Raw genomic sequence first — 226,174 nt, 5'->3', positions numbered from 1 at the left:
CGTGTTCCTCGGCGACGAACGTGAACTGGTGGTGCACGGGTTCAACGACACCGCACAGCCGGTGGCGGAGGAGACGTTCTACGAGGCGTTCGCGCGCCACGTCGCCGCGACCCCCGACGCTGTGGCCGTCGTCGACGCCGCGGGCGAGGTGACGTATGCGGAGCTGAGTGCCCGCGCCGACCGGATCGCCGCGCTGCTGCATCGCCGCGGTGTCTCGGCCGAAGACGTTGTGGGTCTCGCGGTCCCGAGGTCTTCGCAGATGGTGGCGGTCGTGCTCGGGGTGCTGAAGCTCGGGGCGGCGTACCTGCCGCTCGACCTGAACCACCCGTCCGACCGCATCTCCTACATGCTCGCCGACTCCGCGGCGCGGGTGCTGGCGACCACGGTGGGGGAGAGCCCGCGCATCGCGGAGGCCGACGGCCTCGTTCGCGTTCTGCTCGACGACGAGTCCGTCGTCACGGAGCTCGAGGCCGGGTTCGACGGACCGGTGCCGCAGCCCCCGCGGGGCCTGAACCATGCCGCGTACGTCATCTACACGTCGGGCTCCACCGGTAAACCCAAGGGCGCGATCCTCACTCACGACGGGATCTCCAGCCTCGTCGCCACCGCCGAACAGCGGATGAAACTCGTCCCGGGCTCGGTGGTGATGCAGTTCGCGTCGATCGGATTCGACGTGGCGGTCTTCGAGTTGTCGATGGCGCTCTGCACGGGCTCCCGTGTGGTGATCGTGCCCGACGAGTCCCGCGTCGCCGGACCGGAACTCACCGATTTCATGGCCGCGCATTCCGTGACGCACGCGATCATTCCGCCGTCCCTGCTGGCGGCGCTGCCGTCCGGATGCGACGTCCCCGAGGGATGTACCGTGCTGGTGGGCACGGAGACCGTGCCGCCGGAACTGATCGGACGGTGGGCGGAGCGGCTCAACCTGCTGGCCGCCTACGGTCTCACCGAGGCCACCGTCAACAACACGTTGTGGCAGGCGGAGCCCGGGTGGAACTCCGCTGTGCCGATCGGCATCCCGGACCCCAACGAACAGGCGTACGTCCTCGACGACCGCCTGCAGCCGGTGCCGCCGGGGGTGGCGGGCGAGTTGTACATCGCCGGCCGCGGACTGGCGCGCGGATATCTCGGCAGGCCCGACCTCACGTCGGTCCGGTTCGTGCCCAGCCCCTTCGGCGACGCGGGCACCCGCATGTACCGGACCGGTGACCGGGCGCGCTGGCGGGCCGACGGCAACATCGACTTCCTCGGACGCGTCGACGACCAGGTGAAGATCCGTGGGTTCCGCATCGAACTCGGCGAGATCATCGCGGCCCTCGGAAGCCATCCGGCCGTGAAGCAGTCGGCGGTCGTCGCCGATCGGTCCGGCGACATCGTCCGCCTCGTCGGCTACGTCACCCCGGCCGACGGGCACGGGGCCGGGCAGATCGATCCGCAAGCAGTGCGGGAACACGCCGCCGCGCGCTTGCCCGACTACATGGTGCCGACTCTCGTGGTCGTGCTGGACGGCGAACTTCCGTTGACCCCCAACGGGAAACTCGACCGCAAGGCGCTGCCGCTGCCGGACTGGTCGGCCCTGACCGGGGACGGCACTCCGCAGACGCCGGAGCAGAAGGAGATCGCCGCAGCGTTCGCCGAGATCCTGCACCTGCCGTCGGTCGGCATCCACGACAACTTCTTCGACCTCGGTGGTAACTCCATGGCGTCGATGCGGCTGGTGGGCCGGATCCGTGGGCGGTTCGCCGTCGACATCGGCATCCGGGACGTGTTCGACAGTTCCACGGTGGCCGAACTCTCCGCGATCGTCGCGGCGGCCGCGTCCACCGGCAGGCCGGTGCTGACGGCGTCGGACCCCCGGCCCGAGACGCTTCCGCTGTCCGGGCCGCAACGCAGGTTCTGGAAGCAGTTCCGGGCGGCGGGCGCCGACGCCCGCGCCAGTCACGCACTGTCGCTGCAGCTTCGCGACACCGTCGACCCCGAGATCCTGGCGCAGGCTCTCGACGACGTCACGACGCGGCACGAACCGCTGCGCACCGTGTACGTCGAGGTCGGGGACACCGTGTTCGCCCAGGAGGCGGTGCGGCCCGCCCTCGAACTCGTCGACGTCGAGGACGGGGACGTGCACCGCACGGTCTTCGAGTTGGCGCAGGCACCCCTCGACCTCACCGAGCACGCACCGCTGCGGGTGCATCTGGTGACCGGTGCGGACGGCACCCAGGCGCTGCTCCTCGCGATGCACTACATCGCCGTCGATGAATGGTCCGTGGTGCCGTTGCTCGGTGACCTGATGGGCGCATACGCCGCCCGCTCACACGGCGGCGAACCCGAATGGGACCCGCTGCCCGTCGGATACGCCGACTACGTGGTGTGGTCGCAGGCACTCGCCGGCGATCCCGGGGACCCGGACAGCCGCCGGTCCCGTCAGCTCGCGTACTGGCGCGAGACGCTGGACGGGATGCCGTCCCGGCTCGAACTTCCCGCCCCGGGCATTCGCGGACCGCGGACGGCGGAGATCGTGCCCGTCGAGATCGACGCGGAACTGCACAGCGCGGTCGCGAAGTTCGCGAGCGACACGGGCACCAGCCTGTTCATGGTGTTGCAGGCGGCGCTCGCGACCGTGCTGACCCGGCACGGCGCCGGCACGGACATCCCGCTGGGGTCGCTCGTCGCGGGACGCACCGAGGAGACGCTGGACGCGCTCGTCGGCTGCTTCTTCAATATCGTTCTGCTGCGAACGGATACGAGTGGTGATCCCGATCCCGTGGAGTTGCTGCAGCGTATCCGCGCTGGAAATCTCGACGCGCTGGACAACCAGGACGTGGCATTCGCCGACGTGGTGGAGGCGCTCGGCGACACGCCGGTGCTTCGTCCGCAGGTCATGATCGTTCATCACGAGCAGGCCAGGCTCGGTCACCTCGACGCGCTGGGCGGCTTCATGCCGGTGCCGGTGGGTGTGCCGGATTCGGATCTGACGCTGAGCTTCTACGAGCCGATCGGCGGCGGACCCGTCCACGCATATTTCTCTTTCTCCTCGGATGTGCTGGATGCCGAGGAGGTCCGTGGCTGGGCGTCGGAGTTGTCGGCGCTGGTCACCGCATGGGTGGAAGGCGTCCGATGATCAAGAGTGATCTAGGTCGCAGTTCTGGGGCGGACTTCGCCGCCTCGGGGGCCGGAAGTACTTGGTACTGTGCTCGAAATAAGGATAGGCTTCACTATCTTGCCGGAAGACAGACGGCGGCTGGGTCGGGTGCGGCGCGGCGTCGAGGACGGACAACGAGCTATGAGTGAATCGCCGGAAACGGTCGGTACAGATCTCCCGGTGCGAGATGTCGTGGGTGTCGGATTCGGTCCCGCCAACCTCGCACTGGCCATTGCCATCGAGGAACACAACGCGGAGTGCCCCCCGCGCGAGCGGATCAGCGCGCAATTCTTCGAGAAGCAGGATCGATTCGGGTGGCATCCCGGAATGCTGCTCGACGGCGCCACCATGCAGATCGCGTTTCCCAAGGATCTGGTGACGTTCCGGAATCCGCGCAGCGCATTCACCTTCTTCAATTACCTCTTCGATCAGGGTCGCCTCGTCGACTTCGTCAATCACCAGACGTTCTTCCCGACTCGTCACGAGTTCCACGACTACCTGCAGTGGGCGGCACGCCGAGTGGACGCCGACGTGCGGTACGGCACCGCGGTGGAGACGGTACGCGGAATCCGCGGCGACGACGGGGTGATCGACCGTTTCGAGGTCCGTGCCGCCGACGGCTCCACGGTGATCGCACGCAACGTCGTGGTCGGTGCGGGTCTGCGGGAACGAATCCCCGAGTGGGCCAACCCCTCTGCGCGGTGCTTCCACAACCATCAATTCCTGTTCCGGCTCGGCGAGATGCCGGCCCCGGTTCACCAGCGGTTCGTCGTCCTCGGAGCGGGTCAGAGCGCCGCCGAGATCGTCCAGTACCTGCACGGAAACTACCCCGAAGCCGAAGTCCACAGCGTCTTCTCGCGTTACGGCTACAGCCCGGCCGACGACAGTCCGTACGCCAACCGCATCTTCGATCCGGAGGCCGTGGACGACCTGCACGGCGCCCCGGAGGGGGAGCGTCTGCGATTGCTGGATGTCCATAGGAGTACTAACTATTCGGTGGTCGACATCGAGCTCATCAACGAGCTGTACGCGACCGAGTACCAGGAACGCGTGCGCGGGCGCCGCCGGCTGTTCATGCGCCGCGCGTCGGAGATCATTGCCGTCGACGAGACTTCGGACGGAATCGAGGTGGCGGTGCGCAGCGGTGTGGACGGCCTCACCGACACTCTTGCTTGCGACGCACTGATTCTGGCCACCGGTTTCACCCCGGCTCCGCTCGAGCCGCTGCTCGGCGAACTGGCGCCGAAAACCCACCCGCCGCGGGAAGTCGGCCGAGATTACCGATTGGCGGTTTCGCCGGACGTCACAGCGGGAATCTATCTGCAGGGCGGCACGGAGAAAACGCACGGAATCACGTCGTCGCTCCTGTCGAACGTTGCCGTGCGGGCGGGAGAGATCGTTACATCTGTCGTAACAAGGCGTGGCCGCAACGGCACGCTTGCTAGTGTGAACGCACAGGACACGTATGCGACAAGCGAGGCGAGATGAGCACCAATCCATTCGATGACGAAGAAGGCCGCTTCTACGTGCTGGTGAACGACGAGGACCAGCACTCACTGTGGCCCACGTTCTCTGAGGTGCCGGCAGGCTGGCGCGTGGTTTTCGGCGAGGAAAGCCGGGCAGCCTGCCTCGAGTACGTGGAGAAGAACTGGACCGACATGCGGCCGAAGAGCCTGCGTGAGGCCATGGAGGCCGACGAGAAGTCGGGCGGACGGCACAGCGTCGACAAGAGCTGACCTCCTCGTCGCCCGCGTTTCGGCGACGTTGTGGGCCGGGACGACCGTCCGGTGAGATTCCGGCGGTCGCGCCCGGCCGACGGCCGAGAGGCCGTCACCTGAAACTGCCTCAGGCCGCCTTCTGTGTGTGTGTTTCGACCGGCTTCCGCCGCCTCGTCTTGAAGACGGGGCGGCGGATGTCGTCTGTGCGGCGCAGGATGCGCGGCCTCCGCAGGGTCCGGGCGATCCATTCGCCGAGTGTGACGCCGGCCGCGAGCGCGCAACCGATACCGAACGCCGCCAGCAGCGAGCCCAGTCCGATCACCACCTCGTTGTTGAGCAGGGCGTACAGACCCCGGTACAGGGACAGACCCGGCAGCAGCGGCGTGATACCCGCCACCACGACGACCAATGGCGGCGTGAGCGCGCGGCGGGCCATCAGACCACCGGCGAAGCCGACCACGGTGGCGGCGAGTGCCGAACCGATGATCGGGCCGATGCCGAACTGGTGCGCCACCATGTACACGAGCGCGCCTGCCGCGCCGCCGAACCACGCGGCCGTCAGGGCCCGCTGCTCGGCGTAACAGGCCAGTGCATAGAACATCGACGCGAAAGCGCCCGACATCACCAGCACGGGGAGTTGCACGAGTTCGGTGATCTCGACGTTGACCGGGGGCAGGGTCGAACCCAGCACGCCGGTCAGACGCAACGAGATGGCCACACCGGCGATGATGCCGCCGGTCATCATGACCACTTCGAAGAATCGCGCCGCCGCCGTGATCGGTGCTCCCGTGATGGCGTCCTGCACGGAACCGACCAGTGACAGCCCGGACAACAGCACCACCACACCGGCCGAAATGATCTGCGACGGTCTGATCTCGACACCCAGCTGATCCTGGAACGTGTAGAGCGTCGCCGCCGGGGTCGCGGCCACCAGGCCGCCCGCCACCTGCTGGAAGAAGAACGGCAGACCGATGCGGTTGAGGACGCGGTTGACCCGGTAGATCACCATCGTCGTCAGGAAGGCGACGGACGCGACCAGCACACCACCACCCATCAACACGGACACCGACGCGGCCATCGACGCCCAGGCGAGCGTCGCGATCCAGCGGTTGTACGGGTGCGGCGCCGTGGTGACCGCGGTCAGGGCCTCGTGCGCCTCGCCGGGGGTGACCGCTTCCCGGCGGATGCGCCGGGTGAGCCGGTCGACCGCCGCGAGCCGGGTGAAGTCCATCGAGCGGTAGTGCACGATCCGCATGGTGCTCGCCGGCGGGAGGGTGGGCCCGCGGTACGCCGACAGCACGATGGAGTTGTACGTGACATCCACATCGCACTGGGCGAGGCCGTACGTGGCGGCGATGAACTGCACCTGTTCGGCGGTGTCCATCGCACCGGTGCCGGACGCGAGGAGGACTTCACCGACTCGCACGGCGAGGTCGAGTACTTCGGCGACGACCGCATCGTCGGTGAGGTCGATCGGCTGCAGCGGGGTGGGTGCAGCGGTGACCGCATCGACCGTTGCGCGACGGTCGCCTGTGAGACGTTGGAGGGATTCTGTGAGCTTGGACATACTACGTGTCGGAGACAAGGTCTTTCTCGGTCAAATCGGTAGCGGAGAGTGCAGACTCGAGTGTCTCGTGGCGGAACGTGGAGATGACCTGATCGTGGACGACACGGAATGCAGAGGCCAGGATACGCGTCTCTTCCGGGTCCGTGGCCCACGTGGCCTGCTGTTCGACCACCAGCACTCCGTCGTAGTAATACATTCGCTGCGGATTCAGCGTGATGCCCGCGGTGGACGCCCATTCCCGCAGCGCCGCCAGGCCCTGAGTGGCGCCTTTCGGTCCACCCATCTCGATGTCGTCGCTCGACAGCGACAGCAGAGTGTCGATGTCGCCGGAGTTGAGGGCGTCGTGCCAAGCGAGGACGGTGGCGATCTCCGAGGTACTCATGGCTCCAACGCTATCCAATGTGGGCGGAAGTAGCCGACGTTCCTGCAATGGATATGATGGGCGCGCGTGTCCGCCTCCTTAGCTCAGTGGTAGAGCACTCGCCTTGTAAGCGAGCGGTCGTCAGTTCAATCCTGACAGGAGGCTCCACCGCGGAATTGCCTCCGCACACAGAGGGCCACCTTCCCCCGGGAAGGTGGCCCTCTGTCTTTTCCGCACGCTCACCCCTGGGTGGGCAGTTCGTCACCCTGGGGTCCCTGTCTCCGACCCCGCCGGTCATTGACGATGGGTACATGCAAGTGAATTCGTGCAGGTCGGCGGTATTGGACGCGGTCGACGCGCTGCCCGCCCTCGAAAGGCAGACACTGGCCCTCGTGTACTACCGGGGAATGTCCTGCGACGAGGTGGCGGCGACGATGAAGACCACCGTCGACGTCGTCCGGTCCCGGCTCCACGAGGGCTCGCGCACCCTGCTCGCCGGTGTCGGCGGGCTGTGAACCGTCACGTCCCGATCGGCTGACCGAGCAGGCTCGCGAGTGTGTCGCCGACGATCGACGACCACACCGGCCACGTCTTCTCGTCGAGGGCCATCGACCCCACGTCGTGGGTGGCGCACCCGGCGCCGGCCGGGACCCCGTCGAAACGGTCCCGCAACCACATCAGGGCGCTCGCGGCCGCGACCGGCTCGAGGGACAGGTGCTCGCTGGCGTGGTCGCGGATGTACGTCACCCGGGCGTCCGGGTCCTGGCAGTACGTGTCGACGAGCCGGTCGACGGGCCCGACCGGCACCAACCAGTCCGGGTTCGCCTGATACATGAACATGGGGACGTCCGGCACCCGATGGCCCATCCTCGTCCGGTCGAGTACCGATTCGACCACCGGATCGCGCAGCGGGTCGCCGCTGGGGCTGTCGAACAGGCCCCGCAGGTTCGCGAACGGCAGCAGCGCGGACTGATAACTGACGCACAGGTTGCCCTTGGCGGCGAGGAGCTGCTTGCCGAGGGGGTTCAGGTGGGTGTCGAGATACTCCGCGAGTTCGGGGTAGTCCCGGCTCACCCCGAACACCCCGCCCAGCACGATCCCCGCGCCCAGGTTGTTGCCCGCGAGATCGACCAGGGCGCCGAGATCGGCCGGGATACCGCCCTCGGCCGCGCCGACGATGTTCAGGTCCGGCGCGTAGCTCTCGTGGAGTTCGGCGGCATGCCCCGTCGCGATCGCGCCACCCGAGTACCCCATCAGTCCGACCGGGGTCTGCCTGCCGGACAGCTCCAGGGGGTCGAAGTTCTCCGCCGCCCGGATTCCGTCCAGGGTGATGCGGCCCGCGAGGGGCCCGGCCGCATACGCCGCGTTCGGGCCCTGATGGTCCGGCATCACGACGGCCCATCCCTGGGCGAGGGCGGCCTGCGCCTCGAGGAACTGCAACGGCGCGACGACCTGACCGGTCAGCGGCGCGGGAACGGACCACTGCTGCAGCGCGTACGAGGCGGCGCAGTACTGGCCGAGCGAGTCTTCCGCAGGCTGGAGCGACAGCAGATTGCGGACGCCGTCGATCGTGCCCCGAGGTTTGATCACCGTCGCGACCGCCGGGATCGCCTCGTCCCGCGAATTGTTGGAGCGGTAGGACAGCTGCCAGGCGTCGACGTTCACCGGAAGCACGGACAGGTTCGCCAGGCGCACTTCGCGGGCGGCGATGATCTCGCCGGGCTCGGCGGCCGCGACCACGTCGGCGGGCGGCTCGTAGAACCCGCGGTCGGCCTCGGGCCAGGCGGGAACGGCCGGGGCCGGTTGCACGTCCACCGCCGTCCCGCCGTCGGTGGGCGCCCCGACCGACGGTGCGGCGACGGCGAGCTGTGCACCCACCACCATTGCGCCCACCAGCAGTATTCGGTGTCGCAGCGCTCTCGATCTGATCATGTGGTCCTCCCCGGGCCGAAGTGAGACGTCCATGTCTCACTTTGAGTGCAGACCTTAGATCAGGTGTGACGGGTATCGCAATACTCGCGAGTAAGTTCCGGTCAGGCCTGATCGGTGACCAGCGCGATGAGCATCGTGCTCAGGACGTCCACCAGGACCGACGCGGACGGCCGGGGGGAGGCGGTGCTCCAGTGGTGGGCGAGGTCGTTGACCGCCCCGATGAAGGCGATCGACACCATCGCGAACCGTTCGGGTGGGTCGACGACGCCACCGTCGATCGTGCGGGTGACCGCCTCGAAGAGTTGCGCCCACTGTGCGCGGCGCTCGAGGCGGTACTGCTCGACCCGGGGGCCCGCCCCGACCACCTCCGCGAAGATGATCCTGGCGCGCCGCTCGTCGGTGCCGACCGATTCGATGTAGGCCGTCATCACGGTGCCGGCTACGGTCCGCGGATCGCGGGAGGGGGCCGCCTCGTTCGCGGCGAGCACGGCGTCCCGGGCGTCGTCCTGAATCGTGTCGTAGACGGCCAGGAGGATGTCCTCGCGGCTGCCGAACTCCTCGTAGAACTGGCGCCGCGACAGTCCCGCGTCGGCGCAGATGTCGCTGATCGAACTGTGGGCGTACGTCTTCTCCGCGAAGACCGACAGGGCCGAGTCGAGGAACCGTGCCCGGCGGGCTACGCGACGTTCGGCGACCGGTTGGCCGCTGTACGTCCGACTCGATTCGGCTCGGGACACATGATCAGCCTACGGTGGCGGACACCGCGAGGCCGTCGCCCGCGCGGCGGACGTGTCGGGCCCGGCCTCGGCTCACATCAGTTCCCGCATCCGCTCGTGCAGGATGATGCGCCCCGCGGCCTCGATCAGCGCGAGGTGGGAGAACGCCTGCGGAAAATTGCCGAGGTGACGGCCCGTGCTCGTGTCGAATTCTTCCGCGTACAGGCCCAGGGGAGACGACACGCTGACCAGTCGCTCCATCAAATCGGTGGCCTCCTGCACCTGATCGACCACGGTCAGGGCCGACACCAGCCAGAACGAGCAGATCAGGAAACTGCCTTCCCTGCCCGACAATCCGTCGTCGGTTTCGCCGGTGCGGTAGCGCAGGACGAATCCGTCCTCGGTGAGATCGCTCGCGATGGCGTCGACGGTGGCGCGCAGCCGGACGTCCCCGCGGGGTAGGAACCCGAAGACCGCGGCGAGCAGCGTCGACGCGTCCAGCGCCTCGGTGTCGTAGTGCTGTCGCAGCACCCCCTTCTTCACGCCGTGCGCGAGGATGTCGGCGCGGATCTCCTCGGCTGTGGCACGCCAGGTGTCCTCGGCCGCCCGATCGCCGCGGATGCCCGCGATCTTCGACGCCCGGTCGAGCGCCACCCAGCACATCAGCTTCGACGACACATAGTGCTGCGGTGCGCCGCGCGCCTCCCAGATCCCCTGATCGGGGTCGCGCCACACCGCCGAGGCGCACGCCGCCTGCTGCTGCACGAGCGGCCACAACCGGCGGGGAAGTCGCTTGCTGCGCACCGTGTGCAGCAGGATCGAGTCGAGGACGGCGCCGAACACGTCGTTCTGCCGCTGGTCGAACGCGCCGTTACCGATCCGCACCGGGCGCGCGCCCGCATAGCCGGACAGGTCGTCGCGGGTCGACTCGGTGAGGTCGCGGGTGCCGTCGATTCCGTACATGATCTGCAGTGCGCCGTCACCGTTCGACTCGAGGTCGGCGATGAACTGCATGAACTCGTCGGCCTCCCAGTCCAGGTTCAGGTAGTGCAGGGCCTGCAGCGTGAACGTGGAATCCCGCATCCACGTGTAGCGATAGTCCCAATTGCGTTCGCCACCCGGGGTTTCCGGCAGGGAAGTCGTGAGGGCTGCGACGGTGGCTCCGGTCGGCATGTACGTGAGGCCCTTGATGGTCAGGGCGGACCTCTGGATCGCCTCACGCCACCGATGGTCTGGGAAGCGGGCGTGACTGAACCAGCGCCGCCAGAACGTCGCGGTCGCATCGAGTTGCGCGACAGCCTCTTCCACCGTTCCCGGCGCGGCGAGTTCCGCGGCCCAGGTCAGCGCGCAGTACAGGGTTTCGCCCTTCTCGAGCATGTGGCGCGCGCGAACCCGTCCGCCCTCGATGCCGAGCGCCATGTCCGTCTGCAGGCGCAGCGTGAGCCCCGCACCGCTCGCGTCGGCGGTGTGCCGATCACCGTTCACGAGAACCCACTCCGCCGGTGCGCGTCCGTAGTCGAACACGGGCTCGCACACCAACTCCACCTCCACGCTGCCGTCGAGGCACGTGACCGTGCGGACCAGCATGTGGTCGGCATCCTCGTCCGCCGGCGGCCTCGTGTGGGGAGTGACGGTGTCCTCACCGCGGGTCGTGCTCATCGTCAGCGCACTGCGCACGTTCACCCACCCGGTCGGGGTGTTCCACACCGCCGAGATGATGTTGGTGCCCGGCTCGTACTGGCGGGACGCCGGAACGTTGAGCCCGAACGGGCCGATCCGGAACATCCCGGCCTCACGGTCGAGGAGGGAACCGAACACGCTGGGCGAATCGAACCGGGGCACGCACAGCCAGTCGACGGAACCGTCCGGCGCGATCAGCGCCCCGGTGTGGCAGTTCGAGAGGAAGGCGTAGTCCGCGATCGGCGGGAACGGCGACGGCGCGGCCGCGCTCCGGGGTGGGGCATCGTCGTCCGAGGCAGTAGTCACGTTCGCGCCCCTCTCCCCGGGTGTCGGCTCCCTCCATGCTGCGGGTCGCGGGGCCGACGGTCATCACCCGGTTCGGGTGACCGGTCAGTCCCCGAGGACGGCGAGATCGAGCCGGCGGACGCGATCCGGCTCCGCGATGACGTCGATCTCGGTGATCTTCCCGTCCACGATCGTGAACGCCAGCACCAGATACAGCCGCCCTCGGGGAGCCATCACGAGCCCGGCCGCCCCGTTCACCAGGGCCACCTGGGTGACCCGGGCCCGTTCCGCGGATGCGAGAGCGCCCTTGGCCACGACGCGGGCGCCCCGGATCACGAGAGGTCCCGGGGTGGGTCCGACAGCGGGATCGGCCCGAAGCACCACATCCGGATCGAGCAGCGCGACCAGAGCGTCGAAGTCGCCGCCGCGGGTGGCGGCCAGATAGGCGTCGACGACAGCTCGCCTGCGGTCCAGATCCGCGGGGTCCGGTGCCGACGACGCACCCTTCACCCGCCGGCGGGCACGGCTCGCGAGTTGCCGCACCGCCTGGGAGGAGCGGCCCACGATAGGGGCGACGTCGTCGAACGGCACGTCGAACATGTCGTGCAGCACGAACGCGAGCCGCTCGGCCGGGGTCAGCGTGTCGAGCACGACCAGCAGCGCCAGCCCGACCGAGTCGGCCAGCATCGCTTCGTGTTCGGGGTCGCCGCCGTCGTCGTGGCCGACAGCCGGATCGTGTGCCTGCACGTCGAGAGGTTCCTCGCGCCGCTGCTCGCGTGAGCGCAACACGTTCAGGCACACCCGCGACACCACCGTGATCAGCCACGCCTCGAGGTTCTCCACCTCGCCGGTGTCCGCGCGAATCGTGCGCAACCACGCTTCCTGGACGGCGTCGTCGGCCTCGCTCACCGAGCCCAGCATCCGGTACGCGACGGCCCGCAGCCGCGGCCGGTGTTCCTCGAAACGCTCGGTCAGCCGATCGCGGTCGTCCACCGTGTCACATTCCTTCCTCGCGGCGTGTCTCACAGGTAGACCCACCGAAATCAGCTGTCCGAAGAATCTGGAGAGATCATGACATCACCCATTCTCATCACCGGCGGTACCGGCACGCTCGGACGTCAGGTCGTCCCACTGCTGCGGGCGGCGGGGCGGGACGTGCGAGTCCTCAGCCGGCACGGCCGTGACCCCGGCGACGGCGTCGAGTACATGGTCGGCGACCTGTTCGAGGGCAAGGGAATTGAAGCCGCACTGGACGGGGTCGAGACCGTTCTGCACCTGGCGGGTGGCCCCAAGGGCGACGAGGTGGCGACCCGGAACCTGGTCGAGGCCGCCTCGCGTGCCGGGGTGCGGCATCTCGTCTACATCTCGGTGATCGGGGCCGACCGGGTTCCGCTCGGCTGGTTCACGTCCAAGCTGGCCGCGGAGCGAGCGGTGGCCGACTCGGGCCTGCCGTGGACGACGTTGCGCGCAGCCCAGTTTCACGAACTGGTGCTGAGCATGCTGCAGAAGATGGCGAAACTGCCGGTGATCCCGGTCCCGGGCGGACTGCGCTTCCAGCCGGTCGACTCGGGGGAGGTGGCGGCGCGTCTGGTGGAACTGACGCTCGGCGCCCCGGCAGGCCTGGTTCCCGACCTGCCCGGGCCGACGGTGTACGGGATGGGCGATCTGGCGCGCAGTTACCTGCAGGCGACCGGCAGGCACCGGCTGACGATGCCGGTCCGGATGCCGGGCAAGGCCGGCCGCGCGTACCGGGACGGCGTCAACCTGTCGCGCGAGGCGGCGACGGGCAAGCGGACGTGGGAGGACTTCCTGGCCGCCTACCCGGGCATCTGACCGCTGGCGTCGGCGAGTTTCCCGCGCAGGTCCGCCAGGGTTTTGTTCAGCAGCCGGGACACCTGCATCTGCGAGACGCCCACCCGAGCGGCGATCTGCGACTGGGTCATGTTGCCGAAGAACCGCAGAACGAGGACGGTGCGTTCGAGGTCGGGAAGGGATCCCAGCAGCGGCTCGAGAACCACGTGGTCCTCGACGTGTGCGAGGGACGGGTCGACGTCGCCGATCGTCTCCGACAGCGGGCGCTCGTCCTCGCCGAGCGGGAAATCGACGGACAGGGTGCTGTAGGCGTCGGCAACCCGGAGGCCCCGGACCACCTCCTCCTTGTCGATCCCGAGGGCCTCGGCCAATTCGCTCGCCGTCGGGGCGCGTCCGAGTGTGGTGGTCAGTTCGGTCGTCGCGGTCGTGAGGGAAAGGTGCAGTTCCTGCATGCTGCGCGGGACGCGCATCGCCCATCCCGTGTCGCGGAAGTGCCTGCGGACTTCGCCGGTGATCGTCGGGACGGCGTACGACACGAAGTTCGCCCCGCAGCGGGCGTCGAAATGGTCGACTGCCTTGACCAGACCGATGCGGGCGACCTGGATCAGGTCGTCGAGGGGTTCTCCGCGACCGAGGAAACGCCGGGCGATGTGTTCGGCGAGCGGCAGGCACCGCTCGATCAGTCGCTGTCGCAGCAGTTCGCGGCGGGGGTCGGAGGCGGCGAGCCGGCCGATGGCCTCGCACTGCGCGGGCACGTCACGATACTGGTCACGCTCGCGGCGCGCGGTCTCGTTTCGGGCCTGCCGTAGCTCTACTCGTGCGGCGTCGGCGTCGGCTGCGGACTTCGTGCGATGCACCGGCTTCGACCGCGTGGGGATGCGTCGGATTTCGAGCGATGGTTCGACGAGCGGGGTGGACACTTTCATGGCTCTGCCCTTCTCTGACCTGCCGGCATCGGCGATGGCGTCGCTATTCGACGAGTGCGGGGGACGTGTCTGCGGCCTCGTCGGCGAACATCGCCTCGATCCGGGCCTTGATTTCCTCGGTGCTCATCGTGGCTCCGCCGCGCGTGGTGCTGGTGGCGGAAGCGTGGAATGCGGAGCTGGCGGGCATGAGGGCTGCGTCCTGTCGTGTGCGAAGAGTCTGTGTCTGGGTCTGTGTCGGTGTCGAACGGGTGCGGGTGTCGGGGTGTCCGGTCACGTCGGCAGGGACGAGAGGAGAGTGAGCGCGCTGAGCGCCAGCGTGGCGATCAGGCCGCCGGCGATCGCTCCGCCGCTGCCTGCACCGAGAACGAGGACCTCCCCGTCGTGGGGAGTGCTCTGAGGGTCGTGGGTGGTCATCTGCGGTTCTCCTTCGTGCGGCCTCGTCGTGAGAACTAATCTGCGTTGAAGAATATAGATTTGTTCTACAGCGGTCGGACGGGAAGTTCAAGCCGAATCGGCAAGATTGCTGGTCCAGCCCCGCGGGGGTGTGGGCATTCCGGAGCGAACCTGCGCGCCCCGCGGCATATTGTGTCCACCGGCGCTTGCTAAGGTTGATGTGCCCTGAGAAGAAGGGAGACCCGGTGACGTCCTCTCATATGCCGCTTCGTTCGCAGCGGGGTGTATACGGGATCTCGGTAACGTCGGAACTGACGGGTATCGGACCACAGACGCTGCGCCTGTACGAGCGGCGCGGGTTGATCACACCGACTCGCACGGGCGGTGGCACACGCCGGTACAGCGAGGACGATGTCGCGCGCCTCCAGAAGATCACCGAACTCGTCGCCGCAGGAGTCAATCTCATCGGCATCGGCCAGATCCTTCGGCTCGAGGCCGAGAACGCGGTCCTCGCGGCGCGGAACGCCGAACTCGAGCAACTCGTCCGATCCGAGGTCCCGGACCGCGCCTGAGCGGCGCCGGATCAGCTCGCAGACTGGTCGTTCGTGGGGTTGAACTCGTCGAACGACGCGTCGGCCGACTGCCATTTACCTTCGGCCCGGATGTCGGCGAACGCGAGGTCGAATGCGTCGACCAGCCACGCGTGCCCGGCGGTGGCCAGCAATTCGTCGGACGTGCCGTCGGCGGCGCCCTGGAACAGGCTGACCCTCCACTCGGACGCGTCCTCGACGGCGTCGGTCAGTCCGTCGGTGGCATTCGACGCGAGAAGGTACCGGTTGAACTCGAAGTCGACCCGGATCGCGTAGCCCGCACCGGTGTTGACCACGTTGGCCGGTCGCTGCGTGGCCGCGGCGAGCGCCGTGAGGGCGTCGCGGTAGCGATCTGCGTGTTCCTGAGTACGGGGCACCGTCTTCTCGTCTCTCGCACAGAGGCCGCGGCGCTCACGGCCACGACACCTCGACGAATCCGTCCGGGGTCGGTGGCGGTTCGTGTTCGGTTCGGGTCCGAGATTACGTGACCCGATGGTCGTCTTGGCGGCCGCCGGCCAGGCATGACGGGTCCGAGATGCAAAATCTGTATTTACGAATGCAGATTCATTTCATTTGCGTGTTAATATCAGGTGTTCCTTAAGCAGAAGGGAGCCTGTTATGACCATCGACGTCCTGCCCCGCTCACGTCGCGGGGTCTACGGAATTGCGGTGACGTCGGAGTTGACGGGCATCGGCCCGCAGACTCTCCGCCTGTACGAGCGGCGGGGGTTGCTCACCCCCGCCCGGACCAGCGGCGGCACCCGCAGATACAGCGACGACGACCTGATCAGGCTGGCACGCATCGCTCAGCTCATGGACGACGGTGTGAACGTCGCCGGCATTCGGCGCATCCTCGCGCTCGAATCCGAGAACGCCGAACTGGCGTCCCGGCTGGACGGGCCGGGCCGCACGCCCGGATAGTGATCCACCACTGCGCCGGGGAGGTGAACTCTGTACCCGCCAGGGCTCCGACTCTGGCCCCGCATTCGACTCCAGACGGGACAAAGAATCATGACCCTCACGGCCCACAATGCATTCCGCACGCACAGTGCCCGGCACGCGAAGGACCGGCAGGCAGAGCCCGACCGCCGCTTCTCGCTCGGAACCGCGCTCGTCGCCGCCCTCGTCGCGGCGGCGCCGGCAATGGCCGTGACCGGTTCGGTGGTCCTCGCGGCCGCCACCGCCGGATCCGTTCTCGTCGGCGTGCTGCTTGCCGCCTTCCTCATCTCGAGCCTGATCTGACCGCTCCGGATCCGCTCAGCGAAGTCCGGCGAAGAAGTCCCGGATGTCCGCAGTCAGGGTCGCGGGCTCCTCGAGTGCGGCGAAGTGGCCGCCGCGATCCTCGACGTCGGTCCACCGCGTGATCGCATGCTCCCGCTCCGCGTAGCGGCGGATGCCGACGTCGTGGGCGAAGACGATGACGGCGGTCGGGATGCCGGACACGGAATTGGCGGTGCCCCAAGAAGATTCCTGCATGTAGCCGACGTACGCGGCCGAGGACGCGGTGTCGGTCAGCCAGTACAACATGACGTTGGTGAGCAGGCGGTCGATGCCGACGACGTCGTGGGGGAGCGCCTCCCGCGGATGCGTCCACTCGCGGAACTTGTCGACGATCCAAGCGAGCTGACCGACCGGTGAATCGGCGAGCGCGGCACCGAGCGTCGCAGGTCGCGTCGACTGGATGGAGATGTAGCCGAACTCGTCGGTCAGGAACCGCAACACCCGGTCCAGGCGGTCCCGCTCCAGCGGTGTCAGGCTCGCCCGCTCCGCCTCGTCCACGTCGTGGACGGGAACCCCGATGTTGCCGTTGAGGTGCACCCCGGCCACCGCGTCCCGGGCGATGCGGGCGACCTCGGGCGAGACGCCCGCGCCGATGTCGCCGCCCTGGACCCCGTAACGGTCGTATCCGAGCCGGCTCATCAGCTCCGCCCACGCCCCGGCGATCCGGTGGATGTTCCAGCCCGATTCGCGGACCGGTCCCGAGAATCCGAATCCGGGCAGCGACGGCACCACCACGTGGAATGCGTCCGCGGGGTTGCCACCGTGCGCCACGGGGTCGGTGAGGGGCCCGATCACGTCGAGGAACTCGACGAACGAACCCGGCCAGCCGTGGGTGAGGACCAGGGGCAGTGCGTCCGGTTCGGGTGAGCGGACGTGCAGAAAGTGGATGTTCTGCCCGTCGATCTCGGTCACGAACTGCGGGAAGGTGTTGAGCGATTTCTCCTGTGCCCGCCAGTCGAACTCGTCGCGCCAGTACGCGACGAGTTCGACCAGGTAGGACGTGGGCACCCCGGTTTTCCAGTCGTCACCCGGGAGCGGGGTGCCGAACCGGGTCCGCGCGAGTCGTGCGGCGAGATCGTCGAGTTGCGCCTGCGCGATGTCGATGCGAAACGGTCGGATGGACTTCGTCGTGTCGGTCATGCAGACCACGCTACGAAGGATTGAGGACAGTTCCGGTCCTTGATCGAGGGACGGGTCAGCAGGCCCCGGTCTTGGCGGCGTCGTAGGCCTGGATCATCTGATCCTTGCGCTCCTGCGGAGCGTCCTTCCACTCCGCCGTCTCGGCCGACTGGGTGAAGAGGTCGTCGAGGGCCTTCGTGCGGTCGAACGTCTCGCCGCTCTGCTGCGCGCGGGCCTCGGCGCCCTTCGCGTACTGGAGGAGGCCTTTGCACAGGTCCGCGACGGCGGGCAGGCCTGCGGAGGACGCCTCGGTGGCCTCGGTCGTTGCGCTCGCCGTGGACTCGGCGTCGGTGGTGGTCGATTCGGAACTGCACGCCCCGAGCAGCAGGGCGGCCGGGATCAACAGCGCAACGATGGTTCGTGTCATGCGAAATACATACCAGAGGCAGGTGTCGGTCAGTGTCGGCCGGTCGCTCCCAGGCCGTCCCGAGCGGACAGCGTCAGGCGGGGCCGAGGGTGTAGTCGACGCCCGGACGGTCGCCCTTGCCCTTGTTGAGCCAGCGCCCCGGCAACTTGCCCGCCAGTTCACCGAGCGGCCCGACGGCGGCGCTGAGAACCCCCACCGTCTCCTGCAGCAGGTCGACGCTCGCGCTCATCCGCTCGAGGTTGGGCGCCAGCGCCGTCAACGTCTCGGACAGTGCCACGATCTGATCGAGCGGGCCGCCCTCGGCGATGAGGCGTTCGAACGCGCCGCCCTCTGACAGCAGTGTGTCGAGGATGCCGTTCTCGGCGAGCGCCCGATCCACCAGTCCGCCCGGCGCCGTGAGCCGTTCGACCGCGCCGTCCTGCGCAGTCAGCCGTTCGAGGGGTCCCTGCTCGGCGGTGAGACGGTCGAGCAGGCCGTCTTTCGCGAGCAGTCGCTCCAGGGTGCCGTCCTCGGCGAGGACCCGGTCGAGCGGGCCGTCCTTGGCGAGGACCCGCTCGAGCGGCCCACCCGGCTCGAGCAGTCGTTCGAGGGTGCCGCCCTCCGACGTGAGACGGTCGACGGGGCCGCCCGGGGCGAGGAGACGATCGAGCGGACCGCCCGGCTGGAGGGCCTGCCCGAGCGGCCGGTCGTTGGCCGCCAGCGACGACAGTTGGCTGATCACCTGCAGCGGGCTCCCCTGGGTGCTCATTCCCGTGACCACGCCGGTCCCGGCGACCGCGGTCCGCACCGACACGAGGGCGGCCTCGGCGATACCGAGACCGACATCGGCCGCCGCGAGACCGGCACGCACCGGGAGGGTCATCAACGACACCAGGTTCATGGAGTTACTGTAACCCGCGACACACAATCATCGAGCGTGTCGATCAGGTCAGTGCAGAGCCTTCAGTCCGACGACGCATCCCACGATGCCCAGGATCAGCAGAATCTTCACCGGCGTGGCACTCTCGGCGCCCGTCAGCATCGCGAACCCGACCGTCAGCGCCGCGCCGATGCCGACCCACACCGCGTACGACGTTCCGGTGGGGAGACTGCGCATCGCGTAGGCCAGACCCGCCATGCTGAAGACCAGGGCGACGCCGAAGACGATGCTGGGCCCGAGCTTGCTGAATCCCTCCGACCGGCCGAGGGCGGTGGCCCAGACAGCCTCCAGAACCCCCGACAGCACGAGCACGATCCACGCCATGACAAACCTCCGGGCACCGTCTTGTCGCTGGCCGGGTACGGTGCGCTCGTCCGGATGTCGTGTCGACGAATTCCACGGTACCCAAAGACGCGCTCCGCGCCCGTGAGTGGTGAGCGACTCCACAGGCTCGCTCCGCGCGCACGGCGCGGGAATGCACCGAATATCTCGCAGATCGAGACCTGCTGACTTATTGTCGAGCGCGACAGTGAATTCTGTGCGTATACCACGGAAGATAACGAGGAACATCATGATGCTCGGACTGCTCGCCGCAATCAACAGCGCTTTCACCCTCGGACTCGCCAACACGATCGGCACGTTCGGCGGAGTGGTGCTCAACCTGAACGTCGTCGCCTGAACTTCCTGCCTGTCAAGACAACTCCGGTCGCAACCCCGCCGTCGGCTCGACGGCGGGGTTGTCGCGTTGTGCGGCGACCGTGAGCGCCGGGGCGCGGGAGAGCAACTGTCCCATCCTCGCTCATGCGCCCGGAATTTCATCCTTTTTCGCTCGAGAAGAATGGGTGATTTTATTCAGGGAAATTGCGTGCGCGTGTCGCCACGAATTTGTCGAACGTGACTTAGTGTCATCCGCAACGCGTACGGACAGCGCGCAAACACCCCTTCACCGGGGCGACGATGGAGGTCATGATGCTGGGACTGCTCGGGGCGCTCAACAGTGGTGTCACACTCGGATTGGCCAACACGATCCTGACGTTCGGCGGGGTAGTGTTCAACCTCAATATCGTCGTCAACTGACGATCGGAATCCGTCCGGCCAGGGCCGGCCGCACCGGCTCACAGGAACCTCCCAGGAAACCTACAGCGACGATCCAGCGTCACGAGTGATGATGGGTTGCGTGAATGATAAGCCTGTCGAAGCCCGCGTCCTCGTCGTCGACGACGAACCGAACATCCTCGAGTTGCTCTCCGTGAGTCTCCGATTCCAGGGATTCGAGGTGGCGACGGCGTCGACCGGGGCCGAGGGACTCGACACGGCGCGCACCTTCCGCCCGGACGCCGTCATTCTCGACGTCATGATGCCGGGAATGGACGGGTTCGGCCTGCTCAAGCGGTTGCGCGCCGACGGTGTGGACGCGCCGGTGCTGTTCCTCACCGCGAAGGATGCGGTGGAGGACAAGATCAGCGGCCTGACCCTCGGCGCGGACGACTACGTCACCAAGCCGTTCAGCCTCGAAGAAGTGGTGACCCGGCTTCGCGTCATCCTCCGGCGGGCGGGCAAGGTGTCGGTGGAGGAGCAGTCGGCCCGCATCAAGTTCGCCGACATCGAACTCGACGACGACACGCGGGAGGTCTGGAAGGCGGGCGACCTGGTGTCGCTCTCTCCGACGGAGTTCACGCTGCTGCGGTACTTCATGGTCAACGCCGGCACGGTGCTGAGCAAGCCGCGGATCCTCGACCACGTCTGGAACTACGACTTCGGCGGTGAGGTCGGCGTGGTCGAGTCGTACGTGTCGTACCTGCGCCGGAAGGTCGACACCGGCGAGACCCCGCTGATCCACACCCTCCGCGGCGTCGGCTACGTGATGCGCGAACCGCGGCGATGACCGCGCCCGCGGCTCCCCGGGAGTCGGCCGAGGTGGTCGCCACCGTCCCGAACAGGCCTGCGCGACGGTGGATCCGGGCGATGCCACTGCGCATCACGCTCGTCGGCGCCGTGCTCCTGCTCGCTGCGCTCGGGCTTCTCGCGTCCGGTGTCGCGGTGACGTCGGCGCTCGAGAATTCGCTGACCAACCGCGTCGATCACCAACTCCACGAGGCCGCTCAGGGGTGGGCGAAGCCCGGCAAGTCGCGTCCGCTGCCGCCGCCCGACGAACCGAATCCCGGACGTCCGCCGAGCCCGTTCTACGTCCGCACGACATTGGCCAACGGCACCGTGCTGCGTGAGATCAACGACGAATCCGTCTCGCCCGCACTGCCGGAAGACCCCGCCTCCGTGCCCGTGACGGTCGGCTCGACCGACGGTTCCGACGTGCGGTGGCGGGTGCTGACCACCACCGCGCCGGACGGCATCGAGACGACGGTCGCGATGACGCTCACCGAGAACGACGAAACCGTGAACCGGCTGGCCGTGCTGCAACTCATCATCGGTGTGGTGGTGCTGATCGTGCTCGGAGTGGTCGCGTATTTCGTGGTCCGGCGCAGTCTGCGTCCCCTCGTCGAAGTGGAGGAGACCGCCGCGGCGATCGCGGCGGGAGACCTGCACCGACGCGTCCCGGAACGGGACGACCGTACCGAGATCGGGCGACTGTCTGTGGCGCTCAACGGAATGCTCGCGCAGATCCAGCACGCGTTCGCCGCCACCGAGGCGTCGGAGGAGTCGGCGCGGCGGTCCGAGGAGAAGATGCGGCGATTCGTCGCCGACGCGAGCCACGAACTGCGCACCCCGCTCACCACGATCCGCGGCTTCGCCGAACTGTATCGACAGGGCGCGATGACCGACACCGAAACCCTGATGAGCCGCATCGAAGGGGAAGCGTCGCGGATGGGTCTCCTGGTGGAAGACCTGCTGATGCTCGCCCGGCTCGATGCCCAGCGACCCCTCGAGACCCGGCCCGTCGACCTGCTGTCGGTGGCATCCGACGCCGTGCACGGGGCGCGCGCCGTCGCCCCCGAGCGGTCCATCGCCCTCGACGTCCGCCCCGGACCCGGGACACCGGAGGTGATCGGCGACGAGGCCCGGCTGCGGCAGGTCCTCGGCAACCTGCTCGCCAACGCCGTCAAACACACCCCCGCCACCGCGGACGTGACGGTCCGGCTCGGCACCACCGAGCACAGCGTCGTGCTCGAGGTGGCCGACACCGGACCCGGACTGACCGAGGAAGACGCGGCCCGGGTGTTCGAGAGGTTCTACCGCACCGACGCGTCCCGCACCCGGGAGAGCGGCGGCAGCGGGCTCGGCCTGTCGATCGTCGCGGCCCTGGTCGCCGCCCACCGAGGGTCGGTAACCGTCGACAGCCGGCCCGGCGAAGGTGCCACGTTCCGGGTGGAACTGCCGCGGTCGAGCTGACCGTCAGTCGGGGACGTTGGCCCCGTGGCCGAGTTCGCGCAGCGCCGCCTTGATCTTCGCCTGCGCCTCCTCGAGCGATTCCTGGGACGGATTCTGCTCGGCGTTGCTGATGTTGAAATCGCCGAGATCGTAGGCGGGGAAGACGTGCAGGTGCAGGTGGGGCACCTCGAGGCCGGCGATCAGCAGTCCCGCCCGCGGTGCGTCGAACGCCGGGCGGACGGCCTGCCCGATCGTGCGGGCCACGTCCATGACCTTGTTCCAGACCTCACCGTCGACGTCCTGCCACTGGTCCACCTCCTCGCGCGGCACGACGAGGGTGTGGCCCTGGGTCACGGGGGCGATCGTGAGGAACGCGACGACGTCCTCGTCCTCCCACACGAACCGTCCCGGCAGATCTCCGTTGATGATGGCGCTGAATACAGATCCCATGGCCGCCATTATGCGGCTTCGCCACCCGTGAGTACTTATTAACCTTCCGCGGTTAATAAGTACTCACGGGCGCGAAGCGCACAGGAAACTCCCAGCCTCCGTCCAGAGTGATCGCAGCGTCCGGGCCGAACCTTGGACGCATGACGACGAATTCCCTCTCCCGAGCACCGGGCGCCATGGGACGACTCGAGACCTCCGGAACCTCCGAGACCGCGCCCGTGCTCGACGTTGTCGTGCCGGTCTACAACGAGGAAGCCGGACTCGAACGTTGCGTGCGCCGGCTGCGGCGGCACCTCGACGAGAACGTTCCCTACACCGCCCGCATCACCATCGCCGACAACGCCAGCGTCGACGCCACCCTCGCCGTGGCCCACCGACTGGCCGCCGAGATCGACGGCGTCCGCGTCGTGCACCTCGACGAGAAGGGACGCGGCCGCGCCCTGCGCGCGGTGTGGAGTGCCTCCGACGCCGAGGTGGTGGCGTACATGGACGTCGATCTGTCGACGGACCTCAACGCCCTGATGCCGCTGATCGCACCGCTGCTGTCGGGGCATTCGGACCTCGCGATCGGCTCCCGGCTCGCCCGCTCCTCGCGGGTGGTCCGGGGCCCGAAGCGTGAGTTCATCTCCCGCAGCTACAACCTCATCCTCCGCAGCGCGCTGCACGCGCGGTTCTCCGACGCGCAGTGCGGGTTCAAGGCGATGCGGGCGGACGTCGCGCAGCGTCTGCTGCCGCTGGTCGAGGACACCGGATGGTTCTTCGACACCGAGCTGCTGGTGCTCGCGGAACGCGCAGGCCTGCGCATCCACGAGGTCCCCGTGGACTGGGTCGACGACCCGGATAGTCGCGTCGACATCGTCGCGACCGCTGTCGCCGACCTCAAGGGCGTGTGGCGGGTGGGCCGGGCGCTGTCCACCGGATCGCTGCCGATCGGCAGCTTGCGGGACAGCTTCGGACGCGAGCCGCTGGTGCCCGGGGTTCCCCGCGGCATGGTCGGGCAGTTGGCCCGGTTCGCGGTGATCGGTGTCGCGTCCACCGTCGCGTACGCGCTGCTCTACCTGGTTCTGCATCCGGTCCTGGGCGCGCAGTGGGCCAACGCCGTCTCACTGCTGGTCACGGCCGTGCTCAACACGACCGCGAACCGCGCGTTCACGTTCGGGGTGCGCGGATCCGAAGGCGCCGCCCGGCATCAGATGCAGGGTCTGCTCGTGTTCGCCTTCGGACTGCTGCTCACCAGCGGTTCCCTGTTCGTCCTGCACTCGGCGGCCCCGGACGCGTCCAAGCACGTCGAACTCGCCGTCCTCGTACTCGCCAATCTCGTTGCCACCATCAGTCGTTTCATAGCCCTTCGCTGGGTGTTCCGGAACGCTCGCCCCGAAGGAGTTCACGCATGACGACGACCCTCGAACAACCGAAGGTCGAAACGCCCGAACCTCCTCCGGCCCGGCGGAGGTGGGAGCCCTGGGCGCTCGCCGCACTGCTCGTCGGGACGGCGGTCGCGTACATCTGGGGGCTCGGCGCCTCCGGCTGGGCCAACTCGTTCTATGCCGCCGCGGTGCAGGCCGGTTCGGAGTCGTGGAAGGCGTTCTTCTTCGGGTCCTCCGACGCCGCCAACTCCATCACCGTCGACAAGCCGCCGATGTCGCTGTGGCTGATGTCGCTGTCGGTCCGGATCTTCGGCCTCAGCTCGTGGGCGATGCTGGTGCCGCAGGCCCTGCTCGGCGTCGGTTCCGTCGCGCTGCTGTACGCGACGGTGAAGCGGTGGTTCGGGGCCCCGGCCGGTCTGCTCGCCGGTCTGGTGCTCGCACTGACGCCGATCGCGGTGCTCATGTTCCGGTTCAACAACCCCGACGCGCTGCTGGTGCTGCTGATGATCGCGTCCGTGTGGGCGATGCTGCGTGCCGTGGAGGACGGACGCACCCGGTGGATGGTGCTGACCGGCGTGTTCGTCGGGCTGGGGTTCCTGACCAAGCAGCTTCAGGTGATGCTCGTCGTCCCGCCGCTCGCCCTGACCTACCTCTTCGCGGGACCACCGAAGTTCGGCAAACGCCTCGCCCAGTGCTTCGCCGCGCTCGGCGCGATGATCGTCTCCGCGGGCTGGTGGTTGCTGACCGTCGAGCTGTGGCCGGCGTCGTCGCGGCCCTGGATCGGCGGTTCGCAGAACAACTCGATCCTCGAACTCACCCTGGGCTACAACGGTCTCGGCCGGTTGAACGGTGAGGAGACGGGCAGCGTCACGCCCGGTGGCGGCGCGCGTGGCGAAGCCGGAGCAGCAATGGGTGACGCCATGGCAGGCGGGGGCTTCCCCGGAGGCGGCCCCGGCGGTGGCGGCGGAATGTGGGGCAGCACCGGCATCACGCGCATGTTCGAGTCGGCTCAGGGCGGTCAGATCGCCTGGCTGATCCCGGCCGCTCTGATTCTGCTCGTCGCCGGTCTCGTAGTGCGTGGCAGGGCGCCACGCACCGACACGCAACGTGCGTCGTTCGTCGTGTGGGGCCTGTGGCTGCTCGTCACCGGGCTGACGTTCAGCTTCATGGCCGGAATCTTCCACGCGTACTACACCGTCGCGCTCGCACCGGCCGTGGCCGCGCTGGTGGCGATCGGTTCTGTGACGCTGTGGCGTCGACGCGACACCCTGTGGGTGCGTGCTGTTCTTGCGGTGACACTGCTGGCCACAGCGGCCATGTCCTGGGTTCTGCTCGGGCGCAGTGCGTCGTTCGTGCCGTGGCTGAAGTGGGCCGTGGTCGTCGCCGGTGTTCTCGCCGCGGTGGCCGTGCTGATCCCGGCGCTGACCCGGGGACGGATCGCGGCCGTCGTCACGCTGGCCGCGCTGTTCACTGGGCTCGCCGGACCGACGGCGTACGCCGTCGACACGATCGCGACGCCGCACACCGGTTCGATCGTCTCGGCCGGACCCACCGTCGAAGGCGGTCGCGGTGGCTTCGGCGGAATGGGTGGCCCCGGTGGCATGGACGGTGCCGGACGCATGGGCGGGCGCACCGACGGCGGCGCCGCGCCCACGATGCCGGGCGGTGCGGCTCCCGGTGCCACCGACGGCGCAACGGCAGGCGCCACCGACGGCATGGGCGGCATGGGAGCCATGGGCGGCGCTGCCGGGGGACTCCTCTCCGGCAGCAACCCCGGCGAGGAACTGGTGTCGCTGCTGGAGCAGGATGCCGGCAACTACACCTGGGTGGCCGCGGCGATCGGTTCCAACAGTGCGTCCGGCTACCAACTCGCCACCGAGGACCCGGTCATGCCGATCGGCGGGTTCAACGGCAGCGATCCGTCACCCACGCTCGAGCAGTTCCAGCAGTACGTGGCGGACGGGAAGATCCACTACTTCATCGCCGGCGGCCGGGGCGGCGGAATGGGTGGCGACGGCACCGCGTCGGAGATCTCCACCTGGGTGCAGGCGAACTTCACCGCAGTCACCGTGGACGGCGTGACCCTGTACGACCTCACGTCCTGACCGAAACCCCCTGTGAGTACTTGTTAACCGCCCGCGGTTAACAAGTACTCACAGGTGTGTCAGAGGGGGAACGAGATCTCGGGCGTGCGGCAGATGAGCAACCTCCGCACGAGCCCGGACTCGTCGAGCTGTGCCGAGGTGTTGAACGACGCCTCGAATTCGCCGTTCCGGGTGGTGCGTCCCAGTGCCAGTTCGACGTCACCCACCCGCGAGCCCGCGAGGATCTCGTGTACCAGCACGCTCTTCTCGCGTTGCTGCAGGTACCCGACGAGACCTGCGCGATCGCCGACGAATTCGGCTGCCTTCCCGCCGCCGGTGGAGAACTGGATCGACATCCGGAAGTCGTCGGTGATCATCGTCAGGACGCGGTCGGGATCGTCCGAATCCATGAACGCGAACCATGCGACCAGCACGGGCGTCGGTGACGTCGTCGGATTCAGGTCAGTCGCGCTTGTCATGTGCCAACTCCCTTGTGAGAATGCTGAATTCCGTGTCGAAGGACACCTTGTACGCGTCGATGGCGCCGTCGGCGCCTAAGTGCATGGCGGCGAGGAAGTAGCCGGTCGTCTTCGTCTCGTTCTCGACGACGGAGCCGTAGGCGAACTGGACGTCGCCGGCGCTGCTCGTCCGGAGCAGCACGTGCCGCCGGTCGACCGGGGGTCGTCCCCGGAGGTAGTCGAGCATGTCGGCGCGGGTGTGGCCGCGACGGACGGTACCGGGAAGAACTATGGCGAACTCGATCGATTCGTCGAGCAGGGCAACCGCGTCTTCGATCCGGCCGCTGTCGAGGATCGCGTAGTACTGCTCGATCACGAGTGCATCGGTCATGAAATGAACTTAGTTCAACATGGGTGGGTCTGTCGAGAGTCCTTGCCGTCTCGTCTTCTGCGAAACTAAACTGAACTCACGTCAATTTATAGGAGAGTTCAATGCAGTCCTCCCATTCCAGCCCTTGGCCCGAGACCGAACCCGCGGCGATGACCCCCGTCGCCGAGCACGAAGACATCCGCGACGTCATACGCCGCCTGCTCGACCGCCACTCGACCCTCGAGGACGGCCGGCTCGTCGCCCGGTCCCCGGTCGGCTATTCCCCCGAGTTGTGGTCGCTGCTCGTCGAGGAGATGAACGTCGCGGCCCTGACGGTGCCGGAGGATCGCGGCGGCCTCGGATACAGCGTGGTCGAACTCGGCATCGTTCTCGAAGAATGCGGGCGCGCGCTGGTCTGCGAACCGGTGCTCACGTCCGCCACGCTGGGAGTGCACGCCCTACTCGCGGCCGAAAGGTCGCAAACAGTAGACGAACTGCTCGACCAGGTCGTCCGGGGCGAACTCGTCGCGACGGTGACGGCCCTGAGTGGGCAGACCGATTTCGTCGACGCCGCGCGCGCCGGCGACCGATGGTCGCTGTCCGGTCGCGCGACGAATGTCGTGCAGGGCGGCGCCGCCGATGTCGTCGTGCTGCTCGCGCACGCCGACGACGGACCCGGCCTCTATGCGGTCGATCTGCGGACCGCGACGGTGCGGCGAACAGAACTTCCGGTGGTCGACCCCAGTCGACGGCAGGCGAATCTGCTCTTCGACGACGCGGAGGCGGTGCGGCTCGCCGGACCCGGTGACGCACCGCGCGCGGTCGAATCGTTGCAGAGTCTCGGAGTGATCGGACTGGCCTGCGAGCACGTCGGCGTGATCGACCGATTACTGGACAGTACACGGGAATACACCATGCAGCGCCGCCAGTTCGGGCGGGCGATCGGCTCCTTCCAGGCTGTCAAGCATCGACTGGCGAACACTCTCGTCGAGCTCGAGAAGGCGCGATCGGCGGCGCGGTACGCGGCCGCGGTGTTCGCGGAAGACCCGGGCGCCGCGGCGCTTCCGGCCGCTGTCGCGGGTGCGGTCTGCACCGAGGCCGTGATCGCCACCGCGATGGAGGCCGTGCAACTTCACGGGGGAGTCGGCTTCACCTGGGAACATGCGACGCACTCCTATGTTCGCCGCGCGCTCGGAGACGAACCGCTGCTGGGGGATTCGCGGGCGCACCGCGGGCGGATCGCGGATCTCGTCGGACTCTGACATCGGGCCGGCTGCTGCCGGCCGAATCCGACGCTCTTCGACCCCGCTATTGACGGAACACCTCCCACCCAGTAGAACTGAAGTGAATCCAGTTCAGTTTCATCCCTCGAAAGGACCCCGACATGGTGGACACCGATCACATCGTTCTCGAGAAGGACGGCGACGTCGCCCGCGTGTGGCTCAACCGCCCGCACAAGAAGAACGCGGTCACCGTCGAGTTGCTGCACCGCCTCGACGAGATCATCGTCGAGGTCGACAACGACCCCGAACTCAAAGTGCTGGTCCTGCGTGGACGCGACGGCACGTTCTGCTCGGGATTCGATCTCGACGAACTGCGGGAGAAGTACGTCGGCTCCACCACCGCGATGGATGTCGCGGTGCTGTCGGCCCGGGTGTGCGACCGCCTGTACTCGATGAACACGCCGTCCGTCGCGGTCCTCGAAGGCTTCGTCACCGCGGGCGGTTTCGAGCTGATGATCTCCTGCGACTTCGCCATCGCGGCCGAGGACGCCCGTATCGGCGACTTCCACATTCGCCGCGCGCTGTTCGGTGGTGCGGGCCCGATCTACCGGCTCCCGCGGATGATCGGCATTCGGAAGACCAAGGAGCTCATGCTCACCGGCAAGCTCCTCACCGGCAAGGAGGCGGAGGCCTTCGACCTGATCAACGCTTCGGTGCCGGCCGAAGACCTCGACAAGCTCGTCGCCGAGTTCATCGCGCCGATCGTGGACAAGAGTCCGTTCATGATGAAGCTCACCAAGATGTGCATCGACCGCGGTCTCGACGCGGACATCCAGTCGCTCATGGTGATGGAGCACCTCGCCGTCGGCAACGCGCTGCAGTCCGAGGACGCACGCGAAGGCGTGAACGCGTTCCTCGAAAAGCGTGACCCGGTCTGGGTCGGTCGCTGACCCGAACGCCGCCGACGAATCCCGAGGAGAGATTGACGATGGGCGAGACACATACCGCGCCGGCACTCGGCGCGAGCCGGTGCTCCCACTGCTCGACGGTGGCGTTCCCGGCCACCAGCCTGTGCTCGCAGTGTTCACGACCGGCGATGTCGCCGGTTGCGCTGAGCACACGCGGAACGGTCTGGGCGTACACGGTTCAGCGGTTCGCCCCGAAATCGCCGCCGTATGTTCCGCCGCCGGACGGGTTCTCGCCGTTCGCGGTCGGCTACGTCGAACTCCCCGAGGGAATCAGGGTCGAAGCCGTGCTCGACTGCCACGACTTCGACGAGTTGGACGACGGGGCGCCGGTGACCTTGGTCGCCACGGCACCGGTGCCCCGGTTCGCCACCGACGCATATCTGAAGGAGACCCGCTGATGTCCACCGTGTCGATCATCGGGGCCGGACTGTCGAAATTCGGGCGCCAACCGGACAAGACCGGCCGCGGGCTCGCCCTGGACGCGATCGCGTCCGCCCTGGCCGACGCCGGCATCGCGTGGACCGACGTTCAGGTCGCGTTCGGTGGCAGTGACGGCTCCGGGCTCGCCGACACCCTGGTGTCCGAACTCGGACTCACCGGAATCCCGTTCACCAACGTCAAGAACGGTTGCGCGACAGGGGGTAGCGCACTGGTGTCGGCCGTCAACGCCATTCGTGCCGGCGCCGCCGACATCGCGCTCGCGGTCGGCTTCGACAAGCACCCGCGCGGTGCGTTCGACCCGGCGCCACAGGACTGGGGTCTGCCCGTCGGCTACGGCGAGGCGGGTCTCATGGTCACCACCCAGTTCTTCGGCATCAAGATCGCGCGGTACATGCGCGAACACGGAATCAGCGCCCCCACACTGGCCGCCGTCGCGGAGAAGGCGTATCGCAACGGCTCCCTGAACCCGAATGCCTGGCGGCGTGAACCCATGTCCGCCGAGACGATCGCCGCCGCGGACATGGTCAACGACCCCCTGACCAGGTACATGTTCTGCTCACCCGGCGAGGGCGGTGCGGCCGTCGTCGTGGCGAGCGAGACCGCCGTCCGGCGACTCGGCGGACGACCGGTGCACCTGCGGGGCATTTCGGCGGGCACCCGCCGGTTCGGCTCGTTCGAGGTGTTCGGCCCGTCGATACAGGGCGCGGGTACCCCGTCGAGCGTGAGCACGTCCACCGCGGCGGCCGCATTCGAGCAGGCCGGACTCGGACCTTCCGACGTGGACGTCGCGCAACTCCAGGACACGGAGAGCGGCGCCGAGATCATGCACATGGCCGAATGCGGATTCTGCGAGCACGGCGAGCAGGAAAAGCTGATCGCCGCAGGGGAGACGGAAATCGGCGGGCGGATCCCGGTCAACACCGACGGCGGTTGCATCGCGAACGGGGAACCGATCGGCGCGTCCGGCCTCCGGCAGATACACGAGATCGTCACGCAATTGCGCGGTGAGGCCGGTGCCCGGCAGGTCCCCGGAAACCCGCGCATCGGATTCACCCACGTCTACGGTGCGCCCGGGATCAGCGCCTGCACCGTCCTGTCAGTCTGAGGAAGAGCCATGAATCAAGCAACGATGCCCGGCCTGGACCAGTTCGTGGACGGCGCCCGCGCGTGGCTGCGAACGGTCGCCGAACCGCGCACCCAGATCAAATGGGGGGTGGGACCCGACTCGGTCGCCGTCTTCGAGAACTGGACCGCCGCGCAGGAACGCGAAGAGACCGACCACATCCGGGCGTACGAGCAGACGAAGTTCGACGCCGGCTGGGGTTCGATGAACTGGCCGGTCGAATTCGGCGGACGCGGACTGCCGATGTCCTATGTGCTCGCCTTCCGGCGGGAGGAGAACTGTTTCGACGTGCCCCGCCGAACCGAAATGTTCTCGGTCACTCAGCAACTGGTCGCACCGGCCATCGCCCAGTGGGGAACGCCCGAGCAGTGTGAGCGGTACGTGCGGGCGATGCTTCGCACCGACATCATCGCCTGTCAGCTGTTCTCGGAAACCGAAGCCGGATCCGACCTGGCGGCGGTCCGGACGAAAGCGGTCGAGCGGGACGGCCGGTGGACGATCACCGGGCACAAGGTCTGGACGTCCGGCGCCCGGGTCGCCGACGTCGGGGTCGCGGTGTGCCGCACCGACCCCGACGCGCCCAAACACAAGGGCCTCACCGTCTTCCTGGTCCCGATGGACGCTCCCGGCGTCACCGTCCGGCCGATCCGCCAGATGACCGGGGGCAGTTCCTTCAACGAGGTGTATCTCGACGGCGTCGAACTGTCGGACGACTACCGGCTGGGGCCGGTGGGGCAGGGCTGGCCGGTCGCATTGACCGTGCTGGCCGCCGAGCGCCTCGACGCCGGGAATCTCGGCCTGGCCAACGCGGACCAGGCCGTCGAACTCGCCCGCCACCTGGGCCGGGAGCTGTCCGAGATCGAGCGTGACAAGGTCGCGGATCTGGTGACGCGCAGCTATGTCCAGCGGGTGACGGGAATGCGGGTGGCCGCCGCCGTCGTCGCCGACAAGGACCCCGGCCCGGAGGCGTCGGTGGGCAAGTTGCTCGCCACCGACACCATGGCGCGCACTTCGGAGGTCGTCCGGATGCTGCTGGGGCGCGACCTGATCGCCGACTCGGGCGAGTGGGGAACGTTCGCGTGGACCGAGCACGTGCTCGGCGCACCCGGCTACCGCATCGCAGGCGGCACCGACGAGATCCAGCGCAACATCCTCGCCGAGCGCGTGCTCGGCCTGCCGAGGGAGCCCCGCCCGTGAGTGCAACGATCACCCTCGACGACCGTGTGGCGCGTCGCCTGCGCGAGCAGAACCCGGGCCTGGACGTCGGCCCGCTCGAGCCGCTGCCCGGCGGGCACTCCGGACTGACCTACAAGGTCCGGACCGGTGGGGGCGACCTCGTCGTCAAGGCTGTGCCCGAGGGGCAGCGTCCCATCGGGCGGCACGACATGGTGCGCCAGGCGAGGATCATGGAAACGCTCGGCGCCACAGCGGTTCCCGTGCCCCGCATCGTCACCGTCGACGAGGACGGTCCGGCGTGGTTCGCGATGGAGTGCGTCGCCGGGGAATCCCTCGAGCCGGTGCTCGATACACCGGCGGTCGAACCGGCCGTCGCTGCCGCGCGGATGCGCCGGGCCGCCGAGGTGCTCCCGCTTCTGCACGCGGTGCCCCTCGACACGATCCCGGCCGCCGGTGATCCGTTGTCGCCGGCCGCCGAGCTGGCGCGGTGGCAACGCACCCTGGGCGCCGTTCCCCCCGAACTCGTGAGCGGGGGCGAGGAGTTGCTGCGTCTGCTCGCCGCCGATGTCCCGGACGGGATGGCGCCCACGTTGGTGCACGGCGACTACCGGCTCGGCAACATCATCGCGCGGGGCACGGAGCCGGCGGCATTGATCGACTGGGAGATCTGGAGCCTGGGCGATCCGCGGGTCGAGCTCGGCTGGTTCCTCGTCTTCGCCGACGGTGTGAACTTCCCCGGTGTGGGGCGCGCGGTGCCGAACCTGCCGAGCGAGGACGAGCTGATCGACCTCTACACCGGGGACGCCCCGGCACTGCCGGACATGAACTGGTTCAACGCACTCGGCCGTCTGAAGATGGCGGCGATCATGGGCCACAACCTGCGCAGGCACCGAGAGGGCCGCCACCACGATCCCGATCAGGAACGGCTGCCCGACACCATCTCGCAGCTCATTCGCAGCGGCACCGCACTACTTGCCTGACCACTCTTTCGCGCACCGCTCGAGGCGCTGACAGGAACAGAAAGGACGACACGTGGACTTCGGATACTCCGCACGCACCGAGCGACTGCTCGAGCAACTGCGGACCTTCATGGAAGAGCACGTCTATCCGGCCGAGGCCGTGTACGACGAGCAGATCAGGTCGAACGACAACCCGCACGAACAGCCGAAGGTCATGCTGGACCTGCAGGCGAAGGCACGGGAACTCGGACTGTGGAACCTCTTCATGACGCACGGCGAATGGGGCGCCGGGCTCACCAACCTCGAGTACGCCCCTCTTGCCGAGATGGTCGGACGATCGGTGATCGGCAATGAAGCGATCAACTGCTCGGCACCCGACACCGGCAACATGGAAATACTCGCCATGTACGGCACCCCGCAGCAGCAGTCACGCTGGCTCGCGCCGCTCCTGGACTGCACGATCAGGTCGGCGTTCGCGATGACGGAACCGGAGGTGGCGAGTTCGGACGCCACCAACATCACCTCGACCATCCGCCGCGACGGCGACGAGTACGTCCTGAACGGCCGGAAGTGGTACACCTCGGGCATTCTCGATCCCGACTGCAAGCTCGTCATCTTCATGGGCAAGTCCGATTCCGACGCCCCGACGTACCGGCAGCAGAGCATGATCCTGGTGCCGGCGGATGCTCCCGGCATCGAGGTGCTCCGCGATCTGCCGATGTTCGGCTACCGGGACCGGCTCGGTCACGGCGAGGTCCAGTTCACGGACGTGCGGGTGCCCGCCGACCACATGCTCGGCGCCGAGGGCGACGGGTTCGCGATCGCGCAGGGCCGACTCGGGCCGGGGCGCATGCACTACGCGATGCGGGCGATCGGCATGGCCGAACGCGCCCTCGAGCTGATGTGCCGACGGGTCCTGCAGCGCACCGCGTTCGGGGGACCCCTCGCCGATCGCGGTGTGGTGCGTGAGTGGATTGCGCGGAGCCGGATGGAGATCGACCAGATCCGGCTGCTGGTTCTGCAGTCGTCGTGGCTGATGGACACCCGCGGCAATGCCGCGGCCCGCTCGGAGGTCGCCGCGATCAAGGTGGCGGCGATGGAGGTTGCGCATCGAGTGGTCGACCACGCCGTCCAGGCGCACGGCGCTGCGGGCGTGAGTGACGACACGATCCTGGCCCGGCTGTACGCGATCACCCGGGCACTGCAGATCGCCGACGGCCCGAACGAAGTCCATCTGCGCACGATCGCGCGCCTCGAACTGAAGAAGTACGCATGAACACGACACAGGAGTTGACGGGCAAGGTCGCACTGGTCACGGGCGCGACCCGCGGGCTCGGATACGCCATCGCCGGCGGCCTTGCCGCCGCGGGAGCCACCGTGATCGTGTCGAGCCGCAAGGAGGAGGCGTGCGTCTCCGCGGCCCGTGCGATCGTCCGGGACACCGGTGGAATCGCCGAACCGCTCGCACTGCACGTCGGGAAGTGGGACGCGATCGAAACCGCGGTCGACCACATCGTCACCCGATTCGGGAAGCTCGACGTCGTCGTGAACAACGCCGGCATCGCACCCCTGTCACCGACACTGGAGTCGGTGTCCGAGTCGCTCTTCGACAAGACGATCGAAGTCAACCTCAAGGGACCGTTCCGGCTGATGGCGGTGGCCGGCGCCAGGATGAGCGCGGCCGGAGGCGGTTCGATCATCAACATCTCGAGCATCGGCGCGGTGCGGCCCAGCCCGCCCGAGGCGATGTATGCGGCGTCGAAGAACGGCCTCAACGCGCTGACGATGGCGTTCGCGCAGGAATACGCGCCCCGGGTGCGGGTGAACTGCATCATGCCGGGCGGATTCGCGACCGACATGGCGGCCGACTGGGACGACGAGTTCGTCGGCAAGATCGTCGACCGGCTGCCCGCCGGACGGCTGGGGCATCCGGATGAAATCGCCGGCCTCGTCGTGCATCTGGCCGGGGACCGTGCCGGCTACACAACAGGGGCCGTGATCCCGGTAGACGGCGGACGCACCGCCGTCTACTGACGCGCGTGCCACGAACAGGAGTAGGAGCCAACCACATGCAGGTACCCGAGCTGTTCCAGCTGAGCGGTCGCGTCGCCGTCGTCACGGGTGCGTCGTCCGGACTGGGGATGGGATTCGCGCGGACGCTGGCCGCGGCAGGCGCCACCGTCTACGCGGCCGCCCGCCGCATCGATCGGCTCGAGGCACTGGCAGCGGAGGTCGACACCGTGGTCCCGGTCGAATGCGACATCACCGTCGACGCCGACCGCCGCCGCCTCGTCGACCGCGCCCGCGAGCGAACCGGCCACGTCGACATCCTGGTCAACAATGCCGGCAAGCCCGGACCTCCGAACGCGGAGGACGAAACCGCCGACGGGTTCTCGTCGATCCTCGACGTCAACCTCGCGGCGGGTTTCCATCTGGCCACGTATGCCACGTCGACCGTTCCGGAGGGCGCGGGGATCTCGATCATCAACATCTCCTCGGTGATCGGTCTGGTGTCCACCGCTCCCATCGGCGGTGCGAGCTACGCGGCGTCGAAGGCGGGCATTCTCGGGCTGACCCGCGAGTTGGCGGGTCAGTGGGGCAGGCGGGGCGCCCGTGTCAACGCCGTCGTGCCCGGGTGGTTCGATACCGAAATGACGGACGGACTGTTCGGCAACCAGCGCTCGGCCGACTGGGTGCGCCGCAATACGATGCTCGGCCGCGGTGGCCGGGCGGGCGAGGTGGACGGCGCCGTGCTGTTCCTCGCATCGGATGCTTCTTCGTATGTCACCGGACAGACGCTCGTCGTCGACGGCGGCTGGGCAGCCAGGTAGGCGACAGGACCATGGACATCGAGATGATGCGTGCAGTGCGCCTGACCACCTGGGGCCAACCGGTGGAGGTCCAGCGCGTCCCAGTCCCCGAACCGCGGGGCGCCGAACTGCTGATCGAGGTCCGGGCCGCCGGGCTCTGCCGATCCGACCTGCACGTCATGGACGCACCCGCAGGTGCGTTCGACTACCCGCTCCCGCTCACACTCGGGCACGAGGTGGCCGGAACCGTGGTCGGCGCGGGACCGGACGCCGACAGGTCGTGGATCGGCGAGTCCGTGGTGGTCCACGGTGTGTGGTCCTGCGGGGAGTGCCGCAACTGCAGGCGGGGCCGGGAGAACTACTGTCACGACCTGCGTCCGCGGGCGGACGGCAGGCTCGCGGCGATCGGCAACGGTCTCGGGCACGACGGCGGCCTCGCCGAGGCCATGATCGTTCCCTCGGAACGGTTCGTGGTGCGCACCCGGGGGCTCGCTCCCGAGAGTGCCGCCCCGCTCGCCGATGCCGCCCTGACCGCCTACCACGCGATCCGAACGAACCGGGACCTCGTCGACGGCCACTCGGTCACCGTCGTGGTCGGTGTCGGGGGGCTGGGCCATCTCGCTGTCCAGATCCTTCGCGCTCTCGGCGCCGGCACGATCATCGCGGTCGATCCACGCGAGGACTCGCGCGACCTCGCCCTCCGGTTGGGGGCGGACCGGGCGGTGTGCGAGGTGGCCGATTCCGGCACAGAGCCTCGCTTCGCCGACGTGGTGTTCGATTTCGTGGGATCACCGGCCACGATGGAATCGGCCGCGCAGTTGCTCGGCCCCGGTGGCCGCCTGGTGACCGTGGGCAGCGGGGGCGGCCGGCTCACGGTCGGCAAGGACCTCGGACTGCCGGGCGGCTGGCAGGTCAGCGCCCCGTTCTGGGGAACCCGCGCCGACCTCGAGGCGGTGGTCGATCTCGCGCAACGAGGTCTGCTGAGCGTCGAATCGACGGCGTACCGATTGGACGACGCCGTCGACGTGTACGACCGGCTGCGCCGCGGAGCGATTCGCGGGCGCGCCGTCCTCGTGCCGTGACCGACGACGTCTGCGCAATACCGCGCATGATGACCGAGAATGACAGTGGTTCGCTGAACAGGAGGATTGCGGGATGTGGGAGTTGGCTCGCGAATTCGTTGCTCGCGCAAAGAATTCGCCCGATGAGATCGTGGTCGTCGACGCCTCGGGTGAGTACACCGCCGCGCGCATCGCCGCGGCGGCGACAGAACTTGCCGCACTTCTGGACACCGCTCGCGGGGGTTCGCCCACCGTGCTCGTCCAAGCGGACAACAGCTGGCGGACGCTGACTGCCGCACTCGCCGTCGGTCTGCGAGGCGGCGTCGTCGCAGTGTTCAGCAGGCACGCCACCCCGTCGGAGTTCGCCGTGGCCCTGCACGACATCGCACCCGACGTGGTGATCGCCGACCCCGGGTCCCTTGCGCACTGGGGCGCGTCGGACGACCACTTCAGCGAAGAGGCGACCGCGCTGGACGGCTGGTCGATGCGCTGGTCGCGGACACCGGTCAGCGACGTCGCACGGTGGAACGGCGGAATCGCGATCGCGATGACGTCCGGGTCCACTGGACACCCCAAGTGCGTCGTGCAGTCGGAATCCGCGATCCGTTACGCCTGCCGCTGCACGATCGACGCCGTCGGCCTCGAACCCGGAGACCCGGTCGCCGCGTTCGTTCCGCTGTCGTCGGTGGCCGCATTCTGCTTCGGTCTCTACCTCCCCACGATGCTCGCCGCGCCGATGGTCTGCATGGATGGCTGGAAGCCTGCAACCGCCCTCGAGGTGGTCAGGAAACACCAGGTTGCCTGGACGATGCTCGTCCCGACCATGGCGCTTCAGCTGGCTGTCGCACCCGACGCGGCGGGCGCGCTGACCTCGCTGCGGGCGATGACCGTGGGCGGCGGCCCGATGGACGCCGGTGCGCTCGGTCGCGCCGAGCAGATTCTCGGGACGACGTTCCTGCGGGTGTTCGGGATGTCCGAGTGCCTCGGGCACACCACCCCGCTGCCGTCGGACGCGCCGGACATACGCCTCGGACGGGACGGCAGGCCGTTCCCCGGCACCGTTGTCCGAGCCGTCGACGAGCACGGCGCTCCGCTGCCACCGGGGCGGGTGGGCGACGCTCAGGTCAACGGGCCCTCCCTCTTCGTCGGTTATGCCCGAGCCGGGGTTCCCGCGCCGCCCGGACTCACCGCGGACGGGTTCCTGCCCACCGGCGACCTCGTCGAGATCGCGGACGACGGGAGCATCCGGGTGATGGGGCGGCAGAAGCAGATCATCATCCGCGGGGGCCGCAACATCGACATCAACGAGGTCGAAGCCGCCATCGCTCGCATCCCGACCGTGTCCCAGGTGTGCGTGGTACCGGTGCCGGACGAACTGCTCGGTGAACGCGCCGCAGCCCTCGTCGTGAGCACGGGTGCAGCAATTACCCTCGGTGAGGTGGTTGCGCACCTCGGTGACATCGACTTCCCCAAGTTCAAGTGGCCGGAGTTCGTATTCACGATCGACGATCTGCCGCAGAACCGGGTCGGCAAACTGTCTCGACCGGATGCGGTGGACCTCGCAACACGCCTGCTCGCCGGTAGCGAGACCACCTGATCTCCACCCGACCTGACCTCAGTTCAGGTAGTCTTACCGATACCGACCCGACGACAAATGGATGGGGATCCCGTGTCCGTAGAAGCCATGACGCTCCGCGATGGTCCGCGTTCCAAGCGCGGGCTCATCCTCACGGCCGCAATCGAGCGCTTCGGGGAAGTGGGCTTCGAGCACACGAAGTGGGCGTCGATCGCCGACGAGGTCGGTATCGGCCAGACCGCGCTGTACCACTACTTCGAATCCAAGGCGCACTGCCTGCTGACGATCATGCGTCTCGAACTGGCGCAATCGCTCGAGCGATTCACGACCGCGATCGAGGGCATCGACGACCCGGTCGAGGCGTTGAGCGCCGCCATCACCAGCGCCCTGGAAGCGACCCCCCGCGACGCCCTGCAGCGTCGGATCCTCCAGAGCCACATGGATCTGCTGGCCACGCCCCGTCAGTCCGAGAAAGAAGAAGCCGAGCGCCAGACGTCACGGGCGCTGGTGAATTCGATCGAAGAGGCATGGTCTCTCCTCATCGCGAAGGGGATGGGCGCCGGGGCCTTCGCCGATGCCGATGCGCGTTTGATGGCCCGGCTCGTCCTCGGACTCGTCGTCAGCGTGTGGCGCTGGTACCGGCCCGACGGCGACATGACACTCGACCAGCTCAACCGGCACGTTCGCGACGCCACTCTGCGTATCGTCCGCGCGTGACCCGCGGAGATCGGAGAGTGGCTTTTGCACACCCTCGATAATTGAACCTAATTCATGTCAGTAATGGAGAGATGATGTACAACTTGATCGTCCTGGCCGCCCGTCCGCACGACTGGAGCCACGAGCAGTTCATCCAGTGGTGGCGCGGTGAGCACGCCGACGTGACCTATCCGCTTCCCGGCCTGCGACGCTGGCAGCACACCGAAGTGCTGGACGCGATGGACGACAGGTCCCGGGAGTGGGACGGTGTGTCGATCCTGAGCTTCGACTCCCGCGAGGACCTCGATGCCGCGCTCGCCAGCCCGGAATGGCAAGCCGCAGTGGAGAACGTCGGCAAGATGCGCGGAAAGCGCATCCTCGTCATGGGCGAGGAGAAGACGATGGTCGAAGTGGACAGCGCAACATCATGAGGGCGGGGTGGATGGAGCCGGGCTGCTACGAGGTGGCGCCCGGTGTGCATCGAATACCCCTCCAGATGCCCGGTGACGGTCTCGGGGCCGTGAACGTCTACGCCCTCGAGACCCCGGACGGTCTGGCCCTCGTCGACGGTGGCTGGCGAGTCGGCACGACGTTCGAGGAGATGGAGCGGGCACTGCTCCGGATCGGCCACGGCACCGAGCAGATTCACGACATCTACGTCACCCACGTGCACCGCGACCACTACACGTTCGCCGTCGAACTCCGCCGCCGTCACGGTTCACGCGTCCACCTCGGAGTCGCGGAGGCGGACGGTCTGGCAGCGGTCGGCGCCCTGGGCAGCAACGTTCCGACGGATTCGCTGAACGAACTCCGCCGCGCGGGAGCCCCCGTCCTGGCAGACACCGTCGAGGCCCTGACCGCCGCGGAACCGTTCTACCCCGCGGACTGGGAAGAACCCGACCACTGGCTCGCCGCGGGTCCACTTCCGATCGGCCGGCACACCCTCGACGTCGTGCACACCCCGGGCCACACCAAGGGACACATGGTGTTTCACGACGTGGATCAGGGGCTGCTGTTCAGCGGCGACCATGTCCTGCCCTCGATCACGCCGTCGATCGGCTTCGAGTTGGGCGAGTGGGACCTGCCGCTGGGGCGCTACCTCGACTCGCTGTCCCGGTTGCTCGACCGCCCCGATTCGCAACTTCTGCCGGCACACGGAGATCCGACACCGAGCGTGCACCGTCGAGTAGAAGAGCTTCTCGCGCACCACGACCAGCGATTCGATGCCATGCGCAACGCGCTGATCTCTCTCGGGCAGGGGACCGCGACCGCCGTGGCACACGTGGTCACGTGGACTCGTCGCGAAAGGCCGTTCACCACGCTCGACCCGTTCAATCAGATGATCGCCACCTGTGAGACCCTCGCGCACCTCGACACTCTGGTCGACCGCGGCCGGCTCACCGTCCGAAAACGAGACGGCCACGACGTCTTCTCCGTCGTTTGAGTCGACGTCGTCTCCGTGGTCTGAGTCGACGTCGTCTCCGTGGTCTGAGTCGACGTCGTCTCCGTGGTCTGAGTCGACGTCGTCTCCGTGGTCTGAGTCGACGTCGTCTCCGTGGTCTGAGTCGACGTCGTCTCCGTGGTCTGAGTCGACGTCGTCTCCGTGGTCTGAGTCGACGTCGTCTCCGTGGTCTGAGTGGAAAGGATTCCCGTGCAGAGTCGTGAGCTCACACTGGCACACCATCCCCAGGGGAGGGTTCGACCGTCGGACTTCCGCCTCGACGTGGTGACGGTTCCCGAAGAACTCGGGCCCGGTGACATTCTCGTGCGCAACTCGTGGTCGTCGATCGACCCGTCCGTCAGGATGCGACTCGGCCCCACCGGCCCCGCCGGCTACCTGCCGCCGTTCCGCATCGGGGAGACGCTGACCGGGTTGGCCGTCGGGGAGGTGCTCCGGTCCCGTGCCCCCGGCTTCGCGCCGGGCGACACGGTGCTGCACATCAACGGTTTTCGTGAGTTCGCCGTGCTCCGGCAGGACGGTGACACCCTCGCCGGGGCCGGTGGTGTGACGCGACTCGACATCGGCGAGCACCCGCCGCAGGCATATCTCGGAGCGCTGGGCAGCGCCGGGCTCACCGCGTACGTGGGATTGCACTGCATCGGTGAACTCGCAGGCGGAGACGTCGTGTGGATCTCGTCGGCGGCCGGAGCGGTCGGCAGCCTCGCCGCCCAGATTGCCAAGCTCCGAGGTCACTACGTGGTCGGCAGCACGGGATCCACCGAAAAGGTCCGGTTCCTGCTGGAAGAACTGAATCTCGATGCCGCGTTCGACTACCACACGCCGGACCTGACGCGGGCCCTCGACAGTGCGGCACCCGACGGCATCGATCTGTATTTCGATAACGTGGGCGGAACGCATCTCGGGGCCGCCCTGCATCGCCTTCGGCCGGGAGGCCGAGTGGCCATGGCCGGCGCCGTCGCGTCCTACGACGCCGAGACGGCGGCAGCAGGTCCGGACAACCTCTTTCAGATCGTGTCGAAGAGCCTCACGGTGAAGGGTTTCCGGGCCGGTGCCTACGACCACCTGCTCGGCGACATGCGAGCCGAGGTCGGGGCCTATCTCCGCGACGGGCGGCTCGTGGCCGAGGAGACCGTGTTCGACGGTCTCGAGTCGGCGCCGGACGCGATCGTTGCGATGCTGCGCGGCCGCACCGTGGGAAAGACGCTGTGCCGTCTGCGGTGACGACCCAGCCACACAGCAAACCTGGCCACACAGCAAACATGGCCTCCGCATCGCGCGGAGGCCATGTTCGTGTGCCGGGGTTCAGGCAGCCGTCCACCCGCCGTCGGCGTAGATCTCCGATCCCGTGATGAAGGTGGAGTCGTCGCCGGCGAGGAAGGCGACCGCGGCCGCGATCTCCTCACCGCGCCCGAGTCGGCCCATCGGCGTGCCGGCGAGCATCTCGCGGTGACGCTCGGTGCCCTCCCACCGTTCGAGCAGCGGTGGCGTCGCGATGAATCCCGGGTGCAGCGAGTTGACCCGCACGCCCGCTTTCGCCCAGTGCAGGGCAGCGTTCTTCGTCATCGTGCGGACGGCGCCCTTGGCGGCCGCATAGGCGACACTGTTGCCCAGGCCACCCACGGTTCCCAGGATCGAGCACATGTTCACGATGGAACCGCCGCCGCTGCGTTGGATCAGGGGGCCGGCATGTTTCATGCCCAGCCACGTGCCGGTCTGGCCGATCCCGATCACACGATCCCAGTGCGCTCGGGTTTCGTCCTCGGCTGTTGCGACACTGCCGATGGCAGCGTTGTTGACCAGGGCGTGCACAGCGCCGAACTTTCCCTCGACTGCCGCGACGACCGCCTCCCACTGCTCCTCGGAGGAGACGTCCAGGGCGTGCGCGGCATGTCGCTCGGGCTGGGCGAGAGTGCGGAGCAGGTCGTGGCAGGCCGATTCGTCGAGATCGGTGACGACGACGTGGGCGCCTTCGTCGGCAAGCCTGCGGACTATCTCGACGCCGATTCCACCGGTCGCACCCGTCAGCAGGACGACCTTGTCGCGAAGCCGGTCAGGTCCCACACTCATCTGTACTCCTCGTCATTCGTTCGGATCGGGCAGGACATACCGATATCACAGGTTGCTCAACACGTTCCGGCCACCGACGAGCATCGCGAACACGACGCCGATGCTGGTCACGGCCGTCATGAGCAGCGCCATCGCCGCCACCAGCGGGTACGAACCGTTCTCCCACAGGTCGAACAGCAGCGTGCCCATCACCTGTGTCGTGGCGGCACGGACGAGCAGCGAGGCGGCGAACTCGTGGGTCAGCAGGATGAACATCAAGGCGACGGCACTGAGCACGGTCGGTCTCATCAGCGGCAGGATCACCCGGAGATTGGTGACGAACGGGCTCGCGCCACTGGTCGCCGAGGCCTCGGCGTAGGTCTCCCCGAGCGACAGCATCGCCGTCATCTGCATCCGGGTGGAGAACGGCACCATGAGCACGACGTACACGAGGATGATGACCGCTTTGGTGCCGTAGAGGATCAGCGGAGGCTGCGTGTAGGTCAGCAGGAACCCGACACCGAAGATCACCGCCGGAATGCCCAGGGGAAGAGCCGTGATCACGTCACCGATGGTCCCCAGGACCCGGTGCTTGCGGCCTCGCACGAGCAGAGTGGCGGTGAGATAGCCGATCGGCACGCAGATCGCCACTGCGACGACGGAGGTGAGAAGACTGGTGAACACCGAGTCGACGATGCTCGCCGTCTGGAAGAGTGCCCGGAAGTTGTCGAGCGTGAACAGATTCCAGGACAGCGATTCCGACCAGTACGGAGACACCGCCACGATGGCGAGCCCGATCAGCGGAACGACGAGTGCGAGAATCGCGTACACGGAGATCGCGGCGGCGGCCCAGACCGAGCGACCGGTGTTCGGTGCGAACGCTTTTCCGCCGTGGGTGACGAAGCGCTTCTGATTGCCGAGAAGCATCTTCTGCGCGAGCACGACAACGATTCCGAAGATGACGAGCGGTGACCCCGCGGCCGCCGCGGCCGCGAAATCCGCAGGCGACTCCGACACACGGCGGTACATTTCGGTGGTGAGCACCTTCACACCCGCGTTCTGCCCCAGCAGGAGCGGCCCCGTGAACTGGCCCAGTCCGAGAAGCAGCGCGATTCCGCCGCCGTACACCAGGGACGGGCGGAGCAGCGGAAGCACGACGCGAAAGAACACCCCGAGCGTCGACGAACCGCTGATTTGTGCGGCCTCGAGGTGCTCCGAACTGATGTTCTGCATTCCCGCGCTCACGAACAGGTACACGAACGACGTGAGTCCGAAACCGGTGAGAATGATGATCCACGGCGTGCTGTAGACGTCGATCGGTCCGGAATCCACGGTGTTCCACCAGGGAAGCTTGCGCAGGAGTGCGTTCAGGTACCCCGGCCCCGGAGAGAGGAGGAATGCCCACCCGACCACGTTGGCAACCGCGGGCATCACGATGGGCAGGATGGGGACGATCCGGAGAAAGCTCAGCCGGCGTGGCAGCCTGGTGGCCGCGAACGCGAGCACCGTTCCCAGCACCATCGCGATGGCGAGCGACGTGACGGCGAGGGCGATGGTCGTCCGGATGGTCTGACCGATGTCGTACCGCCCGTACTGGGCCTGATATCCGCGAGCGCCGTCTTGGAACGCCAGCGACTGCAGCCGGAACAGCGGGAGCACGACGAGGTACGCGAGAAACGCCAGCAGCGCGCCGTACCCGAGCCGGGTCCGCCACACCGCGCTGACGACGAGCGGCCGCGCGCTACGGCTCACGGCGACGGTAGCCATCATGCCTCCGATCGGGCTGCGGCCCGAGCGAGCTCGGGAGCGTGCAGATCGACGTGCCCGTCGGGGTGCGGGAACGCCCGTAGTGCGCTGGGGGAGAAGCTGACCACCAGAGGAGATCCCGTGGCGGCGCCGCGCAGCCAGGACCCGTGCCGTCCCGCATCCGCGCGCAGGTACAACCGCTCACCGCCGGCGTCGACCGTCACGTCGAAGTAGCGGCCGCCGTACTCGGAGGTGACGAGTTCACCGGTCAGGCCGACATCGCCCGGGGCGGCCTCGTCGAGCGAACGGTGCAGTGCGAGGTCGTCGGGGCGCATTCTTCCCAGGGCCGCGTCGCCGCCGATGTGTCCGCCCTGGATGCCGGCCGCATCGAGATCTACCGGGGTGCCCGCGCGCGTCGTCCAGCCCTCGTGCCGCCGGACGAGCTCGAGTCGGTTGGCCATGCCGATGAAGGCGGCGACATAGTCGGAGGACGGCGTCTCGTAGACCCGCTCCGGGGTGTCGTACTGCTCGATCTTGCCCGCCTTCATGATGGCGAGCCGGTCTCCGAGCGCGAACGCCTCGGCCTGATCGTGGGTGACGAAGACGGCTGTGAAGCCGAGACGTTGGTGGAGCTGATGGATCTGGGACCGCACCTGATCGCGCAGTCGCGCATCGAGATTGCTCAGGGGTTCGTCGAACAGCACCAGGTCGGGTTGTGCGACCAATCCGCGCGCCACCGCCACCCGCTGTTGCTGCCCACCGCTGAGCTGGGAGGGATACCGGTCGAGCAGGGCCCCGCAGTCCACCATTCCCGCAGCGGTTTCGACCTGGCCGGACGCCATGGCGCTCTTCATCCGGCGGACCTTCAACGGGTACCGGATGTTCTCCCGCACCGTCATGTTCGGCCACAGCGCGTAGGACTGGAAGACCATGCCGATGTTGCGTTTGTACGCCGGAACATTGATCCGGGCCGATGCGTCGAAGACGGTGTGGTCCTTGAACGTGATCGACCCGCCCTCGGGTGTCTCGAGGCCGGCGATGCAGCGGAGCGTGGTCGTCTTCCCACAACCGCTCGGGCCGAGCAGGACGAGGAATTCACCGTCCTCGATGTCGAGGTCGAGCTGGTCGACGATGGTGTTGGACCCGAAGGTCTTGGTCAGGTTGGAAACCCTGAATTGCGATGTCACCTGGCACCTGCTTGGTTGCGAGTGGTTTGTCTTGGAGGGCGTCCGTCCGGCTCCCGGGTTCGGAGCGCCGGTCGGAGATAAAGTGAATTCAGTTCATTTCAGCGTAGCGGTGGGAAGCCCGGCGGGCAAGGAGTTGCCCGGCCGGGCCGTCACGACGACGAGAGCTTGGGAGTCCTGGCGCCCGCCGACGTTCCACCGTCGATCATGAGGTCGGTGCCGGTGACGTAGCTGCTCTCGTCGCCCGCGAGGAACAGGATGGCCTTCGCCACCTCGAGCGGCAGACCCCGGCGCTGCATCGGAATGCTTTTCACATACGCATCCACGTCGTCGTCGGCGAAACCTGCGCCCGCGGTGATGGCCGTGTCGATACTGCCCGGGCACACCGCGTTGACCCGGATGTTCTTCTCCGCGAACTCCAGCGCCGCAACGCGGGTCAGGGCGCGAACGCCGAACTTCGACGCGCCGTACGCACCGAGTTCGGCGGTCGCGAGGACACCGCGCAGCGAGGACAGGTTGACCACCGACCCGCCTGCGGTCATCGCGGCGCCCGCGGCCTGCAGTCCGAGGAACGTGCCCACCAGGTTGAGATCGATCATGCGTCGCAACTCGGCGAGCGAGGTGTCCATGATCGACGCCTTGGACGCGGCGCCGGCCGAGTTGACGAGAATACGCAGCGGGTGGCCGCGGTCCGCCATCTCGGCGGTCACCCGTGACCAGTCAGCTTCGTCGGTCACGTCCAGATGCCGATAATGGGCTCTCGCACCGAGTTTCGCCGCGACGCTGTTGCCCAGGTCGTCGTCGACGTCGCACAGGTACACCGTCGCGCCGTGCGCATGGAAGAGTTCCGCGGTCGCGGCGCCGATTCCTCGTGCCGCACCGGTGACGAGAGCGCAGGTGTCACGCAGTCGCGCATCGTCTGAAGTCACTGGATGAATCGCTTTTCCCAGTCGGCCTGGTATTCGGTGAGCGATTCGGGCGTCAGATCGGACGGGTTGGGCAGTGCGATGTCCTGGGCCCGCGCGACGCTGCCTTCGATGCCGGGAAGGGCGCTCGCATAGCCGAGCGACAGCGCCTTCTGGCCGGCCGGGGTGACCATGAAGTTCGCCAGGACCTGAGCCGCATTCGGGTGCGGCGCCGCGGACAGGGCATGCGTGAACCAGGGTGTTCCCCACGGCGGCGTGGGCAGAGCCCAGTCGACGGGCGCACCCGATTCCTTCTCCCGCACCAGGGGTTGCACCACCGGGGTGGCGACGATCTCGCCGGACGTCAAGGCCTGGGCGACTCCCAGCGCGCTCGGGTAGATGCGCGGTTTCAGTTCGGCGAGTTTCTGGAGATAGTCGGGGCCGAAGTTCTTTTCGAAGAAGCGGTAGAAGTCGACGTAGGAGGCGATACCGGACGGGTTGACGATGCCGATCTTGCCCTTCAACGCCGGGTCGAGGAGGTCTTCCGGCTTCTGCAGGCCGCCGGGAAGTGCTGTCGTGTTCCATCCGAGGGAGAACACCGCCGCGCTGGTCAGGAAGAACTTGTCGGAGATGATGCTCTTCTGTGGTTCGTACTCCGGCGTGTCGAACGCCGGGCCGACGAGGTCGGCCGAGTACGTGCCCGACTCCGCGGCCGTCTCGATCCAGGCGGAGTCGGTGAGCATGTGGACGTCGGCCGTGCCGCGTTTCGTCTGATTCTCGACCTCGACCTTCGGGTTGATGTCGGCGTCCGTTCCCCGGACGTATTCGAGGGAGATCTCGGGATACTCCTGCTCGAACGCCACTTTGAGCGCCTCGAGATTGGCGGGATTCTGGCTCGAGTACAGCAGTACGCTGCCTTCGCTCTTGGCTGCCGCGACGACGTCGTCCCACGTCCCCGACACTGGTTGACTGACACCGGACCCGCCGGATCCGCAGGCGGCGGAAGCGAACGCGGCGACCACCGCGACCGCCATCAGCTTTATCGGCACACTTCTCATGGCATGAACGTCCTTCCGGAATCGGTTCGCCGGATGCGAAACCGTGTATTTGTTTTGCGGAGCGAGGGATCGAATGCGCGGCGACGGCCTACGACGAGAGCCTGTGAAGCAGCGCGGCGACCTGATCGGGAATCGTCACCATGGCCATGTGGCCGGATTCGAGAAAGACGGTATCGCCGCCGACGACGGCGGCCGATCGCTCCTGCAGTTCGGGCGGATAGCAGGCGTCCTTCGTCAACCGTACGTATGTGCGGGGTATGTCGGCCCGAAGGCCGGACAGATCGACGGACTCGGTGAGTAACGCGGCGGAGTCGTCGACCAGCTGGTCGATCATCCAGCCGGTCTGCTCGGCGTCCATGTCGTTGCAGAGCATCGCTGTGGCGCCCCCGGGATCCTGGCGATAGACACCGCCTTGTACCGACTCTTCCACTGTGGCGCGGACGTCCGGGTCGATCTGGTCGAGCACTCGCGTGCCGTCGGCCGGGACGACGGCGGAGAGGAAGACGACGTGCCGCAGTCGGCCCGCGAGCGCCGGCATGGCCGGCGTGGCCGTCACTCCGGCGAATGAATGTGCGACCAGAACGATGTCCTCGAGGTTCGCCGCCTCCACATCCTCGACGACGGCCGCGGTGCAGTCGGCGAGGGTGACGGACCGCGGGTCGGCGGACCGGCGTCTACCCCGTCCGGGGAGATCGACTGCGAGAGTGTCGCCTTCGAGCAACGGCAGGAGTGGGTCCCAGCAGGAGGCGCCCATTCCTGCGCCATGGATGAGAACGAACGACATGATTCCCCTCAAATTGAACTGATATCAGTTTGAATCTAAAGAAGTTACCGTGTGATGTCAATCACCTGCTAGCGTGAAGTGAATCCAGTTCAGTTAGGAGCATTCATGACGTCTCCACGTGCTGCTCGGCCGCTGCAGCTCGGCCCGCTTCGGTTGGCGAACCGACTCGTCGGGACGGCGCACGCCTCGGGAGCCGTCGCCGGCGGTGTCCCGTCGCCCGGCGACGCAGACTACTGGCGCCGCCGGGCAGCGGGCGGGGCCGCGATGCTGATCGTCGGCGGCACCGTGGTGTCACCGAACTCGGTCAACCGCAACGGCAACATCACCGAGGCCTGGCGTCCGGAAATCGTCGCAGGCCTCGAGGCCCGGGCACGGGCGATCACGGAGGAGGGGGCCGTGGCGGCGTGCCAACTGGTCCACCTCGGTCGTGAAACGCTCGGCGCCGAACTGTGGAGCCATCCCGTGGGACCGACCGTCGTCCGCTCGCCTCGCGAACCGACGCGTCCCCGCGCACTCGGGCCCGCCGAAGTCGACGGGATCGTCGACGCCTTCCGCACATCCGCTGTTCACGCGTGGTCCGCCGGATTCCCCGTCGTCGAACTGCACGCAGCCCACGGATACCTGCTGGCGCAGTTCCTCTCGCCGGTCACCAACTTCGGCCCCGACGCCACGACGGTCTCGCAGCGGGTGCGGATCCTCGACCGCATCGCGGCCGCGGTCCGCGACGCGTGTCCCGGTCTCGTCCTCGGTGTGCGCGTCTCCGCAGAAGGGGGCGAAGAAGCCGGCCTCGGCATGGACGGGCTGTGTGAGCTCCTTCCGTACCTCTCCGGCTTCGACTACGTCAACGTCACTGTCGGCGTCCGCACCACCTACGTCCGGGACATGGCCGTCACCGACCCGCCGCTGCTCGATGCGGTCGGACGGCTGCGCGCGGCCACCGCGACACCGCTGCTCGTGTCACAGTCCTTCCGCACCGGTGCGTCCATCGACACCGCCCTGCGGTCGGGTGCCGACCTCGTCGGCGTGGCACGACCGCTGATCGCGGACCCGCACTTCCCGCGGAAGATGCTGACCGGCCGGGAATCCTCGATCCGCCCGTGCGTGTCCTGCAACGAGGACTGCCGGGCGTTCGACCCGGTCCTGCTCTGCTCGGTCAATCCGGAACTCGCTCCGCCGGGCGAGTCCGCACGCCCGGCGTACCCGCTGACCCTCGGCCCGACGCGCCGGTCCACGGACCGGCGCCGGATCGCCGTCGTCGGTGCGGGCCCGGCCGGGCTCGAGTGCGCGACGCGGCTCGGACCCGACCACGACGTCACCCTCTTCGAGGGTCGCGACCGGATCGGGGGCCAGCTCGCGATTGCCGCGGGCGCACCACACCGCAGCGGCTGGCGTCGCCTCCTCGACTACTACTCCGACAACCTGTCGGGGGTGACGATCCGGCTGGGCCACCGGGTGAGTGCCGCCGAGCTGGAGGGCTTCGACGACGTGGTCCTGGCGGTCGGGGCCGAGGAGACGCTGCCCCGTGAAGCGGCAGGAACGACGTCGCTGCTCACGTCGCAGGCACTGGCCGGGGGAGGGGAGCCCCTGCGCGGCGCCGGCCACGTCGTCGTGGTCGACGACGGATTCGGGCTCTGGCCCGCGGCGAGTTCGGTCGAAGCCGCACTCGCCGCCGGCGCCGACCTCGTGACGGTCCTGACGCCGGCCGCGGCCTTCGCGTCGGGCCTTCCCGCAGAGGGACGCGTGCAGTATCTGCGCCGGCTGTCGGGCCAACCGGTCGACGTGCGCGTGCTGTCGTCGATCGTCTCGGTCTCCGACGGCTCGGTCGAGTTCGAGAGCACGCTGTCGGGGGCGAGGACCCGCCTCCACGCCGACCGGGTCGTCGTCGCCGGCGAGCGGCGCCCGGCCGACTGGTCGCTCCTCGCGCCCGACAACCCACGCGTACACGTCATCGGCGATGCGCTCGTCCCACGCAAGGTCGCACACGCCGTCGCCGAAGGCCATGCTGTCGCCCGTGAGTACTTGTTAACCGCCGGCGGTTAACAAGTACTCACGGGGGCAGCGGTGTGGTTGCGCTCACACTCGCGGTCCCTTAGGTTACTGAACTGAAGTCAACTCAATTCGAATCGGCCGCCCTCGGAGGCATCGTGGATCAGTTGTTCATCACCTTGACCACCGGCATCGCCAACGGTGCCGTGTACGGTCTCATCGGACTCGGATTGGTCATCATCTTCCGATCGACCGACGTCATGAATTTCGCAATGGCATCGCTGTCCACTCTCGCCATCTATGTCGCTCTCAGTGCATACGGGGCCGGCGTGGGCATCGTCGTCGCACTGGTCGTCGCGGTCGTTTTCGGAGCCCTCAGCGGAGTCGTGGTGCGGGAAGCGCTGATCCGTCCACTGGGGCAGGGAAAGCTCTTCGCCGCGCTCGTCGTCACGATGGGCTTGTCGATCATTGTCGAGCATCTGATCGGCCAGTACTGGGGAGAGCAGCCGCGACGCTTCCCGCAGCTCATCGACGGCACGATCTCGATCGGCAACTCGAATCTGATGCTGCAGGACATCGCCACGATCGTCCTCGCCGCGCTGGCCGTGTCGGCCATTGCGTACCTCTTCACGCGTACGCCGCTCGGATCTGCGATGCGCGCGGTCGCCGAATCTGCCGAGACCGCCGAGATCATGGGCATCAACGCGCACAAGGTCGCGCGGACCGCCTGGGCTCTCGGCATGGCGCTGGCGGTGCTGGGAGTCTTCCTGTACGCCCCGAAAACCGGGGTGTCGCCGGTGATCCTCGCCCCCGTGTTGTTCCGTGCTTTCGCAGGCATCCTGCTCGGTGGTCTCACAAGCATGTACGGCGCCGTCATCGGTGGGCTCATCATCGGTGTCCTGGACAACCTCGCTGCAGCCTATATCTCCGCCAGCTTCCGCGACACGTTCGTCTTCTGCGTGGCTGTGCTCGTGCTGCTCATTCGTCCCCAGGGCATCTTCGGCCGCCAAACCTTCGAGAGGGTCTGATATCCATGGTCACAAAAGACATCTCGGCCCAGCCCACCGGACGCACCGCCCAGCGGCTGTACAGCGCCGGTCAGCTCCTCGGAGGCCCGGCTGCCGCGCTCCTCACGCTGGTGGTGCTGTCTTCCGGACTCGTACCGGGCTACCAGATGTACACGGTCGGACTCGCTGCCGTGTACGGACTGATCGTCCTGTCCATCTCGCTGCTCGCCGGGTGGACGGGTATCTGGTCGATCGGGCACCCCGCAATGGTTGCGATCGGCGCGTATGCAACCGCCTACGGCAGCAGTAACGGTTGGGGACTTGCCTTCACCTCCGTTGTCGCCGTTGTCTTGTGCGCACTGCTGGGAGGCTTCCTCGGTTTCGCCGGCTCCCGCTTCTCCGTGCTGTACGTCGCCCTTCTGACGTTGGCGTTCACCTTGGTGATCCTCGAGATCATCGGTGCGTGGAAGAGCGTCACCGGCGGCGACCAGGGAGTGCCGGTCGAGACGTTCGAGACCGCGCTCGGCGACCTCGTTCCGTCGTCCGACGAAGTCACCTACCTGGCCGTCGGAATTCTCGGTCTCGCGATCGCGGTGTCGGTGTTCCTGCGCCGCACGACCATCCGTATGCGTATGGTCGCCGCCAAGACGCACCCCCTGGCGGGCAGGTCGATCGGTATCGCTCCCGAATTGCAGTCGAGCCTCGGCTTCGCGATCAGTGCGGGTGTCGCGGGCCTGTCCGGTGTGCTACTCGCCTTGCTGTCGGGCTTCATCAGCCCGGAGGGCTTCTCGATGGTGTTCGCGGTCAACCTGATTGCCGCGACCGTCCTCGGCGGGACCGGCAGTGTGATCGGCGCCGTTCTCGGCGGCGCGTTCCTGGCGTCCGCACCGACCTTGGCGTCGTCCCTGTCGATCGACCAGCCCTACCTGATCGGGGGTGTCCTGATTCTCACCCTGCTGTTTCTCGCCGATGGAATCGTCCCGACGGCCGGGAAGCTGTTGCGCCGATTCGTCCCGGTCACCCGGGCACTCGGCCGCCCGGCGCCGTCCCTCTCGGGACCCGACCTCGTCGACACTGCGGGATCGGGCGCGAACCTGCGGGCCGATGCCGCCGATGCCGCCGATGCCGCCGATGCCGCCGATGCCGCCGAGGCGGCCGTGCTGAGGACGGAGGCACTCGGTGTCCGATTCGGTGGTCTTCAGGCCGTGCACGATATCGATCTCCGCGTCGGTGCGGGTGAGGTGCTCGCGATCATCGGGCCGAACGGGGCCGGCAAGACCACGTTCGTCAACGCCCTGTGTGGCCTGATCGGTGGCGGTGAACTCGAGGGGACGATGGAACTCGGTGGCCGACCGCTGAACGGCGTGCGGGCGACTCGTCGACGTTCGCTCGGCCTCGGCCGGACATTTCAGCATGCCGAACTTTTCGCGGAACTGACCGTTCTCGAGAATGTCAGTGTCGTCAACCGTTGGGAGCGCCGTGCCGATCGCGACTCTGCGTTGCAGGTACTCGCAAGTGTCGGGTTGGCCGACCACGTGCACCGACTCCCCGGAGAACTGCCGTTCGGGCTTCAGAAGCGGGTCGATCTGGCCCGTGCGGTCGCGGCGCTGGCCGACAACCCGCGATTGATGGTTCTTGACGAGCCGTTCGGTGGCCTCGACGCGGACGAACGTCGGACCCTCGCAGAACACATCCGCCGACTCTCGGATTCCGGTACCTCGGTGGTCATCATCGACCACGTCCTCGACGATCTGTTCGCCGTCGCGGATCGGGTGGTGGCGTTCGACTTCGGTGAGCTGATCGCCGATGGAACCCCGGACACCGTTCTCCAGAACCAAACGGTCCGCGACTCGTATCTCGGAAACATCGACACCACACTGATCGCACCCGACATCGATCGAGCGGCGACGCCGTTGATCTCCGTGCGGGGGGTCGAGCACCACTACGCGGGTGTACGTGCGTTGTCCGGCATCGATCTCGACGTCCACGCGGGCGGCATCCTCGGCATCGTGGGCGCGAACGGCGCCGGCAAGAGCACCCTGGGCCGGATCCTGCACGGCGACCTGCACTCGACCGGCGGCACCCGGACGGTCACTGGCACAGATGCGCTGCGGCTCAGCCTGGTTCCCGAGGGACGTGCCTTGTTCCGCACCCTGTCGGTGCGCGAGAACCTCGAGGTCGCGGCGTACGCCGCAGGAATCTCCGGCCGCCGGTTGCGCACTCGGCTCGAAGAGTTGCAGCACGGACTCCCCGAACGTGTCCGCACCCGCATGAACATCCCGGCAGGCTCGCTGTCCGGCGGCGAACAACAACTGGTCGCCATCGCCCGTGCGCTGATGGCCGACCCCGAGGTTCTGATCCTCGACGAACCTGCGCTGGGTCTGTCCCCGGCCATGGTCGACGAGGTCTACTCGCAGGTCAATGCTCTGGCGCGTCGCGGCATCACGACCATCCTGCTCGACCAGTCCCTCGCCCGCGCGCTCGAATCCTGCAGTGAGATCGTTGTTCTCCGTCAAGGTGAGGTCGTCGCGCGCGGCAACAGCGGCACGCCGGGATTCGGTCAGATCGCGGAGGCGGCGTACTTCGGTACCGAGATCCCCGCGCACATCGGGGAAGTGTTCGTACCAAAGCCGTGACGGCCGTGGGTGTTCCGCGAAGCTGAATCGCCGTCCGGATCGATCGGGCTCGGAGAAAAGGAGAACGGAGAAGATGAACAAGTCTCGGACGGCAGGACACGGCAGATTCGACGGCGCAGTAGCCCTGGTAACCGGAGGCGGATCAGGAATCGGAGCAGCCGTTGTCGCGCAGCTCGTCGACGAGGGTGCTGCCCGCGTCTACGTGGTCGACATCGTGGTCGACGAGCTGCGCCGTCGGTACGGCGACGATCCGAAGACGATCGTCCGAGTGGTCGATGTCTCGGACCCGGCGGCCGTCGACGCCGCCATGGCGGAGGTCGTCGCCGCCGAGGGCCGGCTCGACGTCGTCGTACACGCCGCCGGTGTGGACGACCCTGAGTCCAAGAAGATCATCACGGAGGCGACTGCCGCCGGCACCCCGATCGACCTGACGGCGAACCTCACCGATGCACGGTGGCGCCGCGTGATGTCGGTCAACCTGGACGGAACATTTCACGTGGTGCGCTCCGCAGTGCGGGAAATGAAGCCGAAAGGTGGCGCGATCGTCGTGATCGGCTCGTCCTCGGCATTCGACACCTTGACGGGGTACCCGCACTACGCGGCGTCCAAAGCGGCCGTCCATGCTTTCTGCCAGGCCGTCGCCAAGGAGGTCGTGGCCTTCGGCATCCGGCTCAACCTCGTCGCTCCCGGACCGACGGAGACCGGCATGTCCGCTCGCACACCGGAAGAACTGAAAATGCAGTGGGTCAACAACACACCGGTGCCGTACGCGACACCGGACGAGATCGCGGACAACGTGCTGTTCCTCGCCTCGGAACAGGCCAGGAACGTCGTCGGTGCGGTGTTGCTCAGCAACCGTGGGCGATTCACCGTCTGAGCTCCACCCCCACCGACAACTGTGTCCCGCCCCTGAATTCAGGGGCGGGACACAGTGCTACTGCGGTGCTACTGCGGCGACACGAAGTCGCCGATGGGGACGAACTTGCCGTCCTCGACCTGGACCCGGACCACGCTGCGGGTGCCGACATGCTCGTCGGCGCTGAACGTGAGCGGAGGCATGACGCCTGTGTCGAGGGTGCCGCTCGCGACTATCGCGTCGGTGATGGACTCGGACGTGATCTCGCCGTCGATGGTCGCGAGAACCTGGGCGAACGCTTTGGCCGAACCGTAGGTTGCCAGCGAGTAGAAATCGGGCTTCTCTCCGGGCTTGTACTTCGCCAGTGCCTGACGGTATTCCTCGACCTCCGGGGTGTCGGCGGTGGGAGGCAGCGTGAGTGACACGGCGCGGAATCCGTCCGCATTCTTACCTGCCAGGTCGAGCAGGCTGTTGCCGACCGTAGGGGAGTAGCCGTAGCTGGGAATCTTCACACCCTGCAGCGCCATCTCGTTGAGGTAGGCGGCGGCCTCCTGGATCGGCAGAATCGTGAGGACCGCGTCGGGTGCGGCCGCACGGATCTGGGACACGAACGGGCTGTAGTCCGTGGTACCGAGCTTGACCTCCACGGTCGAAACCTCCGCACCGGCCTTCTCGAGCTCGGTCGTGGCGACTGCGCCCACATTCACGAACGCGGCCGGATCGTTGCGGATGATCGTGACCTTCTTGGCACCCTCGTCAAGTGCCCACTGCGCGGCAGCGCGCGCCTGGTTCTCGTAGAGCGTCTGGCTGCCGAACAACCCGTCCCGCGGCGGGTCGTACCAGGCGGCGGAGCCGCCGTAGGTCCCGAACACGGGGATCTTGTTCTGTTCGAGGACGAACGGAAACGTTGCTTCCGTGGTGGCCGTGCCGTTGGCGCCGACGATCGCGACAACCCGGTCGCGAGAGACCAACTGTCGCGCCACCTGAATCGTCTGCTGCGGATCGAAGGCATTGTCGACCGGCGTCCACTCGACGGGGCGTCCGTGGATCCCCCCTGCCGCATTGAGCTGATCGAAGAACGCTTGGGTGCCCGCCTCCTGCGGAAGACCGCCCGACGCCTGTGGCCCCGAGAGGGGAAGCCACGCACCGAGTTTGATCGGGCCACCCGCATCGCCGTCGCCGGCATGCGTTCCGCAGGCGGTCAAGGTTGTGGCGAGAACCACGCCGACCGTGAGAAGAATTTTCCGCACATCCACTCCTTGAATCGAGTTCAGTTCAATGGATGCTATAGGGGAACTCGTGTGTCGGCAATCACATTCGTGCACGACGCGGAGCCGCGCGGCTCGGCAATCTCCCGAACTATTGAACTGACTTCAGTTGAAGAGTTAGTGTGTCGGTGGTAACACAACGGCTCGGTCACATGCGATGAGGAGAATTGGATGGCAGAAATCGAAACCGACGTACTCGTGATCGGCGCCGGGATGGCCGGGTTGACTGCGGCCGCGCGGGCGGCGACCAGCGGAAAATCGGTTGTCGTCGTCGAGAAGTCCGCGGCGATCGGCGGGTCCGCGCAGTTCGCCGGATACGCATGGACCGCGCCTTCGCACGAGGTCATGGACGAGGTCAACCCGGACGGTGATCCGGAATTGCGGCGAGCGCTGGTCGACGGGTTCTCCGACGGAATCGACTGGATCCGGTCCCTCGGCGTCGACTGCGCGGACGCGGTCACCGTACTCCGCTACGGCACCGGGCATCAGTTCGACACCAACCGGTACATCGACGAGTGTCGTCGCCGAATCCGAAGTCACGGCGGTGAGGTGCACACAAGTGCAGAGACTCTCGCGTTGCTCCCGCTGGACGGTGGAGTCGCCGGTGCGCGTGTCCGGCTCGCGGACGGCACCGAATGTGAAATACATTCCCCGGCGACGATTCTTGCGACGGGCGGATTCCAGGCGAATCCCGACCTGGCCTCCGCGCACATCCACCCCGCGGCGAGCGAAATGCAACTGCGCTCCAATCCCACCAGTGCGGGAGACGGACTTCGCCTGGCCGAGGCCGTCGGCGCGGCGACCGGGACGGATCGGTCCGGCTTCTACGGCCACCTCGTACCGACGGGCGTGCGCTTCCGCGACCCGTCCGATTTCGTCGCACTCTCGCTCTACTACAGCGAGCACGCGCTGTTGTTCAACCTCGACAACCGCCGTTTCACGGATGAGACCGTCGGGGACCATCTGACCACGATGGACCTGCTGGAGCAGCCCGAGTCGCGAGGGTTGCTCGTTGCCGATGCTCGGGTCTACCGCGACTGGATCACCGGCAGCTACGTGGAAGGCGCCGCGTCTCTCGACAAGTTCGACCTCGCGCAGCGCCGGGGTGGGCGGTGTGGAATCGCCGAGAACCTGGACGAGTTCGCCTACCTTCCCGAGGAGTGGGGCTACGACGGCGCTGCGATCGCACATCAGATCCGCTCTCTCAACGCGGCGGGTGCGGACGGGCAGCCTCCGCGGAGGTTCGACTCGTCCCCGCTCGACGAGGGTCCGTACTACCTCGTCGAGGCATGCCCGGCTCTGACGTTCCCGTTCCACGGCATCCGCATCGACGAGCACGGCCGTGTCCTCGATTCGGCGGGCGGCACGATCAGTGGACTGTTTGCCGCCGGATCGGACACCGGCGGACTCTACAACCGCGCATACACCGGAGGTATCGCACCTGCTCTGGTGTTCGGCTTGGCCGCCGCGGATCGAGCAGCTTGCTGACGCCCGTGAGTAATTGTCAACCGCCGGCGGTTAACAAGTACTCACGGGTGGCGGAGCCGCAGCCTGGCGCGGCCCGTAGGCTGACACCCGTGCGCGTACTCGTTATCGGCTCCGGAGCCCGTGAACATGCCCTCCTTCTCGCCCTTGCTCGCGATCCGGGTGTCAGTGCCCTGATGTGCGCGCCCGGCAATGCCGGGATCGGCAAGATCGCCGAGCAGCACTCGGTCGACATCGCGTCCGGGGAGGCGGTGGCGGCCCTCGCGAAGAAGCTGGACGCCGACCTCGTCGTGGTGGGCCCCGAGGTCCCGCTGGTGCTCGGTGTCGCGGACGCCGTCCGCGCGGCAGGCATCGCCTGCTTCGGCCCGTCGGCCGACGCCGCGCGTATCGAGGGTTCCAAGGCGTTCGCGAAGGACGTCATGGCCGCCGCCGGCGTGAAGACCGCGCACAGCGAGATCGTCGACTCGCCCGCCAAGCTGGACGAGGCACTGGACCGCTTCGGGCCCAACTGGGTGGTCAAGGACGACGGCCTCGCGGCGGGCAAGGGTGTCGTGGTCACCACCGATCGGGACGCCGCCCGCGACCACGCGGCCGAACTGCTCGAGAACGGCCACCCCGTCCTCCTCGAATCCTTCCTCGACGGTCCCGAGGTGTCGCTGTTCTGCGTCGTCGACGGTGAGACCGTCGTGCCGCTGCTGCCGGCCCAGGACCACAAGCGGGTCGGCGACGGCGACACCGGACCCAACACCGGCGGCATGGGCGCCTACACGCCGCTCCCGTGGCTGCCGGAGCAGACCGTGACCCAGATCGTCGACGACGTCGTGAAGCCGGTGGCCGCCGAGCTCGTCGCCCGCGGCAGCGCCTTCAGCGGTCTGCTGTACGCCGGGCTGGCGATCGGCAAGGACGGCCCGGCCGTCGTCGAGTTCAACTGCCGTTTCGGTGACCCCGAGACCCAGGCGGTTCTCGCGCTGCTGAAGAGCCCGCTCGGGGAGCTGCTGAACGCGGCGGCCACCGGAACGCTCGACCGGGTCGCGCCGCTCGAATGGCAGGACGGCTCGGCGGTGACTGTCGTGGTCGCGGCCGAGCACTACCCGGCGACCCCGCGTACCGGCGACGTGATCACCGGCGCCGACGGTGACGGCGTCCTGCACGCAGGCACGAAGCTCGTCGACGACCAGGTGGTCTCCGCAGGCGGACGCGTGCTCAGCGTGGTCGGCGTCGGAGCCGACCTCGACGCGGCGCGCGCCGACGCGTACTCCAAGATCTCCGCGATCAAGCTGCCGGGAAGCCACTTCCGGAAGGACATCGGGCTGGCCGCGGTCGAGGGCCGCATCGCCATTCCCTGAGGTCGAAGCACTGTCGAAGCAGGCGTGCACCCCCGGAGTATCCGGGGGTGCACGCCTGCTTCGTCACCAGGTCATCGGGCGGTCCAGCCTCCGTCGATCGTGTAGGAGGCGCCGGTGACCATGCCTGCGTCGGCGGACGCGAGCCACGCGACGAGGGAAGCGACCTCCGACGGTTCCACCAGTCGCTTGATCGCACTCTCGGTGAGCATCACCTTCTCGATCACCTCGGACTCGCTGATGCCGTGCACCTGCGCCTGATCCGCGATCTGCTTCTGCACCAACGGCGTCAGGACGTATCCGGGGTTGACGCAGTTGCTGGTGACGCCGTGCGGACCGCCCTCGAGGGCCGTCACCTTCGACAGTCCCTCGAGCCCGTGCTTGGCGGTGACGTACGCGGCCTTGAACGCCGACGCGCGGAGTCCGTGCACCGACGAGACGTTGACGATGCGCCCGAAACCCGTCGCATACATGTGCGGCAGGGCGGCACGGATCAGCAGGAACGGCGCCTCGACCATCAGAGTCTGGATGCGCCGGAAGTCCTCGGGGCGGAATTCCTCGATGGGACTGATGGTTTGGATCCCGGCGTTGTTGACGAGGATGTCCGTCTCGAGCCGCAACTCGGTGAGCGGATCGGTGTCGAGGAGGTCGACGTGCCACGCCGTTCCGTCGATGTCGTCGGCGAGGCTCTTGGCGGCCACGTCGTCGACATCGGCGACGGTGACGTGGGCTCCGCGCGCGGCGAGCGCCCGGGCGCAGGCCGCGCCGATGCCGCTGGCGCCGCCGGTGACGAGCGCGGTGCGCCCGCTCAGGTTCTGCTCGGTCATGCCGGGACCTCGTTCTTCGCGCCTGCGGCCTTCTCGTCGGCGAGGATCTGCGCGTCCGCCGCGTCGATCGACTCGAGCGAGATGCCCTTGGTCTCCCGGGCGACGACGACGGCGACGGCGGTGATCAGGCAGGCGATCGCCAGGTAGATCGCGATCGGAACGGCCGAGTCGTACTTGCTGAGCAGGCTGGCCGCGATGATCGGCGCCAGCGAACCCGCCACGATCGACGTCACCTGGTAGCCGAGGGAGACACCCGAGTACCGCATGCGGGTCGGGAACATCTCGGCCATGATCGCCGGCTGACCGGCGTACATGAACGCGTGGAACACCAGTCCGATGATGATCGCCGCAAGGATGACGGCGTTGTGCCCGCTGTTCATCATCGGGAAGGCGAAGAAGCCCCACGTGCCCGCGGTCAGCGCACCGATCATGTAGACGGGACGGCGGCCGATGGTGTCGGAGAGCCGCCCGACGAGCGGGATCGCCGCGAAGTGCACGGCATGGGCGATCAGCATCCACCAGAGGATCTGCGCGGTGTCCGTGTGGACGACCACCTTGAGGTACGTGATCGAGAACGTGACCACCAGGTAGTACATGACGTTCTCACCGAAGCGCAGGCCCATCGCCGTCAGCACGCCGCGGGGGTAACGCTTGAGCACCTCGAAGACGCTGAACGACGTCTCCTTGATGTGCTCCGCTTCCTTCTGCGCCTGGATGAAGATCGGCGCGTCCGTCACCTTCGTGCGGATGTAGTAGCCGACGAGGACGATGACGGCGGACAACCAGAACGCCACACGCCAGCCCCAGCTGAGGAAGGACTCGTCGGACAGCGTCGTCGTGAGGATCAGCAGGACCACGGTCGCGACGAGGTTGCCCGCGGGCACACCGGCCTGCGGCCACGACGCCCAGAAGCCGCGGGATTTGCTGGGGCTGTGCTCGGCCACCAGCAGCACCGCGCCGCCCCACTCGCCGCCGACGGCGAATCCCTGGATGAAGCGGAGCGTGACGAGCAGGGCGGGGGCCCAGTACCCGATCTGGCCGTAGGTGGGCAGGCAGCCCATCAGGAACGTGGCCGTTCCGACGAGCAGGAGGCTGAACTGCAGCAGTTGCTTGCGGCCGAACTTGTCGCCGAAGTGACCGAAGACGATGCCGCCGAGCGGCCGGGCGACGAAGCCCACGGCGTAGGTCACGAACGCCGCGATGATCGCGTCGAGTTCGTTGCCCCCGGCCGCGAAGAAGACCTTGCTGAACACGAGCGTCGCCGCGGTTCCGTAGAGGAAGAACTCGTACCACTCGACGACGGTGCCGGCCATGGATGCGCCGACCACCTTCTTCAGCCCGGACGGCGGGGCTTCCTTCACGTGCGCTGTATCGTCGACGCTCATCTGTCGCTCCTCTTCACACTCCGCACCCTGTTGTGACTGGGGGCACAGTTCATTGGTCCTGCCGAGTATTGATGCATATTTGTGCGCACACAATGACGCAACCTGCAACCCGCATGTGCAAATATGCAGAAGTGACGTCCGGAACAGCCATGCCCAGCCCCGACGACCTCCTCGTTCTGCTGGCAGTGGGGCGGACCGGCCGCTTCAATACCGCCGCCGACGACCTGGGTGTCAACCACACGACCATCTCGCGTCGGATCGCGAGTCTGGAGAAAAGCCTCGGCGGCCGGGTGCTCGTGAAGGCCGCGGGCGGATGGGAACTCACCGACCTCGGGCGGCAGGCGCTGACCGCGGCCGAACGCGTGGAGGCCGCCGTCCACGGACTCGTCGCCGAACCCGGCGGCGCCGACCACCTGAAGGGAGTGGTCCGGGTGTCGGCGACCGACGGGTTCAGCGCCTACATCGCGGCGCCCGCAGGCGCGCTGATCCGCAGCAGGCACCCCGACGTGTCCGTGGAGATCGTCGCGATCACCCGCCGGGCCTCGCAGCATCGCTCGGGACTCGACATCGAGATCGTCGTGGGCAAACCGCAGGTGCACCGGGCGGAGGCGCTGTGGCTGGCCGACTACACCCTCGGCCTGTACGGCGCGCGGTCGTATCTGTCCGAACACGGCACCCCGACGCGAGTGAATGATCTGGCCGATCATTCACTCGTCTACTTCATCGACTCGATGCTGCAGGTCGACGAACTCGACCTGGCGCGCCGCCTCACCGTCTCGATGCGCGAATCGGTGACGTCCACCAATGTGTTCGTGCACGTCGAGGCCACCCGGGCGTCGGCTGGGATCGGGCTGCTGCCGTGCTTCATGGCCGACCGCCACGACGACCTCGTGCGGGTGCTGCCCGGGCAGGTCGAGGCCACGCTGGCGTACTGGCTCGTGGCGCGGCCCGAGTCGCTGCGACGACCGGAGGTCGCGGCGGTGGTGGGGGCGATCCGGGAGACGGTGGAATCGCAGCGGGACGCGTTGGCGGGGGAGTGAGCGCGTCACGCTAGCGTCATGGGGTGCGTCCCGAATCCCAGCGGTCCAACATCCAGACCTTCCACGTGATGGACGTGTGGAAGGCCGCCACCGAACGTCAGCGCACCCACGGCGACGTGCTGACCCTCGCGGCCGGGCAGCCGTCCACGCCCGCGCCGCAGCCGGTGCTCCGCGCGACGCGGGAAGTGCTCGACGGGCACCTGCTCGGCTACACCGAGACGTTCGGGATCCTGCCGCTGCGGGAGGCGATCGCCGGATATCACGCCGGCAAGTCCGGGATCGACGTCGACGCCGAGGACGTCGTCGTGACCACCGGTTCCTCCGGCGCATTCACGCTGCTGTTCCTCGCCGCCTTCGACGTCGGCGACACCGTCGTGGTGGCCCGCCCCGGCTACCCGGCCTACCGGAACACGCTCGCCGCCCTCGGCTGCAACGTCATCGAGATCGACTGCGGAGCCGACACCCGGTTCCAGCCGACGGTCGCGATGCTCGACGCCCTGCCCGAGCCGCCCGCCGGACTGATCGTCGCGAGCCCCGCCAACCCCACCGGCACCGTCATCGACCCCGGCGAACTGGCCGCCCTCGCCCGCTGGTGCGACGCCCACGGGACGCTGCTGATCTCCGACGAGATCTACCACGGCATCGGATACGGCGATCAGGCGATGACCAGCTCGTGGGAGACGTCCCGCGAATCCGTCGTCGTCGGCTCGGTGTCCAAGTACTTCTCGATGACGGGCTGGCGGCTGGGCTGGATGCTGGTCCCCGAGGGGCTGCGCCGGCCGTTGCAGCGGCTGGCGTCGAACATGACGGTGTGCCCGCCCGCCATCTCCCAGTACGCGGCGATCGCGGCGTTCACCGAGGAATCGAGGGCCGAACTCGACGGCCACGTCCAGCGCTACGCCGTCAACCGGGAGTTGCTGCTCACCGGACTTCCCGAGCTGGGCATCACCGACCTGGCACCCGCCGACGGGGCGTTCTACGTCTACGCCGACATCGGGCACCTGCTCGGCGGATCCCACGGCGCGACGTCGACGGAATGGTGCTCGCGGCTGCTGCAGGACACCGGTCTGGCGCTGGCCCCCGGCATCGATTTCGACACCGTCCACGGAGACAAGACCGTCCGGCTGTCGTTCGCCGGGTCCACGGCCGAGGTCCGGGAATCCCTGGTGCGACTGGGCCGCTGGCTGTAGCCGCGGTTCGCTCTTGCGGCGATGCCGCAGCAGTTGTTCGATGGACTTGGGCGCACCGCGTGTTCGGGCGCGCCAGGCAAGGAGAACGACGATGCTGTACGTCGCGTTGCTCGCATTCGTGTTGTGGGTCCTGTGCTTCGCCGACGCCGTCACCACCGACGACGACCAGTTCCGGAACCTCTCGAAGGAGGGGTGGCTGGTGATCGTGCTGCTGCTTCCGCTCGTCGGCTCGGTGCTGTGGCTCGTGGCCGGGCGGCCGCAGAAGATTCCGCGCGATCGGCTGCCCGCCGATCCGGAGGAAGCCGAGTTCGTGCGGCGGTGCCGGGAACGCGCGGAGGAACAGCGCCGGCAAGGTTTCCACGGGCGCGACCAGGAATAGAAGGCCTACACTGTGGCTAGGATTACAGTGTTACAAACCAGGCGCGAGGCGACGACATGAGCGACATCAGTCATCCACAGCCACCCCTTCCTGGCGGAGTCCGCATCGGGACCGTGGAGCGGGAGCAAGCAGCGGCGGCACTCGCCGAACATTTCGCAGCCGGACGGCTCGAGACCGACGAGTTCGACGCCCGGGTGCGGGCGGCGTACCTCGCCAAGACCGCCGGCGACCTCGTGCCGCTGTTCGCGGATCTTCCGGACAAGCAGCGCTTCACGCCCGAACCCGAACGGGTGCGCGTGCGACGCGACCCCGGGCGGGAGGCGGCGGCGCTGCGGGTACTCGTGTTCGTGGTGGCCATCCTCGCCGCGATCCTGTGGGTCGCGTTGGTCCGCGTCCCCCCGCTCGTCTTCCTGCCCATCGTGTGGCTCGTGCTCGCCCGTCGCAGCTTCGGGCGGGGGTCTTGTCGGGCGTGGTGAGGGTCTGACTCGGGCCGAGAACTGGCGAAAACTACCGCGAGGTCGGTTGTGGCTCCCGTATTCTGACAGGCAGGTTTGACGCCGTCGAGCGATCGAGGAGCCACGATGACCAGCAGAATTGTGCGCTGTGCGAGCCTGATCCCGGTAGTCGCGGCCTCCGCGCTGCTGCTGGGCGGATGCGGTTCCGACAGCGGTGACACCCCGTCGACCTCCGCCAGTGCCACGGCGTCGGCCTCCGCTGCGATGACGTCGCCGACCGCCACGAGCGCGGCAGGGGCCGCGGCGGTCACCAAGGAACAGGCGGAGCAGACCGCTGTCGCGACGGTCCCGGGCGGCACGGTCGTGAACTCGGAGCAGCAGCAGCGGGACGGTAAGCCGGTGTGGCACGTCCACATCCGCGACACACGGGGCTACGACTACGACGTGAACGTCGACGCGGCGACCGGCACCGTGGTGTCCGACAGCCAGGACGGGCAGACCACCACGGCGGCCGCACCCGCACCGCCCGCCGGCGCGGTGACCCAGCAGCAGGCGGAGCAGATCGCCCTGGCAACGGTCCCGGGCGGCACGGTCGCGAATTCGGAGCAGCAGCAGCGGGACGGTAAGCCGGTGTGGCACATTCACATCCGCGACGCCAAGGGCTGGGACTACGACGTCAACGTCGACGAGGCGACCGGGGCCGTCCTCCCCGACAACTGACCGTAGTGGGTAGAACGACTCAGATGATCGTCTCGGGAAGATGGGTAAGTTACCCGATGCCCGGACGGTGACGTCGCCCTAGCGTCGTGGTCATGGTCACCACGTCAGTTCGCGTGTCACGCCCCGACTTCCAGCGGTGGGCGGCCCGCGCGGGCGTCGCGGGCCCGGTGTTGTTCACCGCGGGATTTTTCGTCCAGGAGGCATTTCGCCAAGGCGACTACAGCCGGATCGCCGACCCGATCAGTGCTCTCGAGGCGGACCCACGCGGATGGATCCAACAGCTGAATTTCGTGGCCTTCGCCGTGCTGCTGACGATCTTCGCGATCGGACTCCATCGCGGCATCGCGAAAACGCGGTACGGCTGGGCAGGGCCCGCTCTGCTCGGCGTGGCGGCGGTGGGGCTGATACTCGCCGCAGTGTTTCCGTTGCGCGAAGATCCGGCAGGGGAGCCCTACGACCCGGGCCACCACGTGATCGCGGGGGTCACGTTCTTCTCGTGCAGCGCCCTCGCCCTGGTGGTGCTGTCGCACCGGTTCGCCGCCGATCCGCGGTGGCGCGGCCTGGCGCGGTACGTCGGGGTCGCCGGAATTCTCGGTCTGGGCTGTTTCGTGTTGCTCGGCCGGTTCGCGATGCCGGGCGGCGCACCGTTGCACGAGGTCGCCGGGCTCCTCCAGCGCATGACAGTTCTCGCCGTCACGTTCCCGGCGCTGGTGGCGATCGCGCTGCGGCTCCGTCGCCTCGCCTGCCGGCCTCCGGCTCTCACCCGGTCGTGAATACCGGCATCTGCACTCGCGTGAGGCAACTCGTGTCGTAGTCGCCGGTCGGCTGCTCGAGGAAGCCGATCGTGACGGCCGGGGCGCAGTCCGAGGACTGCAGCACGTCGTGGCCGAGTCCGGGAAACTCGAGCACCTCGGACCGCGACAGGGTGGCGGCAGCGGTGCGCGCCTGCGACGGCGGAGTAACGGCGTCGAGCGATCCGGTGAGGAGCAGGGTCGGCACGTTGCTTCCCGTCGGCTCATGCACGCGGACGTCGGACGCGGGCACGTCCCAGACGTCGCAGTCGTCGAAGATCCGGGCGGCCTGCGGCACCAGCGACAGCACCGCGTCCGGGAAGTCCGGGAGCACCTGCTTCGCGGTCGCGGCAACCTGCCCACGGTCGGTGAACGCCGTCTGCTCACCGCAGAACACCCCGAACGTCAGTCCGTAGCCGATGAGGCCGGGCGGCGTCACCGTGCCGAGCAGTGCGGTCGCGGCCGGGACGCCGTCGCCGGTGGCGGTCGCGTGGACGAGCGCGGGGAGTCCGGCGTAGTTGCCCGGCGCGAGGCTTTGCTGGATGACCAGATTCGCGAACGTGTACCCGTCGAGCACGACGCGTCTGCCGGACAGGTCGACGGTCAGCGGAGCGACGGCCAGGCGGTTCACGGTCGCGGTGAATTCGTCCTCGAGGCCCGGGTAGGCCTCGGCGCACGCCGGCTGAGCCGCGCACGCGTCGAACAGTGCTCGGTAGCCCGCGGCGGCGCCCGGCCAGAAGCCCTCGATGATGTTGTTCTGCGTCGGCACGACCGAGTCCAGCACCACGCTGCGGATGCCGTCCGGGTGGTCGCGGAGCACGGTGAGTGCGAGGTCGGTGCCGTACGAGACGCCGTAGACGTTCCACTCGTCGAGGCCGAGCGCCACCCGCAGATCCGCGACGTCGGCGGCGTTCTCCGCGGTGTCGTAGGCGCCGAGGTCGTAACCGCCCCCGGTGACCCGGTCGCGGCAGGTCCGGGTGGCCTCGACGTCGAGCGGTGCGGTCGCCGGATCGAGCGGGCTCAGAGCCGTCTGCGCCGCCTGGAACTCGTCGATCTCGGGGCATGCCAGGAAGGGGTCGGAATGCATGGTGCCGCGCTGGCCGAGGAACAGGACGTCGCGATCCCGGTTCAGCCCGAGCGGCGCGACCTCGGCGGCACTCGCCGGCGCGGGCCCGCCCGGACCTCCCGTGAGATAGACGAGAGGGTCGGGTCGCGGGGTCGCGGACGTGGCACCGAGCCGCGTCACGGCCAGTTCGATGCGTCGTCCGTCCGGACGGGAGCGGTCCTCCGGAACGGTCAACGTGCCGCAGCTGAACTCGGCGCCGAGGTCCAGTTGCGGCAGTCCGGGGACGTTCGGCGACGGGCATGCGGCGGCGGTGAAGACGGCCGCCGGATCGGGTGCCGGATCGCCGGCGGACCCGCACGCCGACGCCAGGACCATCGGCGCCGTCGCCGCGCATCCCAGGGCCAGCATCCGCACCGACACCCGCATCGTTCCGACGCTACGCCGGTGCGCGGCACCACCCACATACTTCGCGGTCTGTCGCCCAATCTGCCCTGGTGCGGCATCCGCGGCTGGCAGGATGAATTGGTGTCATCCGCGGCAACTCCGAAGGGCGAACGGCGCCGACAGGCGCTGGTCGAGGCTGCCGCCGATCTGCTCCTCGAGGGTGGATTCGACGCGGTCCGGCACCGCTCGGTGGCCACCCGCGCCGACCTTCCGCTCGCGTCGACCACCTACTACTTCGAGTCGCTGGACGACCTGATCGCGAAGGCAGTCGAATGCAACGGCAACCGCGACCTCGCGGTCATGCGCGGCCGCGTCGAGGACGTGACGCACCGGCGCCGCGGCCGCGAGTCCACCGTCGACCTCCTCCTCGACCTGCTCGTCGGACCGGCCCTGATCAGTGAGGACTGCCGCGAGAGGCTGATCTCCCGGTACGAGCGGTTCACGGCCTGCGCGCGCCGCCCCGAACTGCGCGAAGTCCAGTTGCGGTTGCGCGCGCAACTGGACGACGTCCTGACCGAGGCGCTGCGGCGCTCCGACCGCGACGTCCGGCAGGAGCAACTCCGGCGGCTCGTCGCCGTCGTCGACGGAGCCGTGGTCACCGCGCTCGGCGAGCACGACCCCGACCTGCGGGCCCTCGCCCGGGCGATGCTGCTCGACGTCGTCGACGTCGTCGCGCCCGCCCTCGACCGGCCGGACCACGTCGAGCTGTAGCGCCGCCGTAAACTGAGGACTCGTGAGCCGCATCCCGAACGTCCTTGCCAACCGTTACGCCAGCCCCGAACTCGTCGAGTTGTGGTCGCCCGAGCACAAGATCGTCCTCGAGCGTCAGCTGTGGCTCGCCGTGCTGCGGGCTCAGGCGGAACTCGGGATCGACGTGCCGGCCGAGGCGCTCGCCGACTACGAACGCGTGCTCGAGCAGGTGGACCTCGACTCCATCGCCGACCGCGAGCGCGTCACCCGCCACGACGTGAAGGCCCGCATCGAGGAGTTCAACGCCCTCGCCGGCCACGAGCAGGTCCACAAGGGGCTGACCAGCCGCGACCTCACCGAGAACGTCGAGCAGTTGCAAATCCTGCGGTCGCTCGAGCACGTCCACGCACACGGTGTCGCGGTCGCGGCCCGGCTGGCCGAGCGGGCCGCCGAGTACAGCAGCCTCGTCATGGCAGGCCGCTCGCACAACGTCGCGGCGCAGGCCACCACCCTGGGCAAGCGGTTCGCGTCCGCCGCCGACGAACTGCTCGTCGCGCTCACCCGGCTGCGCGAGCTGATCGACCGCTACCCGCTGCGCGGCATCAAGGGCCCCATGGGCACCGCGCAGGACATGCTCGACCTCCTCGACGGTGACTCGTCCAAGCTGGAGGCGCTGGAGCAGAAGGTCGCCGAGCATCTCGGCTTCTCCCACGTGTTCACGAGCGTCGGCCAGGTGTACCCGCGGTCGCTGGACCACGACGTGCTGTCCGCGCTGGTGCAGGTGGCGGCGGGGCCGTCGTCGTTCGCGCACACCATCCGCCTGATGGCGGGCCACGAACTGGTCACCGAGGGCTTCCAGCCCGGGCAGGTCGGGTCGTCGGCGATGCCGCACAAGATGAACACCCGCTCCTGCGAGCGCGTCAACGGACTGCAGGTCGTGCTCCGCGGATACGCGTCGATGGCCGCCGAACTGGCGGGCGCGCAGTGGAACGAGGGTGACGTGTTCTGCTCGGTGGTGCGCCGCGTCGCGCTGCCGGACGCGTTCTTCGCGATCGACGGACTCATCGAGACGTTCCTGACGGTGCTCGCCGAATTCGGCGCCTACCCCGCCGTCATCGAGAAGGAACTCACCCGGTACCTGCCGTTCCTCGCCACCACCAAGGTCCTGATGGCGCTGGTGCGGGCCGGAGTGGGCCGGGAGACCGCGCACGAGGTCATCAAGGAACACGCCGTCGCCGTCGCGCTGGCGATGCGTGAGCAGGGCAAGGAGCCCGACCTCCTCGACCGGCTCGCCGCCGACGACCGCCTGCCCCTCGACCGGGCCGCCCTCGACCAGGCTCTCGCCGACAAGAAGGCGTTCATCGGTGCCGCAGAGGCGCAGGTCGCCACGGTCGTGGCGCAGGTGCAGAAGCTCGTCGACGCCAACCCCGAGGCGGCCGCCTACCAGCCGTCCCCGATCCTGTAGGCGGCTCCGCCGCCCGTGCGCCTTTCTGGTTGCTGGGACTACCAAAAAAAGGCGCACAAGCACCGGAGGTGCCTACGTGAACTGCATTTTCTGCGAGATCGTGTCCGGCCGTTCCGATGCCAGCGTCGTGCACGAGGACGAGAACGTGATGGCGTTCATGGACATCCGGCCGTGGACGTCCGGACATCTGCTGGTGGTCCCGAAGCGGCATGCGAGCGGGCTCGCCGACCTCGACCCGGGCGACGGCGCGGCGGTGTTCGCGGTGGGGCAGCGTCTCGCGACCGCGCTGCGGCACGGGCCGATGCGGGCTCAGGGCGTCAACCTGTTCCTGGCCGACGGGATCGCCGCCGGCCAGGAGGTCTTCCACGTCCACCTGCACGTCGTTCCGCGGACTGCCGGTGACGGGTTCGGGTTGCGCGGAATGCCGAAGTCGCCGAGCCGGATCGCGCTCGATCAGACGGCGGGGGTCATCCGGTCCTCCCTCTGAGGTGAGTGGCAAAGCGTGCGGGAGCACACTTTGCCGCTCACGTGGGGAGGGGGCCGTTCTCGTCGAAGCGTCGCTCGGTGATGTCGTAGGTGCCGTCCGCCCGGACCCGCAGCAGGGTCGACGCCCGCGTCCCGTACTCGCCGTGGCGGATGAACCGGGACGACAGGGCGCGTTCGAGTTCGGGTGCGACGCCCGTGTCGGGCAGCGCGTCCCACGGTGCCGGGTCGCTGTCGGCGAGCACGTCGAAGTACGCCCCCGGATCCGTGTCGGGGCTGCCGTCGTCCGCGGCGAGCGCGGCGGCGAACGCCTGTTTGCCGCCCGTCACCTTCGGCCACGGGGTGTCGAGTTCGGCGTTGGACAGGCCGTGGACGCCGGGTTCGACGCGCTGCCTGCGACCGTGGGGCCGGTTGGTGACCCACCACAGTTCTGCGGCGTCGCCGACGAGCAGGTTGAAGCTGCCGTACTCGGCGCCGGTCGCGGCCACCTGTTCGGCGTGGTCGGCGGGTGAGAGCAGGCCGCGGAGGTAGTCGACGGGCAGGTCTCCGCGGGACCGGGCCCCGGTCGCGGGGGCGCCGTCGCGGACGTTGGTGACGGCCGCGAACCGCAGGGTGTCGGAGATGCCCATCCACGTTCCGCCTGCGAGCAGATCGCGGCCCGCGACGAAGCCGTCCTCCCATCGGTGCAGCGGTTCGGTGGGGCGGGCGTAGAACTCGTCGCGGTTGGCCGCGACGACGAGGGGGAGATCGGGGCGGGTATGCCAGGCGAACAGAACCAGGCACATACGGACGTCTCCTCGTCACCCTCGGTTACACGGTTGCAGGCCCGAGCGTAGCCGCCCTCGTAATACCTCTGAAACAGAGCTATATTGTGGTATGGCACAGAACGAGGCTCCCGACCACTCCGGGTTGGCGCCTGCCGAGCAACTCTTCGCCGCAATCGGATTGTTGCGCAGGCACACCCGCCGACGCGTCGGCCGGCCGTGGCCGGAGACGCCGCTGACCGGGTCGCAGGTGGAGTTGGTGCGACTGCTCCGCCGCAGGCCCGGGACCTCCGTCGCGGAGGCCGCGGCGGCACTGGGTCTCGCGGCGAACACCGTCTCCACCCTCGTGCGGCAACTCACGGACGCCGGGCTGATCGAACGGGTGCGGGACGAGTCCGACCGCCGCGTCGCCCGCCTGGCGCTCACCGGCGCGGCGCGGTCGCAGGTCGAGCGCTGGCGCGACCGCCGCAATCTCGAGGTCGCGGCCGCATTCGACGGACTGAGCGCCGAGGACAGGGCGGCCATCGAATCCGCCATTCCCGCCCTCATCCGCCTCGCCGGAGCGCTCCATCCGGATCGCGCCGAGGACAGCGATCAGGAGGTCGCCCGATGATATTTCGCAGGGAGAAGGCCGCCGCACGAGCGCGGCCGTCCCGCAACGCGCTGGAACTGTCGCATGTGACCTACCGGTTCGGCGACTACACCGCGGTGAACGACCTGAGCCTCGTGATCGAGGCGGGCGAGTGTTTCGGCCTTCTCGGCCCGAACGGCGCGGGGAAGACCACGACGATCCGGCTGCTCAACACGCTTCTTCCGCTGCAGGACGGTGACGTCGGCATCTTCGGATACGACGTGCGCACTCAGGCGATGTCCGTTCGACGGCTGCTGGGGTACGTGCCGCAGCAGTTGTCGATCGAAGGCGCGCTCACCGCCCGGGAGAACGTGTCCTGGTTCGCCCGCCTCTACGACGTCCCGCGGTCCGAACGCCGCGGCCGGGTGAACGAGGTGCTGGAGATGGTGGATCTCGCCGACGTCGCCGATCGGGTGGCGTCGAGTTTCTCCGGCGGCATGGTCCGGCGCCTCGAACTCGCGCAGGCGCTGGTCAACCGGCCGTCGCTGCTGGTGCTCGACGAACCGACGGTCGGGCTCGATCCGGTCGCGCGGGATTCGGTGTGGACCCGCGTCACCGAGATGCAGAAGCAGTACGGGATGACGGTGCTGCTCACCACCCACTACATGGAAGAGGCCGAGGCGCTGTGTGATCGGATCGCGCTGATGCACCGGGGCGAACTGCGCGCGGTCGGTTCGCCGGCCGGACTCGTCGCCGCACTCGGGCCGGACGCGACGCTCGACGACGTCTTCCGCCACTACACCGGTGACAGTCTCACCGCCGACGAGAAGGGAGGGCTCCGGGATGTCCGTAGCGCCCGCCGCACCGCGCGTCGTCTGGGGTGAACCGCCGACCCGGGGTGTGCTCCGGCTGATCTCGCGGATCGCCACGTTCTGTCTGGTCGAGTTGCAGAAACTCCGTCACGACCGAACGGAGTTGGTGACCCGTGCGATCCAGCCGATCCTGTGGCTCGTCATCTTCGGGGAGACGTTCAGCCGCATCCGTGCGATCCCGACCGGCGACGTCCCCTATCTGGACTACCTGGCGCCGGGCATCATCGCGCAGTCGGCGCTGTTCGTCGCGATCTTCTACGGCATCCAGATCATCTGGGAACGCGACGCCGGTGTCCTCACCAAATTGCTCGTGACACCCACTCCGCGTGCGGCTCTCGTGACGGGCAAGGCGTTCGCGGCCGGTGTCCGCGCGGTGGCCCAGGCCGTGGTCGTGGTGGTCGTGGCGGCGCTGCTCGGCGTCGCGATGACGTGGAACCCGCTGCGCCTCCTGGGCGTCGTCGTGGTGGTGGTGCTGGGAGCGGCGTTCTTCTCGTGCCTGTCGGTGGCGATCGCGGGGGTGGTGCTCAAACGTGACCGGCTGATGGGGATCGGGCAGGCGATCACCATGCCGCTGTTCTTCGCGTCGAACGCGCTGTATCCGGTGGAACTCATGCCGGGATGGGTCCAGGCGATCAGCCGGGTCAACCCGCTGAGCTACGAGGTGTCCGCGCTCAGGGGGCTGCTCATCGGCCAGCCGACCAACTACTGGCTCGATTTCGGGGTGCTCGTGGCAGCCGCGGTGCTCGGGATCGCCGTCGCGTCCGCGCTGCTGGGGAGACTGTCCCGGTAGCCGGCCGGGTCACGACCTGACGAACGTCTTCTCCAGTGCCCGGCGCAGTTCCGACTTGCTGATCTTGCCGATACCGGTGACCGGGAACTCGTCGACGAACACCACCTTGTCGGGCACCTTGTAGTCGGCGAGTCCGCGGCCGCGGACGAACTTCTTGAGTTCCACGGCCTTCGGCTGCTCGCCCTGGACGACGACGAACGCGCAACTGCGTTCGCCGAGGTACTGGTCGGGCATCGACACGACCGCGACGTCGGCGACGGCGGGGTGCACGAGCAGATGGTTCTCGACCTCTTCCGCGGCCACCTTCTCGCCGCCGCGGTTGATCTGGTCCTTCGCGCGGCCCTCGACGACGAGATAGCCGTCGTCGGTGAGGCGGACGATGTCGCCGGTGCGGTAGAAGCCGTCCTCGGTGAACGCCGTCGAATTGTGTTCGGGGGCCCGGTAGTACCCGCGGATGGTGTAGGGGCCGCGGGTGAGCAGATGACCGGACGTGCCGCTCGGGACGGGTTCGCCGTGGTCGTCGACGACCCGCACCTCGTCGTCGGGGCTGATCGGCCGGCCCTGGGTGGTGACGATCGTGTCTTCCGGGTCGTCGAGCCGGGTGTAGTTGACCAGTCCCTCGGCCATCCCGAAGACCTGCTGCAGCGTGCACTCGAGTTCGGGCCGCACCCGCTTGGCGGCCTCGGCGCTGAACTTCGCGCCACCGACCTGCAGCACCTCGAGACTCGAGATGTCCCGTTCCGTGCGGGCGGCGGCGGACAGCCACGCCAACGCGAGCGGCGGCACCAGCGACGCGATCGTGACGCCCTCCCGCTCGATGAGCGCGAACGCGGTGTCGGGACTCGGATCCGGTGCGAGCACCACGCGGCCACCGGCGTGCAGCACGCCGAGGATGCCGGGGGAGCTCATCGGGAAGTTGTGCGCCGCAGGGAGAACGACCAGCAGGCGGGTGTTCTCGTCGATACCGCAGATGCGGTCCGACTCACGCACCGAGTACAGGTAGTCGGTGTGGGTGCGCGGGATCAGCTTCGACACCCCGGTCGTTCCGCCGGAGAGCTGCAGGAATGCCACGGATTCCGGACCTGCCGCCGGCTCGTCCGAGATCGGGTCCGCCGTGCGCAGTTCGTCGAGGGAGGTGAACTCCTCCGCGTCCCCGGCCACGAAGACTGTCGGCGGGTTCTCCGCCGACGCCACCACGTCGCGGGCGAGCGTGCGATAGTCGAAACCGGCGTGCGTGTCGGTGACGACGTAGGCCGCGGCGTCGGCGAAACTGCAGAAGTAGGAGATCTCCTGGGAGCGGTGCGCGGGCAACGCGAACACCGGCAGGGCGCCGAGCCGGAAGACCGCGAAGATCACCTCGACGTACTCGACGATGTTCGGCAGTTGCACCACCACCCGATCGCCGGGCTGCACCCCCGACGACTGCAGCCCGGCGGCGAGCCGGTCGGCGCGGTCGGACAGTTCCCGGTAGGTGAGGGCGCGGTCGGTCCCGGACGCGTCCGGTCCGGTCACGGCGATCGCGTCCCCGAATCGCTCGGCGCGGGCGCCCAGGAACTGCTGGAACGTCTCGTCCGTCCAGTACCCGGCGGCACGGTACCGTGCGACGAGTTCGGCGGGATAGCCGGTGGTGGTCTCCAGGGGAGCGCGAACGCTCGTGGTCATCGAAAGTCCTTTCACGGGCACGGCTGTTCGGGGCGGTCAGGCTTGGAGGGTAGCGCCGCCGTCGACGTAGAGCGCCTGCATGGTGATGTGCCGCGCGCGATCCGACAGGAGGAACTCGACGGAGTCGGCGATGTCGGCCGCGTCGGCGATGCGACCCAGCGGGATGCCGACCTTGAACGAGCCCAGGTCGCCGTCGATCGCGCCGCGCGCCCCGGTGTCGTCGTCGGGGTCCGACCACAGTGACCGCTGCATCGCGGTGTCCGTCGAGCCGGGGGCGACGATGTTGGCGCGGATCCCGTATTCGGCCAGCTCGAGGCCGAGTACCCGGACGATCATCGCGACGGCGGCCTTGGACGCGCCGTACGCGCCCATCCCGGTGCGGGGGACGCCCGCTGCGTTGGAGCCGACCACGACGATGGAACCGGCTGAGCGGTCCCGCATTCCGGTGCCGACGGCCCGCAACACGTTGACGAGGCCGGTGACGTTGACGTCGAACACGCGCTGCCAGCTCGCGGGATCGGCGTCGAGCACCGACCCGGTTTCGAGTACCCCGGCCACGTGCGCGAGAGCGGTGACGGGACCGTGCTCGTCCTCGATCCGGCGGACCGTGTCCGTGACCGCGGCGGTGTCGCGGATGTCGGTGACGGCGGTGCCGAGCGGAGGGGCGTCGAGCAGTGCGGCGGTGGCGGCGAGGCCGTCGGCGTCCCGATCGAGCAGTACCAGGCGGTGACCGGACCGCGACAGGGTGACGGCGGTGGCCCGCCCGATGCCCTGCGCCGCCCCGACGACCAGTGTCGTGCCGCTCATCGGGGAAGTCCCAGTGCCGCGAGGACGGTGCCCAGTTTGGTTGTGGTCTCGGCGAGTTCGTCGTCCGGTTCGGACGCGGCGACGATGCCCCCGCCCGCGTACGCCGTGACGGTGGTGCCGTCGGCGTCGATCTGCGCGCACCGGATGGTGACCATCCATTCGCCGTCACCGTCGGCGTCGGCCCAGCCCACGGCGCCGGCGTAGAAGCCGCGGTCGCCCTCGAGTTCGCCGATCAGCGTACGCGCGGCGTCGGTGGGGGTGCCGCACACCGCCGGTGTCGGGTGCACGGCGACGGCCAGGTCCAGCGCGGTCACCGAGCGGTCCCGCAGCCGTCCCGCCACGGGTGTGCCGAGGTGCCACAGTTGCGGTGTGCTGGTGAGGGTGGGCCGGTCGGGGATGTCGAGTTCGGTGCAGAACGGTTCGAGGCTCGCGCGCAGCGCGTCGACGACGAGGGCGTGCTCACGCAGGTTCTTCTCCGAGGAGGCGAGGTTCTCCGCTGTCTGCCGGTCGATCTCGGGGTCGGCGTGCCGGGGAGCCGAGCCGGCGAGAGGATGGCAGGTCACGGTGTCGCCGCGGCGGCGGATGAGTACCTCCGGGCTCGAGCCGACGAGGTGCCGTCCCGACCATCCGGTGCCCGCGGAGCCCAGGTCGACGCTGAAGCCGTTGCCGCCGAGGTCGTTCGCGACGAGCCGGGCGAGCAGCGTGTGCGGGTGCAACGGTTCTTCGGCGTGCAGGACGACCGATCGGGCGAGCACCACCTTGTGCAGTGCGGCCTCGGGTTCGCGCAGCACATGGATCGCGGCGGCGACGCGGGCGAGGTGCTCGTCCTCCGGGGGGACCGACGTTCCGGCGCGCACGTGCGGAATCGTCTGCAGGCGAGGAGCCCAGCTTCCCGGGTGATGACGCAGCGTCTGCGGCGCGACCAGTGCGGCGGGGTGGGAGGGGTCGAAGGCGAGTGCCCCGGCCACCGAGGTCACGGTGCCGCTCTTCAGGGCCGCGGCGGCGTCGCGGGCGGAGTCGAAACCGGTGCGGATGCCGTCGGCGATTACGGTGCCGTGCGGGCGGGAGAGGACGAACGGCGCGCCCGGCGGAAGGTCCGCCGAAGTCTCTGCGGACCCGGCAACGGCCGTCGACTGCATGTGCGATCACCTTTCGTAGTGGACAACTGCGGCGCGCGTCGCGATGCGTACCGTCACACCCCGACCATATACGGTTAGCCTAACCTTTGGCGGCTCACCTTCTCGGCCGGCGGTCCGAGAGCGGGGCGTATTGCCCTGCAGTCCAGCGGTTTCGATCATCCATGCGCGGGTGCGATTCGGCCCGCGACCGGATCGGAGTTCTCGACGTCAACGACTGGCCTAACATCGCATGCACACGTGGCATGGAGGGCAGGCTTCTGCAATGACCGAACGCAGGTTCTCGCTCGATCAGCGGATCGTCGCCGCCCTCCAGGTCGACGGGCGGTGCTCGTGGAGTCGGATCGCCCAGGCGCTCGGCGAACCCGAGCGGAACGTGACCCGGCACGGCATCGCGCTCCTCGAGTCCGGCCGAGTGGCCGTCACCGCCGTCGCGAACAGCGGCGGCACCGCGATCGTCCGTCTCCAGTGCTCCCCGGGAACGGTGCGGGTGGCGGCGAGCGCCCTCGCCCAGCGCAGTGACTGCATCTTCGTGTACATCCTCACCGGCACCGCCGACTGCGTGGCCGAGATCCACGTGTCGCGGGACCGCCTGCCGAAACTCGTCATGGACGAACTGCCCGCGACGATGGGCGTCGTCCGGAGCTGGACGGACCCCGTGCTGCGGTACTTCCGCACGGTCCGTGAATGGGAGGCCGGGGTGCTGACCCCCGCCGAGAAGGAATCGATCGGCGGGGTCGCGCCTCCGGCGTCGTTCCTCACCGACCTGGAACGCGGAACCCGGGATCCCATCGACCGCACCATCATCCGCGAACTCATGCAGAACGGGCGGGTGGGCACCACGGCCCTCGCCCGGACCGCGGGGGTGTCCGAGGCGACGGCGCGGCGACGCGTCCAGTCGCTGCTCACCGAGGGGGCGATCAGTCTCCGGGTGGTGGTGGATCCGGCACTGTTCGGGCTGCGGGCCGAGGCGATGCTGTTCATCAAGACCCAGCGCAACCGGATCGAACCGCTGGTGCGGGGAATGCTCGAGATGCCCTACGTGCGGTACGCCGCGGGCACGGCCGGCGAGTACCAGGTGGTCGCGAACATCGCCGCACCCGACGAGTCGGTGCTCTACGACTACATCACCACCGCCCCGTGGGTGGCGGACGCGCTGGCGCTGGAAACCAACATGGTGGTGCAGGCGGTCAAGCGCAGCGGCAGGGTGATGTGACGGATTTCGACATCAGACGGCCCCTCCGACGCGTCTGATTGCGATCTCCGACAGGTGGGTGGCCGATTTCGCCGAACCTCCCTCAGCGGTTGAGTGCTGTGATCCGCACCACGCATGCTTCCTCTACTCCCTGGATGGAAGAAGGAACAGCATGCAACGAGAAGCCATTCTCGGGGCGATCGAGGATTCGCCGCAGCGCCGCTGGCTGCTGCTCGTCCCGGTCGCCCCGGTGCTCGCGCTCGTCACCGCCGTGTGGCTGCCGTTTGTGAACACGGCCGATCTGTGGCTGGGCATGCCCCGGCTGCTCGTCTGGTGCTCGGCGTGGGTGCTCCTGCTGCTGCCCGCGCTGGCGGCGGTGGAGTTCGGCCTCGTCCGGCCGTTCGAGGACGGCCTCCGCCTCGAGGAAGCGAGTCTCCGATGACGAACTCGGCTCTGTGGATCACCCTGGCAGGCATGATCGGTCTCGCCGTGATCGCCGTCGGCGGACACCGGACACGCGCTCAGAGCCTGAGCGAGTGGACGGTCGGCAAGCGGAACTTCGGTGTGGTCACCAGCTTCTTCCTGGAAGCCGGTGAATCGTTCACCACGTTCACGTTCCTCGGCGTCGCCGGTATCGCGTTCACCGCGGGCATCGGCGCCACCTACGCCATCCCGTACATCCCGCTCGGCTACGTGGCCCTGTATTTCATCGGACCGCGGATCTGGAAGCTCAGCAAGGATCGCGGGTACATCACCCAGGCCGACTTCTTCGCCGACCGCTACCGCAGCCCGCTCCTCGGCCGGCTGGTCGCGTTGTGCGGCATCATCTTCCTGCTGCCGTATCTGCAGTTGCAGATCACCGGACTCGGCCTCATCGTCCGCCTCGTCACGGGCAGCGCGAGTTCGGGCACGCTGAGCATGATCGTCGCGACCGTCCTCGTCGTCGGGTTCGTGCTGTGGGCGGGCATCCACGGCCTGGCGCGCACCGCCTACGTCAAGGACGTCCTGATCCTGCTCGCCGTCGTGGTGCTGTCCATCGTGATCCCGCTGCACTTCGCCGGTGGCATCGGCGACGTGTTCGGCCAGATCGCGCAGACCCACAGCGAGATGCTGACCGTGAACCCCGGCGACTACGACAAGGTCTGGTGGACCACCAGCCTGCTCATCTCCGCGATCGGCTGCGGCTTCCTCACCACCCCGCACCTGTGGCCGCCGCTGCTCGCCGCGAAGAACGGCCGGGTGATCCGCTCCAACAACACTTTTCTGCCGATGTACCAGGTGGTCATGATCCTCCCGATCATGCTGGGTTTCGTCGGGATCCTCGCACTGAATCCGAACACCAGCAGCAACGCCGTCCTGCTCACGCTGGCCGGGGGAGCGCTGCCGAACTGGGCGCTCGGCCTGATCGCGATCGCCGCCGCCTCCGCCGCGATGCTGCCCGCCGGCGCCATCTGCATCGGAATCTCCACCCTGGCCTCGCACAACCTGGTGAAGATCGAGAGCGAGCGGACGAAGCTCCGGTTCAACCACCTCGTCGTGATCGCCGCCGCCACCATGGCTCTGGTGCTCGGCCTGACCCGCCCCGACCTGCTGGCCAATCTGCTGCTGCTCACGTTCGGCGGTCTCAGCCAGCTCGCCCCCGGCCTGGCGCTCGCCCTACCCGAGAAGCCGCTGCTCGCCAAGCAATCCGTGTTCGCCGGTCTGCTCGTGGGAATGCTCACCGTCATCGTGATGACCGTGTTCGACCTCAACCTCGCCAACATCGACGCGGGCATCTGCGGCCTGGTCCTCAACCTCGCGGTGATCGCCGCGGTCGAGACCGTGGTTCGCCTCGCCCGTCCCCGCCCCCCGACCCCCGCGCCGTCGGAAGACCGTCCGGCCACCGCCCCGATCCTGGAGACCTCGAAATGACCCTCGACCACTACTCGACCGCGCGTGAGATGCTCACCGCACTCCGCAGCAGGGACATCTCGGCCCGCGAGCTACTCGCCCTGCACACGGACCGGATCGCACAGGTGAATCCGACGGTCAACGCGCTCGTCAGCCTCGACCTGGACCGCGCGCACGCCACCGCCGCCGCCGCCGACGCGCAGACGGCCGCCGGCGACCCTGTGGGTCCGCTGCACGGACTTCCGTTCGCATTCAAGGACACTCACGACGTCGCTGGATTCCCCACGGTCGCCGGTTCGCCCCTGCTCGTCGACAACGTGCCCCAGACCAGTGAGCTGATCGCCGAACGCGTCACCGCGGCCGGCGCCGTCACGGTCGGCAAGACGAACGTTCCCGAGTTCGCCGCCGGATCGCACACGTTCAACCCCGTCTTCGGGACCACCACCAACCCGTACGACCCCACCAGGAGCGCGGGTGGCTCGAGCGGCGGCGCCGCAGCCGCACTGGGCGCGGGACTGATTCCGCTCGCCGACGGCAGCGACATGGGCGGTTCGCTGCGCAACCCGGCGTCGTTCTGCAACGTCGTCGGACTGCGCCCCACGCCCGGCCGCGTGCCGTGCTGGCCCAACAGCGCGCCCTGGGACGCACTGGTGACGCAGGGGCCGATGGCCCGCAACGTCGACGACCTGGAACTGCTGCTGTCGGTGATCTCCGGACCCGACGCGCGGATCCGCAGCTCGCTCAGTGCCGATGCGCTCGCGCCCCGGCACGGTGTCGCCGGCCTGCAGGGTCTGCGTGTCGCGGTGTCCGCGGATCTGAACGGCCTCTTCCCGGTGGACGCGCCGGTCCGCGAGATCCACGACCGCCAGTCGTCGATCTTTGCCGCCGCGGGTGCGGTCGTCGCCGAGGACGCGCCGTCGATTCCCGACGCCGAGTGGGTGTTCCGCACCCTGCGGGCGTGGCGGTTCAAGATCGACCTCGGTGACCGCGCCGACGCCACCCCCGAACTGCTGAAGCCGTCGCTGCTCGACAACATCCGGCAGGCGGACCGGCTCTCCGCAGACGACATCGCGAAAGCCATGGTGGCCCAGGCGGAGATCCAGGCTCGCGCCGTCGAATTCTTCTCCCGCCACGACGTCCTGGTGATGCCCGTGTCCCAGGTGCTGCCGTTCGACGCCGAACTCGAGTACCCGGCGGCGGTCGACGGCCGCCGCTGCGACGACTACCTCGACTGGATGACGTCGGCGCTGACCGTGACGGTGCTGGGGTGCCCCGCGATCTCCGTCCCCGCCGGGTTCAGCGCCGAGGGTCTGCCGGTCGGCGTGCAGATCGTCGCCGCCCCGGGCAACGACCTGTTCCTGCTCGACGTTGCCCGGGCCTACGAGCAGCTCGGCCCGGTCGGAGCCGTTCGCCCGCACCTGCTCGAGACGGCAGCAGCGTCCATCCCGTCGTGAAGTCGTCGTCGCCGACCCGGTGGACGTGGATGAGGTTGGTGGATCCGACGGTGTGCGGGGGAGAGCCGGCCGCTCGGGAGAGTGGCCTGGCCGCAGGTGTCGGCGACCTCGACCACGGCCGTGCCGGGAGTCAGCCGAGGATCCGGATGAGAGAGGCGGCGGAGATGACCGTGGTGACACCGCCGAGCCGGGTCGAGATCTGGGCGAAGGGCATGAGGTTCATGCGTTGGGACGCAGACAGGATCGCAACGTCGCCGGTTCCGCCGAGGCCGCTGTGGCAGACGGTCACCAGGGACGCGTCGACCGGGTACATGCCGATCGCCTTGCCCACGTAGAACCCGACGAGCACCATCGAGAGCACCACGGCGGTGCAGGTGATCACGTATCCGATGGAGACGACATCGATGACATCGGCCAGCGGGACGTAGAGCATCCCGAGACCGATCATGACGGGGTAGATGAAGTATCCGGAGATGATCTTGTAGACGCCCCGGGCGCTGTCCTCGACGCTGTGCGGGAAGACGTTGAACAGCTTGCAGATCACCGAGATGAGGATGACGAGAACCGGTGCCGGCAGGTGGACGAAATGCTCGAGCAAGGTGCCCAGGACGAACAGACTGCAGATCGTCAGCACACCCATCGCGTAGTTGGGTGATGTGCTCGATTCGCGTTCGGCCGCCTCGTCCGAGGGGGCGAGCAGGTCGTCGGTGTCGCCGGTCTTGACCAGCTGGCCTCCGCCGTCGAGGTGGGGTTTGCGGTCACCGATCCGGCGTAGGACGCCGGCGCTGATGATGGCGACGATGTTGCCGATGATCGCGGCGGGGATGAGCTGCGAGATGTAGGTGGACGATTCGCCGCCCATCGCCGAGGCGTACGCCGCCGAGAGCGGGATGACTCCCTCGCCGATTCCGCCGCCGAGGATGGGGACGACGATGAAGAACAGCGCGCGGTGGAAGTCGTAGCCGAAGAGCATCGCAACGCCGATGCCGACCGAGACGGCGACGGCGGTGCCGACGAACAGCGGCGGGAAGATCTTGACGAGGCCGCCGATCATGACCTTGCGGCTCATGCCCAGGATGCTGCCGACCACCAGTGTGCAGATGACGAAATAGAGGAAGTTGGCTTCTTTCATCAATGAGTGCACGGCGTCGAGTGTGTTGTCGTTGAAGACCCCGAAGTAGACCAGGATGGACGGGGTCATCAGGCAGACGAGTGCGCCACCGCCGATCTTGGAGATGATCGGAAGTCGATTACCCAACGGTCCGAGCAGCATTCCCAATCCGACGATCACCGCGAGACCGCCGATCATGTTCTTGGGAATGGAGTTGAACAGGCCGGCGACCATCACAACGGCGGTCAGTGCGATGGGAATGATCAGCGGCACGCCGTCGAGCTTGGCTCGGCGGAAGGGTGAAGCAATCTCTGGTCGAGTCTCGATGCTCATGGGTTTTCCCCTCGGGGGGTGTGGCGGCCTCGCAAGCCGCAGGTGGAGGGAGCGGAGGTGGTCACGCTCGATGGGTGCGCAGGGCGCGGCCGGCGGGAATGCGTCAGGAACGGACCAGTCGGAGGCTGGTGTTGGTCTCGAACTGCCGGGTGACCGCTTCACCGAGCGAGACGGTGGTGGCGGAGCCGCCCATGTCGGGTGTGAGCGTGTTACCGCCGACCGCGAGGACGTCCTCGACAGCGGTCATGACGGCGGCGGCGGCCTCGATCTCGCCGAGGTGCTCGAGCATCATGCTTGCGCTCCAGATCTGCCCGATCGGGTTGGCGATTCCCTTGCCCGCGATGTCGGGGGCCGACCCGTGGACCGGCTCGAACAGGCTCGGGAACTTGCGCTCGGGGTTGATGTTTCCGCTCGGGGCCACGCCGATGGTGCCGGTGCAGGCCGGGCCGAGGTCGGAGAGGATGTCCCCGAACAGGTTGCTGGCTACGACGACGTCGAACCAGTCCGGGTGCAGGACGAAGTTCGCGGTGAGGATGTCGATGTGGTACTTGTCCACCGCGACGTCCGCGAAGTTCTGGGCCATCGCTTCGACGCGCTGGTCCCAGTACGGCATCGAGATGGAGATGCCGTTGCTCTTCGTCGCGGAGGTCAGATGCTTCTTCGGCCGGGACTGGGCGAGATCGAAGGCGTACTTCAGGATTCGGTCCACACCGGTTCGCGTCATGACCGTTTCCTGGATGACGGTTTCGCGGTCGGTGCCTTCGAAGATCTTGCCGCCGATGCTCGAGTATTCGCCCTCGGTGTTTTCCCGCACGACGTAGAAGTCGACGTCACCGGGTTCGCGTCCGGCGAGCGGGCTGGTGATGCCGGGGAGGAGTTTGACCGGGCGCAGGCTCACGTACTGGTCGAAGTGGCGGCGGAACTGCAGCAGGCTTCCCCACAGGCTGATGTGGTCGGGGACGACGTCCGGCCAGCCGACGGCGCCGAAGAAGATCGAGTCGAAGCGGCTGAGCTGATCGAACCAGCCGTCGGGCAGCATCGTGCCCGTCGTGGTGTAGTAGTCGGCGCTCGCGTAGTCGAACTGCTCGTAGTCGAGTTGGAAGTCGAACGCCGACGCCGCGGCGTCGAGGACCCGCAGACCCTCGGGGACGACCTCCGTGCCGATTCCGTCGCCGGGAATGACTGCTATCCGATGCGTTGCGCCCATGATGCGTGTGCTCCTTACTGGGGTGAGAAAGTCTGGCACGCGGCGTATTCCGCGGAAAGCGGAGTGACCGGACTGCGCGATGCCAACTACTGTGGGACTGATCACAGCCTATTGGGCAACAATCGGATAGAAAAGCGGTGAATACGCAAGACAGTTTTTCCTCGAGGGAAAGAATGGACCTATGACAAGTGATGCATCGGCCGAGGACGTACTGTTCTTCGACGTCGTCGCGCGGTCGTCGAGCCTGACCGAAGCGGCCCGCGAGTTCGGCGTGTCGGTCTCGTCGGTGAGTAAGAGGCTGAGTCGGATCGAGAAGCGGCTAGGGGTCCGGTTGATCCAGCGAACGACTCGCCGGCTCACGCTCACCTCGGAGGGTGAGCGCTACGCGGCGGGGGCGGCGGTCATCGCCGCAGAAGTGACCGAACTCGAGGAATCGATCTCCGAGCAGCACGCCGAACTCGTCGGCCGCGTGCGGGTGCATGCCACTTTGGGCCTGGGCCGAGCGCACATAGCGCCGCTGGTCGGACAGTTCCTCGACGAGCATCCTCGTGTGCAGATCGAACTCGACCTCTCGCCGCTCCCGCTCAACATCGCCGGGACCACGTTCGACGTCGGCATCCGTGTCGGGTCGTTGCAGGACTCGAGGTTGACCGCCAAACGCCTGAGCCGGAACCGCCGCGTGGTGTGTGCCGCTCCGGGCTATCTCGAACGGCATGGAACGCCCACACAGCCCAAAGACCTCGAACACCACAACTGCATCGTGTTGCGTGAGAACGAAGGCGACTACGCACTGTGGCGGTTCGGGCCGGCGAACGACGAGATCGCCATTCGAGTGGCCGGAAACCTTCTGTGCAACGACGGGGACGTCACCACGCGCTGGTGCGTGGAAGGACACGGCTTGATCATGCGTTCCCTGTGGCACGTGGCTCCGCTTCTTCGTGAGGGGGCACTCGTGCAGGTGTTGTCCGACTTCCCCACGCCCTCCGCCGACATCAACGCGCTGTACTCCGCCACGTCGCACGTGCCCCGTCGTATCCGCGCTCTCGTCGACCATCTCGCCGCCGGACTGAGCGACCGGATCGAGCCGAGTCAGGAGTAGGTCTGGCCGATTTCGCGCCCGATGTGGCTGATCTCGATTCCGGACAGGTGCGCTGCGCGGGCGGAGTCGATCGTCGCGACGTCGGGAAGGGTTCGCCCGCACGCCCGCAGGGTCGTCCCGAGGTGTCGGAAAAGGTGAACCCGAGGGCGGCGAGCATCCCGAGAGGACGTTGCCTGCTCGTGATGCCCGCCGAGGCGAGTCCGGCCGAGAGATGTTCCGCGACATCGGCCGCGGAGAGCGAGCCCTGGAATTTGTCCGGGACAACCAGAACCCTCATCGGCCTTCCTCTCTCGTGTGCAGTGCGACTGCGGTTATCGCTGTGCGGAGTGCGCGGGCGCCGCCGCGGGATCGAGCCGTTCGTGGTCGATGCGTTCCGGTCGTGGTTCCTGTTCAAGCACCTCCATGTCGAAGTCGTTCTCGACCTCACCCTCGGGTGCGGGAAGGACCTCGCCGGCGAAGACGCGGCGGGCGCGGTCGACGTCGAGTTCGTGGTTCCATTTGGCGACGAACAGGGTGGCGACGGCGTTGCCGATGAAGTTCACCAGGGCGCGGCATTCGGACATGAACTTGTCGATGCCGAAGATGAGCATGATGCCGGCCGCGGGGATGGTGCCGAGGGTGCTCAACGTGGCTGTCAGGGCGATGAATCCGCCGCCGGCGACACCCGCGGCGCCCTTCGAGGTCAGCAGCATGACCCCGAGCAGGCCGAGTTGCTGAGGGATCGACAGGTCGGTGTTGGTGGCCTGGGCGATGTACAGCGCGGCGAGGGAGAGATAGATGGCGGCGCCGTCGAGGTTGAAACTGTAGCCGGTGGGCACGACGAGACCCACTGTGGGCTTCTTGACTCCGGCGTACTCCAGTTTGCGCATCAAACCGGGCAGCGCGGGCTCGGCGGTGGAGGTGCCGAGAATGAGCAGCAGTTCTTCCTTGAAGAAGCCGAGCATGCGGAAGATGTTGAGCCGCAAATACGCCATGACGGATCCGAGGACCACGACGACGAAGAACGCGGAGGTGGCGTAGAACAGCAGGATCAGGCTGCCGAGGCTGGTGAGGGTGGAGACACCGTACTTGCCGATGGCGAAGGCCATGGCGCCGAACGCGCCGAGCGGTGCGAGTTTCATGATGAAACTCAGGACCTTGAACACCACTGCGGTGAGGCGTTCGACGGCGTCCCGGATCGGCGCGGCGATCTGTCCCACCGCGTTGATGGCCACACCGAAGATGACGGCGAGGAAGATGACCTGCAGGATGTCGCCCTCGACGAACGGTCCGAACACGCTGTCCGGGACCAGGTGGGTGATGAACTCCCACCACTCCTTCTCCTCGCCGGCCTTGATGAGTTTGCCGGCGGATTCGGTGGTTTCGAGGGAGGATGCGTCGGCATTCACCCCGTCCCCGAGGCGGAAGAGGTTGATCGCGACGAGTCCGGTCAGCAGCGCGAGGATCGTTCCGACCTGGAAGTAGGTCAGCGCCTTGATTCCGGTCAGCCCGACCTTCTTCAGATCCGCGACACTCGCGATCCCGCCGACGATCGTCAGGAACACGATCGGGCAGATCAGCATCTTCATCGCCGTGATGAAGGTGGTGCCGATCGGCTCCATCGCCTCGCCGGTGTCGGGCCAGAGCCACCCGACGAGGATGCCGAGCACGATCGCGATCAGGACCCAGAAGTACAGTTGCCTGTACCAGGGTTTCTTCACCGTGGCCGCCTTCGCGGCGGGGTCCGCGGTCACCTGTGGGTAACTCGCTGCGCTGCTGAGTGTTTCCATGACATTCACCTCGGGTGAGAGCGTTCAGGTATGAAGACGGGGTGGCCGAGAGTTACCGACCGTTCGAGCAGTGACGACCCGACCCGGCAGATCATGCCGAGTCGGGCCGGCGGTGTGTGGGTCGGTCAGGCAGGGGTCAGTGCGGTCTGCAGGGCGTGCACGATCGCTTCGGTGACGGCCGCGGTGTCCGACGAGCCGCCGATGTCGCGGGTCAGTGCGCCGCTCGCGGTGGCGGCCTCGATGGCGGCTTCGACGCGGCGGGCCTCGTCGTGCAGGCCGAAGTGGTCGAGCATCAGGGCGGCGCTGGCGATCGCGCCGATCGGGTTGCTGATGCCCTGGCCCGCGATGTCGGGGGCGGAACCGTGGACGGGTTCGAACATGCTGGGGAAGCGGCGCTCCGGGTTGAGGTTCGCGCTCGCCGCAACCCCGAGGCTTCCCGCGAGCGCGGAGCCGAGGTCGGAGAGGATGTCGGCGTTGAGGTTCGACGCCACCACCACGGACAGGTCCTCCGGGTGCAGGATGAACTTCGCGCTCATCGCGTCGACGAGGACGCTTTCGGTCGCGACGTCCGGGTAGTCGAGGGAAACGCGCTTGAAGACGTCGTCCCACAGGACCATGCCGTACTGCTGGGCGTTGGACTTGGTGACGCTGGAGACCTTCTTCACCGTGCGGGTGCGGGCCAGGTCGAACGCGAAGCGCATGATGCGCTCGCATCCCTTCTCGGTGAACAGCGCGGTCTGCAGGGCGACCTCGTTGCCCGGTCCGCGGCCGCTGAGGTTACGTCCGCCGAGGCCGGCGTATTCGCCTTCGCTGTTCTCCCGGACGACGACCCAGTCGAGTTCGGTGTCGTCCGCCTTGCGGAGCGGGGACTGCACGCCGGGGAGGAACTTCACCGGTCGCACGTTCGCCCACTGGTCGAAGTTCTGGGTGATGTTGAGCCGCAGCCCCCAGAGGCTGATGTGATCGGGGACGTTCTCCCAGCCGACCGCACCGAAGTAGATGGCGTCGAAGGCCTTCAGGGTGTCGAGGCCGTCGTCGGCCATCATCTTCCCGGTCTGCTCGTAGTACCCGCAGCCCCAGGGGAACTCTTCCCACTCGAAGGCGAAACGCCCACCGGACTGTTCTGCGAGGACGTCGAGCACGCGCCGTCCGGCAGCGACGACCTCCTTGCCGACGCCGTCGGCGGGGATCGATGCAATCTTGAACGTCTGCGGTGCCATGTCGTTGCCTCCATCGTGTTGTGCTCGTCACAGTGTGTGATGCATTCATTAACCCGTCACACTCGCGCAGCGTCCATGACCAAGACTCGATCCGGCTTATAGGTTTCACCTAATCGGCGGCTGTTTCCGCAGGTAGAGTGAGTGGCCCGGACAGCGGTTCGGCGCGAGGTGAACGGAAACGAGGTGAGCCGGTGGACGCGCGGCAGTTGCGGTACTTCCTGGCGGTGGTCGATCAGGGTGGCATCAACCGCGCGGCGGAAACACTGCTGATCGCGCAGCCGTCGCTCTCGCAGTCGATATCCGCGCTCGAACGGGAGCTGGGGGTGCCGCTCTTCCACCGCGTCGGACGCAGGCTGGTACTCAGCGACGCCGGCGAAACACTCGTCGGCCCGGCCCGTGTGGTGCTGCGCGACCTCGAGGACGCGAAGGCGTCCGTCGATGCGCTGAAGGGGCTGCGCGCCGGCCGCGTCGACCTGATCACGATGCCGTCACCCGGGATCGAACCCCTCACCACGATCCTCACCAGTTTCAGCCGCACCTATCCGTCGGTCACCGTCAACGCCGAGGCGGCGTTCACACCCGAGGAGGTTCTGCACGCCGTGCGCACCGGCGTCTGCGAGGTCGGGATCCTCGGTTCCCCCGCCGCGGTGCGTGCCCCCGAACTCGACGTCGTCGCGCTGGAAAGCCAGCCGCTGATCCTCATCTCCGGGCCGGGCGCCGAAACGCCGGAGCGCCCGGAGATTCGGAGATCGGAACTGTCCGGATTCCGGTTGATCGTGTCGCAGCGGGGGTCGTTGATGCGGACCCTCGTCGACGAGGTGCTCGCCAGCGGCGTCGCGGCCACCATCGTCGCCGAGGTCGCGCACCGCACGTCGATCCTGCCGATGGTGCTCAGCGGATTCGGCCAGGCCGTCATGCCGTCGTCCTGGGCGCCGTCGGCCCGGCAGGCGGGCGCCACCGTGCACCGCATCGTCCCCGAGTCCTACCTCCACGTCGCCGCCGTCTGCCGGCAGAGCCACCTCACGCCACCCGCGCGGACGCTCATGGACGAGGCGCGACAGTACGCGGCGCGAACACCCTCTGCGTGGGAAGTGCCCGCGACGGAGCGCACACGTGATGGATACTGAAAGGGGACGCCCGGAAATGGCGAGGTGGTGGCGATGGCACTCCACGAGAGGGACTCGGCAGAATCTGCGGATCCTGCGAGCGGGCGCCGACGTTGGCTGGCCCGGGCCGCCTACCTGGCGATCTTCGCCTCGGTTGCCGTGCTGCTGGTGTTCGCCGGATTGCACACCCTGACGCTGCTGATCGTGGCCGTCGGCGCTGCGGTGGTGGAGGTCGCGGCGCTGTTCTGGTTCCTCACGAGCCGCGGCGCGCTCCGCTGGGTATCGCTGGTCGTGCTCATTCTGACTCCGATCGTCGTGCTCTGGCTTCTGGTCAGCGCCCGTCTGTTGTGGGTGGTGTTGCTCGCCGCGGCGCTCGCCGCGCTCGCCGTCGTGTGCGCCCGCGCCGCCCTCGGCCGGGATCGCTCGGACTGGGTGATGCCCGAGCATCCGGCCGTGCCGCCGAAACGCGCCTTCCTGGTGATGAATCCGCACTCGGGTGGCGGGAAGGTCGGGAAGTTCGATCTGAAGAAACGAGCCGAGGCACTCGGCGCCGAGGTGGCCCTGCTCGAAGGACCGGGGACGGTGGACGTCGAAGCACTGGCCAGGGACGCGGTGGCACGCGGCGCCGACCTGCTCGGCGTGGCCGGCGGCGACGGCACACAGGCGCTGGTCGCCGGCATCGCCGCCGAGCACGACCTCCCGTTCCTGGTGATCAGCGCGGGCACCCGCAACCACTTCGCGTTGGATCTCGGATTGGACCGTGAGGATCCGTCCCGCTGCCTCGACGCGCTGACGGACGGGATCGAACTGCGCATCGACCTCGGCAAGGTCGGCGAACGAACCTTCGTCAACAATGCCTCGTTCGGCGCCTACGCCGAGGTGGTACAGAGCCCCGCCTATCGGGACGACAAGACCGGCACGACCCTGCGGATGCTTCCCGATCTGATCGAGGGGCAGCGCGGGGCACGCCTCCTCGCCCGGTTAGGGGACAGGAAGGTCGAGGGACCCCAGGCCGTTCTGGTGAGCAACGGGCCGTACGAGATCTACGATCTGGCCGGTCTCGGACGCCGCCCGCGACTCGACCGCGGCACCCTCGGCGTGGTGACGATCTCGGTGAGCAGCACCCGGCAGGCCGTGGCTCTGCTTCGTCGTGCGCGCCAGGAGGGGCTGATCCAGCATTCCGGTCGCGAGGTCGTCATCACCGCAGACGCGCCCTCGATTCCCGCCGGGATCGACGGCGAAGCCCTCGTGATCCCGACGCCCGTACGGTGCACCGTCACTCCCGGGGCGCTGCGGGTACGGGTTCCACGCAACCGTCCCGGTGTCCGCCCGCCGACCCGGCCGGTGGACTGGGTCCGGCTCCGCCGACTGGCATTCGGGGGCTCGAATTCTGCGTGACCCGGTACCGGTCGGCGGCGGCCGTCAGTAACCCGCGTCGAAGTCGAACTCGTTGATCAGGGCGGCGTCACCCGACAGGTAGCGTCCGAGATTCTCGACGAACAGATCGACGATCTTCCCGTTCTCCGACGGCACGTTGGATGCGCTGTGCGGGCTGAGGATGACGTTGTCGGCCGTCCACAGCGGCGAGTCCTCTCGCAGCGGTTCGGTGGACGTGACGTCCAGGACCGCCCCGCCCAGCCGCCGCGCCGACAGGGCTTCCGCGAGAGCGTCTTCGTCGATGATCGGCCCCCGGCCGAGGTTGACGACCAGTGCGCCGTCGGGGAGGGCGGCGAGTTCCAGCTGTCCGATCAGGCCGCGCGTGTGCTCGGTGAGGGCACAGGAGATCACGAGAATGTCTGCGGTGGGCAGATGCTCGGCGATCCGGTCGGTGGTGGTCATGACGTCGAAGGGTCCGCCGGCGGGTCGCGGCGTGCGGGCGACGCCGGTGGCGGTGACGGCGAAGCAGCGGAGCAGTTCCGCTGTGCGCGAGCCGATCTTGCCTGCGCCCACGATCAGCGCGTGGCGTCCCGCGAGTTCTGTCGTCGCCTGTTTGCGCCACGTCCGGTCGCGCCGGTCGGCGATGAGCCGGGGGAGTCCGCGCGCGAAATGCAGAATGCCGGCGAGCGCGAACTCCGCCAGGGGATCGGCGTGGACGCCCGCGGCGGTCGTCACCGTCAGTGGGGCGTGCGACAGCCCGAATTTCTCGATGAGTTGCCCGGCGCCGGCGGACGTCGCCTGGATCCATTGCAGATTCGGCGACTGTTCGAGCCGTGCGTTCGGGGTGGCGCCAGTCGAAATCGAACATGACGTCGGCGGTCCGCAGCATCGATGTCCACCGGTCGTGCTCGCCGGCCGTAAGTTCGCGCGGCACCCCGACGTGATCGCTGTGCCATCGGGGCCGGGGGAGCAGTTCGGGGGCGTACGACACCCGGATCCGCGGGTCGCTGCCTGCGATCCTGTCGACCAGGTCCTGCTCGAGATACGACGCGACGAGCACGTCGACGCACGGGTCGGGCACGGTGTCTCCTTCAGTGCTGACGGTTGGACGTCGCTGCGCTCGGCTCGACCTCCGGTGCGGCGGCGGATTTCGGCATCGCCGCCGCGGCGACGACGAGCACGACGGCCGCGCCGAGAGCGGCCAGGAACACCAGGTGCAGGGCGCCGGCCAGATCGACCGGCGCCGGGTGGTCGTCGCCGCCCAGCCGCGCATTGACGAGGGCGCCGAACAGGGCGACCCCCACGGCGCTGCCGATGGACCGGGCGAACATGTTGGTCGACGTGACGACGCCGCGCTCCGACCAGTCGACGCTCGACTGCGCGGCGATGAGGGTGGGGCTCGCGACGAGACCCATGCCGCCGCCGATGACGAAGCAGCAGATCGCCACCTGCCACACCGCCGACTCGATGGACAGGGCCAGGGTGAGTGCGGTGCCCGCGACGACCAGCAGGCTGCCCGCGGTGGCCGTGACACGGAAGCCGAAGCGCAAGTACACCCGACCGGACTGCGATGCGGCGATCGGCCAGCCGATGGTCAGCGTGGCGAGCGCGAACCCGGCCACGAGTGCGCCCGTCCCGAGCACGCCCTGGGTGAACGTGGGGACGTAGGTGGTCAGGCCGAGGACGATGGCCCCGACCAGCAGGGAGACGAGATTGCTGGCCGCGAGAACCCTGCGGGTGAACACCCACAGCGGCAGGACCGGTTCGGCGGCGCGTCGTTCCACGAGGACGAACGCGATGAGGAACACGAATCCCGCGGCGAAGATTCCGAGGCTGACCGGTGAACTCCACGCCCAGGCCTGCCCGCCTTCCAGAAGTCCCAGGATGAGCAGCGTCGCCCCGACGGCCAGGATGCCGGCGCCGGCGTAGTCGACGGACCGCTGGGTGCGCACCCGCTTCTCGTCGAAGTTGCGGATCAGCATCACGGCCGCGAGCAGGCACAGGGGAATGTTGACGAAGAAGATCCACCGCCACGACAGGTACTCGGAGAACAGGCCGCCGAGGGTCGGGCCGACCACCGCCGACATGCCCCACACGCTGGCCAGGTAGCCCTGGGCCTTGGCGCGTTCGGCGAGGGTGTAGATGTCTCCGGCGATGGTCATGCTCATCGGCTGAACCGCTCCGGCGCCGAGTCCCTGCACCGCGCGGAACGCGATGAGCGCGGGCATGCTCCACGCGATCCCGCACAGCACCGAGCCGACGCCGAACAGGGCGATGCCGAGGAGCATCACCGGTTTCCGGCCGAAGATGTCCGCCAGCTTGCCGTAGATCGGCACCGACACGGCCTGGGTGAGCAGGTAGATCGAGAACAGCCACGGGAACTGCGTGAACCCGCCGAGATCCCCGACGATGGTGAACACCGCGGTCGAGATGATGGTCGCGTCGAGCGCGACCAGTGACGTCGTGAGCATCAGCGACACGAGAATCGGTCCGCGTTCCGAACGGAATCCGACGTCCACCTGGGCCGTGTCCGTCGCCATTAGCCACCTTTCCCGTTACCGCGCTCACAAGAGTTCCTGAACAACGGTAACGACACCGGGCGGCGATGTGTTCCACGGCCGTGCCCGCGGGGCGGCTACGCGGTGGCGGAGGATCCGCGGAACGCCGCGCGGTACGAGTGGGGGCTCGTCCCGACGACGCGCTTGAACCGCTCGCGGAACGCGGTCGGCGAACCGAACCCCACCTGCACGGCGATGCGGTCGACGGAGTGCGAGGTGGTCTCGAGCAGATACTGCGCCTGATGGATCCGGATGCGGTGGAGCCACTGCAACGGTGTGGTGCCGGTCTGCTCGCGGAACCTCCGGTTCAGGGTGCGGGCGCTCATCCCGGCCCGCCGGGCAAGTTCGTCGAGCGTCAGGTCTTCGCGGCTGTTCTCGTGCATCCACCGGAGCAGCGGGTCCAGGCTGGACAGTTCCGCGGACGGGGGACGGTCGTGGACGATGAACTGCGCCTGCCCGCCTTCGCGTTCCAGCGGCATCACCGACAGCCGGGCGGCGTCAGCGGCGACGGCGGATCCGTGATCGGAGCGGATCATGTGCAGGCACAGGTCGAGGCCCGCCGCCGCACCGGCCGACGTCAGGAACTGGCCGTTGTCGACGTAGAGCACGGCCGGGTCCACGTCGACGAGGGGGTGGCGCGCGGCGAGGAGGTCGGCCGCCGCCCAGTGCGTCGTCGCCCGGCGGCCGTCGAGCAGTCCGGTCGCCGCCAGGGTGAACGCTCCCACGCAGATCGACGCGATCCGGGTGCCGCTGCCGGCGGCCCGGCGCAGCGCCTCGAGCACGCCGGACGGAAGTGGGGCGGTGGGGTCGGCCAGTCCCGGCAGGATGATCGTGTCTGCCGTGTCCAGGGCGCGCAGATCCCAGGGTGCGCGGAGCGTGAACGCGCCGGCGTCCACATCCCCGTCCGGTGCGCACACCTTCACCCGGTAGGCGGCGCGTCCGTCCGGCAACCGGGTGCGGCCGAACACCTCGACCGGGGTGGCGAGGTCGAACGCGATCACCCCGTCGAGCGCCAGAACCGCCACGGTGTGCATGGCTACAACCTACGCAGTCGACGAGTTCTCGCCAACCGCATGTAAAGCGTGGGAAATTCAGGACCCGGCCCGTCGTAATCGCGAGATATCGGCTGGCGAAAATCCGTTGCATCGTGGCAGAAATGCCAGTTCTTCGGGATCGGCCGGGTGGCTAGCGTCATCACGGCCCCGGCATTCGGTAGGGGGCACGCCATGAAAGGTCCCACCGATGCATGTCCAGATCGCGCTGTTCGACGGCTTCGACCCGCTCGACGTCATCGCTCCCTTCGAGGTGCTCCACGCGGGTGGGCTGTTCGCCGCAGGCGCGGTGACCGTCGCATTGGCGTCGGTCGAGGGTGCACGCGACGTTCCCAGCGGAACGGGGTCGCTGAGCCTGCGCGCCACCGAGGTGCTCGACACGTCCCGGGCCGATGTGATCCTCGTGCCGGGCGCGTCGGGGCGCGTGGAGGAGCGTAACGAGGGCGACGACACCATCCCGAAAATTCTCGGGCGGACCCTCGAGACACGGCTCCCCGACGTGCTGCGGGAGGCCTGCACCGACCCGGAACTGATCGTCGCCACCGTCTGCGGCGGATCGCTGGTGCTCGCGATGGCCGGCTTGATCGAGGGCCGCCACGCCGTCACCCATCATCTGGGGATGGATCTGCTCGACGCCACCGGGGTGGTCGCCGTCGACGCCCGGGTCGTCGACGACGGCGACCTCGTCACCGCGGCCGGCGTCACCTCCGGGCTCGACCTCGGCCTGTATCTGCTCGAGCGGGAGCTGGGACCGCGCATCGCGCACGCCGTCGAGCAGATGTTCGCCCACGAACGCCGCGGCACCGTCTGGCGGCCCCGCGGGCTCGAACCCACCACCATCTGAGGAGCACAGCCATGTCTGTCGAAGGCACCTGGAACGTCGTGATCGCCACCCCCATCGGGAAGCAACGGGTCGAGCTGACCTTCTTCACCGAGGACGGCGAACTCCGCGGGATCGCCCGCGGCGACGCCGAAGAAGTGCCGCTCACCGATCCCGTCCTCGACGGGAACCGGCTCACCTGGGCGCAGTCCATCACCAAGCCGCTGCGACTGCACCTGAAGTTCGACGTGCTCGTCGAGGACGACGAGATGACGGGGAAGTCGACCGCGGGGCGTCTCCCCAGCTCGAAGGTCAGCGGCCGGCGGTCGGTGCCCGACCGATAGGCTGGATCACCGTGCGCCCCTCACTCGATTCATACGCCCATCTGGCCGGTGGCAAGGTCCGCGACCTCTACACGATCGACGACGAGCACCTCCTGTTGGTCGCGAGCGACCGGATCTCCGCCTACGACCACGTCCTCAGCACCCCGATCCCGGACAAGGGGCGGGTGCTCACTGCGATGAGCGTCTTCTTCTTCGGCGTCCTCGGCGGCAACAACCATCTGGCCGGTGAACCCGACGACAGCCGGATCCCCGAAGAGGTCCTCGGCCGCGCACTGGTGGTCCGGAAGCTGAAGATGGTTCCCGTCGAGTGCGTCGCCCGCGGGTACCTCACCGGATCCGGGCTGATCGACTACAACGAGACCGGCGCGGTGTGCGGAGTCGCACTGCCCGAGGGGCTGGTGGAGGCGAGTCAGCTTCCCGACCCGATCTTCACGCCCGCCAGCAAGGCCGAGCTGGGCGAGCACGACGAGAACATCAGCTTCGAGGCCGTGGTCGACAAGGTGGGCCAGGATCTGGCCGTGAAGCTGCGCGACGACACCCTCGACGTCTACGGCCGGGCGTCCAACTTCGCCGCCGACCGGGGCATCATCCTCGCCGACACCAAACTCGAATTCGGACTGGACCCGAAGGGCAACCTGATTCTCGCCGACGAGGTCCTCACCCCCGACTCGTCCCGGTACTGGCCGGCCGACGGCTACGAGGCCGGGAAGGTGCAGCCGAGCTTCGACAAGCAGTTCGTCCGCAACTGGCTCACCGGACCCGAATCGGGCTGGGACCGGGCATCAGACACTCCGCCGCCGCCGCTGCCCGCGGAGATCGTGGAGGCGACCCGTGAGCGGTACATCGAGGCGTACGAGCGGATCTCGGGTCTGTCGTTCGCGGACTGGGTGGGCTGAGACATGACCTCCGAAGGCGCGAAACTCACCCCGCCGGTCGCGAAGAAGGTCGCCACCGAACGCGTCCACCACGGTCACACGTTCGTCGACGAGTACGAGTGGCTGCGGGCCAAGGAAGATGCCGAGGTCGTCGCGTACCTCGAGTCCGAGAACGCGTACACCGAGCAGCAGACCGCGCATCTCGCGCCGTTGCGGGACCAGATCTTCCAGGAGATCAAGTCCCGCACGCAGGAAACCGACATGTCGGTTCCCACCCGGATGGGCGACTGGTGGTACTACGCCCGCACCATCGAGGGCAAGCAGTACGGCGTCCAGTGCCGGGCCCCGATCGCGGGCGCCGACGACTGGACCCCGCCGGAACTGGCCCCGGGCGTCGAACTGCCCGGTGAGCAGGTTCTGCTCGACGGCAACGCCGAGGCCGAGGGCCACGACTTCTTCTCCGTCGGCGCCTTCTCCCTCAGCCACGACGGCACGCTCCTCGCGTACTCGGTCGACGTGGTCGGCGACGAGCGCTACACGCTGCGCTTCAAGAACCTCGAGACCGGGGAACTGCTGCCCGACGAGATCCCCGACACCGCGCCCGGCGTCACCTGGGCGATCGACCACAGTCACGTCTTCTATCTCACTGTCGACGACTCCTGGCGCCCCGACACCGTGTGGCGGCACAAGCTCGGTACCGACCGCGCACAGGACGTCACCGTGTTCCACGAGCCGGACGAACGGTTCTGGGTGTCGGTCGGGTCCACCCGGAGCGAGAAGTACCTCGTGATCTGGGTGGGGTCGAAGATCACCAGCGAAGGCTGGGTGCTCGAATCGGAGAATCCGGAGGGCGAGTTCCGGGTGGTGCTGCCGCGGCGCGAGGGCGTCGAGTACGGCGTCGAACACGCCGTCGTCGCCGGCGAAGACCGCTTCCTGATCATGCACAACGACGTCGTCGACGGTGAGAAGGCCGAGAACTTCGTGCTCGCCGAGGCGCCGGTGTCCGACCCGACGTCGCTGACCATCCTCATTCCGCACCGCTCCGACGTGCGGTTGGAGGAGGTCGACGCGTTCGCCGATCACCTGGTGCTCGGGTACCGCAGGGAAGCGTTGACCCGGCTGGCCATCTGGCCGCTCGGCGAGGGCGGCTACGGCGAGTTCACCGAAATCGCATTCGACGAGGAACTCTTCAGCGTCGGGCTCGGGGCAAACCCGGAATGGCGGCAGCCGACACTGCGGATGGCGTTCACGTCGTTCATCACGCCCGGTCAGGTCTACGACTACGTGCTGTCGACGGGTGAACTCGCGCTGCGCAAGTCGCAACCCGTGCTCGGCGATTTCGACGCCGGCAACTACGAGCAGCAACGCGACTGGGCCGTCGCCGAGGACGGGACGCGCATCCCGCTCTCGATCGTCCGGCGGAAGACGAACGGCACCGACGACCCCGCCCCCACGCTCCTCTATGGGTACGGCTCGTACGAGGCCAGCATGGATCCCGCGTTCTCGGTCGCCCGGCTGTCGCTGCTCGATCGCGGCGTGGTGTTCGTGGTCGCGCACGTGCGCGGCGGCGGCGAGATGGGCAGGCACTGGTACGAGACCGGCAAGACGCTCACGAAGAAGAACACCTTCACCGATTTCGTCGCGAGCGCACGGCATTTGATCGACACCGGACGCACCACGCCACCGCAGTTGGTCGCCGACGGCGGCAGCGCGGGCGGCCTGCTGATGGGTGCGGTGGCCAACCTGGCTCCCGAACTGTTCGCCGGCATCCTCGCCAACGTCCCCTTCGTGGACCCGCTGACGTCGATCCTCGACCCCTCGCTGCCGCTGACCGTCATCGAATGGGACGAGTGGGGCAACCCGCTGGAGAATGCCGAGGTCTACGAATACATGCGCTCGTACAGTCCGTACGAGAACGTCGAGGCCAAGGACTACCCGGCGATCCTCGCGATCACCAGCATCAACGACACCAGGGTGCTCTACGTCGAACCGGCGAAGTGGGTCGCCAAACTGCGCGCCACCAAGACGGGCGACTCGCCGCTGCTACTCAAGACGGAGATGAGCGCCGGGCACGGCGGCGTCAGCGGACGTTACGAGAAGTGGAAGGAAGTAGCGTTCGAATTCGCCTGGGTGCTCGACACGATCGGCAAGGTCTGATCAGATCTGGTCGCTCTGACCCTGCTCGACCACCCAGGCGGCGATCTGGGCGCGAGAGCTGAACCCGAGCTTGACGAGTATGTGCTCGACGTGGCCCTGCGCGGTGCGTTGCGAGATGACCAGAGTGGTCGCGATCGCCTTGTTGGTGAGTCCCTCTGCGACGAGTTCGGCGACCTGCCGCTCGCGTCGGCTCAGGGAAGGATTGTCGCTGTGTGACTGCGCGATCGGTCGTGGCCGCTCGTTCAAGGCGAACGCGACGGCGTCCCCGAAGCTGAGGCTCGATCCATGCCGGAAGGCGGTGTCGAATGCCTTTCCGCCCAGGTCACGGCGGGTTCGACGTTCGCGCTCGTCCTGGTGGCCTGCGAGCTGCGGAAAGACCTCTGCCGGGCTGCCCACACCCTGCCACAGCGCTTCGGCGGCACCCATGAGGGTCGCGGCGCGTTCCGGTGAGTGATCGTCGGCGGCGATCCAGGCCAGGATCTGCATGCACCACGCGGAGTTGATGCGGTCGTCCGCCCGACGTGTCTGGCGCAATCCGTCCTGCAGGAAATCGTTGGCCCGTTCGTGCTCGCCGCGTTGCCACATTGCCAGCGCCGCGGTCCACAGCGACCACCCGCGGTACACCGACTCGCCGTGTGCTTCGGTGATCTCCTGAATCTTCCGCTGGTAATCGACAGCTCGGGTCACGTCTCCGAGGTGCGCGCTCGCCAGGCCGAGTCCGAGGAGTGCCCAAATTTCTTGGAGTGAATCGCCTTCCGTGTGGAAGACTTCCCGAGCGCTCTCGAAGCACGCGAGCGCGTACGCGAGGTCGTCACCACGGAACAGGGATATGAATCCCTCGGCAGACGTGACGAGCGCCCGCATCGACGTGTCCCCGGACCGGTCGGCGAGGACTCGTCCCTCCTCCACGAACGCACGAGCAACCTCGAGATCCCCCTGAGCCCCGGCCAGCATACCGGCGGCGTGCAAGGCGGTGATCCTCTCGGCGGTGTCTGCCGTAGGCGCCGGAGTCAGCGCACGATCGAACCAGTGCCTACCTTCGTTCAGCAGACCGAACGAGCGCCAGAACAGATACAGGGCGTTGGCGATACGAAGGGCGGACTCGTTCTCGGTGGGCTGCCGCACGGAGAATTCGAGTGCCTCACGAAGATTCGGTTGTTCACGATTCAGCCGGGCAACCCACTCCAGCTGTCTCGGGCCGATCCATCCGGATCGAGCGTCCGACGCCAGACGCTCGAACCAGTCGCGGTGCTTTCGTCTCACGCTGTCGTATTCACCTGATTCGCGCAGTCTTTCCAGGCCGTAGTCGCGAAGTGTGTCGAGTAATCGAAAGCGGACGACATCACCGGCCTCTTCCCGTATCAGGATCGATTTGTCGACCAGCGACGCGACCACGTCGAGCACGTCGTCCGGGGCGAGATCGCCCGCGCAGATTCCTTCAGCCGAATCCAGCTCGAACCCACCGGCGAAGACCGCCAGCCGACCCCACAGTGCCCGTTCGTCCGGGGTGCACAGGTCATAACTCCAATCGACGCACAGACGTAGCGTTTGCTGGCGAGAGGGAGCGCCTCGGGTGCTCGAGGTGAGCAACGTGTACCGGTCGGTGAGCCGGTCGAGGATCTGTTGCGCAGTCATCGCCCGCAGCCGAGCTGTCGCCAACTCGATCGGCAGCGGCAGTCCGTCCAGACGCTCACAGATTCTGGCAATCGTCGAGCCGTTGTCGTCGGTGATGGCGAAGCCGGGTAAGGCCCTGGAGGCGCGTTCAGCGAAGAGGGCAACGGAGTCGTAACGGGCGAGCCCCGCGGGAGGGGACGGTCGACTCGAATCCGGAAACGGCAGCGGCGGGACCCGGAGGGTGGCCTCGCCATCGATGCCGAGTGGCTCGCGGCTGGTCGCGAGGATCCGGAGCTTCGGGCACGTCTTCAGGAGTGACTCGGCCAGCGCCGCGACCGCATCCACCAGGTGCTCGCAGTTGTCCAGCACCAGCAGTAACTGCTGATCGTGAAGATGCCTCTGCAGGATCGACGAAGTTCCCGATGCCGACTGTTCCCGCACGCCGAGCGCGCTCGCAACGGCTTCTTCGACCAGTTCCGGAGCCTGCAGTTCACCGAACCCCACAAGCCACACTCCGTTGGCGAACGCGCGGCGAGCGTCGTCGGCGACCCGGAGCGCGAGTCGAGTCTTACCTACACCGCCGATACCGGTCAGCGTCAACAGTCTCGACACGGACAGCAACCGTTTCGTCTCCGCCGCTTCACGGCGCCGACCGACGAAGCTGGTCAGCTCACACGGCACGTTTCCCAACTTGCGTTGTGCGGCGGACATGACAACTGTCGCTTTCCTCTCACGGGATCTTCGAGTAACCGTACTCGCTCACCGGGATGTGCCGAGTCGAGACTGTGCGAGTAGTTTCGCCGCTCACCAGGCACTATGCTGACGCTACGGTGTGATCAGCCGATCCGGAAGTCGAGGCCGGCGATGGTCGAGTTCGATCCGCTAGCGACTCAGCGGGATGCTGCCGTGGATATCGCGGCCGAACTGGAGGCCGAGGGGTTCGACAATGCCCGGGTAGTGGGGCGAGGCGGGTTCGGCACGGTGTACCGGCTCGACCAGCGCAACCTGAACCGCGTCGTCGCGATCAAGGTCCTGCAGTCGGACGTCGATCGCGACAACCGCGAGCGCTTCCTTCGCGAGCAGCGGGCCATGGGGGCGTTGTCCGGGCATCCGAACATCGTCGCCATCCTCCACAGCGGGGTCACAACGTCCGGGCATCCCTACCTCGTGATGCCGTACCACGCGAGAGGTTCGCTCGATGCGCGGATTCGAGGCGACGGGCCCCTCGACTGGCGAGCAGCGGTCAGCATCGCCGTCAGACTGGCAGGTGCTCTCGAAGTTGCCCACCGGTTCGGCATTCTCCACCGTGACATCAAACCGTCCAATGTCCTGCTCACCGATTACGACGAGCCGGCGCTGACCGATTTCGGGATCGCGCGGATCGAGGGTGGGTTCGAGACGTCCGAAAGCATCATCACCGCCTCACCTGCGTTCACTGCTCCCGAGTTGCTCCAGGGGCAGGCGCCCACCGCTGCATCGGACGTCTACTCGCTCGGAGCGACACTGTTCTGCCTCCTCACCGGCCACGCCGCATTCGAACGCCGATCCGGCGAAAGTGTGGTTGCCCAATTCCTTCGCATTGTGCGCCAACCGGTCCCGGACCTGCGATACGACGACATTCCGGATGATCTCTGCGCTGCGATCGAGCACGCGATGGAGCAGGATCCGGCCGACCGCCCCGGAACCGCTGTCGAATTCGGCAACGAGCTCCGCCTCGTCCAGAGCAGGCACTCGCTCACCATCGACGACATGGCTCTGCCGGGTGAGCAGGGGAGCAGAGCAGAGCGCCCGCCACGGTCGACTCCGCCCACGCCGCGTACCAAGTACCGGCCGCCGACCGCCGTCCACCCGTTGGTCGACCGCAGCCGGTTGGTCGGGATTCTTCGCGCGGGCCAGGGGCGACGACTGACGGTGATCCACGGTCCCGCAGGATTCGGCAAGACCACGTTGGCCGCCCAATGGCGAAACCAATTGATTGCGGAAGGAATCGCGGTCGCGTGGCTCGCGATCGACCACGACGACAACAACGTGGACTGGTTCCTCGCCCACCTGATCGAGGCGATCAGGCAGGTCCGGTCGAACGTCGCCGAAGAGTTGGTGCGAGTGCTGGAAGAACACGGTGACGATGTCGAACGGTTCGTCCTCGCGTCGTTGATCGACGAGATACACGAAGGGGGCGAGCGTCTGGCAATCGTGATCGATGACTGGCATCGAGTGACGGACACCGCCTCCGTTGCCGCAGTGGAATACCTGATCGACAACGGCTGCCACCATCTGCAGCTCATCGTGACGAGCAGGAACAAGTCCGGGCTCCCGATGAGTCGGGCCCGAGTTCGCGACGAATTGGTCGAAATCGACTTCCATGACTTGAGATTCGATATCAGGGAGTCGACCGAGTTTCTCGTGGAGTCGAGAGGGCTGGCGCTCGGGAACGCACAGGTCGCCTCGATTGTGGGATCGACCGATGGATGGGTGGCCGCGCTTCAACTGGTGTCGCTCTCGTTACGCGGCCGTGGCGACCCAGCGACATTCATCGAGAAGCTGTCGGGGCGGCACCGCGCGCTCGGGGAATATCTCGTGGCGAATGTCCTGGATTCGCTCGAGCCGAAGATCGTGAACTTCCTACTGTCGATCTGTCTGCCCGGACGAATGTGCGGGGATCTCGCGTCGTCGCTCGTCCACAGCGACGATGGTCGCGCGATGTTGGAGGAGGTCGAGAGCAGGGACCTGTTCCTGTACCGGGTCGACGACGAGGGGGACTGGTACCGATTCAGTAGTGTCTTCGCGGAGTTTCTCCGTGCCCGGCTCGAACGGGACCGACCCGATCGGGTGAAAGGTCTTCACACGATCGCCTTCCGCTGGTTCGCCGGCCACGAATTGCTCAGCGAGGCGGTCGATCACGCCCTTGCTGCCGCCCAGGTCGACGAAGCGGTCGAACTCGTGGAGACCCATGGAATGTCCCTGGTCTCGCACGGACAGCTGGCCACGCTCCTCGGCCTGGTCGCGAAGCTTCCGCCGACCGCGGTCCTGGAACGCCCGCGATTGCAGATTGCCCTCGCTTGGGCCAACGTTTCCCTGCACCACTCCGAGGATGCGGAGTCGGCGTTGAATCGTGCCGAGTACTTACGCGCACAGAAATCGATTCCCATGCCTGACGACGACCCGGAGCTGGAATCCGATCTCGTCCGTGCGCTCCTCGACGTCACCGCCGATCGCGTCGACAGGGTGGACGAACTCGTGGCGGGTTGTCTGGCCGAGCCGGACACAATGAGTCCGTGGTGCGTATCGGTGGCGGCGAATCTGGCCTCTTTCGCGGGGATGTGCCGGTTCGAATTCGATGCGGCTCGAAATATCCAGGATTGGGCCGCCAGGTATCACGAACAATCCAGCGGCCCGTTCAGTGCGGTGTACGGATACTGCTACGCGGGCTTGGCCGCCAATGAGCAGTTGGATGTCGTGGCTGCCGAGGAAACCTATCGAAAGGCTGTGCAGGTTGCGCGTGAATCGATGGGGATCCACTCCCACGCTGCACGCATGGCCAGTGCCCTACTCGGCGACATGATGTACGAGCAGAACAACCTCGACGAAGCCGAACGGCTTCTCGATGAAAGCCGGGCGCTCGGTTCGGAGATCGGTTTGGTCGACTTCATGATCGCGATCTATGCGACCGGGGCGCGGGTCAAAGCCCTGGCGGGTGACAGGGAATCTGCGACAACACTGTTGAACGAGGGCGACAGGATTGCGCAGGTAATGGCGCTGCCGCGATTGGCGGCGCGGATCGACGACGAGAGGATCCGGTTCGGGCTCGTCCTGCCATCCGGCGTACGACAACCACGACGAGGCCTGGAGACGGGCGCGCCACCTTCGCCGGGGGCGATGGATCAGGCGCCTGCCACCGGTATCGAAACAATCACGGTGCAGCTGAGGGAGTCCGGCGCCATCCGGCGACTACTCGCCGAACGGTCGCCGGGTCAGGCCGGCTCTGCGTGCACCAGGGCTCACGACCTGGTGCACGCAGTTGCGGCTCAGAATCGACCGCGGGCGTTGTTGCACGCGAGACTTCTGCTGACCGCCTGCTTGTCTGCATCGGGCAGAAAGGCCGAAGCCATGGAAGAACTCGCCCCACTTGCTGCGACATGCGCCGAGTTGAACCTCATTCGACTCGTGTGTGATGCCGGACCGTCGGTTGTCGCGGTTGCCTCCGGACTTCGGGAGGAGCAACTAGCCGGCCGATGGCGGGCGGAATGGCCGGCTGTTCCGCCCGGGTTCCTGAACGCTGTCGTCACCGCCACGTGATGCGGGCCGGGGCGAACTACAGTTGCGGCGGCGTCCACAGCACGGGATCGTCCGATGGCGCCATCTTTGCGAGGATCACCTCGTCGAAGACGTTGGCAGTACCCCACTGATCCTGCTCCTCGAGGCTGGTGCCCCACACCTTCGGAGTCCAGCCGTGCTCTTCGTCGATGACTTGAAGGGCAGTCGTGTACTCCATGACGAAGCCACTCGACGGCTCCTGGAAATACGAGTACGTGTTGTCACCGGCGCCGTGGCGGCCGGGGCCCCACAGGGGCTGGTGTCCGGCCCGCATCATGCGGCCGGTGCCGCGCATGAACTCGTCGATTCCGTACAGTTCGAACGAGACGTGGTTCAGGCTGGTGTTCTTCGACTGCGCGAAGGCGATGATGTGGTGCCAGCGCCCGGTGCGCATGAAGCAGAAGAAGTCCTGGAGCCAGTCCGAGATCTTGAAGCCGAGGACCTCGCCGTACCATCTGATCGTCTTCTGCAGGTTGGCGGTGTTGAATACGACGTGGCTGATGAACTTCGGACGGGACTCTCCGGCTTCGACTTCGCGGAAGATTCGCTGGTCGATCTCGGCGGCGAGTTCGATGGCGCGCCCGTCGCAGTCGAAGAAGATGCATGAGTAGCCGCCGCCGAAGTCGCTGCGATCACCGGGTTCGCGGATGATCCGGGCTCCGCTGTCGGCGACCCGCTTGGCGAGGAAGTCGACGCCGGCGCGGTCGGTCACATCGAACGTGGTCAGTTCGATTCCGGCGACATCGTTTTCGCGGAGCTTGATGGCGTAGTTGTCGGCGCATCCGGTTCCGAAGTAGGCCTTGCCGTCATCTTTCGTGACGAGGTCGAGTTGCCACAGGTCGCGGTAGAAGTTGGTTGCGGTGGCGAGTTCTTCGACGGCGATGGTGACCGAGCGGACGTGGGTGATGGGATGGACTGAGGGAAAGGACATGTCTTCTCCTGGAGCTGAACTGGGAAATGAGCGGCGTCGTCACCAGTTGGTGGCGATGTACTTCGCTTCCATGAACTCGAGCAGACCCTCATGCGCGCCCTCGCGGCCGAGTCCGCTCTGCTTGACGCCGCCGAACGGTGCTGCGGGGTCGGACACCAAACCCCGATTGACGGCGACCATGCCGGCCTCCAACCGGCTCGCCACGGACAGAGCGCGCTGCAGATTGCCGCTGTAGACATAGGCCGCGAGCCCGAGGTCGGTGCTGTTGGCCGCGGCGACAGCCTCGTCGTCGGTGTCGAACGCGATCAACGATGCGACCGGTCCGAAGATCTCCTCGCGCACGATCGCAGATTGCGGGTCGACACCCACCAGGACGGTGGGAGAGTAGAAGGAGCCCCTCGAGATCGGCCGCTGGCCGCCGGTCAGCACCGACGCACCGTCGGCGACGGCGGCGTCGACGAGCTGCTCCACCTTGTCGACTGCCTTGTCGTTGATCAGTGGTCCGCACTCCGAACGCTCATTGGTGCCGGCGCCGACGCGCAGTGTGCCCATCCGTTGTCCGAGGAGCCCGGCCACGTCGTTGATGATCGACCTGTGAACGTAGATGCGGTTGGCCGCGGTGCACGCCTGGCCGCCGTTCCGCATTTTGGCGATCATGAGGCCGGTCACGGCCTCGTCGATGTCGGCATCTTCGAGAATGAGAAACGGCGCGTTGCCCCCGAGTTCCATTGCGGTCTTGAGAATCGAATCCGACGATTCGCGCAGCAGCGTGCGCCCGACTTCGGTGGAGCCGGTGAACGACAACGCCCGTACGCGTGAGTCGTGGAGCATGGCGGAGACGACCTGACCCGCGCGTGAGGTGGTCACCACGTTGATCACGCCGTCCGGAACGCCTGCCTCACGGCAGATCTGGGCGATGAGCAGGCTGGTGAGAGGAGTCTCGGTCGCGGGTTTGAGTACCACGGTGCAACCGGCAGCGAGGGCGGGCGCGATCTTGCGTGTCGCCATCGCGGCCGGAAAGTTCCATGGGGTGACGAGCACGGCTACGCCGATCGGCTCGTACTCGACCAATATGCGGTTGGCACCGTTCGGCGAGGTGCTGAGTTGTCCCACCGCGCGGACCGCTTCCTCCGAGTACCACCGGAAGAATTCGGCCGCGTATGCGGTTTCGGCCCGCGAATCGGCGAGCGTCTTCCCGTTTTCGGTGGAGATCAGTTCGGCGATGTGCTCCGCGCGGTCGGTCATCAGTTCCCAGCACCGGCGGAGTATTTCCGCGCGTTCGCGCGGACTGGTGGCGCGCCAGGCGGGGAGGGCGTCCGCTGCGGCGCCGACCGCGTCCAGTCCGTCCTCGACGGTGCCGTCCGGAACCGTGGCGATCAGCGCACCGGTGGACGGATTCAGGACGTCGATCGACTCCCGGGTGCGTTCGATCGGGTGTGCGCCGATGACCAACTCCCGGGGCAGGGTGGCGGAGTTGAGCGACATGAGAAGTTCCTTCTTTTCTGGGTCCGGCCAGAGTCCGGTGGCTGTCGTGGGATGGATCGACGAGAATCAGGCCGGGTTGCGGCCCACCAGGAATTCCTCGTCGAGCGAGGTGGTGACGTCGAGGCCGGCCGCGACCGCCCCGGCCCGCAACTGCTTCATCTGCCCGTCGTTGATGCGCGCCTGAGGGGCTCGGAGCGGACCACCGTTGAATCCGTTGAGCCACCCCTGGTACTTCCACAGGTACCGTGGCACCATCGCGGTTCCCGCGAGTGCCTGTCCGACCACCACCGCGTCGGATTCCCGGATCGGGTGGAGTTTCCAGTAGATCTCCATGGCGTCCTCGAACTTGCCGTCGCGCATCAGGTCGAAGTAGCGGGCGACCCACGGGCCGTAGGCCTCGTAGTTCGACGTGCCCATCCACTGCATGCCGTACGCGGCGTGCCAGGCGGGCGAGTTCGACTCGATCGGGTCCATGACGATCACGTCATTTCGGTAGCGCTCGAAGATCTGCGCGATGCCGCCGACGCCGGGACCGCCGACCTCCGTCTTGACGGCCACGACGTTCGGAATCTCGTTGATCATCCGGCCGATGAGGTCCGGCGAGAAGTGGCTCGGGTGGAATCGGCGGAAGTTCCACAGGTGCATCGCGAACACGATGATGCCCAGATTGGTGCTCTCGGCGATCGCGCGGGTGTACTCGAAGACTTCCTCTTCGGACTTCGGGTAGTAGGTGAGCGGGTAGGAGACCAGGACGACGTCCGCGCCCAGACGCTCGGACTCGCGCACGAGTGCGATGTTGTCTTCGAGTGTCGGCAGGACAGCGTGCACCACGGTCTGGAGCCCGCCGGCGGCTTCGTCGACAGCGATTTCGGTGACCTGAAGTAGCTCGTCGAAAGTGGTTCCACATTCGGCGACGAGTAGTGCACCCGAGATCCCCAGCTCCTTCTCTCGGGCGATGTCGTGCCGGATTGCGCGCTCGTTGATTCCCTTCAGATCGCTGGTGAAGGTGGGCAGGAGGCATCCGCAGATGCCCTTCATGTTCGCCTGGGCCCAGGAGCGGGCATCGGACCGGGAATAGCTCATGAATGGAACTCCGTTCGTCGGATTCTTGCGGTGCGCAGGCAGGGGCGGTTTCGGCCGGCCCGTACCCGGCCGGACTGTGATGTCGGCGCGCAGGTAGGTGATCAACCCTCTTACCGATATCCAAATAATGGATATGCAGACCGGTATGTGGATGTGTGGACGCTAACACCGGCTGTCGTCCGCCGTCAACGATTTCTCCGGTCGACGTTCTCGACTGGCCGCGAGTGAGGTGGATGGGGTGAGGCCGCGCAGCTCGGTCGACCCTTTGACATCTGCGGCAAAACGTTGTTACCGTCATCACATCCACCAGACGGACCCTGTATCCATTATTTGGACATACGGCCTGGTGTATCAATCCACTCCTGATAGGGGTCATCCAGATGACACGTGTTACCGCGGACGTCACTCGCGTGAGCCGCCGTTCCTACTGGGGCCGAGACGAATTCGATTCCGAGATGGAACGAGTCTTCGGCCGGTGCTGGCTGTTCGCCGCCCACGAGAGCGAAATTCCGTCGCCGGGCGATTACGTCACCAGGAAGCTGGGAGGCGAGGACGTCATCGTCGTCCGGGACGAGACCGGCGACGTCCGCATCCTCCTGAATTCGTGCACGCATCGAGGCAATCAACTGTGTCGTGCCGACATGGGCAACTCATCGCACTTTCGGTGCAGCTACCACGGCTGGACCTTCTCCAACAAGGGCACGTTGCGTGGAGTGCCCGAGCGCAAGCAGGTCTTCGACGCGGACTTCGACAAGAGCAAGTACAACCTCGTCGGGCCGCCGAACGTCGACGTCTTCCACGGGCTGATCTTCGCGAGCTGGGACCCCGAGGCTCCTTCGCTGCTCGACGAACTCGGCGACATGGCCTGGTATCTCGAAGCCGTGCTCGACAAGGCCGGTGACCTGCAGGTCGTCGGTCCGCCGGCGCGCGCACTGGTGCGAACCAACTGGAAGCTGGGCGCGGAGAACTTCGCCGGCGACGGTTATCACCTGGGAACGACGCACAAGAGTCCGATAGACCTGGGTACGTATCTGAACACCGAGGCCTTTCCGCAGCTGGACGACGTCTCGATGGATGCGATGCGTGGGCGATGCATCGTCGCCGGCAACGGGCATACCCTCCGGGTCCAGCACTACGGCCTGGAAACCGATGAACCGGTGTTTCTCGGATACCCGGAGGAGCGCTGGGCCGACATCGCGAGTGGTCTCGACCCGAGACAGGCGGACCTGATGTCGAGAATCTCTGTCCTACACGGAAATGTCTTTCCCAACTTGTCCTTCATCGATGCCGCGGCCCTCTATTCCGGGGACGACACCCCGGCCGTGTCGTACGTCCAACTCCGGCAGTGGCAACCGGTCGACGAGATGCACTGCGAACTGATCATGTTCGCGTTGGTGCCGCGGTGGTACGACGAGGAGCAACGCGCGCACTCGCAGCGCGCGAACCTCCGCATGGTCGGTCTCGCCGGGATCTTCGACACCGACGACTTCCAGAACTGGACGAGCGTCGCCGACATGAGCCGCGGCCGGGTGTCGCAGTCCACCGATTTCGTCTACGCCGGCGGTGTCGGTATCAAACCGGCCGACGATGTCGGCTGGCCCGGCGCCGTCTACGACGTCGATCACTCGGAGGTCAACCAGCGGGAGATGTTCCGCAGGTGGTCCGAACTGCTCGACGACGACAGCATCTGCACCCGCACGACCGGGACGGCCGACCAATGCTGAGCGCGGAACGGATCGATGTCGCCGCGGACGATGCGACGTTCGCCAATGTGAGCAGGTTCTACGGCCGTGAGACGGCGTTGCTCGACGCGCACGACTACGCGCGGTGGATTCCGCTGCTCGAACCCGAGTTCGTCTACCGGATCCCCGTCACCGTGACACGCGACGACCCGTCGCAGTCACCCTTCGTGGCGGGTGCGTACCTGCTCGACGAATCCCGCGACTCCCTGGCCAATCTCTGGGCGAGGCGCCTCGAACCCGACCACATCGACTTCTCCTGGGGGGAGGTCCCACTCCAGCGGGTGCGGCGATTCGTCTCGGTCCTGTCCGTCGCCGACACCGGGCGCGCCGACGAGGTGTCCGTCACGTCGAACGTGCTGGTGGCCGTTGTCCACCAATCGGATCCGGTGGTGATGACCGCGGCCGGACGGCATGACATCCTGCGTCGTCGCGGCGACGGCTGGGGTCTCGTGGAACGGACGGTCCATCTCGACGAGAGCGTCGTCAGACTGCCGCACCTGCGAATGGTGATCTGATGTCAACTCCCCGGACGCGCCCGACGGACGACTCGCTCGCCCCGCACGGTGGCGACGGAACCGTCGATGCCGAGTTCACCGTCGTCAACGAGTTCACCGCCGTACGGGTGCGGAAGATCCTGACCCGCAACGGGCAACGGCTCGAGATCACCTCGCTCCGACTCGACCACCACATCCGCCTCGATGCCCTCGCGCTCGAAGGGCTGAGCTGGCAGAACGAAGAAACGATCTCCGCCTACCTCGACCAGCCGTTCGGCCCCGAGGATCCCCCGACCACCGAAATCGGAAGAGAGTAACGACCAATGCTGCTACTGACCGACGAGCATGTGCGAAGCCTCACGCAGATGTCCGACCTCGTCAGCGCCATCCGCGAGGGCTACCGCACGCAGGCCCGCGGCGGTGCGCAACTGCCGGATCGCATCAACCTGGAGTCGACGCCCGGATTCTTCCGGCTGATGCCGGGCGTGTCGGCCGGCACCGGCTTGATGGGATTCAAGGTTTTCAACCAGGTCTCCGAAGGTGGGGTCCAGTACCTGATCGGCCTGTTCGACGAGCTGACCGGTGAGTTGCTCGCTCAACTGGACGGGGCATACCTCACCGCTGCCCGGACCGGCGCGACCACGGGCGTGGCCGCCGGTCTTCTCGCGCCGCGGACCGCCGTCGAGATCGGGGTCATCGGATCCGGGTTGGAGGCCGAGACGAACCTCGAGGGCGTGTTCGCCGCCCTCGAGGTGAAACGGGTACGGGTCTTCAGCCCGAACCCGCAGCGGCGGAATGCATTCGTCGAGCGGATGGCCGCACGCCTCGACGTGGAGGTCGTCCCGGTATCCGATCCCGCGGAGGCGGCCGCCGCACCGGTCGTCGTGGTCGCCACCAACACCGGTGCCGGAACAGGACGTATCGCTCTCGAGGGCAAGTGGCTCGCGCCTGGGACCACGGTGCTGTCGATCGGTTCCACCATGCCCTCGTTGCGGGAGATCGACACCGACGTCGTCGACCGGGCCGCACTCGTGGTCAGCGACGCTCCCGAACAGGCCCGTATGGAGTCCGGGGATCTGCTCGCGGCCGACGAGAAGGGGCTCCTCGACGGCAAGATCGTGACACTCGCGGACCTCGCCATCGGCAGAGTGCCCGCCCACGACGCAGACGCGATCACCGTGTTCAAGTCGGTCGGCACCGCCTTGCAGGACCTGGTCGCGGCCAAGGTGATCTACGACAGGGCCGTGCAGAACGGAATCGGGACGACGGTGGACCTGCTGCGCACCAAGAAGCCCGCGGGGGCGTGAGCACCGTGGCGAATTGGGCCGAGCGAGTGGCGGTCGTGACCGGTGGCGGCAGCGGAATCGGACGCGCTGTCGCCACCCGTCTGGCCGACGACGGATACGCGGTCGCGGTGATCGACGCCAACGACGTGGGCGCCAAGCGTACGGCCGAGATCGTCTCCGGGACGGGCGGGCGCAGCACCGCCTACGCGGCGGATATCACCGACGAGGAGCGTGTCCGCACGGTGGTCGGCGAGGTCACGTCCGACCTGGGAGAGATCGACGTCCTGGTCAATGCCGCCGGCATCTTCGACCAGAACCTGGATTTCGACGAGCTCACCTCCGCCACCTGGGAACGGGTCCTGCGCGTCAACGTCCTGGGTACCGCGAATGTGATGCGGGAGGTCGGAACGCTCATGGTCGAACGCGGCCGCGGCGCGATCGTCAACATCGCCTCGTCGGCCGGGCTCGTGCCCCGCGGCGGCGGGTCCGCCTACATCGCCTCGAAATACGCGGTCGTCGGCCTGACCCTGAAAATCGCTGCGGAGTACGCCGGTCGCGGGGTGCGTGTCAATGCCGTCGCTCCTGGGTGGATTCCCACCGACCTGTTCACCACCAGCGCGGCAGCACTGCGGCGAGCCGGGGGATCCGTCCCCGACGACCCCTCACCCGTCGGGGGGAACATCCCGATGAACCGACCCGGAGATGCACAGGAGGTAGCGGCCGGAGTGTCGTTCCTCGCCTCCGCCGCAGCGGGCTACATCACCGGTGTCGTCCTGCCGATCGACGGCGGATACCTCGTCGGCTGACCGGCCGCTGCGCCGTGCCGGGCGCACCACTCGAGAAAGAACGAACAATGTTGTCACCAAACAATTTTCAACCGCGAGCAGTCGCGGACGACACCAACAGTGAGGTGTAGTCATGCATGTCACCGCAGATGCCGGCAGGTGCCGTGGTTACGGTAGCTGCATGCTCGAAGCCCCCGAGGTCTTCGATCTGGACGAAGACGAGAACAAGGTGATCCTGCTGCAGGAAAGCCCGCCCGAGTCCTTGCATACGAAGACCGACAGGGCGATTCGATCCTGCCCCGCGAAGGCGTTGGGAACCCGTGATGAGTAGGTTCGAGCGGATCGTCGTGGTCGGCGGTTCCCTCGCCGGCATGAACGTGATCCAGGAATTGCGGCGCCTGGGAAACTCCGGCGGCATCACCCTCATCGGCGAAGAGAAGGTGCGATCACCCTACGACCGCACCGAACTCTCGAAGAAGTTGCTCACCGGCTCGAGTGATCCGGACGATCTCTACTTGCTGACCGAGGAGGAGATCGACGAACTCGACCTCGATCTTCGCCTGGGCCGCCGGGCGACGTCGCTGTCGCTCGACCCGTCGCGGCACACTGTCACGCTCGACGACGGCACGGTTCTCGAATTCGACGCGCTGGTCGTGGCCACCGGCTCGCGGGCTCGGCGCCCCGCCTTCATGGGGCACCTCGCGGGTGTCCACGTTCTCCGGACGCTGCCGGACGCCCTCGCACTCAGAACCGAGTTGAACAGTGCCCGAGACGTTGTCGTCGTCGGTGCCGGGTTCATCGGTGCCGAGGTGGCGGCGAGCGTGCGCACCCGCGGACAGTCGGTGACCCTGGTCGATCCGCAACCGACCCCCTTGGGAACCGTCCTCGGGGCAATCGTCGGCTCTCACTTCGCGGATCTGCACACGAGTCACGGCACCGACCTCGAACTCGGGGTGGGCGTCCAGGAACTCATGGGAGACGGGCGGGTCAACGGGGTCAGGCTCACCGACGGACGAATTCTCCCCGCCGATCTGGTCGTGGTCGGGGTCGGCGGTGCTCCGGTGACCGAATGGCTCGACGGTTCAGGCGTGGAGGTCGACAACGGGGTTCTCTGCGACGACGGCGGGCACACCAACGTGCCCGGCATCTACGCTGTCGGTGACGCCGCCCGTTGGTACTCGGACTACTTCGGTGCGCAGGTGCGCAGCGAGCACTGGAACAACGCCACGCTGCAGGCGACGGTCGTCGCGGAGAATCTCATCGCCGGAACGAAACGGTCGACGCTGTCTGCTGTCCCCAGTTTCTGGTCCGACCAGTTTCGCAAGCGCACTCAGATGGTGGGCTGCCCTCTCCCCACGGATCAGGTGCGCTTCATGAGCGGTGCGCCGGGGGAGGAGAGGTTTGTCGCACTGTACGGCCGCGACGACCGGGTGACGGGTGTCGTGTCGTTCAACTCGCCTCGAGGCCTGAGCAAGTACCAGCACCTCGTCACCGCCCGAGCGTCGTGGTCCGAGGCAATCGGCTCGGCCTAGACCATCACTGAAAATGATAGTGGCCATCGGGACGCGTTGAACCCATCCATCTCCCCAATTGTCGTGGAGGCGGATAGATTCGGGATGCCGGCAGAGACCTGGGTCACAGGATCTGACTCTCGGGTCGCCGTAATTGCCGAACTGTCACCAAGCGAGAGCTTCGTATCGTATTGCGCTCTCTCCCAATCTCACCCGCGGTTGCCTCGAAGGCAATGTGCCCGATGGAAGGAACCCCATTGTCGACTATTGACGGTAGAGACGGCGACGTCTACCAGGCCAGATGGCGAATGCTCGCTCTGCTCGTCCTCGGCTACGTCAGCCTGACGTTGAACTGGTTCAACATCGCGTCGGCCTTCACCCCCATCAGCGAGGACCTCGGCGTGAGCTTCGAGCAGCTCGCCATGCTGATCGCGCTGTTCGTGCTCGGCTACGGGGTCGCCCACGTCCCGGGCGGCATCATCGCGGCCCGACTCGGGATGAAGCGCACTCTCGTCCTCGGGATGGTGCTCCAAGGGGCCGGTGCGGCGCTGTCCGGCGTCGCGGTCGGCTTCCTCGACCTCGCCCTGTACCGAGTGATCGCCGGTGTCGGCGCGTCCATCTTCATCGCCGTCGCCGTCGCCGCGGTCAGTGTGTGGTTTCGTGATCACGAGATCAACCTCGCGCTGGGCATCGCGTGCGGTGCCGCATTCAGTACCGGTGTCGCGCTGGGTCTGTATGCGTGCATCTACGTGACCGACCTCGCGGGATGGCGCGGCATGCTCGCGATCTGCGGCATCGTCAATATCGTCTTGGCGGCGGCGGTGGCCGTGTGGTTCCACACCCCGCGCGGCGTCAGCGGACTCCACGGCGGCCGGATCAGCCGCGCCGGCCTGATCCGGGCACTGGTCGACAAGCAGCTGTGGATCTACGGCATCGCCATGCTCGGCGTGTACGGCGCCTACTTCACCGCATCGCAGCTGTTCAGCGAGTACGCGGTCGCGCAACGCGGCTTCACACCCGGCCAGGGCGGTATGCTCGGCGCGATCCTGGCCCTCGCGGGAATCCCCGGCAGCCTGGTCGGTGGCAAGGTCGCGGACCTGGTCCGCAACTACCGATCCGTCATCGTCGTTCCCCTCCTGCTGATGGGGGCACTGATCGCCGCGATCCCCGTCGCCCCCGATGCCCTGCTGTGGTTCATCTCCTTCGCGATCGGATTCCTTTTCGTCTTCAGCTACCCGGCCTGGCTGGGTGTGCCCGCGGACCTGTCGAAGATCGATCCCGAACAGGTCGGCACCGCGGTCGGCGTGATGCTCACCCTCGCGGCGGTCGGCGGATTCATCGTCCCCGTGGTCTTCGGGCACATCGTCCCCGATCACGGTTTCGCGGCCGGTTGGATTGCTGTCGCGGCGATCTCGGTGCTCACCGCCCTCGTGGGTCTGCTGGGCAGGAAGCGAGCCGCCGAGCCGGTCGACGAAGACCGCAAACTCACAGTCGGCTGACTGTGCACCTACCACATCCCCTGTCGCGCTGTGAGATCCAGAGTGCGACCGACCGAAAGAAATGAGGAAGTAAGCAGATGAGCAGAATCATCGACATCTCCATGGTCACCGACGGTGACCCCACCCTCGAGGGCAAAGGCGTCATCTTCGAGCCGCACTCGCTCGGCGCCGAATGGAACCAGGAAAACTACGACATCGACCCGAATCACTGGCCCACGCCCGGTGCCGCGTTCGCGGTCGAACATATCGACATGAACTCGCACACCGGCACGCACATGGACGCACCGTGGCACTTCGGCCCGGTGATGGCGGACGGGTCGAAGCCGAAGACCATCGAAGAGTGGCCCATCGAGCGATGCATGGGTGACGGAGTCGTCATCGACATCAGTGATGCCGAAGACGGCGCGGAGGTCTCCCTCGAGGAAATTCAGCAGAAGCTGAAGGACATGAACTACACCATCAAGCCGGGCGACATCGTCCTCACGATGACCGGAAACGACAAGTACTGGGGGAAGCCGGAGTACACCACCCGTGGTGGCGGACCCAGCCGTGAGGCGCTCAAATGGATCCTCGAACAGGGCGTGACGGTCGTGGGAACGGACGCCTGGAGCTACGACCGTCCGTACGCCGCATGGGCCGCCGACTACCACAAGCACGGCAAAGACCCGAAGTACCTGTGGCCCTGCCACCTCCTCGGCCTCGAAATCGAATACGCGCACATCGAGAAGCTCGCCAACCTCGACCAGCTGCCCCCGCACGGTTTCAAGGTCATCGCGCTGCCCATCAAGATCGCCGGCGGCACAGCCGGATTCGTCCGGGCCGTCGCCATCGTCGACGAGGTCTGACCAATGACCACTGTCGGCGAAGATGTGAAGTACGTGACCGTTCCCGGCCTGCAGGCCGATGCCGCCTGGCACTGGGCAGCGGAAGCCGGGAATCTGGTGTTCACCTCGGGAGCGGTGCCGCACGACGAGTCCGGTGACATCGGTGAGGACCTCTCGGCTGGGGCACAGGCGGACCGGGCGTTCGCGAACCTCGAGCGTGCCCTGCAGGCTGCGGGCAGTTCGATGGACCGCATCGTCAAGATCACCGGGTACCTGACCGACCCGGAGTCCCTCCCGGAGATTCGTACTGTCCGCGACAAGTGGATTCCGAACCGTCCGCCGTCGACGTTCGTGTACGTAGCCGGTCTCGTGGATCCCCGGATGCTGATCGAGTTCGAGGCGATTGCCGTCAAGAGCTAGAGGCTGCCGGTAGGCCTTCTCCTCGGCGCCGAGGAGAAGACCTACCGGTTTCGCCAGCCCATCAGCTGGGAAAGCGATTGGGCGAGTCCGAGGACCTCGTGAAGAACGAGATCCCGCGGCGGCATCTGTTCGCGGTAATTGGCGATCGATACCGATGCCGTCACCTCGCCTGCGGCGTTCCGGATCGGCGCTGCAATCCCACATGTAGCAGTGGTGACATCCCGGTCGCTGGTGGCGTAGCCATCGGCCACGATCTGCTTCAGCTTGGCCCGCAACTCGGCGGGTTCCGTGATCGTGTACTCGGTGAACGAACGCAGCGGCTCCTGGACATAGGTGTCGATGAACTCGTCGGGGCAGTATGCGAGCAGCACCAATCCGCGGGCTCCCGTGTGGAGGGGATAGGCGCGGTACGTATTCGCATAGGACAGGGTGGGAACGGGAATGCGGGGCTCGACGCTGGCAATGGCCACCGACGAATGCCCGTCACGCTCGGCGATCTGAACGAATCCGTTGATCCGGTCGGCGGCCGTCCGCATCAACGGTTCGCTCGTCGTGAAAAGGGGATGATCGCCGAGGTAGGCGGAGCCGATGGCGAACATCCGGCGACCGACGTAGTGCAGTCCGGTTGTGTCGTCGCGCCTGACGAAGCCCTTGTCACGAAGGTAGGTCAGTGTGCGGTGCGCAGTTGCCCATTTCGCTCCGGTGGCTTCGGCCAGTTCTTTCGCGCGCATCGGCTGTTCCGCGAGCAATTCGAGCATGTGCATTCCACGATCCATGCTCTGCATCGTGGAAATCTCGGACTTTTTCTCGGGCTCGTGCGCGCTGCTCACGCCCAAAATATACCACGGCCCGTTTTCGAAATGGATTCCGGTTCAACCAGACAGGGATTATTCGACCTCGTGAATTATCCCCATGAAGCGCGGCGCTGTACGCGAGGAAAGGGGCGAAGAATTGAAGCCGGTAGTCCGTAAGGGGTCGACCAGGTCGTCGACCGGTTCGAGGGCGAGATCGTGTCGGGACGGTGGGCGGTCGGAAGTCGGATTCCGACCGGACTGAGCGCGGTGTCTCCGGAGGATATCGAATCCATCCGGAAAAGGAATATTGAATGGGCGGCGTCCACGGAGACCGCATATTCGGGGCCGGACGCCGGCGATATACTTGTCCCGGACAAATGTCGTGAGTACCCGGAACCTTGCGGCCGGTAAGTTATTCGCTGCATTACCGTCACAGTTGCTCGGCCAGCCGGCGAATGCCGTGGCGAAGCCATCGGTGACCGGGATCGTCGGAATGGCGCGGATGCCAGTACATCATCTCGGTGATCGGGGCCAACGAAACCGGCGGCTCGAGCAGTCGAATGCCGGCGCTGCGGTGAAGTGCTCGCGCCAGGCGCTCGTACAGCACCGCCACCATCTCCGTTCCTTCCAGCAGGAATGGGGCGGCGACGTAACTGGTCGTCGACGCTTCGATGCGAAAGGGCAATGAGATTTCGTCGAACTGGGTCTCGGCGAAGGACGGCGGGATTCCGCCGGTGGCGGACAGGTGCGGAAACGCGCTGAACTGCTCCCGCGACATCGTCTCGCCCACAACGGGATGGTCCGCGGCGACCACGCAGACGTGCCGGTCCGTGAAGAGGGAGGCACTGACGTAAGCGGTTCCGACGTGTCCCACGATCTCGCGTGGGATGATCACGAGATCAGCCCGCGCCTCGCGAAGCGGATCGAAGTAATTCGTTTGTGGCGGAGCGATATTGATCCGCACGTTCGGCGCTTCGCCGGTGGCAGCCCTGACGAACGAGCGGAGTAGGACGAGCGTGACATAGTCACTCGCGTGGATGGTGAACGTGCGGGTGTCACTCGCCGCGTCGAACGGTGCACGCACGGTCACCAGCGTCTCGATCGATCCGAGTATGTCGTGGACCAGGTACGTGAGGGACTCCGCGAGCGGTGTCAGCGTCATCGACGACCCGTCGCGGACGAGCAGGGGATCGTCGAAGAGTTTTCGCAATCGCGACAATGTGCCACTCATCGCCGGTTGCCCGACCGAGAGTTGCTTCGCAGCGCGAGAGACGCTCCTCTCCGACAGGAGGGCGTCCAGGCCGACGAGAAGGTTCAGATCAATTCGGTTCAGTTTCATTCGCATCTCTCGTCACCTCTCCGGACGTTCGCCGGCGGTCGATCATCAGTCGAAATGATACCTCTCATCGGCAAGACGTGACCAGCACGATCTCGCTAAATCGGCTGTGCCTCGGTATCTTTGGGATTGCCGAGCGGGCCGATCGGTACCGCTGCCCGCAACAATCCGGAGATGTCGTCCGTGGCCCGCTTCTTCCAGCCGGCCGGACACGTCCTATCCGACTTTCGATGGAGTTGTCATGACTGTAAGGGATGGTTGGGCGGTACTGGACACCACGTCCGCGACCGCGGTCGGTGTCAGACGGGCGGGAGATGTCATCGACACAGTGGATCGCCGCTCGTACCTGCACGCCGGCCCGCAGGTGGAGCCCGGCGAGGTAGTGGGTCCGATGAGAGGTGCGATTCTCGGGGCACTGGTGCTCGAGGGTGAGGCTCCCGATCTCGCGGCCGCCGGTGAACTGTTCGACGCGGGGAAGATCGATCTGCGGCCGTGTCACTCGGCATCCGCTGTCGGGGCGATGGCAGGCATCATTTCTCCCAGCACTCCCGTGGTGGTGGTGGAGGGAGACGACGGGCACAACGCGTTCGCGCCGTTGAACGAAGGGCTCGGTCGAGCACTCCGGTTCGGTGCCAACGATGCCGCTGTGCTCGAGCGGCTGCGGTGGATGAGTACCGTCCTGACGCCGGTTCTCGACGACGCGTTGCGGGCGGGGGACGGTATCGATATCACCGCACTGCAGTCGGAAGGCCTTCGGCGCGGCGACGAATGCCACAATCGGAACGTGGCGTCGACGGCGGCGCTGACGATCAGGCTCGCGCCCGCCGTGGTCGAGCACGCCCCGGACTCGGGGACCGCCGCGGCCGTCCTCGATTTCCTCGCCGGCAATCCCCACACCTTTCTGTCTTTCTCGATGGCGGCAGCGAAGCTCGTCGCGGATGCCGCCCACCGCTGTGGAACCCGGGGGTTGGTGACAGCGATCGCGGGAAACGGCCGGCGGATGGGGATTCGCGTCAGTGGCCTCGACTCGTGGATCACGGCATCCGCGCCCGTAGGAGATCCGAAGCTGTTCGAGGGCTATACCGTCGACGATGCCTGCCCGATGATGGGTGATTCGCTCGTGACCGAGGTGATCGGGCTCGGCGCCTTCGCTCTGTCGGCGGCCCCCGCCATCAGTTCCTATATCGGGGGAAGCCCCAGCGTGCTCCAGGACTATGTGTCCGAGATGCGTCAGATCACCCGAGGGGGTAGTAGTCGGTTCCTGATTCCCGGCGAGGGCTTCCGGGGCACACCGATGGGAATCGACGTCGAAGCGGTAGCACGTACGGGAATTTCCCCGGTGGTCAACAACGGATTCGCTCACCGAGATGCGGGGATCGGACAGGTCGGCGCGGGAATCACCAGGCTCCCCATAGAGCCGTTCGTGGCCGCGCACAACGCCTTGCTGGATCTGGGAGCAGGCGATTGGCTGACGTCAGCGGGAAGCCGGTGGGGTGAATGATCTGGGCGCGGCCCGCCAACGCCCTGCGCCACGTCGAGAAGCTCGACGCACGAGTCACTCGCATCGTCGCGGGATTCGCTGCAAGCGACGTCTTCTGGTCGTCCGGTTGTGATCCGAGAAGGTTCCCCACCAATTCGGCGGGATCTCTGGTCGTGCCCCACATGTTGTGGGACATGAGCAATGGCGACGTCGTCGCGATCGACGACGTCGAGGTCGGATACGGCGGAGCGGCCCCGGGACGTGCCTTCTCCCTGCTCAGCGAGCTGGGTCTGAGCGATCCGGTGGCACGCGGGATTGCCTATTCACGAAGGTCGCTGACCCGGCTGGGACGCGACGGCCGCACGGTGCTGCAGTCGATCGCCCATTCGGATTGGCCAGGATTTCGATTGCACACGCCGACCAGGATCGGGACAGCGTGGGTTCTGCGTGTCACGGCGGACAATCTCGAGGACCGGCTGCGACCGGTTGGCGCACCAGCGGTGCGACCGTCGACGGGCAGGATCGCCGCGATGATCGCAGACGAACTGGACCGCGACGATCTGCCCGGATGGGCTCGAGGTCCTCGGATCGCGCGGTACCTCCCCTCCCGCGATGCCGCGCGGAACGCAGGTTTCGTCGATCGGAGTGATCGGAATTCGCCTGCTCCGGATCGAAGCAGGGCGTATCAGTTGATCGTGGAGCAGGGAAGTCTGCAGTTGTGGTTCGAACTTCCGGACCAGCAGGGCGCCGGTGGGCAGCCGCCCCGGGACGCGTACGTCTTGATGCAGAATCTGCGGATTCCGAGGCCGAGTGGCGAGAGTGTCGTCGCAGACGATGATCGTCTTCGGTACGGCTACCGCTGACTCCGGGGCGGACGAACTCGCGGCTCCGTCCGGCCGATCGTCCCGATACTCACAACACCCGATGCATGTCCATTCACGAAGGAAGGTCGTCCATGGCGGAGCCGCTGTACTACCGCAGCGCGACGGAGCTGTCTCAGCTGATGCGTGCAGGAGAGCTCTCGGCGCGAGAAACCGTGTCGGCGCATCTCGAGCGCATCGATGAGGTCAACCCCGACGTCAACGCCATCGTGACGTACCTTCCGGAAGCTGCGATGGAGCAGGCGGCAGCCGCCGATCAACGGTTTGCATCCGGCGGGTGGGACGGCCCGCTCCACGGAATTCCCGTCGCCCACAAAGATAACCACCTCACCATGGGAGTCCGGACAACCTTCGGTTCCCGGATCCACGAGCACTACGTGCCCGAACTCGACGATCTCGTCGTGGAACGGATGAAGGCCGCGGGCGTCGTCACGCTGGGCAAGACCAATGTTCCCGAGTTCGTCGCAGGTGGTCATACCTTCAACGACCTCTTCGGTGCGACGCGCAATCCCTACGACCTCGCCGTGACCGCGGGCGGTTCATCGGGAGGTGCTGCCGCAGCTCTCGCCGCCGGCATGCACCCCATCGCGGACGGCAACGACATGGGCGGGTCGCTTCGACTCCCGGCTGGGTACTGCAATGTCGTCGGATTACGCCCGAGTGCCGGGCGGGTGCCCACCTACCCTGCGTCCGACGGCTGGTGCGGGCTGTCCGTTCAAGGGCCGATGGCACGCTGCGTCGACGACGTTGCGCTGCTGCTGTCGGTGATGGCCGGTCCGGACGGCCGGTCTCCCCTCAGCCTGGAGGAGCCCGGATCCCGATTTGCAACTGTCGCCGCAGACGGCCTTCGAGGTCGAAGAATCGCATTTTCCGTCGATCTTGGCGGAACCATTCCGGTGGACCCGGAGGTTCGCCGAGTCGTCGAACGCGCTGCGCACACGTGCCGGGAGGCAGGCGCGATCGTCGAGGAAGCATGCATCAGCTTCGACGGCGCGGGCGAGTGCTTCAGGACTCTGCGTGCGTGGCAGTTCGAAGCTGCGCTGGGTGATCTGTTCGACGCGAATCGGGAGTGGGTTCGGCCCAGCCTGTACGAGAACATGCTTGCCGGGCGACGACTCTCCGGTCGAGACGTCGGTCGCGCTGCGCGGCTCAGGACGGAACTCTTCCATCGCATGCGAGAGTTTCTGGAAACGTACGACGGTCTGCTTCTCCCGGTGTCGCCCCTCCCGGCGTTCGACGTCGACCTGCAGTATCCCGCCTCGGTGTGTGGCGTACAGCAACCGGATTACCTCGGCTGGATGGAGTCCGCGTGCCACGTCACCGTGACCGGCCACCCGGTCATCTCTCTACCGGCGGGCTTCAGCGAAGCGGGGACACCACTGGGGATCCAGCTGGTCGGGCGACACCGCGCGGAGGACCAATTGCTCGATATGGCGAAGGATTTCGAGCAGCGGACGCGGCACGCGTGGACTCGCCCCCGATCGGGCGCGTCCGTCGATCACCGGCCCGGCGACGGACAACGGGACTGACGATTCGAACGCAGGTTCGCACCGGTCTGGCGGGCCCCGGGCACGACGGCGTCGACGGACGCTACGAGACATGCACAGATGTAGCGTTCGAGTTCGCCCCCCGCACTGCTCAGATGCAGAAACTGATGCTGGCCGACCCCAGTGGCAGGTTGAGGCAGACGGCGATCGAACCGACTGCCGGGGTCGGTGACGGCGCGGCCGGCGCCGCGACAGCTGCGGGAGCAGCCAGAGTACCGAGCGACAGGGTCAATGCGATTGCGGCGAGTGTGGTGGCAATTCTGCTAGACATTGTGAAGGTCCTTGACTGAGTTACTGCGAGCCGGAGGTGACTCCTCTACAATCGTCCACCGATGTGATCTAGGTCACAACCCCGGTTCGTACTTCAGCGCAGCGCGTACCGGATCTGCGGACGGCCGGCCCTGCCGTACTCGGTGTGCCGGGTGAGCACCCCGTCGTCGGCGAGACGTTCGAGATACCGCCAGGCCGTCACCCGGGAGACCCCGATGCTGGCCGCCACCTCGGCCGCCGTCAGCGGTCCGGCAGCGTCACGGACGCACGCCGAAACGTGGTCGAGCGTCTGTGGTGCAACGCCTTTCGGGGATGCAGCGCGCTCGTCGGAGGTGCGTAGCGCGGACATCGCCCGATCGATGTCGTGCTGACTCAGTGCGTTGCTTCCGGCAGGCAGGGCGTCGCGGAATTCCCGGTACCGCTCGAGTTTGTCGCGGAACGCCGCGAACGTGAACGGCTTCAGGAGATACAACGCGATTCCGCGCGCCACGGCGGTGCGGACCATCTCCAGGTCGCGGGCCGAGGTCACGGCGATCACGTCGGGACTCGGTCGCACGCCGCTCAGTGCCGCCGCGACGTCGAGGCCGCTGGCATCCGGCAGGCCGATGTCGAGGAGGACGAGGTCGATGGGGTCGTCGCTGCCGTTCGCCGCGGCGACCGCCCGCATGGCGCCGTTGCCGTCGTGAACGACGGTGTGCACCGAAAAGCCCGGAATGCGTTCCACATACGCCCGATGGGCCTCGGCGATGAGTGGTTCGTCCTCGACGATCATCACGCGGATCACGAGGCGGCCCCCTCGATCGGGATCTCGACGACGACCATCGATCCGAGTGACGGCTCCGTGTGGATCGTCCCGCCGTGCCGGGCCACCACCTGGGCGACCAACGCCAGTCCGAGCCCGCGCTGACCCGACTTGGTGGAGTAGCCGCGCGTGACCGCCTTGTCGAGTTCGTCGGCGGGAATGCCGGGTCCGCTGTCGGCCACCCGCACCACCATCGTCGAATCCTCTTGACGGACGGTCACTTCCACCCACGCATCCTCTCCGGGGGATTCCATCGCGCCGCGGGCGGCGTCGATCGCGTTGTCCACGAGATTACCCACCAGCGTCACGAGTTCACGCGCACTGAGCGGCGCCACGGGCCCGAGAGCGGTGTCCTCGGTGACGGTCAGGTCGACTCCCCGCTCGGCGGCCACCCCAACCTTGCCGAGCAGCAGTGCGGCCAGGGCGGGTTCGTGCACCGCCGTCATCAAGCGGTCGATCAGTTCCTGCGACAATCGCAGATCCTCGGTGGCGAACGCGATCGCGTCGTCGTAGCGGCCCAGTTCGACCATCGTGATGATCGTGTGCAGTCGGTTCGCCGATTCGTGCGCCTGTGACCGCAGCGATTCCGCGAAGCCGCGCACGGAGTCGAGTTCGCCCATGATGCTTTGCAATTCCGTGCGATCACGCAGTGTCAGCACGGTCCCGAGACGCTGCCCCTCCCACGTCACGGGTTCCCGGCTGACGAGCAGCACGCGGTCGGGGGTCACGTGCACCTCGTCCCGGGAATCGTCGTCCTGCGACTGCCGCAGCGACTCCGGCAGCGCGGCCAGCGGGACGGGGCCCTCGGGGAGATCGAGGAGGCGGCGCGCTTCGTCGTTCACCACTTCGGCATTCGCGGTGTCACCGCTGTCGCGGCCGAGCACCACCAGGCCCTCACCGATCGAGTGCAGGACGGCGTCGTGATGCTCGTACATCTGCCGCAGCTCGTCCGGGGCCATCCCCAGCGTCTGACGGCGCAGGCGCCTGCTCAGCAGGAACGAACCTGCCGCCGACACCGCCAGACCGATCGCGGCGACCGCGAAGATGGTCGGCAGGCTCGCGGCGAACTGGTCGCCGATCTTCGCCCGGGTGACGCCGACGGACACCAGGCCCGCGATCCGGTCGCCGTCGTACACCGGTGTCACCGCCCGGATCGACGGTCCCAGCGAACCGGCGTACGTCTCCGTGAACGTCTCCCCGCGGAGCGCGCGCTCGATGTTCCCGGAGAACACGCCGCCGATCAGCTCCGGGTTGGTGTGGGTGAAGCGGATGCCCGCGGGCGTCATCACGACGATGAAATCGGTGCCGGTCGCGGCGCGGATCTGCTCGGTCTGGGGCTGGAGAACGGCCGTCGGGTCGGGGGACCGCAATGCCTCGACGGTGCCGTCCGACAGCGCGAATGTGGTCGCGACGGCCGTGACGGCGCGCCGGGTGGTCTCGTCGCTGTCGCGACGCTGGTCGACGATGGCCAGCGCGGTCCCGGCGCCGATGACCAGCACCAACACGACGAGCTGCAGGAGGAAGAGCTGCCTCGCGACGCTCATGGGCCGTCTCGGCGGATGGTGCGGCAATGCATTTCTCCTGAACGTAATGAACACAAACTTCTCCAGCCAAGCGATCGCTTAGAAGATTCTTCCAAGACGTGATCGCGGTCACTCACCGGCCTCACCGATCAGCTTGCCACTCGAATTGGAGGACAATCCCATGAGTACTGCGACAGGGAAGACCAAGAAGCGCGACCGGACACACTGGTTGTACATGGGGGTCATCGTCGCCGTCGTCGCGGGCATCCTCGTCGGGTGGCTGGCTCCGGGAGTCGGCAAGTCGCTCGGCGTGCTCGGCACGATGTTCGTCGATCTGATCAAGATGATGATCAGCCCGGTCATCTTCTGCACGATCGTGCTCGGCATCGGATCGGTGAAGGCCGCCGCCAAGGTGGGCAAGGTCGGCGGACTCGCCCTCACCTACTTCATCGGCATGTCCACGGTCGCGCTCGGCATCGGTCTGCTGGTCGGCAACCTGCTCGACCCGGGCACCGGCCTGAACATCAGCGCCGACACCGCAAGCACGGGTGCGGCGCTCGCCGAGAAGGCCCACGGAGCCGGCGGCACCATGGACTTCCTCCAGTCGATCATCCCCACGTCGCTGATGTCCGCGCTGACCGAGGGAAGCGTCCTGCAGACCCTGTTCGTCGCGCTGCTCGTCGGCTTCGGACTGCAGGCCCTGGGCAAGCAGGGTGAGCCGATCCTGCGTGCAGTCGGCTCCGTCCAGAAGCTCGTCTTCAAGATCCTGTCGATGATCCTGTGGCTCGCCCCGATCGGTGCGTTCGGTGCCATCGCGAACGTCGTCGGCCAGACCGGCCTCGGCGCCGTCGTCCAGCTCGCCACGCTCATGCTCGGCTTCTACCTCACCTGCCTGATCTTCGTGTTCGGTGTCCTCGGATCCGTGCTCCGCGTCGTCGCAGGCGTCTCGATCTTCAAGCTGGTCCGGTACCTGGCCCGGGAGTACCTGCTGATCTTCGCCACGTCCTCCTCCGAGTCGGCCCTGCCCCGCCTGATCGCGAAGATGGAACACGTCGGCGTCGAGCGCACCACCGTCGGTGTCGTCGTCCCCACCGGCTACTCGTTCAACCTCGACGGCACGGCGATCTACCTGACCATGGCGTCGATCTTCATCGCCGACGCAATGGGCCAGCCGCTGTCCTTCCCCGAGCAGCTGTCGCTGCTGGTGTTCATGATCATCGCGTCCAAGGGTGCTGCCGGAGTCAGCGGCGCCGGGCTCGCCACCCTCGCCGGCGGCCTGCAGAGCCACCGTCCCGAACTGCTCGACGGCGTCGGCCTCATCGTCGGTATCGACCGGTTCATGTCCGAGGCCCGCGCGGTCACGAACTTCTCCGGCAACGCCGTCGCCACCCTGCTCGTCGGTTCCTGGACGAACACGATCGACAACGACCGCGTCCGCACCGTCCTCGACGGCAAGCTCCCCTTCGACGAGTCGACGATGGTCGACGATGGCCACGGCGAGGTCGTCGAAGAGCAGGCCACGGAGACCCCTGCCGCCGACGAGCCGAAGGTACTCGTGAAGAGCTGACACCCACTCCGAAGTAAACCTCTGTGCGCCCGGGCGATTCGAAGCCTGGGCGCACAGAGGTTTGTTGGCTACGTTGGTGCGCATGACGACACCTGTTCAGAACATCGGTATCAACACACTCGGCGGCACCCCGACCTCCCTCGGCGAATACGACGGTCGCGCCGTCCTCGTGGTGAACGTCGCCTCGAAGTGTGGACTGACCCCGCAGTACAAGGGCCTCGAAAAGCTCGCCACCGACTACGCCGACCGCGGCCTGACCGTGATCGGCGTCCCGTGCAACCAGTTCATGGGGCAAGAGCCCGGCACCGCCGAAGAGATCGAGACCTTCTGCTCCACCACCTACGGCGTCACGTTCCCGCTGCTCGAGAAGATCGAGGTGAACGGTGAGAACCGGCACCCGCTGTACGAGGAACTGACCAAGGCCGCCGACGCCGAGGGCGCCGCGGGCGACATCCAGTGGAACTTCGAGAAGTTCCTCGTCGCACCCGACGGCACCGTCGTCAAGCGGTTCCGTCCCCGCACCGAGCCCGAGGCGCCCGAGGTCGTCGAGGCCATCGAGGCGGTTCTGCCGAAGTAGGCGGCTTCGCCGCCCGTGCGCCTTTCTGGTAGCTCCGACTACCAGAAAGGCGCACGAGCTTTGCCCCTTGTTCACGTTCACCTGTCACGCTGGGGCCCATGACCGGACAGCTGATCGTGTCGGTGTCGGGGATCAAGGACGAGACGCGCGACTTCGCGGCCGCGTTCGCCGAGGAGATGGATGCGCGCGGCGTGCCGCTGTCGCTGCTCGTCGCCCCGCGCCTGAAGGACAAGTACCGCCTGGTCAACGATCCCGCGACGCAGGACTGGCTCCGTGTGCGCCGATCCCGCGGCGACGCCGTCGTCCTGCACGGATACGACCAGGCCGCCACCAAGCGCCGTCGGGCCGAGTTCGCCGCGCTGCCCGAGCACGAGGCGCGGCTGCGACTGCTCGCGGCCGACCGGGTGATGGAACAGACCGGGCTGCGCACCAGACTGTTCGCCCCGCCCCGCTGGCTGGCGTCGCAGGGCGCCGTCGCGGCACTGCCGTCCGCCGGGTTCCGGCTGCTCGCCGGGATGACCGCCATCCACGACCTCGAACGCGGGACGTCGGTGCGGTCGCGGGTGCTGGGGATCGGGGAGGGGTTCCGGGCCGAACCGTGGTGGTGCCGGGCCCTCGTCCTCGGCTCCGGACGCACGGCCAAACGCGGGGGCGTGGTGCGCCTCGCCGTCACCGCCAAGCAGCTGGGCACGTCGGGACCGCGGCAGGCGATGCTCGACGCCGTCGACCTCGCGCTCTTCCATGACGCGCGGCCCGGCGTGTACCGCTGGGAGCGGCGGATTTCGCAGATCGGTGCCGCCTGACCCGTGAGTACTTGTTAACCGCCCGCGGTTAACAAGTACTCACGGGGGCGTCAGGCCACCTCGATGCTCGACTCGCTCGGCATCGTGCGGAACTCGGTGCCCTCGGGCGCCATGTCCGTGTAGCGGCCGTAGAATATGCCGGTGGCCTCGTTGGCGATGATCGCCTGGTGGATGGGCACCGCGACCCGCGGTGCGACGGCGCGGAGGTAGTCGATGGCCTCGGAGATCTTCAGCCACGGCGCCGCGGCGGGCAGCGCCAGCACGTCGACCTTCTGCTCGGGGACGAACAGGGAGTCGCCGGGGTGCATCAGCCGGGCGGGGTTGCCTGCGTCGCCCAGCAGGAACGCCGTGTTGTCGATCACGGGGATGTCGGGGTGGATCACCGCGTGCCTGCCGCCGGTGCCGGTGACGTGCACGTCGCCGATGTCGAATTCGTCGCCGGCGTGCACCCCCGTCCACGCGCCGCCGAGCTGGGCGGCGGTCTGCGGGTCGGAGTACAGCGCCGCGCCGGGGTTCGCCTCGACGAGGGCGGGCAGTCGCTGCTGGTCGACGTGGTCGGGGTGCTGGTGGGTCACGAGGATCGCGTCCAGTCCGGTGATGCCCTCGAATCCGTGCGAGAAGTTGCCCGGATCGAAGAGGATGGTGGAACCGTTCAACTCGACGAGGACGCAGCTGTGGCCGAAGTGAGTCAGTCGCATGAATTCGAGTATGCGCTTGCGTGCATGGCTCGTCCCGTTCGTCCGATGCGAACCGCAGGCAGGTAGCCCGGTAAACTTCCGGGTGCCCGGTGTTCCACTCTGGGCTCGCGCACAACAACAAGGAGCAGCACGTGGCCCGTGTCGTCGTCGAAGTCATGCCCAAGGCCGAGATTCTCGACCCCCAGGGGCAGGCCATTGTCGGAGCGCTGCCGCGGCTCGGCTTCGCTGGAGTTTCCGATGTCCGTCAGGGCAAGCGGTTCGAGCTCGAGGTCGACGGCAGTGTCGACGACGCTCAGCTCGAGAAGATCGCCGAGGCCCTGCTGGCCAACACGGTGATCGAGGACTGGACCGTGAGGCGCGTCGAAGCATGAGCGCCCGCGTCGGAGTCATCACTTTCCCCGGCACCCTCGACGACGTCGACGCCGCCCGCGCGGTGACCCTCGCCGGCGGCGAGGCCGTGAGCCTGTGGCACGGCGACGCCGACCTCAAGGGTGTCGACGCCGTCATCGTCCCCGGTGGCTTCTCGTACGGCGACTACCTGCGGTGCGGCGCCATCGCCCGGTTCGCGCCCGTCATGGGCAAGGTCGTGCAGGCCGCGCAGGGCGGTATGCCCGTCCTCGGTATCTGCAACGGTTTCCAGGTGCTGTGTGAAGCGGGCCTCCTGCCCGGCGCGCTCACCCGGAACGAGGGCCTGCACTTCATCTGCCGCGACGAGTGGCTGAAGGTCGAGGCCACGTCGACGGCGTGGACGTCCCGCTACGAGACGGGTGCCGAGATTCTCGTCCCGCTCAAGTCCGGCGAGGGCCGCTACCAGGCGTCGGAGAACGTTCTCGACGAACTCGAGGGTGAGGGCCGCGTGGTGTTCCGCTACGCCGGCGACAACCCGAACGGTTCGCAGCGCGGCATCGCGGGCATCTCCTCGGCCAACGGCCGCGTGGTGGGCCTCATGCCGCACCCCGAGCACGCCACCGAGGCCCTCACCGGCCCCAGTGACGACGGGCTCGGCATGTTCTACTCCGTGCTCGACAGCGTCATCTCCGCCTGATCCGACCGGCGCCGTGCGGGCCTCGGCCACGCACGGCGCCATCAGGCCATGTCTAGCTGACGGCGCGGATCACCACGATTTCCTCGAGGGTCTGACCGACCTCGATGAGCCCTCGCCGCTCGAGCATCTCCCGCCGTTCGACGAGGACGGGTCCGAACGGGATCTCGGCCGTCGCGGCGACGTCGACCGTCATATTCTGCTCCTCGAGCATCGTCAGTGTCTTCTCGACTCCGCTCAGGCCGGACTGCGCCAGCAGCAGAACCCCGCCGTCGACGAGAAGGTCGGGGGCCTGGCAGCAGATCCGGTCGAGCAGTGCGCGACCGTTCTTTCCCGCATCCCAGGCGCGCGCCGGACCGCGGTCGGGCACGGTGTCGACGGATGCCGGGACGTACGGCGGATTGGAAACGACGAGGTCGAACCGCTCTTGGCGGACGTGTTCGGTGAGGTCTCCGTGGATCACCCGGATCCGGTGCCCGCGGGCGAGCGCATTGAGCCGAATGCTGATCGCCGCCCGCCTCGACACGTCCACCGCGGTCACCCGGCCCGCACCGGCGGCCGCGGCGGCCATGCTCAGCGCGCCGGTCCCCGCGCACAGATCGAGCACCCGGGAGTGGGGACCGAGTCGCTCCGCCGCCAGGACGCCGGCCAGCAACTGCGTATCGTGTTGCGGGCGATAGACTCCGGGAAGACGTAGCAGCATCGAAGACTCCTCGGTTGCCGGGCGCATCGGCGTACGCCAACCGAGTGCCACCGGGCGCTCACCGTGGACGCCGTGCGTCTGATTACCGAACAGTTACCCCACTCGCCGCAGGGCCAATCACGCCGGCGGGTCCGACGGCCGTGGCGGCGATCCGGAAGACGCGCGGAACCCGAGGCGAACTGGCACGATCGACGGGTGACGTACACCGAGCAGTTGCGTGATCTCGCGACCCGGCACGGGGTTGCGACGTCGTATCAGGGTTGGGACCAGCGGCGTCACGACGTGGGCGACGACACGCTCCGCAGCGTCCTCGCAGCGCTCGACGTTCCCGCCGCAACGGAGGACGAGGTGCGGCGCGCCCTGTCCGAGTGCGAACTGGCGCCGTGGCGGCGGATGCTGCCGCCCGTCGTCGTCGGCAGGAACGGATCCGAGACCCGTTTCGTGGTCCACGTTCCGCACGGCGAGGCGGTGGACGTCACGATCGACACGGAGTCGGGCGCGACGGTCCCGGCACGCCAACTCCAGGTGTGGGTCGATCCGCGAGAGGTCGACGGTGTTCTCGTGGGGCGCGCGACGTTCGCCGTGCCCTCCGACGTTCCGTGCGGGTGGCACACGGTCCAGGCGTCCACCTCGGGCACCTCCTCGTCGTGCACGCTCGTGGTGACACCGGCGCGGTTGACCACTTCGGACGCACTGCGCGACCGCAGGCGCTGGGGTGTGCTCACGCAGTTGTACTCGATCCGGTCGCGTCGGTCCTGGGGTGTGGGGGATTTCGGCGACCTTGCGGATCTCGCGTCGATCTTCGGTTCCGTCCACGGCGCCGACTACGTTCTGGTCAATCCACTGCATGCCGCGCAGCCCCGACCGCCGATCGAGGCGTCGCCGTACCTGCCGACCACCCGCCGCTACGTCAACCCGCTGTACATCCGCGTCGAGAATATCCCGGAGACGGCGTACCTCTCGACGCGACGCCATGCGCGGATGCGCGACGCCGCAGCGCGATTCGAGAGGGCGAACGACCGGTCCGACCGGATCGACCGCAACCCGTCGTACCGGGCGAAACTCCGGGTGCTCGAACGGGTCTTCCGGATCGAGCGCAGCCCGAGCAGGCAGCACGCGTTCGAGGAGTTCTGCCGCGTCGAGGGGGACGGGCTGCGGGACTTCGCGACCTGGTGCGTGCTCACCGAGAAACTGCCGCCCGACGACCCGCGATGGACGACGAAGGCCGGTGCGCCGGACAGCGACTGGGTGCAGGCGCAGCGGCGCAAGCTGACGCCGCGAATCCAGTTCTACTCGTGGCTGCAATGGGTGTGCGACGAGCAGCTTTCCGACGCACAGGACGCTGCGCGCGCGGCGGGCATGGACATCGGGATCGTGCACGACCTGGCGGTCGGGGTCCAGCGCGGGGGCGCGGACGCGTGGTCGCTGGGAACGGCTCTGGCGGAGGGCATTACCGTCGGCGCTCCTCCCGACGACTTCAATCAGCAGGGCCAGCAGTGGAATCAGCCGCCGTGGCGGCCGGATCGGCTGGCGGAACTGGGGTACGCCCCGTACCGCGACATGCTGCGCACCGTCCTGAAGCACGCGGGCGGCCTGCGGGTCGACCACATTCTGGGACTGTTCCGGCTGTGGTGGATTCCCGCCGACGCGCAGACGCCTGCCGACGGAACGTACGTCACCTACGACCACGAGGCGCTCATCGGGATCCTCGCGCTCGAGGCCGAGCGGGCGGGCGCCGTGGTGATCGGCGAGGACCTCGGGGTGTTCGAGCCCGCGGTGCAGGACTACCTCGCCGAGCGCGGCATCCTGGGGACCTCGATCCTGTGGTTCGAACACGACGGCGAGCGGCCGACACCGCCGGAGCAGTACCGGACCCTGTGCCTGACATCCGTGACCACGCATGATCTTCCGCCGGCCGCCGGATACCTGGCCGGCGAACACATCGAATTGCGCTCGCGGCTCGGGCTCCTCGAACGCGACCTCGAACTCGAGAAGGAACACGACGCCCAGCAGCGCGAGGCCGTGCTCCAACTGGCGCGCGACCGCGGGTTGCTGGCGGACGACGCGTCGATACCCGACACCGTGAAGGCGCTGTACCGGCTGATCGCCCGGAGCCCGTCGCTGCTATCGGGTGTCGCACTGGCCGACCTGGTGGGGGAGTACCGCATCCAGAATCAGCCGGGCACCGACGAGACCCAGTATTCGAACTGGAAGATTCCCCTCGCCGACGCGTCCGGGCGCGCGGTCCACGTCGAGGACCTCACGCACGGCGATTTCGGGTTCGTCGAGGACGCAACCCGCGCTTAGGGCGCGAGGGCGCGCATCGCCAGGTCGACGACGGCGTCCGCGTGCTCGTGGGTGAGGGGATGGGCTCCGGACTGCCAGCGGTAGAACATCGGCGCCATGAACAACTCGAACGCCAGGGCGAGGTCGACGTCGGGTCGCACCTGCCCGGCGTCCTGCGCCGAGCGGAACCGCGTGGCGACGAACTCGAACTGCGGCCGGTAGATCCGTTCGACGATCTGTTCCCTCAGGGCCGGGTCCTGCAGCGATTCGATGGACAGCGCCCGGAACAGCGGTTCGAAATCGGGGGACGTGAACTCGTCGACCGTGGCCCGCAGCACCAGCCTCATGTCGGCGGCGAGGTCGCCGGTGTCGGGCAGGGCCAGGGCCTCCTGGGCGCCGGCCGCGTTCTGTTCGTGCAGGGCGTCCACGACGAGTGCGCCCTTGGACCGCCACCAGCGGTAGATGGTCTGCTTCCCGACCTTGGCGCGTGCGGCAATGCCCTCGATGCTGATCTTCCCGTAGGGCTGTTCGCGGATCAGCTCCTGCGTGGCCTGCAGGATCGCGGCGCGGGACCGTTCGGATCGGCGGGGATTGTCGGCGGACGGCATGAACGGATCCTAGACCAGACCAGACGAGACGTATCGTCTTGACTCGTCTGCGGCCGGATGTCATCATGTATCGAGACGGACCGTTCCGTCTCGGAAAGGATGAAGATGACCCGCTCACACATCGCCATGGTCAGCATCCCGGCGCCCGGGCACGTCAACCCCAGCCTGGAGATTCTCCGAGAACTCGTCGCGCGCGGGCACCGCGTGACGTACGCCAACGACGCCGCAGTGAAGGACGTCGTCCAGAGCACCGGAGCGGAATTCAAGGAGTACGCCTCGACGTTGCCGCGCGTGAACACCGCAGGCGCGGCGGACGCGTCCGGGAAGTCCTGGGACGGCGACACCATCGATCACCTCACCCTGTTCCAGGCCGAATACGAGTCGATGCTGCCGCAGTTGCGGAGGCTGTACGAGGACGACCGCCCCGACCTGTTCCTCTACGACATCGCGGGAGGTCCCGCCCGCGTCCTCGCCGAGGAATGGAACGTGCCGACTGTGCAACTGTCGCCGACGTACGTGGCCTGGGAGGGCTACGAGGACGACATGAAATCGTTCGTGGACACCATGCGTGCCGACCCGCGCGGCGCCGCACTGTACGAGCGGCAGGGGAAACTGCTGCGGGACAACGGTGTCGAGACCGACCCGGACGAGTTCTACGGGCGCCCGGCCCGGGCGGTGGTGCTGATCGCGAAATCGATGCAGCCCAACGCCGACCGCGTGAACGAGGACGTCTATACGTTCGTCGGACCTGCGCTGCCCACCCGGCGGCCCGCCGATGGCCGGTGGGAGCGTCCGGCAGGCGCGGGCAAGGTGCTGCTCGTCTCGCTCGGCACCGCGTTCACCGATCACGCCGACCTCTACCGCCGCTGCATCGAGGCGTTCGGCGACCTCGACGGCTGGCACGTCGTCCTGCAGATCGGGCAGCACGTCGACGTCGACGACCTCGGCGCCGTGCCCGGCAACGTGGAGGTCTACCGCTGGGTGCCGCAGTTCGACATCCTGGGGCAGGCCGACGCGTTCCTCACCCACGCCGGCATGGGCGGGTCCAGCGAGGGCATGTTCACGGGGACCCCGATGATCGCCGCGCCGCAGGCCACCGACCAGTTCGAGAATGCCGACGCGCTCGTCGCCGCGGGAGTGGCGGTGCGCGTGGACAGTTCGGACGTGTCGGCAGCCGGACTGCGGGACGCGCTCACCTGGGTCGACGCCGAGCCGGTCCGTCGCCGCAGCGCGGAGCTCGCCGCCGAGTTGCGTTCTGCCGGTGGCGTGGACGCTGCCGTCCGGGTCATCGAGGAGTTCCTGTGAAGCTGCGAAACGTGTCGGTGGTCACGGCTACTGTGCGGGCATGGCACTCACACTCGGCATGATCACGTTCGACACCACCGATCCGGGGCCGCTCGCGAACTGGTGGGCGAAGCAGACGGCGGGCACGGTCGAGCAGGAGAACGACGGCTGGTTCTACGTCGTCGCCCTCCCGGGTTCCGCGCAGAAGCTGGCGTTCCAGAAGGTCGACGATCCCACTCCGGGGAAGAACCGCATCCACCTCGACCTGGCCTCCGAAGACCTCGACGGCGAGGTCGGCAGGCTGAGTGCCGACGGCGCGACGGAGGTCGGGCGGCACGAGATGGGCGGTTTCCGATGGGTCACGCTCGCCGATCCGGACGGCAACCAGTTCTGTGTCTCGGGTCCCCACCCGTGACAGCGGGTCCTGCATGATTGACCCCATGCCTTCCACTACGTGGGCCGACGCCCAGGGACTCTGCACCTTCGTCGATGCCTCACCGTCGCCGTTCCATGTGTGCGCGACGGTGTCGATGTTGCTGACCGGCAACGGTTTCACCGAGTTGCACGAGACCGACTCGTGGCCCGGCGAGCCCGGCCGGTACTTCCTGGTGCGCGGCGGATCCCTCATCGCATGGAGCACCGAGGGGGTGGGCCGGACGGCGCCGTTCCGCATCGTCGGCGGGCACACCGACAGCCCGAACCTGCGCGTCAAGCAGCACCCCGACCTCTCGTCGGCGGGGTGGCAGCTGGTGGGTCTCGAACCGTACGGCGGCGCGTGGCTCAACTCGTGGCTCGACCGCGACCTGGGCATCTCCGGGCGGCTGAGTGTGCGGGCCGGCAACACGGTGGAGGAGAAGCTCGTCCGCGTCGACGAGCCGATCCTGCGCGTGCCGCAGCTGGCGATCCACCTGTCCGAGGACCGCAAGGGCGTGCACCTCGATCCGCAGCGCCACCTCAACGGCGTGTGGGGCGTGGGTACCGAACGCCGGTCGTTCATCGACTTCGTCGCCGAGCGGGCGGAGGTGCCCGCCGACGCGGTGCTCGGGTGGGAACTGATGACCCACGATCTCGCGCCCAGCGCCCTGGTCGGAACCGAACAGGACCTCGTCAGCGCGCCGCGGCTCGACAACCAGGGCACCTGCTACGCGGGCACCCAGGCGCTGCTGTCGGCGGCCGAACGTCCCGGGGATCAGGTGCCGGTGCTCGCTCTGTTCGACCACGAGGAGGTGGGGAGCATGTCCGATCGGGGCGCGTTCTCCGATCTCCTGAGCACCGTCCTCGAGCGCATCGTCCTCGGCCGCGGCGGCGGTCGCGAAGAATTCCTGCAGACGATGGCCGGGTCGATCTGCGCGTCCGGGGACATGGCGCACGCGACCCACCCGAATTACCCGGACCGGCACGAGCCCGCCCACCACATCGCCGTCAACGGGGGACCGGTGCTCAAGGTCAACCAGAACCTGCGCTACGCCACCGACGCGGCCGGGGCCGGTGCGTTCGCGCTCGCCTGCGACCAGGCCGGTGTGCCGCTGCAGCGGTACGTGCACCGGGCCGATCTGCCGTGCGGTTCGACCATCGGCCCGATCACCGCGTCCAGGACGGGGCTGAGCACCGTCGACGTCGGCGCCGCGCAGCTCGGAATGCATTCCTCGCGGGAGCTGATGGGTGCCCGTGACGTGCGCGCCTATTCCGACGCCCTTGCGGCCTTCCTCACACCGACGGCGTGACGGGGAGGGGCGAGGAGCGCCAGGTCGGTGCCGGAACGAGCCGCCGGATAGACTGACGTACGGCTCGTCGCCACCCGGCTTGCGCCGACCGTGACTCCCGGCTTGCCTCTCTTGACTCCCGTAGGGAAGGGACCCCACCTCCAGTGTCAGCACACCCGGTCGATACCGTCACCGCCGCCACCGCGACCCCCGACGTCGCACAGCCTTTCAAGGAGCTGGGTCTCAAGGACGACGAGTACGCCCGCATCAAGGAGATCCTGGGCCGGCGCCCCACCGAGGCCGAGCTCGCGATGTACTCGGTGATGTGGAGTGAGCACTGCTCCTACAAGTCGTCCAAGGTGCACCTGAGGTACTTCGGTGAGACCACGACCGACGAGATGCGGTCCTCGATGCTCGCGGGCATCGGCGAGAACGCCGGCGTCGTCGACATCGGCGACGGCTGGGCGGTCACGTTCAAGGTCGAGAGCCACAACCACCCCTCCTACGTGGAGCCCTACCAGGGCGCGGCCACCGGCGTCGGCGGCATCGTCCGCGACATCATGGCCATGGGCGCCCGTCCCATCGCGGTGATGGACCAGCTGCGTTTCGGTGCGGCGGACGCCCCCGACACCCGCCGCGTCGTCGACGGTGTGGTGCGCGGCGTCGGCGGCTACGGCAACTCGCTGGGCCTCCCCAACATCGGCGGCGAGACCGTCTTCGACGAGTCGTACGCCGGTAACCCCCTGGTCAACGCCCTCTGTGCCGGCACGATGCGGGTCGAGGACCTGCACCTGGCGTTCGCGTCCGGCGCCGGCAACAAGATCATCCTGTTCGGTGCGCGGACCGGCCTCGACGGCATCGGCGGCGTGTCCGTGCTGGCGTCCGAGACGTTCGACGGCGACGAATCAGGTACCGGCCGGAAGAAGCTACCGGCGGTGCAGGTGGGTGACCCGTTCACCGAGAAGGTGCTCATCGAGTGCTGTCTCGAGCTGTACGCCGCGAAGCTGGTGGTCGGTATCCAGGACCTCGGCGGCGCCGGGCTGTCCTGCGCGACGTCCGAGCTGGCCGCGGCCGGCGACGGCGGCATGCACATCAACCTCGAGCAGGTCCCGATGCGGGCCACCGGCATGACCGCCGCCGAGGTGCTCTCCAGCGAGTCGCAGGAACGCATGTGCGCGGTCGTCACCCCCGAGAACGTCGACGCGTTCATGGAGGTCTGCAAGAAGTGGGACGTCCTGGCCACCGTCATCGGTGAGGTCACCGACGGCGAGCGCCTGACCATCTCCTGGCACGGCGAGACCGTCGTCGACGTGCCGCCGCGCACCGTTGCCCACGAGGGCCCGGTGTACGAGCGCCCCGTGCAGCGTCCCGCGAGCCAGGACGCCCTGGTCGCCAACACCACCGCCGGCCTGACGCGCCCGGAGTCGGCCGACGAGCTGAAGGCGACCCTGCTGAAGATGCTCGCGTCCCCGGCGCTGTGCAGCCGCAAGTGGATCACCGAGCAGTACGACCGCTACGTGCGCGGCAACACCGTCCTGGCCGAGAACGCCGACTCCGGTGTGATCCGCGTCGACGAGAAGACGGGCCGCGGCATCGCGCTCGCCACCGACGCGTCCGGCCGCTACACCGCGCTGGACCCGTACACCGGTGCGCAGTTGGCACTCGCGGAGGCGTTCCGCAACGTCGCCGTCACCGGCGCCACCCCCAAGGCCGTCAGCAACTGCCTGAACTTCGGGTCCCCCGAGGATCCGGGCGTCATGTGGCAGTTCCAGCAGGCCGTCCGCGGTCTGGCGGACGGCTGCGCGAAGCTCGGCATCCCCGTCACCGGCGGCAACGTCAGCTTCTACAACCAGACCGGCTCGACCCCGATCCTGCCCACCCCGGTCGTGGCCGTGCTCGGTGTCATCGACGACGTGCACCGTCGCATCCCCACCGGTCTCGGACTGGAACCGGGCGAGACGCTGATCCTGCTCGGCGACACCCGCGACGAGTTCGACGGGTCCATCTGGTCACAGGTCGAGCACGGCCACCTCGGCGGCGTGCCGCCGAAGGTCGACCTCGAGCGGGAGCAGTTGCTGGCCGACATCCTCCTCGCGGCGTCCCGCGACGGACTGGTGTCGGCGGCGCACGACCTGTCCGAAGGTGGTCTCGCGCAGACCGTAGTCGAGGCGGCGCTGGCCGGGGAGACGGGCTGCCGCATCCTGCTTCCCGACGACGCCGATCCGTTCGTCACCCTGTTCTCCGAGTCGTCGGGCCGCGTGCTCGTCGCGGTCCCGCGCACCGAGGAAACTCGCTTTACCGGTATGTGCACGGCCCGTAATCTGCCGTGGGTGCGCATCGGTGTGGTGGACGAGGGGTCCGATTCCGTCGAGGTCCAGGGCCAGTTCTCGGTCTCGCTGGCCGAGCTGCGCACGACGTTCGAGGGAACTCTGCCGGCATTGTTCGGGTGATGAATGGTCGAATCGGGGGCATTGGAGAGGGTTGACAGGGGGCCGCGGGAACTCTCGCGGCTGGTTGATCCTGCACTCCTCCACGGTCCCCGACTCGACCGGACCTGGCGTTTCCTTCGGCTCGACTTCACCGGCATCGCGTTCGCGACGCTGTTCTTCTGCTGGTCGCTGACGCCGTCGCTGCTGCCCCGCGACTGGCTGTTCCAGGGGCTGATCGGCGGCATCAACGCCGCGATCGGCTACACGGTGGGAACGGCGATCGGCTGGCTGGTCCGCCGCTACTTCCTGCGGCACCGGTCGTGGTGGCCGCTGCCGGAACCGTGGTCCACCGGCCTGCGCGTGCTCGTGACGGTGACGTGCGTGTCGGTGAGTCTCGTGATGCTCGCGTACTCCGCGGCGTGGCAGCGTGAGCTCGCCGCGCTGATGGGGGCGGAGGGCACCACCACCACCGGCTACATCCGCACGGGCGGTCTGAGCCTGCTCGTGGGTGCCGCGATCATCTCCGTGTGGCGGCTGTTGCGCGAACTGGTGCGGTGGATCGCGGCGCGACTCATCCGGCGGTGGCACCTCGCGATCCCGACGGCCACCACCGTCGGCATCCTCATCGTGACGGTGTTGTTCTTCCTGCTCGTCGACGGCGTTCTGATGCGCGGCGTCTACGCCGCCACGAATGCGGCGTTCAGCCTGCAGAATTCGACCACTCGCGACGGCGTCGAGCAGCCGCTCGATCCCGAGAAGTCGGGCAGCCCGGAGTCGCTGGCGCCCTGGGACACCCTCGGGTACGAGGGCCGGAACTTCGTGTCTCGCGGCCTCGACGCCGACGAACTGACGGCGGCCAACGGCACCCCGGCCAAGGATCCGATTCGGGTCTACGCCGGACTCGAGACCGCCGAGGACCCCGACGAACGCATGGACATCGTCATCGACGAACTCGAGCGGACCGGCGCGTTCGCGCGCAAGGTCCTCGTCGTCATCCCCACCACCGGTACGGGCTGGGTCAATCCGACTGCGGCGCAGGCGATCGAGTTGGTCCACAACGGCGACACGGCGCTGGTCGCCGGCCAGTACTCGTTCCTGCCGAGCTGGATCTCGTTCCTCGCCGACCGGGAGAAGGCCGCCGAGGCGGGAAAGATGCTGATCGACCGGGTGCACGAACGGTGGTTGCAGGAACCCGAGGCGACCCGCCCCAAGCTGCTCGTCTACGGCGAAAGTCTCGGCACCCAGGCAGGGGAGGGCGCCTTCGACACGCTGAGCGACATCCGGCAGACCGTCGACGGTGTGCTGTGGGTCGGGCCGCCCAACTCGAACCGGCTGTGGGGGCAGCTGGTTCAGCGCCGCGACCCGGGCACTCCCGAGGTCGACCCCGAGTACTCGGCGGGTCTGGTGGTGCGGTTCGCCGACGACTCCGCCGACATGGTCGAAGACCCGGGGGAGTGGTTGTCGCCGCGCATCCTGTACGTCCAGCATCCGTCCGATCCCGTCGTGTGGTGGTCGCCCGACCTCGCGTTCACCCGGCCCGACTGGTTGAAGGAACCGCCGGGCGACGATCGCTCGCCGTCGATGAAATGGTTTCCGTTCGTGACGTTCTGGCAGGTGTCCGCCGACCTCACGAACGCCGCCGGGGTGCCCGACGGGCACGGCCACAATTACGGAACCCTCGTCCTCGACGGCTGGATCACCGTCGCGCAGCCCGAGGGGTGGACGCCCGCCGACACCGAACGTGTCCGGTCCACCCTCGAATCCCTCGCCGGGACAGAGGGTCCGGAGAAGTGACCAGGCTCGCCTCCGTGGCCGGTGCGGCGGCGGCCGTGCTGTGGAACAACGTGGTGCTGCCCGGTTCGGGGCTCGGCCCGTACGGGCGGGCCGTCGCGGGCGGCGCGCTCGGACTGTCGGTGGTGGGAGTCGCCCGCACCGCAGGGTACGGCGTCGACGAACTCGGGCTGTCCGAGTCGGCGCTCCGGTCCGGGCTGCGGTACGGCGCCGTGGCGTCGGTGATCCCGCTCGCCGGATACGCGATCGCGCTGAGCGTGCCCGCCGCGCGCAGGCGGGTTCCGACCGGCGACCGCGCCACCGATGTCGCCGGCTGGGTGGGGTTCCGGATCCCGGTGGGGACCGTCGCGCACGAGGAACTGCTGTTCCGCGGCGTCCTGTCCGCGATGCTGCGCCGGGGCTGGACACCCACCACGGCGTACGCCCTGCACGCCGTGACGTTCGGGCTGTGGCACGTGCGCGCGGCCCGGATCGCCGGTGACCCGATCGCCGCGAGCGTGCTGCTCACCGGTTCCTCTGCCGTGCTGTTCGAGTGGTTGCGACGGTGCAGCGGCAGCGTCGTAGCCCCTGCACTGCTGCATCTTTCGGTCAACGTCGGCGGGGTGGTGGCCGCCGAAGCCGTGCGGGCCCGCACAGTAGATTGAGCCCATGCCGTCGCGTCGAGCCGTAGATCCCGCCGAACTGAGGGCCGCCGTACTCGAGGTCGGTCCGTGGCTGCGCGGCGACACCGAGGAGAAGCCGTCCCGCACCCAGCTGGCCGCGGCGGTCCGGCTCAGCGCACGGACGCTCGAGCAGGTGGCACCCGGGTCGAGCGTGGAGGTGCGGGTTCCCCCGTTCGTCGCGGTCCAGTGCATCGAGGGTCCCCGGCACACCCGCGGCACCCCGCCCAACGTCGTGGAGACCGATCCGCGGACGTGGCTGCTGCTGGTGACGGGACTGCTGGATTTCGACGGCGCGACGTCCGGCGGCGAGGTGTCGGTGTCGGGGAGTCGTGCAGGGGAGATCGCCCACTGGCTGCCGCTGCTGCGCGTGTAGTAACCCCAGCCACAGCGCCAGGGTGCGCGGCCGGCCGCTCGATCCGGTGTCGGACGCGCACGGCGAGGACCTGATGGATCGTCAGGCGACCCTTCTCCTCGAACCCCAGGGCGCTGGCCGCGAGATACAGCAACCAGGTGCGGGCCCGCGCCCATTCGGCCTGTTCGTGGCTGAGGGTGATCCCGACGACGGACACGTCGTACTTCTCGGCGGCGTGGATCGCCATCGAACCCCACCCGCAGCCCACGCCCCAGCAGTCGCATGCCCGACTGGAGTCCGAGCTTGCGGCAGACGTGTACGGGAAGGGGGATGCCCATCGCACCTTCGAAGCCGCTCAGCAGACGTTCTGCGGCGGTCGGAGCCGTGCTGCGGACGTTCATCGGAACAGCCCCCGCTCTGTGGTTCGAGGATGCTGATCGATACCGAAACCAATCTATTTTCGTCCCGTCGTCCGGGAGTCGGGCCGGTTCGATCGGCACCGTGGGAGAAGCGGCGGCGCGGGGCACGTAGACTGACCTTGCCCCTCACACGCCCATCCCCAGGGAGCACCCCGGTGACCAGAGCCGATCTGTCGGTCCACAGTCCTAATCTTCTCTCTTCGAACCCGTCCGACGAGGACGAGAACGAGCCCCGCGAAGAATGCGGAGTCTTCGGCGTCTGGGCGCCGGGAGAGGATGTGGCGAAACTCACCTACTACGGGCTTTATGCTCTGCAGCACCGTGGTCAGGAAGCGGCGGGCATCGCCGTCGCCGACGGTTCGCAGGTGCTGGTCTTCAAGGACCTCGGGTTGGTCAGCCAGGTGTTCGACGAGCAGACTCTGGCAGCGATGCCGGGCCACGTCGCCGTCGGTCACTGTCGCTACTCCACCACGGGCTCGACCACGTGGGAGAACGCGCAACCGATCTTCCGCACCACCGCGGCGGGCAGCGGCATCGCCCTCGGCCACAACGGCAACCTCGTCAACACGGCGGAACTGGCGCAGCGCGCCCGTGCGGCGGGCCTCGTCAACGACAAGCGCCCCGGCGGCGCCACGTCCGACTCGGACGTGGTCGGCGCCCTCCTCGCGCACGCCGCCGCGGACAGCACCATCGAGCAGGCGGCCATGACGCTGCTGCCGACGCTGCGCGGCGCGTTCTGCCTCACGTTCATGGACGAGCACACGCTCTACGCGGCGCGTGACCCGCACGGCATCCGCCCCCTGTGCCTCGGACGACTGGACCGCGGCTGGGTGGTGGCCAGTGAGACGGCCGCACTCGACATCGTCGGCGCGTCGTTCGTCCGCGACATCGAGCCAGGCGAACTCCTCGCCATCGACGCGGACGGCGTCCGCTCCTCCCGCTTCGCGAACCCCGAGCCCAAGGGCTGCGTGTTCGAGTACGTGTACCTGGCTCGTCCGGACAGTGTCATCGGCGGACGTTCGGTGCACTCGACCCGCGTCGAGATCGGTCGTCGCCTCGCCACCGAGCACCCCGCCGAGGGCGACCTCGTCATCCCGGTCCCCGAATCGGGCACTCCCGCCGCGGTCGGGTACGCGCAGGGGTCGGGCATTCCGTACGGCCAGGGTCTGATGAAGAACGCCTACGTGGGCCGCACCTTCATCCAGCCCTCGCAGACGATCCGCCAGCTCGGTATCCGCCTCAAACTCAACCCGCTGAAGGAAGTCATCCGCGGTAAGCGCCTCGTGGTGGTGGACGATTCGATCGTCCGCGGCAACACCCAGCGCGCGCTCATCCGGATGCTCCGCGAGGCAGGCGCCCTGGAGATCCACGTCCGGATCGCGTCGCCGCCGGTCAAGTGGCCCTGCTTCTACGGCATCGACTTCGCCTCCCCGGCCGAGTTGATCGCCAACGGTGCGGGTGGCGGCGGCGAGCCCGGCAGCTTCGACGAGATGCTCGAAGGGGTGCGCCGCTCCATCGGCGCCGACACCCTCGGTTACATCTCCACCGAAGGCATGATCGCGGCCACCGAGCAGCCGGCGTCGCGACTGTGCGCGGCCTGCTTCGATGGCACGTACCCCATCGCGCTCCCCACGGAGACGTCGATCGGAAAGAACGTTCTCGAGGGAATGCTCGAGAGCGCGGCAGGCGGTCCCGCGACGCGGGAGAACGACAACGCGAACGCCCTCAGTCGGCCGTAGGCCGGTACATCGGGAGCCGGCCGGAGAACGTACTCCGGTACCGTAAGGACGCAATCACAGCACTCGATTGCCCGACCGACACGATTTTGACGAGCAACAGAAGGCTGGAGTAACAACCACATGACCGAGGATCCGACAAGTCGCCCTGGCGCGTCCTACGCCGCCGCAGGAGTGGACATCGCCGCAGGCGATCGGGCGGTGGAACTCTTCGCTCCCTTGGCCAAGCGCGCCAGCCGTCCCGAGGTTCTCGGTGGTCTCGGTGGATTCGCGGGACTGTTCTCGCTCAAGGGTGACTACAAGGAGCCGCTGCTCGCGGCGTCCACGGACGGTGTGGGCACCAAGCTCGCCGTCGCCCAGGCGCTCGACAAGCACGACACCGTGGGTCTCGACCTGGTCGCGATGGTCGTCGACGACCTCGTCGTCTGCGGCGCCGAGCCGCTGTTCCTGCAGGACTACATCGCCGTCGGGCGCGTCGTCCCGGAGCGGGTCGCGGAACTCGTCAGCGGCATCGCCGAAGGCTGCATCCAGGCCGGTTGCGCGCTGCTCGGTGGCGAGACGGCCGAGCATCCCGGTGTGATGGCGGACGGCGACTACGACCTGTCCGCGACCGGTGTCGGTGTGGTCGAGGCCGATCAGGTGCTGGGCCCCGACCGGGTCCGTCCCGGCGACGTCGTGATCGCGATGGGTTCGTCCGGACTGCATTCCAACGGTTACTCGCTGGCCCGTAAGGTGCTGCTCGAGATCGATCACATGAGCCTGACGGCGCACGTCGACGAGTTCGGCCGCACGCTGGGCGAGGAGATGCTCGAGCCCACGAAGATCTACGCCAAGGACTGCCTGGCGCTCGCCGCCGAGACCGACGTGCGCACGTTCTGCCACGTCACCGGTGGTGGACTGGCCAACAACCTCGCGCGGGTCATGCCGAAGGGTCTGGTTGCCGAACTCGACCGCGGCACCTGGAGCCCCGCTCCGATCTTCGCGATGATCGCGCAGCGCGGACGCGTGGAGCGGGCCGAGATGGAGCAGACGTTCAACATGGGCGTCGGCATGGTCGCGATCGTGGCGCCCGAGGACGTCGATCGTGCGCTGGCCGTCCTGACGGCGCGGCACATCGACTGCTGGACGCTGGGCAGCATCAAGAAGTCGCACGACGTGTCCGCCGAGCGCGCGATTCTCGCCGGCGACCACCCGAGGTTCTAGGGTCGGGTGCCGTCTGTCGGAACGGGGCGAGCTAGTGGCCCCGACCGGCTGAAGATGTGGAAATGAGGGGGAGCCGGTACCGGCTCCCCCTCATTTCTGTGTCTTCAGATCTCAGCGCCGCCAGTCGTCGTCGTCCTCCCGGGAGTGACCCTCCCTGTCGGCACGCTGGTCAGCGAAGACCTCGTCCCGATGCGAGTTGGACGACCCACCTGAGAGCTCTCTTTGCAGGCTGTCAAAATCCGTGGTCGGTACGCTGTACTTCAGCTCGCGTGCAACCTTGGTCTGCTTTGCCTTAGCCCGGCCGCGGCCCATGGCTGACCCCCTCGCGCTTTCGCGGGGCGGCCTGGGGAATTTGGCGGCCCCGTTTGAGTGTGTAAGTTCCTGCCCCACACTCTAGCGTGGAAAAGTCCCTCGCGCTTCCATCCACACCCCGAACCGGTGTCTGTTTAGTCTCATCGAGGTCGCGAGCTGCCCCGATGCGGGCATTTCGACTTCAGAAGACTCCCGGAATTGCCCGGACCGTCCCCACCCGGACGCCGCCGCCGAGCACGGGCTGCGATGCGAGGGCGGCCAGGTCCTCGGTCCATTCGGCGCCCATCCGGTGGAGAAGCGCTGCGGCGAGGGGCAACCGGGCCCGTTCGTGACCGTCGTCGATCTTCAGCGCGAACGCCGAGCCGTCGGGGAGCGCGCCCGCGTAGACCCCGTCGGCGCCGGCCTTCGTCATCAGCCCGGGAACGACCGGCATCAGGCGCGCGTCGTCCTTGCCGGTACCCGAGACGAGATACGGGTGCTCGCGGACGGCGTCGGCGACGGCGAGCTCGGGGGAGCCGGGCTCGGCGGTGACGAGCCGCGCGAACGCCCGCGCCAGATGCGTCAGCGACAGCGGGACGATCGGCAGCCCGCATCCGTCGATGCCGAGTTCGGCGTCGACGTCGCCGCTGATCGAGCCGAGCGTCTCGACGACCGCGAGTTGCAGGGGATGCGTCGGCTCCAGGTAACTGTCCAGCGGCCAGTCGTTGGCCAGGCACGTCGCGAGCATCGCCGCGTGCTTGCCGGAGCAATTCATGTACACCGGGCGGGGGAGCTCCCCGGCGGCCAGCAATTCGGCCCGCGCGAGCTCGTTGGAGGGCAGATCCGCGGGGCAGCGGAGCTGATCCTCGTCGAGGCCGTACCGGGCGAGAAGCCGCTCGACGAGTTCGACGTGGTCCGACTCGCCCTCGTGGGATGCGGTCGCGATCGCGAGCTCTTCCGAACTGGTCGGTTCGAAGCCGTTCCGCAGCATCGTCACGGCCTGCCACGGCTTGTTCGACGATCGCGGATAGATCGGTGTGTGCACCTCGCCGAGGGCGAGCGCGATCTCGCCGTCCGCGCTGAGGATCACCGCGGAACCACGGTGGACGCACTCACGGAATCCGGAGCGGACGACCTCGACCAGTTCGATGCTCAATACGTGACCTGCACTTCCAGTCCGGCGATCCGCCGGCGGGCCTTGTCCGCGACGGTCGGAGCGAGGTTCTCCTGCTGTTCGAGCAGCGCCACGAACCGTTCCGGGTCGCGGCCGGTGAACAGATCGCGCACGGTGACGCCGTGCCCGGGCACGTGGATGCGGTGGACGGCGTCGCCAGCGGTTATCGACCCCTCGGTCACCACCCGCAGGTACGCACCCGTGTCGCCGCGTTCGGAGAACCGCTTGACCCACCTCGGCTCGGCGGCCCACACGCCGAACGTGCCGCACGGCGTCCGCGGGCCTGCCACCTCCAGTTCGGTGGTGCCGATCCGCCAGCGCTCGCCGATCACGGCGTCGCTCGCGGCGATGCCGTCCAGGCGGAGGTTCTCGCCGAACCATCCCGGGGGCAGTGCGCGGCCGAGTTCCGTCGCCCAGCGCTGCGCCTCGTCCTCCTGGTACGCGTAGACGGCCTTGAACGGCCCGCCGTGGTATTCGGTGTCGCAGACGCGGTCGCCGGCCAGTCCGGCGGTCGTGACGGACACCGGGCCGTCGACGGGCCGCTTGTCGATCGCCGTGCGGGTCACCCGCCGGGTGCCGCTGTCGCGTTCGGTGTGCAGCACGCAGACGGCCAGCACCTCGCCGGCCGCCGCGGTGGCCCCGCTCATCGGCCCCGGAGCCGGTCGACGGCGGCGCGGCCGGCCTGGACCGCGTCGTCCGCGGGCACCGAGTCGGGGTCGATGGACGCGGCGCAGGAGCCGACCACCAATTCGGTGTCGGTGGGGATGGACCGTTTGACGAGGGCCAGCGCGATGGGGCCGAGTTCGTGATGGTCGATCACCGTGCCGATCCGTCCGACCGCGCGGCCGCCCGCCGTCACCGGGTCACCGGGTTCCGGCCTGCCCTCGGCGCTGCCGTCGAGGTGCAGCAGGACCAGGTGTCGCGGCGGCTTGCCGAGGTTGTGGACGCGGGCGACCGTCTCCTGACCGCGGTAGCAGCCCTTCTCGAGGTGGACGGCGCCGTGCTCGGCGGGACCGCCGATCCAGCGGACCTCGTGCGGGATGGTGCGGTCGTCGGTGTCGAGCCCGATCCGCGGACGCACGGCGGCCACCCGGAGGGCCTCGAACGCCCACGTTCCGGCGGGGGCGGCGCCGGCGGCGGTGAGCCGGCCCCACCACGTCGCGAGTCCTTCCCGCGGGACCAGCAGGTCGAAGGAGTCGGCGGTCGGCCACGGCATGCGGCGGACGAAACCGCCCCCGGCCACCACGGCCGCGGCGTACGGCTCGGCGGGCACGGCGACCCCGGCGGCGTCGAGGACCGCCGCGGCGTCGGGGCCGATCACACTGAGGACGGCGAGTTCGTTGCCGTCGCGGGGCTCGGCCTTGGACCAGAACACCATCTTGGTGAGGAACGAGAGAAGGTCGGATCCGCGGTCGGCTTCGGTGTCGATCCAGGTGACGCCGTCGAGGTCGGTCTGGACGAAGTGGTGTTCGACGCGGCCGTTGACGTCGAGGCTGAGGTTCTCGGCGCTCGAGCCGTCGGGGAGTGCGGCGACGTGCTGGCTGGAGATGGTGTGCAGCCAGGTGAGTCGTTCGGGTCCGCTGATCGCGATGACGAACCGGTGGGAGCGGTCGACGACCACCGCGGAACGCTCGGCGCTGCGTTGTTCGCCGAGCGGATCGCCGTGGTGCCAGGCGACGCCGGCGTCGGGGGAGCCTTCGGGCGCAGGGACCGCGCCCGGGGCCGTGACGAGTGGACTGGGTGAGACGGGCAGTTTGTCGACCACGGACCCAGTCTAGGGACCATGGACCTCGGGTGGCGGTCAGCAGGGTCGATAGGCTGGGTCTCATGTCTGATCGAGTGCTGGTGACGCTGGACCACGAGGTGCGCGACGCGGATGCCCCGCTGCTGCACGCGGACGATCTGGCGGTGGTGCGCGGCGACGGTGTCTTCGAGACGCTGTTGGTGCGCGGCGGTCGCGCACTGAAGGTGGAGCCGCACCTCACTCGACTGGTCGCGTCGGCGCGGGCCCTCGGTCTGCCGGTGCAGGACCTGGACGACTGGCGGCTGGCGCTGGAGTTGGCCGTCGAGGAGTGGGGGTCCGAGCGGGAGGGCGCGATGCGCCTCGTGCTCAGCCGCGGCCGGGAGTCCGGTGGCGACGCGACTGCATTCGTCACCGTCGGGCCGGTCTCCGATCGGATCCTGGACGCGCGCCGCGACGGGGTGTCGGTGCTCACACTGGCCCGGGGCTATTCGGTGGATCTGTCGGCGAGCGCGCCGTGGCAGCTGCTCGGGGCGAAGACCTTGTCGTATGCCACGAACATGGCCGCCCTGCGGTACGCGGCCACGTTCGGGGCCGACGATGTGATCTTCGTCAGTAGTGAGGGCAATGTGTTGGAAGGGCCACGTTCCACGGTGGTCATCGCCCGCGAGAAGACGCTCCTCACGCCGCCGCCGGAGCACGGAATTCTGCCGGGCACCACGCAGCAGGCCCTCTACGAGGTGGCGTCCGGCAAGGGGTTCCGCTGCGAGTACGCCGCACTGCGCCCGGCGGATCTCATTACGGCGGAAGGTGTTTGGCTCATCTCCAGCATCACCATGGCCGCGCGGGTGCGCAAGATCGACGGCCTCGCCCTGCCGGACGCGCCCCTCGCCGACGAGATCGTGGAGCTGGTCGACCTCGCGGTCGAGACGTCGGGTGCCGAGTCCGCGGAGGCTTGACAGGTCTACTACATTTCGTAGTAGCAAAGTCCTGCGGGGGAAACGACCCCGCAGTACGTTGTTTTCAAGGGTCGGGCGGAAGCCCACGCTCCGGCCCTGAAGCCTGTCCTACGGGCCCAGTTTCGGAGTAGCCATGGATGCCTTGGATGTCTCCCGGTGGCAGTTCGGCATAACCACCGTCTATCACTTCATCCTCGTACCGCTGACGATCGGGCTCGCCCCGCTGATCGCCGTCATGCAGACGATGTGGGTGGTCACCGGAAAGGACCACTGGTATCGGCTCACCAAGTTCTTCGGGAAACTCTTCCTGATCAACTTCGCGCTCGGCGTCGCCACCGGCATCGTGCAGGAGTTCCAGTTCGGCATGAACTGGAGCGAGTACTCACGCTTCGTCGGCGACGTGTTCGGCGCGCCCCTCGCCCTCGAGGGACTGGTGGCGTTCTTCCTCGAGTCGACGTTCCTCGGACTCTGGATCTTCGGCTGGGGCAGGCTGCCCAAGCTCGTCCACCTGGCCACCATCTGGCTCGTCGCGATCGGTGTCAACGCGTCCGCGTACTTCATCATCACCGCGAACTCGTTCATGCAGCACCCGGTGGGGGCCGTCTACAACCCCGAGACCGGGCGCGCGGAACTCACCAGCATCTGGGAACTGCTCACCAACAACACCGCCCTCGCGGCCTTCCCTCACGTCGTCGCCGGAGCATTCCTCACGGCGGGCACGTTCGTGGCAGGCGTCGGCGGCTGGTGGATGGTGCGCAGCATGCGCAGGTCGAAGGAAGCCACCGAACCGGAGGTCGCGAAGAAGCACGAGGAGACCGCCAGGACGATGTTCCGTCCGGTCACGATCCTCGCGCTGTGGGTGATGGTCGCCGCGGGTGTCGGACTCGCGATCACCGGCGACATCCAGGGCAAGCTGATGTTCGAACAGCAACCCATGAAGATGGCGTCGGCCGAATCGCTGTGCCACACCGAAACCGGCGCCGACTTCTCGATCCTCACCGTCGGCACCCAGAACAACTGCGACAGCATCACCCAGCTCATCAAGATCCCCGGGCTCACCTCGTTCCTCGCGGACGGCAGCTTCGACTCCACCGTCGAGGGCGTCACCGAGATCCAGGCCCGCTACGAGGAGATGTACGGGCCGGGCAACTACAAGCCCAACCTGTTCGTCACCTACTGGACGTTCCGCGCAATGATCGGCTGGGCGGCCGGGTCGGCGCTGCTTGCCGTCGTCGGCCTGTGGATGACCCGCGGCGGCCGCGTCCCGGACAAGAAGTGGTTCGGCTGGCTGTCGATCGCGGTCATCCCGACGCCGTTCCTCGGCAACAGCGCGGGCTGGGTGTTCACCGAGATGGGCCGCCAACCGTGGGTCGTGGCACCCAACCCGACCGGGGTCGACATGATCAGACTGACTGTCGACCAGGGCGTCTCGAATCACTCCCCGTGGACCGTCTGGGTCTCGCTCATCACGTTCACCGTGGTCTACGGGTCGCTGGCGGTCGTGTGGTTCACGCTGATCCGCCGATACACGGTGGAGGGACCGCTCGAACACGACGCGCATCCACCGGGTGACGACCACGACGAGCCCGAAGAACCGGGCCGGCCCGAGCAACTCTCGTTCGCGTACTAGGGGAGACGGTCATGGGACTTCAAGAAGTGTGGTTCATCCTGATCGCGGTGCTCTTCATCGGGTACTTCGTCCTCGAGGGATTCGATTTCGGTGTCGGCATGCTGATGCCGGTGCTCGGCAGGCGCAAGGACCCGAACGGGGACACCCGACGGCGGGTGGTGCTCAACACGATCGGCCCCGTGTGGGACGGCAACGAGGTGTGGCTGATCACCGGCGGCGGCGCGTTGTTCGCGGCGTTTCCCGAGTGGTACGCCACCTTGTTCTCCGGTTTCTATCTGCCGCTGCTGATCATCCTCGTCGCGCTGATCGTCCGGATCTGCGCCATCGAGTACCGCGGCAAGATCGACGACGACACCTGGCGCCGACGGTGCGACTGGGGCATCGTCTTCGGATCCTGGGTGCCTGCGGTGCTGTGGGGTGTCGCGTTCGCGAACATCGTGCGCGGCGTCGACATCGACGCCGACAAGCAGGTCACCTCCACCCTCTTCGATCTGCTCAATCCGTATGCGCTGCTGGGCGGTCTGACGACCGCGCTCGTGTTCGCCCTGCACGGCGCGGTGTTCCTCGCCCTGAAGACGGCCGACGAGGTCCGCACGGACGCCGTCGAACTGGCGTCGCGGCTGGCAATCCCGGCCGTTCCGGTGGCAGGCGCGTTCGTGCTGTGGACGCAGTTGGCGCACGGCAAGGGCTGGACGTGGATCCTCGTCGCGATCGCCGCCGCCGCACTCCTGGGCGTGGTCGCGCTCACCCGCGCCGAACGTGAGGGCTGGGCGTTCGCGCTCACGTCGATCGCGGTGATCGCCACCGTGGCCCTGCTGTTCGGCTCGCTGTTCCCCAACGTCATGCCGTCCACACTGGACGCCGCGTACAGCCTCACCATCGACAACGCGTCGTCGAGTCCGTACACGCTGAAGGTGATGACGTGGGCCGCCGCGTTCCTCACCCCGGTGGTGCTGATCTACCAGGGCTGGACGTACTGGGTGTTCCGTCAACGGATCTCGACCAAGCACATCCCGCCGTCGATCGGTCTCCCGCTCGAGCGCAGATGAGCACAGCGGTCGGCGACGCACCCCGCCCCGCCGGGGAGCGAGGTTCCCGGCGCCCCGTCGATCCCCGCCTGTGGCGGTACTCCGCGGCGGCCCGCGGGTATCTCGTCCTCACGGTCGGGCTGTCGATCGTCAACGTCGCGATGGTCATCGTGTCGGCGCTCATGATCGGCCGTGTGCTCGGTGGCGTCATCGTCGACGACGCCACCGACCTCGGGCGGTGGTCCACCGAACTGACGGTCCTCGCGGCCGCGGTGGGGATCCGCGTCCTCGGCACCTGGATCCAGTCCCGGTTCGCGCACCGGTCCGCCACGCGGGTCGTGGCGGAACTGAAGGGCGAGGTGCTCGGCGTCGCCACACGCCTGCGGCCGCGCGCACTCGATCCGCGGCGGGACGAGATCGCGACCGTGCTCACCCGCGGCATCGACGGACTCGTGCCGTACCTCACCGGGTACCTCCCCGCCCTGGTCCTCGCGGGAACGCTCACGCCGGCGACGTTGGCGGTCATCGCATTCCAGGATCTGACGTCGGCGGCCATCATCTTCGTGACTCTGCCGCTCATCCCGGTCTTCATGATCCTCATCGGCCTGCTCACCAGGGGCAAGGCCGCCAAGACGCTGACCGCGATGACCACACTGTCCTCCCAACTGCTCGACCTCCTCGCCGGACTGCCCACACTCCGCGCGCTGGGCCGCGAACAGGGGCCCGCGACGCGGGTGCGCGAACTCGGCGACGCCCACCGCCGGACCACGATGTCGGCGCTGCGGGTGGCGTTCCTCTCGTCGATGGTGCTGGAACTGCTGGCCACCCTGTGCGTCGCGCTCGTCGCCGTGAGCATCGGACTGCGGCTCGTCTACGGGGGCATGGGACTCGAGGCGGGGATCGTGGCACTGATCCTCGCCCCCGAGGTGTACCTCCCGCTGCGGATGGTCGGCACCCAGTTCCACGCCGCCGAGGACGGGATGGCCGCCGCGAGTAGCGCCTTCGCCGTCATCGATGCCGACGAGCCGGATTCGGACGAGCCGGTCGATTCTGACGGTGGGGTGGTGGACGCCACCGGGGCGCGTCTCGAATTCGACGACGTGGACGTCGCATCGCGCCGCGGCCGGGCGCCGCGCGGACTGTCCGGGACCCTCGAACCCGGCGCGGTGACCGTGCTGACCGGACCCAACGGCGCCGGGAAATCGACTGCGGTGCATGCACTCCTCGGCCTCGTCGCACCCGAGGGCGGACAGGTGCGGGTGGCGGGTGTCCCCGTGAGTTCGCTCGACCGGTCCGCGTGGTGGGCGCAGGTGGCGTGGCTGCCGCAGCACCCCGTCCTCGTTCCCGGCACCCTGGACGAGAACCTCCGGCTCATCGGCGACGTCGTCGACCTCGAACAGGCCTGCACGGCTACGGGTTTCGATCAGGTCCTCGCCGAACTCCCCGACGGCTGGAACACGCGCGTCGGATCCGGGGGAACGGGACTGTCGCTCGGACAGCGGCAGCGGCTCGCGCTGACCCGGGTGCTGGCCACCCGGCGTCCGGTCCTGGTGCTCGACGAACCCACCGCACACCTCGACGACGCATCGGAGCGGACCGTGCTCGATTCCCTGCGCGGCCTGGCCGCCGCCGGCCGGACGGTCGTGGTGGTGGGGCACCGGCCGACCGTGCTCGCGGCCGCCGACCGGGTGATCGAGGTGAGCGCCGATGTCGCGTGACCCGCTGCTCCGGGCGCTGCCGCTTCTCGACCTGAAACCGGGACGGGTGGCGCGGGCCGTCGCCGCCGGAGTCGCCACCCTGGGCAGTGCCCTCGCGCTGGCGGCGCTGTCGGCCTGGTTGATCACGAGGGCATGGCAGATGCCGCCCGTCCTGGACCTCAGCGTGGCCGTCGTGGCGGTGCGGGCCCTGGGCATCTCCCGCGGCGTCTTCCGCTACCTCGAGCGGCTGGCCACCCACGACACCGCCCTGCGTGGCACCACGTCCGCCCGCACCCGGCTGTACCAGCGGCTCGCCGACGGTAACCCCGCGGCCGCGGCCGGACTGCGCCGTGGCGAACTCCTCGCGCGCACCGGTGCCGACGTCGACACCCTCGGTGACGTCGTGGTCCGCGCGCTCGTTCCGATCGCCGTGGCCGTCGTCCTGGCCGTGGCCGCCGTCGGCATCCTCGCGGTGATCTCGCCGGCCGCGGCGCTCGTGCTCGCAGTGGCGCTCGCGGTGTCGGGGGTCGCGGCGCCCTGGTTGTCCGCGCGGGCCGCCCGCCTCGCCGAGACGTCCGGAGCGCAGGCGCGCGCCCGGTTCAGCGCGGACGCCGTCACAGCCCTCGATCACGCCGCGGAACTGCGCGTCGCGGGTCGCCTCGACCGCGCCGTGTCGCGGGCCGTCGATGCCGAGCACGCCGCGGTCTCGGCCACCGACCGCGCCGCCGCACCCAGCGCGTTCGCGGACGCCGCCACACCGCTGGCAGTGGGGGTGAGCGTGATCGCGTCGCTGCTCATCGGCATGGACCTGTACTCGTCGGGGACCATGCGCCCGATGGCGATGGGCATCCTCGTGCTTCTGCCGCTGTCCGCGTTCGAGGCCACCGCGGCACTGCCCGCCGCAGCGGTCGCGCTGACCCGCGCCCGCATCGCGTCCCGCCGCATCCTCGCCGTGCTCGACGCCGCAGTCGCGGATCCGCACCCCGGAGACCGGGACCTCGACGGACCGGCGGAAGTGGTCGCGAAGGACCTGCGGTGCGGCTGGCCCGGCGGGCAGATCACCGCCCCGCTCGACCTCGACCTGCGGCCGGGTGCCCGGGTCGCGATCGTCGGGGGCAGCGGGTCGGGGAAGACGACCACCCTGATGACTCTCGCCGGGTTGCTGCCACCCGTCTCGGGGACGGTCCGGGTCGACGGCGTCGACCTCCACCAAATCAAGTCCGAGGCGGTGCGCCGGAACGTCGGGTTCTTCGCGGAGGACGCGCACCTCTTCGATACGTCGGTGCTCGAGAATCTGCGCGTCGCGCGCGGCGACCTGGATGCCGAGGCGGCGGTGACCGTCCTGGAGTCCGTCGGGCTCGGGGGATGGGTGGCGGGGCTTCCAGAGGGAGTGCACACGACCCTCGCCGGCGGTGCCAGAGCGGTGTCCGGCGGGCAGCGTCGCCGGCTGCTCCTCGCCAGGGCGTTGCTGTCGCCCGACCGGGTGCTGTTGCTGGACGAACCGACCGAACACCTCGACGCCGACGCGGGCGCCGACCTGCTGCGGAGACTGCTCGCACGCGACGGCGGATTGGTGTCTGCGCAGCGCACGGTCGTGGTGGTCACCCACCAGCTTCCGCAGGATACCAGCGCTGACCTGGTGATACGGGTGGAGAAAGCTGAGAGCGAAAATGCGTTGCCGACTCCGTGAGTGCGGCGTACGTTCTTGTGTACACGAGGAAGGAGGTGGTCTGAAATTGAATGACAGACGGACACGTGAGGTGGCTGCCAGCTAGCCGCTACCGCTGACGGAATTCACTGACCGCGCGAGCGGCGAGCGAATCCCAGGCAGCTACCCGGCCCCCGAGCCCCCGGTCTGGTCCAAGATCGGGACCGGTGCACAAGCACCGGAAGGCTCGGGGGCCGTTGTGCGCTTCGCGCCCGTGAGTACTTGTTAACCGCCCGACGTTAATAAGTACTCACGGCAGCGCGGGCACGGGTTCGACCCACTCCAGCCGCCCCGCTCGAGCACCGTGCGCACCTCGGCCGCGACCTCACACGAGCGTTGCGTCACCTCCTCCCAGCCGTACACCAGCGCCGCCTTCCCCGCGAGTTCCGCCGCGTTGCCGCGACGCCGGTCGCGCAGCGCCACCGACCGCGACGAGTGGTACCGCAGCCCGTCCAGCCGCACAAGGAGCGGAACACCGCTGTCCGAGTAGTCCACGTCCTCGTACAAAGTCTTCCCGTCGACGAGCACAGGCGACTGTCGCCGGGCGGCCGGCAGTCCGTGGGCGAGTTCGACGTCGACGGCGTACCGGTGCTCCAGAATCGACTGGACTCCGCTGGAGACGAATGTCAGCGCGTCGGTCAGTGCCCTGCGGTATCTGCGCGGCGGACGCTGCTCGATCCGTCGAAGGAGCGTGTGGACCGACACACTGGTGCCGGTGACCGCCGACACGACGACCCGCGCGGCCGCCGGCGCCGACGGCTCCTCGACGGCCAGATCGACGACGGTGTCGGCCAGGGACGTTCGCGGCAGGAGCGTCGGGACGAGGATGTGGGCGTGCGCCCGGGAGCGGTGCACCACGACCCCCGGGTGGAGAAGATCGCCCTCGCGCGGAACGGGACGGTCGGATCGCCGGCCGACCTTGCGATACGTCGGCCCCTGGTGCTCCGCAGACAATCCGTAGGGCACGGTGACGTGGATCGGACCCTCGGGATCGACACGCACCAGCGACCACTCCTCGGCCGCGGTCCGGTGGCTGAGAATCGCGCGGGGACCACCGAACAGCAGCGCCGCCCACAGCATCATCGGCCGATCGAGGGGACCGTTGGTGACGGCGTAGACGCCGTGCAGAACCGCCGACCATTGGCCGGACTCCACCATGTGCTGGATCTGCCGGGTGGAGATGCCCAGCCCGCGCAGTTGCCGGGCCGTGACGAGGCCGTGCTGGTGGTCGAGGACTGTTTGGAATTCGGGCTTGAAGTCGATCGTCGCAGGTGTCATGGACGCGACGGTGCGCACGCCGGCCGACAGGATTCGCCCGAGAAGGGCCGATTTCAACTGGCCTGTGGATGAACCTGAGGTTGTGGATAACCCGAGCCGTGAGTACTTATTAACCGCCCGCGGTTAACAAGTACTCACGGGGCGTCAGCCAACGTAGCGGGACAGCCGCGCGGAGAGGTGGGGGCGCAGTTCCCCGTCCGCGATGATGCGTTCCTCGACGTACGCGAGGTCGCCGCCCTCGACGATGCCGTAGAGACGCTTGGCGCCGCCGACGAGAACACCGGAGGTGCTGCGAATCACGACGTCGGTCGCGAGTTCCCACGACGACTGGGTGAGGGCCCGGCCGTAGAACAGTTCGACGATGCCGGAGCTGTGGGCGAGGAGAAGTTCGACGACTTCCTCGTTGGTGCTGCCGGGAATGCCGTCTCCGCTGATCCGCCAGAAGCCGGTCTCGTGGAGATCGGGGCGCACGTACTCGCCGTCGGTGCCCAGAACCCAGGTCTGGGATCTCCACTCGAGGTAGTTGCCCCCGTTGTGGGAGACGATGATCTGCTGCCCGAAGCGGTAGTCGCCGGTGGCGGGGTCGTGGCCTTCCCCTTCACCGCGCCAGACGCCCACGAGCGGCAGTACCGCGAGAAGTTCGTTGTTCAGATCCGGGCCGAGGCGCAGATTCGCGGTGTCCTCGGGCAGCGGAAGGTCCGGAAGCTGCGGGATGTTCCGCGACGCCGTCGTCTTGGAACGCTCGATGGCGTCCGCGACGGCTGCGTCACCGCTACCACGACGCACGGTGGGGGAGTCCCCAGCGGGCGCGCTCGTAGTCGGGTGCTCGGAAGGCGGATCTGCGCCTGCGTCCGGAGTTTGACTCACGACTCGTCGGTGACCAGGCGGTAGATCGTGTAGAGGGAGAACCACGTGATCAACACGGCGGCAAGGACAAGAAGTACCTCGAAGAAGATAACCACGGTGACATCCTAAACCGAACCCGTCGAACGGTCGAAACGGGAGGCGGCTTACCGTCACTGCGGCTACGGTTTTTCGAAGGCGACCACCCGGTCGGTTCCGGATATCCTCATGCCGTCGTCTCGTCTCCCGCTCCTCCCGGAGGTCCCATGCTTCGATCCAGCCCCGCCCTCCCCGGCCTGGCGCGAGCCGCGATCACGGCGACGGTTCTGCTGCTCACCGTGTCCGCGTTCGGCGCTCCCGGCCTGGCCGTCGCGGCCCCGGACTCCGGCAGTGCAGGGTCGGGAAGCGCCGGTTCGGGGAACGACGACACCGACCGCGTCGATCCGAACAACTACGCCGCCGACTGCCCGGACATTCTCATCGTCGCGGTCTCGGGCGCGACGGATTCGGAAGAAGACCGCAACCCCCTCGCGGAGAGTGGCGAGGTGTGGTCGAACTGGGTGGGCAACGTGACGGTGCCGACCGGCGAGGCGAACAAGGACGAGCCGGGAACGGTGGGGTGGATGTACGTGCCGTACCCGTCCACGTACGGCCTGAGTCTGCTGCAACCTGTTCCGACATACCAGGATTCGATGGCCGCCGGTGTCGCGTCGACGAACAGGATCCTCGACGAGAACAAGGCGAAGTGTGGCGACGGCACCAAGTACGTGCTGCTCGGATACAGCGTCGGCGCCGAGGTCGTCGAACGGGTGGCGCGCGAACTCGGCCACCGCGACAGCAATGCTCTGGTTGCCGCCGACGACATCGCCGGCGTCGCATTGATCGGCGACCCGTACCGTCCGGCGGGCACCCCCTCGATGGGCGAACCCGGCCCACCAGGAGGCGGATTCATGTCGTCCGAGCCGGCCGACTACGGCGCTCTCGACGGCAAGATCACCTACGCGTGCCGCCCCTACGACATCGCGTGCGACGCGCCGCAGGAGATCGCCGTCCTCGAGCTGGCACTCGGCGTGCTGGGACAGCTGCACTTCACCCTGCTGAACCCCGGCCAGACCGTCTCCGACTTCGCGAATGCGGTGACGAACATGGCGGCACGGTCGATCGTGCACATCGTCACCCACGACGACTGGTTCGCCTCCGACGAGTCCTTCCTCGACGTCCTGCGCAAGGTGGCCGACCGGACCTACGACCCCGACGGGCCGGACCGGAACACGCAGGTGTCGCAGGAGCAGATGGTCGAGGCGCTGAACTGGGCGATGGGCCCCGGTTCCGAGGTCGTGAAGGCGAAGCTCGCGAAAGAGGGCCCCGGGTTCGTCGAGGACAACCGGGACGTCTTCGATCTCGTGATCAAGCCGTACATCTTCCTCGGCTTCATCCAGCACCTGTTCTACTGGAACAACAACCCGAACGACCCCTGGTACTGGGAGAGCGAGAAGGTCGTCGACTGGATCACCGCGCTCGCGCAGAAGCAGTAGGCGCTCCGCGCTTGTGCGCCTTTGTGGTCGCTGGAGCAACCAGAAAGGCGCACGAGCGGCGGAGCCGCACGAAGAAGGCCCCGCTCCGAATGCCGGAGCGGGGCCTTCCTGCGTTGGTGCTGAGTCTTACTCGCCGACCGTGACGTCGACGTTGTGCACGCCTGCGCTCGTCGGGCTCACCGTGGCGGTGCCGTTGCCGGAGCTGGACAGTGCACGCACGGTCCAGTCGCCGGGAGCGGCGAAGAAGCGGAAGTCTCCGGTGCCCGAGGCGACGACCTCGGCGGTGAACTCTCCGCCGCCGTCGAGGAGACGCACGAACGCTCCACCGATCGGCTGGCCGTCAGCGGCGAGAACGCGGCCGGTGATGACCGTTTCCTTCTCGACGTCGACGCCCGCGGGCAGGGTCTGGGTCTGTACAGGTGCTCCACACATGGCTCAGTGAACCTCCAACTCGATGGGTGCGCCGACGAGTGAGCCGTATTCGACCCAGCTGCCGTCGTAGTTCTTGACATCGGACTTGCCGAGGATCTCCTTGAGCACGAACCAGGTGTGGCTGGAGCGCTCGCCGATACGGCAGTACGCGATGGTGGGCTTCGACTCGTCGTAGCCCTTCTCCGAGTACAGCTTCTCCAGGTCGTCGTCCGACTTGAAGGTGCCGTCCTCGTTTGCGGTGGTGCTCCACGGGATGTTGATGGCCGTGGGGACGTGTCCACGCTGCTGCGCCTGCTCCTGCGGCAGGTGCGCGGGGGCGAGGATCTTGCCGGAGAACTCGTCGGGCGAACGCACGTCGACGAGGTTCTTGTTGCCGATGGCGTCGATGACCTCGTCGCGGAACGCGCGGATCGTCAGGTCGGGTGCGTCGGCCTTGTACTGGGTGGCCTCGCGGGAGACGGTCTCCTTGGAGAGGGGGCGTCCGTCGAGCTCCCACTTCTTGCGGCCGCCGTCGATCAGCTTGACGTCCTGGTGGCCGTACAGCTTGAAGTACCAGTACGCGTACGCCGCGAACCAGTTGTTGTTGCCACCGTAGAGAACGATGGTGTCGTCGTTGGCGACACCCTTGGCGGACAGGAGGTCGGAGAACTGCTGCTGGTTCAGGAAGTCACGACGGACCCCGTCCTGCAGGTCCTTCCGCCAGTCGAGGCGAATGGCGCCTTCGATGTGGCCGCCGTCGTATGCGCTGGTGTCCTCATCCACCTCGACGAAAACGGTCTTGGGGGCGTTGAGGTTCTGCTCAGCCCAGTCGGCGGAGACTAGGACATCGGAGCGAGCCATGGTGTTCCTTTCGATGTGTTCTTACTTGTGTCGGGTGGATCGTGCAGTGGTTCTCGATGTGAAACTTTCAGGCCGCGGGCCGGAGGCGTGCGACGAGTGGATAGATCTGGCAGCCGAGACAGAACCCGAATGCGGCGTTGAGGAACGCCGCGAACAGGGCGAATGCGGTGGCCACGGCGCCGACGAGGCCGGAGCCGGCGAGGAAGCCGACGGTGCCGACGGCGGCGAAGACGAAGCCGACGAGCTGCGCGAACCGCAGCGGTGCGGCGGGTTCGCGTTCGCTCACCGGAGTGAGTCGCGGCGCGACGAGGCTGCCGAAGATCCGGCCGTACGGGCTGCGCCGCGGCCCGGAGGCCGCGCCTGCCGCGAAGACGACCGCCTGCAGTGCCAGCAGAATTCCTGCTGCGACCAGCGAGAACGTCGACACGACGAGGACGGCGACGAGGACTGCGGTGGTGACCCAGGCGGCGAACCGGGGGCCACGAACGTCGACCTGCTCGACCTCGAGTGTTGTGGACATGAGAAGTGCTCCTGCGTTGAGTCCTGAATGCTTGCCTGGCGCCGAGCAACGACGGACGACGTCGTCATCGGGTTTCGATCACGTGCGCGGAGTCCGCGGTGTCAGCAGAAAGCGACAGCCCTGGTGATCAGCAACAGGTACAGCAACAAGCCCCGAGGCGGCACAGGTCTACCGTGCGGCGTCGGGTGAGCATGAGCTCGTGGCTGGATTGCACGACGACGAGTTTACCCGGTTCTTCAGGAATTTGAAGCCGGGGGCCGGGTGAGGGGTCCGAGCGCCGCCCTCAGGTCGGACGCCGAGGGTACCCCGGACACCCGGAAGCGTTGCTGCAGGTCGGCGTCGAGAATGAACGTCGTCGGCAACGACAGAACGCCGAGTTCCTTGGCGAGAGCGGGATACTCGTCGATGTCGACTTCCACCTCGACGGGAGGTTCCGGCTCGCCGGTGAGGTCGGCGACGACCTGTCCGACGACCCTGCGCACCGCTGCGCAGGGTCCGCACCAGTCGGCGGAGAAGTGGAGAACGGTGGCCGGTCGCCCGTGCCCCGAACCCGACCCGACGCCCGCCGCCTCGAGGAGCAGGCGTCGCTCGTCGGTCACGGCCGCGGTCGTCTCGCCGGTGGTCCGGACCTTCCCCTGGCGGCGCTGCCAGACGAGCCCGAACGCGAGGGCCGCGAACAGTGCGATCAGTAACAGTGTGATTCCGGTCATCGGCTCTGCAGTTCGTTCAGGTCGATCGTGACGTTGTCGCCGACGCCCTCGATGACGATCTGCGAGCCCTCCGCGTACACCTCCGTCGGCTGGACGCCGAACGGCAGTTCCCGGGGGTCGATGGTCCGGGTGAAGAGGCCGAGGATCGCGGGGGCGAGCGGCTCGGGGATGGTGAAGTCGGCGTGGCCCTCGGGCCCGAAGTAGAAGTCGCTGGCGACGATCTTCACCTGATCGCCGTCGAGGACCAGGTCGGCCTGCACGCTGACGGTGGTCTCGAGCGGGCCGACGGGGACGGTGCCGGTGAGGACGACGCCGCCCGCGGTCGTCATTCCGGAGCCGCCGGAGCCGCCGGTCCCGTCCGACTTGCTGGCCGGCGGGGCCGAAACCTGCAGGTCGGGGATGTCGAGGAAGCGGCCGAGGTCGGTGGCGTCGATGAGCATGCGGCCGGAGAGGTGGTCGACCGGAAGGCTCGTGACGGAGCCGTCGACGAGGTCGGACAGCGGCGCGGACACGCCCAGGAGGGTGGACTCGATCGTCACCTCACCGACCACGTCGCTCTGTACTCCCTGGGCGCGGATCTCGATGTTCTCGTACTTCCCGGCCCACGCCTGGGTGAGGAAGGGGAAGCCGTGCACCGTCACCTCGGGATCCGCGGTGAGGGACGCGCCCGCCCGCAGTTCCCGCGACACCCGGTATTCCGCGTACGCCGCCGAACCGAAGTCGACGACGAGACCGAGTGCCACGAGGAAGATGATTCCGATGATGAGTTTCCGCACGGCCCCATTGTGACGGACACGGTGCCGGTGCAACCTTCGCGCCGGTTGCCGGGGTTCGGTGCGACGGACCTTGACGGCGGCGCGCTACTCTGTCACCGACAAAAGTGTCGATACCTTCAGTGTCGATCTACCTGGACCGGCGGACGAACCATCCGTCGGCCGGCCGGGTACGACGGCGACGAGATGGGAGGCTGTGTGGAGCTACTGCTTCTTACCTCCGACCCGAACCCCGAGGCAGTTCTGCCTGCCCTCGCCCTGCTGGCGCATTCGGTGCGGCCTGCCCCGACGGAGGTGTCCTCTCTCCTGGAAGCGAGCTCCGCCGACATCGCCCTGGTGGATGCGCGCACCGATCTCGCGGCGGCCCGCGGCCTCTGCCGGCTGCTGGGCAGCACGGGTTCCGCGGTCCCCGTGGTGGCGGTGCTCACCGAGGGTGGCCTGGTGGCGGTCAATTCCGACTGGGGTCTCGACGACATCCTGCTCCCGGGCACCGGGCCGGCCGAGGTGGACGCCCGCCTCCGACTGCTGGTCGGACGTGCCGGCGGCGTCGCCAGCCCGGAGGCGTCGGGCAAGATCACGCTCGGCGAACTGGTCATCGACGAGGGCACGTACACGGCCCGGCTGCGTGGCCGCCCCCTCGACCTCACCTACAAGGAGTTCGAACTCCTCAAGTACCTGGCGCAGCACGCGGGTCGCGTCTTCACCCGCGCGCAGTTGCTGCAGGAGGTGTGGGGATACGACTTCTTCGGTGGTACCCGCACGGTGGACGTCCACGTGCGTCGTCTGCGCGCCAAGCTGGGCAGCGAGTACGAATCCTTGATCGGTACAGTCCGCAACGTCGGATACAAGGCCGTCCGTCCCACCCGCAGCAAGTCGGGTGCGCCGGTGCCGCCGGTCGACGACCTCGATGCCGAAGATGCAGACTTCGAATCCGCGGAAGGACCTGTGATCCAGTGAGCGCTTCGGTGCAGTCCTGGACCGATCGACTCGACGGCAAGCAGGCCGCGGACGTGTCCGCACTGCTCGACCGCGCGACGGCAGCGGACGGAACCGCGCCCGTGTCGGAGCAGGGCGTGCACGCCGTGTCCGGGGCCGGCGGCGACGGTGTCCGTCATCTCGTGGAGACCGACGCCCATCGGATCGTCGGGTACGCGCAGCTGCAGCCGGGTCACGGCGAGCACCCCGCGATGGCCGAACTCGCGGTCGATCCCGAGGCGCGCGGCCGGGGGATCGGTAGCCGGCTGGTTACCGAGGTCCTGTCCGAGGGTGGTCCGGACACCCGGGTGTGGGCGCACGGCAACCTGCCCGCGGCGCAGGCGGTGGCGCACCGCCTCGGGCTGAGCGGTGCACGCGAACTGCTGCAGCTCCGGCGTCCACTCGAGGGTGCCGAGCTTCCGGAAATCGTTGTGCCGGAGGATATTTCACTCCGCTTGTACCGCGGAGTCGAGGATGATCCCGAGGTGCTGCGGGTCAACGCCGCCGCCTTCGCCTGGCACCCCGAGCAGGGGTCGTGGACCGAACGGGAAATGGCCGAACGCCGCGCGGAGGCCTGGTTCGATCCGGCCGGGCTGTTCATGGCGTACGGCACGGCGGACGAGAAGCGGCTGCTCGGATTCCACTGGACCAAGGTGCACCCGCAGCAGGGCGACGAGCCGGCCATCGGTGAGGTCTACGTGGTGGCCATCGGACCCGACGCCCAGGGGCGCGGTCTCGGCCGGTTGCTCACACTCGCCGGACTGCACTACCTGCGTGACCGCGGGCTCGGTGCGGTGCTGCTCTACGTCGAGGGCGACAACACGTCGGCGCTGCACACCTACGACCGGCTCGGGTTCGAGCGGTTCCACACCGACGTCGCGTACGCGCGAGCCTGAGGCGCTCCTCTTACTTCGGCACCCGTCGTTCGTCTCGGAAATATGGGCAAATGCTCGGTCTGTTCACTTTCCGTTCACCGATCGTGGTCCAACTGGACATTAGCTACCCCTAGGTTTCTCCGTGGGCAGCGCCGTGCTGCCTGGTGCAGGATCCTCCCGGTCCGCGCCTCATGTCGCCGCCCGATCCAGGGCGAGACGGTATTTCCGGAGGACTAGGTGAATCTCAAGCGCAATGGCGCCCTGCTCGGTGCAGTGGCCCTGGGTGCCATGACCTTGGCCGCGTGTGGCAGCGACAACAACGCCGCGTCGAGCGGCGTCGACGTAGCCGCCTCGAGCGCGACGTGCGAGGGCAAGGCCAACCTCTCCTCGGCCGGTTCCTCGGCGCAGAAGAACGCCATGGACCAGTTCGTCTCCACCTACATCTCCGTGTGCCAGGAGAAGGGCAAGACCGTCAACCTGGCGTACAACCCCAGCGGTTCCGGTGACGGACGTACCCAGTTCATCGCGGGTCAGGTCGACTTCGCCGGTTCCGACTCGGCGATCAAGACCGAGCAGGCCGAGCAGGCCAAGGCGCGTTGCGTCGGCGGCGAGGCGTGGAACCTTCCCCTCGTCTTCGGGCCCGTCGCGGTCGCCTACAACCTCGACGGTGTCGAGGACCTGGTGCTGAACGGTGAAGTGACCGCCAAGATCTTCAACGGCACCATCAAGAAGTGGAACGACCCGGCCATCGCCGCCCTCAACCCGGGCGCCACCCTGCCGGACCAGGACATCACCGCGATCATCCGCTCGGACTCCTCGGGAACCACCGACAACTTCCAGCAGTACCTCACCGCCGCCTCGAACGGCGCCTGGACCACCGGTGCCGGCTCCGACTTCACCGGCGGCATCGGTGAGGGCGCCAAGGGGTCGGCCGGTGTCGCGCAGGCAGTGGCCTCCGCCCCCGGCTCGATCACCTACGTCGAGAAGTCGTACGCAGACCAGAACAAGCTGTCGGCAGCGCAGATCGACACCGGCTCGGGCCCCGTCGCGCTGTCCGACGAGTCCGCGGCGAAGGCCATCGAGGGTGCGCAGTTCAAGGGTGCGGGCGAGGGCGACCTGACCCTCGACCTCGCCTCGATCTTCGGCACCAAGGAAGCCGGCGCGTACCCGCTGGTGCTCGCCACCTACGAGATCGTGTGCTCGAAGGGCTACGACGCCGACACCTCCGCAGCGGTCAAGTCGTTCCTGACCAGCGCCGCCAACGAGGGCCAGGACAACCTGGCCGCGCAGGGCTACGTGCCGCTGCCCGACTCCATGAAGGAGAAGCTGAACGCGTCGGTCGCCGCAATCGGCTGATTCACACGGTAAGTCGTTCGGACCCGCCCATGACTCGATATTCTGACGATGAAAGATTGGGAGCGCAGATGAGTGAAGCGCACACCGAATCAGCACCTCGCGCCTCCGGCTCCGCTTCCGGCGGGGCCGGGGTGGGCGGTCCGAACGGCACTCCGGAGGCCGAGTTGAGTTCCACCAAGGCCGAAACCCCGACCCCGACCGATACACCTCGCGGCAAGGCCGTCGCGAGGCCGGGAGACCGGATCTTCAAGTCCCTCGCGACCACGTCGGCGATCGTCATCTCCATCCTCATCGCCGCGATCGGCATCTTCCTCGTCTGGCGTGCCGTTCCCGCGCTGAGCCGGAACCAGGTCAACTTCCTCACCAGCCGCGAGTGGGTCACCCAGGACATCAACGCGATGGCGTTCGGTGTGCTCGACCTCTTCCAGGTGACGGTTCTGGTGTCGCTGTTCGCGCTCGTGCTCGCGATGCCGGTTGCGCTGGGTATCGCGATCTTCCTCACCGAATATTCGCCGAGCTGGCTCAAGCGTCCGCTGGCGTACGTCATCGACCTGCTGGCCGCGGTGCCGTCGATCGTCTACGGCCTCTGGGGTCTGCTGGTGTTCGCGCCGGCAATCAGGCCGCTTGCGGTGTGGCTCAATGAGACCCTCGGCTGGTTCCCGCTGTTCGCGACGGGCAGCGGTTCGATCACCGGCGGCGGCACCATCTTCACGGCCGGCATCGTCCTCGCCGTGATGATCCTTCCCGTCATCACCGCCGTGACCCGCGAAGTGTTCGTCCAGACACCGACGTCCCATATCGAGGCGGCGCTCGCCCTGGGCGCCACCCGGTGGGAAGTGGTGCGTACCACGATCATTCCGTTCGGTAAGTCCGGCTACATCAGTGGTTCGATGCTGGGCCTCGGTCGCGCCCTCGGTGAGACCATGGCGCTGTACCTGATCCTGCGCACCACGTCGCAGCCCTTCGGATGGTCGCTGTTCGACGGCGGCGCCACCATCGCGTCCAAGATCGCCCTCGGCTACGCGGAGTTCAACAACAACATCCAGGCCGGCGCGTACATCGCCGCAGGTCTGGTGCTCTTCGTACTCACGTTCGTCGTGAACGCCGCGGCCCGCGCCGTGATCGCAGGAAAGAAGGACTGACCCATGACCGCGACACTCGACAAGCCGGTCAAGGCACCCACCTTCCGGGGTGTCGGTACCCGGCGGCGCATCACCGATATCACCGCCACCGTTCTCGTGACGCTGGCAGTGCTCGTCGCCCTGGTTCCGCTGGTGTGGGTCCTGATCACCGCCGTCGTCAAGGGTATTCCCGCCCTGACGTCGGCCACCTGGTTCACCCACTCGCTCAGCGGACTCACGTCGTCGGCCGAGGGCGGCGGTATCTACCACGCGCTGATCGGCACGATCCTGCAGGGACTCGTCTGCGCGGTGCTGTCCATCCCGCTCGGACTGTTCGTCGCGATCTACCTCGTCGAGTACGCCGACCGGAAGTCGCGGCTGGCGAAGCTGACCACGTTCATGGTCGACATCCTCAGCGGTGTCCCGTCGATCGTGGCCGCCCTGTTCATCTATGCCCTGTGGATCGCGACGTTCGGCTTCCCGAAGTCCGGGTTCGCGGTGGCGCTCGCCCTGGTCCTGCTGATGGTGCCCGTCGTCGTCCGCAGCACGGAGGAGATGCTCCGCATCGTGCCACAGGACCTGCGCGAGGCGTCGTACGCGCTGGGCGTTCCGAAGTGGAAGACGATCGCCAAGATCGTGCTGCCCACCGCGCTGCCGGGCATCATCACCGGCGTCATGCTGGCGCTGGCCCGCGTGATGGGCGAGACTGCTCCGCTGCTGATCCTGGTGGGGTACGCACCGTTCATCAACTTCAACCTGTTCGGCGGCGAGATGGGCACCCTGCCCGGCGTCATGGTCGCCGAGATGAACAACCCGACCGATGCCGGTACCAACCGCATCTGGGGCGCGGCGCTGACGCTGATCCTCCTGATCGCCGTCCTCAACATCGCGGCCAAGGTCGTCGGCCACTTCTCACAGGTCCGCAGCAAGTGACACATACACTCGAGTTCGTACATCAATCAGTAGGGAGCCGGTAATGGCCAAGCGTCTGGATCTCAAGGACGTCAACATCTACTACGGCAAGTTCCACGCCGTCGCCGATGTCGGGCTGTCGGTCCCCCCGCGGAACGTGACCGCGTTCATCGGTCCGTCCGGTTGCGGCAAGTCGACCGTGCTGCGTTCGCTGAACCGCATGCACGAGGTGACTCCCGGTGCGCGCGTGGAGGGTTCGATCCTCCTCGACGGTGAGGACATCTACGGTTCCGGCATCGACCCGGTCGGGGTCCGCAAGACGATCGGTATGGTGTTCCAGCGTCCCAACCCGTTCCCGACGATGTCCATCAAGGACAACGTGGTGGCCGGCCTCAAGTTGCAGGGCGAGCGCAGCAAGAAGCGTCTCGACGAGGTGGCCGAGCGGTCGCTGCGCGGCGCGAACCTGTGGAACGAGGTCAAGGACCGTCTCGACAAGCCCGGTGGCGGACTCTCCGGCGGTCAGCAGCAGCGTCTGTGCATCGCCCGGGCCATCGCCGTCTCGCCCGATGTCCTGCTGATGGACGAGCCCTGCTCGGCGCTCGACCCCATTTCGACCCTCGCGATCGAGGACCTCATCACGGAGCTGAAGAAGGACTTCACCATCGTGATCGTCACCCACAACATGCAGCAGGCCGCGCGTGTGAGTGACCAGACCGCGTTCTTCAACCTCGAGGCCACCGGCAAGCCGGGACGTCTCGTCGAGATCGACGACACCGAGAAGATCTTCTCCAACCCGACGCAGAAGGCCACCGAGGACTACATCTCGGGCCGCTTCGGATAACGCACACCGAGGAGAACGCCCCGGCCGGATCTTCGGCCGGGGCGTTCTTATCGTATGGACGACTTCCAGCGAACGAACGGGACGCTCGCACGGTCAGACCGTACGAGCGTCCCGTTCGTTCGAAAAGTGTTGGGGGAGTTCTACAGTTCCGGGTAGGACGTGAGGTTGTCGGCGTCTTTCACGGCGGTCTCGGTGTCGTCGGGCAGCTTGCCGGTGACCAGGAAGATCACCCGGCGGCCCACCTCGACGGCGTGGTCGGCAAAACGCTCGTAGAAGCGGCCGAGCAGGGTGACGTCGACGGCGGCGGCCACGCCGTGTTTCCACTCGCGGTCCATGAGCACGGTGAACAGGTGCCGGTGGAGGTCGTCCATCGCCTCGTCCTCTTCGCGCAGGCGCGCGGCACGCTCGGGGTCGCGCGTCTCGAGGACTTCGCGGGCGGCGGCGCCGATGGAGACGGCGATGCGCCCCATCTCGGCGAAGTAGCCGTTGACCTCTTCGGGGAGCACGTGGTTGGGATGTCGGCGGCGCGCGATCTTGGCGACGTGGAGCGCCAGCGCACCCATCCGGTCGATGTCGGCGACGATCTGGATTCCGCTGACGACGGAGCGGAGGTCGCCGGCGACCGGTGCCTGCAGGGCGAGGAGGGCGAACGCCCGCTCCTCGCAGATGGTGCTGAGCTCGGTGATCTTGTCGTGCTCGCCGATGACCTGCTCGGCGAGCGAGAGGTCTGCCTGGAGCAGCGACTGGGTGGCTCGCTCCATGGCGACCCCCGCAAGCCCCGCCATCTCACCGAGAAGGTCGGCAAGCTCGGTCATCTGTTCGTTGTAAGCCACGCGCATGAGGTCACAGCCTACGGTGCACGGGAAACCAAGTCACGATCACACGGTGAACGCAGGGTGAACGACGCTGCTGAGCGTGCGCTCAATCGCAGGACGTGTCGCCTGCGTTCACAACCGCCAGGTCCGCGGGGATTTCCGCGTCCTCCGGCTGGCCGATTCGCACGTCCGACACGTTCAGCGGAGTGTCGATCGGACTCGGTGTCTGCACGGTCCCGGAGAAGCTCGAACCGAGCGCGACCTCCACGACCGTTCCGAGTCCGGTGGTCGCCTCGAGCACCGCACCCGGGAACGACGACGCCAGGGTCGCCGCCTCGGCCTCGTGGCCCGGCGAGAACCGGATGACGGTCTCGCTGCTGGTGCCCGTGTAGTTGCCGACGTTGTAGATCTGGAAGCCCTCGGCGGCGAGATTGTCGGCGACGGTCGCGGCCAGCCCCGACTCACCCGATGCGTTCGACACCTGCACGGTCACGCTGGACGGGTCGACGGCCTGGACCGTCTCCGGGGCGGGCGGCGCGGCCTGCGGTTCGGGGGCGTTCGAGGGCAGCGGTTCCGCCCGCTTCTCGCCGGGCAGCGCCTCGTCGTCGATGATGGCCCGGAAGATGGCCTTGATGTCGTCGGTGCGGGGAATCTCGTTGCCCCACTCGGTGGTGCCCGCCGTGGGCACGGTCAGGAAGGTGACCGCGCCCGCGTCGACGTTCTGCAGTGAGCGCCCGAGCGTGACCAGCGACTTCGTGTCGATGTTCTCCACGAACGTGTCGCGGGTGAACGCGTTGATGAAACCGTTCAGTTTGCCGGGATTGAGCAGCACCTGACTGGACAGGGCCCCCCTCAGCAGGGCGGAGAGGAATCTCTGCTGCCGGTTGATGCGCCCGTAGTCGCCGTTGCCCTCCGCCTCGACGTGTCTGGCGCGGACGAAGTTCAGTGCCGTCTTGCCGTCGAGCATCTGGGTGCCCGCCTGCGGCAGAACGGTGCCGAGTACGTCGTCCTCGAGCGGCTGGGTGGTACAGACCTTGACCCCGCCGATCTCGTTGACCATCGACTCGAAGCCGGCGAAGTCCATGCCGACGAAGTGGCCGATTTTCAGACCCGACATCTTCTGGATCACCTTCACCAGGCATTTCGGTCCGCCGAGAGCGTACGTGGCGTTGAGTTTGTCGCCGTCGGCGGCGGGGAAGGTCTCGCCGGTGTAGCTGCCGCTGTCGTTGTCCCAGCCCTGGCAGACGGGTCGCTCGACGTCGAGGTCGCGGGGGAACGACACCGCGACCACCCGGCTCCGGTCGGCGGGGATGTTGACGAGCATCACCGTGTCGGCGCGGGAGCCCTCGGCGTCGTCGATGGTTCCGGCGCCGACCTCGCCGCTCGCGCCGGCGCGGGTGTCGGTGCCGACGATGAGGTAGGTCTCGTCACCGGTCTGCCCGACGGCGTCGACGATGTCGGTCGACTCGGTGTCGAGTGCCGCGATCTGGTCGAACTTGCCCTCGGTGGAGCGCAGGTAGCCCCAGACGATGCCGGTTCCGGCGAGTGCGACCACCGCGACGAGCGCGACGACGGCGCGTCCCGCTGCGCGCAGACGCTTGCGTTTGCGGGTCTTGTTGAGGGCCAGGCGTGTGGTGCCCGGGTTGCCGACCACCTGCGGTACCGCGGTGGTCTCGGCGGAATCTGCGACCCATTCGGGTTCGGGCGTGCTCTGCGGCGGCTCCGACGGCGGCGCTGCCGGTGGGGTCTTGCGCGGCGGAACCCCGGGAGGCGGCGGCTGCCGCTCGTCGATCGGGGGAATCGTCTCCGTCTTCTCCGGATCGCTCGCGTCGTCCTCGGCGACCTTCTTCACCAGGTCGGCGACGGAGAGCGCCTCGGTGGGTCCGCCCGCGGCCCGGCGGCCGATCCGGCCGCTGTCGTGGCGGGACGATTCGGTGCGTTCCACCGGTGCACGGTGCTCGGGGGCTGCGGGCGGTTCGGGAGGCCGCCGTTCGGGAGGTGGCTGTCGCGGTGGGAGTCGCCGCGGCCGCCCCGACTGGGCTTCCCGGTAGCTGGGATCCGCTAGAGGACGCTCCCAGGGGGCGCGGGATTCGGGAGTCGGTGAGTCCGCACTGTGATCATCACCCACCGATGCAACCTGACCTCTCCGCCGACTCGGACCTCCGTCGGCCCCGACGGATTCCAGCCATAGTACTTATCGAACGTCGAGGCTCCCCACAAGTAGCGAGGTGACGCGCGTTCGCGCTGCTAACCACCGGAATGCATGAGGTCGGCGCCGGCGGGCACCAGGCAGTCGTCGGGGTCGTCGAGCCACCCCTCGGGGAGGGCGACCGTGCCGGGCGATCCCTGCCGCCCGCGCGGACCCTCGGCGTCCTTGGGGAACGGGATGGTCGGATCGAGCTGGACGAGGAGGTCGTCGAGTTCGGTGAGTTTGCTCACGAGGGCCATCGCGACCCGCAGTTCGGACCCGGCGGGGAAGCCCCGCAGGTACCAGGACACGTGCTTGCGCAGTTCGCGCAGGCCCTTGTCCTCGCCGTGGTGATCGGCGAGGAGTTCCGCGTGCCTGCGGATGATCGTGGCCACCTCGCCGAGGTTGGGCGGAGTGGGCTGCGGCTTCCCGTTCAGTGCCGCGCTCAGCTCCGCGAACAGCCAGGGCCTGCCGAGGCACCCGCGTCCGACGACGACGCCGTCGCACCCGGTCTGCTCCATCATGCGGGCCGCGTCCTCGGCCGCGAAGATGTCGCCGTTCCCGAGGACGGGCACGTCCGTGACGTGTTCCTTGAGCCGGGCGATCTCGTTCCAATCGGCCGTGCCGGAGTACCGCTGCGACGCGGTACGCGCGTGCAGCGCGACGGCGGCGGCGCCCTCCCCGGCGGCGATCCGGCCGGCGTCGAGATGCGTGTGATGCTCGGCGTCGATGCCGACGCGGAACTTGACGGTCACCGGGACGTCGGTGCCCTCGGTCGCCTTCACGGCCGCCGCGACGATCCGGCCGAACAGCGTGCGCTTGTACGGCAGCGCCGCACCGCCACCCTTGCGGGTCACCTTGGGGACGGGGCAGCCGAAGTTCATGTCGATGTGGTCGGCCATGTTCTCGTCCACGATCATCTTGGCCGCCGCGTACGTGGTGTCCGGGTCGACGGTGTACAGCTGCAGGGACCGTGGCGTCTCGGTGGGGCCGAACGTCGTCATGTGCAGGGTCGCGGGCTGCCGCTCGACGAGCGCACGCGCGGTCACCATCTCGCAGACGTACAGGCCGGACGTGCTGCCCGCGCGTTCCGTCTCGAGCTCACGGCACAGCGTGCGGAAGGCGACGTTGGTGATCCCGGCCATGGGGGCCAGAACCACCGGACTGCGCAGCTCGAGCGATCCGATACGAAGGGATGACATTGACGACCTCTGGGAAAGTGCTGGAAAAAAACTGTGCCCGGTACCGAATCCGGTACCGGGCACAGGATAACTGTTTACGTCAGGAAGCCTTCTGCTCGCGCTTCTTGGCCTCGCGGGCCAGCATGCGGTCGCGCTGCTCCTCGAACTTGGTGGCCTGGCCCTCGAGGTTCTCGAGGAACTTGCCGAGGCTCTCGCGGATCTCCTCGCCGCGGGCGGTGAAATCGTTCCGCTCGAAGATGTTCCACTTGCGCAGGACGGGCATCACGACCTCTTCGAGGTGCTGACGCAGGTCGTAGATGCCGTGCTTGGCCATGAGCACACCGTTGCGCCGGAAGTTCGGCATACCGGCGCCCGGCATCTGGAAGTTCTGGACGATCATGTTGACGGCCTCGAGCGCCTGGTCGGGCGCGAGGTCGAGGGCCGCACCACACATGTTGCGGTAGAAGATCATGTGCAGATTCTCGTCGGCCGCGATGCGCTGCAGCATCTTGTCGGCGATCGGGTCCTTGCACGCCTTGCCGGTGTTGCGGTGGCTCACACGGGTGGCGAGTTCCTGGAACGTGACGTACGCGACGGAGTGGAGGAAGCCTGCGTCGACGTCGGCCGGGGAGGCGAAGCCGTTCGTCATGTGCTCCATGCGGAACTGCTCGAGCTGGACGGGGTCGACGGCGCGGGTCACGACGAGGTAATCGCGCATCACGATCCCGTGACGGTTCTCCTCGGCGGTCCAGCGACCGACCCATGTTCCCCATGCGCCGTCCTGGGAAAAGTTCTCCGCGATCTCGCGGTGGTACGACGGCAGGTTGTCCTCGGTGAGGAGGTTCGTGATCATCGCGGCCTTGGCGACCTCGTCGAGCTGCGACTGCTCGGGGTCCCAATCGGTGCCGCCCATCGCGGCGAAGTTGCGTCCCTCGTCCCACGGAACATAGTCGTGGGGGTGCCATTCCTTGGCCATGGAGAGGTGGCGGTTGACGTTCTCTTCTGCAACCGGCGACAACTCCTGCAGCAGTTCGAGTTGGGTCAGGTCCCTCGCCATGTGTAATGCCTCCAGTAGCTCAAATTTGACTTTGTTCAGCCTACGGCACCGTAAGTAGGTTGGTAAACGCCGTCGGCGGCCCGGGAACCGTCGAAGTTACCGATCCGTAATGGACCTTCCGGGATGTGTCGCCGCCACGCGGCGAACCGTTACATGACAGTGTACTGATGAGGTTGCGTGTGCGGTGACCAGCGTAATCATCCCAGGGAGAGATCATCACAGCGACGCGCGGGCAGTTGTGGACGATCACAGATTTGTGGGTCTCCACAGATTCCCCGCCCTAACTCGAGCCGTGTCGACGGTTGCGTAGGAGGCGCTTCGTCCGGCTCCGAGTCTCCTGGGAATTCGATCCACCCCAGGTGTGAATATCGACACCCTGCGGGGCGGCGGTGACCCGCCGCCCCGTCTCGCTACTTCTTTCCGCCGCCGAGCAGTCCGCCGAGCATGTCGCCCAGTCCGCCGCCCGCACCCTTCCCGAGCAGGCCACCGAGAACCCCGCCGAGCCCGCCGGAACCGCCGCCGCCTCCGAGGAGTCCGCCCAGTACGTCCCCGAGGCCTCCGCCTGCCTGGCCCGCATCTTGCGGCTGCGCCTGCGGAGCGGACCCGCCGCCCGTTACCTGCTTGGCGATGTACGCCAGCACGATCGGCGCGAGGATCGGCAGCAACTGCTTCATGAGGTCGCTGCCCACTCCGCTGCCGCCGCCGACCCCACCGAGTGTGCTCGCCACCTGGTCACGTTCGCCGCCGAAGATGTTGGACACGATCTTGTCGCCGTCGTCCGTGTCGACCTGGTCGATGTCGATTCCGCCGTCCAGCAGCGTCGTGCCGCGGTGATCGTGCAGCGCGCTCTGCAGGGACGCGGCGCCGTCCGGGTCCTCGGCGTTGGCGCCGAGCCCGCCGACGAGCGTCGGCAGCGCCGACTTCACTGCGGTCTCGGCGGTGGCCTCGTCGACGCCGAGTTGCCGGGCGATCTGGTTGATCGGAATCTGGGACAGAAGGTCGTCGATCGATGCCATGGATGCCTGCCTCGTCATGGGGCTCTTCGTCGAAACCCCCGGACTTCCGACATTAGTGAATCCCGTATGTCCGATATGCCTGTTGCGGTCGGTCGGGGTGCTGCCGACAATCGTCACATGGGCAACAACATGAGCCGCCTCGAACAGATCGCCGCCGAATTGCCCGAAGCCGTACGGGTGGACATCGCCCAGTGGGACGGGCACCCGACGTTCCGGGTGCGGGGCAAGAACTTCGTGTTCAGCGACGTGGACGCCACCCGGTTGACGGTGAAGCTCACCGTCGACGAGGCAGAAGCGGTGGTCGCGACGGAACCGGGGGCCGAGCCCGCGGGATACGGTCTCGGTAGACACGGCTGGATCGCAGTGGACGTCGCGGACGCGGACGGGCCCCGGTGGGAACAGCTGCGTGAGTGGATCAGGACGTCGTACACGCTCGTCGCGCCGAAGCGACTGGCGAAGCAGGTGCTGGACGAAGAACCGTTGCCGACGCAGGGAGACCAGTCATGACGACCGACAACAGCGCATCCACCACCACGCCGGCGAAGTCGGGACTGCCGTCGTGGGCCAAGAAGGCCATCGGGATCGCCGTCCTCCTGGTGGTGCTGGTCATCGCGTATTTCATCCTCGCGGCGTACCTCCCGCGGGCGTGGGCGCAGAACGTGGGCGGGATGGCGGACGGCAGCTTCGGCGGCGGCATCCTGTGGGGACTCTTGTTCGGCACCCTGTGCACGCTGCTGCCCCTGCTGCTGTTCCGCGGGGCGTGGCGGTTGTTCCGCAAGCGCCGGTTCAAGCCCGTGCAGATCGTGTTGCTGATCCTCGGAGTCCTTGTGGTGCTGCCCAATCTGCTGACGCTCAGCGTGGTGCTCGGCGGCAACAGCGCGGCGCACGCCGGCGAACGGATCATGGACGTCGACGCGCCCGGATTCCGCGGTGCGTCGCTCGCCGGCGCCATCATCGGGGTGGTGCTGTTCCTCGGCGTCGCCGGAGTCAGCTTCACGTACCGCAAGCGCGGTGAGGATCTCGCCGAGATGCGCGGGGACACGAAAGCGAAAGACGGGCAGGTCGGCGACGGGCCGTCACCCGCCGCGCCCTGACAATTCACCACACGAGCACGGGTTTGATCACCGTCCCCGCAGCCTGATCGGCGACGGCGCGGTTGATGTCCTCGAACCGGTACTCGGTGACGAGACGGTCGAACGGGAACCTCCCCTCGGCGTGCAACGCCAGCAACTGCGGAATGAACTGCTGTACGGACGAATCGCCCTCGACGCAGCCGCGGAGGGTCTTGCCGTTCAGCATCAGGTCCTGAATGTTCACCGCCACTTCGGGTGTGCCCAGTCCGACGACCACCGCGCTGCCTCGCGCCCGCAGCGACGACAGCGCCTGACCGATGACGGCGGGGATCCCCGTCGTGTCCAGGGTGTGGGTGGCGCCGCCGCCGGTCCCCGCGCGGATCGCCGCGACGACGTCCTGCGTCCCGGGATCGAGCGCGACCGCACCGAACTCCGCCGCGAGCGCACGCCGCGCGGGCACCGGATCGACCGCGAAAATTGTTGCGACACCTTTTGATCGGGCGGCGAGCAGCGCAGCGAACCCGACGCTGCCCGCGCCGAAGACGACCACACTCGAATCGCTGCCGGGCCGGAGCACGTTCAGTACCGCACCGGCACCCGTCTGGAACCCGCAGCCGAGCGGCGCCGCGGCGGCCAGGTCGACGGACTCGTCGACGACGACGATGTTGTCGGCCGTCGCGAGAACGTGGTCGGCGAAGCTGGACTGGCCGAAGAAGGCGGCGCGCACCGGTTCGCCGTTCCGGGTGACGGTGGCCGAACCGTCCACACGCCTGCCCGAACTGTTCAGGCGGTGCGCGTCGACGCAGTACGCCGGACCCGCACTTCGGCATTGGTCGCAGTCACCGCAGTGGCGGTAGCTGAGAATCACATGATCGCCGGGCGCTATCCCGCTCACGCGTGCCCCGACGTCGACCACGATCCCGGCACCTTCGTGCCCGAGGACGGCCGGACCGGCGGCGGTGGGGAGTGCCGCCTTGGTGACGAGGTCCGTGTGGCACAGGCCGGTGGCGACGACCCGCACCAGAACCTCGTCCGCGCGGGGCTCGTCGAGTTCGACCGTCTCCAGCGTGAACGGAGACTCGGGACCGAGGGAGAGCGCTGCGGTGACCTGCATTGGGGCTCAGTCTCTTTCGAGCAGGAAGTAGTAGTGCCTGCCGCCGTCGAGGACCAGTGCGGACTTGCCGTTCATGATGCCCATGAGGGTCGAGTCGTCGACCTTCTTGAAGTGATCGAAGATGGGGGCGCCGTCGTACACCATGGTGGCGGCGACCTCGCCCCGGAACTCGATGTTCCACAGACTGGCCTCGCCGTTGCCGCCCTCGACGTCGGAATAGAGGTTCCCGTCCGCGTCCCGGCAGATCAACGGTTTCGCGTCCTCGAGGGAGTGGAACGTCTTTCCGTGCCAGCGGCCCGCGACCAGCTTGTCGTGCAGGCGGTGCCCGGTGGCGAAGTCGTCGCCCTTCCAGCTGCCGAGGATGTCCTCGGCCCGCACGGTGTCGAGCGCCGCCCACACGGCGTCGAGTTCGTCGGGGGAGACGCCGGCGTCGCGCTGTCGAAGCTCGTGGAACGTGCTGCGGGCCTGATCGATGTTCATGGTCGTACCTCGGGTTCTCGTGCGGACGGGAAGGTCGAAGAGTTTCCGAACCAGATTGTTCGTCAACTGCGCACGCTACGCCGAACCAAATGGTTCGGCAACGGGCAATTTAGGATGTCGGCATGCGATCAGCGGGAGAAGCCACGCGCGACCGGATCCTCGCCGCGGCCAAGGACGAATTCGCCCGCTACGGAGTCGCCGGGGCCCGGATCAACCGCATCGCGGAGGCGGCCCGGGCGAGCAAGGACCGCCTGTACGCGTACTTCGACAGCAAGGAAGCGCTGTTCGACGCCGTCATCCAGCAATGGATCGTGGAGACGACGGAGCAGACGGCACTGCGGGGCGACGATCTGCCGGGGTATGCGGGCCGCTTGTTCGACGACTACGTGGCGCACCCCGAGAACGCACGGCTGCAGGAGTGGGCCGACCTCGAGATGCGGGAACAGATCGCGGACAGCGACGCGCGGATCGTCACCCTGCGGCCCAAGGCCGCCGAGATTCGCCGAGGGCAGCAGGAGGGGTTCGTCGATCCGTCGTGGAACGCAGGCGAACTACTGCTCGTGATCACCGACGTCGTCCGATCGCTGGCCACCGCGCCGGGCGGCAAGAAGTCAGGGGAACGCACGGTGGCGCAGCGGCGGCAGACCGCCGTCGAGGCCGTTCGGCGGTTGATCCGGGTGTCCCCGGTGGAGGACGCGCCGCGCCGCGGGTGAGTGCCGCTCAGCTCCGCAGTAGCGCGTTGAGTCGGGCGGCCTGACGCGTGAGGTGGTCTCGTTCGGGGAGATTGGGCGCCTTGTCGGCCGCCTCCGCGTAGAGCCGTGCCGCCGTTGCCAGGTCGCCGTCCCGCTCGCGGAGATACGCCGCGACCGCGGTGTGACGGGGCAGTGCGTCGTCCAGCGCCGCGAGTGCGGCCAGCCCGGCGCGCGGGCCGTCGGCCTCGCCGACCGCGACGGCCCGGTTGAGGCGGGCCACCGGGCTGTCGGTGAGGTGCACCAGTTCGTCGTACCACTCGACGATCTGCACCCAATCGGTCTCCTCGGCCGTCCGGGCGTCGGCGTGGAGCGCGGCGATGGCGGCCTGGGCCTGGAATTCGCCCAGGCGGTCGCGGGCCAGGGCCGCCTGGAGGATGTCGACGCCCTCGGCGATCAGACGGGTGTCCCACAGGCTGCGGTCCTGCTCGGCGAGGGGTACGAGGCTGCCGTCGGGGCCGGTCCGTGCCGGGCGCCGCGCGTGGTGAAGCAGCATGAGCGCGAGCAGACCCGCGACCTCCGGATGGTCGATCGCGGCCGCGAGCTGACGGGTGAGCCGGATCGCCTCGGCGGCGAGGTCGACCTCGCCGGAATACCCCTCGTTGAACACCAGGTAGAGCACCCGCAGCACCGTGGCGACATCGCCGGGCTGGTTGAACCGGACGCCCGAGACGGTCCGCTTGGCCCGGCTGATGCGCTGGGCCATCGTCGCCTCCGGAACCAGGTAGGCCTGCGCGATCTGACGCGTCGTCAGGCCGCCGACCGCGCGCAGCGTGAGCGCGACGGACGATGCCGGTGTCAGGGACGGGTGCGCGCACAGGAAGTACAGCTGGAGCGTGTCGTCGACCGCCTCGGCCGGTCCGGGCACCGGCTCGGCCTCGATGCGTTCCTCGCGCTGCCTGCGGGAGGAGTGGGCGCGGGCGGTGTCGAGGAACTTCCGCCAGGCCACGGTGACCAGCCAGCCCTTGGGATCCCGCGGCGGGTCGTCCGGCCACACGCGCACGGCCTCGACCAGGGCGTCCTGCACGGCATCCTCGGCCTCCGCGAAGTCGGCTCCGCGGCGGACGAGGATCCCGATCACAGCGGGGGTGAGGGTGCGCAGTGCCGCCTCGTCCACTGGCGAACCTCCTTGGTGAGGTACGGCCCATTGTGGCCGTGTTCACTGCGGGGACGGAGCCGGCCGCGGATTCTCGACATCCCGCGACCAAGGTGAGCACGTCGCCGGGTCGACGGGTGGTCACATGGTGACCACTCCGCCGCTCCGAACGCGTCTATCGCACTACCTGACCAGGATGAACCGGTCAGGACGGTGCCCCCAGTAGGGCTCGAACCTACGACCTGCGGATTAAAAGTCCGTAGCTCTACCAACTGAGCTATAGGGGCGCGGGGCCAGAGTCTAGTGCGCAGACGGTGACCGAGAGAACAGCACCCCCGGCACGGCGCGCCGTGCCGGGGGATGGAAGTGGTCGGCTCGGGTGCGCACCCCCTGCAGCGCACCCGAGCCGACCCAAATTATACCACTTGGTGTGTTTTCGGCGGCGGTCCGATTTCGGGTCAATAACGGGCGCAGGGTTTGTTTTATGGAAGTTTTCATGATCTAAAGACTGCTCTGTTGGTTCTTTCAAAACGGGGATACTGTTATGTATGGCTCCAAGCTCGCCCCTGCAGGGCGAAAAGCGGGGGTTACTACATTTGGGAGAGGGATTCACCGTCATGGCACGTCAGCAGGAGCGTGCGCGACGCACTCGCGCTGCACTGGTGGAGTCGGCCGCGATCGAGTTCGCGAAGCGCGGCTATGCGGCGGCGTCGGTCAACACGATCCTCGAGGGCTCGAACGCCACCAAGGGGGCGATGTACTTCCACTTCCAGTCAAAGGAAGAACTCGCCCGCGCCGTCCTCCAGTCCGGGGTGGAGCAATTCACCGCCCTGACCGACAGGTGGACGAGTCGCACGGACATCGGGCCCTTCGAGGCGCTGCACGGTTTCGTGATCGACCTGGCGAAGCTGTTTCATTCGAGCGTCATCGTGCGGGCCGAGTTCCGGCTGATCGTCGAACCCGAGTTCTACCCGGACGTGCAGTCCGGTGGCTCGCAGGTGTGGGGGCGCACCGCGCGCGCGTTCGCGATCCGCGCCCAGCGGGACGGGTCGCTGCGCGCCGATGCCGACCCGGAGAAGTTCACCCGGGTCCTGGCGGCCTCTCTCGCCGGCCAGCGGTACATGTCCGACATGACCGCGCTGGAGGGCGACCTCGGTACACGGTTCGTCGAATCGCTCGAAGTGATCCTCGCGGCGATGGCTTCACCCGAATGGCTGGAGAAGTTTGCGCGGGACGGATGGCCGGATTCCGGGTCAGAACTGCCCGATTCGTAGTCTGACCTGGCGATTTGGGAAATTCTCGATCCGTGTCCTAAGCTATCCAAGCTCCCAACGGAACGCCGTTGAGGTACTGGTTCGGAGAAATCCGACGGGCCCCCTTCGTCTAGCGGCCTAGGACGCCGCCCTTTCAAGGCGGTAGCGCGGGTTCGAATCCCGTAGGGGGTACGTTTGACCGGTGTCGAGCATGCGGTATGGTTCGACGGCAGTAAAGTGACACGCAGTAACGCTCTACACTTGTAGAGCACAGCAGGACAAGCAAGGCCCTGTGGCGCAGTTGGTTAGCGCGCCGCCCTGTCACGGCGGAGGTCGCGGGTTCGAGTCCCGTCAGGGTCGCAAGTGTGTTGCCGATACACGGTATCGGCAACACAATGCGATAGGCATTCGGTTCGGGTGCCGTCCGGCCAGGTAGCTCAGTTGGTACGAGCGTCCGCCTGAAAAGCGGAAGGTCGCCGGTTCGATCCCGGCCCTGGCCACCACGATTCACAGAAACTCCGTTGTCGAGAACGTCGACAGCGGAGTTTTTTCGTTCCCACCCCACGTGAGTGCCAAAGTGTGGGGGACCACACTTTGGCACTCACGTGGGGCTACCGTCGCGCGACGCCGGCGAAGTGACTGTCGCTAGGCTGACGTCCATGAGCACTGCTGAAGAGCCGCTGACGGCGGGCCGCGACGGGCTGTTGTCGTTGCTCCGCAACGGGCAGCTGCCCTCGCGCGGGGCCAAGGCCCCGCAGCGGGAGCGTTACCAGCGGATCGTCGCCGCGGCGATGGAACTCGCCTCCGAGGGCGGGTACGACGCCGTGCAGATGCGCGCCATCGCGGATCGGGCGGGCGTCGCGCTGGGCACCGTGTACCGGTACTTCCCGTCGAAGAACCACATGCTGGTGATGGGCCTCCTGATGGTGTTCGAAGGCATGCGGTCCCGGTTCGAGAACGTCACCATCCCCGGCGACACCCCGTCGGAGCGGATCCTGTTCGTGCTCCGGAAGAACACCGAGGTCCTCGAGAAGGACCGGCCGCGGTACGAGGCCCTGGTGCGTGCGTTCATGTTCGCGGACGCGTCGGCCTCGGCCGAACTGGATGCGTTCGGCGCCCTGATGACGGAGATGTTCGCCAAGACCATCGGTGTCGAGCAGATCTCCGACGACCAGTTGAACGCCATCCGCGTGATCGGCGACGTCTGGATGTCGAGCCTGGTGTCCTGGGTGGCCGGCCGCATCTCGGTGGACGAGGTGATGGCGCACCTGGGGCTCGCGGTTCGTCTCGTGTTCCGCCGCCTCGGCGGCTAGTCGTCAGCCGACGCGCCCGAAGTAGGCGTCCCGGATCACCGCCCTGTCGTCGATCTCGCCCGCATCCGCGTCCATGACGACGCGTCCGACGTCGAGGACGGTGACGTGATCGGCCACGCTCATCGCGGCGTCGACGGCCTGCTCGACGAGGAGCACCGCCAGCCCGGCCTCCTTGAGGGTGTTCACGCGTTCCATGACCTCGCCGACGATTACGGGCGCCAGCCCGCCGGACGGCTCGTCGAGCAGTAGCAGGGTGGGTTTCGCCATCAGCGCCTGCCCGATCGCCAGCATCTGCTGCTGCCCGCCGGACATCGCACCGGCGAGCAGGCCGCGTTTCGCGCCGAGGACGGGGAACAGGTCGTAGATCCGCTCCACCTCCTCGCGGACGGCGGACCGTCTCATCCTGCGGACGTACCCGCCGAGAATCAGGTTCTGTTCCACGGTCTGCCGGTGGAAGACCCGCTTCCCCTCCTGCACGTAGGCCATTCCCTGGCGGACCCGCCGGTGCGGCGCCACCTTCGCGATATCGCGGCCGTCGAACTCGATCGTCCCGGCGGACACCCTGTTCAGCCCCGAGATGGCACGCAGGGTGCTGGTCTTCCCCGCACCGTTCCGGCCGAGCAGTGCGGTGACCTTGCCGGGCCACACGTCGAGCGAGACGTCCCACACCACCCGCAGGTCGCCGTATCCGGATTGCACGTTCCGCAGGCTCAGCAGCGGTGTTGCAGTCTGATCGCTCATGAGGTCGCCTCTCCGGCCAGTTCCGTGTCCTCGGCGACGACGCCGAGGTATTCGCTGAGTACGCGAGGGTTGTGTTCGATCTCGGACGGTGGACCTTCGGCGATCACGCGGCCCTGAGCGAGCACGACGATGGTGTCGGCGAGTGCCAGTACCAGGCGGAAGTTGTGCTCGACCAGCACGATCGTGCAGCCTGCGTCGCTGAGTTGACGGATCAGGCCGGCAAGGCGCTCCACTTCGTCCTCGTCGAGGCCGGACGCCACCTCGTCGAGCAGCAGGACCCGCGGTGCGGCGACCACCGACCGGGCGACCTCGAGCAGCCTCCGCATTCCCAGGGGGAGTGCGGTTGCGGTCTCGTCGCGCAGGTGCGACAGCCCCACGACGTCGAGTGCGCGTTCCGCCTCGGCGATGTCGGCGGCGCAGACCCTGTGATGACGGGGAAGCCGCAGGACGGTCGAGAGCATCGAAACCCGGTCGGTGCTGTACCGACCGGAGGCCACCGCCTCGAGGACGGTGACACCGTCGGGGATGTCGGGTGTCTGGAACGTTCGGGCCACGCCGCATCCGGCGACCCGTTCCGGCGCCTTGCCCTGGACCTCGGTGTCACCGATCAGGATTCGACCGCTGTCGGGGCGGTAGAACCCGCAGATCATGTTCAGCATCGTGGTCTTGCCCGAGCCGTTCGGTCCGATCAGTGCGGTGATGCTGCCCGGTTCCGCTCGCAGCGATGCGTCGTCGAGTGCCTGGTTGCCGCCGAAGGCCTTCGAGATGCCGTCGACCACGAGCACCCGACCCGGCATCGGGTCCATCGCCGATCGATCCGTGCCTCCGGGGCGGGCGTGTGTTCCACGGCCGGTCAGGCCCGCCGCGCGGTCCAACCGTGCCGCGGCCTGCTTGGCGACCTTCGCGAGGCCACCACTGAGGAGGACGCCGCCGAGGATCAGGAATCCGCCGTAGAAGACGAGGGCGTACTGCTGGAACTCGGACGACTGGTTCGGGCCGAGTTGCATGATCGCCGCCCCGACCGCCGCGCCGTAGACGCTCGTCGCGCCCCCGAGGATGCACGCCGCGAGAACTGCTGTCGCGAACGTGAATCCGAACGCTTCGGGGGAGACGTACATGTCGATGTTCGCGAACAGGGCGCCCGCGAGGCCGGCGGGGAACGCGCCGATCGCATAGCCGAGAAGCTTCATCCGGAACACCGAGATGCCCACCGAGGACGCGAGGACGGGGCTCTGTTTGAGGGTGCGGAACGCAATGCCGTGCCGGGAGGCCACCAGGTTGCGCAGGACCGCGAACCAGAGGATCGCGACGATGACGACCACCATGTAGAACCGGTCGGCGTCGATCGCCTCACCGAACAGGGTGGCCGGTTCGATCCCGCTGAGTCCGTTGCGGCCGCCGGTGGTGTCGCCGAAGACGGCGATGATGTCCGGCACGAGGAGAACGAGGAAGAACGACGTCATCGCCAATGACCAACTGCCGAGCCGCAATCCCGGGATTCCGGTGACGATGCCCACCGCGAGCGCCACCAGCCCCGAGGCGGCCAACTGCAGCACGATGTCCGTGTATCCGGCGATCGACATGAGCCCGGCGGTGTACGCCCCGGCCGCGTACATCGCGGCCTGGCCGAGCGCGAGTTCCCCCGCGTAGCCGAGGCTGAGATTGAGGCCGCTGACGACCAGCGCGAGGATGCAGGCGAGTTGCACCTGCCGGGACAGCGCGAAGCCCAGACCGAACTCCGGCAGGAACAGCACGAGGAGGCCGACGGCGAGCGGGAAGAGCCAACCGGGGGCCGATCGAATCAGGCGCCACAGAGCCATTGCTTACACCACCCGTTCCCGCGTCCGGCCGAACAGTCCGGCCGGACGCACCATGAGGATCGCGATGAGGACGACGAAGACCGCGATGTTGCTGTACTGGCTGCCCAGGTCGAGAGCGACGAACGACTCGACGAGTCCGACGGTCAGGCCGCCGACCAATGCGCCGGGGAGCGAGCCGAATCCGCCGATGGCCAGGGCGACGAAGCCCTTGATCGCCAGCGCCGAACCGAGGGTGGCCACCGCGAACGTCTTGGGACCCACGAAGAGCCCGAGGAAACCGGCGAGCGCTCCGGAGAAGGCGAACGCACCGAGGGCCAGCGCCCGGACGTTGACACCGCGCAACAGGGCGGCTTCGCGGTCCTCGGAGATGCCCAGGAGGGCGAGACCGGTCAGGGTCCGGGTGCCGACCCGGCCGAGGACGACCACCAGCACGACCGCCAGAATCAGCAGCACGATCTCGACCGGATACGTGCGGCCGCCGAGGACCGTGATCGGGTCGTTCGAACCGAAGAACGGGACGGTGAGCGGTTCGCTTCCCCAGATCAGCTGCGTCGCACCGTTGATCAACGTCGCGGCGCCGAGCGTGGTGACGAGCTGATTCTGGTGATCACGGACCGGCCGGACCGCGACGATCTCCTCGATCCCGGCCAGGATCATCACGGCGACCGTGGCCGTCACCGCGACGACGAGGATGGGCAACTTCAGGGTGACCAGGCCGGTGTAGGCGACGAAGGTGCCGACCATCATCAGCTGGGCCTGAGCGAAGTTGAACGTGTGGGACGAGATGAAGACGATGTTGTAGCCGATCGCGACGAGCGTGTAGACCGCCCCGAGCGCGAGGCCAGACCAGACTATGGTCACCGATATCTCCTGTGGGTGGGTGTCACGCGCTCGGGTTTCCGTACTGGCCGTTCAGGAGTGGGCTCGGCGGCACGAACTTGTACGCTTCGTCTCCCGGTTTCGACGCGTGCGAGTCTGCCGAGAAGTGATAGGACGGCGAAAACGCGGTCTCGGCGCCGTCGAGGACTTCCTGGTTCTCGAGCGCCTCGGCGAGGGCTTCGGGATCGGACGAGGAGCCGGCCTTGTTTGCGGCGGCCACGACGAGGGGCAGTGCGTCGTAATTGTCGGCGAGGATCAGCGTCGACGGGATGTCGCCCATCGCCTTCATGTTGTCGACCATCGTGTTGACGGCGGTGTCGTTCGCGTCGTAGACCGTGCTCGACAGCACGTGCATGACCAGGTTCGCCGTGGCCGGAGTGCCGAGCACGCCTTCCGGTGCAGCCTTCGAGACCAGCGACGTTCCCGCGACCGACGTGTTTCCGACGAGCGGGATGTTCCAGTCGAGCCGCTGAAGGCTCGCGAGGAGGTATCCGAGTGGTGCCCCGTAGGCGTCCACGACGAGCGCCTGCGTGCCCCGGTTCTTGAGCGATTGCAGTTGTGCCGTCATGTCGAGTGCCGCGGTGTCGTACTCCTCGGATCCGGTGCTGCTCACCCCCGCTTCGCTCAGCGCGTCTTCCATCGCCTGTCCGAACACTTCGCCGTAGGCACTACTCCCGTGGACGACGCCGACGGACTGGTATCCCTTGCCCTTGATGTATCGCGCGATGGTCTCGGCATTCTCGGCCGGTCCCGAGGCGAGGTCGAAGTTGAGCGGGTACTTCTCCGGATTCGCCGAATCCTCGGTGGGTCCGATGTTGAACGAGAGGATCTTGTTCTGCGCGAGGATCGGCAGTGTCGCGGTGGTGATGGTCGACGGACCGGAATTGAGGAAAAGGTCGGGCTTCTTTCCCGATGCGATGGCCTCCCGCAGTTTGGACACGGCCGTGGTGGCGTCGCCGGCGTCATCGACGACGGTGATCTCCACTTGGCGTCCGCCGACGCCGCCTGCTCGGTTCACGGCCTCGGCGCTCGCCTTCGCCGCGAGCACGGACGTCTGCGCGTTCGCGGCGAGCGCGCCCTGCCCGCTGATTCCGCCGGTCACGAGCACCCGGTAGGGGCCGCCGGCGGCGTCGGCGTCGTCTGCGCCCGCCCCGGAACACCCGGTGAGCGCGAGTGCGGTCGCGGCGAGCGCCGCTGTGAGAGCTGAGGATCGAATTCGCATGGGCGCCCCTTTAACGTAAGCAAGCAAGTGCTTGGTTCGGCAAAAGGTAGCAGAACTAACGGTCGATGTCCGCGGAATGTCTCACTCGGCGGGAGGATTTCGCCCGGAACGTGCCGAACTCAGCGAAACGACTGCCGGATCACCGGTTCTCGCCGTTCGAGGATGGTGGCGGTGTGCTGCCGGACCATCGTGTCGAGGTGCTCACCCTGCGGTGCGAGCCAGAAGTCGCCGCGGTCGATGCCCGCGAAGACCAACTCCGCGAACGTGTCTGCGTCGAGTCCGTCGGTGTCGAGCAATTCGCGCATCTGCGTGACCATCCGATCGACGGCCGGATGGGAGACGGTCCCGAACGGGTTGTCGAACACGGATGTGACGACGGGCCCGGGTGCGAGCACGCTCGCGGACACCGGGGCGTCGATCATGCTCAACTCCATCTGCAGGCATTCGGTGATCGCGACGACCGCGAATTTCGATGCGCTGTACGGCGACATCATCGGACCGGGCGCGAAACCGCCGACCGACGCCGTGTTGACGACGCGGCCGGCGCCGCCCTGATCGAGCATCCGCGGAACGAACGCGCGGATTCCGTTGACGACGCCCGTGATGTTGACGCCGAGTGCGGCGTCCCAGTCGGATTCGCCGAGTTGCCAGAGGAATCCGGCCCGCATGATGCCGGCGTTGTTGAAGAGCAGGTCCACCCGGCCGAACGAGTCGAACGCGAGTTCGGCCAGGGCGTGGACGGATCGGGAGTCGGACACGTCGGTGACGCAGGTGAGGGCGCCGCCCAGGTCCGCGGACGCACGGTCCAGTGCGGCCGCGTCGATGTCGGCGAGCACCACGGCCATGCCGCGGGCGTGCGCATGCCGGGCGATCCCCGCACCGATTCCCGAGGCCGCGCCGGTGACGACGACAACCTGCTTCTCATCTGATTCCGGTTCCGTCACGGCTCGACGGTAGGACCGTCGACGGCGGCCTCGGCCCGGCCCTCTCGCTCAGCGGGAGGGATTCACGTGCCGCGACCCCACAGTGGTTCGAGGTCGGGGCCCTCCTCGCCCTGTTGCGCACCCCGGAAGCGCACCGCGAAGACGATCCAGCCGATGGCGGCCATCAGCAGGAAGCTGACCAGCCGGTAGACGACGATCGCGGACACCGCTTCGGAGCCGGCCATTCCGCTGGCGGTCAGGGCGGGCACCAGCACGGCGTCCATGACACCGAGCCCGGCGGGCAGGAGTGGGATGGCCGAACCCGCGGCGTTGCCCGCCGCGTACGCGACGGCGAGCCCGGCGAATCCGGGATGGGCGCCGACCGCGTAGCACGCGAACGCGAGGCACGAGGCGTCTGCGATCCAGTTGAACAGCGACCACCCGAACGCGCGGGCCGTGTCGCGGCGATCCATCCGGACGGCGCTCATCTGGTCGACGATGTGCTTCCACTGGCGAACCCCGGTCAGCGGAGGCTTCTTTCGCAGCGCGTTGACGCCGCGCAGCGCGGTGATGCCCACGCCCTCGAGTGCGTCGGGTCGTGACGCGGCGTACTGGGCCACGACGAGGAAGGCGCACAGGCCGCCGAACGTGAAGATCAGCGAGAACGGGTTGGTCTTGGCTCCGACGAGCAGTGCGCCCGCGAGTCCGACGAGCGCCAGGCCGATCGCCTGAAGGACGCCGGCCATCACCAGTTGCCACGTCGCGATCACGGGCGACGCACCCCAGAGCCGCGTCTGCCGGTACGTGAACGTCGTCGCGAGCACCGGGCCGCCCGGCAGCGTCACGCTCATCGAGTTGGACGCGAACGTCACCGCCAGCGACTGCCGCTGCCTGATGTGCACACCCGCGACCCCCAGCAGGCAGCGCTGCACCCGGGCGAAGCTCGACACCGACGCCAGCGACGCCACGACGGCCGCGGCCACCCAACCCCATTTCAGGTCGCCGAGGTTCTGGACGCTCTCGGACAGGTCCGGCCAGATCAGGACGATCTCCACCGCGAGCACCACGACGAGCAGGCCGCCGATCACCCATTCGACACGACGCCTGCGGGGCGTCGGGCGGGTGTCTTCGGCGTCAGTCATACGCGTCCATTACACATGGCGGGTGATCAGACCGTGTATCCGCCGTCGACGTCGAGCTTCTGCCCGGTGACGAAACCGGCCCGGTCGCCCGCGAGGAAGCAGACGGCCTCGGCGACGTCGGCGGCGGTGCCGAACCGGCGTAGCGGTATCCGGCTCATTGCGGCGTCGAGTGCGCGTTGATCGAGTTCTTCGGAGGTGATCAGCCGCTCGGCCATGCCGTCGGTGAGCATCCCCGGGCCCACCGAGTTGAAGCGGACGCCGTAGCGGCCTTCCTCGGCGGCGAATCCCTTGACCAGTTGTTCGATCGCGCCCTTGGTTCCCGGGGAAAGGCCGTCGCGCACCGGGAAGCGGCTGGTGGCCGCGGTCGTGACGGCGACGACGCAACCGGAGGCGTCCCGCAGCGCGGGCAGGGCGGCCTTGACGACGGTGAAGAACGCGACCGCCTCCTGCTCGAGGTGTTCGGCGTAGTCCCGGGGAGCGACCTCGGACAGGTGGATCATCGGGACGTGCGGTCCGGCGGCGTGGACCAGGATGCCGAGGCCGCCGAAGTGTTCGACGGTCTGCTTCACGACGCTCGCGACGCGCGGCTGGTCCGTGAGGTCGGCGGAGAACGCCTGTGCGGCGACGCCGCTGCCTTCCAGTTCGCCGACGAGGTCCGCGGCGACGTCGGCATTGGACCGGTAGGTGATGGCCACGTCGTGGCCGAGGGTCGCGAGTTGCCGTGCGATGGCGGAGCCGATGCCGCCGGTGCCGCCCGTGACCAGTGCGGCGCAGCGATTTCGAGGGGTGCTGGTGGCGGGTGTCGCCATGAGGAACTCCAAGCGTGTGAGGGAATCGCGTCCCTAACCTAGCAACTGCTTGGTTTCGGTGTGCGGGGAACCGTGCACCGAAGCCGAGCGCAGCCTTGCCTGGCTATCCGACCAGGCCTTTTCGTCTTAGCCTGAACGCATGTCAGCGCAGAACGCCGAGCGGGCCGAGCCCTCGCGGCACCCCGACGAGCCGCACGCACCCAGTCTGGCGAGCCGCCTCAACTGGTTGCGGGCCGGTGTCCTCGGCGCCAACGACGGCATCGTGTCGACGGCCGGTCTGGTGGTCGGGGTGGCGGCGGCCACCACCGAGCGATCGGCGATCTTCACCGCCGGATTCGCCGGTCTCGCGGCCGGGGCGGTGTCGATGGCGCTCGGCGAGTACGTCTCGGTGAGCACCCAGCGTGACACCGAACGTGCGCTGCTGTCGAAGGAGCGTCGCGAACTCGCCGAGACCCCCGACGCCGAGTTCGAGGAACTCGTCGAGATGTACGAGGACAAGGGGCTGCGGGACGAGACCGCCCGGACGGTCGCCCGCGAACTCACCGATCACGATGCGTTCGCCGCCCACGTGGACGTCGAACTGGGCATCGATCCGAACGATCTGACCAACCCCTGGCAGGCTGCGGGATCCTCGGCGCTCTCGTTCACGCTCGGCGCATTCGTCCCGCTGCTCGCGATCCTCTTACCGCCTGTGCACCTGCGGATTCCGGTGGCGTTCGTCGCAGTGCTGGTCGCGCTCGTCCTCACGGGCACCGTCAGCGCGGCCCTCGGCGGCGCCCGGCGCACCAGGGCGGTACTCCGCGTCGTGCTGGGTGGGGCGCTCGCGATGATCGTCACCTACGGGATCGGTCAGCTGGTGGGGACGAGCATCTCCTAGCCTCGCGACCGTCACTCGTTCCGGCAGATCATGACCGGGCAGGTGGCGTGGTGGAGCAGATTCTGACTCGTCGAGCCCATCAGCGCGCCGAGCAGCGGTCCCCGGCCGTGGCTGCCGACGACGATCAGCTGGGCGTCGGCCGAGTGCCGCAGGATGACGTCCGCGGCGGCGCCCTGCTCGGCCACCCTGGTCACGGACACGTCCGGGTATCGTTCCGCCTCGCCCGCGAGGCCCTCGGAGAGCAGGGCCTGCTCCTCCTGCTGCACGGCATCCCAGTCGACGAGCAGGCCGGTGCCGCCCGCACCGGGGGAGCCCTGCCAGGTGTGGACGGCGCTCAGGGGCGCCTCGAAGAACGACGCGAACTCGAAAGCGTGGGCCACCGCGTCACCGCTGAGGTCGCTTCCGTCGACCCCGACCACCACCGGACGCTGGTCCGGCGCGGTGACCTCGCCCCGGAGGACGGTCACCGGGCAGGGCGCGCGGTTGACCACGTGCAGCGCCGTCGAACCGACCAGCACCGAACGGAACGCGCCCGCTCCCGTGGACCCGAGCACGATCAACCGCGCCCAGTCGGCGGCCTCGAGCAGCGCGGTGCCTGCCGGGCCGGGACTGATGGTCGTCTCGATCTCGAGACCGGGGAACTTCGGCCCCAGCAGCCTCTTCGCCGTCCCGATGATGGCTTCGCCGTCCTCGCGCAGCTGACTGAGGAACTGCGATTCCAGCATGATCGCCGCCGGGCTGTACAGCGGACCGTCCTGCGGCAGTGCGTGCACGAGCGACAGCGTGGCACCCCACTTCGACGCGACTGAGGCACCCCACAGGGCGGCGGCGGTGGAGGCGTCGGATCCGTCCAGGCCGACGACGACGGAATGACTGGCGGGTGTGCTCACGTCCGGATCCCTTCGCTCACGCTGGTGGGTACTCCCCGACTGTGCCTTACTTCCAGACTTTTCGGGCCACCTTCTTCGCGCTCTTCCACTCCGGTTTCAGATCGGCTGCCAGTGCGTCGCCGCGGTCGAGTTCACGCTGCAGCAGCATTCCGAGGCCCAGGCTCGACTCGGCGGAGTGCTGATCCTCCGCGACGGCCGCGAGGATGTGCTCCCGTGCGACGACGGCGTCCTGGTAGTCGCCGAGTACGTCCTGAAAGCCTTTGAACTTCTTCTGCGCGCGGGCGGACGCCTTCGGTGTCAGTGACCGCGTCGACTCGATCGCATAGCGCAATCGTTTGGCGCGCTTACGCGCTCGGTGCGTCAGTTCGTCGCGCTCGGCCCGGATGGTCGCGGCCGCCGCCTTCCCCACGCGCCCGTGGACGGACTTCGACAACGTGCGCAGGGTTTTCGCGACGGTCTTCTTCGACGGACCCGAGCCCGCCGACGACTCGACGGCGGCGAGGAACGTGTCGAGCCCGGCGAGCAGGTCGAGGTAACGCTGCGAGTTCAGGGCGGCCAGCGCCCCGGGCCGGGCCGCCGCGGCGAGTCCCGAGAAGTATTCGTCGAGACGCGCCCGCACGACCTCGCGGTCGGGTATCTCCTCGGCGTCACCCAGCCGATCCACGAGCCGGCTCCACTGCACCTCGGTGTCCCGCGCCGGGCCGAGGGCCTGGCCGACCCAGCGGAGTTCGGCGATCAACTCGTCGACCGTCTCCTGGTCGCGCAGGCTGGACCCGTACACCTGGAGAATGCTCCGGATCCGCCGGGCCGACACCCGGAGGTCGTGGACGGACTCCTCGAGGTCGCGCCGCACGCCGAGGTCGGCCGTCACGAGAGAATCCTTCTGCTCGGCCAGATACTCCAGCAGCAGCGTCCGCGGCGCGGACCGCTTCTTCCCGCGCACGGGGGCCGGGGTGCCGCCCACCGCGTCGCCGAGTGCCCGCCGCAACTTGGACGGCGCGTCCGAGCGGGTGATTCCGGCATCGGTCAGCCGGGAGTCTATGGCATCGAACAGCTTTCGGTCACCGGCCGCGAGTTCGACTTCGATCTCCCGCCACACCCGCTCGTCGGTTCCGGTGCCCGTCTCGGGTACGGCGGCGATCACGACATCCGACACGACCTCGGCGAGCGTCGTGCCCGCCGCGTCCACGAGCCGTTGCCGCTCGCGGTCGGTGCTGATGAGCGCGACCGGGTTCAGGGCGGCGCCCCGGGTGAAGGCCGTGAGCAGTTCCGCGAACTCGCGGGGCACCTCCGTTTCGGGGTGCTCGGGGTCGGGTGCCAGCTGCAGCTCGGTCCGCTCGTCCGCGCCTGCCGGGATCTTCAGATGCCAGCCGGCGTCGTCGCCGCCTTCCCGGCGGCGGAGCGTGATTCCGGAGCGGAGCAACAGCAGTTCACCCGTGTCGTAGTACAGGGCGGACAGCTGGACGGTGTCGCGCCGCGGCTCACCGTCGACGCCCGGAAGCCCCGACAGCGCCGGGAGCTGCTGCTCGGATGTCGCTTCGTACTTGCGTTCCACTTCGGAGACGGACGTCGCGGTACTCATGTCACCATCCTTCCGGCTGAGCGGGCCGGGCGAAAGAAGCCGAGGTCACAGCGGCCAGTCGAGGCTCCGGAGGCTCGCGAAGCGTCGTGTGACGCCGGAGCAGGGGTCGACGAACTCGACGGAACGGGACAGCAGCCGCAGCGGCGTCGAATAGTCGTCGGCGGCAACGTCGTAGAAATCGGGATAGAAGTTGTCGCCGTGGATCGGGATGCCGAGCGAACTCATGTGCACCCGCAACTGGTGCGTCTTGCCGGTGTGCGGAAGCAGCCGGTACCGGGCCGCGTCGCCGTGGACCTCGAGCAGTTCGATCCGGCTCTCGCTGTTGGCGGGACCGTCCACCTCGTACGCCTTCAGGACCCCGCGTTCCTTGACGATTCGACTGCGGACCGTGGCGGGCAGCGGGAGATCGGGGTCGTAGCGGGCGACGGCCTCGTACTCCTTGGTCACCCGGCGCTGATCGAACAGCGACTGGTAGTCGCGCCGGACCTCGCGCCGCACCGTGAAGATGAGCACCCCGGCGGTCAACCGGTCGAGCCGGTGCGCGGGTGTCAGTTCCGGGAGGTCGAGGTCTCGGCGCAACCGGACCAGCGCCGACTCGGCGACGTACGCGCCGCGCGGGGTGCTGGCCAGGAAGTGGGGTTTGTCGACGACGAGGAGATTCTCGTCGCGGTGGAGGATCTCGATCTCGAACGGCACCCGCTTCTCGACCGGCGGATCCCGGTACAGGTACACGAATCGGCGGGGCGCGAACGGCGTGGACTCGGTGATCGGCTGCCCGCGCTCGTCGACGACTTCGGCCGTGTCGACCTTCTCGCGCAGGCGGGTCTCGTCGTGCGGAAAGCGTGCGACGAGGTATTCGAGCACGGTGGCCCACGTGCCGGTGTCCGGCATCCTCAGCCGCGTCGGGTTGAGGCCGTCGCGGACGGGAAGTGGGGCGTCGGGCACGTTCGTCACGGTAGTCGAGTGGCTGGGAAAACCCGTCGTTGACCGCGGGGGGACTCATGGTTACTATCCGGTAAGTTTGTGACGCGGGCCACCCTGATGGTCGCTGAGGCGCGTCATCGGAGGATTTTCACGGGGGTCGTGGTGATCGTGCGTCGACGGGCGTTTCGTCCGGGTGCGGTGGCAGTTGCTCTTGCGGTGGCGGTGGGTCTCGCTGTCGTTCCGGCGGTGACGGCGTCGGCGGATCCGACGGGGGGAGTGGCGGGCGCCGCGTGGAACGCCGTGGTCGACGCGCCCCCCAAATATCCGGTGATCGCGATCGACTGGGACGTCCCCATCACGATGACCGACGGAACGGTGTTGAAGGCCAACGTCTATCGCCCCGCGGACGCCTCGGGCACGCCGATCGACACGAAGATGCCGTCGGTCCTCAATGTCACGCCGTACACGAAGCTGGTCGGCAACCTCGTCGATTCCGTGCTGGCGGTGCCGGGGCTCGAGGACACGGTCGTCGATCTGGTGAACTCCTTCGATCTCGCCGGAACGCCGCTCGACGGCGTCGGGGAACTGGCGAAGGTGCTCACCGGCGGCGGCATGCGCGTGTTCGGCGTCAACCGCGACCTCGTCCGGAACGGATACACCCAGGTGGTGGTCGATGCGCGCGGCACCGGCTTCTCCCAGGGCGAATGGCAGGCGCTCGGTCCGCTCGAGCAGCAGGACTCCGTCGAGATCATCGACTGGATGAGCAGGCAGGGGTGGTCCGACGGCAAGGTCGGGATGGCGGGCGTGTCCTACTCGGGAATCAACTCGCTGCAGGCCGCGGGGCATCGGCCACCGGCGTTGAAGGCGATCTTCCCCACCGAACCGGGCAACGACCTGCTCCGCGACATCGTCGGGACGGGCGGTGGTCTCGGCGTGGGATTCATGCCGCTGTGGCTGTCACTCGTCAACGGTCTCAAGTTCGTTCCCGACGTCCAGGCGCTGGCTCAGGGGAACTTCGACGAGCGGTGGTTGCAGGACCGGTTGCGCGATCCGCTGACCCTGTTCCCCGCACTCATCCAGGCGATGACCGCGACGCAGATCGGCGATCTCGACCCCGGCACGCTGCGGGTGGCGCAGGACGGCCAGTTCTACGAGGAGCGGAAGGCGCAGGCGGGGAACATCGACGTGCCGACCATGCTCTACGGCGCCTGGCACGACATCTTCGCGAACAGCGAACCGCGGGTCTACAACGACATTCCGCTGCCCGCCGGGGAGAAGCAGCTGATCATGAGCGACGCCTACCACGTTTCGTTCGGGGGCGGCTTCGGCGAGCCGGGTGCGCCGCCGCGACTCGACGTCCTCGAACGCGCGTGGTTCGACAAGTGGCTGAAGGGCATCGACAACGGCATCGACGAGTACGGCCCGGTCACGCTGTATCAGCAGGGCAACGGCTGGACCACCACCGATCAGTTCCCGCGGGCCGGTGTCGACTACCAGCGGATGTACCTGTCGGGTGCCCCCAGCGGCACCGCCGGGCACGCCGCCCACGACGGCAGCCTGGTGCCGGCGAAACCCGGCGACGCGGCGCAACTCACCGTCGCACCCGGACTCCGCGGGCTCTGCTCCCGCGACGGAACGCAGGGCACCGCCGGCGCGGCCGTCGTCTTCGGATCGGTGTGCAGCAAGGACTCCCGCTTCAACGAGGCCGAGGGCCTGACGTTCACCAGTGCCCCCGTCACGCAGCCGACGGAACTGTCGGGTCCGGTCAACCTGCACCTCGAAACCGTGCTGGACGCGCCGGACGGATTCTGGGCGGCGACGCTGAACGACGTCGCACCGGACGGCACGTCGACCCCGCTCACCAACGGTGCGCTCACCGCTTCGATGCGGGCGGTGGACGATTCGAAGAGCACCAAGTCGGCGAACGGCGACTACACCGAACCGCACCACTCTCTGACGGTGGCCGCGCGGCAGCCCCTGGTTCCGGGTGAAGTGACGCCGGTCGACATCAACTTCGTGCCCACGGACGCGGTCCTCGCGCCGGGGCACCGGTTGCGCGTCGACGTGTACGCGGGCAGCGTTCCCCGGTATCTGCCGCTCGGACCGATTCTGGCCGACAGTCAGCTGAAGCCGCAGCACGTGGCGTTGTCGCCGGACCGGCCGAGCTTCCTCAATCTGCCGCTGGTCGGGGCGCAGACGTGGTGACGGGTTCACGACGCGTCCCGAGATCCGTAGGGTTGACGGCATGACCAAGTGGACAGCTTCGGACATCGTCGATCAGAGCGGCCGTACGTTCGTCGTCACGGGCGCCAACAGTGGTCTGGGGGAGGTGGCCGCGCGGGCCCTGGCCAAGGCGGGAGCCCACGTCGTGCTGGCCTGCCGCAACACCCACAAGGGTGAGGTGGTCGCGCGGTCGATCGGCGACAACGCCGAGGTGCGCCGTCTCGACCTGTCCGACCTCGCGTCGGTGCGCGAGTTCGCCGCCGGCGTCGATTCCGTCGACGTGCTCGTGAACAACGCCGGGGTGATGGCGGTTCCGCAGCGAAAGACGGCCGACGGATTCGAAATGCAGATCGGCACAAATCATCTCGGGCATTTCGCGTTGACCGGACTGCTGCTCGGCAAGATCACCGATCGGGTCGCCACGATGTCGAGTGCGGCACATCAGGCGGGAACGATACATCTCGACGATCTCAACTGGGAACACCGCAAGTACAACCGCTGGAGCGCGTACGGGCAGTCGAAACTCGCGAATCTGCTGTTCACGTACGAATTGCAGCGCAGGCTCGCCGCGGCGGGGTCTCCCGTCACAGCGGTGGCCGCGCACCCCGGCTACGCGTCGACCAATCTGCAGGCGCACACCGAGTCGGTGCAGGACAAGCTGATGGCGGTCGGCAACCGGATCTTCGCGCAGTCGGCGGAGATGGGGGCGCTGCCGATGTTGTTCGCGGCCACCGCCCCCGGCGTGATCGGCGGAAGTTACATCGGGCCGGACGGCCTGTTCGAGCAGCGTGGCCACCCGAAGGTGGTGGGCTCCAACAAGAAGTCGCGGGACGAGCAGACCGCGAAGGGGCTGTGGTCGCTGTCGGAGGACCTGACGGGCGTCGAGTACAGGTTCGGGTGACCCGACGCCCGCGCAGGATGCTCAGTCTTCGGTGACCTCGAGGGTGACGTCGACGTTGCCGCGGGTGGCGTTGGAGTACGGGCACACCTGATGTGCCTTCTCCGTCAGTTCGAGTGCCTCCGCGCGCGGCAGGTGGGGGAGGGACACCTCGAGGGTGACGGCGAGGCCGAATCCGCCGCCGTCCGTGGAACCGATCCCGACGCGGGCGCCGACGGCCGAGTCGGCGATGTTGGCCCCGGCCTGACGGCCGACGAGCTGGAGCGCGGAGTGGAAGCAGGCCGCGTATCCGGCGGCGAACAGCTGCTCGGGGTTGGTGCCGTCGCCGGACCCGCCCATCTCGGTGGGGATGGCGAGGTTCAGGTCGAGCCGGCCGTCGGACGTGCGGGCGTGGCCGTTGCGGCCTTCCCCGGTTGCGAGGGCTTCGGCGGTGTAGACGATCTTCATGGTTACTTCTCTCCTGTAGGGGTTTCGAAACTGTGGAGCGATTCGGTGAGGCGCGACAGGGTGTCGCGCAGGGCGACGAGTTCGCCGACGCCCATGCCCGTGGAGCGGGCGAGTTCGGTGGGGATGCCCTCCGCGGCGGTGCGGAGGCCCGCGCCCTTCTCGGTGAGGTGGATCCCGACCCGGCGTTCGTCGGCCGACGAACGCCTTCGTTCGACCAGGCCCAGCGCGTCGAGCCGCTTGAGCAGTGGCGACAGGGTTCCGGTGTCGAGATCGAGGGCGTCGCAGATCTCACGCACCCCGCGGCCGTCCTGTTCCCAGAGCACCAGCAGCACGAGGTACTGCGGGTAGGTCACTCCCAGCGAGTCGAGCATCGACCGGTATCTCGCCGTCATCGCCCGGGAGGCCGAGTACAGCGCGAAGCACACCTGGCGGTCGAGGGCGAGGTTGTCGGTCACCCATGAATAGTTGCACACAACTAGGTTGTGCACAACCAAAAGGTCGATACCGGTGGTTGCCCTACACTGTTGGCCAGTGACACGGGGTGCTGCCCGGCGAAGATCCGGGCGGCTGAGAAGACACCCGTCGAACCTGAACTGGGTAATGCCGGCGAAGGGATGTCGCGGAGACGGCCGTATGCGCTCATCCGATGTCTCGTCGCCGACCGAACGGAAGGTGACAGCAATGCAGCTCGACAAGCAGATCGTCCTGGTGACCGGCGGTGGCCGGGGACTCGGTTCCGCCATCGTGCGCTCGTTCGCGGCGCAGGACGCGCGGGTGGTCGTGAACTACCGCAACAGCCGGGATGCGGCGGAGGAACTCGCGGCATCCCTCGGTGCGGACCGCGCGGTCGCCCTCGGGGCCGATGTCACCGATGCCGCGCAGGTGGCGGCACTGTTCGCCGCCGCGGAAGAGCACTTCGGATCGCCGGTGACCACCGTGATCAACAACGCCCTCGCCGACTTCTCCTTCAACGGCGACGCACGCGAGAAGGCGGACGTCATCACGTGGGAGGCCTTCGACTCGCAATTGCGCGGCAGCGTGCAGGCGACCCTGAACACCACGCAGGCCGCGCTGCCGGGCATGCGCGCGCTCGGGTTCGGCCGCATCGTGAACATCGGGACCAACCTGTTCCAGAACCCCGTCGTCCCGTACCACGACTACACGGCCGCCAAGGCCGCGGCACTGTCGCTGACCCGCACGCTCGCCGCCGACCTCGGACCCGACGGCATCACCGTCAACATGGTCTCGGGCGGGTTGCTCCGCACCACCGACGCGAGCGCCGCCACCCCCGACGAGGTGTTCGACCTCATCGCGGCGAGCACTCCGCTGCAGCGGGTCACCACCCCGGACGAGTTCGCCGACGCGGTCCTGTTCTTCGCGTCCCCGTGGTCGCGTTCGGTGACCGGCCAGAACCTCGTCGTCGACGGCGGACTGGTCAAGGACTGACATGAGCGACGCCCGGCAACTGCACTTCAACGCGTTCCTGTTCGGCTGCGGGCACCACGGCGCCGCATGGCGGCACCCCTCCTCGCAGGTGGAGCGGCTCAGCGACATCGCCTACTACGAGGAACTGGCGCAGACCGCGGAGCGGGGCTGCCTCGACGCGGTGTTCTTCGCCGACGGGCATTCGGTGCGCGACCCCGCGTCCGGGGGCATGTGGTTCCTCGAACCGCTCACCGCGCTGTCCGCGATGGCACGGGCAACCGAGCGGGTCGGTCTCGTGACGACCGTGTCCACCACCTTCTACACCCCGTTCCACGCCGCGCGGATGCTGGCGTCGCTCGATCACATCAGCGGCGGTCGCGTCGGCTGGAACGTGGTGACGTCGATGTTCGACGCCGAGGCCCGCAATCACGGTCTCGAGGAGATGCCGCCGCACGACGACCGCTACTCGCGGGCCGCGGAATTCGTCGACGTGGCACTCGCGCTGTGGGATTCGTGGGAGCCCGACGCGCTCGTCCTCGACCGGGAGGGCATCTTCGCGGATCCGGCCAAGGTGAACCCGATCGGGCATCGGGGCAAGCATTTCCTCGTCGACGGCCCGTTGACCGTGCCGCACTCGCCGCAGGGGCGCCCCGTGCTGTTCCAGGCGGGCGCGTCCGACCAGGGCCGCGACCTGGCCGCCCGGTGCGCCGAGGGCATCTACGCAGTCGCCTACGACCTCACGGCCGCGCAGAGTTACTACGGCGACGTGAAGCGTCGCATCCGCGCCGCGGGCCGCGACGCCGACGCGGTGACCGTGATGCCCGGTCTCGTCACCTACGTGGGCTCGACCGCCGAGGAGGCGCGCCGGAAGAAGGCGGAACTCGACGCGCTCCTGCCCGTCGAACAGTCGCTGGCGCAGTTGTCGATGTTCGTCCAGCAGGACTGCAGCGCATGGGAACTGGACGCACCCGTTCCGGCGCTGCCACCGCTGTCGGAGTTCACCGGACCGCAGGGGCGGTACGACACGATCCTGCGGATCATCGAGAAGGACCGTCCCACCGTGCGGTCGCTGCTGGGCACGCTGGCGGCAGGCGGCGGGCACTGCACCATGATCGGCACCCCGGAATCGATCGCCGACGAGATCGAGGTGTGGTTCCGCGGCGGCGGCGCCGACGGCTTCAACCTGATGCCGCCGCTCTACCCGAACGGGCTCGCGGACTTCGTCGACGAGGTCGTCCCCGTCCTGCAGAGGCGTGGGCTGTTCCGCGCGGAGTATGAGACAGCGACCCTGCGCGACCATCTCCGGGGTCGCCGGTAGTTGCCACCACAAAGAACACAACCTTCTCTAAGTACGCAACAGTGACTGTGAGCGTCCCTCCCCCCGACACTGGCTGTTATCGCGATCACATCGCGGTGCAAGCTCGGACGAGGAGTGGCAATGCTGGTAGCACTCGGCTTTCTGATGGTGGCCGTGTTCATGTTCTTGATCATGTCCAAACGGGCCACTCCCGTGGTCGGGCTGATCGCCGTCCCGGTCGCATTCGGCATCGCGGCCGGGGCGGGTCTCGGCATCGGCGACATGATCACCGACGGGATCAAATCGCTGGCCCCGACGGCCGCGTTGCTGTTCTTCGCGATCATCTTCTTCGGGATCATGATCGACGTCGGCCTGTTCGACCCGTTGGTGAAACTCATCCTCCGGCTCGTCCGCAACGACCCCATGCGGCTCGTCGTCGGCACTGCGGTCCTCGCGATGGTGGTGTCGCTGGACGGTGACGGATCCACGACGTTCATCATCGTCACGTCCGCGCTGTTGCCGCTGTACATGAAGCTGAAGGTCAGCCCCGTCGTGCTCACGGTGGTCGCCGGCCTGGCCAACGGCGCGATGAACATCGTCCCGTGGGGTGGGCCGACGGTCCGGGCCGCCTCGGCGCTGGGCATTTCGCCGTCCGACGTGTTCGTCCCGATGATCCCGTCGCTGGTGGTCGGTCTTGTCGTCGTCTTGCTGTTCGCCGTGCAGCTCGGCTACAGCGAACGCCGCCGCATCGGCACACTCGAACTCACCGACGAGCGTCTTCTCGTCTCCGCCGGCTCCGGCCTCCGCCGCTCCGCCTCGGGCTCGGGCTCCGGGGGCAGCGGTGACGCACCCCGGACGGGTGGCGGTTCCGGCGACGCCGGTTCGGACGACGGCCAGGGCTTCGTCGACGGCCTCGACCCCGAGCGGCCCACGCTGCGACCGAAGCTGTTGTGGTTCAACATGCTCGTGACCGTGGCGCTGCTTGTCGTGCTCGTGATGGACGTGCTGCCGATTCCGGTGCTGTTCATGGTGGCCGCGTCGATCGCGCTGACCGTCAACTTCCCGCGGGTCAAGGAACAGCAGGAAGCGATCACCCGGCACTCGTCGAGCATCGTCTCCGTCGTCGCGATGGTGTTCGCCGCGGCCGTGCTCACCGGCGTGTTCCAGGGCACCGGAATGGTCGAGGCGATGGCGCAGTGGCTGCTCGAGATCATCCCCGCCGCGCTCGGACCGCACCTGGCGGTCATCACCGGCATCCTGAGCCTGCCGTTCACGTTCTTCATGAGCAACGACGCCTTCTACTTCGGCGTCATGCCGGTGCTCGCCGAAACGGCGTCCACGTACGGCATCGAGCCGGTCGAGATGGCCCGCGCCTCCATCACCGGCCAGACGTTCCACATGCAGAGCCCCCTCGTCCCGGCCATCCTCCTGCTCGTGACCCTGGCGGGTGTCCCGCTGGCGGACCATCACAAGAAGGTGCTGTGGCGCGCGGCGCTGGTGTCGCTGTCGATGCTGGTGGTCGGTGTGGTCCTCGGGCAGATCCCCTGGTGACCTAGTCGTCCCCCGGTGACCTAGTCGTCGGAGTCGGAGTCGGTGTCGGTGGCGGGCCCCTCGAGGGTTGCGCCACCTTCGCCGCTCCAGTCGGCGCCGGAACCCTTGTCGTCCTCGGCCGGATCGGACATCACGTCTTTGTCCGCGCCGGGGGCGCCGCTGTCGGTGCTCGTGGTCTTCGGTCCGGAATCGTCCTTCGGTGTCATGTCCGACGGATACCCCGACTCCGGGGTGCGCCAATCAGACGCTCGCGGGTCTGCACGTCGAAAGCTCTGTCGGGGATTGGCAGGTGAACAATACTTCGACGTAGTGTTCCCCGGGTTATCGACGATGAAGGAGTGGAACTGTGGCGCGCAAAGTTGTTGTCGAACGCATCGACGACATCGACGGAACTCCGATCAAGAGCGGTAAGGGGGAGACCATTCCGTTCTCAGTCGACGGCGTCGACTACGAGATCGATCTGAAGCTCAAGAACGCCAGGGAATTCCACAAGACTCTCGACTTCTACATCGAGCATGCGACTCGGGTCGGGGGAAGGAAGCGCCGGTCGACCACTGCGGTGGATCCGTCGCAGGGGCGTGGGCAGGCGAAGGAAATCCGGGAATGGGCGACGGCGCAGGGCTATGAGTTGTCCGCGCGCGGACGTATTCCCGCCCAGATCGAGGAAGCGTACAACGCGGCGCACTGAGACCGCGTCGTCGCGGGTGGTCGAACGACGCCCCCAGCCGCCCCCGACCGGGCCGGCTGGGGGCGGTCTTCGGACGCAGCCGTCAGTACCGTCGCGCTGCGTGAAACGACATGGAGTTCAAGGCCACTCGCGTGACCGGTCGTCCCGGGGCGGGGGCGTGGACGACGGTGTCGTTGCCCGCGTAGATCCCGGCATGGCCGCCACCGTAGAAGAGGACGACGTCACCGGGCTGCAGGTCGTCCCGGTCGACGGCGGTTCCGTGCAGGAGTTGCTCGTGGGTGGTGCGCGGAACCGATACGCCCGCCTGTTTGTACGCCCACTGGACGAGGCCGGAGCTGTCGAAGGCGCGGTGGTCGCCGGCGCCGCGGGTGCAGGCGATGCCGATTCTGGTGGTGGCGGCGCGCAGGGCGTGGCGTCCCGGCCGGACCGGATCGGCGCGAAACGTCTGAACCAGGTGAAGTCCGTGGTTTCCGGTGTGGGGGTTCATGCCGTCGGTACTCCAGTGCGCTCGGTGTGGTGTCGCGTCTGCGGGGCGCGCTCTGATTACAGGGTGGCCCCGACACGGGCCGGACGCACCGGCCGAATTACCCGGATATGTGCCTGTCTTCCGTTCATTTGTCGCCGGGTTCGAGGTCCGGCGCCAAAATTATGCGATCTGGTCGGTTTGGTACTCGCGAGTAGTGCATGCCCCCAATTAACGTCGAACAGGTAATGCTTACGCAAAGAGGAGTGGTCCGCTGCGTCCTGTGGGCTGGGATGGAGGAAGGCGGACGATGACGATCCGACAAACCGCGAACTGTGCCCTCGGCGTCGCGCGGCTGGCGTTCGACGCTGGAGCCGCCCTCCTGTCCGTTGCCGTGGCCGTGCCGGTCGCCTTCGTCGCGGGCGAGGCGAGAACGATGGCTCACACGGCGCGCGGCGACATCACGCCGGACCCCGAACATTCGGACCGGGAGCACGTGCACGACCTGGGGACAGTCGTCGAACTGAGCTAGCCGGCACGGCGGGAACCGCGCAGCCGCAGCCGGGCGTAGGTGACGACCCCGAGCACGCAACTGATGAGCACCAGCATGGCGATGCTGAGCAGCCACCACGACGCGGCGTGCTGCCACAGTGTGTCGGGCTCGGTGCCGGTGGCGTTGGTGCGCAGGTCCACCGTCGAGGCGGCGGCCGCGAACCCCCAGCGGGACGGGAAGAGCCACGACAGCTGTTCGAGGACTTTGCGTCCGGTGATGGTGATCAATCCTCCGCACATCACCAGCTGCACCATGATCGTGACCACCAGCATCGGCATCACCTGCTCGTTGGAACGCGCCACCGAAGACAACGCCAAACCGACGAGGACGCAGGAGCAGGTGGTGACGGCGATGTCCACGATCAGTTCGACGGAGCCGGAGGGAATCAGGCTGCCCCGGCCCGGAAAACCCTTGCCCACGAACACGATCACCACCATGATCACCGACTGCACGATCGCGGCGGCGCAGAACACGACGATCTTCGCTGTCAGGTAGGCGGACGGTAGCAGCCCGGCGGCACGTTCGCGGTGATAGATCATGCGCTCGCCGACCAGGTCACGGATGGTCAGTGAGCATCCCATGAAGGCTGCGCCGAGGATCAGCACGACCAGGATCTGGGTGAGTTCGCCGGATTCGTCGAGGCCGGACGGGCCGAACCCGGTGTCGCCGGGCACGAGCACGGCCAGCCCGCCGAGCACGAACGGCAGCAGGGACAGGAAGATCAGGTACCCGCGGTCGGCGCGGATCAGCCGCACCTGGCGGCGGGCGACGGTGCTCAATTGCTTGCGCCGCGAGGTGTGCGCCGGACTGCCGAGAGGTCCCGGCGGGCTCGGGGCCGGCACCTCCACCGACGGGCGGGTGGCGCGGTAGTCGGCGAACACCCCGTCGGGGTCGGCCGCGACCCGGGCGAAGATGTCGGCCCAGTCGGTGCTGCCGAGCGCGGCCCCGACCCGGTCCGGCGGGCCCACGTAGGCGGTCTTGCCGCCCGGTGCGAGGAGCAGCACCTGATCGCACATCTCGAGGTACGACAGCGAATGGGTGACGATGACGACGACGCGGCCCGAGTCGGCCAGCCGGCGCAACGTCGCCATGATCTGCCGGTCGAGCGCGGGGTCGAGGCCCGACGTCGGTTCGTCGAGGATCAGCAGGGACGGGCCGGTGAGCAACTCCATCGCGACGGACGCGCGTTTGCGTTGTCCGCCGGACAGCCGGTCGACTCTCGTGTCGGCGTGTTCGGACAGTTGCAGTTCGTCGAGGACCGTCGCGATCACCTCCTCGCGATCCTCTCGGCTGGTGTCCGGCGGCAGTCTCAGCTCCGCCGCGTAGCCGAGTGCCTGACGGATGGTCAACTGGCGGTGCACGACGTCGTCCTGGGGGACCATCCCGATGCGGGAGCGCAGCACCTGGTATTCGGCGTGCACGCTGCGTCCCTCGAACTCGACCACGCCTTCCGTCGGACGTTCCGAACCGGAGATGATGGTGGCCACCGTCGTCTTACCCGCGCCGGAGGGGCCGATCACCGCGGTGAGACTGCCAGGCTGGGCAGTGAACGTGACGTCCTCGAGCAGGCGCCGCCCGCCTTCGATGGTGAGTCCGACGCCGTCCACGCGCAGACCACCCGCGGTCGGGGCCACCACCCGCCGGGGAACGAGTCGCCCTTCCCGGACGCCGAAATCGGTGTTGCCGATCGTGACGACGTCGCCGTCGGTCAAGTGCGCGCGCGACACCCGGGCGCCGCCGACGAACGTTCCGTTGACGCTCCCCAGGTCGTCGATCTCGAGGCCGGACGGCACGTGGTGGACGATGGCGTGATGGCGTGAGGCCAGCACGTCCCGGACGACGATGTCGTTGTCGGGTGACCGCCCCACCGTGAGTGATCCCGCCGGAGTCTCCTCGTGCGGTGCCTCGGCCGGGGGGCGGGGTGTCCCGACGCTGATCGTCGACTCGTCCCATCGGGCGCCCACGTCCTGTCGCGTCGCGTCCGGATCCTCGACCGAGAGCCGCACGACCGGACCCTCGGTCGCATCACCCAGGCGGACGCGGACGGGACTCGTGACGGGGACGTTCTCGCGGCGCTCACCGTCGACGTAGATCCCGTTCTTGCTGCCGGAGTCGACGAGCTGCCAGCCGTCGTCCCAGGTGAGCTGCGCATGTTCGCGCGACACCACGGGGTCGACGATCGTGACCTCCAGCTGCGGATCCCGGCCGATGCGTACGGTTTTGCCCGCGCTGTGGCTCGTGCGGCCGTGTTGGGTCTCGACCACGACCCGCGGGTGAGCTGTGTTCGCCCGGTCGTCCATCGCCACGGCCTCCGGTCAGCGTCATCGGGCGTAGAGCGTCGACTCCTCCATGGTCGCACGCACTCCCCCGGCCGCGTGGGCAGAACGGGTACTCCCGAACCGGGGCCGCGAGTGAGGAACACTGGGCCGGGTGAGTACGTCCCTGGCGAATCCCGGTGTCGGACTGGCCGTGCTGTGCACGGTGATGGTCGTGTGCGCGGCCGTGGTCTACCGCTTCACTCGACTCGGTAGTCCACTGGTCGTGCCCGCCGCGGCGATCCGGGGCGCCGCCCAGCTCGCCGCGGTGTCCCTGATCCTGGCCGCCGCTCTCGCTCAGCTGTGGTCCTCGGTCCTCGTGCTGGTCGTCATGTTCGCGGCGGCGGTGGCGACGTCGGCTCGTCGCGCGAAGGCCGGGCGGTCCGCCTGGTGGCTGGCGCTGGCGCTCGCGGCGGGAGTGGGCACCGTTCTGCCGTTGATGCTGGTGAGCGGGGTGGTTCCGCTCGAGGGTGTCGCTCTCGTTCCGGTCGGCGGGATCGTGCTCGGCGGCGCGATGACGGCCACCTCCCTCGCGGCGCGGCGCGGGCTCGATGCGGTCGAACAGCGGTGGGGTGAGGTGGAGGCGGGGCTCAGTCTCGGACTCAGCGTCCGCGACGCCCGCCTGGAAGTGGTCCGGTCCGCCGCCTCGGACGCGTTGCTTGCGGGGCTCGACCAGACCCGGACCGTCGGGCTGGTCACCCTGCCGGGGGCGTTCGTCGGGGTGCTGCTCGCGAGCGGGTCCGCCGTTCAGGCCGGCGCCGTCCAGATCCTCGTACTGGTGGGGCTGCTGCTCGCGCAGACCTGCGCGGTGGCCGTGACGATCGAACTGGTGGCCAGGGAGGCCGTCCGCCGGCCGCGAGCGCACGCCGTGCCCACCTGAAATCTCCGGCTACTGCCTCTGTCTGGCCCGAACGCCGGTCGATCCCGTGGCCGGTCCCGCATACTGGGCGGTGGTCGGTCCCTGCTGACGAGGTGGTGTCGTGTGGTGCATCCCGAGGTATTGGTGGTCGGAGCGGGTCCCGTCGGTCTGACGGCGGCGATCGAACTGCGCAGGCGCGGCGTCGCCTGCCGCATCATCGATCCGCTGCTCGAGCCCCCGCAGTACGCGAAGGCGGTGGGAATCCAGCCGCGCACCCTCGAGGTGTTCGAGAGCATGGGTGTGCTGCGGAACATCCTGGACGCGTCGATCGAGATGCTCGGGCAGATCGTGTACGTCAACGGCGACGAGGTCGCCCGGCTGGACCTGTCGCTCCCGGCGGACATCCCGTTCGAATTCATCGGGCTGCCCCAGTACGCGACCGAACGCATCCTCACCGGTCACCTGGCCACGTTCGGCACCACGATCGAACGCGGAACCAGGTTGACGGCACGACGACGGCGTCGTCGCCACGGTCACCGGGGCGGACGGCGACGAAACCGTCCGATCCCAGTACCTTTTCGGCTGCGACGGCGCCCACAGCGTGGTCCGCAAGGGGCTCGGCCTCACCTTCGAGGGCGGTGCGTTCGTCGAGCAGTACATGCTCGGCGACGTCGAGGTCGACTGGGCGATGCCGCGCGGCTACGGAATCCGGTCGATGCATCAGACGGACGGCGAGACCGACGACCTGCTCGTGTGCATTCCGCTGCCCGGGCGCCGCCGCTACCGGATGTCGATGCTGGTGCCCAGCGATCTCGCCGGCACCGGAACTCCCGCGGCCGACAAGATCGCGCACGGATTCGAGGCCGGACCGGCACCCGAGCTGAGCCACATCCAGGCCGTGCTCGACCGGCTGTCGCCCCAGCCGACCCGGGCGTCGAACCTTCGCTGGTCGTCCGTCTTCCGGATCAGCCACCGCATCGTCGACTCGTACGGGCGCGGCCGGGTGTTCGTCGCGGGCGACGCGGCGCACATCCATCCGCCGACCGGTGCGCAGGGCATGAACACCGGCATCCAGGACGCCCACAACCTGGCGTGGAAGGTCGCGCTGGCGGTGTCCGGTGCCGCTGCCCCCGATCTGCTGGACAGCTACGACGCCGAACGGCGGCCCGTCGGGGAGGAGGTGGTGGGACGCACCGTGCGCAGCGCCCGGGAGGGGATCGGGGCGGGGTCGTCGGATCCCGATTACGTGATCCGCCGCGAGGCGCAACTCCTCATCAGCTATGCGGACAGTCCGATCGTCGGCGAACCGGCGTCGAATGCGGGCCTTGCGCCCGGCAGCCGGGCGCCGGACGCCCGCGGGCTGACCCGCACCACGGTCGCGTTTCCCCTCCGGCTGTTCACGCTCCTCGCGGGACCGAACCACACGCTGCTGCTGTACGCCGACGACTCGGTCGACGCGCGCGGGCTCGAACTGCTCGAGGCCGCCGCGACGTCGGTGGACGCGGCGACCGGCGGACTCGTCGACACGTACCTCGTCGCGTCGCCTGCCGCCGAGGTCGGGGAAACGGTGCTGCCGCTGATCCGGGACCGCGACGGCGAGTTCGCCCGCGCCTACGGTGCCGAGGGTGCCGCCGCGTTCGTCATCCGTCCGGACGGCTATCTGGGATTCCGGCAGAGTCCGGTCGCCGTCGACGGTCTCACCGGGTATCTGAAGCCGACTTTCCGCTGAGTTCGACGGTGGTGGGCAGGCCGCGCCGGATGTCACCCGGCGCGGGCTTGCCGAGCGGTGCCCCGGCCCGGGTCGCCGAATCGAGCAGCCACGGCACGCTCGTGACCATCACCCCGGACGTGAACAGCAATCGGCCCTTGAGGCGCAGCGCATTTTGATTGTGCAGCAGGTGTTCCCACCAGTGACCCACCACGTACTCGGGGATGAAGATGGTGACGACTCCGCCGGGAATCCGTTTCCGGACGGATTTCACATATCCCACGATGGGGCCGGTGACTTCCCGGTAGGGCGATTCGAGGACCTTCAGCGGCACCGGAATCTCGTATTTCTCCCACTCCCGCTGCAGTTTCGTGGTGTCGGCGCCCAGTACGGTGACGGCCTCGAGCGTCGTCGGATGGGTGGCGCGGGCGTACGCCAGGGCGCGGGCGGTGGGCTTGTTGAGCACGGACACCAGCACGATGGTGTGCACATCGGAGGGGAGGGTGAAGCTGTCCTCGTCGACGACGAGGAGTGCCGCGATCCGGTCGTAGTGCCGCCGCACCCCGCGCATCAGGAAGAACAGGATCGGCATCGCGATGACCACCAGGTAGGCGCCCTGGGTGAACTTCGTGATCGTGACGATGACCAGGACGGTGCCGGTGAGGATTGCGCCGGAGCCGTTGAGCGCCCGCCTGCCGTGGATGCGTCGCCGTTCGCGGGAGTCGGATTCGGTTGCCAGCACACCGTTCCAGTGCCGGACCATGCCCGCCTGGCTGAGGGTGAAGGACGTGAACACACCGAGGATGTACAGCTGGATGAGGTGGGTGACGGACGCGTGGAACAGGACGATCAGTCCGCCCGCCGTCACCGCGAGGAGCACGATGCCGTTGCTGAACGCCAACCGGTCGCCGCGGGTGTTGAGCTGGACGGGAAGGTAACGGTCGCGGCCGAGCACCGACGCGAGCAGCGGGAAGCCGTTGTATGCGGTGTTCGCGGCGAGCACGAGGATCAGCACGGTCGCGGCCTGCACGTAGAAGAAGCCGAAGTTGGTGGTGCCGCCGAACACCGCGGCCGCGATCTGGGCGATGACGGTGCGCTGCGGGTCGGTCTCGCAGTTTCCGGCGAACCCGATCAGATCGCACGGGTTCACCGCGACGTGCACCTTGGTGACGATGGCCAGCGCGGTGATTCCCGCGAACATCACGATCGCCGTCGCCGCCATCGCCATGAGGGTCTTCGCGGCGTTGGCGCTCTTCGGTTTACGGAACGCGGGCACCCCGTTGGAGATGGCCTCGACCCCCGTCAGCGCGGTACATCCGGACGAGAACGCGCGCAGCGCGAAGAACACGAGGGCCAGACCGGTCAGCCCGGACAGTTCCGGTTCGATGGTGTAGCCGGCACTTTCGGCGACGGGCGTCGAACCGGCCGCGACGCGGATGAACCCCGTCACGATCAGGATCATCACACCGGCGATGAACCCGTACGTCGGGAAGGCGAACGTGGTCCCCGATTCGCGGATCCCGCGCAGGTTCATCACCGTCAGCAGCACCACGAACGCCACGGCCAGCGTCACCCGGTGCGTGTTCAGCGCGGGCACCGCCGAGATCAGATTGTCGACGCCCGCCGAGACCGACACCGCCACCGTCATCACGTAATCGATGAGCAGCGCGGACGCCACCGTCAGGCCCGCGGACGGGCCGAGATTCTTGGTGGCCACCTCGTACGAGCCGCCCCCGCTGGGATAGGCGTACACCACCTGGCGGTACGACAGGGCGACGACGGCGAGAAGCACCACCACCCCGACCGCCAGATACGGTGTCAGATAGAAGTACGCGAGACCGCCCAGGGACAGGATCAGCAGGATCTCTTGCGTCGCATACGCGACGGACGACAGCGGGTCGGACGCGAAGATCGGCAGCGCCAGACGCTTGGTCAGCAACTGCTCCCCGAGATCGTCACTGCGCAGCGGGCGTCCCAGAGCCAGCCGCCGGACCGCTCGAACGAGAGCCACCACCAGTTCAGCGTAGAACCGCGGCGGGGTGCAGCGCGGGTTTTCGCTCTCAGGCCGCGCCGCACCCCGCCGGAGGGTTACACGTACGCAGGCCGGCGTGTGGCGCCGGGGGCCCGGGTGCGCTGGCGCCCCAGAACTTCGGCCCGCGCCTCGTCGTCGGTGGCGAGGTCGACGATCGCCGCGGCCAGGGCGTAGGCCCCGTCGACGATGGCGTCGTCGGCGCCCGGCGAGATCGCGTCGGCCGCGAACGCCGCGGTGTGCGGCGCGGCCGTCGAACCCATCACTCCGATCAACGGGTGGATCGACGGGAGGGCCTGGGAGACGTTGCCCATGTCGGTCGATCCGCCGCCGAGTACGCCGCCGTCCCGTGGTGTCATCACCCGGCCCCGATGCCCGAGGGCCGCGTCGAAACGGTCGGCGAGGAACGGGTGCTGGACGAGAGGCTCGTAGATCGGGTCGACAGGGGTGACGGCGTAGTTGCATCCGGTGGCCGTCGCGGCGCCGTCCACGCAGGCGAGCACCTTCTTCTTCAGTTCGGCGGTCTCCGCGAGGTCGAAGGATCGCACCTCGGCCTCGACGACCGCGGTCGCCGGAATGATGTTGGAGACGTCGCCACCGGACAGCGTGACGGCGCTGACGCGCACGGTGTCGGGCAGGTGCTGCCGCAGCAGCCCCACCGCCACCTGCATCACCGTCGCTGCGTCGCCCGCGTTGATCCCGACGCTCGGTGCGGCGGCCGCGTGCGACGCCCGCCCGGTGAACTCGACCCGGAACCGGTCGCGGGACTGCGACGTGCTCCCCGCCGTGGGCACGACGATGCCGGGACCGGGGTGAACCATCAGCGACACCGTCGCGTCCTCCCAGGCGCCGGCTTCGAGCATGTGGGCCTTGCCCGCACCCTTCTCCTCGGCCGGCGTCCCGAGAAGCTTGACCCGGATGCCGAGTTCGTCCGCCACCCGGGACAACGCGATCGCCGCCCCCGCCCCGGCAGTCGCGATGATGTTGTGGCCGCACGCGTGTCCGATACCGGGGAGGGCGTCGTACTCGGCGCACACCACGACCGTCAGTTCACCGCTGCCGTACACGGCCTCGAGAGCGGTGTCCTGCCCCCACACACCCACTTCCACCGCGAAACCGGCATCGCGGAGCAGGTCGGCGACGAGCGCCGCCGAACGATGTTCCTCGAACGCGAGTTCCGGATGGGCGTGCAGGTCGTGGCTCGTGGCGACGAGGCGGTCGCGCCATTCGAGGACGGTGTCCTCCACACGTCGCTTCAATTCCTCGGCTGCTGCGTTCGGGCCGCCGGAGACGTCGATGTCGCCGGCAATTGCGGTGTCGGTCATGAACTTTCCTTTCTGGAGGGAACGGTCATCACGCCTCGGCGGGCGCGACGGCAGTGACGGTGGGGGCAGTGCGGTCGGCGGCGGGTCCGCGGGTCACCACCGCGAGGCCGGCGACGGCGAGCGAGAGCAGCCCGCAGATCACCCACACGGCTTGGTACCCCGCCTCACTTGTGATCACGGAACCGCCGTCGAGCGTCGCGGTGAACCCGGACATCACCGCCGTGAAGCTGGCGCCGGCGATGGCACCGGCGACGGTGCGGGCACTGTTGTAGAGGCCCGATGCGATGCCGACCGAGTCCCGCGGCGCCCGTGCCACCACCACGTTGGGGAGCGCGGAGATGATGATGCCGTTGCCGAGACCGGACACGACGAGCCACACGAGGACGCTGACGGTGTCCGAGTGCAGCACTGTGAGCAGGGCGTACCCCAGTGCGGCGGTGACAGCGCCGACGATGACGGCCGTGACATCGCCCACCCGCGCACCGAGCCGCGGTCCGGCGAACGTGCCGGCGAACGCCGCGATCGACGCGAACACGAGGACCAGCCCGATCAGCGACGACGACAAGCCGAGCCCGAATCCGGCCGCTGCCGGGTCGGTGCCGACGAAGAGCGCGATCGGGGTCTGGCTGCCGAACAACTGGGCACCGAACAGGGCCGCGAGCAGGATCGGCAGCCCGACACCGGCACGGCCGGAGAGCATCGCGAAATCCACCAGCGGCGAGGACACCCGCCGCTCGAGCACCACCCACAGGGCAAGAAGCGTGCCGCCGAGCAGGAGCCCGCCCAGCACCGGCCCCGACGTCCACCCGAACCTGTTGCCCGTGCTGATCGCGAACAACGCGAACGCCAGTCCCGCCCCCAGGAGAATCGCCCCGGCCCAGTCGAGGCGGCCCGACGTGCGCGCCGTCGTTTCGGGGACGAAGAACACCACGACGACGAGCGCGATCGCCATGAGCGCCGCCGGAACGAGAAGCAGCACAGTGAGATTCAAGAACGATGCGAGTACTCCGGACAGGACCACGCCGACGCTGGCGCCGAGCGTGAGCCCGCCGACCAGCAAACCGATCGCTTTCCCGGACTGCTCCCCGGCGCGCTCACGCACGATCGCGAACTCGAGCGGCAGGAACGCCGCGAGTGCGCCGGTGATCGCCCGGCCCAGGATAAAGATGCCGTACGTCGGGGCGAGCGCCGACACGACACTGCCGACCGTGACCATCGCCGTCGCGACGACGAGCATTCGCTTGTGTCCGTACTGGTCGCCCATCTTGGCGAGCACCGGCACGAGGACCGCGGTCGCGAGCAGATAACTCGTTTGCACCCAGTTCAGGTCGGCGGGACCGACCGAGTACTTCTCACCGATCGCCGAGAGGACCGGACTGAACCAGGCCTGGAGGAATCCGCTCGACAGTTCCATGGCGAAGAGGAACCCGACGAAGCCGGCCGCGGCGCCGAGACGCCGGTCGGAACCGGAGCCGGTGGGGATGGGGGATCGGAGTGCTCCCATGTGTGACCTCCAATGGTGCAGGTCGCCCCGAGAGGCGACATGACAATATGAGCGAAACGACCGAGTCGATGCGTCCGAGTGTCGGGTGAGTGAGTTTCTGCGGTGTAAATGCGCAGAAGTTGACGCTGAAGAGGTGCTGATATGCAGGAGAAGACGCCCACGGAGGACGAACTTCGACTTATCCACGCGTTGCAGGTGTGGCCGCGGGTGCCGTGGTCGCAACTCGGGCCGATCCTCGGGGCCGACCCGGTGACTCTCGCGCGACGGTGGTCCGGGCTGAGCGAACGGGGCATGGCCTGGGTGACGGCCCAGCCGCCGATGTCCGATGCCGCGCGCGGCGCGATCGTCGAGGTCGAGTGCGTTGCCGGGTCGATCGACGCGGTGATCACCGAGTTGTCCCAGGACACCGAGTGCATGTCCGTCGACGTCGCCTCGGGTGGTCGCGACCTGATCCTCACCGTCGGCTGCCCCGACCCGACAGCGTTCAACCGGTACGTCGTGTCCCGCGTCGCGGGCATCCCCGACGTCCGCACCGTCCGCACGCACCCGGTGATCACCGCGATCTCCGGGGCATCGCAGTGGCGTCTGCGCGCCCTCGACGCCGACGAGTCGAGCGCGATCGACGCTGCCCGGCGCCGGGACGACGCCCGGCTCTCGGCGATGTTCGCCCGTCCGCCGGTCGCCGAACGCGACATCATCTCCATCCTGTCCCGCGACGGTCGTGCGAACACACGGACTGTCGCGGAGGCCCTCGGGACCTCCACACGGCGGGCGCGCGAACGGCTGAGCGCGACACTCGCGTCGGGCGCTTTCGAATTCCGCACGGACATGCCGCGCTGGGCCTCGGGGTATCCCGTCTGCGCGTGGTACTTCCTCCGCGTTCCCGCCGCCCAGATGGCCAGGGTCGGCGCCAACCTGAGCGGGCTGCCCGCGGTGCGGACGGTGTTGTCGGTGGCCGGGCCTGCCAATCTTCTGGTGTCGGTGTGGTTGCGTGGACTCTCCGACGTCGAAGGGCTCGAAGCCGTCGTCGAGCAGAAACTGCCCGCGGTCCGCATCCTCGACCGGTGCCTCGTTCTCGGCGTCCGCAAACGCATGGGCCGGGTGTTCGACGAGGACGAACTGCCCATGCAGATCGTGCCGTGGTCGGGGGACTAGCAGGAACGGCGTTCGTCCGGTCAGCCCGATATGGTGCCAGGAGCGGACACGAGCAGCCGTTCCCCGGTGGTGGCGCCGCTCTCGGCGGCGTCGAGGATGGCTGCGGCGACGGTGGCGCGGGAGACCTTGGGCAGGCCCGACACTTTTCTGACTGTCGACATGGGCCGGACGGTGGCATGGGGGTTGAGCGGTCCGTCGTCGAGGATGACCGGAAGCACGCGAGTGACGTCCAGGCCGGCAGCGGCCAAGGCGGTTTCGGAGATTTCCTTGTCCCGGTACGCGGAGGCGACCAGTGTCTTGTAAGCGAACCGGGCCAGGGGTGAGGCGGTGCGCGCGGTGTCACCGACGCCGTAGGCCGACAGCAGTATCAGCCGGTCGATGTGGGCGTCGCGCATGGCGGAGGTGATGAGCGGCAGGTTGTCCTGCATCACCGTGACGCCGAACATGCCGGCCAGTCCGGCCTTCTGGCCGATCGTGCACAGGACGGCGTCGGCGCCGGACAGTGCCGCTGCGAGCGCGTCGCGGTCGTCGAGGTGGCCGCCGACGATGGTGAGTCCGGGTCGCGGGGTCAGGGCGTCGGGGCGGCGGCAGTAGGCCACGACGTGATGGCCGCGGTCGATTGCTTGGTCGATGATCTGGAGTCCGGTGCCGCCGGTGGCGCCGATCAGTGCGAGCTTCATGGGGAAGGGTCCTTTCGGTTGCGTCGCTGCGCCTCGCGCAGCAAGTGCGGGTCGTGGGCGTTGACGAGCAGCAGGTCGGGTTCGGCCGCAGCCCACAGTTCGGTGAGCCGCGCGTGGTTGGCCTGCACCGTGGCCCAGTCGTGGGCGATGAGGCGTTCCATCGCGCGTAGCCCTCTGGGCGCCTTGGTGGTGCCGTCGATCTGGCCGTGGTGGTAGAAGGAGTCGCCGACGTGGAGGATCCACCGGTCGCCTGCGTCGACGGCGACCGCTGCGTGGCCGCGGCTGTGGCCGGGCAGGTTGATCAGGGCGATGCCGGGGGCGATGCCGGTGAGTTCCTGGGCGCCGGGGAAGCCGCGCCAGGCCTCCGATGCGGAGGGGGTGTGTTCGACGAGTATGGGGTGGTGGTCTCGCTCGGCGGGTAGGTATCGCTGCTTTTCCGTCAGGCCCCGGGGGTGCAGTGCCGCGAACGCTTCGGCGGCGGTCAGGTGAATCCGTGCCCACGGGAAGTCGGCCAGGCCGCCGACGTGATCGGCGTCGAAGTGGGTGAGCACGATGTGCCGCACGTCCTCCGGATCGAATCCGAGTCGGGTGATCTGGCGGCAGGCGCTCTCGTCGGGATCGTAGGCGGGCCGGACGTAGAACCTGGCCGGGCCGAACCGGTTCGCGCGGTCGTGGGGATCGCGCAGGCCGAGGCCGGAGTCGACGAGGACGAGGCCGGCGTCGGTCTCGAGGAGCAGGACATGACACACCAGCCCGTCAGGTGTCCCGGGTGGTCGCATGGTGCCGCAGTTGAGGTGGTGGACCCGCATCAGCCGGCCGCTAGCATTGCGGGGTCGATGACCTGCACCGGATGTGTCCCGTCCCAGTTCTCGGCGGCCAGCTTCACGTACTCGAAGAGCTGCGCCTTGGCGCCGCCGAGGTCCGAGATCTCGATGCAGGTGCCGGGGTGGTGTTCGGTCTGCAGGTACGCGAAGCGTCCGGTGGGGCCGCCGAGTTGTCCTTCCTGGCCGACGGTGAATCCTGCGGCGAGTGCCCGGTCGTACAGGTCCTGGTAGTCGGTGGACCAGTAGGCGAAGTGCTGCAGGCCCTCGTTGCCCGCGTGCAGGAAGTCCCGGTACATCGACGGTTCGTCGTTGACGGGGGTGATGATCTCGATCTGGATGTTGCCGCTGTTGGCGACCGCGACATCCATTGCCATCCCGGAGGACGTGCCGTTGTAGGTGAAGTTCTCGGGTTGCACGTTGCGCAGCAGGAACCACGGCCCGATGCCGCACTTGACGAAACCCTCGATGGAGGCGTCGATGTCGTGGACGACGTACCCGAGCTGGGTGATGCTGCCGAAGAAGTTGGCGACGGGGGCCCGGTCGGCGGGCTCCTCGGCGGGGCCGTCGGCGAACGACAGCAGGATCTTGCCGAGCGCCTCGTTGGAGCGCAGTCGCTCGGCGGCGTCGATGGCCCGCTCGAACGGGAAGATCTTGTCGATCCGGGGCTGGATGCGGCCCGCGGCGACCGCGGGGAGGACGGCGGCGTGTAGTGCGCCGCAGACCTCGCCGAGTTCGTCGGGGGTGCGCACGCTGAAGGTGGTGCCGATGAGGCGCTGCCGCCGGAACGCCAGCTGGTCGAGGTCGAGGCTGGTGCCGGGGCCGGCGAGGCGGCCGATGTTGACGATGGTGCCGCCGATCCGGGTGGCGGCGGGGAGGTGGGCGAAGAGTTCGCCACCGATGTGGTCGAGGGTGACGTCGACTCCCCGACCGCCGGTCGCGGCGAGGACGGCGGCGGGCAGGTCTTCGGTGGTGGTGTCGATCGTGACGTCGGCGCCGGCGTCGATCAGGGCCGGCCGCTTGTCGGCGCTGGTGGTGGTCGCGATGACCGTGCCCGCGCCGAGTGCCTTGGCCAGCGCAATGGAGATGAGGCCGATGGAGGTGGTGCCGCCGACGATCAGGACGCTGTCGCCGGAGGTGAATCCGGCTTGGGTGAGCGCGTCGTTCTCGGTGGCCAGGGCGACGGGCAGGGTCGCGGCTTCCTCGAACGACATGCTCTCGGGAATCGGCAGGACCATGCGCGGGTCGCACAGTGCGTAGTCGGCGAACGCGCCCATGGTCACGCCCATGACCCGGGTGCCGACCGGGTACTGCGGGGCCAGCGGGCTCGAGGTCTCCACGACGCCGGCGAACTCCATGCCGGCCGGGTAGACGTCGCCGGGTTTGAGGTTCGGGCTGTAGGTGCCCTCGAGCATGTAGAGGTCGGCCCGGTTGAGGGCCGCGGCGATGACCCGCACGCGCAGGGCGCCGAGTTTCATGGCAGGTATCGCGGTGTCGCCCTTGGCGACCCAGTCCGGTTCGAGGCCGCCGATGAGAGCACGCATGATGGTTTCTCCTTGTAGGACGAGGGTCAGTGGGTCAGGTCGGGGGCGGTGGTGTCGAGCAGTCGGGGATCGGGTTCGCTGCCGGCCATCGCCAGCAATCCGACGACGGCGCGGCCGAGCGTGAGCAGGTCGCGCGGATTCTTCTTGTCGAGGCTGCCGAGCAGTTGCGAGAGGATGGTGAGCTGGTCGAAGTAGATTCGTTCGGTGACGAGGTTTTCGTCCTCGTCGAAGATGAAGTAGGCGGTCATCCGGGTGCGATGCCGGCCGCCGGTCGGCGGGATCTTGCCGAGCGGACCGAGATGAGTTCCCATGAGCCAGAATTCGACGATCACCGCATCCGCACTGTGGCGCAGGGCGATGATCTCGTGGTCCTGGTCGGGGAAGGCGACCCGGGTGTCGTGGTAGTACCCGCGAACGGGGCCGTCGCCGTCGTGGACGGTCATGCTCGCGATGAGTTCGTAGTGCGGGTGCGGGAACGTGTCGAGCACGTCGTCCCAGTCTTGGCGGACTTCGTCGTGAAAGTGGTCGAGCACGAGCTTCTCCCGTGCCCGCAGGACGTCCTCGGTGGGGATGGTGTGGCGCGACATTGCGGTCTCCTCGGGGTGCGGCGCTCAGGACTGATGGGTGATGGCGTGGTGGCTGAAGGTGGGCTTTGTGCCCGGGTTGGTCCACATCGGCGTCAGCTCGCTGGAGGGGAAGAACTGCAGGAAGCGGGAGTCGGTCTGGCTGCGGTCGACGATCGACTTCTCCAGGACGATCGAGTTGTATTGGTCGGCCGTGGTTTCGATCGTGTTGGCGTTGAGCACGACCTCCTGCTGCCAGGAGGCCGACCAGCGGGCCAGGCCCGGCAGCCCGGAGTGTTCCGGTGTGAGACATTCGGCGGCGATGACGTTTTCGCTGCTCACCCAGATTCCGGTCGAGGTGTTGAGCGCAAGGCTCTGGTTGCCGAACACGTGCCCGGGCGTCTTGATCACGGCGACGCCGGGGCCGAGCACAACCGAGCCGTCGATCGGTGCAAACGCATCCACGGGGATGTCGCGGTACGTCTGTGGTTGATACCACGGGGTTTGTAGCGGGTGCAGGTCCGACATCGCGGTCAGCTCGTCCCGCTGGACGATCACCTTGGCATTCGGGAAGGTCGGGGCCGGCCGTTCGCCCAGATCGGGCTGGTACGCGGTCGTCCCCACCCAGCGTCGCAGATCCTGGGTGTGCAGATGATCGAAGACGATGTAGTCGACCTCGTCCGGCGTGATCCGCAGGTGCGCGAGGTGGTCGAGCACAGTGCCGTGCTCGACCACCATTCGCTTGATGATGGGTGCCGGCGTACGCCGGGCGAGCTCGGCGAAGTACGGCGTATTACGCCCGAGTTTCACGTCGCTCGGTTCGAAGAGCAGCACCCGCGGACGGCCGTCGCTGTCGTTCCACCGGATCACCAGCATCCGGTTGGTGATGGACAGGAACGGTGCGATCGCCCGCGATGCCCGGAACAGTCCGAATCGCGTCGGGTAGGGCAGTGTGACGAGGTCGCAGGTATCGACGCGCAGTGGCACCCCCGTTCCGGCGAACTCCCGGCGGAAGTCCGCGCCGCGCGTCCGTAGGTCGCGTAGCCGGGCACCGGGTCCGCCCTCGATCTTGCGATCGAGCACCTCGACGGCGTCTCCGACACCGGTCAGGTCGACGAGGTCGTCGGTACTCCACTGCAACACCATGGTCGGTTCCTCTCGCTCCAAAAACCCATACCGTGGGTTTCATCCATTTACCCACGATGTGGATTTAAATGTCAAGGGATGCGAGGATGGGATCCATGAGCCACGCGATACGACCGGAGACTCGCCGCGGCCGGCCGCCGGCCGGCCAATCGACCCTGTCCCGGCAGGCGATCCTCGGGGCCGCGATGGATGTCGTCGACGGCAAAGGCGTCGAGGCGGTCAGCATGCGCACCGTGGCGCGTGTGCTCGGGGTCGACCCCAAGAGCCTCTACAACCACGTCGAGAACAAGGACGCTCTGCTTGACGGAATCGCCGGGCTCATCCTGTCCCGGATGGTGGTTCCGGATTCCTGCGGCGATCTGCGCGAAGACCTCACCGCCATCGCCCGGGCCTTCCGCGGTGCTGCCCTCGCCGAACACCCGCGCGCAGCGAGGCTCGTGCTGACGCGTCCGGTGGAATCGCTCATCACCCTCGAACCGTTGGAGGTGGCGCTCGCCGCGTTTCTGCGCGCAGGGGCATCGCCCGAGGTTGCCGTGCACTGCCTTCGCACGATGCTCGCTTTCATCACCGGCACGCTGCTGCGTGAGGCGGAAGCGGCCTTTACTCTCGCGCTGAGCGATCCGGACATGGCGACGGAGCGACAGCGGACACTGGAGGCGGTCGAGCTGCCGAGCGTACGGGCGGCTGCGCCGCACCTCGCGAAGTGCGACCACGAGCAGGAGTTCGACTTCGGGCTCGGGCTCCTCATCGATGCCCTCGAATGCCGCCTCGGCTGAGTCGAATCGTTCACCGACAGGCCTGGTGACGGGGCTCACACCCGCGAAGGCGCGAGCTCCCGGTCCGGCAATACCCGCTGTTCAGCGGGGTGTGCGCCGCCGGCCGGACTCATGGCCCCGGGCCCGCGCTCGCCCACTCGTCCCTCACGGGAATTGATCGCAGGGTTGGCACGTTAGTTGAGTGAGTAACGCTCAACTTATAGGAGGCTGAGGAATGCCAGCATTCTTCGGGCCGGAGGGCCCAGGTCGCATCGACATCAGTCGGCTCATGAGTCGCTCCACCCAGGAGCTCATGGCTGCTGCTGCCCGCTTCGCCGCAGGCCGTGGCGACGCGGAACTCGATGCACTCCACGTTCTGCGCGTCATGACAGAACACGACCCCGTCACCTCTCTGATGCGCCGCGCAGGCGCCGACACGTCGGCCGTCGCCGATGCCGTCGAACTGCGACTGCCTCAGGGCCGCGACACGTCCGGCTTCACGACACCCGCACTGAGCGGTGCGCTGAAGACCGCGCTGCTCGAGGCACACCAGCTCGCGCGCGCTCTCGGTTCCACGTACATCGATCCCGAGCATCTCTTCCTGGCGCTCGCCGCCGATCAGGACCACGCCGCCGGACGCCTGCTCGCGTCCGAAGGCATCACCCCGGAACGCCTGCAGACCGCGGTGCAGGGCGGATCGGTGGAGGAGTCCTCGGACTCCGAGACCCCCACGCTCGACAAATACGGCTTCGACCTCACCGAACGCGCACGCGGCGGCGGAGTCGACCCGGTGATCGGGCGCGCCGACGAGATCGAGCAGACCATCGAGATCCTGTCGCGCCGCACCAAGAACAACCCGGTACTGGTCGGTGAGGCCGGCGTCGGTAAGACGGCGGTCGTCGAGGGCCTGGCCCAGCGGATCGTCGACGGCGACGTACCCGACCGTCTGACGGGTAAGCGCATCGTGCAACTCGACCTGTCGAGCATGGTGTCGGGCACCCGGTACCGCGGCGATTTCGAGGAACGCCTCAACAAGGTGATCGACGAGATCTCGGCCCACTCGGACGAGCTGATCGTCTTCATCGACGAGGTCCACTCCATCGCCGGTGCCGGTGGCGGCGCCGACGGCGCGATGGACGCGGGCAACATCCTCAAGCCGAAGCTGGCCCGCGGTGAGCTGCACATCGTCGGTGCGACGACGCTCGACGAGTACCGCAAGCACATCGAGAAGGACCCGGCGCTCGAGCGCCGCTTCCAGCCGGTAACGGTGGCGGAGCCAAGCGTCGACGATGCGGTGGCGATCCTGTCCGGTCTCCGTGACCGGTACGAGGAGCACCACGGCGTCCGCTACACCGACGAGGCGATCACGGCCGCCGTCGAACTGTCGGCCCGCTACATCGGCGACCGCTTCCTGCCGGACAAGGCGATCGACCTGATCGATCAGGCCGGAGCCCGGTTGCGGCTGCGGATGCCGAGCGTCGACGTCGAGGCCCTGCGGGCGAAGCTCGCGGAACTCGAACAGGCCAAGGAGCAGGCCGTCGCCGACGAGCAGTACGAGAAGGCCTCCGGACTGCGCGACGAGGCCATGGAGGTCCAGGCCCGGATCGACGGGAAGGCCGTCGGAGTCTCCGACGCCACGCCCGAGGTGACTGCCGAGCAGATCGCCGAGGTCGTGTCGCGGGCCACCGGGATCCCGGCCAGCCAGATGACGGAGGAGGAGAAGGAACGTCTCCGCCGGCTCGAGGACGAACTGCACCGCCGAGTCGTCGGCCAGGACGACGCCGTGAAGGCCATCGCCCGGGCCGTGCGCCGCAGCCGCACCGGCATGAACGATCCGGACCGTCCCGTGGGCAGCTTCCTGTTCCTCGGACCGACGGGTGTCGGCAAGACCGAACTGGCGAAGGCGCTGGCCGCCACGCTGTTCGGTGACGAGAACAAGATGCTGCGACTCGACATGAGCGAGTTCGGTGAACGTCACACGGTCAGCCGGCTCGTCGGTGCTCCTCCCGGCTACGTCGGGTACGGGGAGGCGGGGCAGCTCACCGAGCAGGTCCGCCGGAACCCGTACTCGGTGATTCTGCTCGACGAGATCGAGAAGGCGCACCCCGACGTGTTCAACACGCTGCTGCAGGTGCTCGACGACGGTCGGCTCACGGACGGTCAGGGCCGGACGGTGGACTTCAAGAACACCGTGCTGATCATGACCAGCAACCTGGGGTCCGACATCATCTCCAGCAAGTCGGGTGCGCTGGGCTTCAGCACCGGTGACGCGGAGGCGTCGGAGAAGCCGCTGCGGGATCGGGTGATGGGCCGGCTGCGCGAGTCGATGCGTCCCGAGTTCCTGAACCGGATCGACGAGATCGTGATCTTCCGCAAGCTCGACACCGATCAGCTGCACCGGATCACCGACCTGCTGCTGGACGACAGCCGGAAGCGGCTGCAGTCCAAGGGTATCGAGATCTCGTTCAGCGACGCCGCAGTCGATTGGATCGCCGAGCACGGACACCAGCCCGAGTTCGGGGCACGTCCGTTGCGCCGGTCGATCCAGCGGGCCGTCGACGATCGGATCGCCGATCTGCTGCTCGACGACGTCCTGGTCGAGGGTGGCAGCATCGCGGTCGGAGTGTCCGACGACGAGCTGGACCTCGTGGTCGGCTGATCCCCGACGTGAGTGGCAGAGTGTGCTTCCGCACGCTCTGCCACTCACGTGTGTGGGTAGCCCCTTGCCCGCCCTCGCCGTCTCGATCAGCACCCGGTGATGAGGTGTGGGCCGTGCACCGTCACCTGTAACCAATTCTCCTTCTGCACTTGCAGATCGATGTCCCGGATCCGCCGCGCGAGATCCCCGCACGTGTGGCGACAGTCGGTTCACCCCACGTGAGTGCCGAAGTGTGTTCCGCCCTCCTTCGGTACTCACGTGCTGGTGGGGGCGACTATCGTCGTGGGTATGCGAGCGGAAGACGGCGAATTAACCTCCAAACACCAGCCGTTGCTGGTGCTGAGCAAGATCACGGAGATCCTCGATGCCTTCAGCCTGTCGCGTCCGTCGATGACGCTGGGCGAGATCCACCAGGCCACGGGCCTGCCGACGTCGACGGTCCAACGGCTGGTCAGCAACCTGGTGGCGCAGGAATTCCTCGACCGGTCCGGCGACCAGATCCGGATCGGCGTGAAGATGGCGTTCTGGGCGGCGACGGCCACCAAGGGACTGGACGTGCTGGCCGTCGTCACGCCGGTGCTGAAGGAGATCCGCGACGCCACCGGTGAGACCGCCAGCTTCTTCCGGGTCGAGCAGGGCTACCGCGTGTGCGTGGCCATCGCGGAGACCGAGCACGCCCTGCGACGGAACATGTACGTCGGAAAGATCGTCCCGCTGCCCGCCGGGTCGGCTGGTCGGGTGCTGCTCGCCTGGAACCCGGACCTCACCGAGCAGGTCCTCGCCGGACCCATCGAACCGATGACGGAGGGCACCGTCACCGACACCGCGGTGCTGCGCGAACTGATCCACCAGGCGCGCGCCGACGGGTACGCCATCACGGCGGGGGAGCGGGAGGACAGCGCTTCGGGATTGGCTGCGCCCGTGTTCGATTCGTCCGCCGACGTGCTCGGCGCGCTGGCGATCAGCGGGCCGACCCTCCGTATGCCCCGCGAGCAGTGCGAGAAGTGGGTGGATCTGCTCGTCGGCAGCGCCGAGCAGGTCACCAGGACGCTGGGCGGCCGCTACCCGTCCTGAGGCGTGCTCGCGCTTCAGGACGGGTCGCGGCCGCCGTCACGACGTCCACGCCTCCGGGTTGACCGGGTGCGGCGGGATCCGGTTCTGCGCCATGGCCACCGCGTTTTCGGCGCACAGCCGCGCCATCTCGGACCGTACGGCGATGGTGGCGCTGCCGACGTGCGGGAGCAGCACGGTGTTCGGCAGTTCCGCCAGCCCCGGTGCGAGCGCGGGCTCGTCTTCGTAGACGTCCAGTCCGGCCCCGGCGATCTCCCCGGATTTCAGGGCGGCAACGAGGGCAGTCTCGTCGACAACGGGTCCGCGCGCGGTGTTGACGAGGATCGCCGTCGGCTTCATCGCGTGGAGCACGTCCGCGTCCACCAGGTGCCGGGTCTGCTCGTTCAGCGGAACATGCAGGGACAGGAAGTCGCTGGTGGTGACGAGGGTGTCCCAGTCGGTGTGGGTGACGAGTCCGGCGAACTCGCCGAGTTCGGCGTCCGGCACCGGCCGGTCGCCGGGAGGCCGCGGGCAGAACAGCACCTGCATGCCGAAGGCCAGTGCCCGGCGGGCGGTGGCGCGGGCGATCCGACCGAACCCGGCGAGCCCGAGGGTGCTCCCCGAAACATCTTGGCCGAGTAGTAGGTTCGGTTCCCATCCGGTGAACTTCCCGGAGCGGACGAACGTGTCGGCCTCCACCGCCCGGCGCGCGGTGGCCATGATCAGCAGCATCGCGACGTCGGCGGTGGCGTCGGTGAGCACCCCCGGGGTGTTGCCGACGAGGATCTTGTTGGCGGTGGCCGCACCGATGTCGACGTTGTTGAACCCGACCGCGTAGTTGGAGATCCCACGGATCTTCGCGGCGGCCAGGAGGTCCGCATCGAACGTGTCGCGTAGTTGGGACACCACCACGTCGTAGTCGCCGGACACACAGACCTCCCGCAGTCGGGCGGCGTCCGGAAGCTCTTCGGGCACTTCGACGCTGCCCGCGGCGCGCAGCAGCGTGAGGGCGGGTTCGGGGATCGGGGTGGTGACGTAGAACCGGGCGCCGCTCATCGGCCGCCGCCGATGACCCACTCGAACGCGGAAGCGTTGGAGCGCGCGCCCTGCGCGGCCTTGGATCGATTGGCTTCGCCGAGTTCGGCGAGGGTCTTCTCGGACAGTTCCACCAGCGAGCCGAACGTGGTGGGGTTCAGCCAGTCCGGGCGGGTGGCGAACAGCAGGTCCTCGCTGGCGGTGTTGCCGCTGGCGCCGGGCGCGAACGGGCAGCCGCCGAGCCCGCCGAGGGCGCCGTCGATGGTCATCGCGCCTGCCGCGACCGCGGCGAGACTGTTCGCGACCCCCAGGCCCCAGGTGTCGTGACCGTGGAAGACGATGCCGCGCTGCGGGGTCTCGAGCCGTACCCGGGAGACGAGGGAGTACACCTCGGCGGGGACGGCCTGGCCGAGGGTGTCGCAGACGACGACGTCGACGGCGCCGTGCGCGCGCGGGTCGTTGGCGATGTCGATCACCCGCTGCTCCGGCACCCGGCCCTCGAACGGGCAGGTGAACGACGTCGCGATGCACAGTTGGATGCTGCCCCCGACGTCCTGCGCGAGTTCGATCGCGGCGGGCATCGCGGCGAGGCTGTCCTCGGTGGAACGGCCGATGTTCGCCTGGTTGTGGGAATCGGACGCGGAGAAGCAGTACTGGAAATGGCGCGCGCCGGCGGCGGCCGCCTTCTCCACGTGCCGGGGTGTCGCCACCCACACCCAGCAGTGCTCGAGTTCCTCCGGGGTCAGCTCCGAGATCACCTCGACGGTGTTCGCCATCGGTGGGACGAGGTCGGGGCGGGCCATCGACCCGATCTCGAGCGCGGGCACGCCGAGTTCGAGAAGCCGGCGCGCGATCTCGAGCTTGCGGGCGGTGGGCAGCATCTTGCCGGTCAGCTGCAGTCCGTCGCGCAGGGTGACGTCGCGGAGCAGGGCGCGTGATTCGAAGGATTGCGTCATGAGAGGTCACCTACCGTGTCGTTGACGAGGGAGTCGATCTGTTCCGGGGTCTTGCCGAGCAAAGTTTCGAGGACCTCCCGGGTGTGCTCGCCGAGGTCCGGTCCGACGTTCCGGATGGGCAGCGACTTGCCGCCGATCACCGGGACGATGCCGGGGAACCCGACCTGCTTCGGTTCGGCCTCACCGGTGTCGACGGTGAACTGCTGAATCATGTTGCGGGCCGCGTACTGGTCGTCGCTGCAGATGTCGGCGGCGGTGTTGATCGGACCCGACGGCACCCCGGCGGTGTCGAGGATCTTCAGCGCGTCGTCGCGGGAGTACTGGATCGTCCACTCACCGATCGCGGCGTCGAGTTCGTCGCGGCGCGCCCACCGTCCGGCGTTGGTGGACAGGTCCGGGTCGGCGCCGAGGTCGGGGCGGCCGATGGTGTCCATGTAGCGCTGGAAGATGGCGTCCCCGTTGCCGGCGATGATGATGCTGTTGCCGTCGTTGCAGGTGTACGCGTTCGACGGGGCGATGCCCTCCATCCGGCCGCCGACGCGTTCGCGTTTGATGCCGTACGCCAGGTAGTCGGGGATCAGCGACTCCATCATCGACAGGATCGATTCGTTGAGCGCGACGTCGATGATCCGATGCGGCAGGGACGGGCCCTGCGTCCCGGCGACCTTCGCGGCCTCGCGTTGGAACAGCGCCATCACCGCCCCGAACGCCGCGTAGAGGCCGGCGATCGAATCACCGATCGACACCCCCACCCGCACCGGCGGCCGGTCCGGGTCGCCGACGAGTTCACGGAACCCGCCGGCGGCCTCCGCGACCGCGGCGAAACCCGGCCGCTGCGACATCGGGCCGGTCTGCCCGAACGCCGAGATCCTTGTGATCACCAGGTCCGGATTGGCCTCGTTCAACGCGTCCGGTCCGATACCCCACTTCTCCAGGGTGCCGGGCCGGAAGTTCTCCAGCAGGATGTCGCAGTGGGCGGCGAGGTCGAGGACGAGTTGCCTGCCCTCCTCGGTGCGCAGGTCCAGCACGATCGACTTCTTGTTCCGGTTGATCGTGCGGTACAGCATCGAGGTGTCGCCGGAGTAGAGGCGCCAGTTACGCAGTTCGTCGCCGGTCTTCGGGCGCTCCACCTTGATGACCTCGGCCCCGAAGTCGGCGAGCATCCGGCCCGCCGTCGGTGCGGCGATGTAATTGCCCAGCTCGAGTACCCGAACGCCGTCGAGTGGCCGAATGGTGTTGTCGGAGAACATGGTGATCCTTAACTGATAGTGACGCTCAGAGAACGAGGCTCATGGGCAGGACGAGCAGTATTGCGACGACCGATGCCACCGATACTCCCACCGAACACGTCTTCAGCGTGCCTCGTGTGGTCTGACCCATCAAGGACTGCAGCAACCAGAAGGTGTTGCTCGTGACGTGCACCGCGAACAGGGAGCCGGCGCCCGCCGCGAGAGCGATGAGGACAGGGTCCAGACCCAGGGTGGGGGCGATGGGTGCGAGGACGCCCGCGGCGGTGATGGCCGAGATCGTCACCGAGCCGACGGCGACGTGCAGGACGGCGGCGATCAGCCACACCATCAGCAGCGGAGCCGCGTGATTGGCGGTGAAGTACTTGCCGAGGATGTCGCCGAGGCCGGCCGCGGCGATGGTCGCGGCGAGGGACCCGCCGACACCGGTGAGGATGAGAATCTGGCCGCTCTCGCTGAATCCGCTGGCGATCGCCTTCTGGACGCGGTGCTGGCCGATGCTGAGGCGTCCGACGAAGCTGGTGCCGATCAGTCCGATCAGCAACGCGATGAGCGGTTCCGACACGAACGAGACGACGGGGTTGCTG

Annotated in this window: 211 protein-coding genes, 5 tRNA genes, 2 pseudogenes and 2 riboswitches (2 of these 220 cut by a window edge); of the genes and pseudogenes, 120 read left to right on the top strand and 98 right to left on the bottom strand. The window is 67.9% G+C overall.

Going from position 1 to position 226,174, the window contains the following annotated elements; translation table 11 throughout:
• The 3 genes from BLV94_RS21240 to BLV94_RS21230 form a co-directional block, all read left to right on the top strand.
• Positions 1-3,118: the 3' end of a non-ribosomal peptide synthetase gene (locus BLV94_RS21240; RefSeq protein WP_072947931.1), read on the top strand. The gene continues 13,646 nt to the left of window position 1, outside the view; only the last 3,118 of its 16,764 coding nucleotides appear in the window; its start codon lies off the left edge, out of view; it ends in the stop codon at positions 3,116-3,118.
• 162 nt (positions 3,119-3,280) lie between these two features.
• On the top strand, positions 3,281-4,627 hold the full coding sequence (locus BLV94_RS21235) for a lysine N(6)-hydroxylase/L-ornithine N(5)-oxygenase family protein (RefSeq protein WP_072947934.1): 1,347 nt from the start codon (positions 3,281-3,283) through the stop codon (positions 4,625-4,627).
• The gene (locus BLV94_RS21230) at positions 4,624-4,875 is read left to right on the top strand and encodes an MbtH family protein (protein ID WP_005244517.1); all 252 of its coding nucleotides are present in this window, start codon (positions 4,624-4,626) and stop codon (positions 4,873-4,875) included. The genes BLV94_RS21235 and BLV94_RS21230 overlap by 4 nt, the downstream gene beginning before the upstream one ends.
• Before the next feature lie 109 nt (positions 4,876-4,984).
• Here BLV94_RS21230 and BLV94_RS21225 read toward each other — a convergent pair whose 3' ends face one another.
• The gene (locus BLV94_RS21225) at positions 4,985-6,424 is read right to left on the bottom strand and encodes a threonine/serine exporter family protein (protein WP_072947937.1); all 1,440 of its coding nucleotides are present in this window, start codon (positions 6,422-6,424) and stop codon (positions 4,985-4,987) included.
• Between the two features lies 1 nt (position 6,425).
• Positions 6,426-6,806, bottom strand: coding sequence for a nuclear transport factor 2 family protein (locus tag BLV94_RS21220; RefSeq protein WP_072947940.1), 381 nt, complete (start codon positions 6,804-6,806; stop codon positions 6,426-6,428).
• Between the two features lie 72 nt (positions 6,807-6,878).
• On the opposite strand from BLV94_RS21220, the gene BLV94_RS21215 reads away from it, so the two are divergent.
• Positions 6,879-6,953: transfer RNA gene (locus tag BLV94_RS21215), tRNA-Thr, on the top strand.
• Between the two features lie 143 nt (positions 6,954-7,096).
• Positions 7,097-7,300, top strand: coding sequence for an RNA polymerase sigma factor (locus tag BLV94_RS21210; RefSeq protein WP_072947943.1), 204 nt, complete (start codon positions 7,097-7,099; stop codon positions 7,298-7,300).
• 4 nt (positions 7,301-7,304) lie between these two features.
• Here BLV94_RS21210 and BLV94_RS21205 read toward each other — a convergent pair whose 3' ends face one another.
• The 4 genes from BLV94_RS21205 to BLV94_RS21190 form a co-directional block, all read right to left on the bottom strand.
• On the bottom strand, positions 7,305-8,717 hold the full coding sequence (locus tag BLV94_RS21205; RefSeq protein WP_083395632.1) for a lipase family protein: 1,413 nt from the start codon (positions 8,715-8,717) through the stop codon (positions 7,305-7,307).
• A gap of 101 nt (positions 8,718-8,818) precedes the next feature.
• Positions 8,819-9,454 (bottom strand): TetR/AcrR family transcriptional regulator, encoded by a 636-nt coding sequence (locus BLV94_RS21200; protein WP_072947947.1) that lies wholly within the window; start codon positions 9,452-9,454, stop codon positions 8,819-8,821.
• A 72-nt stretch (positions 9,455-9,526) separates the two neighbouring features.
• Positions 9,527-11,419: a glycoside hydrolase family 15 protein gene (locus tag BLV94_RS21195; RefSeq protein WP_074933786.1), complete on the bottom strand. Its 1,893-nt coding sequence runs from the start codon at positions 11,417-11,419 to the stop codon at positions 9,527-9,529.
• 84 nt (positions 11,420-11,503) lie between these two features.
• Positions 11,504-12,391, bottom strand: coding sequence for a sigma-70 family RNA polymerase sigma factor (locus BLV94_RS21190; RefSeq protein ID WP_072942846.1), 888 nt, complete (start codon positions 12,389-12,391; stop codon positions 11,504-11,506).
• Between the two features lie 78 nt (positions 12,392-12,469).
• Here BLV94_RS21190 and BLV94_RS21185 point away from each other — a divergent pair, with 78 nt between their 5' ends.
• A complete protein-coding gene (locus BLV94_RS21185; protein WP_072942848.1) occupies positions 12,470-13,231 on the top strand; it encodes an SDR family oxidoreductase in 762 nt (253 codons plus the stop codon).
• Here the strand turns inward: BLV94_RS21185 and BLV94_RS21180 are convergent.
• From BLV94_RS21180 to BLV94_RS49630, 3 genes are all read right to left on the bottom strand, one after another.
• Positions 13,216-14,136: a SigB/SigF/SigG family RNA polymerase sigma factor gene (locus BLV94_RS21180; RefSeq protein WP_072942850.1), complete on the bottom strand. Its 921-nt coding sequence runs from the start codon at positions 14,134-14,136 to the stop codon at positions 13,216-13,218. The two genes, BLV94_RS21185 and BLV94_RS21180, sit on opposite strands and share 16 nt — an antisense overlap.
• Before the next feature lie 43 nt (positions 14,137-14,179).
• Positions 14,180-14,323 (bottom strand): hypothetical protein, encoded by a 144-nt coding sequence (locus BLV94_RS49635; RefSeq protein ID WP_167372177.1) that lies wholly within the window; start codon positions 14,321-14,323, stop codon positions 14,180-14,182.
• Between the two features lie 83 nt (positions 14,324-14,406).
• Entirely contained in the window at positions 14,407-14,550 is a 144-nt protein-coding gene (locus BLV94_RS49630) for a hypothetical protein (protein WP_167372176.1), read from the bottom strand.
• A gap of 224 nt (positions 14,551-14,774) precedes the next feature.
• Between BLV94_RS49630 and BLV94_RS21175 the strand changes: the two genes are divergently transcribed.
• Positions 14,775-15,101, top strand: a complete 327-nt coding sequence (locus BLV94_RS21175; RefSeq protein WP_083395631.1) for a MerR family transcriptional regulator — start codon at positions 14,775-14,777, stop codon at positions 15,099-15,101.
• A gap of 11 nt (positions 15,102-15,112) precedes the next feature.
• Here BLV94_RS21175 and BLV94_RS21170 read toward each other — a convergent pair whose 3' ends face one another.
• Positions 15,113-15,496 (bottom strand): hypothetical protein, encoded by a 384-nt coding sequence (locus tag BLV94_RS21170; protein WP_072942853.1) that lies wholly within the window; start codon positions 15,494-15,496, stop codon positions 15,113-15,115.
• A gap of 241 nt (positions 15,497-15,737) precedes the next feature.
• Here BLV94_RS21170 and BLV94_RS21165 point away from each other — a divergent pair, with 241 nt between their 5' ends.
• On the top strand, positions 15,738-16,040 hold the full coding sequence (locus tag BLV94_RS21165) for a MerR family transcriptional regulator (RefSeq protein ID WP_072942855.1): 303 nt from the start codon (positions 15,738-15,740) through the stop codon (positions 16,038-16,040).
• A gap of 90 nt (positions 16,041-16,130) precedes the next feature.
• Positions 16,131-16,361 (top strand): hypothetical protein, encoded by a 231-nt coding sequence (locus tag BLV94_RS21160; protein ID WP_072942857.1) that lies wholly within the window; start codon positions 16,131-16,133, stop codon positions 16,359-16,361.
• A 15-nt stretch (positions 16,362-16,376) separates the two neighbouring features.
• On the opposite strand, the gene BLV94_RS21155 is transcribed toward BLV94_RS21160, so the two are convergent.
• The 4 genes from BLV94_RS21155 to BLV94_RS21140 form a co-directional block, all read right to left on the bottom strand.
• Positions 16,377-17,540 (bottom strand): epoxide hydrolase family protein, encoded by a 1,164-nt coding sequence (locus BLV94_RS21155; protein WP_072942859.1) that lies wholly within the window; start codon positions 17,538-17,540, stop codon positions 16,377-16,379.
• Between the two features lie 55 nt (positions 17,541-17,595).
• A complete protein-coding gene (locus tag BLV94_RS21150) occupies positions 17,596-17,946 on the bottom strand; it encodes a hypothetical protein (protein ID WP_072942861.1) in 351 nt (116 codons plus the stop codon).
• 73 nt (positions 17,947-18,019) lie between these two features.
• The gene (locus tag BLV94_RS21145; RefSeq protein ID WP_072942863.1) at positions 18,020-18,826 is read right to left on the bottom strand and encodes an ABC transporter; all 807 of its coding nucleotides are present in this window, start codon (positions 18,824-18,826) and stop codon (positions 18,020-18,022) included.
• A 48-nt stretch (positions 18,827-18,874) separates the two neighbouring features.
• A complete protein-coding gene (locus BLV94_RS21140) occupies positions 18,875-19,189 on the bottom strand; it encodes a DMT family transporter (protein ID WP_072942865.1) in 315 nt (104 codons plus the stop codon).
• Positions 19,190-19,199: 10 nt separating this feature from the next.
• Positions 19,200-19,261, bottom strand: a riboswitch (guanidine-III (ykkC-III) riboswitch).
• Positions 19,262-20,033: 772 nt separating this feature from the next.
• On the opposite strand from BLV94_RS21140, the gene BLV94_RS21135 reads away from it, so the two are divergent.
• Together BLV94_RS21135 and BLV94_RS21130 are read left to right on the top strand one after the other, a co-directional pair.
• Complete coding sequence (locus BLV94_RS21135; RefSeq protein ID WP_167372175.1) at positions 20,034-20,750, top strand: response regulator transcription factor; 717 nt, start codon at positions 20,034-20,036, stop codon at positions 20,748-20,750.
• Between the two features lie 80 nt (positions 20,751-20,830).
• A complete protein-coding gene (locus BLV94_RS21130; protein WP_072943153.1) occupies positions 20,831-22,213 on the top strand; it encodes a sensor histidine kinase in 1,383 nt (460 codons plus the stop codon).
• Between the two features lie 3 nt (positions 22,214-22,216).
• Here the strand turns inward: BLV94_RS21130 and BLV94_RS21125 are convergent, their stop codons facing one another.
• Positions 22,217-22,642, bottom strand: a complete 426-nt coding sequence (locus tag BLV94_RS21125; RefSeq protein ID WP_174705505.1) for an HIT family protein — start codon at positions 22,640-22,642, stop codon at positions 22,217-22,219.
• 140 nt (positions 22,643-22,782) lie between these two features.
• Here BLV94_RS21125 and BLV94_RS21120 point away from each other — a divergent pair, with 140 nt between their 5' ends.
• Together BLV94_RS21120 and BLV94_RS21115 are read left to right on the top strand one after the other, a co-directional pair.
• The gene (locus BLV94_RS21120; protein WP_072942871.1) at positions 22,783-24,036 is read left to right on the top strand and encodes a bifunctional glycosyltransferase family 2/GtrA family protein; all 1,254 of its coding nucleotides are present in this window, start codon (positions 22,783-22,785) and stop codon (positions 24,034-24,036) included.
• Positions 24,033-26,114, top strand: coding sequence for an ArnT family glycosyltransferase (locus tag BLV94_RS21115; protein ID WP_072942872.1), 2,082 nt, complete (start codon positions 24,033-24,035; stop codon positions 26,112-26,114). The genes BLV94_RS21120 and BLV94_RS21115 overlap by 4 nt, the downstream gene beginning before the upstream one ends.
• Before the next feature lie 59 nt (positions 26,115-26,173).
• Here BLV94_RS21115 and BLV94_RS21110 read toward each other — a convergent pair whose 3' ends face one another.
• Together BLV94_RS21110 and BLV94_RS21105 are read right to left on the bottom strand one after the other, a co-directional pair.
• Positions 26,174-26,572, bottom strand: coding sequence for a hypothetical protein (locus BLV94_RS21110; RefSeq protein ID WP_072942873.1), 399 nt, complete (start codon positions 26,570-26,572; stop codon positions 26,174-26,176).
• A complete protein-coding gene (locus tag BLV94_RS21105) occupies positions 26,556-26,942 on the bottom strand; it encodes a hypothetical protein (protein WP_072942874.1) in 387 nt (128 codons plus the stop codon). Before BLV94_RS21105 ends, BLV94_RS21110 begins: the two co-directional genes overlap by 17 nt.
• Before the next feature lie 101 nt (positions 26,943-27,043).
• On the opposite strand from BLV94_RS21105, the gene BLV94_RS21100 reads away from it, so the two are divergent.
• From BLV94_RS21100 to BLV94_RS21030, 15 genes are all read left to right on the top strand, one after another.
• The gene (locus BLV94_RS21100) at positions 27,044-28,183 is read left to right on the top strand and encodes an acyl-CoA dehydrogenase family protein (RefSeq protein ID WP_072942875.1); all 1,140 of its coding nucleotides are present in this window, start codon (positions 27,044-27,046) and stop codon (positions 28,181-28,183) included.
• A 122-nt stretch (positions 28,184-28,305) separates the two neighbouring features.
• Positions 28,306-29,094, top strand: a complete 789-nt coding sequence (locus tag BLV94_RS21095) for an enoyl-CoA hydratase/isomerase family protein (protein WP_072942876.1) — start codon at positions 28,306-28,308, stop codon at positions 29,092-29,094.
• Between the two features lie 38 nt (positions 29,095-29,132).
• Positions 29,133-29,510, top strand: coding sequence for a Zn-ribbon domain-containing OB-fold protein (locus tag BLV94_RS21090; protein WP_072942877.1), 378 nt, complete (start codon positions 29,133-29,135; stop codon positions 29,508-29,510).
• Positions 29,510-30,658 carry a thiolase family protein gene (locus BLV94_RS21085; protein ID WP_072942878.1) on the top strand — a complete coding sequence of 383 codons (1,149 nt, stop codon included), beginning with the start codon at positions 29,510-29,512 and terminating at the stop codon, positions 30,656-30,658. Before BLV94_RS21090 ends, BLV94_RS21085 begins: the two co-directional genes overlap by 1 nt.
• 9 nt (positions 30,659-30,667) lie before the next feature.
• Positions 30,668-31,873, top strand: coding sequence for an acyl-CoA dehydrogenase family protein (locus BLV94_RS21080; RefSeq protein ID WP_244163639.1), 1,206 nt, complete (start codon positions 30,668-30,670; stop codon positions 31,871-31,873).
• Positions 31,870-32,832 carry a phosphotransferase family protein gene (locus tag BLV94_RS21075; RefSeq protein WP_072942880.1) on the top strand — a complete coding sequence of 321 codons (963 nt, stop codon included), beginning with the start codon at positions 31,870-31,872 and terminating at the stop codon, positions 32,830-32,832. Before BLV94_RS21080 ends, BLV94_RS21075 begins: the two co-directional genes overlap by 4 nt.
• A 52-nt stretch (positions 32,833-32,884) precedes the next feature.
• Positions 32,885-34,087: an acyl-CoA dehydrogenase family protein gene (locus BLV94_RS21070; RefSeq protein WP_072942881.1), complete on the top strand. Its 1,203-nt coding sequence runs from the start codon at positions 32,885-32,887 to the stop codon at positions 34,085-34,087.
• The gene (locus BLV94_RS21065) at positions 34,084-34,845 is read left to right on the top strand and encodes an SDR family NAD(P)-dependent oxidoreductase (protein ID WP_072942883.1); all 762 of its coding nucleotides are present in this window, start codon (positions 34,084-34,086) and stop codon (positions 34,843-34,845) included. Before BLV94_RS21070 ends, BLV94_RS21065 begins: the two co-directional genes overlap by 4 nt.
• A gap of 35 nt (positions 34,846-34,880) precedes the next feature.
• On the top strand, positions 34,881-35,642 hold the full coding sequence (locus BLV94_RS21060; protein WP_072942884.1) for an SDR family NAD(P)-dependent oxidoreductase: 762 nt from the start codon (positions 34,881-34,883) through the stop codon (positions 35,640-35,642).
• An 11-nt stretch (positions 35,643-35,653) separates the two neighbouring features.
• Entirely contained in the window at positions 35,654-36,703 is a 1,050-nt protein-coding gene (locus BLV94_RS21055; RefSeq protein WP_072942886.1) for an NAD(P)-dependent alcohol dehydrogenase, read from the top strand.
• A gap of 73 nt (positions 36,704-36,776) precedes the next feature.
• Positions 36,777-38,279, top strand: coding sequence for a class I adenylate-forming enzyme family protein (locus BLV94_RS21050; protein WP_072942888.1), 1,503 nt, complete (start codon positions 36,777-36,779; stop codon positions 38,277-38,279).
• An 87-nt stretch (positions 38,280-38,366) separates the two neighbouring features.
• Positions 38,367-38,975 (top strand): TetR/AcrR family transcriptional regulator, encoded by a 609-nt coding sequence (locus tag BLV94_RS21045; RefSeq protein WP_083395629.1) that lies wholly within the window; start codon positions 38,367-38,369, stop codon positions 38,973-38,975.
• Positions 38,976-39,049: 74 nt separating this feature from the next.
• A complete protein-coding gene (locus tag BLV94_RS21040) occupies positions 39,050-39,385 on the top strand; it encodes an EthD family reductase (RefSeq protein WP_174705508.1) in 336 nt (111 codons plus the stop codon).
• Positions 39,386-39,396: 11 nt separating this feature from the next.
• The gene (locus BLV94_RS21035; RefSeq protein ID WP_072942892.1) at positions 39,397-40,398 is read left to right on the top strand and encodes an MBL fold metallo-hydrolase; all 1,002 of its coding nucleotides are present in this window, start codon (positions 39,397-39,399) and stop codon (positions 40,396-40,398) included.
• Between the two features lie 207 nt (positions 40,399-40,605).
• Positions 40,606-41,637: an NADP-dependent oxidoreductase gene (locus tag BLV94_RS21030; protein ID WP_072942893.1), complete on the top strand. Its 1,032-nt coding sequence runs from the start codon at positions 40,606-40,608 to the stop codon at positions 41,635-41,637.
• Between the two features lie 81 nt (positions 41,638-41,718).
• Here BLV94_RS21030 and BLV94_RS21025 read toward each other — a convergent pair whose 3' ends face one another.
• The 6 genes from BLV94_RS21025 to BLV94_RS21000 form a co-directional block, all read right to left on the bottom strand.
• Entirely contained in the window at positions 41,719-42,483 is a 765-nt protein-coding gene (locus tag BLV94_RS21025) for an SDR family NAD(P)-dependent oxidoreductase (RefSeq protein WP_072942895.1), read from the bottom strand.
• A gap of 45 nt (positions 42,484-42,528) precedes the next feature.
• A complete protein-coding gene (locus BLV94_RS21020) occupies positions 42,529-44,229 on the bottom strand; it encodes an ABC transporter permease (RefSeq protein ID WP_072942897.1) in 1,701 nt (566 codons plus the stop codon).
• Positions 44,229-45,395, bottom strand: a complete 1,167-nt coding sequence (locus tag BLV94_RS21015; RefSeq protein WP_072942899.1) for an ABC transporter ATP-binding protein — start codon at positions 45,393-45,395, stop codon at positions 44,229-44,231. The genes BLV94_RS21020 and BLV94_RS21015 overlap by 1 nt, the downstream gene beginning before the upstream one ends.
• Positions 45,396-45,544: 149 nt before the next feature.
• Positions 45,545-46,321 (bottom strand): SDR family NAD(P)-dependent oxidoreductase, encoded by a 777-nt coding sequence (locus tag BLV94_RS21010; protein ID WP_072942901.1) that lies wholly within the window; start codon positions 46,319-46,321, stop codon positions 45,545-45,547.
• The gene (locus BLV94_RS21005) at positions 46,318-47,355 is read right to left on the bottom strand and encodes an ABC transporter substrate-binding protein (protein WP_072942903.1); all 1,038 of its coding nucleotides are present in this window, start codon (positions 47,353-47,355) and stop codon (positions 46,318-46,320) included. Before BLV94_RS21005 ends, BLV94_RS21010 begins: the two co-directional genes overlap by 4 nt.
• Before the next feature lie 88 nt (positions 47,356-47,443).
• Positions 47,444-48,139 carry an alpha/beta fold hydrolase gene (locus BLV94_RS21000; RefSeq protein ID WP_072942904.1) on the bottom strand — a complete coding sequence of 232 codons (696 nt, stop codon included), beginning with the start codon at positions 48,137-48,139 and terminating at the stop codon, positions 47,444-47,446.
• Positions 48,140-48,244: 105 nt separating this feature from the next.
• Here BLV94_RS21000 and BLV94_RS20995 point away from each other — a divergent pair, with 105 nt between their 5' ends.
• The 4 genes from BLV94_RS20995 to BLV94_RS20980 all read left to right on the top strand — a co-directional run bounded on the left by BLV94_RS20995 (position 48,245) and on the right by BLV94_RS20980 (position 54,645).
• Positions 48,245-50,179, top strand: a complete 1,935-nt coding sequence (locus BLV94_RS20995) for an oxidoreductase (protein WP_072942906.1) — start codon at positions 48,245-48,247, stop codon at positions 50,177-50,179.
• A 104-nt stretch (positions 50,180-50,283) separates the two neighbouring features.
• The gene (locus tag BLV94_RS20990) at positions 50,284-51,153 is read left to right on the top strand and encodes a branched-chain amino acid ABC transporter permease (protein ID WP_072942908.1); all 870 of its coding nucleotides are present in this window, start codon (positions 50,284-50,286) and stop codon (positions 51,151-51,153) included.
• 5 nt (positions 51,154-51,158) lie between these two features.
• Positions 51,159-53,768 carry a branched-chain amino acid ABC transporter ATP-binding protein/permease gene (locus BLV94_RS20985; RefSeq protein ID WP_072942910.1) on the top strand — a complete coding sequence of 870 codons (2,610 nt, stop codon included), beginning with the start codon at positions 51,159-51,161 and terminating at the stop codon, positions 53,766-53,768.
• 73 nt (positions 53,769-53,841) lie between these two features.
• Complete coding sequence (locus tag BLV94_RS20980) at positions 53,842-54,645, top strand: SDR family NAD(P)-dependent oxidoreductase (RefSeq protein WP_072942912.1); 804 nt, start codon at positions 53,842-53,844, stop codon at positions 54,643-54,645.
• Positions 54,646-54,713: 68 nt separating this feature from the next.
• Here BLV94_RS20980 and BLV94_RS20975 read toward each other — a convergent pair whose 3' ends face one another.
• A complete protein-coding gene (locus tag BLV94_RS20975) occupies positions 54,714-55,874 on the bottom strand; it encodes an ABC transporter substrate-binding protein (RefSeq protein WP_072943157.1) in 1,161 nt (386 codons plus the stop codon).
• A gap of 189 nt (positions 55,875-56,063) precedes the next feature.
• On the opposite strand from BLV94_RS20975, the gene BLV94_RS20970 reads away from it, so the two are divergent.
• Together BLV94_RS20970 and purD are read left to right on the top strand one after the other, a co-directional pair.
• Entirely contained in the window at positions 56,064-57,380 is a 1,317-nt protein-coding gene (locus BLV94_RS20970; protein WP_072942914.1) for an FAD-dependent oxidoreductase, read from the top strand.
• A gap of 89 nt (positions 57,381-57,469) precedes the next feature.
• Positions 57,470-58,723 (top strand): phosphoribosylamine--glycine ligase, encoded by a 1,254-nt coding sequence (purD, locus tag BLV94_RS20965; RefSeq protein ID WP_072942916.1) that lies wholly within the window; start codon positions 57,470-57,472, stop codon positions 58,721-58,723.
• Positions 58,724-58,794: 71 nt separating this feature from the next.
• Here the strand turns inward: purD and BLV94_RS20960 are convergent, their stop codons facing one another.
• Both BLV94_RS20960 and BLV94_RS20955 read right to left on the bottom strand, forming a co-directional pair.
• Positions 58,795-59,547: a 3-hydroxybutyrate dehydrogenase gene (locus BLV94_RS20960; RefSeq protein WP_072942918.1), complete on the bottom strand. Its 753-nt coding sequence runs from the start codon at positions 59,545-59,547 to the stop codon at positions 58,795-58,797.
• The gene (locus BLV94_RS20955) at positions 59,544-60,932 is read right to left on the bottom strand and encodes an MFS transporter (RefSeq protein WP_072942920.1); all 1,389 of its coding nucleotides are present in this window, start codon (positions 60,930-60,932) and stop codon (positions 59,544-59,546) included. The genes BLV94_RS20960 and BLV94_RS20955 overlap by 4 nt, the downstream gene beginning before the upstream one ends.
• Positions 60,933-61,045: 113 nt before the next feature.
• Here BLV94_RS20955 and BLV94_RS20950 point away from each other — a divergent pair, with 113 nt between their 5' ends.
• The 6 genes from BLV94_RS20950 to BLV94_RS20925 all read left to right on the top strand — a co-directional run bounded on the left by BLV94_RS20950 (position 61,046) and on the right by BLV94_RS20925 (position 65,489).
• Positions 61,046-61,972, top strand: a complete 927-nt coding sequence (locus BLV94_RS20950) for a LysR family transcriptional regulator (protein WP_072942922.1) — start codon at positions 61,046-61,048, stop codon at positions 61,970-61,972.
• A 23-nt stretch (positions 61,973-61,995) separates the two neighbouring features.
• Positions 61,996-63,162, top strand: coding sequence for a pyridoxal phosphate-dependent aminotransferase (locus BLV94_RS20945; RefSeq protein ID WP_072942924.1), 1,167 nt, complete (start codon positions 61,996-61,998; stop codon positions 63,160-63,162).
• 91 nt (positions 63,163-63,253) lie between these two features.
• Positions 63,254-63,541 (top strand): PLDc N-terminal domain-containing protein, encoded by a 288-nt coding sequence (locus BLV94_RS20940; RefSeq protein ID WP_072942926.1) that lies wholly within the window; start codon positions 63,254-63,256, stop codon positions 63,539-63,541.
• 56 nt (positions 63,542-63,597) lie between these two features.
• Positions 63,598-64,017, top strand: coding sequence for a DUF1707 SHOCT-like domain-containing protein (locus tag BLV94_RS20935; RefSeq protein WP_072942927.1), 420 nt, complete (start codon positions 63,598-63,600; stop codon positions 64,015-64,017).
• Positions 64,018-64,122: 105 nt separating this feature from the next.
• A complete protein-coding gene (locus BLV94_RS20930) occupies positions 64,123-64,716 on the top strand; it encodes a PepSY domain-containing protein (protein WP_072942929.1) in 594 nt (197 codons plus the stop codon).
• A gap of 92 nt (positions 64,717-64,808) precedes the next feature.
• The gene (locus BLV94_RS20925) at positions 64,809-65,489 is read left to right on the top strand and encodes a DUF998 domain-containing protein (RefSeq protein ID WP_072942931.1); all 681 of its coding nucleotides are present in this window, start codon (positions 64,809-64,811) and stop codon (positions 65,487-65,489) included.
• Here the strand turns inward: BLV94_RS20925 and BLV94_RS20920 are convergent.
• Positions 65,476-66,999, bottom strand: coding sequence for an alpha/beta fold hydrolase (locus BLV94_RS20920; RefSeq protein WP_072942934.1), 1,524 nt, complete (start codon positions 66,997-66,999; stop codon positions 65,476-65,478). The two genes, BLV94_RS20925 and BLV94_RS20920, sit on opposite strands and share 14 nt — an antisense overlap.
• 99 nt (positions 67,000-67,098) lie before the next feature.
• Here BLV94_RS20920 and BLV94_RS20915 point away from each other — a divergent pair, with 99 nt between their 5' ends.
• The 3 genes from BLV94_RS20915 to BLV94_RS20905 all read left to right on the top strand — a co-directional run bounded on the left by BLV94_RS20915 (position 67,099) and on the right by BLV94_RS20905 (position 69,659).
• Positions 67,099-67,728, top strand: coding sequence for a TetR/AcrR family transcriptional regulator (locus tag BLV94_RS20915; protein WP_015888636.1), 630 nt, complete (start codon positions 67,099-67,101; stop codon positions 67,726-67,728).
• A 22-nt stretch (positions 67,729-67,750) separates the two neighbouring features.
• Positions 67,751-69,172 carry an adenylosuccinate lyase gene (gene purB / locus BLV94_RS20910; protein ID WP_072942936.1) on the top strand — a complete coding sequence of 474 codons (1,422 nt, stop codon included), beginning with the start codon at positions 67,751-67,753 and terminating at the stop codon, positions 69,170-69,172.
• 76 nt (positions 69,173-69,248) lie between these two features.
• Positions 69,249-69,659: an HIT family protein gene (locus BLV94_RS20905; protein ID WP_072942938.1), complete on the top strand. Its 411-nt coding sequence runs from the start codon at positions 69,249-69,251 to the stop codon at positions 69,657-69,659.
• Between the two features lie 37 nt (positions 69,660-69,696).
• On the opposite strand, the gene BLV94_RS20900 is transcribed toward BLV94_RS20905, so the two are convergent.
• On the bottom strand, positions 69,697-70,440 hold the full coding sequence (locus tag BLV94_RS20900; RefSeq protein WP_072942940.1) for an NRDE family protein: 744 nt from the start codon (positions 70,438-70,440) through the stop codon (positions 69,697-69,699).
• Between the two features lie 91 nt (positions 70,441-70,531).
• Between BLV94_RS20900 and BLV94_RS20895 the strand changes: the two genes are divergently transcribed.
• Genes BLV94_RS20895 through BLV94_RS20885 form a run of 3 tightly spaced genes read left to right on the top strand, consistent with a single transcriptional unit; the run spans position 70,532 to position 72,652 of the window.
• On the top strand, positions 70,532-71,032 hold the full coding sequence (locus BLV94_RS20895; protein ID WP_072942942.1) for a MarR family winged helix-turn-helix transcriptional regulator: 501 nt from the start codon (positions 70,532-70,534) through the stop codon (positions 71,030-71,032).
• A complete protein-coding gene (locus BLV94_RS20890; RefSeq protein WP_072942944.1) occupies positions 71,029-71,874 on the top strand; it encodes an ABC transporter ATP-binding protein in 846 nt (281 codons plus the stop codon). Before BLV94_RS20895 ends, BLV94_RS20890 begins: the two co-directional genes overlap by 4 nt.
• A complete protein-coding gene (locus tag BLV94_RS20885; RefSeq protein WP_072942946.1) occupies positions 71,834-72,652 on the top strand; it encodes an ABC transporter permease in 819 nt (272 codons plus the stop codon). Before BLV94_RS20890 ends, BLV94_RS20885 begins: the two co-directional genes overlap by 41 nt.
• A gap of 9 nt (positions 72,653-72,661) precedes the next feature.
• Here BLV94_RS20885 and BLV94_RS20880 read toward each other — a convergent pair whose 3' ends face one another.
• Genes BLV94_RS20880 through BLV94_RS20870 form a run of 3 tightly spaced genes read right to left on the bottom strand, consistent with a single transcriptional unit; the run spans position 72,662 to position 76,260 of the window.
• The gene (locus tag BLV94_RS20880) at positions 72,662-74,314 is read right to left on the bottom strand and encodes a (2,3-dihydroxybenzoyl)adenylate synthase (RefSeq protein ID WP_072942948.1); all 1,653 of its coding nucleotides are present in this window, start codon (positions 74,312-74,314) and stop codon (positions 72,662-72,664) included.
• Positions 74,315-74,350: 36 nt separating this feature from the next.
• On the bottom strand, positions 74,351-75,121 hold the full coding sequence (locus BLV94_RS20875) for an SDR family oxidoreductase (RefSeq protein ID WP_072942950.1): 771 nt from the start codon (positions 75,119-75,121) through the stop codon (positions 74,351-74,353).
• Positions 75,118-76,260: an isochorismate synthase gene (locus BLV94_RS20870; RefSeq protein ID WP_072942952.1), complete on the bottom strand. Its 1,143-nt coding sequence runs from the start codon at positions 76,258-76,260 to the stop codon at positions 75,118-75,120. Before BLV94_RS20870 ends, BLV94_RS20875 begins: the two co-directional genes overlap by 4 nt.
• 262 nt (positions 76,261-76,522) lie before the next feature.
• Between BLV94_RS20870 and BLV94_RS20865 the strand changes: the two genes are divergently transcribed.
• The 4 genes from BLV94_RS20865 to BLV94_RS20850 all read left to right on the top strand — a co-directional run bounded on the left by BLV94_RS20865 (position 76,523) and on the right by BLV94_RS20850 (position 80,796).
• Positions 76,523-77,473, top strand: coding sequence for an Lrp/AsnC family transcriptional regulator (locus BLV94_RS20865; RefSeq protein WP_072942954.1), 951 nt, complete (start codon positions 76,523-76,525; stop codon positions 77,471-77,473).
• A 151-nt stretch (positions 77,474-77,624) separates the two neighbouring features.
• Positions 77,625-77,894, top strand: coding sequence for a hypothetical protein (locus BLV94_RS20860; protein ID WP_072942956.1), 270 nt, complete (start codon positions 77,625-77,627; stop codon positions 77,892-77,894).
• Complete coding sequence (locus tag BLV94_RS20855; RefSeq protein WP_072942957.1) at positions 77,891-79,363, top strand: sodium:solute symporter family protein; 1,473 nt, start codon at positions 77,891-77,893, stop codon at positions 79,361-79,363. The genes BLV94_RS20860 and BLV94_RS20855 overlap by 4 nt, the downstream gene beginning before the upstream one ends.
• On the top strand, positions 79,360-80,796 hold the full coding sequence (locus BLV94_RS20850; RefSeq protein WP_072942959.1) for an amidase family protein: 1,437 nt from the start codon (positions 79,360-79,362) through the stop codon (positions 80,794-80,796). Before BLV94_RS20855 ends, BLV94_RS20850 begins: the two co-directional genes overlap by 4 nt.
• A gap of 130 nt (positions 80,797-80,926) precedes the next feature.
• Here the strand turns inward: BLV94_RS20850 and BLV94_RS20845 are convergent, their stop codons facing one another.
• Together BLV94_RS20845 and BLV94_RS20840 are read right to left on the bottom strand one after the other, a co-directional pair.
• Positions 80,927-82,240 carry a 2-hydroxycarboxylate transporter family protein gene (locus BLV94_RS20845; protein WP_072942961.1) on the bottom strand — a complete coding sequence of 438 codons (1,314 nt, stop codon included), beginning with the start codon at positions 82,238-82,240 and terminating at the stop codon, positions 80,927-80,929.
• A gap of 103 nt (positions 82,241-82,343) precedes the next feature.
• A complete protein-coding gene (locus BLV94_RS20840; protein WP_072942962.1) occupies positions 82,344-83,447 on the bottom strand; it encodes a tartrate dehydrogenase in 1,104 nt (367 codons plus the stop codon).
• Positions 83,448-83,628: 181 nt separating this feature from the next.
• On the opposite strand from BLV94_RS20840, the gene BLV94_RS20835 reads away from it, so the two are divergent.
• Complete coding sequence (locus BLV94_RS20835; protein ID WP_072942964.1) at positions 83,629-84,546, top strand: LysR family transcriptional regulator; 918 nt, start codon at positions 83,629-83,631, stop codon at positions 84,544-84,546.
• 311 nt (positions 84,547-84,857) lie between these two features.
• On the opposite strand, the gene dctA is transcribed toward BLV94_RS20835, so the two are convergent.
• Positions 84,858-86,315, bottom strand: a complete 1,458-nt coding sequence (dctA, locus tag BLV94_RS20830) for a C4-dicarboxylate transporter DctA (RefSeq protein WP_072942966.1) — start codon at positions 86,313-86,315, stop codon at positions 84,858-84,860.
• 125 nt (positions 86,316-86,440) lie between these two features.
• The gene (locus tag BLV94_RS20825) at positions 86,441-87,535 is read right to left on the bottom strand and encodes a tartrate dehydrogenase (RefSeq protein ID WP_072942967.1); all 1,095 of its coding nucleotides are present in this window, start codon (positions 87,533-87,535) and stop codon (positions 86,441-86,443) included.
• A gap of 191 nt (positions 87,536-87,726) precedes the next feature.
• On the opposite strand from BLV94_RS20825, the gene BLV94_RS20820 reads away from it, so the two are divergent.
• Together BLV94_RS20820 and BLV94_RS20815 are read left to right on the top strand one after the other, a co-directional pair.
• On the top strand, positions 87,727-88,662 hold the full coding sequence (locus BLV94_RS20820; protein WP_072942969.1) for a LysR family transcriptional regulator: 936 nt from the start codon (positions 87,727-87,729) through the stop codon (positions 88,660-88,662).
• Positions 88,663-88,695: 33 nt separating this feature from the next.
• Positions 88,696-90,039 carry a diacylglycerol/lipid kinase family protein gene (locus BLV94_RS20815; RefSeq protein WP_072943159.1) on the top strand — a complete coding sequence of 448 codons (1,344 nt, stop codon included), beginning with the start codon at positions 88,696-88,698 and terminating at the stop codon, positions 90,037-90,039.
• Positions 90,040-90,063: 24 nt separating this feature from the next.
• Here the strand turns inward: BLV94_RS20815 and BLV94_RS20810 are convergent, their stop codons facing one another.
• The 3 genes from BLV94_RS20810 to BLV94_RS20800 form a co-directional block, all read right to left on the bottom strand.
• Positions 90,064-90,753, bottom strand: a complete 690-nt coding sequence (locus BLV94_RS20810; RefSeq protein WP_244163638.1) for a D-2-hydroxyacid dehydrogenase — start codon at positions 90,751-90,753, stop codon at positions 90,064-90,066.
• A gap of 356 nt (positions 90,754-91,109) precedes the next feature.
• Complete coding sequence (locus tag BLV94_RS20805; RefSeq protein WP_072942971.1) at positions 91,110-92,558, bottom strand: MDR family MFS transporter; 1,449 nt, start codon at positions 92,556-92,558, stop codon at positions 91,110-91,112.
• Between the two features lie 95 nt (positions 92,559-92,653).
• Positions 92,654-93,610 (bottom strand): GlxA family transcriptional regulator, encoded by a 957-nt coding sequence (locus BLV94_RS20800; protein ID WP_072942973.1) that lies wholly within the window; start codon positions 93,608-93,610, stop codon positions 92,654-92,656.
• 208 nt (positions 93,611-93,818) lie between these two features.
• Here BLV94_RS20800 and BLV94_RS20795 point away from each other — a divergent pair, with 208 nt between their 5' ends.
• Genes BLV94_RS20795 through BLV94_RS20780 form a run of 4 tightly spaced genes read left to right on the top strand, consistent with a single transcriptional unit; the run spans position 93,819 to position 97,824 of the window.
• Entirely contained in the window at positions 93,819-94,472 is a 654-nt protein-coding gene (locus BLV94_RS20795) for a DJ-1/PfpI family protein (protein WP_072942975.1), read from the top strand.
• 11 nt (positions 94,473-94,483) lie between these two features.
• On the top strand, positions 94,484-94,792 hold the full coding sequence (locus BLV94_RS20790; RefSeq protein WP_072942977.1) for a hypothetical protein: 309 nt from the start codon (positions 94,484-94,486) through the stop codon (positions 94,790-94,792).
• Between the two features lie 11 nt (positions 94,793-94,803).
• On the top strand, positions 94,804-95,688 hold the full coding sequence (locus BLV94_RS20785; RefSeq protein ID WP_072942978.1) for a phosphoribosylaminoimidazolesuccinocarboxamide synthase: 885 nt from the start codon (positions 94,804-94,806) through the stop codon (positions 95,686-95,688).
• A 3-nt stretch (positions 95,689-95,691) separates the two neighbouring features.
• A complete protein-coding gene (locus tag BLV94_RS20780; protein WP_072942979.1) occupies positions 95,692-97,824 on the top strand; it encodes a S9 family peptidase in 2,133 nt (710 codons plus the stop codon).
• Here BLV94_RS20780 and BLV94_RS20775 read toward each other — a convergent pair whose 3' ends face one another.
• A complete protein-coding gene (locus tag BLV94_RS20775; RefSeq protein WP_072942980.1) occupies positions 97,825-100,149 on the bottom strand; it encodes an ATP-binding protein in 2,325 nt (774 codons plus the stop codon).
• Positions 100,150-100,302: 153 nt separating this feature from the next.
• Here BLV94_RS20775 and BLV94_RS20770 point away from each other — a divergent pair, with 153 nt between their 5' ends.
• On the top strand, positions 100,303-103,734 hold the full coding sequence (locus BLV94_RS20770; protein ID WP_072942981.1) for a serine/threonine-protein kinase: 3,432 nt from the start codon (positions 100,303-100,305) through the stop codon (positions 103,732-103,734).
• A gap of 16 nt (positions 103,735-103,750) precedes the next feature.
• Here the strand turns inward: BLV94_RS20770 and BLV94_RS20765 are convergent, their stop codons facing one another.
• The 3 genes from BLV94_RS20765 to BLV94_RS20755 form a co-directional block, all read right to left on the bottom strand.
• Complete coding sequence (locus BLV94_RS20765) at positions 103,751-104,683, bottom strand: VOC family protein (protein ID WP_072942982.1); 933 nt, start codon at positions 104,681-104,683, stop codon at positions 103,751-103,753.
• Between the two features lie 39 nt (positions 104,684-104,722).
• The gene (locus BLV94_RS20760) at positions 104,723-106,168 is read right to left on the bottom strand and encodes an NAD-dependent succinate-semialdehyde dehydrogenase (RefSeq protein ID WP_072942983.1); all 1,446 of its coding nucleotides are present in this window, start codon (positions 106,166-106,168) and stop codon (positions 104,723-104,725) included.
• Positions 106,169-106,234: 66 nt separating this feature from the next.
• Complete coding sequence (locus BLV94_RS20755) at positions 106,235-107,251, bottom strand: dihydrodipicolinate synthase family protein (RefSeq protein WP_072943161.1); 1,017 nt, start codon at positions 107,249-107,251, stop codon at positions 106,235-106,237.
• Between the two features lie 455 nt (positions 107,252-107,706).
• On the opposite strand from BLV94_RS20755, the gene BLV94_RS20750 reads away from it, so the two are divergent.
• The 10 genes from BLV94_RS20750 (at position 107,707) to BLV94_RS20705 (ending at position 115,812) form a co-directional block, all read left to right on the top strand.
• On the top strand, positions 107,707-108,975 hold the full coding sequence (locus BLV94_RS20750) for an aromatic ring-hydroxylating oxygenase subunit alpha (protein ID WP_072942984.1): 1,269 nt from the start codon (positions 107,707-107,709) through the stop codon (positions 108,973-108,975).
• A complete protein-coding gene (locus tag BLV94_RS20745) occupies positions 108,969-109,508 on the top strand; it encodes an aromatic-ring-hydroxylating dioxygenase subunit beta (protein WP_072942985.1) in 540 nt (179 codons plus the stop codon). Before BLV94_RS20750 ends, BLV94_RS20745 begins: the two co-directional genes overlap by 7 nt.
• Positions 109,508-109,804, top strand: coding sequence for a dihydrodiol dehydrogenase (locus BLV94_RS50990; RefSeq protein ID WP_241031472.1), 297 nt, complete (start codon positions 109,508-109,510; stop codon positions 109,802-109,804). Before BLV94_RS20745 ends, BLV94_RS50990 begins: the two co-directional genes overlap by 1 nt.
• A gap of 6 nt (positions 109,805-109,810) precedes the next feature.
• Positions 109,811-110,794 (top strand): ornithine cyclodeaminase family protein, encoded by a 984-nt coding sequence (locus BLV94_RS20735; RefSeq protein ID WP_072942986.1) that lies wholly within the window; start codon positions 109,811-109,813, stop codon positions 110,792-110,794.
• Positions 110,791-111,579 (top strand): SDR family NAD(P)-dependent oxidoreductase, encoded by a 789-nt coding sequence (locus tag BLV94_RS20730; protein ID WP_083395626.1) that lies wholly within the window; start codon positions 110,791-110,793, stop codon positions 111,577-111,579. Before BLV94_RS20735 ends, BLV94_RS20730 begins: the two co-directional genes overlap by 4 nt.
• A 112-nt stretch (positions 111,580-111,691) precedes the next feature.
• Complete coding sequence (locus tag BLV94_RS20725) at positions 111,692-111,889, top strand: ferredoxin (protein WP_072942987.1); 198 nt, start codon at positions 111,692-111,694, stop codon at positions 111,887-111,889.
• Positions 111,882-113,090 carry an NAD(P)/FAD-dependent oxidoreductase gene (locus BLV94_RS20720; protein ID WP_072942989.1) on the top strand — a complete coding sequence of 403 codons (1,209 nt, stop codon included), beginning with the start codon at positions 111,882-111,884 and terminating at the stop codon, positions 113,088-113,090. Before BLV94_RS20725 ends, BLV94_RS20720 begins: the two co-directional genes overlap by 8 nt.
• 236 nt (positions 113,091-113,326) lie before the next feature.
• Complete coding sequence (locus tag BLV94_RS20715; protein WP_167372174.1) at positions 113,327-114,568, top strand: MFS transporter; 1,242 nt, start codon at positions 113,327-113,329, stop codon at positions 114,566-114,568.
• 77 nt (positions 114,569-114,645) lie between these two features.
• Complete coding sequence (locus tag BLV94_RS20710) at positions 114,646-115,413, top strand: cyclase family protein (RefSeq protein WP_072942992.1); 768 nt, start codon at positions 114,646-114,648, stop codon at positions 115,411-115,413.
• Between the two features lie 3 nt (positions 115,414-115,416).
• Entirely contained in the window at positions 115,417-115,812 is a 396-nt protein-coding gene (locus tag BLV94_RS20705) for a RidA family protein (protein WP_072942993.1), read from the top strand.
• Positions 115,813-115,853: 41 nt separating this feature from the next.
• Here BLV94_RS20705 and BLV94_RS20700 read toward each other — a convergent pair whose 3' ends face one another.
• On the bottom strand, positions 115,854-116,642 hold the full coding sequence (locus BLV94_RS20700; protein WP_072942995.1) for an IclR family transcriptional regulator: 789 nt from the start codon (positions 116,640-116,642) through the stop codon (positions 115,854-115,856).
• A gap of 394 nt (positions 116,643-117,036) precedes the next feature.
• The gene (locus BLV94_RS20695) at positions 117,037-117,951 is read right to left on the bottom strand and encodes a LysR family transcriptional regulator (protein ID WP_083395624.1); all 915 of its coding nucleotides are present in this window, start codon (positions 117,949-117,951) and stop codon (positions 117,037-117,039) included.
• A 232-nt stretch (positions 117,952-118,183) separates the two neighbouring features.
• Here BLV94_RS20695 and BLV94_RS20690 point away from each other — a divergent pair, with 232 nt between their 5' ends.
• The 3 genes from BLV94_RS20690 to BLV94_RS20680 all read left to right on the top strand — a co-directional run bounded on the left by BLV94_RS20690 (position 118,184) and on the right by BLV94_RS20680 (position 121,832).
• The gene (locus tag BLV94_RS20690; protein WP_072942999.1) at positions 118,184-119,443 is read left to right on the top strand and encodes a YlbE family protein; all 1,260 of its coding nucleotides are present in this window, start codon (positions 118,184-118,186) and stop codon (positions 119,441-119,443) included.
• Entirely contained in the window at positions 119,440-120,285 is an 846-nt protein-coding gene (locus BLV94_RS20685; protein ID WP_072943001.1) for a hypothetical protein, read from the top strand. Before BLV94_RS20690 ends, BLV94_RS20685 begins: the two co-directional genes overlap by 4 nt.
• A gap of 92 nt (positions 120,286-120,377) precedes the next feature.
• Positions 120,378-121,832, top strand: coding sequence for an amidase (locus tag BLV94_RS20680; RefSeq protein WP_083395623.1), 1,455 nt, complete (start codon positions 120,378-120,380; stop codon positions 121,830-121,832).
• 109 nt (positions 121,833-121,941) lie between these two features.
• Here BLV94_RS20680 and BLV94_RS20675 read toward each other — a convergent pair whose 3' ends face one another.
• From BLV94_RS20675 to BLV94_RS20665, 3 genes are all read right to left on the bottom strand, one after another.
• Positions 121,942-122,121 (bottom strand): hypothetical protein, encoded by a 180-nt coding sequence (locus tag BLV94_RS20675; RefSeq protein ID WP_015888663.1) that lies wholly within the window; start codon positions 122,119-122,121, stop codon positions 121,942-121,944.
• A 93-nt stretch (positions 122,122-122,214) separates the two neighbouring features.
• Positions 122,215-122,904 carry a response regulator gene (locus tag BLV94_RS20670; RefSeq protein ID WP_005244415.1) on the bottom strand — a complete coding sequence of 230 codons (690 nt, stop codon included), beginning with the start codon at positions 122,902-122,904 and terminating at the stop codon, positions 122,215-122,217.
• Complete coding sequence (locus BLV94_RS20665) at positions 122,901-124,466, bottom strand: sensor histidine kinase (RefSeq protein ID WP_072943005.1); 1,566 nt, start codon at positions 124,464-124,466, stop codon at positions 122,901-122,903. The genes BLV94_RS20670 and BLV94_RS20665 overlap by 4 nt, the downstream gene beginning before the upstream one ends.
• Before the next feature lie 160 nt (positions 124,467-124,626).
• On the opposite strand from BLV94_RS20665, the gene BLV94_RS20660 reads away from it, so the two are divergent.
• The 3 genes from BLV94_RS20660 to BLV94_RS20650 all read left to right on the top strand — a co-directional run bounded on the left by BLV94_RS20660 (position 124,627) and on the right by BLV94_RS20650 (position 127,392).
• Complete coding sequence (locus BLV94_RS20660; RefSeq protein WP_072943006.1) at positions 124,627-126,012, top strand: cation:dicarboxylate symporter family transporter; 1,386 nt, start codon at positions 124,627-124,629, stop codon at positions 126,010-126,012.
• Between the two features lie 82 nt (positions 126,013-126,094).
• On the top strand, positions 126,095-126,589 hold the full coding sequence (locus tag BLV94_RS20655) for a glutathione peroxidase (RefSeq protein ID WP_072943166.1): 495 nt from the start codon (positions 126,095-126,097) through the stop codon (positions 126,587-126,589).
• A 98-nt stretch (positions 126,590-126,687) separates the two neighbouring features.
• Positions 126,688-127,392: a DUF2334 domain-containing protein gene (locus BLV94_RS20650; protein ID WP_072943007.1), complete on the top strand. Its 705-nt coding sequence runs from the start codon at positions 126,688-126,690 to the stop codon at positions 127,390-127,392.
• Positions 127,393-127,442: 50 nt separating this feature from the next.
• Here the strand turns inward: BLV94_RS20650 and BLV94_RS20645 are convergent, their stop codons facing one another.
• Positions 127,443-128,090, bottom strand: a complete 648-nt coding sequence (locus BLV94_RS20645; RefSeq protein ID WP_072943008.1) for an MBL fold metallo-hydrolase — start codon at positions 128,088-128,090, stop codon at positions 127,443-127,445.
• 131 nt (positions 128,091-128,221) lie between these two features.
• Here BLV94_RS20645 and purS point away from each other — a divergent pair, with 131 nt between their 5' ends.
• Together purS and purQ are read left to right on the top strand one after the other, a co-directional pair.
• Positions 128,222-128,461 (top strand): phosphoribosylformylglycinamidine synthase subunit PurS, encoded by a 240-nt coding sequence (purS, locus tag BLV94_RS20640; RefSeq protein ID WP_005244409.1) that lies wholly within the window; start codon positions 128,222-128,224, stop codon positions 128,459-128,461.
• On the top strand, positions 128,458-129,135 hold the full coding sequence (purQ, locus tag BLV94_RS20635) for a phosphoribosylformylglycinamidine synthase subunit PurQ (protein WP_072943009.1): 678 nt from the start codon (positions 128,458-128,460) through the stop codon (positions 129,133-129,135). The genes purS and purQ overlap by 4 nt, the downstream gene beginning before the upstream one ends.
• Positions 129,136-129,187: 52 nt before the next feature.
• Here the strand turns inward: purQ and BLV94_RS20630 are convergent, their stop codons facing one another.
• Entirely contained in the window at positions 129,188-129,835 is a 648-nt protein-coding gene (locus BLV94_RS20630) for a HemK2/MTQ2 family protein methyltransferase (protein ID WP_072943010.1), read from the bottom strand.
• Positions 129,836-130,030: 195 nt separating this feature from the next.
• Here BLV94_RS20630 and malQ point away from each other — a divergent pair, with 195 nt between their 5' ends.
• Entirely contained in the window at positions 130,031-132,142 is a 2,112-nt protein-coding gene (gene malQ / locus BLV94_RS20625) for a 4-alpha-glucanotransferase (protein WP_072943011.1), read from the top strand.
• Here the strand turns inward: malQ and BLV94_RS20620 are convergent.
• Positions 132,139-132,729 carry a TetR/AcrR family transcriptional regulator gene (locus BLV94_RS20620; protein WP_072943012.1) on the bottom strand — a complete coding sequence of 197 codons (591 nt, stop codon included), beginning with the start codon at positions 132,727-132,729 and terminating at the stop codon, positions 132,139-132,141. The two genes, malQ and BLV94_RS20620, sit on opposite strands and share 4 nt — an antisense overlap.
• 57 nt (positions 132,730-132,786) lie before the next feature.
• Here BLV94_RS20620 and BLV94_RS20615 point away from each other — a divergent pair, with 57 nt between their 5' ends.
• The 7 genes from BLV94_RS20615 to BLV94_RS20585 all read left to right on the top strand — a co-directional run bounded on the left by BLV94_RS20615 (position 132,787) and on the right by BLV94_RS20585 (position 140,971).
• The gene (locus tag BLV94_RS20615; protein ID WP_371851554.1) at positions 132,787-134,034 is read left to right on the top strand and encodes a macrolide family glycosyltransferase; all 1,248 of its coding nucleotides are present in this window, start codon (positions 132,787-132,789) and stop codon (positions 134,032-134,034) included.
• Positions 134,035-134,074: 40 nt separating this feature from the next.
• Positions 134,075-134,428, top strand: coding sequence for a VOC family protein (locus BLV94_RS20610; RefSeq protein ID WP_072943014.1), 354 nt, complete (start codon positions 134,075-134,077; stop codon positions 134,426-134,428).
• A gap of 25 nt (positions 134,429-134,453) precedes the next feature.
• Complete coding sequence (locus tag BLV94_RS20605) at positions 134,454-135,737, top strand: M18 family aminopeptidase (RefSeq protein WP_072943016.1); 1,284 nt, start codon at positions 134,454-134,456, stop codon at positions 135,735-135,737.
• A gap of 143 nt (positions 135,738-135,880) precedes the next feature.
• Positions 135,881-138,166 (top strand): phosphoribosylformylglycinamidine synthase subunit PurL, encoded by a 2,286-nt coding sequence (purL, locus tag BLV94_RS20600; RefSeq protein ID WP_072943018.1) that lies wholly within the window; start codon positions 135,881-135,883, stop codon positions 138,164-138,166.
• A 3-nt stretch (positions 138,167-138,169) separates the two neighbouring features.
• On the top strand, positions 138,170-139,939 hold the full coding sequence (locus BLV94_RS20595) for an alpha/beta hydrolase (protein WP_072943020.1): 1,770 nt from the start codon (positions 138,170-138,172) through the stop codon (positions 139,937-139,939).
• Complete coding sequence (locus BLV94_RS20590) at positions 139,936-140,580, top strand: CPBP family intramembrane glutamic endopeptidase (RefSeq protein ID WP_072943022.1); 645 nt, start codon at positions 139,936-139,938, stop codon at positions 140,578-140,580. The genes BLV94_RS20595 and BLV94_RS20590 overlap by 4 nt, the downstream gene beginning before the upstream one ends.
• Before the next feature lie 4 nt (positions 140,581-140,584).
• Entirely contained in the window at positions 140,585-140,971 is a 387-nt protein-coding gene (locus BLV94_RS20585; protein WP_072943024.1) for a sterol carrier family protein, read from the top strand.
• A gap of 139 nt (positions 140,972-141,110) precedes the next feature.
• On the opposite strand, the pseudogene BLV94_RS52320 reads toward BLV94_RS20585, so the two are convergent.
• Positions 141,111-141,264: pseudogene (locus BLV94_RS52320) on the bottom strand (class I SAM-dependent methyltransferase); the annotation flags it as partial.
• Between the two features lie 260 nt (positions 141,265-141,524).
• Here BLV94_RS52320 and purF point away from each other — a divergent pair.
• Both purF and purM read left to right on the top strand, forming a co-directional pair.
• The gene (gene purF / locus BLV94_RS20575; protein WP_072943026.1) at positions 141,525-143,108 is read left to right on the top strand and encodes an amidophosphoribosyltransferase; all 1,584 of its coding nucleotides are present in this window, start codon (positions 141,525-141,527) and stop codon (positions 143,106-143,108) included.
• Between the two features lie 120 nt (positions 143,109-143,228).
• On the top strand, positions 143,229-144,308 hold the full coding sequence (gene purM / locus BLV94_RS20570) for a phosphoribosylformylglycinamidine cyclo-ligase (RefSeq protein ID WP_005244377.1): 1,080 nt from the start codon (positions 143,229-143,231) through the stop codon (positions 144,306-144,308).
• Positions 144,309-144,419: 111 nt separating this feature from the next.
• Here purM and BLV94_RS20565 read toward each other — a convergent pair whose 3' ends face one another.
• The 4 genes from BLV94_RS20565 to ygfZ all read right to left on the bottom strand — a co-directional run bounded on the left by BLV94_RS20565 (position 144,420) and on the right by ygfZ (position 147,538).
• The gene (locus BLV94_RS20565; RefSeq protein WP_005244376.1) at positions 144,420-144,620 is read right to left on the bottom strand and encodes a DUF3073 domain-containing protein; all 201 of its coding nucleotides are present in this window, start codon (positions 144,618-144,620) and stop codon (positions 144,420-144,422) included.
• Between the two features lie 181 nt (positions 144,621-144,801).
• Positions 144,802-145,755 (bottom strand): asparaginase, encoded by a 954-nt coding sequence (locus tag BLV94_RS20560; protein WP_072943028.1) that lies wholly within the window; start codon positions 145,753-145,755, stop codon positions 144,802-144,804.
• Positions 145,752-146,420, bottom strand: a complete 669-nt coding sequence (locus tag BLV94_RS20555; RefSeq protein ID WP_072943029.1) for an MOSC domain-containing protein — start codon at positions 146,418-146,420, stop codon at positions 145,752-145,754. Before BLV94_RS20555 ends, BLV94_RS20560 begins: the two co-directional genes overlap by 4 nt.
• Positions 146,417-147,538, bottom strand: coding sequence for a CAF17-like 4Fe-4S cluster assembly/insertion protein YgfZ (gene ygfZ, locus BLV94_RS20550; RefSeq protein ID WP_072943031.1), 1,122 nt, complete (start codon positions 147,536-147,538; stop codon positions 146,417-146,419). Before ygfZ ends, BLV94_RS20555 begins: the two co-directional genes overlap by 4 nt.
• Positions 147,539-147,600: 62 nt before the next feature.
• On the opposite strand from ygfZ, the gene BLV94_RS20545 reads away from it, so the two are divergent.
• From BLV94_RS20545 to cydC, 5 genes are all read left to right on the top strand, one after another.
• Positions 147,601-148,473, top strand: a complete 873-nt coding sequence (locus tag BLV94_RS20545; protein ID WP_072943033.1) for an aminodeoxychorismate lyase — start codon at positions 147,601-147,603, stop codon at positions 148,471-148,473.
• A 133-nt stretch (positions 148,474-148,606) separates the two neighbouring features.
• A complete protein-coding gene (locus BLV94_RS20540) occupies positions 148,607-150,103 on the top strand; it encodes a cytochrome ubiquinol oxidase subunit I (protein ID WP_072943035.1) in 1,497 nt (498 codons plus the stop codon).
• An 11-nt stretch (positions 150,104-150,114) separates the two neighbouring features.
• Positions 150,115-151,152 carry a cytochrome d ubiquinol oxidase subunit II gene (gene cydB, locus BLV94_RS20535; protein ID WP_072943036.1) on the top strand — a complete coding sequence of 346 codons (1,038 nt, stop codon included), beginning with the start codon at positions 150,115-150,117 and terminating at the stop codon, positions 151,150-151,152.
• Entirely contained in the window at positions 151,149-152,849 is a 1,701-nt protein-coding gene (gene cydD, locus BLV94_RS20530; RefSeq protein WP_072943038.1) for a thiol reductant ABC exporter subunit CydD, read from the top strand. Before cydB ends, cydD begins: the two co-directional genes overlap by 4 nt.
• Positions 152,839-154,518 (top strand): thiol reductant ABC exporter subunit CydC, encoded by a 1,680-nt coding sequence (gene cydC / locus BLV94_RS20525; RefSeq protein ID WP_072943040.1) that lies wholly within the window; start codon positions 152,839-152,841, stop codon positions 154,516-154,518. Before cydD ends, cydC begins: the two co-directional genes overlap by 11 nt.
• Before the next feature lie 243 nt (positions 154,519-154,761).
• On the opposite strand, the gene BLV94_RS20520 is transcribed toward cydC, so the two are convergent.
• Both BLV94_RS20520 and BLV94_RS20515 read right to left on the bottom strand, forming a co-directional pair.
• A complete protein-coding gene (locus BLV94_RS20520) occupies positions 154,762-155,871 on the bottom strand; it encodes a type IV toxin-antitoxin system AbiEi family antitoxin domain-containing protein (RefSeq protein WP_072943042.1) in 1,110 nt (369 codons plus the stop codon).
• An 87-nt stretch (positions 155,872-155,958) separates the two neighbouring features.
• On the bottom strand, positions 155,959-156,681 hold the full coding sequence (locus BLV94_RS20515) for a heme-binding beta-barrel domain-containing protein (RefSeq protein ID WP_072943043.1): 723 nt from the start codon (positions 156,679-156,681) through the stop codon (positions 155,959-155,961).
• Positions 156,682-156,923: 242 nt separating this feature from the next.
• On the opposite strand from BLV94_RS20515, the gene BLV94_RS20510 reads away from it, so the two are divergent.
• A complete protein-coding gene (locus BLV94_RS20510) occupies positions 156,924-158,192 on the top strand; it encodes a cutinase family protein (protein ID WP_072943044.1) in 1,269 nt (422 codons plus the stop codon).
• A 126-nt stretch (positions 158,193-158,318) separates the two neighbouring features.
• Here the strand turns inward: BLV94_RS20510 and BLV94_RS20505 are convergent, their stop codons facing one another.
• The 5 genes from BLV94_RS20505 to BLV94_RS20485 all read right to left on the bottom strand — a co-directional run bounded on the left by BLV94_RS20505 (position 158,319) and on the right by BLV94_RS20485 (position 161,470).
• Entirely contained in the window at positions 158,319-158,624 is a 306-nt protein-coding gene (locus BLV94_RS20505) for a DUF1416 domain-containing protein (RefSeq protein WP_072943045.1), read from the bottom strand.
• 3 nt (positions 158,625-158,627) lie between these two features.
• Positions 158,628-159,464: a sulfurtransferase gene (locus BLV94_RS20500; RefSeq protein ID WP_015888694.1), complete on the bottom strand. Its 837-nt coding sequence runs from the start codon at positions 159,462-159,464 to the stop codon at positions 158,628-158,630.
• A 67-nt stretch (positions 159,465-159,531) separates the two neighbouring features.
• Positions 159,532-159,984: a DUF4395 domain-containing protein gene (locus BLV94_RS20495; protein ID WP_072943046.1), complete on the bottom strand. Its 453-nt coding sequence runs from the start codon at positions 159,982-159,984 to the stop codon at positions 159,532-159,534.
• Positions 159,985-160,220: 236 nt separating this feature from the next.
• Entirely contained in the window at positions 160,221-160,694 is a 474-nt protein-coding gene (locus BLV94_RS20490) for a thioredoxin family protein (protein WP_072943047.1), read from the bottom strand.
• A complete protein-coding gene (locus BLV94_RS20485; protein WP_072943048.1) occupies positions 160,691-161,470 on the bottom strand; it encodes an LmeA family phospholipid-binding protein in 780 nt (259 codons plus the stop codon). Before BLV94_RS20485 ends, BLV94_RS20490 begins: the two co-directional genes overlap by 4 nt.
• A gap of 195 nt (positions 161,471-161,665) precedes the next feature.
• Here BLV94_RS20485 and BLV94_RS20480 point away from each other — a divergent pair, with 195 nt between their 5' ends.
• The 6 genes from BLV94_RS20480 to pstB all read left to right on the top strand — a co-directional run bounded on the left by BLV94_RS20480 (position 161,666) and on the right by pstB (position 167,547).
• The gene (locus BLV94_RS20480) at positions 161,666-162,424 is read left to right on the top strand and encodes a winged helix-turn-helix transcriptional regulator (RefSeq protein ID WP_072943049.1); all 759 of its coding nucleotides are present in this window, start codon (positions 161,666-161,668) and stop codon (positions 162,422-162,424) included.
• A complete protein-coding gene (gene mshD / locus BLV94_RS20475; protein WP_072943050.1) occupies positions 162,421-163,338 on the top strand; it encodes a mycothiol synthase in 918 nt (305 codons plus the stop codon). Before BLV94_RS20480 ends, mshD begins: the two co-directional genes overlap by 4 nt.
• 216 nt (positions 163,339-163,554) lie before the next feature.
• Positions 163,555-164,673: a phosphate ABC transporter substrate-binding protein PstS gene (gene pstS, locus BLV94_RS20470; RefSeq protein WP_072943051.1), complete on the top strand. Its 1,119-nt coding sequence runs from the start codon at positions 163,555-163,557 to the stop codon at positions 164,671-164,673.
• A gap of 68 nt (positions 164,674-164,741) precedes the next feature.
• On the top strand, positions 164,742-165,815 hold the full coding sequence (gene pstC / locus BLV94_RS20465) for a phosphate ABC transporter permease subunit PstC (protein ID WP_072943052.1): 1,074 nt from the start codon (positions 164,742-164,744) through the stop codon (positions 165,813-165,815).
• A 3-nt stretch (positions 165,816-165,818) separates the two neighbouring features.
• Positions 165,819-166,727 (top strand): phosphate ABC transporter permease PstA, encoded by a 909-nt coding sequence (pstA, locus tag BLV94_RS20460; RefSeq protein ID WP_072943053.1) that lies wholly within the window; start codon positions 165,819-165,821, stop codon positions 166,725-166,727.
• A 43-nt stretch (positions 166,728-166,770) separates the two neighbouring features.
• Positions 166,771-167,547, top strand: coding sequence for a phosphate ABC transporter ATP-binding protein PstB (gene pstB, locus BLV94_RS20455; RefSeq protein ID WP_015888703.1), 777 nt, complete (start codon positions 166,771-166,773; stop codon positions 167,545-167,547).
• A 140-nt stretch (positions 167,548-167,687) separates the two neighbouring features.
• On the opposite strand, the gene phoU is transcribed toward pstB, so the two are convergent.
• The 5 genes from phoU to BLV94_RS20430 form a co-directional block, all read right to left on the bottom strand.
• Complete coding sequence (phoU, locus tag BLV94_RS20450; RefSeq protein WP_015888704.1) at positions 167,688-168,386, bottom strand: phosphate signaling complex protein PhoU; 699 nt, start codon at positions 168,384-168,386, stop codon at positions 167,688-167,690.
• Positions 168,387-168,468: 82 nt separating this feature from the next.
• On the bottom strand, positions 168,469-170,490 hold the full coding sequence (locus tag BLV94_RS20445; protein ID WP_072943054.1) for an LCP family protein: 2,022 nt from the start codon (positions 170,488-170,490) through the stop codon (positions 168,469-168,471).
• A 119-nt stretch (positions 170,491-170,609) separates the two neighbouring features.
• Entirely contained in the window at positions 170,610-171,752 is a 1,143-nt protein-coding gene (dusB, locus tag BLV94_RS20440) for a tRNA dihydrouridine synthase DusB (RefSeq protein ID WP_072943055.1), read from the bottom strand.
• 79 nt (positions 171,753-171,831) lie between these two features.
• The gene (locus tag BLV94_RS20435) at positions 171,832-172,788 is read right to left on the bottom strand and encodes an acyl-ACP desaturase (RefSeq protein WP_072943056.1); all 957 of its coding nucleotides are present in this window, start codon (positions 172,786-172,788) and stop codon (positions 171,832-171,834) included.
• A gap of 410 nt (positions 172,789-173,198) precedes the next feature.
• On the bottom strand, positions 173,199-173,804 hold the full coding sequence (locus tag BLV94_RS20430) for a DUF937 domain-containing protein (RefSeq protein ID WP_072943057.1): 606 nt from the start codon (positions 173,802-173,804) through the stop codon (positions 173,199-173,201).
• 66 nt (positions 173,805-173,870) lie between these two features.
• On the opposite strand from BLV94_RS20430, the gene BLV94_RS20425 reads away from it, so the two are divergent.
• Both BLV94_RS20425 and BLV94_RS20420 read left to right on the top strand, forming a co-directional pair.
• A complete protein-coding gene (locus BLV94_RS20425) occupies positions 173,871-174,311 on the top strand; it encodes an MmcQ/YjbR family DNA-binding protein (protein WP_083395621.1) in 441 nt (146 codons plus the stop codon).
• Entirely contained in the window at positions 174,308-174,898 is a 591-nt protein-coding gene (locus tag BLV94_RS20420; RefSeq protein WP_072943059.1) for a hypothetical protein, read from the top strand. Before BLV94_RS20425 ends, BLV94_RS20420 begins: the two co-directional genes overlap by 4 nt.
• A 4-nt stretch (positions 174,899-174,902) precedes the next feature.
• On the opposite strand, the gene BLV94_RS20415 is transcribed toward BLV94_RS20420, so the two are convergent.
• A complete protein-coding gene (locus tag BLV94_RS20415; protein ID WP_072943061.1) occupies positions 174,903-175,991 on the bottom strand; it encodes an NAD(P)-dependent alcohol dehydrogenase in 1,089 nt (362 codons plus the stop codon).
• 6 nt (positions 175,992-175,997) lie between these two features.
• On the bottom strand, positions 175,998-176,471 hold the full coding sequence (locus tag BLV94_RS20410) for a DUF4334 domain-containing protein (protein ID WP_072943063.1): 474 nt from the start codon (positions 176,469-176,471) through the stop codon (positions 175,998-176,000).
• A 122-nt stretch (positions 176,472-176,593) separates the two neighbouring features.
• Here BLV94_RS20410 and BLV94_RS20405 point away from each other — a divergent pair, with 122 nt between their 5' ends.
• Entirely contained in the window at positions 176,594-177,184 is a 591-nt protein-coding gene (locus BLV94_RS20405; protein WP_072943065.1) for a TetR family transcriptional regulator, read from the top strand.
• Between the two features lie 7 nt (positions 177,185-177,191).
• On the opposite strand, the gene BLV94_RS20400 is transcribed toward BLV94_RS20405, so the two are convergent.
• Both BLV94_RS20400 and BLV94_RS20395 read right to left on the bottom strand, forming a co-directional pair.
• Positions 177,192-178,337: an RNA polymerase sigma factor gene (locus BLV94_RS20400; protein ID WP_072943067.1), complete on the bottom strand. Its 1,146-nt coding sequence runs from the start codon at positions 178,335-178,337 to the stop codon at positions 177,192-177,194.
• Positions 178,338-178,530: 193 nt separating this feature from the next.
• Positions 178,531-178,603, bottom strand: a tRNA-Lys gene (locus BLV94_RS20395).
• Positions 178,604-178,933: 330 nt separating this feature from the next.
• Between BLV94_RS20395 and BLV94_RS20390 the strand changes: the two genes are divergently transcribed.
• From BLV94_RS20390 to BLV94_RS20370, 5 genes are all read left to right on the top strand, one after another.
• Positions 178,934-179,590: a TetR/AcrR family transcriptional regulator gene (locus tag BLV94_RS20390; RefSeq protein ID WP_072943069.1), complete on the top strand. Its 657-nt coding sequence runs from the start codon at positions 178,934-178,936 to the stop codon at positions 179,588-179,590.
• A gap of 98 nt (positions 179,591-179,688) precedes the next feature.
• Positions 179,689-179,761 (top strand) — tRNA-Glu (locus BLV94_RS20385).
• A gap of 94 nt (positions 179,762-179,855) precedes the next feature.
• Positions 179,856-179,929 (top strand) — tRNA-Asp (locus tag BLV94_RS20380).
• A gap of 66 nt (positions 179,930-179,995) precedes the next feature.
• Positions 179,996-180,072 (top strand) — tRNA-Phe (locus tag BLV94_RS20375).
• Between the two features lie 156 nt (positions 180,073-180,228).
• Positions 180,229-180,882: a TetR family transcriptional regulator gene (locus BLV94_RS20370; RefSeq protein WP_072943071.1), complete on the top strand. Its 654-nt coding sequence runs from the start codon at positions 180,229-180,231 to the stop codon at positions 180,880-180,882.
• 3 nt (positions 180,883-180,885) lie between these two features.
• Here BLV94_RS20370 and BLV94_RS20365 read toward each other — a convergent pair whose 3' ends face one another.
• From BLV94_RS20365 to BLV94_RS20335, 7 genes are all read right to left on the bottom strand, one after another.
• On the bottom strand, positions 180,886-181,623 hold the full coding sequence (locus tag BLV94_RS20365; RefSeq protein ID WP_072943073.1) for an ABC transporter ATP-binding protein: 738 nt from the start codon (positions 181,621-181,623) through the stop codon (positions 180,886-180,888).
• The gene (locus BLV94_RS20360) at positions 181,620-183,443 is read right to left on the bottom strand and encodes a branched-chain amino acid ABC transporter ATP-binding protein/permease (protein WP_072943074.1); all 1,824 of its coding nucleotides are present in this window, start codon (positions 183,441-183,443) and stop codon (positions 181,620-181,622) included. Before BLV94_RS20360 ends, BLV94_RS20365 begins: the two co-directional genes overlap by 4 nt.
• Positions 183,444-183,446: 3 nt before the next feature.
• Positions 183,447-184,304, bottom strand: a complete 858-nt coding sequence (locus BLV94_RS20355) for a branched-chain amino acid ABC transporter permease (RefSeq protein WP_072943076.1) — start codon at positions 184,302-184,304, stop codon at positions 183,447-183,449.
• Positions 184,305-184,326: 22 nt separating this feature from the next.
• On the bottom strand, positions 184,327-185,544 hold the full coding sequence (locus BLV94_RS20350) for an ABC transporter substrate-binding protein (protein WP_072943077.1): 1,218 nt from the start codon (positions 185,542-185,544) through the stop codon (positions 184,327-184,329).
• 119 nt (positions 185,545-185,663) lie between these two features.
• Complete coding sequence (locus BLV94_RS20345) at positions 185,664-186,488, bottom strand: SDR family NAD(P)-dependent oxidoreductase (RefSeq protein ID WP_072943079.1); 825 nt, start codon at positions 186,486-186,488, stop codon at positions 185,664-185,666.
• A 62-nt stretch (positions 186,489-186,550) separates the two neighbouring features.
• Entirely contained in the window at positions 186,551-187,609 is a 1,059-nt protein-coding gene (locus tag BLV94_RS20340; protein WP_072943080.1) for a lysylphosphatidylglycerol synthase transmembrane domain-containing protein, read from the bottom strand.
• A 26-nt stretch (positions 187,610-187,635) separates the two neighbouring features.
• On the bottom strand, positions 187,636-188,418 hold the full coding sequence (locus tag BLV94_RS20335; RefSeq protein ID WP_072943082.1) for an SDR family NAD(P)-dependent oxidoreductase: 783 nt from the start codon (positions 188,416-188,418) through the stop codon (positions 187,636-187,638).
• A gap of 139 nt (positions 188,419-188,557) precedes the next feature.
• Between BLV94_RS20335 and BLV94_RS20330 the strand changes: the two genes are divergently transcribed.
• The gene (locus BLV94_RS20330; protein WP_072943083.1) at positions 188,558-189,295 is read left to right on the top strand and encodes a VIT1/CCC1 transporter family protein; all 738 of its coding nucleotides are present in this window, start codon (positions 188,558-188,560) and stop codon (positions 189,293-189,295) included.
• A gap of 11 nt (positions 189,296-189,306) precedes the next feature.
• On the opposite strand, the gene BLV94_RS20325 is transcribed toward BLV94_RS20330, so the two are convergent.
• The 3 genes from BLV94_RS20325 to BLV94_RS20315 are packed head-to-tail and all read right to left on the bottom strand — an operon-like array spanning position 189,307 to position 192,712.
• Positions 189,307-190,185, bottom strand: coding sequence for a universal stress protein (locus BLV94_RS20325; protein WP_072943085.1), 879 nt, complete (start codon positions 190,183-190,185; stop codon positions 189,307-189,309).
• Positions 190,186-190,231: 46 nt separating this feature from the next.
• Positions 190,232-191,767, bottom strand: a complete 1,536-nt coding sequence (locus BLV94_RS20320) for a CYTH and CHAD domain-containing protein (protein ID WP_072943087.1) — start codon at positions 191,765-191,767, stop codon at positions 190,232-190,234.
• Positions 191,768-191,812: 45 nt separating this feature from the next.
• The gene (locus BLV94_RS20315) at positions 191,813-192,712 is read right to left on the bottom strand and encodes a pseudouridine synthase (protein ID WP_072943167.1); all 900 of its coding nucleotides are present in this window, start codon (positions 192,710-192,712) and stop codon (positions 191,813-191,815) included.
• Between the two features lie 96 nt (positions 192,713-192,808).
• Between BLV94_RS20315 and BLV94_RS20310 the strand changes: the two genes are divergently transcribed.
• Positions 192,809-194,896: a CocE/NonD family hydrolase gene (locus BLV94_RS20310; protein WP_083395923.1), complete on the top strand. Its 2,088-nt coding sequence runs from the start codon at positions 192,809-192,811 to the stop codon at positions 194,894-194,896.
• 40 nt (positions 194,897-194,936) lie between these two features.
• Complete coding sequence (locus BLV94_RS20305) at positions 194,937-195,815, top strand: oxidoreductase (protein WP_072943089.1); 879 nt, start codon at positions 194,937-194,939, stop codon at positions 195,813-195,815.
• A 21-nt stretch (positions 195,816-195,836) separates the two neighbouring features.
• Here the strand turns inward: BLV94_RS20305 and BLV94_RS20300 are convergent, their stop codons facing one another.
• Both BLV94_RS20300 and BLV94_RS20295 read right to left on the bottom strand, forming a co-directional pair.
• Entirely contained in the window at positions 195,837-196,259 is a 423-nt protein-coding gene (locus BLV94_RS20300) for an organic hydroperoxide resistance protein (protein WP_072943091.1), read from the bottom strand.
• A gap of 2 nt (positions 196,260-196,261) precedes the next feature.
• A complete protein-coding gene (locus tag BLV94_RS20295; RefSeq protein ID WP_072943171.1) occupies positions 196,262-196,714 on the bottom strand; it encodes a MarR family winged helix-turn-helix transcriptional regulator in 453 nt (150 codons plus the stop codon).
• A 72-nt stretch (positions 196,715-196,786) separates the two neighbouring features.
• Positions 196,787-196,891, top strand: a riboswitch (TPP riboswitch).
• Positions 196,892-196,940: 49 nt separating this feature from the next.
• Here BLV94_RS20295 and BLV94_RS20290 point away from each other — a divergent pair.
• From BLV94_RS20290 to BLV94_RS20280, 3 genes are all read left to right on the top strand, one after another.
• Positions 196,941-197,705 (top strand): 3-oxoacyl-ACP reductase, encoded by a 765-nt coding sequence (locus tag BLV94_RS20290; RefSeq protein ID WP_072943172.1) that lies wholly within the window; start codon positions 196,941-196,943, stop codon positions 197,703-197,705.
• A 1-nt stretch (position 197,706) separates the two neighbouring features.
• Positions 197,707-199,002, top strand: a complete 1,296-nt coding sequence (locus BLV94_RS20285) for an LLM class flavin-dependent oxidoreductase (protein ID WP_072943093.1) — start codon at positions 197,707-197,709, stop codon at positions 199,000-199,002.
• Positions 199,003-199,086: 84 nt separating this feature from the next.
• Positions 199,087-200,532, top strand: a complete 1,446-nt coding sequence (locus BLV94_RS20280) for a CitMHS family transporter (protein ID WP_338051557.1) — start codon at positions 199,087-199,089, stop codon at positions 200,530-200,532.
• A gap of 20 nt (positions 200,533-200,552) precedes the next feature.
• Here the strand turns inward: BLV94_RS20280 and BLV94_RS20275 are convergent, their stop codons facing one another.
• A complete protein-coding gene (locus BLV94_RS20275; protein ID WP_072943097.1) occupies positions 200,553-200,738 on the bottom strand; it encodes a hypothetical protein in 186 nt (61 codons plus the stop codon).
• A gap of 140 nt (positions 200,739-200,878) precedes the next feature.
• Between BLV94_RS20275 and BLV94_RS20270 the strand changes: the two genes are divergently transcribed.
• Positions 200,879-201,220: a histone-like nucleoid-structuring protein Lsr2 gene (locus BLV94_RS20270; RefSeq protein ID WP_015888735.1), complete on the top strand. Its 342-nt coding sequence runs from the start codon at positions 200,879-200,881 to the stop codon at positions 201,218-201,220.
• Between the two features lie 82 nt (positions 201,221-201,302).
• Here the strand turns inward: BLV94_RS20270 and BLV94_RS20265 are convergent, their stop codons facing one another.
• The gene (locus tag BLV94_RS20265) at positions 201,303-201,707 is read right to left on the bottom strand and encodes a C40 family peptidase (RefSeq protein WP_072943098.1); all 405 of its coding nucleotides are present in this window, start codon (positions 201,705-201,707) and stop codon (positions 201,303-201,305) included.
• Between the two features lie 286 nt (positions 201,708-201,993).
• On the opposite strand from BLV94_RS20265, the gene BLV94_RS20260 reads away from it, so the two are divergent.
• Positions 201,994-202,215 (top strand): hypothetical protein, encoded by a 222-nt coding sequence (locus BLV94_RS20260; protein ID WP_072943100.1) that lies wholly within the window; start codon positions 201,994-201,996, stop codon positions 202,213-202,215.
• On the opposite strand, the gene BLV94_RS20255 is transcribed toward BLV94_RS20260, so the two are convergent.
• A complete protein-coding gene (locus tag BLV94_RS20255) occupies positions 202,212-204,536 on the bottom strand; it encodes an ATP-binding cassette domain-containing protein (protein WP_072943102.1) in 2,325 nt (774 codons plus the stop codon). The two genes, BLV94_RS20260 and BLV94_RS20255, sit on opposite strands and share 4 nt — an antisense overlap.
• A 130-nt stretch (positions 204,537-204,666) precedes the next feature.
• Between BLV94_RS20255 and BLV94_RS20250 the strand changes: the two genes are divergently transcribed.
• Together BLV94_RS20250 and BLV94_RS20245 are read left to right on the top strand one after the other, a co-directional pair.
• A complete protein-coding gene (locus BLV94_RS20250) occupies positions 204,667-205,431 on the top strand; it encodes an ABC transporter permease (protein WP_072943104.1) in 765 nt (254 codons plus the stop codon).
• A 102-nt stretch (positions 205,432-205,533) separates the two neighbouring features.
• Positions 205,534-207,139: pseudogene (locus tag BLV94_RS20245) on the top strand (FAD-dependent monooxygenase).
• Here BLV94_RS20245 and BLV94_RS20240 read toward each other — a convergent pair.
• The 3 genes from BLV94_RS20240 to BLV94_RS20230 form a co-directional block, all read right to left on the bottom strand.
• On the bottom strand, positions 207,108-209,132 hold the full coding sequence (locus tag BLV94_RS20240) for an APC family permease (protein ID WP_072943106.1): 2,025 nt from the start codon (positions 209,130-209,132) through the stop codon (positions 207,108-207,110). The pseudogene BLV94_RS20245 and the gene BLV94_RS20240 sit on opposite strands and share 32 nt — an antisense overlap.
• A gap of 74 nt (positions 209,133-209,206) precedes the next feature.
• A complete protein-coding gene (locus BLV94_RS20235; RefSeq protein WP_083395620.1) occupies positions 209,207-210,472 on the bottom strand; it encodes an amidohydrolase in 1,266 nt (421 codons plus the stop codon).
• Positions 210,473-210,500: 28 nt separating this feature from the next.
• The gene (locus BLV94_RS20230; RefSeq protein WP_072943108.1) at positions 210,501-211,976 is read right to left on the bottom strand and encodes an MFS transporter; all 1,476 of its coding nucleotides are present in this window, start codon (positions 211,974-211,976) and stop codon (positions 210,501-210,503) included.
• A gap of 141 nt (positions 211,977-212,117) precedes the next feature.
• Between BLV94_RS20230 and BLV94_RS20225 the strand changes: the two genes are divergently transcribed.
• Positions 212,118-213,131 (top strand): Lrp/AsnC family transcriptional regulator, encoded by a 1,014-nt coding sequence (locus BLV94_RS20225; protein WP_072943110.1) that lies wholly within the window; start codon positions 212,118-212,120, stop codon positions 213,129-213,131.
• A gap of 20 nt (positions 213,132-213,151) precedes the next feature.
• Here BLV94_RS20225 and BLV94_RS20220 read toward each other — a convergent pair whose 3' ends face one another.
• The 5 genes from BLV94_RS20220 to BLV94_RS20200 are packed head-to-tail and all read right to left on the bottom strand — an operon-like array spanning position 213,152 to position 217,885.
• A complete protein-coding gene (locus BLV94_RS20220) occupies positions 213,152-213,811 on the bottom strand; it encodes an NAD(P)-dependent oxidoreductase (protein WP_072943112.1) in 660 nt (219 codons plus the stop codon).
• Entirely contained in the window at positions 213,808-214,620 is an 813-nt protein-coding gene (locus BLV94_RS20215; RefSeq protein WP_072943114.1) for an MBL fold metallo-hydrolase, read from the bottom strand. Before BLV94_RS20215 ends, BLV94_RS20220 begins: the two co-directional genes overlap by 4 nt.
• A complete protein-coding gene (locus BLV94_RS48790) occupies positions 214,620-216,176 on the bottom strand; it encodes a zinc-binding dehydrogenase (RefSeq protein WP_072943116.1) in 1,557 nt (518 codons plus the stop codon). Before BLV94_RS48790 ends, BLV94_RS20215 begins: the two co-directional genes overlap by 1 nt.
• 26 nt (positions 216,177-216,202) lie before the next feature.
• Positions 216,203-216,763, bottom strand: coding sequence for an ester cyclase (locus BLV94_RS20205; protein WP_072943118.1), 561 nt, complete (start codon positions 216,761-216,763; stop codon positions 216,203-216,205).
• A 24-nt stretch (positions 216,764-216,787) separates the two neighbouring features.
• Positions 216,788-217,885 carry an MBL fold metallo-hydrolase gene (locus tag BLV94_RS20200; protein ID WP_072943120.1) on the bottom strand — a complete coding sequence of 366 codons (1,098 nt, stop codon included), beginning with the start codon at positions 217,883-217,885 and terminating at the stop codon, positions 216,788-216,790.
• 95 nt (positions 217,886-217,980) lie between these two features.
• Between BLV94_RS20200 and BLV94_RS20195 the strand changes: the two genes are divergently transcribed.
• The 3 genes from BLV94_RS20195 (at position 217,981) to BLV94_RS20185 (ending at position 222,373) form a co-directional block, all read left to right on the top strand.
• Entirely contained in the window at positions 217,981-218,661 is a 681-nt protein-coding gene (locus BLV94_RS20195; RefSeq protein WP_095863623.1) for a TetR/AcrR family transcriptional regulator C-terminal domain-containing protein, read from the top strand.
• Between the two features lie 214 nt (positions 218,662-218,875).
• A complete protein-coding gene (locus tag BLV94_RS20190; protein ID WP_072943121.1) occupies positions 218,876-221,299 on the top strand; it encodes an ATP-dependent Clp protease ATP-binding subunit in 2,424 nt (807 codons plus the stop codon).
• A gap of 288 nt (positions 221,300-221,587) precedes the next feature.
• A complete protein-coding gene (locus BLV94_RS20185) occupies positions 221,588-222,373 on the top strand; it encodes an IclR family transcriptional regulator (RefSeq protein ID WP_072943123.1) in 786 nt (261 codons plus the stop codon).
• 36 nt (positions 222,374-222,409) lie between these two features.
• Here the strand turns inward: BLV94_RS20185 and BLV94_RS20180 are convergent, their stop codons facing one another.
• The 4 genes in view from BLV94_RS20180 to BLV94_RS20165 are tightly spaced (at most 25 nt apart) and all read right to left on the bottom strand, a layout consistent with a single transcriptional unit that may run on beyond the window.
• A complete protein-coding gene (locus tag BLV94_RS20180; RefSeq protein WP_072943125.1) occupies positions 222,410-223,405 on the bottom strand; it encodes a 2-hydroxyacid dehydrogenase in 996 nt (331 codons plus the stop codon).
• The gene (locus BLV94_RS20175; protein WP_072943127.1) at positions 223,402-224,340 is read right to left on the bottom strand and encodes a hydroxymethylglutaryl-CoA lyase; all 939 of its coding nucleotides are present in this window, start codon (positions 224,338-224,340) and stop codon (positions 223,402-223,404) included. The genes BLV94_RS20180 and BLV94_RS20175 overlap by 4 nt, the downstream gene beginning before the upstream one ends.
• The gene (locus BLV94_RS20170; RefSeq protein ID WP_072943129.1) at positions 224,337-225,590 is read right to left on the bottom strand and encodes a CaiB/BaiF CoA transferase family protein; all 1,254 of its coding nucleotides are present in this window, start codon (positions 225,588-225,590) and stop codon (positions 224,337-224,339) included. The genes BLV94_RS20175 and BLV94_RS20170 overlap by 4 nt, the downstream gene beginning before the upstream one ends.
• A 25-nt stretch (positions 225,591-225,615) precedes the next feature.
• On the bottom strand, positions 225,616-226,174 hold the end of the coding sequence (locus tag BLV94_RS20165; protein ID WP_072943131.1) for a GntP family permease. Its footprint extends 872 nt past the window's final position; only the last 559 of its 1,431 coding nucleotides appear in the window; its start codon lies off the right edge, out of view; the stop codon is at positions 225,616-225,618.

It is taken from the genome of Rhodococcus koreensis, from assembly GCF_900105905.1.
In the GTDB taxonomy this organism is placed as follows: Bacteria; Actinomycetota; Actinomycetes; order Mycobacteriales; family Mycobacteriaceae; genus Rhodococcus_F; species Rhodococcus_F koreensis.
The sequence above is the reverse complement of the archived record's forward strand: the minus strand, read 5'-3'. Positions and strand labels throughout refer to the sequence as shown.

What these genes read in the sequence shown, in the direction of transcription:
- BLV94_RS21235 (WP_072947934.1), top strand. Translation starts at nt 3,281, where the DNA reads ATGAGTGAATCGCCGGAAACGGTCGGTACAGATCTCCCGGTGCGAGAT.
- BLV94_RS21230 (WP_005244517.1), top strand. Translation starts at nt 4,624, where the DNA reads ATGAGCACCAATCCATTCGATGACGAAGAAGGCCGCTTCTACGTGCTG.
- BLV94_RS21225 (WP_072947937.1), bottom strand. Translation starts at nt 6,424, where the DNA reads ATGTCCAAGCTCACAGAATCCCTCCAACGTCTCACAGGCGACCGTCGC.
- BLV94_RS21220 (WP_072947940.1), bottom strand. Translation starts at nt 6,806, where the DNA reads ATGAGTACCTCGGAGATCGCCACCGTCCTCGCTTGGCACGACGCCCTC.
- BLV94_RS21210 (WP_072947943.1), top strand. Translation starts at nt 7,097, where the DNA reads ATGCAAGTGAATTCGTGCAGGTCGGCGGTATTGGACGCGGTCGACGCG.
- BLV94_RS21205 (WP_083395632.1), bottom strand. Translation starts at nt 8,717, where the DNA reads ATGATCAGATCGAGAGCGCTGCGACACCGAATACTGCTGGTGGGCGCA.
- BLV94_RS21185 (WP_072942848.1), top strand. Translation starts at nt 12,470, where the DNA reads ATGACATCACCCATTCTCATCACCGGCGGTACCGGCACGCTCGGACGT.
- BLV94_RS21180 (WP_072942850.1), bottom strand. Translation starts at nt 14,136, where the DNA reads ATGAAAGTGTCCACCCCGCTCGTCGAACCATCGCTCGAAATCCGACGC.
- BLV94_RS49635 (WP_167372177.1), bottom strand. Translation starts at nt 14,323, where the DNA reads ATGCCCGCCAGCTCCGCATTCCACGCTTCCGCCACCAGCACCACGCGC.
- BLV94_RS49630 (WP_167372176.1), bottom strand. Translation starts at nt 14,550, where the DNA reads ATGACCACCCACGACCCTCAGAGCACTCCCCACGACGGGGAGGTCCTC.
- BLV94_RS21165 (WP_072942855.1), top strand. Translation starts at nt 15,738, where the DNA reads ATGACCATCGACGTCCTGCCCCGCTCACGTCGCGGGGTCTACGGAATT.
- BLV94_RS21160 (WP_072942857.1), top strand. Translation starts at nt 16,131, where the DNA reads ATGACCCTCACGGCCCACAATGCATTCCGCACGCACAGTGCCCGGCAC.
- BLV94_RS21155 (WP_072942859.1), bottom strand. Translation starts at nt 17,540, where the DNA reads ATGACCGACACGACGAAGTCCATCCGACCGTTTCGCATCGACATCGCG.
- BLV94_RS21150 (WP_072942861.1), bottom strand. Translation starts at nt 17,946, where the DNA reads ATGACACGAACCATCGTTGCGCTGTTGATCCCGGCCGCCCTGCTGCTC.
- BLV94_RS21145 (WP_072942863.1), bottom strand. Translation starts at nt 18,826, where the DNA reads ATGAACCTGGTGTCGTTGATGACCCTCCCGGTGCGTGCCGGTCTCGCG.
- BLV94_RS21140 (WP_072942865.1), bottom strand. Translation starts at nt 19,189, where the DNA reads ATGGCGTGGATCGTGCTCGTGCTGTCGGGGGTTCTGGAGGCTGTCTGG.
- BLV94_RS21135 (WP_167372175.1), top strand. Translation starts at nt 20,034, where the DNA reads ATGGGTTGCGTGAATGATAAGCCTGTCGAAGCCCGCGTCCTCGTCGTC.
- BLV94_RS21130 (WP_072943153.1), top strand. Translation starts at nt 20,831, where the DNA reads ATGCCACTGCGCATCACGCTCGTCGGCGCCGTGCTCCTGCTCGCTGCG.
- BLV94_RS21125 (WP_174705505.1), bottom strand. Translation starts at nt 22,642, where the DNA reads ATGGGATCTGTATTCAGCGCCATCATCAACGGAGATCTGCCGGGACGG.
- BLV94_RS21120 (WP_072942871.1), top strand. Translation starts at nt 22,783, where the DNA reads ATGACGACGAATTCCCTCTCCCGAGCACCGGGCGCCATGGGACGACTC.
- BLV94_RS21115 (WP_072942872.1), top strand. Translation starts at nt 24,033, where the DNA reads ATGACGACGACCCTCGAACAACCGAAGGTCGAAACGCCCGAACCTCCT.
- BLV94_RS21110 (WP_072942873.1), bottom strand. Translation starts at nt 26,572, where the DNA reads ATGACAAGCGCGACTGACCTGAATCCGACGACGTCACCGACGCCCGTG.
- BLV94_RS21105 (WP_072942874.1), bottom strand. Translation starts at nt 26,942, where the DNA reads ATGACCGATGCACTCGTGATCGAGCAGTACTACGCGATCCTCGACAGC.
- BLV94_RS21100 (WP_072942875.1), top strand. Translation starts at nt 27,044, where the DNA reads ATGCAGTCCTCCCATTCCAGCCCTTGGCCCGAGACCGAACCCGCGGCG.
- BLV94_RS21095 (WP_072942876.1), top strand. Translation starts at nt 28,306, where the DNA reads ATGGTGGACACCGATCACATCGTTCTCGAGAAGGACGGCGACGTCGCC.
- BLV94_RS21090 (WP_072942877.1), top strand. Translation starts at nt 29,133, where the DNA reads ATGGGCGAGACACATACCGCGCCGGCACTCGGCGCGAGCCGGTGCTCC.
- BLV94_RS21085 (WP_072942878.1), top strand. Translation starts at nt 29,510, where the DNA reads ATGTCCACCGTGTCGATCATCGGGGCCGGACTGTCGAAATTCGGGCGC.
- BLV94_RS21080 (WP_244163639.1), top strand. Translation starts at nt 30,668, where the DNA reads ATGAATCAAGCAACGATGCCCGGCCTGGACCAGTTCGTGGACGGCGCC.
- BLV94_RS21065 (WP_072942883.1), top strand. Translation starts at nt 34,084, where the DNA reads ATGAACACGACACAGGAGTTGACGGGCAAGGTCGCACTGGTCACGGGC.
- BLV94_RS21060 (WP_072942884.1), top strand. Translation starts at nt 34,881, where the DNA reads ATGCAGGTACCCGAGCTGTTCCAGCTGAGCGGTCGCGTCGCCGTCGTC.
- BLV94_RS21055 (WP_072942886.1), top strand. Translation starts at nt 35,654, where the DNA reads ATGGACATCGAGATGATGCGTGCAGTGCGCCTGACCACCTGGGGCCAA.
- BLV94_RS21050 (WP_072942888.1), top strand. Translation starts at nt 36,777, where the DNA reads ATGTGGGAGTTGGCTCGCGAATTCGTTGCTCGCGCAAAGAATTCGCCC.
- BLV94_RS21045 (WP_083395629.1), top strand. Translation starts at nt 38,367, where the DNA reads ATGACGCTCCGCGATGGTCCGCGTTCCAAGCGCGGGCTCATCCTCACG.
- BLV94_RS21040 (WP_174705508.1), top strand. Translation starts at nt 39,050, where the DNA reads ATGTACAACTTGATCGTCCTGGCCGCCCGTCCGCACGACTGGAGCCAC.
- BLV94_RS21035 (WP_072942892.1), top strand. Translation starts at nt 39,397, where the DNA reads ATGGAGCCGGGCTGCTACGAGGTGGCGCCCGGTGTGCATCGAATACCC.
- BLV94_RS21025 (WP_072942895.1), bottom strand. Translation starts at nt 42,483, where the DNA reads ATGAGTGTGGGACCTGACCGGCTTCGCGACAAGGTCGTCCTGCTGACG.
- BLV94_RS21020 (WP_072942897.1), bottom strand. Translation starts at nt 44,229, where the DNA reads ATGGCTACCGTCGCCGTGAGCCGTAGCGCGCGGCCGCTCGTCGTCAGC.
- BLV94_RS21005 (WP_072942903.1), bottom strand. Translation starts at nt 47,355, where the DNA reads ATGAGAAGTGTGCCGATAAAGCTGATGGCGGTCGCGGTGGTCGCCGCG.
- BLV94_RS21000 (WP_072942904.1), bottom strand. Translation starts at nt 48,139, where the DNA reads ATGTCGTTCGTTCTCATCCATGGCGCAGGAATGGGCGCCTCCTGCTGG.
- BLV94_RS20995 (WP_072942906.1), top strand. Translation starts at nt 48,245, where the DNA reads ATGACGTCTCCACGTGCTGCTCGGCCGCTGCAGCTCGGCCCGCTTCGG.
- BLV94_RS20985 (WP_072942910.1), top strand. Translation starts at nt 51,159, where the DNA reads ATGGTCACAAAAGACATCTCGGCCCAGCCCACCGGACGCACCGCCCAG.
- BLV94_RS20980 (WP_072942912.1), top strand. Translation starts at nt 53,842, where the DNA reads ATGAACAAGTCTCGGACGGCAGGACACGGCAGATTCGACGGCGCAGTA.
- BLV94_RS20970 (WP_072942914.1), top strand. Translation starts at nt 56,064, where the DNA reads ATGGCAGAAATCGAAACCGACGTACTCGTGATCGGCGCCGGGATGGCC.
- BLV94_RS20960 (WP_072942918.1), bottom strand. Translation starts at nt 59,547, where the DNA reads ATGACCGAGCAGAACCTGAGCGGGCGCACCGCGCTCGTCACCGGCGGC.
- BLV94_RS20955 (WP_072942920.1), bottom strand. Translation starts at nt 60,932, where the DNA reads ATGAGCGTCGACGATACAGCGCACGTGAAGGAAGCCCCGCCGTCCGGG.
- BLV94_RS20950 (WP_072942922.1), top strand. Translation starts at nt 61,046, where the DNA reads ATGTGCAAATATGCAGAAGTGACGTCCGGAACAGCCATGCCCAGCCCC.
- BLV94_RS20940 (WP_072942926.1), top strand. Translation starts at nt 63,254, where the DNA reads ATGCTGTACGTCGCGTTGCTCGCATTCGTGTTGTGGGTCCTGTGCTTC.
- BLV94_RS20935 (WP_072942927.1), top strand. Translation starts at nt 63,598, where the DNA reads ATGAGCGACATCAGTCATCCACAGCCACCCCTTCCTGGCGGAGTCCGC.
- BLV94_RS20930 (WP_072942929.1), top strand. Translation starts at nt 64,123, where the DNA reads ATGACCAGCAGAATTGTGCGCTGTGCGAGCCTGATCCCGGTAGTCGCG.
- BLV94_RS20925 (WP_072942931.1), top strand. Translation starts at nt 64,809, where the DNA reads ATGGTCACCACGTCAGTTCGCGTGTCACGCCCCGACTTCCAGCGGTGG.
- BLV94_RS20920 (WP_072942934.1), bottom strand. Translation starts at nt 66,999, where the DNA reads ATGCGGGTGTCGGTGCGGATGCTGGCCCTGGGATGCGCGGCGACGGCG.
- BLV94_RS20900 (WP_072942940.1), bottom strand. Translation starts at nt 70,440, where the DNA reads ATGTGCCTGGTTCTGTTCGCCTGGCATACCCGCCCCGATCTCCCCCTC.
- BLV94_RS20895 (WP_072942942.1), top strand. Translation starts at nt 70,532, where the DNA reads ATGGCACAGAACGAGGCTCCCGACCACTCCGGGTTGGCGCCTGCCGAG.
- BLV94_RS20890 (WP_072942944.1), top strand. Translation starts at nt 71,029, where the DNA reads ATGATATTTCGCAGGGAGAAGGCCGCCGCACGAGCGCGGCCGTCCCGC.
- BLV94_RS20885 (WP_072942946.1), top strand. Translation starts at nt 71,834, where the DNA reads ATGTCCGTAGCGCCCGCCGCACCGCGCGTCGTCTGGGGTGAACCGCCG.
- BLV94_RS20880 (WP_072942948.1), bottom strand. Translation starts at nt 74,314, where the DNA reads ATGACCACGAGCGTTCGCGCTCCCCTGGAGACCACCACCGGCTATCCC.
- BLV94_RS20875 (WP_072942950.1), bottom strand. Translation starts at nt 75,121, where the DNA reads ATGAGCGGCACGACACTGGTCGTCGGGGCGGCGCAGGGCATCGGGCGG.
- BLV94_RS20870 (WP_072942952.1), bottom strand. Translation starts at nt 76,260, where the DNA reads ATGCAGTCGACGGCCGTTGCCGGGTCCGCAGAGACTTCGGCGGACCTT.
- BLV94_RS20865 (WP_072942954.1), top strand. Translation starts at nt 76,523, where the DNA reads ATGACCGAACGCAGGTTCTCGCTCGATCAGCGGATCGTCGCCGCCCTC.
- BLV94_RS20860 (WP_072942956.1), top strand. Translation starts at nt 77,625, where the DNA reads ATGCAACGAGAAGCCATTCTCGGGGCGATCGAGGATTCGCCGCAGCGC.
- BLV94_RS20855 (WP_072942957.1), top strand. Translation starts at nt 77,891, where the DNA reads ATGACGAACTCGGCTCTGTGGATCACCCTGGCAGGCATGATCGGTCTC.
- BLV94_RS20850 (WP_072942959.1), top strand. Translation starts at nt 79,360, where the DNA reads ATGACCCTCGACCACTACTCGACCGCGCGTGAGATGCTCACCGCACTC.
- BLV94_RS20845 (WP_072942961.1), bottom strand. Translation starts at nt 82,240, where the DNA reads ATGAGCATCGAGACTCGACCAGAGATTGCTTCACCCTTCCGCCGAGCC.
- BLV94_RS20840 (WP_072942962.1), bottom strand. Translation starts at nt 83,447, where the DNA reads ATGGGCGCAACGCATCGGATAGCAGTCATTCCCGGCGACGGAATCGGC.
- BLV94_RS20835 (WP_072942964.1), top strand. Translation starts at nt 83,629, where the DNA reads ATGACAAGTGATGCATCGGCCGAGGACGTACTGTTCTTCGACGTCGTC.
- dctA (WP_072942966.1), bottom strand. Translation starts at nt 86,315, where the DNA reads ATGGAAACACTCAGCAGCGCAGCGAGTTACCCACAGGTGACCGCGGAC.
- BLV94_RS20825 (WP_072942967.1), bottom strand. Translation starts at nt 87,535, where the DNA reads ATGGCACCGCAGACGTTCAAGATTGCATCGATCCCCGCCGACGGCGTC.
- BLV94_RS20815 (WP_072943159.1), top strand. Translation starts at nt 88,696, where the DNA reads ATGGCACTCCACGAGAGGGACTCGGCAGAATCTGCGGATCCTGCGAGC.
- BLV94_RS20805 (WP_072942971.1), bottom strand. Translation starts at nt 92,558, where the DNA reads ATGGCGACGGACACGGCCCAGGTGGACGTCGGATTCCGTTCGGAACGC.
- BLV94_RS20800 (WP_072942973.1), bottom strand. Translation starts at nt 93,610, where the DNA reads ATGCACACCGTGGCGGTTCTGGCGCTCGACGGGGTGATCGCGTTCGAC.
- BLV94_RS20795 (WP_072942975.1), top strand. Translation starts at nt 93,819, where the DNA reads ATGCATGTCCAGATCGCGCTGTTCGACGGCTTCGACCCGCTCGACGTC.
- BLV94_RS20790 (WP_072942977.1), top strand. Translation starts at nt 94,484, where the DNA reads ATGTCTGTCGAAGGCACCTGGAACGTCGTGATCGCCACCCCCATCGGG.
- BLV94_RS20780 (WP_072942979.1), top strand. Translation starts at nt 95,692, where the DNA reads ATGACCTCCGAAGGCGCGAAACTCACCCCGCCGGTCGCGAAGAAGGTC.
- BLV94_RS20775 (WP_072942980.1), bottom strand. Translation starts at nt 100,149, where the DNA reads ATGTCCGCCGCACAACGCAAGTTGGGAAACGTGCCGTGTGAGCTGACC.
- BLV94_RS20770 (WP_072942981.1), top strand. Translation starts at nt 100,303, where the DNA reads ATGGTCGAGTTCGATCCGCTAGCGACTCAGCGGGATGCTGCCGTGGAT.
- BLV94_RS20765 (WP_072942982.1), bottom strand. Translation starts at nt 104,683, where the DNA reads ATGTCCTTTCCCTCAGTCCATCCCATCACCCACGTCCGCTCGGTCACC.
- BLV94_RS20760 (WP_072942983.1), bottom strand. Translation starts at nt 106,168, where the DNA reads ATGTCGCTCAACTCCGCCACCCTGCCCCGGGAGTTGGTCATCGGCGCA.
- BLV94_RS20755 (WP_072943161.1), bottom strand. Translation starts at nt 107,251, where the DNA reads ATGAGCTATTCCCGGTCCGATGCCCGCTCCTGGGCCCAGGCGAACATG.
- BLV94_RS20750 (WP_072942984.1), top strand. Translation starts at nt 107,707, where the DNA reads ATGGAACGAGTCTTCGGCCGGTGCTGGCTGTTCGCCGCCCACGAGAGC.
- BLV94_RS20745 (WP_072942985.1), top strand. Translation starts at nt 108,969, where the DNA reads ATGCTGAGCGCGGAACGGATCGATGTCGCCGCGGACGATGCGACGTTC.
- BLV94_RS50990 (WP_241031472.1), top strand. Translation starts at nt 109,508, where the DNA reads ATGTCAACTCCCCGGACGCGCCCGACGGACGACTCGCTCGCCCCGCAC.
- BLV94_RS20735 (WP_072942986.1), top strand. Translation starts at nt 109,811, where the DNA reads ATGCTGCTACTGACCGACGAGCATGTGCGAAGCCTCACGCAGATGTCC.
- BLV94_RS20725 (WP_072942987.1), top strand. Translation starts at nt 111,692, where the DNA reads ATGCATGTCACCGCAGATGCCGGCAGGTGCCGTGGTTACGGTAGCTGC.
- BLV94_RS20720 (WP_072942989.1), top strand. Translation starts at nt 111,882, where the DNA reads ATGAGTAGGTTCGAGCGGATCGTCGTGGTCGGCGGTTCCCTCGCCGGC.
- BLV94_RS20710 (WP_072942992.1), top strand. Translation starts at nt 114,646, where the DNA reads ATGAGCAGAATCATCGACATCTCCATGGTCACCGACGGTGACCCCACC.
- BLV94_RS20705 (WP_072942993.1), top strand. Translation starts at nt 115,417, where the DNA reads ATGACCACTGTCGGCGAAGATGTGAAGTACGTGACCGTTCCCGGCCTG.
- BLV94_RS20695 (WP_083395624.1), bottom strand. Translation starts at nt 117,951, where the DNA reads ATGCGAATGAAACTGAACCGAATTGATCTGAACCTTCTCGTCGGCCTG.
- BLV94_RS20690 (WP_072942999.1), top strand. Translation starts at nt 118,184, where the DNA reads ATGACTGTAAGGGATGGTTGGGCGGTACTGGACACCACGTCCGCGACC.
- BLV94_RS20685 (WP_072943001.1), top strand. Translation starts at nt 119,440, where the DNA reads ATGATCTGGGCGCGGCCCGCCAACGCCCTGCGCCACGTCGAGAAGCTC.
- BLV94_RS20680 (WP_083395623.1), top strand. Translation starts at nt 120,378, where the DNA reads ATGGCGGAGCCGCTGTACTACCGCAGCGCGACGGAGCTGTCTCAGCTG.
- BLV94_RS20675 (WP_015888663.1), bottom strand. Translation starts at nt 122,121, where the DNA reads ATGTCTAGCAGAATTGCCACCACACTCGCCGCAATCGCATTGACCCTG.
- BLV94_RS20665 (WP_072943005.1), bottom strand. Translation starts at nt 124,466, where the DNA reads ATGAGCGTCGCGAGGCAGCTCTTCCTCCTGCAGCTCGTCGTGTTGGTG.
- BLV94_RS20660 (WP_072943006.1), top strand. Translation starts at nt 124,627, where the DNA reads ATGAGTACTGCGACAGGGAAGACCAAGAAGCGCGACCGGACACACTGG.
- BLV94_RS20655 (WP_072943166.1), top strand. Translation starts at nt 126,095, where the DNA reads ATGACGACACCTGTTCAGAACATCGGTATCAACACACTCGGCGGCACC.
- BLV94_RS20650 (WP_072943007.1), top strand. Translation starts at nt 126,688, where the DNA reads ATGACCGGACAGCTGATCGTGTCGGTGTCGGGGATCAAGGACGAGACG.
- BLV94_RS20645 (WP_072943008.1), bottom strand. Translation starts at nt 128,090, where the DNA reads ATGCGACTGACTCACTTCGGCCACAGCTGCGTCCTCGTCGAGTTGAAC.
- purQ (WP_072943009.1), top strand. Translation starts at nt 128,458, where the DNA reads ATGAGCGCCCGCGTCGGAGTCATCACTTTCCCCGGCACCCTCGACGAC.
- BLV94_RS20630 (WP_072943010.1), bottom strand. Translation starts at nt 129,835, where the DNA reads ATGCTGCTACGTCTTCCCGGAGTCTATCGCCCGCAACACGATACGCAG.
- BLV94_RS20620 (WP_072943012.1), bottom strand. Translation starts at nt 132,729, where the DNA reads ATGCCGTCCGCCGACAATCCCCGCCGATCCGAACGGTCCCGCGCCGCG.
- BLV94_RS20615 (WP_371851554.1), top strand. Translation starts at nt 132,787, where the DNA reads ATGTCATCATGTATCGAGACGGACCGTTCCGTCTCGGAAAGGATGAAG.
- BLV94_RS20610 (WP_072943014.1), top strand. Translation starts at nt 134,075, where the DNA reads ATGGCACTCACACTCGGCATGATCACGTTCGACACCACCGATCCGGGG.
- BLV94_RS20605 (WP_072943016.1), top strand. Translation starts at nt 134,454, where the DNA reads ATGCCTTCCACTACGTGGGCCGACGCCCAGGGACTCTGCACCTTCGTC.
- BLV94_RS20595 (WP_072943020.1), top strand. Translation starts at nt 138,170, where the DNA reads ATGGTCGAATCGGGGGCATTGGAGAGGGTTGACAGGGGGCCGCGGGAA.
- BLV94_RS20585 (WP_072943024.1), top strand. Translation starts at nt 140,585, where the DNA reads ATGCCGTCGCGTCGAGCCGTAGATCCCGCCGAACTGAGGGCCGCCGTA.
- purM (WP_005244377.1), top strand. Translation starts at nt 143,229, where the DNA reads ATGACCGAGGATCCGACAAGTCGCCCTGGCGCGTCCTACGCCGCCGCA.
- BLV94_RS20565 (WP_005244376.1), bottom strand. Translation starts at nt 144,620, where the DNA reads ATGGGCCGCGGCCGGGCTAAGGCAAAGCAGACCAAGGTTGCACGCGAG.
- BLV94_RS20555 (WP_072943029.1), bottom strand. Translation starts at nt 146,420, where the DNA reads ATGAGCGGGGCCACCGCGGCGGCCGGCGAGGTGCTGGCCGTCTGCGTG.
- BLV94_RS20545 (WP_072943033.1), top strand. Translation starts at nt 147,601, where the DNA reads ATGTCTGATCGAGTGCTGGTGACGCTGGACCACGAGGTGCGCGACGCG.
- BLV94_RS20540 (WP_072943035.1), top strand. Translation starts at nt 148,607, where the DNA reads ATGGATGCCTTGGATGTCTCCCGGTGGCAGTTCGGCATAACCACCGTC.
- cydB (WP_072943036.1), top strand. Translation starts at nt 150,115, where the DNA reads ATGGGACTTCAAGAAGTGTGGTTCATCCTGATCGCGGTGCTCTTCATC.
- cydD (WP_072943038.1), top strand. Translation starts at nt 151,149, where the DNA reads ATGAGCACAGCGGTCGGCGACGCACCCCGCCCCGCCGGGGAGCGAGGT.
- cydC (WP_072943040.1), top strand. Translation starts at nt 152,839, where the DNA reads ATGTCGCGTGACCCGCTGCTCCGGGCGCTGCCGCTTCTCGACCTGAAA.
- BLV94_RS20510 (WP_072943044.1), top strand. Translation starts at nt 156,924, where the DNA reads ATGCTTCGATCCAGCCCCGCCCTCCCCGGCCTGGCGCGAGCCGCGATC.
- BLV94_RS20505 (WP_072943045.1), bottom strand. Translation starts at nt 158,624, where the DNA reads ATGTGTGGAGCACCTGTACAGACCCAGACCCTGCCCGCGGGCGTCGAC.
- BLV94_RS20500 (WP_015888694.1), bottom strand. Translation starts at nt 159,464, where the DNA reads ATGGCTCGCTCCGATGTCCTAGTCTCCGCCGACTGGGCTGAGCAGAAC.
- BLV94_RS20495 (WP_072943046.1), bottom strand. Translation starts at nt 159,984, where the DNA reads ATGTCCACAACACTCGAGGTCGAGCAGGTCGACGTTCGTGGCCCCCGG.
- BLV94_RS20490 (WP_072943047.1), bottom strand. Translation starts at nt 160,694, where the DNA reads ATGACCGGAATCACACTGTTACTGATCGCACTGTTCGCGGCCCTCGCG.
- pstC (WP_072943052.1), top strand. Translation starts at nt 164,742, where the DNA reads ATGAGTGAAGCGCACACCGAATCAGCACCTCGCGCCTCCGGCTCCGCT.
- pstA (WP_072943053.1), top strand. Translation starts at nt 165,819, where the DNA reads ATGACCGCGACACTCGACAAGCCGGTCAAGGCACCCACCTTCCGGGGT.
- pstB (WP_015888703.1), top strand. Translation starts at nt 166,771, where the DNA reads ATGGCCAAGCGTCTGGATCTCAAGGACGTCAACATCTACTACGGCAAG.
- phoU (WP_015888704.1), bottom strand. Translation starts at nt 168,386, where the DNA reads ATGCGCGTGGCTTACAACGAACAGATGACCGAGCTTGCCGACCTTCTC.
- dusB (WP_072943055.1), bottom strand. Translation starts at nt 171,752, where the DNA reads ATGTCATCCCTTCGTATCGGATCGCTCGAGCTGCGCAGTCCGGTGGTT.
- BLV94_RS20435 (WP_072943056.1), bottom strand. Translation starts at nt 172,788, where the DNA reads ATGGCGAGGGACCTGACCCAACTCGAACTGCTGCAGGAGTTGTCGCCG.
- BLV94_RS20430 (WP_072943057.1), bottom strand. Translation starts at nt 173,804, where the DNA reads ATGGCATCGATCGACGACCTTCTGTCCCAGATTCCGATCAACCAGATC.
- BLV94_RS20425 (WP_083395621.1), top strand. Translation starts at nt 173,871, where the DNA reads ATGTCCGATATGCCTGTTGCGGTCGGTCGGGGTGCTGCCGACAATCGT.
- BLV94_RS20420 (WP_072943059.1), top strand. Translation starts at nt 174,308, where the DNA reads ATGACGACCGACAACAGCGCATCCACCACCACGCCGGCGAAGTCGGGA.
- BLV94_RS20415 (WP_072943061.1), bottom strand. Translation starts at nt 175,991, where the DNA reads ATGCAGGTCACCGCAGCGCTCTCCCTCGGTCCCGAGTCTCCGTTCACG.
- BLV94_RS20410 (WP_072943063.1), bottom strand. Translation starts at nt 176,471, where the DNA reads ATGAACATCGATCAGGCCCGCAGCACGTTCCACGAGCTTCGACAGCGC.
- BLV94_RS20405 (WP_072943065.1), top strand. Translation starts at nt 176,594, where the DNA reads ATGCGATCAGCGGGAGAAGCCACGCGCGACCGGATCCTCGCCGCGGCC.
- BLV94_RS20390 (WP_072943069.1), top strand. Translation starts at nt 178,934, where the DNA reads ATGGCACGTCAGCAGGAGCGTGCGCGACGCACTCGCGCTGCACTGGTG.
- BLV94_RS20370 (WP_072943071.1), top strand. Translation starts at nt 180,229, where the DNA reads ATGAGCACTGCTGAAGAGCCGCTGACGGCGGGCCGCGACGGGCTGTTG.
- BLV94_RS20365 (WP_072943073.1), bottom strand. Translation starts at nt 181,623, where the DNA reads ATGAGCGATCAGACTGCAACACCGCTGCTGAGCCTGCGGAACGTGCAA.
- BLV94_RS20360 (WP_072943074.1), bottom strand. Translation starts at nt 183,443, where the DNA reads ATGGCTCTGTGGCGCCTGATTCGATCGGCCCCCGGTTGGCTCTTCCCG.
- BLV94_RS20350 (WP_072943077.1), bottom strand. Translation starts at nt 185,544, where the DNA reads ATGCGAATTCGATCCTCAGCTCTCACAGCGGCGCTCGCCGCGACCGCA.
- BLV94_RS20340 (WP_072943080.1), bottom strand. Translation starts at nt 187,609, where the DNA reads ATGACTGACGCCGAAGACACCCGCCCGACGCCCCGCAGGCGTCGTGTC.
- BLV94_RS20335 (WP_072943082.1), bottom strand. Translation starts at nt 188,418, where the DNA reads ATGGCGACACCCGCCACCAGCACCCCTCGAAATCGCTGCGCCGCACTG.
- BLV94_RS20330 (WP_072943083.1), top strand. Translation starts at nt 188,558, where the DNA reads ATGTCAGCGCAGAACGCCGAGCGGGCCGAGCCCTCGCGGCACCCCGAC.
- BLV94_RS20320 (WP_072943087.1), bottom strand. Translation starts at nt 191,767, where the DNA reads ATGAGTACCGCGACGTCCGTCTCCGAAGTGGAACGCAAGTACGAAGCG.
- BLV94_RS20310 (WP_083395923.1), top strand. Translation starts at nt 192,809, where the DNA reads ATGGTCGCTGAGGCGCGTCATCGGAGGATTTTCACGGGGGTCGTGGTG.
- BLV94_RS20305 (WP_072943089.1), top strand. Translation starts at nt 194,937, where the DNA reads ATGACCAAGTGGACAGCTTCGGACATCGTCGATCAGAGCGGCCGTACG.
- BLV94_RS20300 (WP_072943091.1), bottom strand. Translation starts at nt 196,259, where the DNA reads ATGAAGATCGTCTACACCGCCGAAGCCCTCGCAACCGGGGAAGGCCGC.
- BLV94_RS20290 (WP_072943172.1), top strand. Translation starts at nt 196,941, where the DNA reads ATGCAGCTCGACAAGCAGATCGTCCTGGTGACCGGCGGTGGCCGGGGA.
- BLV94_RS20285 (WP_072943093.1), top strand. Translation starts at nt 197,707, where the DNA reads ATGAGCGACGCCCGGCAACTGCACTTCAACGCGTTCCTGTTCGGCTGC.
- BLV94_RS20275 (WP_072943097.1), bottom strand. Translation starts at nt 200,738, where the DNA reads ATGACACCGAAGGACGATTCCGGACCGAAGACCACGAGCACCGACAGC.
- BLV94_RS20265 (WP_072943098.1), bottom strand. Translation starts at nt 201,707, where the DNA reads ATGAACCCCCACACCGGAAACCACGGACTTCACCTGGTTCAGACGTTT.
- BLV94_RS20260 (WP_072943100.1), top strand. Translation starts at nt 201,994, where the DNA reads ATGACGATCCGACAAACCGCGAACTGTGCCCTCGGCGTCGCGCGGCTG.
- BLV94_RS20255 (WP_072943102.1), bottom strand. Translation starts at nt 204,536, where the DNA reads ATGGACGACCGGGCGAACACAGCTCACCCGCGGGTCGTGGTCGAGACC.
- BLV94_RS20235 (WP_083395620.1), bottom strand. Translation starts at nt 210,472, where the DNA reads ATGACCGACACCGCAATTGCCGGCGACATCGACGTCTCCGGCGGCCCG.
- BLV94_RS20230 (WP_072943108.1), bottom strand. Translation starts at nt 211,976, where the DNA reads ATGGGAGCACTCCGATCCCCCATCCCCACCGGCTCCGGTTCCGACCGG.
- BLV94_RS20225 (WP_072943110.1), top strand. Translation starts at nt 212,118, where the DNA reads ATGCAGGAGAAGACGCCCACGGAGGACGAACTTCGACTTATCCACGCG.
- BLV94_RS20220 (WP_072943112.1), bottom strand. Translation starts at nt 213,811, where the DNA reads ATGAAGCTCGCACTGATCGGCGCCACCGGCGGCACCGGACTCCAGATC.
- BLV94_RS20215 (WP_072943114.1), bottom strand. Translation starts at nt 214,620, where the DNA reads ATGCGGGTCCACCACCTCAACTGCGGCACCATGCGACCACCCGGGACA.
- BLV94_RS48790 (WP_072943116.1), bottom strand. Translation starts at nt 216,176, where the DNA reads ATGCGTGCTCTCATCGGCGGCCTCGAACCGGACTGGGTCGCCAAGGGC.
- BLV94_RS20205 (WP_072943118.1), bottom strand. Translation starts at nt 216,763, where the DNA reads ATGTCGCGCCACACCATCCCCACCGAGGACGTCCTGCGGGCACGGGAG.
- BLV94_RS20200 (WP_072943120.1), bottom strand. Translation starts at nt 217,885, where the DNA reads ATGGTGTTGCAGTGGAGTACCGACGACCTCGTCGACCTGACCGGTGTC.
- BLV94_RS20195 (WP_095863623.1), top strand. Translation starts at nt 217,981, where the DNA reads ATGAGCCACGCGATACGACCGGAGACTCGCCGCGGCCGGCCGCCGGCC.
- BLV94_RS20190 (WP_072943121.1), top strand. Translation starts at nt 218,876, where the DNA reads ATGCCAGCATTCTTCGGGCCGGAGGGCCCAGGTCGCATCGACATCAGT.
- BLV94_RS20185 (WP_072943123.1), top strand. Translation starts at nt 221,588, where the DNA reads ATGCGAGCGGAAGACGGCGAATTAACCTCCAAACACCAGCCGTTGCTG.
- BLV94_RS20180 (WP_072943125.1), bottom strand. Translation starts at nt 223,405, where the DNA reads ATGAGCGGCGCCCGGTTCTACGTCACCACCCCGATCCCCGAACCCGCC.
- BLV94_RS20175 (WP_072943127.1), bottom strand. Translation starts at nt 224,340, where the DNA reads ATGACGCAATCCTTCGAATCACGCGCCCTGCTCCGCGACGTCACCCTG.
- BLV94_RS20170 (WP_072943129.1), bottom strand. Translation starts at nt 225,590, where the DNA reads ATGTTCTCCGACAACACCATTCGGCCACTCGACGGCGTTCGGGTACTC.